We start from the raw sequence: 230,686 nt of genomic DNA, 5'->3' as shown, positions 1-230,686 counted from the left end.
CAAATGCTCCGGATTATTATATGATTACGACACTGTAGGGAAATTTGTAAAAAAAGGAACTATTCTTGCGACCATAACTGATCCGTTCGGAAAGTTTGAGCGAAAAGTAAAAGCGCCAAACGATGGTTACATTATAAATGCCAATCATTCCCCAATTGTGTATGAAGGCGATGCCATTTATCATTTGTCAAATGCTTTTGGAGAAGAAGGCGAATAAAATTACTATAATGGACAAAACTGCGTTACGAAAAAAATACAAAGCCTTACGGAATTCCCTTTCAGAGAATGAAATCGAGGAAAAGAGTTTGGCTATAGCCAATAAAATACTGACACTTCCTCTTTGGGAGCAAACCTACTTTCATATTTTTCTACCTATTACAGAACAAAAAGAGATAAATACCGAATTTATTCTTCACATATTATCTGGAAAAGACAAGGAAATTATTATCTCCAAAGCTGATTTTGCCACCCTAAAGATGACGCATTTCCTATTGACTGACAATACTAAAATCAAGAAAAACGACTACAACATTCCAGAACCTGTTGATGGCATTGAAATTCCTTCGACTAAAATCGATGTGGTTTTTGTTCCGCTTTTGGCTTTCGACGAAAAAGGAAATCGTGTGGGTTATGGAAAGGGATTTTATGATGCCTTTTTATCAGAATGTAAACCGGATGCAATTAAAATTGGACTTTCTTTATTCGAACCCGAAGAATTGATTACTGATGTTTTTGAAGGTGACATACGACTGGATTATTGTGTGACGCCAAATTCAATTCACTCGTTTTAATTTTAATCCGTACTTTTGCATCAGATACAATTCAATTAAGTTATGAGAACATTCAAAAATTCAAGATTTGCCGTAAGCGTTATGGTTATTTTATTCGCAGTTTCATTTTCAAACTGCAGCATTCAAACCGGAACCAGCAGATCAACCTATAAAGCTAAAAGACTTCCTCCAGGTCAAGCTAAAAAAATATATGGCGGGAAAAGCGCTAAACGTTACGCACCCGGACACAACAAAAACTAATAAAGTAAAAAGACCTGTTCAAATCATGAACAGGTCTTTTTGTATGTGGTAAAAAACGTTGAATCTAATCGTGATGAAATGCTTTTTTATTGAAAAAAATCAAGATTCCGACTCCAGTAGAAATCGCCATATCTGCAATGTTGAAAATTGCATTGAAAAAAGTAAATTCTTTTCCGCCCCAAATTGGCAACCAACTTGGTAAATTTCCATGCCAAAAAGGAAAGTAAAACATATCTACTACTTTTCCGTGAAACCAAGTTCCATAAGGTTGATCTGAAAACAAAGTGGCTAATTGTTGTTGACTGTCGTCAAAAATAACGCCGTAAAAAACAGAATCGATAATGTTCCCGAAGGCACCTGCTAAAATCAATGAAATGGCTACAATTAAATAATTAGAACTGTGTTTTCTTTCTACAGAATCCCACAGCCAATAACCAATTCCAGCAACAGCAACCAACCTAAAAAGTGTCAGGAATAATTTTCCGTACGTACCCGGAATTTCAGTACCCCAAGCCATTCCTTCGTTTTCGATAAAAAGAATTTTGAACCATTTGAATACTTCAACTTCTTCACCTAGAATAAAATTAGTTTTAATGTATATTTTCGAAACTTGATCGACAAGTAATAAAATAAAAATAAGGAGATACGCTTTTCGTAATGACATTTTATATATTTTAATGGCGCAAAAATAACAATTTAATCAAAAAAAACGCTCCCAATGGAGCGTTAAATCTTGTTTAACAACAGGTTTATCGTTGCAAGTTCTTTGCTTCGATACTCATTGTTGCGTGAGGAACGATTTTTAATCTTTCTTTCCCTATTAATTTGCCTGTAACTTTACACAGTCCGTATGTTTTATTTTCTACACGGAAGAGTGCGTTTTTCAAATCACGAATAAACTTTTCCTGACGAATAGCCAGTTGAGAATTTGCTTCTTTAGACATGCTTTCACTTCCTTCTTCGAATGCTTTGAATGTTGGAGACGTATCGTCAGTACCGTTATTCAAATCATTCATGTAAGCACTTTTTATTAAATCTAAATCTGATTGTGCTTTTTGAATTTTGTTCAAGATTATCTGTTTGAACTCAGCTAAATCCGCGTCTGAGTATCTTGTTGCTTCTTCTACCATCTTTATATTATTTTGAAATTAATAGCATTGTTTTTATATTGTCAAATTCGATTTCTGTACCGTTTTCTATTTCATCCACAAAAACCAAATCGCTTGTTAATGTTTCTGATTTTATATACGCTTCATTTTTTAAAATCGCCTCTTCTAAAATTCCATTTCGTTTCAATTGAACTTTGATTTTATCAGTAACTTCAAATCCCGAATCTTTACGGATATTCTGGATTCTGTTTACTAATTCTCTGGCAATTCCTTCTTGTTTTAATGCTGGTGAAATTGTAATATCCAGCGCAACCGTTATTCCGTTTGAATTGGCCACCAACCAACCCTCAATATCTTGTGATGTTATTTCTACCTCTTCTAAAGTTAAAATTACGTTTTTTCCTGCAATAGTAATACTTAAACTTCCTTCCTTGTCTAATTGAGAAATTTGATCTTTGGAAAATCCTTGTATTTCCTTAGAAATCAAGCCCATATCTTTTCCAAAACGAGGTCCGAGCGTCTTAAAATTAGGCTTAATTTGTTTGACCAAAACACCGGAAGCATCATCTAAAAGTACGATTTCTTTCACGTTTACCTCTGCTTTTATGAGGTCAGAAACGGCCTCTATTTCAGCTCTTTGATTGTCGTCAAGTACTGGGATCATTACCTTTTGCAACGGCTGGCGTACCTTTATCATTTCCTTTTTTCGGAGTGATAAAACCAATGATGAAATAGTCTGCGCCTTCTGCATTTTGCTCTCTAACATTTTATTAACATAGTTTTCAACCGAAATTGGAAACTCCGCCAAATGTACACTGTCGTACTTTTCTGACTGTGTTGCTAAAGTTAAATCTCTGTAAAGTTTGTCCATAAAGAATGGAGCGATTGGCGCGCCCAATTTACTTATGGTTAACAAACACGTATATAAAGTTTGATATGCAGCGATTTTGTCTTGCGCATATTCCCCTTTCCAGAAGCGTCTTCTACACAAACGAACGTACCAGTTACTCAAGTTTTCCTGTACAAATTCTGAGATTGCACGAGCTGCTTTCGTTGGTTCATAATCCGCATAAAAACCGTCCACTTCTTTGATCAAAGTATTCAATTCTGATATGATCCACTGGTCAATTTCCGGTCTTTCGTTTACCGGAATTTCTGCTTCTTCAAATTTAAAACCATCAATATTGGCATACAAACTAAAGAATGAATAGGTGTTGTATAAAGTTCCAAAAAATTTACGGCGAACCTCAGCTATTCCTTCTAAGTCAAATTTCAGGTTGTCCCAAGGATTTGCATTCGATATCATGTACCAACGCGTCGCATCCGGACCGTATTCTTTTAATGTTTCGAAAGGATCAGCGGCATTCCCTAAACGCTTGGACATTTTTTGTCCGTTTTTGTCTAAAACCAATCCATTTGAAACTACATTTTTGTAGGCTACTTTATCAAAAACTAATGTTGCAATGGCGTGCAAAGTATAAAACCAACCACGAGTCTGATCCACTCCTTCCGCGATGAAATCAGCAGGGAAATCTTTATTTTCGTCAATTTTATCTTTATTTTCAAAAGGATAATGCCATTGCGCATAAGGCATAGATCCAGAATCAAACCAAACATCAATTAAATCAGCTTCACGCGTCATTGCTTTTCCAGAAGCAGAAACTAATGTAATTTCATCAACTACATTTTTATGCAAATCAACTAAATCATAATTTTCTTCCGCCATATTTCCAATTTGAAAACCTTTAAAAGGATTTTCTTTTTGGAAACCTGCAGCGATAGATTTTTCAATTTCGTTGTATAACTCTTCAACAGAACCAATTAAGATTTCCTCTTGTTTGTCTTCGGTTCTCCAAATTGGCAATGGAATTCCCCAGAATCTTGAACGCGATAAATTCCAGTCATTGGCATTTTTTAACCAATTTCCAAAACGTCCTTCTCCTGTCGCTTTTGGCTTCCAGTTGATAGTTTCGTTCAAGTCAAACATTCTGTCTTTAACTTCAGAGATTTTTATAAACCAAGAATCCAAAGGATAATACAAAATAGGCTTGTCTGTTCTCCAACAATGCGGATAACTGTGGACATATTTTTCTACTTTAAACGCTCTGTTTTCTTCTTTCAATCGAATCGCGATTTCAACATCTACGGAACGTTCTGGCGCTTCACCTTCGTTATAATATTCGTTTTTCACATATTTACCGGCATATTCGCCCACATGTGAAGTGAATTTTCCTTGTAAATCTACTAACGGAACCGGAGTTCCATTTTCGTCCAGAACTAACATTGGAGGGATTTCTGGCGTAGCTTCTTTAGCCACTTTTGCATCATCAGCACCAAAAGTTGGAGAGGTATGCACGATTCCCGTCCCATCTTCGGTAGTCACGAAATCCCCTGAAATTACTCTAAAAGCATTTTCAGCATTCTGATACGGAAGCACTAATGGCATTAATTGTTCGTAACGAATGTCAACTAAATCAGCTCCTTTACATTCCGCCAAAACCTGATATGGAATTTTTTTGTCGCCTTCTTTAAAGTTTTCAAAATCAGCAGGATCAGTACTTTCAAAAAAGCCTTTTCCGAATTGTTTTGCCACTAAATTCTTGGCTAAAATCAATGTAGCCGGACGAAACGTATATTGATTGAATGTTTTTACTAAAGCGTATTCGATTTTTGAACCTACAGTCAAAGCCGTATTACTCGGCAATGTCCAAGGAGTTGTTGTCCAAGCAAGAATAAAGATTTCGTGTAAATCCAAAGCTTCTAACTTATAATGCAGTAAATTATTAGAACTGATATAATCGTAAAACTTAGAGAATAACAATTCTTTATGCGCGTCAATTACTTTAAATTGTGCCACAACAGTCGTATCCGTAACATCACGGTAACTTCCCGGTTGGTTCACTTCATGCGATGATAATCCTGTTCCTGCTTTTGGAGAATACGGCTGAATAGTGTAGCCTTTGTACATCAAATCCTTGTTGTAAATTTGTTTCAAAATCCACCAAACCGTTTCCATATATTTAGATTTGTAGGTCACATACGGATCTTCCATATCTACCCAATAACCCATTTTTTCGGTCAGATCATTCCATACATCCGTGTAACGCATTACGGTTTTTTTACACGCTTCGTTGTATTCTTCGATGGAAATGGTTTTTCCAATATCTTCTTTGGTAATTCCTAATTCTTTTTCGGTACCTAATTCTACAGGCAAACCATGGGTGTCCCAGCCGGCTTTTCGCTTTACTTGAAACCCTTTTTGAGTCTTATATCTGCAAAAAATATCTTTAATAGCACGCGCCATTACGTGGTGAATTCCAGGTAATCCATTTGCCGAAGGCGGACCTTCAAAAAACACAAATGGTGGGTTCCCTTCACGAGTGGTTACACTTTTCTCAAATATATTTTCTTTCTTCCAAAAATCAAGTACTTCTGACGCTACAGTTGGTAAGTCAAGTCCTTTGTATTCAGTAAATTTTGTGCTCATTTTATCCTTTTCTATATCAAAGTGCGAAAGTAATAAATAGTTATGAGTTATAAGTAAAGAGTGAAGAGTTTTTGCATTATCGAGGACGTTAGGATCCTTTTATGGAGTACAAATGGAACAAAAATTTATATGTCAGTTTTGTCCAGTTCTGAAAAAACAATAAAAAAGCATCCAAATTGATAGATCAAGGATGCTTTTTTTAAAAATATATTGATTTACACGTACAAAATGAAGCTTTATTTCAATGCTTTTTTTATTTCTGAAGCTGCTTGTAATAAGGCTGATTTAGTTCCGGGAACGGTGCTAATTGGATTTAACAATCCCCAGTCGTGAATCATCCCATTATACCGTGTTGCAGTAACTTTTACTCCTGCTTCGTCTAACTTACGTGCATACGCTTCTCCTTCATCTCTTAAAATATCATTTTGTGCTGTTTGTACCAATGCTGGTGGCAATCCTTTTAATTGATTAGTTGTTGCCTGCAAGGGTGAGGCATAAATTTCCTTACGTTGTTTTAGATCACTTGTATAATTATCCCACATCCAAATCATTGAATTTTTAGTCAGGAATCGATCTTTTGCAAATAAGTTATAGGATTCTGTTTCAAAATTAGCATCGGTAATTGGCCAAAATAAAACCTGTAATTTAATAGTCGGTCCTTTTTTATCTTTAGCCATTAACGCGACAACCGCCGCCATGTTTCCGCCAGCGCTGTTTCCCGAAACTGCAAGTCTTTTACCATCTACTCCTATTTCTTTTCCATTTTCAGCCACCCATTTCGTAGCATTATAAGCTTGATTGATCGCAACTGGATAATGAGCTTCTGGAGATGGCGTATAATTAACAAAAACCGCTGCAGCACCAGATTCAACCACTAAATCTCTAATCATACGTTGGTGAGTAGGAAAATCTCCGAGCACCCAGCCTCCTCCGTGAAAGAACATAAAAACAGGTAATGTGCCTTTTGCATTTGCGGGTTTGACGATGTTCAGCACAATGTTTTGTCCATCCACTACAATCGTTTTGTCTGTAACAACTATGCCAGAGATGTCAACTTTTGCTGACGACTGCAAGGCGGTCAGCGCTGCCCGGCCTTCTTTTGGTGGCAATTGCTCTGCTGGTTTACCCGGTGCAGAATTAAGGACTTTCAAAAATTCTCTGACATTGCTATCAATGTTAGGATCTTTTGAAGCGTCTTTTGTTTGTGCAACTACTTCACCTGAAAAAGCAATCGCCAACAACAATGTACCGAATTTTTTTAGTTTTGATTTCATGTTATGAGTTTTAAATTTAATAAAAGAACAGTATTCCGTAAATGAATTCTATCGAAATTAGGGCTTCTTGTTGTACTAAGTTATACTATGACATTTGATGTTTTAAAACTTGATTACCCCTTTACTGAAGGATAGTAAAAATAAGTTGCATAGTAGTCAAAATTATGATTATCAGTAGGTTGTGATATCAAAATGAATAATTATATCAAATATACTAAATAATTATTTGACAATTTTAAAATTTATAAGTTCTTTAATAGCATTTTTACTGATACGCTAAATCAGAAAAAATATCAGTAAACTATTGATTATTTTAAATACGCAGAATTTCTTATCTCTTTACAGTTATTACCTATTATTTTTCATCGCCTTCTAACTCGAAGAAATCATTAACTGATTTTTCAAATAACTTTGACAATTTTAGCGCCAGAAGTGTTGATGGCACAAACCGATTGGTTTCAATTGAATTTATGGTTTGCCGAGAAACGCCTATTTTCTCCGCTAATTCTTCTTGGGTTAAGTTTAAAATGGCGCGTTCAACTTTTAGTTTATTCTTCATTGTACGCTTTTTTTAGCTTTCTAAAAGTAAGAATCTGAACAGTTAGCAAAAGTGCTAAAACAGCAACATCTTTACTTCCATTCATTTTTGGCGTATATGAGTTGTTAAAATAAAGAGCATAGTTAACAAAAGGCATTATTAAATAAAGTAGCACTGCTCCCATAACCGCATAATTATACGATTGCAGACGGATTTTTATCATTAACTCATCTTCCATTTTCTCTTTTGAAATTGAAATTATAAGTAACCCTAAAACCAGTCCTGTCTGCGCTATTCTATCAAGTAAACTATAATATTTTGAATTCCCAAAAAAAGATTCAAATAGAATAATTGAGAGAATTGAAGTAATAAATAACACCAAACCAACAATTTTAAATTTATTAGGTAACTGGTAACCTATAAATTTATTGATTTTCTCGATATCTCCTTCTTGTTTTACTTTTGGTTTCATAAAGATAATTAGATAAAGCTTGCTTTGCTAAAAGGACAACAAACTTGATTAAAAGACAAATATACTTTACGTTTAAATGCAAAATTATATTTTAAGAGAAAAAATAATCTTTAAGAGAAAACTTCTCTTAAAACGTCTAATGATTTTGGTTTTTTGAATCCGTCCAAATGAAAACTGTAGTAATCAATCAGTATTCGCAAAACGATTTGTCTTTCGATGACATGAAATGTTTTTTGATTGCTATCGAATTTTAAATCAATCAGTTTTTTAAATAAATTACTTTCATGTTCCGTAAGTGAACTGATGGCGCTAAAAGGCGTAAAAATACCTTCGTTCATTTCGAAAAAAGGCATATCCATGTCCGAAGTATCAGGATAAAAGCCTAAATATTTTGTAGTTTCCAATAATAAAATCAAATGAAAATTAGCAATTTCATCGTGATTGTCCAACCAATGCAAAGCCGTTTCTAGAAAGGTAAACAAATGCTCATTCGTTTCTTCTTCTTGAATCGAATGGTGCAGCATTTCAGAAATGAACATTACAATCGTACTTTTATAAATATCTGAATATATTGAATGAAAAGGCGAGGCAATTTTTATTTCCTTGAAATTTTCTAAGGTGCCTTTGTTTTTATGAACCGCCTCAATCTCAAGAATTGTCAAGGGTTGAAAATATGCAATTTTCTGATTGGATTTTCTAGAAGAAAAAGCATCCCGAACAAAATACGATTTTAACCCATGAGACAAAGTGAAGCATTTCACAATCAAGCTTTTTTCTTGAAATTTTAAAGACGAAATGACGATGGCTTTGGTTTTTACTAACAAGTTTATAGTATTAGATTATTAGACTTCTTAAATTATTAGATTTTAGAGAACTGACCACTATTCTCATACTTAGTGACTGATCACTGAACACTATCTAATTATCATTACTTTCTTTACTTTCGTTTCCACTCCGTCTTGTGCCGAAATAAATATCATATATACCCCTGATGCGACTTTGTATTTACCAAAAGCCGTTGTGTCCCATTCCATTGTTCCACCTTCTGAGGTGGCTTCATGCACTAAATTTCCTTCAATATCGGTAATTTTAATAGTAGCTTTATCCAGCAATCCGGCAATTTTGATGGTTCCCTGGTATTCTGGTCGCACTGGATTTGGATACACGTATGCATTACTTAAATCATCATTGGCGGCAGTCGAAACTCCTTTGAAAGAAACCAATCCTTTCGCAGTAGCGATAAAAACTTCGCCTGTAGCATTGTTTATATCGATATCATTTATAACGTTACTGGGCAACGGTGAGTTGTCTATTGTAAAATGATACTTGGTTTCCTGTCCGTTTGGCGATACTAAAAACAAGCCTGAATCCGCAGTGCCAATCCATTTATTGTTCGCCCCATCTACGGCAATATCGGTAATAAACTGTTCATACAACAACTCTTGCGCCAGGTTATCCTCTAAAATTATTATTGGATTCGCTGTCATTTGGTCCTCTGATTGAAAACTACTTACGTTTGGCAAAACCCGCAAACCTTTTGTCGTTCCTATCCACAATTGGTTTCTATTGTCTACCGCAACCACTCTTACATTTGAAATTGGCAAATTCCCGGTATCAGGTCCTGTTGTTATTTTTTTAAATTTATTGTTACTTTCATTAAACCCAACAACACCATCTTCACTAGTAGAAAGCCATTTGGTGCCATTTTTATCGATGGCAATTGTACCAAAATTATTATCTATCGGTGAAGCCAAAATCGCATCCATAGCATAACTTTGCCACTGCCCATTTGGTTTTAGTACTTTCAATCCATTTTTTATTCGGCTGGTGGTAACCCAAAGATTTCCGGATTTGTCAAATGCCGTTCCATTAACCCTGATATCAATGTAATTAGGACCTACAAATGTCAAAGACTCTAGGCCACTATTGGTTTGATTGTACAAAATTTTTGGTACGTCATTCTCTATTTTCAATAATCCCGAAAAAAAGGAACTTGCATATACTTCATTTTCATTGCTGGGATTAATTGTAACTCTGGTTATTGATTTCGCTCCAAAAACTTTTTCATAAGGAATATTCAACCATCCAGCAGCACTGAATTTACTGATACCGTAACTGTTTAATGGATACGGATTGTAATCGCCGGAATAATCTCCGTAAACTGTCCAAAGCACATTCGGTGTGGCCTGAAGCGCGAATATATTGTTTCTGGAAGGACCTGTAGGCGTTATATTTTCAAAAGTTGCAGCCGAAGAAAGCGAAGTGGTAATAAATCCGTTTTCTTTTGTTCCAATAAAAACAATACCTCCAATTATAGTAGCGCAGGTAAATCCGAGATTACTTTCCGGGATTTGGTTAGTATTTATTTGGCGCACCAAAACCATTTGATTGTTGTAAATATAGATACTATTCAAAGTTGTCAGTATCAAATAATCTGTTGTTGCTCGCATATCTACTGCACGCTGGGGAAGCTGAGTAAATCCAGTAAAAGAATTTGATGTGGTAGAAAATTTTTGAACATTCCCAAAAGAATCAACAGCATACAAATCGGTGTCAAAAGTTGTTATTCCGGACCAATTTCCGGTTGTAATTGTTGCCCATTGCTTGAAATCGATTAAATTTTCATTAAATATACCGGCTCTTTTTATTCCATTATTGGTAGCGGCATAAATAAACCCATTGAATAATGCAGTTTGATTCACAATGATTTCAGCTCCATTATCACCAATAAAATAAGTATCGCCAAATTGCATGGTGGTCAAATTAAATTGGACAATTCCAAAATCGCAGGAAACATAAGTAACACCTTCAAATTCCATGAAGTGATTGATTTTTTTTACGTTTGCCGGAAGCTGTTTATTGACAATATCGACCACATTCAGGATACTTCCATCGGCTTCATTAATGACAATTATGAGTCCGTTTTCATAACCTACAATTGTTTTATTGAATGTTGCGCTGTGGTAAACCGATGAAATAGTCTGTCCTGAAAGTCCATCAATAGTATTGGTCGTTTTGATTAAATTTGTTGTGGTATTCTTAGAAAATAATGCATTTTCTGATGCGGCAAAAACAGCGGTTGCAGATTCCGAAACATCTTTAATTTCATTGTAGGAGAAATAGCCCTGCCATGACAAATTACTTTGGGCAAAACCCATTTGTACAAAAAGCAGAAGCAAAAAATATAAAACGCTCTTTTTCATTATTTGTATGACTATTGGTTTACAAATATAGAACAAACGAAAGTCTTAGCATTTTGTTACATAAAAAAATGCCTTCGACCAATAACATGGAAGAAGGCATTTTAAATTATAATAAAACCTTATTTACACCACCCCTTGAGCTAGCATAGCATCCGCTACTTTTACAAATCCGGCAATGTTTGCTCCTTTTACGTAATTCACATATCCTTCGCTGTCTGTACCATATTGTTTACATTGATTGTGTATTCCAACCATAATTTCTTTTAACCTTGAATCTACTTCTTCGCTTGTCCAGTTCAAACGAATAGAGTTTTGAGTCATTTCTAATCCCGATGCCGCTACACCACCTGCATTTGCTGCTTTACCTGGTGCAAAAAGTACTTTGGCTTTCAAGAATTGTTTGATGGCCTCTAATGTACACGGCATATTTGCCGCTTCAGTTACACAAATAACACCGTTTGCAATTAATTTTTTAGCATCTTCTTCGTTCAACTCATTTTGAGTTGCACAAGGAATCGCTATATCTACTTTTACTTCCCATACGCTTTTTCCTCTGTGGAAAACAGCTTTTGGATATTTCTCTAAATACGCTTCGGCTCTATTATCACCTCTTGCTCTCAATTCAAGCATGAAATCAATTTTATCACCAGAAATTCCTTCTTCATCATAAATGTAACCATCAGGACCAGAAATTGTAACTACTTTTCCGCCAAGATCATTTACTTTTAAAGCAACTCCCCAAGCCACATTTCCAAAGCCAGAAATTGAAACAGTCTTACCGCTAATATTTTGACCAATAGTTCTCAACATTTGTTCCGCAAAATACACTACTCCATAACCCGTAGCTTCCGGTCTGATTAAAGAACCGCCGTAAGCTAATCCTTTACCCGTTAATACTCCGGTAAATTCGTTTCTGATTCTTTTGTATTGACCAAATAAATACCCAATTTCTCTGGCTCCAACTCCAATATCTCCTGCAGGTACATCCAATTGTGGCCCGATGTGTCTGCACAATTCAGTCATGAAAGACTGGCAAAAACGCATCACTTCACCATCAGACTTTCCTTGTGGATCAAAATCAGATCCTCCTTTTCCACCGCCCATTGGCAAAGTGGTTAAACTATTTTTGAATACTTGTTCGAATGCTAAAAACTTAAGTACTGATAAATTCACGGTATGATGAAAACGTATTCCACCTTTGTAAGGTCCAATTGCTGAATTCATTTGAATTCTGAAACCTCTGTTTACCTGAATTTCCCCTAAATCGTCTACCCATGGAACACGAAATATAATTGACCGTTCTGGTTCAGTTATTCTAAGGAGCAAATTTTTTCCGTCGTATTTTTTTTGCTCTGCAATAAATGGAATTACAGTTTCTGCAAATTCCCTAACAGCTTGAATAAATTCAGGTTCATTTGGATTCTTGGCTTCAACTTGAGCCATAAAATCATTTATTTTTAGTAACATAGATTATAAATAATTAATTAAGAAAACGATTTCGTTATAATTTACAAAGATACATTTTATAAAAATATTCGAACTCTGTTTTTTCAATTTATCAATAGAATTATCTTTTTATTAAGCATTCTTAACCAATTGTATTTAAGATCTCCACTTTTATAGCTAATAACTACCACTTTCGTAAGTAAATAAGAATTTGTCTGCTTATTTTTAATTGTGAATTTATGTACATAAATGAATGATGTTTTTTATATATTTGTCGGGATTTGAAAATTTTGCCCCTAATGATCAAACAAATAATACCGCTTTTACTAATTTTTGTAGGATTCTCTACTAATTTAAATGCTCAGTTCGGTGGGTTTTCGCATGAAGTGGGAATTATTGCCGGTCCACTAGCTTTTCAATCGGATTATGGAGAACGACATGATTTTTCCACAAACGCCGGAAACACTGGAATTGGTATTGGAATTATTCACTATTTAAACTTTTCTTACAAAGCAGATTGTAATTGTTATACTCCTGAAACGTATTTTAATGACCACTTTAAATTAAGATCTGAACTATCTTATAATAAAACTGAATTGCAACATTTTGGACAATATGTTGAAGGAAAACCGTCGTTAGGAAAAGAGCAATTGAAAGCAATGACTGGGAGTACCGCGGTCACTAATCTTGGTATGCAACTGGAATTTTTCCCATGGAGTATTCGTGATTTTACAGCAAGAACAGGCAGCATTGGCCCATTTGTTAGCGTTGGCGGACAATTTAGTTATTACAATGCTGAAGTTTCATCCGCTTTAGGTCCGTTAGGAACTCCTTTGACAACGTTTCCAAAATATTTAACACCAACCGACGGCCGTCCTTATGGATTTTCTTCGGAGAGCGGTACGGTTTGGTCCGTTGTTTCCAGTGTGGGAACTCGTTATAAATTAGCGCCTTTATCGGACTTAATGGTTGATTTAAGATTCCAATATTTCTTTTCGAACTGGGTAGATGGTTTAAATCCTAATCCGGAAATTTATAAAGAAAATAAAGCAAACGACTGGTTGGTTTGGTTTAATGTGGGATATATTTATTACTTACAATAGCATTTAAAATACTCGTTATAAAAAACGAAAGCTCCAATTCTAAATTTTGAATTGGAGCTTTTGTTTAAAAGATATTCTGTTACGCTAATGCTTGTTTTAAATCTTCAATTAAATCTTCAGCATCTTCAACTCCTACGCTTAATCGAACCAAATCATCCGTAATTCCAACTTCCTTACGCTTTTCTTCCGGGATGGAAGCATGCGTCATTAAAGCCGGATGATTCGCCAAGGATTCCACTCCGCCCAAAGATTCTGCTAACGTGAAAACTTTTAATTTCTCCAGAAAGTCTATTGCATCTTCTTTTTTGCCTGAAACAAAAGTAAATGACACCATTCCTCCAAAACCACTCATTTGCTTTTTGGCAATTTCATGATACGGATGGCTTGGCAATCCCGGGTAATATACAGTTTTTACTTTTGGATGATTGTTTAAAAACGCTACCACTTTTCCTCCATTTTCACAATGTCTTTCCACGCGCAAATGCAAGGTTTTAATTCCTCTAAGAACCAAGAAACTATCCATAGGTCCCAAAGTTGCTCCGGTCGCAAATTGTTGAAAATGCAATTGTTCCCCTAACGCTTCATCTTTTACAATCAAAGCCCCGGCAATAACATCAGAATGGCCTCCCAAATATTTAGTTGCTGAATGCATTACAATATCAGCTCCTAAGTCTAATGGTTTTTGCAAATAAGGCGTTGCAAAAGTATTATCAACCGCAAAAAGAATTTTCTTTTCCCTTGTGATTTTCGCAATTTCCTGAATATCGGCTAGTTTCATCAAAGGATTCGTTGGTGTTTCTACCCACACCAATTTCGTGTTTTCGTTGATTAATGACTTGAATTTCTCGATGTCATTCATATCTACAAAATGAAATTTAATACCGGAATCTTTATAAATACGGGTAAACATTCTGTAGGTTCCACCATATAAATCGTCCATCGCTATAATTTCATCCCCTGATTTAAAAGAACGCAACACACAATCCGTTGCTGCCAATCCAGACGAAAAAGCCAATCCTCGCGTTCCATTTTCAATACTTGCCAATGCATTTTCAAGCGCGCTTCGGGTAGGATTAGCAGCTCTGCTGTATTCATAATCCGGATTTATAGGCTGCCCCGGACTGGTTTGTACAAAAGTTGATGTTTGATATACTGGAGGCATAACTGCTCCTGTGCTTGGGTCATGGTGTTGTCCACCGTGAATGACTTTAGTATTGAATTTCATAAGTTGAATTTTTAATGCAAAATTGTTTCGCAAATTTACCCTTTAATTTATTTTAACCAAGCTACAAGATAATACCTTTGTCTTTAATTAACAATTTTGAGATGAAACACTTTATTATTTACACTTTACTACTTTTTTCAGCAGTGCAATGTTCTACAGAATTGATTTTTGAAACGGAATCTTTTCAGAAAAAAACCACAATGCCCTGCAAAGAAAATTGTCCTTCTATCAGTGTAAAAATTCCCGTTGCAAATGCCGTCCCGGTAATAGCGGACAGCATCAATAAAAAAGTGTTTTCGGTAATGAAAGAGATTATTTATTTTGGCGAAAAGCCATACACTGCAACTGATTACAATGGTTTATTGGCTTCATTTATTGACTCCTACGAGAAACTCCAAAATGAATTTCCCAATGACAAATTTGGCTGGGAAGCTGACATTGAAGGAAACGTAAAATACCAATCAGATGAAGTATTAAATATTGAAATCAAACACTACACATACACCGGTGGCGCTCATGGATACCAAGGTTTGCGTTCCCTACTTTTTGACCCAAATACCGGAAAAACTATTTCGAATGAGGAATTGTTTTATAATAAACTGGATTTTATGGCTTTCGCCGAAAAAAAATTCAGATCCAAATATAAAATCCCAGCTAACAAATCTATCAATGCAACCGGTTTGATGTTTGAGAAGGAAAAGTTTCAACTGCCAGAAAATATTTTTTATACGGATAAAGGTTTACTACTTTATTACAATTCCTACGAAGCAGCATCGTACGCCGACGGACCAAAAGAATTATTATTGCCGTACACTGAAGTGAATGATTATTTGGCTGTTAAATAATAAATGGTCTTTAAAAAATCAAACATTTTTTAAAGACCATTTCGTGTTTTTTTTAACGATTTGCTAGCCCCGATAGAAGCGGATATCCTTTTACTTTTTTCTTTAAAAAGTAAAAGATATGAGCGAATAGCGGGATTAAGCTCCCAATATTCATAAGTATAAATCCTAAATAAACTTTCTAATACTCATCATATTCCCCAGGTGAAGTCCTTCGTGAACAACATTAAAGACCAATGCATCTTCAACACTTTGTAAGGTAAAACCAGTTGAAGTAGGATATTCATTATAGTTTTTGAAAGCCTTATTATTAAAATCAGCTTTAGTCTGATCAATTGTTGCAAACAATAACGATTTGATTTTATCTACTTCGACCTGTGTTACTATATGTTCCGGCTTGGTTCCCTTTTTGTATTTCTCGACCAAATCATCAGAAACCAACATAGGCAAACCAGAAAGCTTGTACACTAATAATTGTTGCGACACGATAATATGGCCAATATTCCAAATTATATTGTTGCTGAATCCTTCCGGAATCGTATTGAGTTGCTCTAAAGTATAGTCCGTTAGAAATTTTGAAACCATATTTCTGGTCGTAATGTTGACCTCAAGTGTTTGATTCATTTTTTTATTTTTTGATAAAAATAATCATTTTCCGTGTCAAATGATTTTTCTTTGCACAAATAAATCGCTTTTTACATGGACAAAATATATTATCTCGCCTCTTGCGACACTTGCAGAAAAATCATAAAATCACTACCTAAAGAACATGATTTTAAATTTCACGACATCAAACAAGATCCGATTACTATTGCCGAATTAGAACAAATGCGAGAACTTGCCGGAAGCTATGAAGCACTTTTCAGCAAAAAAGCACAGTTGTACAAATCGATGGATTTAAAAAATAAATCGTTGACCGAAGACGATTATAAAAAATACATATTGGAACATTACACGTTTTTGAGTCGTCCCGTTTTTATCATCAAAGACAAAATTTACATTGGCAATACACAACAAAATATGTTACAGGTAATGAAAGCGTTGGTGTAATGTCCAAAAGAAATCTTGCCATAATTGGCGCCACAATTGTTTCCATAATTTATGGCGTTACATTTACCATCGCCAAAGATGTCATGCCTTTGTACATTGATGCATATGGCTTTATCCTATTGCGAGTAGGTGGTTCCGTGCTATTATTTTGGCTGATTTGGCTTTTTATGCCAAAGGAGAAAATTGCTCTCAGTGATTTCCCCCGAATTATTGCTGCGGCTTTCTTTGGCGTGGCGTTTAATATGCTTACTTTTTTTAAAGGATTAAGCCTTACTTCTCCCATAAGTGCGGCCGTAATTATGGTTTCAACACCTATAATTGTGTTGACGCTTTCGGCCATTATTATGAAGGAGCGCATGCAAAAACGAATGGTTTTTGGAATTATTCTTGGATTAATCGGCACTGCATTTCTGATTTTGTACGGGAAATCCATTGGTAGCGCCACAAACGCCGGTTTGGGAAATTTTTTGGTTTTGGTCAACGCCATTTCTTATGGATTTTACCTGATTATCGTCAAGAAATTAATGGATAAATACAATGCTTTTACATTTGTAAAATGGATTTATTTGTTCGGATTTATTATGGTTTTACCTTTTGGTTGGAGCCAATTTCAAACTGTGAATTGGGCTTTGGTTCCAATGGATATTTGCTGGAAAATAGGATTTGTGGTTGTTTTTTCGACCTTTCTGACGTATCTTCTGAATTTGCTTTCGATGAAAGAATTAAAACCAACCACAGTTGCTGTTTTTATTTATTTACAACCGCTATTCGCAACTATTTTTGCGATAAGCTTGGGCAAAGACGAATTGAGTTTGGTGAAAATTGGCTCCGCAGTTTTAATATTTGTCGGCGTTTATTTGGTGACGCAGAAGAAGAGTGTTCAATAATCAGCTAGTAGTTTTCAGTTCCTAAATCGCAGGTTACTGTCTTTTCCAATGTTCGTTAGGTTATTTATATCAACTCAAAAAATAAAATCTGATTACTAAACATTTACTTATACCGAGTCACTGAATACTAAAAACGGACCACTGGCCACTTTTTTATTATCTTTGACCTCTTTTAGAAAATTATATGATACAATCAATGACGGGTTTTGGGAAAGCGACTTTGCAATTACCAACAAAAAAAATCACGGTAGAAGTAAAATCTTTAAACAGTAAAGGTTTGGATTTGAATGTGAGAATGCCTTCGCTGTACCGCGAAATGGAATTGGGTTTACGCAACCAAATTGCACTAAAGCTGGAACGAGGAAAAGTAGATTTTTCTATTTTTATCGAAAGTACCGCGGAACAAACCTCAACAAAAGTGAACGTGCCGATTGTAAAAGCCTACATCAACCAATTGAGAGAAGTGTATGCTGATGCTGATGAAACGGAACTAATGAAAATGGCGGTTCGCATGCCAGATACCATGAAAATAGAACGTGACGAAATCGATGAAAACGACTGGGTACAAATCCAAACCGTTGTCGAAGAAGCGTTGCAAAACATCTTGAATTTTAGAAGCGATGAAGGAATGTCTTTAGAAAAAGAATTTCAGTTGCGAATTGGCAATATTCGTCAGTACATGACGGAAGCATTGGCACTAGATCCAGAACGCGTTCAGGCTATAAAAGACCGTCTGCAAACTGCAATCGCAGAACTTAAAGTGAATGTAGATGAAAATCGTTTTGAACAGGAATTGATTTACTATTTAGAAAAATTAGACATTACCGAAGAAAAAGTGCGTTTGACCAATCATTTGGATTATTTTCTGGAAACCATAAACGGAACGGAGGCCAACGGTAGGAAATTAGGTTTCATCACCCAAGAAATGGGACGTGAAATAAATACTATGGGTTCTAAATCCAATCACGCGCAAATGCAAAAATTAGTCGTTCAGATGAAAGACGAATTGGAAAAAATCAAGGAACAAGTATTAAACGTTCTATAAATAAATACTGAAATAAATTCAGCATAAAATGAGCACAGGAGGAAAATTAATCGTTTTTTCGGCACCTTCGGGATCTGGAAAAACTACCATAGTCAGGCATTTATTAAGCAAAGAAGATTTAAATCTTGAATTTTCAATTTCGGTAGCGTCTCGCGAACCAAGAGGCGAAGAAGTAAATGGAAAAGACTATTATTTCATGTCTACGGAAGAATTTAAAAAACATATCAAAAACGAAGACTTCTTGGAATGGGAAGAAGTGTACCGCGATAATTTCTACGGAACTTTAAAAAGCGAAGTGGAACGTATTTGGGCCAAAGACAAAAATGTGATTTTTGATATTGATGTAGCTGGCGGATTGCGTATTAAGCATAAATTTCCTGAAGAAACTTTAGCAGTTTTCGTGAAACCACCAAGCGTGGATGAACTAAAAAGAAGATTAAAAGAACGTTCTACCGAAAGTGATGATAAAATCAATATGCGTATCGCCAAAGCTTCTGTAGAATTAGCAACAGCGCCACAATTTGATGTGATTATAAAAAACTACGATTTAGATATTGCTTTGGAAGAAGCGTATCAATTGGTAAAGAATTTTATTAAGGATTAAAAGATTGAAAAATTATAGAATTGAAAAATGCAAAATAATTTCCAACCTTTAAATTATTTAATTTTTAAATTAAATTAATGAAAATAGGTCTGTATTTCGGAACGTTTAATCCCATTCATGTTGGGCATCTCATCATTGCCAATCACATGGCGGAGCACTCCGGTTTAGACCAAATCTGGATGGTGGTTACCCCACACAATCCTTTGAAGAAAAAAAATACGTTGCTCGATGATTACCATCGTTTGCAAATGGTGCATCTTGCCACCGAGGATTTTCCAAAAATAAAACCTTCGGATATTGAGTTTAAATTGACACAACCCAATTATACTGTCAATACTTTAGTTCATTTAGAAGAAAAATATCCCAATTACAAGTTCTCGTTAATCATGGGAGAAGACAATCTCAGGTCTTTCCCTAAATGGAAAAACTACGAAGCAATTTTGGAGCATCACGAAATTTATGTTTATCCAAGGCTTGAAGCCCAAGGCTCTGCTGACGAAGCAATTTCAACCAATCCAGAAGATTTAGATTTAAAAATTTTCCAAAAATACGGGACGAAAATTCACATGATTGACGCTCCGGTTGTAGAAATATCGTCGACATTCATTAGGGATAACATTAAAAAAGGAAAAAATGTCCAACCGCTACTGCCTGCAAAGGTTTGGGAATATATTGATCACAATAATTTTTACAAGAAGTAAATCAATAAAATAATTGTACTAAAATAGCCCAGAAATTTAAACCCATAGGCACATAATAAAATCATCTTAGCAGCTTAATTTAAAACATAATTTTCACACATAGCTATGCAAACGATATAAAAGCTACGCTTTTCTGGCATTTATAACAAAATTCTTTGTTTCTACGTGGTGAAAAAATAATCTTTGTAAAAACTATTATTACCCCAAAACCCTTTTTAATTCGTGTTGAATATTTCGAAAAATAGTACTCAAATTTTCATTTTTACCGGATAATACAAATACTTCCGTACTTGGCATTTGCTTGCTGTTCCATAACAGTTGGATTTTATTTTCTGCTAACAATCTTTTCGCGTTTAAATCCCAAACTACTCCTATTCCAGTATTTTTCGAAATGATTTCCAGCATTTCATATTCGGACGGAATGATATAATTGGGAATCATCGAAGGTCTTTTTTTGTTGAAAACATGCAACCAGAACAACTTGATATGCGGAATCTGTGCATTGTGACTGAACCATTTTTGGTCGTTCAACCAATATTCAGTGGCCGCGAAATCCTTTATTTTGATGTTGGATTTTAATTCGGAAGCATCAATGTTATTGGAACCAACAATCACTTGTTTGATTTCGCCAACCTTTTTCTGAATTGTGTCAAACGTGTCATATTGCTTGGTTACAATTGCAAAATCTAGTTTTTTAGAATCGACCAATTCAAAAAGCGTATCGTCTTCATGAAAGCTGAAATCAATAAAATCAAATCTTGAAACCAAGGCACTTCCCAAACTACTCATTAGATGCTTTGAGATTCCAATTGAAATTAACCGATTGGCATTTATTGCTTTGGCACGAAAACCATTCTCGACATTTTCCAGTCGGTCCAGTGCTTCAATTATTAAATTATTGAGTAACTTAGCGTATTCCGTTGGTTCCACGCCTTTAGACTTCCGATTAAAAAGTTTATAACCTACATGTGCCTCCAACATTGATATTTGCTGACTTACAGCCGGTTGACTAATAAATAGTTCTTTGGCAGCCAAAGAAAAATTTGCATTTTTATACACGGATTTAAACGTTCGGTACCATTCTAGATTAACCATGATATAAATATATTTATCACAAACATAATTTAAATTATTTTTACTAATAACATATTCGCCTTAAATTTGCATAAAGGAAATCCGAAATGAAAAAGATTGCATTATTTGCCATTTTAGTATTAACCGTTAGTTGTATTTCAGCAACTGCACAAAATAAAAAAGGTATGAAAAAAGTATTATTTGTTGTTACCAGTCACGATAAATTGGGTAACACGGGAGAAAAAACAGGATTTTGGACAGAAGAATTTGCTGCACCTTATTATGAATTATTAGATAATGGTGTCCAAATTGATATTGCTACACCGTTAGGAGGGCAACCACCAATTGATCCAAAAAGTGAAGATCCATCAGCTGCAACTGAAGCTACTAAAAGATTTGATGCTGATACTGAATTATTGGCAAAACTGAAAAACACGCACAAATTAGCCGATGTTAAAGAATCTGATTATGATGCGGTTTTCTATCCTGGAGGTCATGGTCCGTTATGGGATTTAGCCGAAGACAAAAATTCAATTGCTTTGATTGAATCTTTTTACAGCAATAAAAAACCGGTAGCTTTTGTATGCCATTCACCAGGAGCGTTAAAAAACGTAAAAGTAAATGGCGAATATTTAGTAAAAGGCAAAAAAGTAACAGGATTTTCAAATACAGAGGAGGAAGCGGTTGGATTGACAAATGTAGTTCCGTTTTTATTGGAAGACGTATTACAAACAAATGGAGCAACTTATTCAAAATCCGGCGACTGGCAACCTTATGCCGTAGAAGATGGTTTATTGATTACAGGTCAGAACCCAGCTTCGTCTAAATTAGTAGCTGAAAAATTATTAAATCAATTGAATATTAAAAAATAAAAGTATGTTAAATTTCGAATTATACAATCCTACCAATTTAATTTTTGGGAAAGGACAAATTGAAAAACTTTCCGCATTAGTGCCAGAAGGAGCAAAAATCCTTCTCGCGTATGGTGGTGGAAGTATTTTCAAAAATGGAATTTATGATCAAGTAATCGAGAACCTAAAAGGTTTTGATATTGTGGAATTTGCCGGAATAGAAGCAAATCCGCATTTTGAAACTTTGATGAAAGCAGTTGCCATTATCAAAGAACAAAACATCGATTTTATTCTTGCTGTTGGAGGAGGATCTGTAATTGACGGAGTGAAGTTTATTTCGGCTGCGGCTCACTTTAATGGAAATCCAATAGATATTCTTCAAAAAAGAATAATGACTACTGATTTGACTACAATTGTCCCTTTTGGAACCATTCTAACTTTACCCGCTACAGGAAGCGAAATGAATTCCGGCGGAGTAATAACTATTGAATCTACACAAGAAAAATTATCTTTTGGCGGTAGTGCCTTGTTTCCAAAATTCTCTATCTGTGACCCAACCGTAATTGAATCTTTGCCAAAAAGACAATTGGAAAACGGAGTTGTTGATGCGTACACTCATGTTTTGGAACAATATTTAACCTATCCGCATGAAGGTTATCTTCAGGATAGAATCGCCGAAAGTATTTTGCAAACCTTAATCCAAGTTGGTCCAGAAGTAGTTGAGAATCCTAAAGATTACGCTTTAGCTTCTAACTTTATGTGGAGTTGCACGATGGCGTTAAATGGATTAATCCAAAAAGGAGTTCCTTCAGATTGGGCGACACACATGATTGGACATGAATTAACAGCTTTGTACGGAATCGATCACGCAAGAACATTGGCGGTTGTGGGTCCAAATTTATACCGAGTGATGTTTGAAACTAAAAAAGGAAAATTGGCACAATATGGAAAACGTATTTTCAATTTGACTGGAACAGAGGATGAAATCGCAAACGAAGCCATCAACAAAACAGTTGAATTTTTCCACACTATGGGAATGGAAACTAAATTATCAGATTACACCAAAGACTTTAATAAAACGGCAGATTTTATTGTGGATCGTTTTAAAGAAAGAGGCTGGTTAGGACTGGGTGAAAAACAAAACATCACTTTAGAAAAAGTAAAATCTATTGTTGAAAAGAGTTATTAATTCAAATAACTAAATACCGATTATCGTTGTTTAAAAAAAGGCGTTCCATTTATAGGGACGCCTTTTAAAATTCTAAAATATAACTAACTAATTCAATCCGTATTTTTTGTTAATTTTTTAAACAATACATATTTACAACGAAACAGCAGCATTTATATTGTTTGCAAAATCAAAAATAATTATTTTAAATTTAAAAAATTAAGACAATTACATCATAATACCCGACAAACAGTGTGTTTCTTGGAATAATTTAATTTGCTTAATTAATGGTTTTTTAAGTACTTTTGATTAAATTCAATAAAAAAATGGCTGAAAATATAAAATTCGCAGTAATAGGCGGTGGAAGTTGGGCGACAGCGATAGCAAAAATGTTATGTGTAAATCTTACCGAAATTTCATGGTACATGCGTAATGAAGCTGCTATAGAGCACATTAAAACCTACAAGCACAATCCAAATTATTTAAGTTCGGTTGAATTTGACATCAAAAAACTGAAACTAACCAGCGATATAAACGAAGCTGTAGCATACGCGGATTACATTATTTTTGCCATTCCATCCGCTTTTTTAGATGGTGAGTTAGCAAAACTAACCGTTTCTCTAAAAGATAAAATTATTTTCTCCGCGATTAAAGGAATTGTTCCCGAAACAAGCCTGATTGTAGGCGAACATTTCCATGTCAAATACGACATTCCATATTACAATATCGGTGTAATTACCGGTCCTTGTCACGCTGAAGAAGTTGCCATGGAGCGTCTTTCCTATCTTACGATCGCGTGTGGCGATCCTATAAAAGCTAAAGTCGTAGCTAAAAATTTATCTGGAAATTACATCAAAACTAAAATTACAGACGATATTATAGGCACGGAATACGCAGCGATGCTAAAGAACATTTACGCCATTGCAGCAGGAATGGCCCATGGTTTAGGTTATGGCGATAATTTCCAGTCGGTTTTGATGAGTAATGGCATTCGCGAGATGAAAAAATTCATCAAGAAAGTCCACAAAATGAAACGTAACATCAATGATTCAGCTTATTTAGGCGATTTATTAGTGACCGGTTATTCTGTATTCTCCAGAAACAGAATGTTTGGGAATATGATTGGTAAAGGCTACACCGTCAAATCAGCAATGATGGAAATGAGTATGGTTGCCGAAGGATATTACGCCGCAAAAAGTGCGTATAAACTCAATCAGGCGTATGGTGCCAAAACACCAATTATAGATGCTGTTTACAGTATTTTATACGAAGGTCAGGATGCTAAAACCGTGTTCAAAAAATTAACAGATAAACTGGATTAATTCATCTACCGATTAACTATCAAAATAGAATCACTTTATGAGCGAAAGATGGAAATATCAGATTAAAACTGGCGGGATTTGGGGTGTATTTATGACGGTTTTTAATGTTTTGTTCGACATCAAAGAAATTCCTTTTTCGGAACAGGCTGCTACCGCTAATTTTTATATTCGCGCGGTTGCTTATGTCCTTGTAGGAATATTTGTGCTAGGATATTTTACCTGGAAATCCAAAGTTAAACAACAAAACCGCTAATTCATTTTTATGAGCGAAAGATGGAAATTTCAAATTAAAACCGGATTGATTTGGGGAATTGTTCTTTCCTTATGCCTATCCGTTTTTGACGTATTCGGTATGTCTTTTGAAGATGCCTTTTTGTCCAAAAAAAATCTACTTCGAACACTTTATTTTGTTTTAACCGGGATATTTGTGGTCAGTTATTTTCGTTGGAAGAAGAAAATAAAAATAGAAAATACTACTGATCTATCTCACGATAACTCCGTCAACAAATAAAATAGGCACTTCTTCGACTCCGGTTTCGTTGATGGAATTTGCTGTGAAAACAAACTTTTTATCGTATAATTTTCCGTCCATGAAAAACGTAAGCATAAATTCGTTGTTTAATGCCAAAACACTTTTTTCAATCATTTCAACTTTCACAACAGAAACCTCGGGAATTTCAGCAAAAGCGTGACGCAAAAGCGATGTTTTTTTCATTTCACCGTCAATGGTACCAAAAGCTTTCGAAACTACCATGACACTTTCAATTAAGAAATCGCTGTCATTGACTAAATAAGCGTACCATACTTTTTCCATAAAATCGTCACTCCATTCTTGGACTGCCGCAAAAAATACGTTCTCTACTTCGGGGATGATGATGTCTTTTTTCATGTCATTTGGCAGAACGAAGCAACTCTTCATTCATTATTAATTATTGTTTCGTATTTAATCTAAATGTACTGTGAACCTAAAAGCTCTAGCCCAGATAGCAGTGGAAATCCTTTTTTGAGGCTTTTTACCTCAAAAAAGATTGTAACGAATAGCTGGAAATAGCTCCTAAAAACGCAAAAGTCAAAAATTGCTATGAGCTTGTTTTGTATCTAACAATGCCTAAATACTTGCTTTGAATTGCTCTAAGAATCGAATGTCATTTTCGTAAAACATTCGAATATCACCAATTTGATACAACAACATGGCGATTCTTTCGATTCCCATTCCAAAGGCAAAACCAGTAAATTCCTCGGGATTAATGTTGCAGTTTTTCAATACGTTAGGATCTACCATTCCACAACCACCAATTTCTAACCAGCCGGTTCCTTTGGTTATTCTATAGTCGGTTTCAGTTTTTAAACCCCAATAAATATCGATTTCAGCACTTGGTTCGGTAAACGGAAAATAAGAAGGACGCAAACGGATTTTTGATTTTCCAAACATCTCTTTGGTAAAATACAAAAGCGTTTGTTTTAAGTCGGCAAAAGAAACATCCTCGTCAATGTACAGTCCTTCCACTTGGTGAAAAATACAGTGCGAACGCGACGAAACAGCTTCATTACGAAAAACCCTTCCCGGAGAAATGGTACGAATCGGCGGTTTGTTATTTTCCATATAACGCACTTGCACGGATGAAGTGTGCGTACGTAGCAAAATATCAGGATTCGTTTGTATGAAAAACGTGTCTTGCATGTCACGTGCCGGATGGTATTCCGGAAGGTTTAACGCGGTGAAATTATGCCAATCGTCCTCAATTTCCGGACCTTCGGAAACATTGAAACCTATGGTAGAAAAAATGTCGATAATTTGGTTTTTTACCAATGAAATAGGGTGACGAGAGCCAATATTAACTGGTTCAGCTGAGCGGGTCAAATCCCCGTAAAAACCTTTACTTTCCTCTTTGCTTTCCAAAGCTTCTTGTATTGATTTTACTTTTTCTTCAGCAGAAGTTTTAAGCAGGTTAATTACTTGTCCGAATTCCTTTTTTTGATCGTTTGGAACATTTTTGAATTCGGCAAAAAGCGCTTTCAAAAGTCCTTTACTTCCTAAAAATTTGATGCGGAACGTTTCTAATTCTGCTGTGTTTTGCGTTGAAAAGGCTTGTGCTTCGCCAATATATTCTTTTATCTTATCTATCATTTTCCTTCCGTAATTGAGAGTGCAAATTTAAGAAAAAGTTTTTAGTTTTCAGTCTCCGTTTTCATTAGATTCGTTCTGAAAAGGGAGACTGAGACTGTAAACTACGAAATTACTTCCCGTTCCAGGAAATAATTCACAATGGCTTCTTTCATCAAAACCGATTGTTCTCCTGCTTTAAGTGGTGGCAATTCCTCTTTTACTTTGTAATGAGGCCATCCTTCTTCATCAAAAAATTCGAATTCATAAAAACCATACGGCTCTAATAAACGGCAAATCGCAATGTGCATCAGGTTTAATTTCTCGTCTTTTTTAAATTCTTTATGGACTTTACCAAGTTCCTGCACCCCAATTAGATAAATAATGGCGTCTAAATCCAAGTCCTCTCCTTGAGAAAATTGATTGGAAAGTATATTAACTAGCTGTTCCCAGCGTTCTTTAAGTTGTGTGTCTCTTGCCATTTTTTTGAATTATGAATTATGAGTTATGAAATTATAGCTCCTAAAATTATTTTGGCAAAGATAAGAACTTGAAAATTGGCAATGGTAAAGAACAATTCTTTTATATTTGCCTTTCTATTTACCAATGAATTATTATGGGATTTTTGGATATCATTTTGGGTGTACTGCTTGCTTTTGCTTTTTATAAAGGACTACAAAACGGACTTTTTGTTGAACTATCCTCCTTAGTTTCGCTTTTGGCGGGAATTTATATTGCTGTCAAATTTTCCTCCTACATGAGGGATATTTTAGTGGGCTTTGTCAAATGGAATCCCAATACAATCCAAATAGTGGCTTTTGTCCTTACTTTTATGATTGTGGTTGTTGTTGTGTCTATAATAGGAAAGTTCCTGACTGGAATAGCAGATTTTGCTTTTTTAGGTTGGTTGAATAAATTGGGCGGTGGTTTTTTTAGAGTGCTGAAAACAATTTTGATTATTAGTATCGTCTTTGCAGTTTTCGAAAAAATAAATTACAATCATATTTTAGCCAAAAAAGAAACTTTGGACAATTCTCTTTTTTACAATCCAATCCAAAAAATAGCGGGTTACATGTATCCTTCACTAAAGGAATGGTATAGTAGTTTGAAGAAAAAGTAAGCAGCTTTCAAACTAAATAGTAATACTGAATAGCAGAAACTAACCATTGAACACTATTATTTCACTTCCTTTATCGCACTACTTTCTATCCAGCCTGTGGTTCCATCCGTCAGTTGTATTTTTTTCCATTTTCCAATAGTTTCAAACACATAGACTTTGGTTCCTTCGTGAAGCGCAAATAACGGTTTTCCGCCATCTCTGGGTTCTGGTTTTACATTAGTCTTTTCAGCAAAAACTATGGCTGGTTTTTCAGTGTCAAAATGACTTTTCTCCATAATTGCAGCGGATAACGTGATAAGCATCATAAAAATTACCACAAACATTCCAAAGAAAAAAATCCGTTTAGAAAGCGTTTTTTGTGAAAAATAATATCCCAGAAATAACAATAAAAAAAATGTCGCCAGTCCGACAGAAACCCATCCCCAAGTGTTATAGTGGTAAATTCCCGTGAAATCGCGAAGTAATTTTCCAAAACCTACTTTTGGAATTACTTTAATCTCATCAATGGTTCTTTTTTGAGCGAATTTCAAGTTGTTTACACTTTCCTTATCATTTGGATTTAGTACTAATGCTTTTTCATAATTGTAAATTGAAGGCGCTATTTGATTCAATTTATAATACGCATTTCCTAAATTAAAATACAATTCTGAGGATTGCTTATTGTCTTTTAAAATACTTTCATAGGACGCCACAGCTTCAGTGTACTTTCCTTTTGCATAGTACGTATTCCCTTTTTCAAAGCCGTTTTGGGCAAAGAAAACCTGAGTTGAAAGTAAGAGTATGTATAATATGTTTTTCATAAAAATTTAAACACGAAGGTCACAAGGAAGTCGCAAAGACCACTATTTAAAGTGCTCCATTTATAACTCGTCTTACTCCTTCTTTTAGCAATTTTACATTAAAATTAATTAGCAATCCTAATCTGCAATCCGACAATCTCAAATACGTAAGTAATTGAGCCAAATGAACATCTGTCAAAGCTTCAACAGATTTTACCTCAACAATAAACTTATTTTCAATAATCATATCAATTCTGTAACCCACATCTAGTTTTACTTCTTCATAAATCAAAGGAAGCGCTTTCTGCTTTTCTACTTTTAAATTACTTTTTTTAAGTTCATAAAATAAGCATTCTTCGTAAGCGCTCTCCAAAAATCCAGGACCTAAAACCTTGTGTACTTTCAAAGCACTTTCGAATACAATTTTTGATATTTCGTTTTCAGTCATTTATTTTAAAAAATTAGCGTGCTCTGTGCCTTCTTTGTGCACTTTGTGGTTAAACAAATTCTTAAGCAATCTGTTTTTCTAATTCAGATATTATAAATACCGCTTTATCAAAATCCTGTTGTATTGTAACACTTGACGAAGGTGCATAACGAGCCACTTCACAATTTTCAGTAAGCGCAAGAAAATCATTTACCGCTTCTGGTTTTGCATTTCGGGATAACAATAATTCCTGAATATTATCCTTGCTCATTTCTGAAGTTTCAATGTGTAATTTCGCTTTTAGGAAATTATGCATCGCTTTTTCCAGCGCAATGTAAAACAGTTCTTTGTTGTTAATTTGTTTCTTCGCTTCTGATAAATATTTCTTGGCCAATTTGTTATTCATTCGGATTCTGTTTCCGGAAATATCACCATCCATGGCTTCTTTCTTCTTTTTGAATAACACAATTATTGGTACCAGTAAAAAAGGAAGCAATAACAATCCAATAAACAAATTCGATCCAAAGAAATCCTCTTTGTCAATGGTAACAAGATTGGTTTTTGACTTGATCGTTTTAAATTCCTCTACAGCTGCAATTTTATTCTTATTACCACCTGTTGCAGTAGAATCAGCCGGTGTAGGACCATCCAAAACATTAATCATAATCTGCGGAGAACGCAACGTTTTATAGCTTCCGGAGCTCAAATCAAAATAAGAAAACTGCATTGGTTTGACCGGATAATTCCCCCTGTATTGTGGAATTATTGCATAACTGTCTGACGATTTTCCAGCCATTCCAGAAAGTGGCGTGCTGATGTCTTCGCTGTGAACGGCATCGTACATTTCCAGTGCATTAGGCACTACGGGTTTTGGCAAACTGAATAGTTTTAAATTTCCTTTTCCGGTTACACTTACAACCAAATCCAAGCTTTCTCCATGTTTCAAATTAGTCTTTGATGGTGTAACTTTAAAATCAAAATCTCCAACCGCACCGCTAAAATCATCTGGTTTTCCTGACTCGGGTAATGGCTTAACGTTGATGATTTTGGCTCCAGCCGAAACTCGCTTAGTGGTTTGCGAAAGCATCATGCGACCAAACATATCCCTACGGTTTGTTGGTAATTCCACATCTACCGATAATGACAACGGCTCAATTTTAAGTCTGCCCGATTTTTGCGGATACAACACTACTTTTTTCAGCACTATAAACCTGAAATTCTGGCCTTTGAAAATTCCTTCTTCGGCAGCAAGTTGTTTGATTTCAATATTTTGACTCCAAAAATCATTGTATTTAGGTTTACTTGATTCCCCTAGATTTGAAATTCCAATGTTAGCGAAATACAACTTGTAAACAACCGTAATGGGTTCGTTTATGTATGGATTTGTTTTAGAAACATCAGCAACCAGATACAGGCTTTCATCCCCAGACATTTGAGTATCGTTTGGGTCTCTAGGCTGTTCCGTGGCAGTGGTCACAATGACTTTTACAGGTGCCGTTTTATAGATTTGACCGTTGTACTCGATAGCCGCCGGCTTAATTATGAATGTTCCTTTTTGATTGGGTACCAAAAAATAAGAGTACGCTTTTTCAAAAGAGCTTCTCCCGTTTACCCATGACTGACTCACCTGCTGACTGGGTCCGGCTATAATTTGAAAACCATCAAAAGACGGCTGCACAAAATTATCGCCATCTACATTCATCATAAAATCAATACGCAGTCTTTCATTCAAGCCCAGCGTAGTTTTGCTTACTCTGGCCTCAAACTGGACCTGAGCGCTAAGTGTGGTGCACACCAATAAAACAATCGCTGCTAAGTATTTTTTCATTTTCAAACTCTCTAATTGAATTACCAATCCTTTTCCGTTTTAACTGGTTTTCCTTTTACTTTTTGGGCATTCACTTTGTCCTGAACTTTCTTTTCCTCTTTGTTTACGGCGTCCAATAGATTTTCCAGCCGTTCCTTTGAGATTCCTCCTGGCGCAGGTTTTGGTTCTCCTTTGTCGTTGGGTTTCGGATCTTTATTTTGTTTGTCCTGATCGCCTTTTTCGTCTTTTTTATCTTTGTCTTTGTCGTCTTTTTTATCTTTTTCGCCGTCTTTCTTTTCGTCCTTTTTATCTTCTTTCTTATCCTGATCTTTTTTCTCGTCTTTTTTCTTATCGTCTTTTGGTGGATTGTCTTTCAGCATTTTTTTTGCCAAAGCATAATTATAACGGGTTTCCTCATCAGTTGGATCATTACGCAATGCGTTTTTATACGCTTCTACCGCTTGTGTATAATCTTTTTCAATCATGAACACATTTCCAAGATTATGAAAAGCACGGTGTTTCTGAGGTCTTGTTTTTGAATTTTTTAACGCTTTAGAATACGCAAACTTGGCTTCGGAGGATTGTTTTTGCTTGTAAATACTGTTTCCAAGATTAAAAGGCGCAGCGGCTTTGTTAGGAAATTTTGAATCTGAAATTCGGTAATTGGCTTCAGCTTCCACGAATTTATTATCCGCATAATCTTGGTTTGCTTTGGGCAAAATTCGATCTTTTTGTTGCGCATGCAATCCGGCTGTACCCGAAAAAGCAACGATTAAAAAGGCAATTATGATAATTTTAAATCTTTTCATTTATTGTATCTATATGTCCAGAAGGCTTTGAAACCTTTTAGAAATAATTATTTATTCTCGTTAAATAAATTCAATTTTTTAACCCAACTTGTTTTTCTTTCCAACAGGAAAACGTCCACAAATAACAGCAAAAAAGCAAAACCTAAGAACCATTGAAATTGTGATTGAAAATCCGCCATTTCGGTCGCTTCAAATTCGGTTTTTTGAATATTATCTAATGCATTCTTTACATATTCAAGCACTTCTTTAGTATTATTGCCATTTACATAACCTCCTTTTGTGGCTTTAGCAATGGCTGTCAAACTTTCTGGAACCAATTTCGTTATAACCACTTCATTGTTATTGTCTTTCTTAAAACCTTCGATAATTCCATTTCTTTTCAATGGAATTGTACCTCCTTTTTCAGTTCCAACACCAATTGTAATAATTTTAATTCCTAACTTATTGGCTTCTTCGGCGGCTTCCTCTGCACCTTCATTATGGTCTTCACCATCCGAAATCATGATCAATAGCTTACTCGTTTTTTTATCGTCAAAATAGGTTGACGATAATTTGATTGCTTCGTTGAACGATGTTCCTACGGAGGAAACCATATCAGTATTCATGCTTTGCAAAAACATTTTTGCAACGCTGTAATCAGTAGTGATGGGTAATACCGGGAAAGCGCTTCCAGCGTACGCCACAATTCCTATTCTGTCGCTTCCTAACTGGTTGATGATTTGCGAAACAATCTGCTTGCTTTTGTCCAATCGGTTTGGGGCTATGTCTTCAGCTAGCATACTTTTGGAGACATCCACTGCAAAAACAATGTCGATTCCTTCTCTCTTAACGGTTTCCATTTTGGTACCAATTTTTGGATTTACCAAACCGAGAATTAAACCCAGCAATGCTAAAATCAGTACTGACACTTTCAAAACGGGTTTAAAAACTGAACTTTCAGGACTCAGCTTTTTTACCATTTCTAAATCTCCAAACTCGCGTTGTTTTTTTCTTTTCCAATATAAATTGAACAGAAAAATCAACACCACTAAAGGCAGTATTAAGAGGAGATATAAATATTTTTTTTCGTCTAATTCCATTTTTAATTTTAGATTTATGAATTTCGATCTTAGATTTTTACTCTAAATCAAAATTCTAAACTTGGTCATTCCAGTTCCAATATTCCAGTTCTTACTCCCTTTCCTTCGGGAGCGCTGGAGTGGGGATTTTATATAAAGCTTCTAAAAACAGTATTCCTTAACCCTACTTCCAGCAATAATAAAAAACCGGCAAACCAAATAAAAGGTCTGAATTTTTCATCATAATCATAGAATTTTAATTCTTCGATTTCAGTAGTTTCCAGCTTATTTATTGTTGCATAAATTTCGGCTAATTTACTATTGCTCGTTGCTCTAAAATATTTTCCACCAGTATGATTAGCAATTTTTTTCATCATTTGCTCATCAATCTCCACTTTCATCATTTGGAAAAGAAATTTTCCGTTTGGTGCAATAGCATACGGAAACATGGCCATTCCGTTTGTTCCTATTCCTATTGTATATACTTTTATTCCGTATTCTTTTGCAATATCCGAAGCAGTATCTGGTTCAATAAACCCTGCATTATTCACCCCGTCAGTCATCAGGATAACCACTTTGCTCTTTGCCTGACTGTCTTTCAATCTGTTGACAGCGGTTGCCAATCCCATTCCTATTCCAGTTCCGTCTACTAAAACATTATCGTATTTTATACTTCTGATCGCATCAAATATAACTGCTTTATCACTGGTTACCGGCGCTTTTGTATACGCTTCAGAGGCATATACCACTAATCCAATCCTGTCATTTGGTCGTTCTTCAACAAAATCTGCAGCTATTCTTTTCAGTGCTTGCATTCGGTCTGGTTTTAAATCTTTGGCAAGCATACTTCCGGAAACGTCTATTGCCATTACGATATCAATTCCTTTCGTCGTTTTAGTTTTATTACTTACATCGACCGTTCTTGGACGTGCCATGGCTACAATCAAAGAACATAAAGCCAACACCCGAAGCACATTTAACATCGGTTTTAACTTTGTCAAATACGATTTATTGTCTTTAAATCCTTCTAACGAACTTATTTTTAATGTGGCGGATTGATGGTTCTTTTTTCGCATAAACCAGACAATTACAACTGGAATCAGCAAAAACAACCAAAAAAATTCCTGGTTTAAAAAAGTTATTTTCTCCATTATTTACTCGCTTGTTTTAATTCGACAGCATTCAAAACGCGTTCTGATATTGCACTGCCATACTTGTCCCCCTCTTCATGAAAAAGTAAAATCTGTTGCAATCCGCCTTCTTGACTGAACAATATTGCTTCATAATACATTTTCGCAGTGGTCTTACTGTCGCTATCAACTTGTGAGAAGGTTCCGTACGCTTTTAATCCTTTGATTCCCTCTTTAGTTTCAAAATCTTCCTGTTTTACAATCATGTTTTGAGCACCTTGCGCTTCGAGTGATTGCAAAGCTCCATCCATAGATTTAGCCAAATCGATTTGCGTCTCCTGTTTAAATTTCAACGTAGAAACCATCACATAAAAACGGTCCAAAACACTTCCATACGCAAAGGATTGCATTTCTTTAATCAAAGCCATTCCGTTTTTAGGAAGTGTTTTAGTCAAATCCACTCTCTTGAGCACTTTTGGTGTTTCTATGATAATTCCCGGATTTCCGTATTCGCTTTTTACCCATTCGCCTTCCAATAATTCTTTGGTAGGATGACCAATAATGTTGTCTTTTACATAGTCAAACCCTTTGGTAACGATGAAAAAAGTAGTGGTCGCTGCCAACAAAAAAACAACCGAAGCCACCGCAGTCACGATGCGTTTGTTCTTTTGTTTGCGCAATTGAATTTGGATTTGTTTTTGTCTTTGCGCTTCATTCAACAGCATATCTTCCTCAACTGGTACTTCCACAGGAATCGAATTGTCTAATGTCAGAATTGCTTTTTGAATTTTATTTCGGTCTTCTGTGATTTCAAAATCCAATGGTTTTGATTTGGCGAATTTTACTAAATCGGCTTGTTTTAAAACACGCTCCAGATTTTCGATTATTTCCTGAGAAAGCGTCATTTTCTTTTTGACAGAAGCAGCCCTAAGTCCCTGAATCAATTCCGAAGTTGTGCTTTCCATAGCCGGAATTTCTATTGCCTCTTCAATATAATTTCTCGCAATATCCGTCAATTCACTATAGTAGGCTTTAACTTCTCCTTTTTGCCAAAGTTCTTTTTTCTCTAAAGTATCCAGCAAACTAGTCGCTTTCTCGATTGGCGTCTTGAAAATTTCTTCCTGTAATTTCTTTTCTTGACGCTTTTTAATAAACCAATAAATAAATGCTCCAATACCCACAATCAATGCAGCAATCAGTAGGTATTTCCACCAGTCTCCAATCGGGTTATCTGCTGGAGCAATATCTTTAATGTCGAACATTTTTTGTTTCAAAGTATCTACCTGAACATTTGCCACTTCAACCAAAAGTGAATCCGTCATAAACGGTTTGCTGTTGATAAAAATCTTGATACTTGGAACTACATATCTACCAGAATCAAATTGGGTTAAACCGTATTTTTTGATTAATTCATAACGACCGTCCATTTTTACAGTATCAATAGGATATGACTGAATCACCTCTAAAGCGCCTAAGTTTTTTAATTTCGGGAAAATTACTTTAGAAGAAGTATCAACAGTAGTTTTTATGGATAGTTTAAATTCCGCGCCAATTTTATTTTTAATCGTGTCAATACTTGTGACTACTTGCTTTTGTTGTGCAAAAACAGCCGTAGAAAGCAGCAATAATAGTAGGTAAAGTCTAATTTTCATTTTTTATCTAGTTAACCCTGTCAGGGTTTAAAACTCTGGTAGGGCTAGGTTTCGTTTTATCTCGATTTAAAATAGCTCAACAATTTCGTCACATAACTTTCGTCAACCCTTGTGTTTACAACACCTGAACCTGATTTACTGAATGTCTCTTTAAAATAGTTTACTTTGTCGCGGTACTGTTTTTCATAATTCATTCGAACTGCTTTCGAACCGGTATTTATCAATTCTATTGCTCCGGTTTCGGCATCAAGCATGGAAACCATCCCCATATCCGGCATTTTTTCTTCTCGAATGTCGTACACGCGAATCCCCGTTATATCGTGTTTTTTGGAGGCTATTTTTAATGTTTGCTCGTACTCTTCCGACATGAAATCAGAAATGACAAACACAATCGCTTTCTTTTTTTGGGTTCCCGATAAAAATTTTAAGGCTTGAGCAATATCTGTTTTACGGCTTTTCGGCTGAAACTCTATCAATTCCCGAATGATTCTCAATACGTGTGATCTTCCCTTTTTTGGCGGAATGTACAATTCAATTTCATCTGAAAACAAAATCAGACCTATTTTATCATTGTTTTGGGTCGCCGAAAAGGCCATCGTTGCGGCAATCTCCGTAACAATATCTTTTTTGAATTGATTTTTCGAACCAAAACTTTCTGAACCCGAAATATCAACCATCAACATCATGGTCAACTCACGTTCTTCCTCAAAAACTTTTACGTGCGCTTCATTGTAGCGTGCGGTTACATTCCAATCAATTGCACGAATATCATCTCCGTACTGGTATTGACGCACTTCGCTAAACGTCATTCCACGCCCTTTGAAAGACGTATGATACTCTCCCGAAAAAATGTGATCGCTCAATCTTCGGGTTTTAATTTCTATTTTTCGTACTTTTTTTAAGAGGTCTTTTGTTTCCATTTTTTTCTTGCCACAAAGGCGCAAAGGCAAAAAGTTTTATTTAATTCATAAGTCATTAATGCGTTCTAAGTGAAAACTGATCACTGAAAACTGACTTATGGCACTTCTACTTCGTTTACAATTTTGTTAATGATGTCTACTGAAGTAATATTTTCGGCTTCCGCTTCGTAAGTAACTCCAATTCTATGACGCAACACATCGTGAACTACCGCACGAACATCTTCAGGAATTACATAGCCGCGACGTTTAATAAAGGCGTAACATTTTGCGGCCGTCGCCAAATTGATACTTCCACGCGGTGACGCTCCAAAACTGATTAATGGTTTTAAATCAGCCAATTTATATTTCTCTGGATAACGCGTGGCAAAAATGATATCAAGTATGTATTTTTCTATTTTTTCATCCATATAAACCTCACGAACTGCTTCTTGAGCACGTAAAATTTGTTCTACCGAAACCACTGCATTTACTTTTTCGTAACTTCCTTTCAAGTTCTGGCGAATCACTAAACGCTCATCTTCCATTTTTGGGTAATCGATCACCGTTTTTAGCATGAAACGATCGACCTGCGCTTCAGGTAATTGGTAAGTTCCTTCTTGTTCAATTGGATTTTGAGTAGCCAAAACCAAGAATGGTCGGTCTAATTTAAAAGTGGTATCGCCTATAGTAACTTGCTTTTCCTGCATCGCTTCCAATAATGCCGATTGCACTTTGGCAGGAGCACGATTAATCTCATCGGCAAGGACAAAATTAGCGAAAATTGGTCCTTTTTTTATCGAAAATTCATTAGCCTTAATGTTGTAAATCATTGTTCCTACAACATCGGCTGGCAATAAATCTGGCGTAAACTGTATTCTGCTGAAAGATCCCTGAACGGCTTGTGAAAGAGTATTTATTGCTAAAGTTTTTGCTAATCCGGGAACTCCTTCTAATAAAATATGGCCCTGACCCAAAAGTCCAATTAATAAACGCTCCACCATGTGCTTTTGACCCACAATAACCTTGTTCATTTCCATCGTGAGAAGGTCTATAAATGCACTCTCTCTTTCAATTTTTTCGTTAATTGCTCTGATATCTAAAGTCGATGTATTTTCTTCCATTTTATTATTTTTTAAACCTTGAATTTAATGCCTTCGTTTTGAAGGTGCAAATTGAATTTTTTTTTAGAAGTAAGATGTTAATAAATGGTTAAAACTTCGACAAAAACTCTAATTTTAAGGACGAATTATGATACAATTTTTATATTTTTAAGAACTTTGAAAAATATACTTTGAAATAGTAGAATTATGAATATCATTAAAAAATAAAAACCATGAATAAAACAAAATTATCCCCTGTTGTAGCGGGTGTCATGAATTGGGGAATTTGGGATAAAAATCTCAACACCAAAGAAATGGAAAACATGATTAACGTATGTTTGGAGAACAAAATTACTACTTTTGATCATGCCGATATATATGGGGATTACACGACCGAAGCTGATTTTGGAAAAGCATTTGCTTCGGGTAAAATTGCCAGAGAAAAAATGCAATTAATATCAAAATGCGGCATCCAAATGGTAACGGAAAACCGTAATAATACCATAAAACATTACGAATATTCAAAAGAGTACATTATCTGGTCTGTTGAAAATTCCTTAAAAAATCTACAAACGGATTATCTGGATGTTCTTTTATTACACAGACCAAGTCCATTGATGCAGGCTGATGAAATTGCCGAAGCGGTTTTAAAACTAAAATCAGATGGTAAAATTAATGATTTTGGACTTTCTAATTTCACGGCTACACAAACCGAATTGATTCGACAAAAAACAGAAGTTTTGTACAATCAAGTCCAATTTTCGGCAACAAATTTTGAGCCTATGGTCGATGGAAGTTTTGATTACATGCAAGCCAACAAAATTCGTCCTATGTCCTGGAATCCGCTGGGATCTGTTTTTAGAAAAGATATTCCACAAACCAGACGATTGAAAAAATTACTGGCGACTTTAGTTTCAAAATACCATTTGGGGTCGGATTCCATTTTACTTTCTTGGATTTTAAAACATCCGGCACAAGTAATTCCAATTGCGGGAACGGTGAATGTGGCCCGAATTCAATCACTGATGAAAGCTGTTGAATTAGAATTAGACCAAGAGGATTGGTTTGCTATTTGGGCAGAAAGCATGGGAAATAATGTAGCCTAAATTAGTGTTCCGTTCAGAAACTTTAGAATATAAAATATAAAAAAATCATGACTAAAACAGCCTTAGTGACTGGAGCTACCAGCGGAATTGGTAAAGCAACAGCGCAAATATTAGCTCAAAATAACTATAAAATTATTCTTTGCGGACGCCGCGAAGACCGATTAAATGATCTTAAAAAAGAACTTTCGGAATTTACAGAAGTGCATACTTTAACCTTTGATGTTCGGGATAAAAAAGCGGTTTTTGAAAACATCAACTCCATACCGGAAGCCTTTGCTACAATCGATGTTTTAATTAACAATGCCGGAAATGCGCATGGTTTAGATCCAATTCAAAACGGGGATTTAGACGATTGGGACTCCATGATTGACATTAATGTCAAAGGGCTTTTATATGTTTCAAAAGCCATAATTCCGCAAATGATTGAACGAAAATCAGGTCATATTATCAACATTGGATCCATCGCCGGAAAAGAAGTATATCCAAACGGAAACGTTTATTGCGCCTCCAAACATGCCGTTGACGCCTTAAACCAAGCCATGCGAATGGATTTGAATCCTTACGGAATTCGCGTTGGTGCCATTAATCCTGGTGCGGTAGAAACTGAATTTAGCGAAGTGCGTTTCAAGGGTGATGCAGACAGAGCCGCCAATGTTTACAAAGGTTTTGAGCCATTACATCCAGAAGATATCGCTGATATTATTCACTTTGTAATTTCCAGACCGTATCATGTAAATATTGCCGATTTGATGGTGTTGCCAACAGCACAAGCCGCAGCGACTATTTTAAAAAGAGATTAATTTTCACCATTAATTATTATTTATTTTTATTATTCCTTATAAAATACTGAAATATGTCGAATTACAATTCTTTTGAGGAAATGGCAATTTATCAATTAGCTAGAGAACAAAGCAATCATGTTTGGCATTTAATTCAAAACACCACTCTTGGTCAAGATTATAAATTGAAAGATCAAATCAATGGTTCTTCCGGATCAGTTATGGATAATATTGCGGAGGGTTTTGGCCGAGGAGGAAACAAAGAATTTATTACTTTTCTGAGTTATTCAAGAGGTTCATGCTGTGAAACAAAAGCACAACTGCAAAGAACCTTCGACAGAAAACATATCAACGAAGAAAATTATTTGGAGTTAACTTTGAAATCTCAAAATATAATCGACCAAATTTCAAAATTCATGAATTTTTTAAAAAGTTCTGATAGAAAAGGTTCAAAATATGACTAATAACTGTGACTTAAAAACAATAAAAAATAGAAATAAATAATAATTAATTGCAAATGATCAACAAACGCATTCTTATCAAGAACCTGCTCGCTCACAATGATGAGAGTAGTTTTTATGACAAAAAGCGTCAGTTGAATTTGCATACACGAGAAGGCAAAGCCAAGTTCCTTAAACACATTTGCGCACTGTCCAATTCAAATCCTGCGAACAATTCCTATATTGTTGTAGGTGTCGAAGATCAAGACAATATTATTGTGGGCGATGATTTTTTTGACGACAGCAGGATTCAGAATTTAGTGAATGCTTATCTGGAAAATCCTCCGAAAATTCAGTACGAAAACGTACCTTTCCCAAATTTACCAAAAGATAAAGTTATCGGACTGGTAACGGTCAAGCCAAAAAGCAAAACTTCCCATTTCAAAAAAGGAATTTACACAATTCCTGCCAACAGTGTTTTTATCCGAAGAGGCAGTAACACAATGCCGATTGAAGGCGAAATTGAAAAAAATTACCAAAACACAGAAACCGTAATCGGTATAGAAAACAACTCTCGAAACAGCATCGAAAACACACTTGATGGCGTGATTGATTTCATGAATTTTCGCCACAAGGATATGGCGCCAAAATATAAAGTGTTTAAAGAATTATTTGTTATTTGCTGGGCAGGTGTTGCAAAAAAATCGCGTGACAAAACCTATTTATCGCGTGTCGATATTGAATTGATAAACGAACAAATAAAGCTGTTTTATTCGGCTCAGGATGTGGTCGAAATTACTTTTGATGATGATACTTTTACCATTATTGAATATGTTCCTTTAGGTTTGAACGACAAAACCAGCTATTATCCTTTAGAAAAACAGACCATTCATTTTCATGATAATGGCTACTACAAAATTGAAAGAGAGATTCTTTTTCAGCCGCCAGAATTCAACAAAAAAATGCTTTTTCACATTTACAATACCAATATTGCTTTGCTAAAAAAACTCCAGAAAGGACTTTCGTTAACCGAAAGAGAGCATAAAGATTTAGAAAACCTGCCTTCCACCTTCATGATTTGTTACCTGAACAGTTTTGAAGAAGCCAAACAAAAACTGATTGATGCAAAAGTACTTTTGAAACCTTTTAATCAAGTGTATTTATCGTTTAAAGAAGCGTTGCGGATTTTGAGAAAGATGAAATATGATATGCAGTAAATGCCCTATTTTAGATATATCATTCGCTAAGAAATCCCATTAAATAAGTATTAATTTCTCTTTTTTGTTTTTTACTCCCTCTATCATTCATGTCATTGTGAATGGTATTGGCGAGTTTAATGATTTTTATTCCAAACTTTTCCTGCTCTGCAATAGTAGGCAAAACTCCTTCATCTGCAGGCTGGTCGCTCGAACGAAGCGAGTAGATTTTAGGCTGAGAAGTTCTTGGTAATTCCATTCTGCGGTTGTCTAAAGAAATTATTTTATTAACCAAATCTGGATACTTCTGGACAAACAAAACTGTAATATCACCTCCGTTTGAATGTCCAATTAAATTTACATGTTTGAAGTCTAATTCTGGTTTTATTTTTTTCAATTCGTTTAAAACGAAGAGAATGTTCTCTGTTCCCCTTTCCCAATTTGATCGTCGTACAACTCGAGGTATCCCTGCCAAAGGCAACAAATCATCCGTTGGTAATTCATGCTGAATACTGACTACATAATAGCCTTTAGACGCTAATTTTTTCGTTAAATATGAATACGATTTATTTGCGCCGGGTTTATTTTCTCCATAACCATGACTGACAATTACCAATTGTTGATTTCTAATTTTATCTTTTACAATCGAATTATAAAACGCGACCGGAATTAATCTGTTTCTGGAACTGTCCAAAAAGTTGGCACTATCTGACTTGACTTCAAATTTCTGATTATTGACTTTAGCATTTGTTACGTTTTTATTGGACATACAACTTAACAAAAGCAAACAAACGAGTATTTGTAGGTATGTTTTCATATAAATTTCGAGCGCATATCTAATTGCACTAATAGTTTTGACACAAATTTATCGATTTATAATTCTATATAAAAGCCAACAATTCTTTTAAAAATTGACAAATCATTTTGGCCAACAGTAACGATAATGCAAGTAATGTACTCATTTGAAAAAAATTTAATTATTTGTAAAACTAATCTGAAAAACTAAATAAAACAATCACCTAAAACCGTGATATTTCAATTTTATTTTAAAATACAAATTCTTTAATTTTTTTAAAATAAATAAACCAAAAAAGCTTCGTTCATCACTCTTTTACTTAATTTTATAACTTGAAAAATAGTATTCATTTTCTGCTATTTTTGTATTAATAAAAGAAAAAAAGTCCATGAGAACACTTGTTATAGGCGATATCCACGGTGGTTTGCGAGCATTGCGCCAAATTATGGAAAGAGCTAACGTTACTAAAAAAGACACCCTTGTTTTTCTGGGAGATTACGTTGATGGCTGGAGTCAATCTCCTCAGGTACTTGATTTTATCATTGATTTAAAAACCAAACAAAACTGCATTTGCATCCGCGGAAACCACGATGATTTATTGTTGGAATGGCTTGACGAAAGCAAAGACAATCTCTTGTGGTACAAACACGGCGGGGAAGCAACGGTATTGGCCTACGAATCCGTTAATGAAGAAACAAAGCAAAAGCACATTGAATTCCTAAAATCGCTGGAAAATTTTTATCTGGATGAGCAACGTCGTCTGTTTGTTCATGCTGGTTTTACTAATATGAATGGTGTTGATTTCGAATATTTCCCGGGACTTTTCTATTGGGACAGAACCTTGTGGGAAACTGCATTGGCATTAGACACAAAAATGAAAGTGGAGCACCCGTTTTATCCAAAACGTTTTACTTTGTACGAAGAAATCTACATCGGTCACACGCCCGTCACCCGAATAGGTGAAACGACTCCCGTTCAAAAAGCAAATGTTTGGAACGTAGATACCGGAGCGGCTTTCAAAGGACCATTGAGCATTATGGATGTTGATACCAAAGAATTCTGGCAAAGCGAACCTTTGGACCAATTGTATTTTGACGAGAAAGGAAGAAATTAGATGTCCTATTTTTTTTAACCTGTGTTAAAAAGTGATCTATTACTGTTACATTAACACTTGTACGAGCTTTAAAAAATAAAAAAAGATCGTCTAGTCAAATATATTTGTCTGGGCACTTTGGATTTTATTATTGCTGAAGAAAAGGTTTTATTTTTTTTCGATGTGTACGTCGGGTTAGATTACATCACAAAGATTGTTGTGTTTTTTTTAATAAGTTTCCAAGGAATTTGTAATACTAAAAAAGGCAATTTGAAATATTCAAATTGCCTTTTTTAGTATATTATATTTTGGTCCTACAAATCAAATTTTATTCCTTGCGCCAATGGCAATTGGGTTCCGTAATTGATCGTGTTAGTTTGTCTTCTCATGTAGGCTTTCCATGCATCAGAACCGGATTCACGTCCGCCACCGGTTTCTTTTTCACCACCAAAAGCACCACCAATTTCTGCTCCGGAAGTACCAATATTTACATTGGCAATTCCACAATCAGAACCTGATTGAGAAAGAAACAATTCCATTTCTCTCATGCTGTTTGTAAAAATAGAAGAAGAAAGTCCTTGTGGAACTCCGTTTTGCAACGCAATCGCTTCTTCAATCGTGCTGTATTTCATTACATATAAAATAGGAGCAAAAGTTTCTGTTTGAACGATATCAAAATGATTTTCAGCCTCAATGATACATGGTCTTACATAACAACCACTTTCATATCCTTCGCCTTCAACCAATCCGCCTGCAACGATGATTTTTCCGCCTTCTTTTTTGGCAGTTTCAATCGCATTCAAATAATCCTGAACAGCTCCTTTATCGATAAGCGGTCCAACGTGATTATTTTCATCCAATGGATTTCCAATTTGCAGCTGACCGTAGGCATTTTTCAGTACACTGATAGTTTTATCATACACACTTTCGTGAATAATTAAACGTCTGGTTGATGTACAACGTTGTCCTGCTGTTCCTACCGCTCCAAAAACGGCTCCAACCAATACCATACTGATATCCGCATGTTCCGAAACGATAATCGCATTGTTTCCTCCTAATTCAAGGATGGTATTTCCAAAACGTTCTGCAACGGTTTTTGATACATGACGCCCAATTCTTGTTGATCCTGTAAAAGAAACTAACGAAATTCTTTTGTCATTGTTGATTAAATCTCCTGATTCGTTTCCTGTGACTAAACAACTAACGCCTTCGGGAACGTTATTTCTTTTTAAAACTGTTTTGATAATATTTTGACAAGCAATTCCACATAAAGGTACTTTTGAACTTGGTTTCCAAATCGCAACATCACCACAAACCCACGCAATCATTGCGTTCCAACTCCAAACAGCTACCGGAAAGTTAAATGCTGAAATGATTCCAACAGTTCCTATTGGGTGGTATTGCTCATACATTCTGTGCAAAGGTCTTTCAGAATGCATTGTTAATCCATACAATTGACGGGATAATCCCACCGCAAAATCACAGATATCAATCATTTCCTGTACTTCACCATATCCTTCTTGAAGACTTTTTCCCATTTCATAAGAGACCAGCTTTCCAAGAGGCTCTTTGAATTTTCTTAATTCATCTCCCATCTGACGAACAATATCTCCTCTTTTAGGAGCTGGAACCATACGCCATTCCAGAAACGCTTCTGAAGCTTTTCGCATCGCTTTTTCGTAATCCTCTTTAGAAGATGTTTTTACTTTTCCAATTAAAGTGCCATCTGCTGGTGAATAACTTTCGATGATTTTTCCGTTGGCAAAATTAGCTGCTCCAGTTGATGTTCCTTCATTTATCTCCTCAATCCCTAATTGCTTAAGGGCGTCTTTGATTCCGAATTGATCTGCTATTGTTATCATTGTAACTTTTTTATTAAAAATTGTTATATTTTTTTACAAATATATTGATTTAACGTGAAATAGTAAACATTGCTACTTTTATTTTACGCTTTTTAGCCACGATACATGTGGCATCCTTTTGTGGTCTCGTTTTTTTTACGAGACCGCAAAAGATAGAACGGATAGCGGACACGAGCGAAGCGAACTGACGAAGTACTTAGCTCCTAAAACCGATATAAATTCAGCATTGAATTATTTTTTAGCAACAAATCTTGGGTCGGTTTCCATTATAGTCCCGCATTTTTCGCAGGTTCTCAAGTGTTCTGAATTATAGAAATATTCAAAATGAGGTAGAAAATCGTTCTCAATATTATGAAGTTCAAAATATACTTCATGAAGCTTATGATTGCAATTATCACAAAACCAAAGCAAACCATCTGTAAATCCTTGTCCGGCTCTTTTTCGTTCAATGACAAGTCCTATAGAACCTTCGGAACGAACTGGAGAATGCGGAATTTTAGCGGGATGAAGGTACATATCACCGGGATGTAATTCCATTTCTTTTCGCTCACCGTCTTCTTGAATAATTACTTTTATGGAGCCTTCAAGTTGGTAAAACAATTCTTCGGTTTCATTGTAATGATAGTCTTTTCGGGCGTTTGGACCGGCAACAACCATAACGATATAATCCCCGGATTCTGTGTATAAATTCTTGTTGCCAACGGGCGGTTTGAGCAGATGACGGTTTTCGTCAATCCATTTATTGAGGTTGAAAGGTTTCGCTATTGCCATGATTTTTATTTTAAATGTAAAGTTATGAAATAATAAATCGTTATTTTTTTTCCTTGATTAAATAAATATAGACGGGGAAATGGTCGCTAAATCCTATTTCGGTGGTGGAATGCCGTAACGGATATCCTTTGTATTGTCCACTGGTTTGTATCAAGAATGACTTATTGTAAATTCCTGCTTTCCAATACCGAAAACTCGTATAATCCGTTTGAAGTAAAGTTTCGGAAACCATTATTTGATCAAAAATATCCCAAGCATCTCGAAATGCAATGGTTCCAAATCCTTTTTTAGCCATTTCTTCAAATGGATTGTAAATCCCGAACGGAAGCACATCTGCCTTTTTTGCTTTGGCGCCAAGCCCAAATTTAACACTTTTATTATACGGTCCATCATTCAAATCGCCCAAAACAATCACTTTTGAATCAGGATTTATCCGTTGCAAAGAGTCTATTATTTTTCGGTTTAATGCTCCAGCGGCTTCACGGAACGGACTTGATTTCTTCTCCCCGCCAGAACGCGAAGGCCAGTGATTGACAATGATGTTAATTTCCTCGCCATCGAGAAATCCAGTTACCAGAAGCTGATCACGGGTGTAAACCCGATAATTTTTGGTGCTTATTTGCAACTCATCATCTGTTTTTTCTTCAGAATTGGCTTTAGTATTTTCATTCGTAATAGTTCCTTCTTTATAAATGTACAACGGAATATTATTGTAACTCGTGGGCTGAAATTTTTTTTTCTGATACAACAGCGCCACATCGATTCCTCTTTTGTCAGGCGAATCAAAATGGATAATTCCGTAATCTTTCTCGATTAGTTTGGGCTGTTTCACTAAATCTTCCAAAACGCCCCGGTTTTCTATTTCGCATCCGCCAATGAATGTAGGTGAATCAGTATTTTCACTAGAACCTATCTCCGATAAAACTCGGGCTAAGTTCCCCAGTTTCTTTTCGTATTTATCGTACGTCCAACGCTGCAAACCAGTTGGAGTCCACTCTTCATCAAAAGTATCCGGATCGTTAATGGTGTCAAAAAGGTTTTCAAAATTATAAAAAGCAACGGTGTGAATGATGTATTTTTTTTCTTGCGCATTTGATTTTGCAATTGCAAAAAATAAAAATAAAAGAAGAATCCAGTGCACAATTCTCATAAGCATCATTTGTTTACCGCCGTTGATTTGATCCCATATTGAATCTTGTTATTGTAAAAATAGTCATTTGAGGTGAATTTATAATTGTTTTCTAATTGTCTATCTTTGTTTTTGTCATTTAAAGATTTCCAAGTTAATTTTTTTTACAACAGTAATTCCGCATGAACAAAAACCGATTCCCTTTTAAAAAACAACATCCTGTTTTATATCAATTTCTATTGCTTATTTTTGTTTTACAATCTTTCCACAGTCAAGCCCAATACAATATGATTACACCGCCTAGTTTACAAAAAGGAGATACCGTAGCTATTTTGGCAACAGCCAGAAAAAATACAGATGACAACTTGAAACCCGCTATTAATTTATTGAAAAGTTGGGGCCTGGAAGTGGTTATAGGCAGCACAATAGGTTTAGACAACGACCAATTAGCCGGCACTGATGAGCAGCGTGCCGCCGATTTTCAGCAACAACTGGACAATCCAAACATCAAAGCCATTTGGTGCGTTAAGGGTGGATATGGAACCGTACGAATGATCGATTTACTGGATTTTACTGCGTTCAAAAAAAATCCAAAATGGATTGTTGGTTTCAGTGATGTGACCGTTTTACACAATCATTTGAATACAATGGGTTACAAATCCATTCATGGAATCATGCCAATAACCGTTCCTAGAGCAACTCCAGAAGCCATAGAAACCATGCGAATTGCATTGTTTGGCGAAAAACTCTCGTACGAAATTGATCCTTTCCTGATGAATAGACCCGGAAAAGCTACCGGAGAATTAGTGGGTGGAAATTTATCGATTTTATACAGTTTGTTTGGTTCACCCTCCGCGATTGATTGTGCTGATAAAATCTTGTTTATAGAAGATTTAGATGAATATTTATACCACATTGACCGCATGATGATGAATTTAAAACGAAATGGATGTCTGGAAAGCATCAAAGGAATTGTTGTAGGTTCCATGACAAAAATGAAAGATAATGATATTCCTTGGGGGAAAAACTCGATAGAAATCATCGAGGATGTTACCAAAAAATACAATATTCCTATCTTGTATAATTTTCCTGCCGGCCATATTCAAGATAATAGAGCCTTAATTTTAGGAAACAATGTGACGATTAATGTCACTGAAAAATGCAGTACGCTGATTTTTGAATAAAAAAATCCTGACTCCTTCTCACTCTAAAAGTGGAAGAAATTAAACAGAAGCAGACTGAGAATAATTGTTGTTATACTGAAAATCGTTTTGGATTTTTGATTGCATATTAACGTCTCGAAGCGTCGGGATTGATTGCATAAGTTTACAAACTGAATACTGCAACTGAACACTGAACACTTTTTTTATGGCGGAACACAACGAACTCGGCAAACTTGGAGAAGAACTGGCAGTCGAATTTCTACGGAAAGACGGCTACATTATTTTGCAAACCAATTGGACCTTTCAAAAAGCTGAAATAGATATTCTCGCCCAAAAAGGGAACACACTTGCTGTTGTTGAAGTCAAAACACGTTCCTCATTAGAATTTGGATCGCCACAAGATTTTGTAAAACCAAAAAAAATTCAGCTTCTTGTCAAAGCAGTAGACGCATTTGTAAATGAAAGAAATTTAGATATTGAAGTCCGTTTTGACATTATCGCTGTCCATAAAGAAGGGAAATCTTTTGTAATTGAGCATCTTATAGATGCTTTTTATTACTTTTAGTTGTTTTTTCTTGTTGTTATATTTGTAACAAAATGTTTTTTATTTATATTTGCACATTATTTTCACACTAACTACGCGTAAAATAACAACACACTAAAAAATTACATCATGAAAACTGTTTCTTCCATTGTAGAAAATTACATCAAAACAAAGCCTTTTTTGCTGAATGCATTATCATTAGGCATCATCAATCTGACCTCATTATCGCGAAACATAATGACCGAACTGGAAAGTGAATTTGGCAAGGAAGTAAAACAAGGTGCGGTTGTTATGGCTTTAAAAAGACTAACAGAAGAACTGGATTTCAGGTTAAATCACAAGATAAATAAAGTCATCAAAAATATTGGGGAAATCACCGTTCGTTCGGCCCTGACTGATTATACCTTTGCTGCGTCCGACACTGTTTTGAACAAACAAGCCGATTTAATTACGGATATCAATTCTCTTCCAGATATTTTTTACACTTCATCCAGAGGCGTAAATGAAACCAACATTGTGGTTAGTAACAGCATCAATAATTTGGTTGATAAGCATTTTGCCAATGAAAAATTGATTCAAAAACTAGATAATTTGGCTTCGATTACCGTAAAATTACCGAAAGAAAATATTGTCGTTCCTGGAATTTACTATTTCATCTTTCAACGTTTGGCTTGGGAGGGAATTATTATTAATGAAGTAATTTCGACTTCAAACGAGTTCACGATTTTAGTAAGCGAAGCGCAAGTAGATGTGGCTTTTAAAGTCATTAAGGACTTGAAGAATTAGATTGGTTTTCTAATATTTCGGTTTTTGTTTAGTTCCTCTAAAATTAATTATTTCAATGCTTGATTTTTTATAATCTACTCGATAAACCAAGTAGTTATTTTTATCTACTGTTGCTTTGTGAAGATTTTTACAGGTTTCAGATTTTGGATATAAGTCAGGGAAAAGACTAATCTGATTGGTAACTTGGTTGATGTTTTCTTCCAATTGCAAAATTTCTCTAAAAGTCCATTGTGCCGCCAAATATTCAATAACCACCGCCAAACCCTTTATCGGCTTGTGGCGTCCATTTGATCTTTAACGCCATTTAGAAAATCTATTCATTACGGTTTCATGACTAATAAATTCGTCGTTTTCTGCTTGTTTTAAACCGATTTCAATTTCCTGTTTTTCTTCTGAATTCAAATCAGTGAACCACTCTTTTTTACTAGTTTTTAAAATAATTTCAAGTTTTTCCAATAAACTTTCGTCTATCGTAGTCAACTCTTGAATAAAATTATATTTTCTAATGGCTAAATTCATAACTTAAAATTTTAGTTTAACAAAGTTATTTCTTTTGATTGTGTTAAAAAAACAAACCCTAAAATTTAACTAACTGTTTTATTTTCAGATATTAAAAAATAAATTAATGTTAAATCTATTTCGTTTTGATAAAAAAAATTGAATTAAATGTAAATCAGAATCCAATTTAAAAATGTCTTATTCCCCACCCAACATCTCCATCAATTCCAATGCTGTTCTAGTATTTTTCACATTGTCAAAAGTCAACAAAAGTCTTAATCCAGCTGGCGTTTGCTTCTCTTTCATTTTACAAATAGCACTGTGTTTTTGCACAAACTGTAACACATCCTGAAAACGTTTAGATTGATAATAATCGGATTGTTGATCTGAAATAAAATAACCAATCATTTTGCCTTGTTTCATTACTAATTTTTCGATTCCAATGCGGGTTGCAATCCATTTGATGCGTATACTATTCATTAACGCTTTGGCACGCGGCGGCATTGGACCAAAACGGTCTATTAATTTATTTTGGAAAATGATCAATTCCTCTTCATTTTTTACTGCGCCTAATTCATTATACAAACTCAATCGTTCCGATACATTGTTGATATATTCATCCGAAAACAACAACTCAAAATCAGTGTCGATTTGCAGGTCTTTTACATATTCTTTGGTTTCCAAATTGTTTTCCTCTGGATACAAATCCTTGAATTCATTTTCTTTCAATTCATCGATGGCTTCGTTCATGATTTTTTGGTACGTATCAAAACCGATTTCGTTAATGAAACCACTTTGCTCTCCTCCCAATAAATCTCCGGCACCACGAATCTCTAAATCCTTCATCGCAATATTAAATCCACTTCCCAATTCACTGAATTGTTCCAAAGCCTGAATTCGTTTTCTGGCATCATCCGTCATCGCAGAGTATGGCGGACAAATAAAATAACAAAACGCTTTCTTATTACTACGTCCTACCCGACCGCGCATTTGATGCAAATCTGACAATCCGAAATTATTCGCATTATTTATGAAAATCGTGTTGGCATTGGGAACATCCAAACCGCTTTCGATAATGGTCGTTGCCACCAAAACATCAAATTCGCCATTCATGAAAGCCAACATCAATTCCTCGAGTTTTCTCCCTTCCATCTGGCCGTGACCAATTCCAACTCTGGCATTTGGCACCAAACGCTGAATCATTCCTGCAACTTCTTTGATGTTTTCTATTCTGTTATTGATGAAAAATACCTGTCCGTTGCGTTGAATTTCATACGAAATCGCATCTCGAATCAATTCTTCACTAAAACCGACTACATTCGTTTCTATAGGATATCTGTTAGGTGGAGGAGTTGTAATTACCGATAAATCACGCGCAGCCATCAACGAAAACTGTAACGTTCGTGGTATTGGAGTTGCGGTCAAAGTCAGCGTGTCGACATTTGCAGCTATGGTTTTGAGTTTGTCTTTTACGTTGACCCCAAATTTTTGTTCCTCATCCACAATCAACAATCCCAAATCTTTGAAAACTACATTTTTGTTAACCAATTGGTGTGTTCCAATGACAATATCGAGTTTTCCTTCGGCCAATTGTTTTAAAGTTTCCGCTTTTTGTTTGGCCGTTCTAAAACGGTTCAAATAACCAACAGAAACTGGCATATCTTTCAATCGTTCTGTAAAAGTTCTGTAGTGCTGGTATGCCAAAATAGTTGTAGGAACAAGAATTGCCACTTGTTTGCTATTATCGACTGCTTTGAAAGCCGCACGAATGGCAACTTCGGTTTTTCCAAAACCTACATCACCACAAACTAAGCGATCCATCGGACGGTCGCTTTCCATATCGGCTTTAACTTCTGCCGTAGATTTGGTTTGGTCCGGTGTATCTTCATAGATAAACGAGCTTTCCAGTTCGTTTTGTAAATAACTGTCGGGTGCAAACTGAAATCCTTTTTCGAGCCTTCTTTTGGCATACAACTGAATCAAATTGAATGCAATATGTTTGACTCTTGCTTTGGTTTTTTGTTTTAAAATCTTCCAGGCATTCGAACCCAATTTATAAATTTTGGGTGGCGTTCCGTCTTTTCCGTTGTATTTTGAAATCTTGTGCAGCGAGTGAATACTCACATAAACAATATCATTATCGGCATACACGAGCTTGATGGCTTCTTGCGTTTTGCCTTCAACCTGTATTTTTTGCAAACCTCCAAAACGTCCAATTCCGTGATCGATGTGCGTCACATAATCACCAACCGAAAGTGTCGTAAGTTCTTTTAAAGTAATATTCTGTTTTTTTGAATAGCCATTTTTGATGCTGAATTTATGGTAGCGTTCAAAAATTTGATGGTCGGTGTAACAGGTTATTTGATTTTCTTCGTCAATAAATCCTTGGTACAAAGGCAAAACAATCGTGTTGTATTGCTTTCGGATATTCTCAGAATTGGCCTCATCCAAAGTTTCGAAAATATCATGAAATCGTTTCGCTTGGGCGTCATTTGAACAAAACAAATAATTTTTGTAACCGTTAAAATGATTTTCATTCAAATTATTTAGCAACAAATCAAACTGTTTATTGAATGATGGTTGCGGCTGAATGTGAAATTCAAATTTTTTGGTGGTTCTAAAAATAGCTTTCGAACTCAATTCCACAATCGAGAAATCCAACGCTCTTTTTATAAATTCCGCTTGATTTAAAAATAGTTGTTCCGGTGAAGATCGTTTTATTTCCTGCGACAATTTTGCAAAAGCTTCTTCGGCTTTGCCAAATTGTTTATCCAATTGTGATAAAAAATCTTCGGTATTCTGAATGAAAATTACCGTTTTCTCCGAAATATAATCCAAGAAACTTTCTCTGTTTTCCTGAAAAACTTTGTTTTCCACATTTGGGATTATAGTAATCTTTTTTTGTGTTACGATTGACAATTGCGTCGCTTCATCGAAGGTACGAATGCTCTCCACTTCGTCTCCAAAAAACTCAATTCGGTACGGATTATCATTCGAAAAAGAAAACACATCGACAATTCCTCCACGAACTGAAAATTCTCCGGGTTCCGTAATGAAATCGACTCTTTTAAATTCGTATTCGAACAAAACTTCGTTGATAAAATCAATTGAAATTTTGTCACCAACGGCAACTTTCAACGTGTTTTTATCCAATTCCTTGCGGGTTACCACTTTCTCAAATAATGCTTCAGGATAAGTGACAATAACGGCCGGTTTTTTGCGGGAATTGATTCTGTTAAGAACTTCGGCGCGAAGCAAAACATTTGCATTATCGGTTTCTTCAATTTGGTATGGACGACGATACGAACCGGGATAAAAGAGCACATCTTGTTCGCCAATCATTTGTTCCAAATCGTTCAAATAGTATGCGGCTTCTTCTTTATTATTGAAAACAATTAAAAAAGGAAGCTCCGATTGTTTAAAAACAGAACGAATTACAAACGAAACTGCAGAACCCAAAAGTCCCGACAGCTGCATTTTTACTTGATGATTTTCCAATAAACGAGCAACTATTTGCTGTGTTTTTGGCGCATTATCATAGGTGTTATATAAGACTTTTTTACTCAACGCGTGGGATATTTGGATCTATAACTGGTGTGTTGGGAATGGCTCTTGCCGTGTCCATCATTCTCCTTAATTCAGATTCACCTTCCTCAATAGGGATTTTACTTTTTTCCACAATTTTGTCCATTTGTCTTTGAAGTGAAACCAATTCCAAGTTGATTTCTGAAACTAATAAGGTGACTTTTTTATCCGGAATGTTATCCAAATGAATGAATAAATCCAATAATCTAACTTTAGTAATCAAAGTCGAGATTCTGCTTTTTATTTGAGGTTTGTTGTATTCATAAGGAATATTATCGTTTAAAGCCATCGCTTTTTTAGAAAGCGCTTTCGATTTTTGTTGAAAAGCTCCAATAGTTTTTTTAGGCTTTTGCGCTAATTCAGCCAAAAATATACGCCATTCGTTCCACGATGCGATGCTTTTTTCAGCAGCCTCCGTTACTGGCGTGTCATACAAAACCCAACCTTTCTGTATGTTTTTAAATATAACTTCTCTTTTTTGAATTTCTTTCTTATTTTCTACCAAGCGTTTTTCATTGTCATTTTTACAGGACAATAAAAGAAAAATCAGCGAAAAGAAAACAGCAAAATTGTATTTCATTTTTAATTTCATTAAAGCACAAAGTTACAAAGTAAATTTACAATAATGAATTCCTGTATTGGAATAACAATCTAATATTACTACACTGATTTTTATGTTTAAAAACATCAAAAATTAGGAAATTAAGTGTTTTTTTAAACACTATTTTAAGATTTTTATAATGATTTTCATCAAAGTCATATTATTTGCGAAAACGTTATCTTTGTTTTTCAAAACAGACAAAAATGAGTACAAAAATATTGATTATTGGCGCTTGTGGCCAAATAGGAACGGAGCTTACCCAAAAACTACGAAAAATATATGGAACAGAAAATGTAATTGCTTCGGATATCCGAAAGCTAAATATTGATGTCGTGAATTCCGGTCCATTTGAAGTCGTGAACGCCTTAGATTTCAATCAAATTGAACATTTAGTGGAATTGCACCAAATTGACGAGGTGTATTTGATGGCCGCATTATTATCTGCAACAGCAGAGAAAAACCCAGCTTTTGCTTGGGATTTAAATATGAATTCGTTGTTTCATGTTTTGAATTTGGCGAAAGCCGGAAAAATAAAAAAAATATTCTGGCCTTCGAGTATTGCGGTTTTTGGACCAACAACTCCTAAAGAAAATACGCCACAATATACGATAATGGAACCTTCAACGGTGTATGGAATCAGCAAACAAGCCGGAGAAAGATGGTGTGAATATTACCATAATATTTTTGGTGTAGATGTGAGAAGCATTCGTTATCCGGGTCTAATTAGCTGGTCATCGCCTCCTGGTGGCGGAACTACGGATTATGCGGTAGACATTTTTCACAAAGCACTTTCTGATAAAACTTACGAATGTTTTTTATCCTCAGAAACTAAAATGCCGATGATGTACATGGACGATGCGATTGCGGCGACCATTCAAATTATGCAAGCGCCGGCAGAGCAAATAAAAATTCATTCTTCGTATAATTTGGCTGCAATGAGCTTTACGCCGACGGAGATTGCTGCCGAAATCAAGAAACACATTCCTGAATTTACAGTTACTTATGAACCGGACTTCCGTCAAAAAATAGCCGACAGCTGGCCAGCAAGTATTGATGACGCTGAAGCTAGAAAGGATTGGGGATGGAAACATGAATTTGATTTGGAAAGCATGACTAAAGATATGCTGGAAAATTTGAGTTCGGAAAAAGCATAATACTTTTATTTATATAAAGTTCGGGTTTTAAAAAATCAAGGTGAAAATCTAGTTTTTTGAAACCCGATTTTTTTGAAATTATGTTTTATTTTAAGTATCATATTAAAAAGATATTTTCTTTAAATTTGATAAAAACGGCAGCGCCATGAAACTTACATCAAGCGAGCCTTTTTTTTTGGTGAAAAATGGAATAGCCAACTCCTATCCGTCAATAAGAGAAAATCTTGACACAGAAATTCTAATCGTAGGCGGTGGAATAACGGGCAGCCTTATCGCCCATCAATGTATGGAAGAAGGTTACAAAACCGTACTGATCGACCGAAGAGAAATTGGTCATGGAAGTACATCGGCTACGACATCCATATTACAATATGAGATTGACGTTCCTTTGCACCAACTCATTGATTTAATTGGTGAAAAAGCTGCCGTTGACAGTTATTGGGCGTGTTATAAATCGATTGATGATTTGAAAAAAATAGTGCGACAGGTAAAATATGATTGTGGATTCAAGAAAAAAGAATCGCTCTATTTTGCCGCTGTAAAGAAAGATGTTGGCTGGTTAAAAAAAGAATTCGAAGCTCGAAAAAAAATTGGAATGCCCGTAAAATGGCTCGAAGCCGATGAAATTTATAAAAAGTTTCACAACAAACATTCGTATGGTGGAATCTTTTCGGAACAAGGCGGCAGTATAGGTGCTTTCCAATTAGCCCACGATATTCTGGCGTACAATCATGAAAAAGGATTGAAAATCTTTGATAAAACGGATATCAAAAAAGTCACTTACAAACAAAATGGCGTGAGCGTTCAAACAGAAAATGGCACTACCATTACCGCTAAAAAAATAATTTACTGCAACGGTTTTGAAAGTACCGAAATCATTAAGGACAAGTTTATAAATTACTTTCTACTTATGCAATAGTGGGAGAAAGGTTTGAAGACGACCAATCACATATTAACGACACTCTTTTTTGGAATACCGCGGAACCCTACATTTACATGCAAACCACCGATGATTACCGATTACTTATTGGTGGAGAGGATGAGGATTTTGTAAATGCCGAAAAAAGAGAATCCTTAATCAACGACAAATCCGGTAAATTGACTAAATATCTGAAGAAAATTTTACCCGATTACGATTTTAGAATGGATTTTGTTTAGGCGAATACCTTTGGCGAAACTAAAGACGACTTACCATCTATTGGCAAACATCCTAATTTCAGAAGTGCTTATTTTGTTTTGGGTTTTGGCGGAAACGGTATCACATTTTCAGTTATTGGAATGGAGCTCGTTTCTAAAATGTTAAAAAATAAGAAACATCCTTTGGCAGAATATTTTAAATTCAGAAGGTGATTTAGAATAGTAACACCTGACTAGATTGCATAAAAAAAGCCCTTTTCAGGGCATTTAAATGTTACTTTAATTCGTAAGTATTGTTTTCTTTCTTGATGTCAGCCATTAAGCTGCTCGGATCGATGGTAATTTTCTTGATGGCGCTTTTAGGTTTCGCAATCATGAATTCCATTGTAGGATACGCCCAAGCCCAATCACCAAGAACCGTTCTTTTTATAGCAGGATTTGGATTTTCTTTTTCGAAACTCATCATACGCAACGGAATGTAAAAACTCTCCATTGTTCCATCTGTATATTCCACTAACAAATCAATTGGCATTGGCATTCTGCCTATTCTTTCTAATGTAACAATCGTTTTTTCACCAATGTCTCTCGGTTCTCTGATACCGTAATCAATAGTATTGGTGGTTTGTGTCCAATCCGTCAAGTACCAATCCAGATTTGCTCCTGTAATTCTTTCGGCAGATCTTTTGATATCGTTTGGCGTAGGATGTTTGAATTTAAAATCGCTGTAATACTTTTTTAAGGTTTTCATCAGATTCTCTTTCCCTATCAAATACATTAATTGTGTCAAGAAAAGTTCTCCTTTGCTATACGAAGTGATGCTATACACTCTGTTTTCGTCAAAACGATCTGCATGTGTAGTTTGTGGCAATTCTTTCCCAGAATTTACCATTGAAAAATATCCAGCATACGCTCCTGTGAATGGGTTTTCTACTTTTTTATCTGCAATTTCATTCATTCCTAAATCTTCCAGAAATGAAGTAAAACCTTCGTCCATCCATCCGTGTTTTGATTCATTGGAAGCCAATACATGCTGGAACCAAGAGTGTGCCATTTCGTGAGCGGTTACTCCTAATAATCCTTCAAAACTTCCTTGTCCTAAAATTAGCGTACACATCGCATATTCCATTCCGCCATCGCCACCTTGAATGACAGAATATTGTTTGTACGGATAATCTCCAATTGTTTTGTTGTAAAACGCCATTAACTGCACTGTTTTTGGCTGTAAATTTTTCCAGTTTTGGATATATTTTGGATTGTTTTTATACAAGAAATGCAAGTCGACATTGTTCGGACCTTTCACTACGTCGTGAATATACTCTTTGTCAGCTGCCCAAGTAAAATCATGAACCATTGGTGCATTAAAGTGCCATGTCAACGTTTTAATTCCCTTTGGAAGGGTCACAACAACGCCCGGATCTTGATATCCATGTCCAATTGTATTTTTGTTTTGCAAATAACCCGTACCACCTAAAACGTATGCGGCATCGATAGTAATATTCACGTCAAAATTTCCCCACACACCATGAAATTCTCTGGCGATATATGGATCTGCATGCCAACCTTCAAAATCGAATTCGGCAATTTTTGGGTACCATTGTGCCATTGACAATTCTACTCCTTCAGCATTATTTCTTCCGGAACGACGAATTTGAATTGGAACCTGTCCATCAAAATCTAATTTAAAAGTGGTTTTAGAATTGGGAAGTATTGGCTTAACCAAAGTAACTTCGAGAATTGTTCCAACAGCTTTAAAAGCAGCATTAACTCCGTCTTGTGTGAAATTAGTGATATTCAAATACCCCGTTTCATTAGGTTTTAAATTTTTGATTCGGCTTTCTTTCACTTCATTAATCCCCGCATTTATTTTGTTAACCATTCTGGCATCAGGGTCCTTTATACTTTGAATTCTGGCATCCATTTCGCTTCCTGGCTGGAAAGCATTATTATAAAGGTGATAATATACTTTTCTCAAAGTATCAGGAGAATTATTGGTATAAACCAATTCCTGCTTTCCTTTGTACTCATAAGTCTTAACATCCATGGTAACATCCATTTTGTAGTCAACATGCTGCTGCCAATAAGAAGAGCTTTGAGCAAACAGATTTGCAAAACTTAAAGTAAAAAAAGATAATAAAAGTAGTTTTTTCATATAGGATAAAAATAAAAATGGAAGAACAAAGTGCTCTTCCATTGATGAATATTTGAATTGTTATTTTTTAGATATTTTTTCAGCCATCAGTAAAGCGTTGTATGCATTTACTATTTTTCCTGATTTAGACAGTGCAGTAAAAGAACGTACGTCAGTAGCTTTTCCACCTACGATGACATCAGTTGAAATAGCAACCCCTGAATCCATCAAGATATGTTTTACCTGTTGAGCAGATAATTTTGGATAGTACGAACGAATTAATGCGGCAACTCCGGCAACGTTTGGCGAGGCCATTGAAGTTCCTTGCAAATATTTATACGTATTATTTGGAGTTGTAGCATAGATTTTCACTCCGGGAGCAAAAACGTCTACATTTATTTTTCCGATATTAGAAAAACGAGCCACAACTTTATTTCCATACTCAAAATTCAAAGCACCAATTGTGATTAAATTATCTGCAAACTCTGTTACTTTATCTTCTGAATCATTAGGGAAATTTTCAGCAAAGTCAATATCTTTTGCATCGTTACCGGCTGCGTGAACAATCAATACATCTTTTTTCTCAGCATATTTTATCGCATCATAAACCCATTTTTTGTGTGGAGAAAAACTTTTTCCAAAACTTCCGTTAATGACTTTCGCACCATTATCTACTGCATAGCGAATTCCTAATGCAATATCTTTATCATACTCATCACCGTCGGGCACTGCACGAACCGTGAGGATTTGAACATTATTTGCAATCCCATCGCCTCCTAATACGTTATTTCTGGTTTGTGCAACAATTCCGGCAACGTGAGTTCCATGAAGAATTTCATTTTTGTCTGGTCCCATCACATTATTGTTTCCATACTTGGTATCGGTAATATCGTTTGGATTATCTCCTACCACTTTACGGTAATCGGTTTTAAGATGATCGCCGTTGATAAGTGCAACCTGCTCTTCTAATTGTTTTTGAACAGCAATTTTCAACTCTGATATTGGCAATCCATAAGAAAGCATTTGTTGCATTGCCGCTTTACTTTTTTGTGTTGACGGTTCTTGTGAAACAATTGCATTTACCTCTTCAATTGTATAAACTGGTTTGCCAAAATGTTTAACTAACACAGCATCACCAGCAGCGATAGTCTCTAACATTTGCTGTGAACGTGTTTTTCCAGCAGCAGCATCAGCCACTTTTTTATCATTTAATGCTTTTGCCGCTTGGTACGTAGCGTCATCAACCAAGGTTTTATCTTTGATAATTCTTTCGTATTCCAAATTCTCTTTGGTACTATTTCCAAGAAAATTCCATCCATGGATATCATCAATGTATCCGTTTTTGTCATCGTCAATTCCGTTTCCGGCAATCTCTTTTGTATTGGTCCAAAGTACAGATTTCAAATCTTCATGTTCGATATCCACACCAGAATCTACAATTCCAACAATTACTGGCACGCCTTTTTTACCTTTTAATAATTCGGCGTAAGCCTTATCAACACTCATTCCAGGAATGGTGTCAGTTACAATATCTAAATGACTCCAACGTTTTAGGTCGTTTTCAGTTATGGCTGCCTTTTTTGTAATGTTTAAAGGAGCGCTTATGGCAACTAAATCAGAATTATTAGTATTTGAAACTTGTTTTGAAGCGCCACATCCTACTAATGTTAAAAAAGCAAAAGCAGAAATGTAAATGGGTTTAATGGTATTCATTTCGAATTTTTTATTTAGTTTTTGAAATATTTGTCTAAAATAATTTTTTTTGTTACAAATGAAACTGTCCTTAACACTATGTTAAGACTTCATCGCATTTATAAACTTCTTTGAGCCGTATGCCTTTCTCAGTTTTTTGCACGGTTATGATTTCATTGTCCGCATCGTGTTCCAAAAACAAATAATAATTATTATCCGCGGCGGCATTTAGAAACTTCGCTTTTTCGGGCATAGTCAATAAAGGTCTGGTATCATAACCCATCACGTAAGGAATGGGAACGTGTCCGGCTGTTGCCAATAAATCAGCGCAAAAAACAATCGTTTTATCCTGATATTTAATGTGCGGAATCATTTGCTTTTCAGTATGTCCATCAGCAAAGAAGATGCCAAAACCCAATTCTGATTTTTCTAAAAAATCTCCTTCCGGTTTCTGGATGAAATTCAGCTGACCGCTTTCCTGTATCGGCAAAATATTTTCAGACAAGAAAGATGCTTTTTCCCGAGGATTTGGTTTTGTAGCCCATTCCCAATGATTTTCGTTAGACCAGAATTTAGCATTTTTAAAAGCAAGTTCGTATCCTGTTTTGTCAGCGTTCCATTGTACGCTACCACCACAATGGTCAAAATGCAAATGCGTCATAAAAACATCAGTGACATCATCCCGATGAAAACCATATTTGGCCAACGATTTGTCCATCGAATGGGTTCCCCAAAGCGAATAATAACCAAAAAATTTCTCGGACTGCTTGTTTCCCATTCCGGTATCAATCAGAATCAATTGGTTGCCATCTTCAATTAATAAACAGCGTGCCGCAATATCAATTAAATTGTTTTCATCAGCCGGATTGGTTTTGTTCCAAATCGTTTTTGGTACCACGCCGAACATTGCGCCGCCATCCAATTTAAAATTGCCTGTTTCTATAGGATATAGTTTCATTTTTTTGTAGGTTTTGATAGGTTTCAAAGTTAGGAAATTCAAATGCTTTTTGATGTTTCAAATAGCTTTTTTCTATTTTAACATTGGTTATAAAAATGTTATCAGCTATGGAAAAAGCATTTTATACACTATCTTTGTCATTAATTTAGACAAAATCAATATAAGCTATGATAAAAGTTTCTGACACAGCAAGAAAAAAAATCATCGATTTAATGAAAGATGATGGTTTTGACGCTACAAACGACTATGTAAGAGTGGGCGTAAAAAGCGGCGGATGTTCTGGATTATCTTATGATTTAAAATTTGATAAAACAAAAAGCGACGACGACAAAATTTTTGTTGACAATGATATCACTATCGCTGTAGAAAAAAAATCTTTTTTGTACTTAGCCGGAACAATTTTAGAATTCTCAGGAGGAATAAATGGTAAAGGGTTTATTTTCAATAACCCAAACGCCAATAGAACCTGTGGTTGCGGAGAATCATTTTCACTTTAGTCAATTGTTTAAAGTCATAAAGTCGAAAGACTGGTAATGATTTTAAAACTTTAGACTTTAAAACTTTAAGACAATAAATTATGTCAAAATATACGGAAGACGACTTAAAAATCGAACTCGAAACTAAAGAATATGAATACGGATTTTACACCGAATTGGAATCAGAAACGTTTCCTATAGGTTTAAATGAAGATATCGTTCGCGCTATTTCGCACAAAAAAGGAGAACCTCAATGGATGACCGATTGGCGTCTGGAGGCTTATCGTGCCTGGGAGCAAATGACTGAGCCGGAATGGGCAAATGTGCATTATATTAAACCTGATTTTCAGGCCATTTCCTATTATTCAGCTCCAAAAGCGGTAGATCCTAGTAAAACATTGGACGATGTAGATCCTGAACTTTTAGAAATGTACAAAAAGTTGGGCATCTCCGTCGATGAACAAAAAATGATGAACAACGTAGCGATGGATATTGTTGTAGATTCTGTTTCAGTAGCAACCACTTTCAAGAAAACATTAGGTGAAAAAGGCATAATCTTTATGAGTATTTCTGAAGCCATCAAAGAGCATCCAGAATTAGTTCGTAAATATTTAGGGACAGTTGTACCGCAAAAAGACAACTTTTATGCAGCTTTGAATTCGGCAGTTTTCTCTGACGGATCTTTCTGTTATATTCCAAAAGGCGTTCGTTGTCCAATGGAACTTTCTACTTATTTTAGAATCAATCAAGCAGGTACAGGGCAATTCGAAAGAACTTTATTAGTTGCCGATGAAGGTAGTTATGTTTCTTACTTAGAAGGTTGTACAGCTCCAAGTCGTGATGAAAATCAATTGCACGCCGCAGTAGTAGAATTAATCGCTTTGGACGATGCTGAAATAAAATATTCAACCGTACAAAACTGGTATCCAGGAAATAAAGAAGGAAAAGGCGGAGTTTTCAATTTTGTAACCAAAAGAGGAATTTGCGAGAAAAACGCGAAAATTTCTTGGACACAAGTAGAAACCGGTTCCGCTATAACGTGGAAATATCCTTCCGTTATTTTAAAAGGAGACAATTCAACAGGAGAATTTTATTCGATTGCTGTAACCAACAATTTCCAACAAGCGGATACTGGAACAAAAATGATCCATTTAGGTAAAAATACTAAATCGACCATTATTTCTAAGGGAATTTCTGCAGGAAAATCACAAAACAGTTACAGAGGTTTGGTCCGCATTTCACCAAACGCAGAGAACGCCAGAAATTTTTCACAATGCGATTCCTTATTAATGGGAAACAATTGTGGCGCGCATACGTTTCCTTACATCGAAAGCAAAAATCCATCAGCAAAAATTGAACATGAGGCTACGACAAGTAAAATTGGCGAAGACCAAGTTTTCTATTGCAACCAACGTGGAATTCCAACCGAAAAAGCAATTGCGTTGATCGTAAACGGTTTTAGTAAAGACGTATTGAATAAATTACCAATGGAATTTGCCGTTGAAGCACAAAAATTATTAGAAATTTCGTTAGAAGGTTCCGTAGGTTAATCTTTTAAACTTAAATAGTTATGGACATTATTTTAAAAAATGTAAAGAAAAAAGATTTTCCAGTTTTAAAATCATTGGCAAAATCACTTGGATTTGAAATTATAAAAGAAGAAAAACCATATAACCCTGAGTTTGTAAAAGAAATTTTGGAAGCAGAACAAAGTATTAAAGACGAGAAAGGGATAAAAATGACGGTGGAAGAAATACGTGCTTTACGCAAATAGTATTTACGACTAAAGCTAGGAAATATTTAGATTTTTGGATTAAATCTGGAAATAAAAACATTCTAAATAAAATTACAGATTTAATAGAAGACATTTAACTACATCCTTTTGAAGGAATCGGAAAGCCGGAACAATTGAAATACCAGCTTTCTAGAAAATAGTCAAGAAGAATAAATCAAGAACATCGCATTATATATAAAGTTACCGAAGAAAATACAATTGAAATATTAGACATTTTATCACTAAAAGGTCATTACGAATAAACAAAGACAATATGTTAAGTATAAAAAATTTACATGCCTCTATTGGGGATAAAGAAATATTAAAAGGGATTAACCTTGAGGTAAAAGCAGGAGAAATTCACGCGATAATGGGACCAAACGGCGCCGGAAAAAGTACGTTAGCGTCCATCATTGCAGGAAACGAAAACTACGAAGTAACCGCAGGTGAAATCTCTTTAGACGGAGAAGACCTTTCGGAATTGGCACCAGAAGAAAGAGCGCACAAAGGAGTTTTCCTTTCGTTTCAATATCCAGTGGAGATTCCAGGAGTTTCAGTGACGAACTTTATCAGAACTGCCATTAATGAAACCCGTAAAGCAAATGGTCAGGAAGAAATGCCGGCAAACGAAATGCTAAAAGTGATTCGTGAGAAATCAGAATTATTAGAAATCGACCGTAAGTTTTTGTCTCGTTCTCTAAACGAAGGTTTTTCTGGCGGAGAAAAAAAACGTAACGAGATTTTTCAAATGGCGATGCTAGAACCAAAATTGGCTATTCTTGATGAAACCGATTCTGGACTTGATATTGATGCTTTACGAATTGTGGCTAATGGGGTTAACAAACTAAAAAGCGACAAAAATGCAATCGTAGTTATAACACACTACCAAAGATTATTAGACTATATCGTTCCTGATTTTGTTCACGTGTTATACAACGGAAAAATTGTAAAATCTGGTGGAAAAGAATTAGCGCATGAATTGGAAGAAAAAGGATACGACTGGATTAAACAAGAACAAGAAGCGTAAAAATTTGTTTGAAGTTTAAAGTTTAAAGTTGCCACCAGATAACTTTAAACATTTAAACATTAAACTTGAAACAAAATAAAAATGGATTTAAAAGAAAAATTACTATCATCTTTTATGGCTTTCGAAGAGCGCATTGATGTTCACGCTGAACTTCATGACGTAAGAACTGCCGCCATAAAAAACTTTGAAAATAAAGGTTTCCCAACCAAAAAAGACGAAGCTTGGAAATACACGTCACTAAACGCCATCTTAAAAAATGACTTTACCGTTTTTTCAAAACAAGATAATGCAGTTGAATTTAATCATGTAAAAAAATACTTTTTACACGAAGTAGACACGTACAAAGTAGTGTTTATTGATGGGGTTTTCAGCTCGCATTTATCGTCAACCACACACGAAGGAATTGATGTTTGTCTGATGTCATCGGCATTGACCAAACCAAAATACAAAATGGTAATTGATACTTATTTTAATCAAATTGCCAACAGAGACGAAAGTTTGACGTCATTGAACACCGCTTTTGCTATTGAAGGCGCCTACATCAATATTCCAAAAAGTAAAGTAGCGGATAAACCAATTGAGATTATGTATTTCTCAACAGGGAATGAAGCGGCGCTTTTGGTTCAGCCGAGAAACTTGGTGATTGTTGGAGAGAATTCACATGTCCAAATTATTGAGCGCCATCAAAGCTTAACCGAAAACCCGGTATTAACGAATTCCGTTACCGAGATTTTTGCTCAAAAACGTGCTATCGTTGATTATTACAAAATTCAAAACGATACGCTTGAAGCAAATTTAATTGATAACACTTATGTTTCTCAGAAGCAAGAAAGCCATGTGTCCGTTCACACGTTTTCTTTTGGTGGAAACCTTACGAGAAACAACTTGAATTTTTATCACTTTGGCGAACGTTTAACAAGTACTTTGAACGGAATAACGATTATTGGTGAAAAACAACATGTCGATCATTACACTTTAGTGAAACATTCCACTCCAAATTGTGAAAGCTTTCAGGATTATAAAGGAATCTACGCTGATCGTTCTACGGGAGTTTTTAACGGAAAAGTGTATGTGGAGAAAGATGCTCAAAAAACAAATGCATTCCAAAAAAGCAACAACATATTATTGAGCGACAAAGCGACGATCAATGCAAAACCACAATTAGAGATTTTTGCTGATGACGTAAAATGTTCGCACGGTTGTACCATTGGACAATTAGACGAAACCGCAATGTTCTACATGCAACAACGCGGAATTCCTAAAAAAGAAGCCAAAGCGTTATTGATGTATGCGTTCTCAAATGCCGTTATCGAAAACATTAAAATACCGGAGTTAAAACAACGAATCACCAAAATTATCGCTACGAAATTAGGCGTGAAAATAGGATTTGATTTGTAATCAACACTAAGAAGAAGTTATAATGGTAACCCTGTCAGAGTTTAAAACTCTGACAGGGTTTATTTTTTTAGGAGCTTTTCCCGCCATTAGTTGCAATCTTTTATTGTTTTAAAGAAAACAATAAAAGGATTTTCACTGCTATCGGGGCTAAAATTATTCTATTGAATTAAAATAGGCAAAAGATTGAGGGGGTGTCAAATTATAATCTTCCTTAAGATTTTTTGGTGTTTTAAATCTTCTCTTATTTTTAATTTGAATCGCAAAACCTTGTTCTTTGTCAGCAAAATATTCATAGAAATAATCTTCTGTTATTCCAGAATATTCTTTGGTTTTGTCCCAAAGCGTTTTAAGATCAAAATTGAATATTTCACCAATTTCAAATTCACCAATCACCTTTTGAACAGGTGAAGACGCATAAACTAGGACTGAAGTGACATTTTGGTTTTTAAAAATAGCTTTTCTGAATTCAAATTTTTTAGTACCATCAAATATCTTATTTGCAAATTGGGGCTTAATTGACATTACTACTTTCATAACTATTTTTTGATTTTATATGCAAAATTAATTAAATCGTTGAACTGTTCATTAGTTAATTTTATAAAGCCTAAAGGTATGCTTTTACTGTCTTCAAAAATCTTTAAGTCAATTAAATTTCTTATGGTTGGTTTGGGAGTTGGTAATGAATGTGCAAACAAAAAATTAATCACAAAAGGTCTATACTTAGGATATTTATCCCACCACTTATTTCTTAAATCATCTTTAGAGATCATAGTTTTCCTATTACAAGAGTCGAAAAAATCATCAAAAGTTTTAAAATCATTTTTAATGTTTTCCACTATACAAATAGTCGTGATAGTACTTGTATAAATTTTTTGAGTCCCTTCTTCTCCGATTCTATAAATTAAAACAATATCGCCAGATTTTAAATTTCTATCTTTTGAATGTGAAATATAGGCTTTACTTATTCGATTTCTGTGAGGTTCGTTTTCAGTATATTTAGATTTATCTTCTCTTGTATTTATACTGTCTGGAAAAAGCTCTGTATGATATTGAGGTTCAATTTTTATAATATATTTATCTGTTTCTCTAGAAAAGAACGGAAAAGTTAATTTAGGATTTTGAATGTTCTTTGGTAAATTTTTACCAAATGATCTGACATATACTCGTTCTTCTCCATTTTTGGTTGTTTTTAATCCGTGGTAAACAAATCCCCATTCTTCAAGCATTTCAATTAGCTGTTCTTGTTCAGGCCTTTTGACAAAAAGAGTGACATAAATTTCTTCAACTTTATACTGAATAGCATTGTCAAAGATAGTTTTAAGAAATCGCTCTCCAATTTTATATCCGTTTCCCGTAACTTTTAAAGTACCAATTTTTAATCTCTTTTTTGGTTGAAAAACAGGTGAAATGTTTGAGTAATTTTCTTCTTCACTTTCTGTTTTTACAAAAAGAAATGCTGTTAAATTTCCATCACTATGACACACATAACACGACTCTTCCGATTTGCCATTAAACCAAACATCAAATTCCGTATAATCTTCTCTAAAACTATCAAAAAATGATTCTTTAATCTTTACCTCTGCAAAATCAACTTTTTTTACAGCTAAAACTTTAAAATTGACTAATTCTGGATTTTCTGCAGTAACTTTTTCAAGGAAATTTTGAATTTTAAAAACTCTTTCACTTATTCCAAGCAAATTGGCTTTAGTGTGAATTTTTTTATCTTCTGAAATTAAGATATAAACCCTACCTTCATAAACTTCATTTAAGATTTGAGTGTCATTTATATCATTATCTTGATTATCTACTTTTTTGCTTACTTTTAATATTTCTTCTCCTAATGGAGCTTGATGTTTTAGTAAATTGTAACTCTGAATCTTAATACTCATTGTGTCAAGAGCATTTGGGTCTTTATATCTTTCTAATTCTTCGACTGTTAAAGGATGAATGTGTTTTGAGTACTTTAGATTATCAATCCATTTGAAAAGTTGCCCAATTTCTGGTTTGTATATTTTACTCGCTTCTCTATGAATAATGATATTGGTATCTAGTAAAATTTTCATCATTAAATAATTTCCATTAGTTGAGTATAGTTTCTATCTTTTATTTCAATGTGAGGTATTGAATATTTGTCGGAAAGATATTTTGCATATTCTATTTCCATTTGTTGTAATTCATTCAAAACTTTAACATCATAAATTTTGCCATCTCTTGCTTCTAATCTTTTTGCAATTTTTTCAACTACATCAATTACAATCCCTATAGCTTTTGGATTAATTTGGTCAAAAGTATCTTCATCAATTCTACTTGGCATTCCATCTGAATTTAATAGACAGAAATGACCATCAAGAAGATATTTTTCATCTGTTCTAATTAGATTTTCCAGCCCTTTTATTAATCTACTTTGGGTTGAAGCAATATTTTTTACAAGTTTATTATCCCTATTGCTAATTTCTTCCCATTTTAATATTTGACTAGCAGTAAGGTGAATTGAGCCAGTTTTTAAAGCTATTTCATTACAAATTGTACCTTTTCCAACACCGTGAATTCCTCCAATAAAGATTATGTTTTTCATAAATTACTTAAAACGAGTTAAATGCTTTTGTAATATTAATGAAAATAAATAAGAATGTAAGTATTTACTTCTTTAAACTTCCCGCAATCCCTTTCAACATTCCATTAAAATCAAATTCAGGTTCTTCGGTTAAACCCATTCGTACAATCACTAAATCAAGTGACGGAATAATCGCCACCATCTGACCTTGAAAACCGCTGCAGTAATACATATCTCTTGGCACATCAGGAAAATGTCCGTTGGCATTGAGCCAAAAATGTCCGCCATATCTTCCGTCAGATCTATTCGTAGGAGTTGCAGTATATTTCTCCCAACTTTCGTTGAAAATTTGTTCGCCGTTCCAGTTGCCTTTGTGCAAATACAACAACCCAAATTTTGACCAATCTTGTGTTGTAGCCCAACCGTAGGATGAACCTACATAATTTCCGGCCATATCTGTTTCGATTACCATAGAATTCATTCCTATTTTATCAATCAAAGCCGAATACCAAAAATCTAAATATTCCTGATGCGTTTTGAACTGTTTTCGCAAAATCCCGGAAAGCAAATTCGTCGTCCCTGAAGAATAATTCCACCGCATATTGGGTTTATATTCCGCCGGTTTTTCTAATTGCGCGCGAGTCATATCTTCAGACTGAAAAAGCATTTTGGTGGCATCAGAAATAGTCGCGTAATCTTCCACCCATTGTAAACCGGAATTCATGTGCAGCAAATCGCTTGTTGTAATCAATTTTCGGTTGTCATTCGCCCATTCTGGAATTGGCACAGGGTCATTAATGTCAAATTTTCTTTGTTTCTCCAAAATTCCAAACATGGTACTAGTAATACTTTTGGTCATGGACCAACCTAATAATTTACTATTTTTATCAAAACCAGTATCGTACTTTTCAGCAATGATTTTGTCTTTATAAATTACTAAAAGGGAACGCGTTCTTTTTTTGATTTGCCCTTTTGTGTCAAAAGCATTGGCTACAGCGGCATTCAATTTAGTATAATCAACGTTACTAAAAATGGTGTCTTTAGGTTCCTCATTTCCATACGGAAAAGGTAAATTGTTGTTCAATTTTGTTCTTTTGGGAACCAAATACGGTTTTGAAATATCAAAATCATCGTTTATTAAAGTCACACCCAAACCTTTGCGGTAAATTGCTTTTCGTTCTTTCAAACCGTAAACCGAAGCAACGGCAAACTTTTCGGCATCTTCAATTTTGTTTTTGGCCAAATCAATCATGTCGATATCATTGTCGCCTTTCTCAATCATTTCCTGCGATCGGTTATCAATAAAATGTCCCGAAGCGATGCTTTTGGCTGAAAAGCCAGAAATTAAATCCAGTTTTGGATAAGTAGTGAACCCCAAATAAAAGATTCCGATAAAAGAAGCAAAACCAACGAGCTTGAAGAATTTTTTCATAGAGAATTAATTTGAAGCAATTTAATAAAAAAGAATCACATTTTTGAAACACTTAGGAATACTGAAAAATGATTTTTCTATGAACAAATATTTTTTATTTAAACCATTAAGAAATTAAGTTTCATTAAGAATTAACACTTAATTTTTCTTAATTTATCAATGGTTAAATTTATAAAGAGAAATTGTTTCATAAAATCTTCCGATTTACCAAAAAGTAAGGTTTGAAGTCGTATTATATTTTTCTAAATCGTAAATAGTAATAACTTTTATTAACAAGTGTTTGCCAAAAATTAATTCCAATTTCACTACTTTTGTATTTAGAAAAATTCTAAATAATGAAAGGCTAATTTCAAATTAGTATATCTAAAAAAATGTTTAGTATTGGCGTTCCTTCGAACCAATAAAATATTAAAAAAAGCAGACACATGTTAGACATTAATAAAATAAGAGCCGACTTTCCAATTCTTTCGCAAAAAGTAAATGGAAAACCGTTGGTTTATTTCGACAACGGAGCCACTTCGCAAAAACCACAGGTTGTGATTGATGCGATTTCAAAATATTATCAGGAAATCAACGCTAATATTCATCGTGGCGTTCACACGTTAAGTCAACTAGCAACTGATGCATACGAGATTTCTCGTAGTAAACTTCAAAATCACATCAATGCAAAATTTGCCCATGAAGTTCTTTTTACTTCGGGAACAACACATGGAATTAATTTAGTTGCCAATGGATTTGCTTCGATTTTGAAACCAGGCGATGAAGTTTTAGTTTCGGCATTGGAACACCACAGCAATATTGTGCCTTGGCAAATGTTGTGCGAGAAAACCGGAGCGAATCTACGAGTAATTCCAATGAATGAGAATGGCGAATTGATCATGTCCGAATATGATACATTGCTTTCAGATAAAACGAAGATTGTAACCGTAAATCATATTTCGAATGCTCTTGGAACTGTCAATCCAATTAAATATATGATTGACAAAGCGCATGAAGTTGGCGCGGCAATTTTGATTGATGGAGCGCAAGCCGTTCCTCATTTAAAACCAGATGTTCAGGAATTAGATTGTGATTTTTATGTTTTTTCAGGACACAAAATATGCGGTCCAACAGGAACTGGAATTTTATACGGAAAAGAAGCTTGGTTGAACAAATTACCGCCGTATCAAGGTGGAGGCGAAATGATCAAGGAAGTGACTTTCGAGAAAACTACTTATGCTGAGTTGCCTCATAAATTTGAAGCTGGAACACCAAATATTGCAGGAGGAATTGTTCTGGGAACTGCTGTTGACTATATGAATGAAGTTGGATTTGACAACATTCAACAGCAAGAAAAGGAATTATTAGAATACGGAACTAAACGATTATTGGAAATTGAGGGTTTGAAAATTTTTGGCACCGCCAAAGAAAAAACTTCGGTAATTTCGTTTAATATTGAAGGCATTCATCCGTATGATATTGGCACCATAATTGACAAATTAGGAATAGCTGTAAGAACCGGCCACCATTGCGCGCAACCCATCATGGATTTCTTTAAAATTCCGGGAACAATAAGAGCATCGTTTGCTTTTTACAATACCAAAGAAGAAATTGACATAATGGTTGCAGCTATTAAAAAAGCGCAACTCATGTTATCTTAAAAAAATTAAAATCATCAATACATGAAAATCTTATCATTATTATTTCTGACTATTTTTCTGGGAAACGGTTGCGATAGTGCTAAAGCACAAGATATTATAACCGCAGTTATTGAATACACGGCTAATACCAGAGGTTTCTATCAAAAGATAACGGTAAAAAATCAGATGTTGACGGTTTCGAAAGATAGAGACGGAAATGATAAAGCGGTACCAAAAAAATTATCGGATGCCGACTGGAAAGAATTAGTGACTTGTTTTACAACAGTGAAATTGGATAGCTTGTCTCAGCTCAAAGCACCCAGCGAAAAACGTTTTCATGATGGTGCAGCTATCGCCAAACTGAAAATTACCATTAAAGAGAAAGCCTATGAAAGCACTAGTTTTGATCACGGTTTTCCACCAAAAGAAATAAAGAAATTCGTAAATATGATAACATCATTAGCTAAAAAATAAAACTGAAATAAATTCAGCAGAGTATGAAAATTAAAGAAATACAAGATGAAATTGTTGATGAGTTCTCCATGTTTGACGACTGGATGGAGCGGTACGAATACATCATCGAATTAGGAAAAAAACTCCCTTTAATCAAAGAAGAATATAAAACTGAAAACAACATTATCAAAGGTTGCCAGTCCAAAGTGTGGTTGCAAGGAGAGCAAACGGATGATAAAATTATTTTCACTGCTGACAGTGACGCCATTTTGACTAAAGGAATTATTGCGATATTAATTCGTACTTTTTCCAATCAAAAAGCATCTGATATTCTGGCAGCCGATCTGAATTTCATTGATGAAATAGGTTTGAAAGAACACTTGTCGCCAACACGCGCCAACGGATTAGTATCGATGATAAAAAATATAAAAATGTATGCTTTGGCATTCAGCACGCAGAACTAATCATGGTTTTTAAACCACATAAGACATTTAAGGTCATGTAAGTAAGAACAAAACGAAAATTTATGACAAAAACATATTTAAAAGATTTAATTTATCAGGTTAATGGTAGTGCTATAGAAGTACATAAGTATCTTGGTCCTAATCTCTTAGAAAGTGTTTATCATACGTGTTTGAAAAAAGAATTAACAATTAGAGGTTTTGAATTCCAAACTGAACTTATAATACCTGTTAATTATAAAGGTTTAGAACTTGAAACAGGTTTAAGATGTGACTTATTGGTTGAGAAAAGTTTAGTTGTCGAACTGAAAGCAATAGAAAAAGTTCTACCCATTCACGAAGCTCAAATTTTAACCTATATGAAACTATTGGAAGTTCCGATAGGGTTAATATTAAATTTTAATGTGACTCATATTTTTAAAGAGGGACAAAAAACCTATGTAAATGAAAGATATAGATATCTAGAAGATTAAAAAAATAACTTAAATGACCTTATATTCCTTATATAGTTCAAAAAAATAATAAAAAAATAAATTGTTGAAAAATGACACAAGAAATAGACACAACTGAATTAGGAGAATCAATCGTAAAAATATTAAAGACTATTTATGATCCGGAAATTCCTGTCGATATTTACGAATTAGGATTAATTTACGACGTGATGGTCAATACGGATTTTGAAGTAAAAATCCTGATGACGCTTACCTCCCCAAACTGCCCGGTTGCAGAAAGTTTACCACGAGAAGTGGAGGAAAAAGTAAAATCATTAGAGAATGTAAAAGACGCTGAAGTAGAAATAACTTTTGATCCGCCTTGGAGCAAAGATTTAATGAGTGAAGAAGCAAAATTAGAATTGGGAATGCTTTAAAATGGCGCGGACTCAACCCAAATCTTTAAACGATCAAAAAATTGGATTAAAATCTTCTGTTGATTCGCTTTTTTTTATACCCCGCTTTTTCAAAGAAATTTGGCGTACTAACAAAACGTTATTCTTGACATCAGCTTTTTGCAGAATCGTTGCGGCTTTGTTGCCCGTTGCAATTTTATGGGTTGGAAAACTCATTTTTGATGCCATTATACAAATTACAACACATGGCGAAAAGGATTATTCTACGCTTTGGCATTCTGTGGCAATAGAGTTTATACTCGTAGTGTTATCTGATTTGGTAGGTCGGGCAATTTCACTTACCGATGGAATTCTTGGAGATCAGTACAATATCAATAGTTCGATTAAAATTATTAAAAAGACTAATGAAATCGATATTAGTCTGCTGGAAAATTCTGAATTTTACGACAAGCTTGACCGAGCAAGAACGCAAACGGCAGGTCGTGTCGATTTAATGTCGAATGTTTTAGGTCAGGCGCAAACTACTATTTCAATCTTTTCGCTTGTGATAGGATTGATTTATTTTGAACCTTATCTAATTGTCTTATTAGTTTTAAGCATTTTTCCGTCCTTTGTTAACGAAGTACGTTTCAGCCAACAACAATATTCACTGGCTAGAAGCTGGACTTCCGAAAGAAGGGAATTGGATTACCTTAGATTTATTGGAGCCAATGATAAAACGGCAAAGGAAATTAAGCTTTTTGGATTAACTAGTTTTCTGGTCGAAAGATTTGAAACCCTTGCGACGCGCTACTTTAAATTAAATAAATCGCTCGTTGTAAAACGTTCCAGTTATGGGTTTTTATTCAATGTTTTAGGATCAATTAGTTATTATGCAGCGTATGTTTTTATAATTTACAGGGTACTTTCAGGTGGAATTACACTTGGTGAATTAACTTTTTTATCCGGTAGTTTCAATCGTTTAATGAGTAGTCTGCGAGATTTTTTTTCGAAATTTACTCGGATATCAGAAAGCTCTTTATATCTGAAAGATTATTTTGATTTTCTTGACATCCCGTCCGAATATAAAAATGAAAAGGAGGTTCCACTGCCAGAAAAAATCAAAACCGGATTTGAATTTAAAAACGTCTATTTTGCTTATCCGGAATCTGATAATCAAATAGTAAAAGATATTAGTTTTAATATAAAAGCGGGAGAAAAAATAGCATTCGTTGGTCAGAATGGTGCCGGAAAAACAACACTGACCAAACTACTGCTTCGGTTTTATGAGCCAACATCGGGTGAAATTTTGCTTGACGGCATTAATATAAATCGATATAATAAGGCCAATTATCAGGAATATTTTGGAGTCCTTTTTCAGGATTTTTTCAAGTATGAATTTTCAGTGAAAGAAAATATTGCCATCGGAAAAATTGATGAAATTAATGATTCCGAACGAATACAAAAAGCGGCTGAATTAAGTTTGGCTGACGAAGTTGTTTCTGAATTAAAGTATGGCTACGAACAACAACTCGGAAAACGATTTGCCAAAGGCCAGGAACTATCCGGCGGACAATGGCAAAAAATTGCATTGGCACGGGCTTACATGAAAAACGCTGAGGTTATGATTCTGGACGAGCCCACATCGGCACTAGATGCCAAAGCCGAAAGCGAAGTTTTTGAACGGTTTATAGGATTAATAAAAGATAAAACCAGTGTAATAATCTCTCATAGATTTAGCACTGTGAGACAGGCAGACCGTATTTTAGTCTTACAAGAAGGTAAGATCTTAGAATCAGGTACGCATAATGAGTTAATGGAAAACAATAAATTATATGCCCAACTGTTTACACTCCAGGCTGAAGGCTATCAATAAAAGAATAGTATGGAAAATGAAATTATAAATAAAGTTGCCAATAGTATTTTGGTGGTTTTTGATCTTGAAGATTATTATCCAACAGGGATTCGCACGCAAATTGATATTTCGCAATGGCTTTTTGATGGATTTTTATTAAAAGAAAAAGACTTTAGAGTGGAATTAAAAAAGCACGATTGGACACAATATCAAAATCAATATGTGGCAATAAATTGCAGTACCGATGCTATTGTTCCGGCTTGGGCTTCCATTTTGGTTGCGATTCAATTAGCGCCATTTGCAAAGAAAATCATCAATGGAACTTTGGAAGATTTAGACGCTTCACTTTATGAAGAATTACTGTCTGAAATTGACTATTCAGATTATAAAAACAAGTCTATTATCATAAAAGGATGCTCCAAAAAACCGGTTCCGATGCGGGCTTATGTTTTGGCAGCACATTACTTACAGCCTTTTGCGCGAAGCATTATGTATGGTGAAGCCTGCTCCGCCGTTCCACTTTATAAATCACCTAGTAGATAATTTTAAATTTATTTTCTAAAAAAAGTCTTTCAATTTTTGAAAGGCTTTTTGTTTACTCCAGTTTTAGCTAGCTGCGTTGCAAACGCTATAGATTGTCTTAAAATTTAAGTAGGCGATCGACGCCGACAATCATTATAGAATGAAGACACTCAATCCTCTTGATATTCTCTCTCTAAACTTTACGATAACTCCATAGTACTTGCCAGTGACCGGTTCTCCCGTAAAAAAACGGGACAAGCTGTTCAACACGGCTTTCATTGTTTATGCTAAGCACGAAACGAAAGCCTAGCTGTTGGCAGTAGTTGTTATTTTAGTTAATGTATAATTTAGCAATCTCTTCTATAAAATCTTGAGGATGAGAACCCATTAAATTTGTCAAAATTACTATTGAAACATTTTTATTAGGATAAATAAATAATGTATTTCTTGCACCACCCATTGAAGCAATTATTGGATTTTCAGCTCTTGAACTTAATGAAAAACCAATTGAACTTCTGTCGAACAAACCATTCTCTTCATATGGTTTTCCGTTTTCTAATTCAATAGGTTTTAAAAGAATTTTAAGATTTTCACCATTAATTAATTGATTAGTTTGTAATGCAATTACCCATTGTGCCATTTCGGTTGCTGTTGCATATAAACCACCTGCAGGCAATAAATTTGAAGGCATTGGTTGATAAACATTAGATAGAACATTATTTCTAAAATAAGTATACGGTCTTGCTGAGTGATTAATAATATTGTAAAAATCCCCAATTCCTGCCTTCATGGCGTTTTTCATTCCTGCTTTTTTGAATTGGTTTTCCGTAATAAATTTTTCAAACGACTGTCCACTAATTTTTTCTATAAGCATTCCTAGAAGCATGTAATTTGCCAAGCCTTCTCTCACATGTTTTCCAGGTTGAAAAGTAAGTGGTAACTTTTTGATGTTTTCGAATAAAATATTGCCATCCTCGGAAAGCATATTGCCTTGTGAATCCCAAACATCAGGAAGTCCCGATTTATGGGTTACAAGCTGTTCTACGGTAATTTTTTGCCAAGTTTTGGGTAATTTATCCAAATAATTTGAAATAGGTTCTTCTAGATTTAATTTTCCATTTTCTACTAATTGCATGATTGCAACTCCTGTGAATGCCTTGGTAATAGAATTAATGCTAAAAACGGTTTGACTATTTACAGCAATTGAATCTTGAATATTAGCGAATCCATAATGACTTGTTTTTACAATAACATTATCTTTAATAACCGATAATTGTAAACCGACAATTTTATTTTTTTGAATAAGTTCTTTTATTGCAAGATCGACTTTGTCTTCTTGTGCATAAGTATTATTAAAAACCGTTAAAATGGTGATTAAAAGCAATATTTTTTTCATGTTTTCTTTTGTTTGATTTTACGTTTATGGTGGGTACAATTACTGCCAACTCGTTTATAGGCTTGACAAAATCAGACCTGTCACCCCAAAATTAAAGAGATAGGTCTTACTGCTGTCAGACTTTATTTATTATCAAATATATTGATTTTTTCTTACAAATAGTCTAGAAACCCCGAATAGGAATTAACACCGCTAACCCCCGCATGAAGGATGGCAGCGAAAATCCTCCCGATTTTTCTTCGGGAGATTGCAACGAACAGCCTGACGCAGCTGCGACGCAGAGAAAGCTGGGGCATGCCCAAAAAAAAATCCCTCTTGAAATTTCAAAAGGGATTGCTGTATTTATTTTTTAGAGAAAATTATTCGATTTCTTCCTCGTCTTTTTCTTCTTTTTCCACTGCATCTTTATAATCCGGATACAAAAACTTATTGTACGGAAAACGGGTAATGTGAATGTGTCGGACCGCTTCGTAAACGCGTTCTCTGAATTCCTCGAAATTCTCTTTGTTGGTAGCCGAAATAAATAATGCATTTTGCTCGCCTACTCTGCTCATCCAGGTCGATTTCCATTCTTCCAGCGTGTAATGTCTTGGCGTTTTTTCGGTCATTAAATCATCCTCATCAATGGTCAAATGCTTGTAAGCATCGATTTTGTTGAAAACCATAATTACCGGTTTGTCATTGGCTTTGATGTCCAATAACGTTTGGTTTACCGATGCGATATGATCTTCAAATTCAGGATGAGAAATATCAACTACGTGCAATAACAAATCAGCTTCGCGAACTTCATCCAGTGTACTTTTGAACGAATCAACCAGTTGTGTTGGCAATTTCCTGATAAATCCTACAGTATCCGAAAGCAAGAAAGGCAGGTTCTTGATGACCACTTTCCGAACGGTGGTGTCCAAAGTGGCAAAAAGTTTGTTCTCTACAAAAACATCACTTTTCCCTACGGCATTCATCAAGGTTGATTTCCCAACATTAGTATATCCCACCAAAGCCACACGAACCATTGCGCCACGATTGCCGCGTTGCGTTCCCATCTGCTTGTCGATACTTTTTATTTTTTCTTTCAATAATGCGATTCGGTCACGCACAATACGTCTGTCGGTTTCAATCTCCGTTTCGCCGGGTCCACGCATTCCAATTCCTCCTTTTTGCCGTTCAAGGTGCGTCCACATTCCAGAAAGTCTTGGTAATAAATATTGGCATTGTGCTAATTCTACTTGCGTTCTAGCATACGAGGTTTCGGCACGTTGCGCAAAAATATCCAGGATAAGGTGCGTTCTATCGAGGATTTTACATTCTACAATTATTTTAGATATATTTTTTTGCTGTGAAGGCGATAATTCATCATCAAACACTAAAGTCGAAATATCATTTTCTTTTACAAATTGATGTATTTCTTCAATTTTTCCTGTTCCCACAAAAGTCTTGGGATTTGGACGTTCCATTTTTTGCGAAAAACGTTTCACCACTTCACCTCCCGCGGTAAAAGTCAAAAACTCCAATTCGTCAAGATACTCCTTGAGTTTCTCTTCACTTTGGTTTTGAGTTACGATACCAACAATAGCCGTTTTTTCGAAATTTATTACTTCTTTTTCTAACATATTTTTGAATAAGCTACAAATTTAATGATTTGATTTGTACTTATGAAGTTATCGGTTTATAAAAAATTAGAAGCCGTGAATAATGATAGTTTTTGGTCGAGCCAAAAATTAGATTACTAAAATATTTTGCCGCAAATTAAATAAATTAAGCCACTGATTTCTACAGATGAAACTGATTTTTTACTCCAGAACGAGAAAAGTTTTGCCACAGATTAGCACAGATTAAACGGATTTTTCTCTTGGCGATAAATAATCTGTGAGTATCTGCCACATCTGTTTTACCAGCGGGCTAAAGTGCTTATTTCCAAATAAAAATTTTGCCACAAATCAACATTTGATTTCAAAAAAAATCAGTGAAAATTCGGGTAATTCACGGTTAAAAAAATTTTAAAAAATTTGGAGCATTGATGGTTATTTTGAAAGCTCTTGTTTTTCTCTTGATCACATTAAATGCTAGTTCTGTTTAAGTAATTTACATCATTTCAAAATAGTTTCGGCAATACTTTTGACTTACTACCAGATAAATTGAACAAAACAGCACATTATTTCAAATTTTATTTGACTGTAAAGAGTGTGAAATAAACAATAAAGAGGTTACTTTTGCTTTCGCACTATTAGAATTTGAATTAAAACCCTTGCGTTTTTAAATAAATCGATTTCTTAAAAAAATATCCGAATGCTATTTCCAAACTTGGATTAATTATTAATTTATATTTTAAAAAATGAAGCAATTTCTTTTCACAGCCTTACTATGGCTAGCGTTTTTTAGCCCTGCAAAATCGCAGCAGTTAAAATCCCCAAATGGAAAATTTGTAATGGAGTTTATATTACTAAATGACGGAACTCCAAGTTACAGTTTAAATTACAAAAGTAAAGGAGTTGTCAAACCCAGCAAATTGGGTCTTGAATTAAAAAATGACAAAAAATCATTATTAAATGATTTCATTGTTATTGACACCAAAACAACAACTTTTGATGAAAATTGGAAACCAGTTTGGGGTGAAGTTGCCTTCATTCGCAATCATTATAACGAATTGGCAGTAACATTAAAGCAAAAAGAAACCGACCGACAAATTGTTATTCGATTTCGTTTGTTTGACGATGGTTTAGGATTTCGTTATGAATTTCCTTCACAAAAAAACCTAACTTATTTTGTAATAAAAGAAGAAAGAACGCAGTTTGCCATGACTGGCGATCACACGGCATTTTGGATTCCAGGCGATTATGACACTCAAGAATACGATTATACGACCTCAAAATTGTCAGAAATTAAAGGCTTGTCAGAAAAAGCAACTACCGCAAATGTTTCGCAAAAGTCGTTTTCTACAACAGGAGTTCAGACTTCGCTAATGCTAAAAACAGCGGATGGCTTGTATATCAATTTACATGAAGCGGCATTAATCAATTATTCTTGTATGCATTTGAATCTTGATGATAAAAATATGGTTTTTGAATCCTGGTTGACACCAGATGCCAAAGGCGATAAAGGATATATGCAAGCCCCAAATCATTCGCCTTGGCGCAGCATAATTGTTAGTGATGACGCAAGAGAAATTCTAGCTTCAAAAATGACGTTGAACTTGAATGAACCCTCTAAAATTGAAGATACTTCATGGATAAAACCCATCAAATATGTGGGTGTCTGGTGGGAAATGATTACCGGAAAAAGTTCTTGGGCATACACGGATGAGTTTCCAACGGTACAACTTGGCGTGACTGATTTTTCAAAAGCAAAACCAAATGGAAAGCATGGTGCAAACAACACCAATGTCAAAAAATACATTGATTTTGCAGCTAAACACGGTTTTGATGCGGTTTTAGTCGAAGGCTGGAATGAAGGTTGGGAAGACTGGTTTGGACACTCTAAAGATTATGTTTTTGATTTCCTGACGCCGTATCCGGATTTTGATGTCAAAGGTTTACATGAATACGCCAAATCAAAAGGCATTAAAATGATGATGCACCACGAAACTTCGGGTTCTGTGCGTAATTACGAACGCCACATGAATAAAGCGTATCAGTTTATGAAAGACAATGGGTATGATGCCGTAAAAAGTGGTTATGTTGGTTCTATCATTGAAAACGGTGGAAATCACTATAACCAATTTATGAATAACCACTTTCAATACGCAATAGAAAAAGCAGCCGATTATAAAATTATGGTGAATGCACACGAGGCGGTTCGTCCAACTGGTATTTCCAGAACGTATCCCAATTTAATTGGTAACGAAGCCGCAAGAGGAACAGAATATCAATCTTTTGGCGGATCTAAACCAAATCACGTAACGGTACTGCCTTTTACCCGTTTAGTGGGCGGACCGATGGATTATACGCCTGGAATTTTTGAAATGGATTTAAGCAAATTGAATCCAGATAATAATTCTCATGTCAACAGTACGATTGCAAATCAATTAGCATTGTACGTAACGATGTACAGCCCGTTGCAAATGGCAGCCGATACACCGGAAAATTACGATCGCTTTCCGGATGCTTTTCAGTTTATCAAAGATGTAGCAGTAGATTGGTCTGACAGCAAATACCTTGAAGCAGAACCAGGGCAATATGTGACCGTTGCACGTAAAGCAAAAGTGACTAACAATTGGTTTATTGGTAATGTAAACGGAGATACTACTCGTACGTCAACCATCAAATTTGATTTCTTGGAAAAAGGAAAAAAATATACGGCTACGATTTATGCTGATGCAAAAGATGCGCATTATAAAACCAATCCACAAGCGTATACTATTCGCAAAATGACAGTGACTAACAAATCAAAACTAGCACAACTCAGTGTTCCGGGTGGAGGTTATGCGATAAGCATCGTTGAAATCAAAAAGTAAATAACTAAAAAAGGCTGTCCAAATAGACAGCCTTTTTTGATTTTATAATAGTCTTAAACTAATTTACTTTAATCAGTTTAACATTAAAAACAAGAACAGAACCTCCTGGAATTGGTCCTCTTTCATTGCTTCCATAACCAAGGTGAGCAGGAACTAAAAGAATTCCGTTTCCACCTTCTTTAAAAAAAGGAATGCCTTCTGTCCAACCTTTTATAACTTGATTTAAGCCAAAAGAAATACCTTCTGCTTTACTTTCATCAAAAACTTTTCCATTGGTAAAATACCCTTTGTACGCTACCATAACACTAGATGAAGCTGTTGGTTGAGCGCCAGCTCCCGCTTCATTAACCACATAATACAAACCTGAATCGGTTTTTGTGGCAGTCAATTTATTTTTGGCAATATAATCCACGATTTCTTTTTCGTTTTGAACTGTGTAATCAACAGGTTTAGATGCTTCATTATCCGATAAGCAAGAAACAAATAATAGAGAAACTAATGCTAATAAAGTAGATTTCATAATTTAATTTAAATGTTAAAGCTGCAAATATAGTAATTCAAGCAAAGCCTTTTATAAAAATCATTTAATACCAAAAACCTGAACGTCATCTACTTGAAAAGCACCATCCAAAGCCAGATTTTTTCCGGAACCAGTATATTTAAAAGCAATGTTAATTTTACCTTTATATGAAGATAAATCTACTGCGCCACTGCCTATAAATTGATACCAAGGTGTGGCTTGCTTGGGCAAATTAACGGCTAACGGAACCCAAGTTGCTGTAGCAAAATTCAACCCGTCAAAATTACCGGAAACATATACTTCCAAAGAATTTAATTGCGAATCAACGTCTAAATGATGTTGAGCCGATCTAAAAGATAAAACTTCTTTCGAGTGAACCTCCATATCTATTTTCGGCGAAATCAGCCAAGCTACATTTGAAACAACTTTAGTTCCAGAAATATTAAATTCGGCGTATCCATTTCCCGAATAAACGGTGCCTTTCCAGAAAAGTGTTCCTTTCTGCACCAAATTGGACCAACCCGGGAGACTTAATTTCGATTTATCAACCACGGTTTCAAAATTTTCAACAAAAAAAGGAACCAGTCGAGTCTCGGTCATCACAACATCTTTTTCGGAACGGGGCAATAATTGGTAATCCGTTCCGTATTTCGTCAAAATTCCCCTTACTTTTCCGCTACCTTGCGGAACTATTTTACTCGCAAAATCAGAGAAACTACTGGTCCTAAAATACACTTTATTGCCTAATTTATCTATTAAACCCCAATTGGTAGCGCCGCCCACGTTATTGGCTTCCTCAAAATAATGTCGTCCTACAGCTTCGGCTGAAAATTGCACGTCAGACAATTCGACCAACGTATTCAAATTAGCATCGTTCAGCAATTCCGACATGATTAATGACCGAACAAGAACCTCTTCCTTTACGTTTGTACAAGATGCATTCAGCACTTTTTTATATTCATTTTGCGAAAGCCGTCCTACTCCGCCTTCATTATAGGAATTCACAAAAATGCTTCCGATGCGCATGCCACCGAACGAAATATCCGTGTATTGGTTTTTCAACTTTATGTATACTTTATTGCCCAATCTATAATCAATATACAAATTTGTAGCATCCACAGGAACGCTAAATCCTATGGCTGGTGTGGTGGCTGTTGCCAAAGTCTGAAAGGAAATCGACTTAAAAAAATTCCCCGATTCATCGCTGGAAACCACATACGCCTCGATGACATCATCGTATTTGTATTGCGTTACAATGGCATTTACAACCGCATGAACTTCGCTCACTGTTTTATTTGTAACTAAATCCTGTTGTGTACAAACTAGTTTTGGAGCCACAACTTCATCTGTCACGCAACTACCAAATGTGATTATCATCAGTAAAAATAGAAAGGTTTTGTAGAATATTGATTTCATATACTTTAATTTATAGATTGATATAAAGATTTACAAAATACGTTCTGCCGTATCCGTAGAAATATTTTGGCCCAAAAGAAGGTGTTCCGCTGGAAACATCCTGATTAATTTGTCTGAAATTGGCATTTCGGGCTTGTTCGTAACCGCCCGTTTTATAAGTTACATCAAGCACATTATTGATGCTGGCAAAAACTCCAACATTTTTACCATAGATGCGCCATGATTTTCCACCCACAAAATTGACTAACATGGTTGGGTCAAATTTTTCCTGTTTTAATAGTACTGCTGCCCGTTCCTCCGTCGCTTCCGGAAAATTAAAACCACTTGCGGGATTTTTATAAAATATCTCAGTTCTGGAAATGGGTGAAATATCAATATAACTGTTGGTGAGGTAATTTACATTCCCGCTAATCCACCAATATTTTGGATCTCGATATTCAATTCCCACGGAATACGCGCGTTGTGGCATTCCCGCTTGCTTGTAATTTTTGAGTGCAGCCGTTCCAAAATCAAAAATCGGACTGGTATTTTCTGGAGTTGCTTCAGCATCGTTTGTCAAAGTCACTCTTGGATTACTATCAAAAATGTATTCCCCAAAAGCCGCTGAAAAAGTGGTTTTAAATGTTTGTGTCAATTGGTATTCCAAACTGAATTCGGCACCCACATTCTTCTTGTTTAATTGCGTTAATGTTTGGCTCACAAAAGCATCGGTGTTTAAATAACCTGCGCCGTCATCAAAAATTCCTTCGGCATAGAAAAAGGAAATTTGAGTCGCATTTTTAATTAAGGAATAATAGGCTGTTAGTCGGGCTTTTAATTTTGGAGAACGATAGATATAGTTGGCGTCCAAACTGCTGATATTCTCGCTCTCAATTCCGTCTACAATCGAATTATTCAAACGGGAATTAGCAAAAGTATTTCTTAATGAGGGTGCTTTGGTCAAATGTGCCGCGTTAAAAGTTACTAACTGTTTTCCGGAAATTTTCAAATTAAATCCGGCTTTAAAGCCAAAGTTTTCAAACGCTACTTTTTCGCTTTTCCCGAAGGAATTGGTTTCATAGATTCCGTTTTTGTACAAACCTTCCCGTTGATAATCTGCCCTTGAAAAATTTTGCGCCAGATAAAAATCCACTTTACTGTAGGTGAATTTAAATTGCGTAAACGCTTCTAAAGTATTGGCAAAATAATTATAATTGTATCCATACGTATCTCCAACGACCACTTGCCGGTCTGGATTATTTAAATCCGACTGGGATTGATTCCCGCTGTAAAAAGCGTCGATATCTTCAAAATAAAAACCGCCAAGTAAGTCCAACAATTTTTGTGAATTATGCGATTTTAGTTTTTTGAAAGATGCTCCGGCATTCAAAAAAATATTCTCGGACAGTTGGGCACTCAAATTTGTTGTGGCCACCGCCGTTTTATCTTCTACTTGATCTTCATACAAAACGTACTTGCTTTTTGTAGGTTCATAACCTGAAATAGTTCCATTGGAATTCAAAACTGGATTTTGATTGGCTTGATACAATGCCGTCCAATCGATTTGAGAATTTGCTAAAAACTCCGCTTTGCTTTTCTCCGAATTTTCATAATCCGGTGTGAACTCGCCCGAAAATTCTCCGTTATCCGGTGCATATAGCGAGCTGTAATAACTGGGCATTTTTCTGTAATACGTGGGATCAGGGCTACTCGCATTTTGATAATCGATGTTGCTGTTGGCAATTTTCCCAAATTGATATATCACACTCGAATTCAGATTGGTTTTATCATTGATTTTAAAATAATGATTCAGCATTATCGTAGGTTCTTCAATCGTTTTTATGCGGGCATTTCTTTTTTTACCGTCTTGAAAACCCCAATAGGAACTGTATTTTACGTTCGTCAATTGCGTAACTTCAGCAGTGTTAGGAGAATTTTTTGCTCTGGAATTGGGCGTGTACATTGCCGTCAGATTCAACGAATGCTTCTCGCTTAACTTTTTTTCGAGACTTATAAAAAAAGAATTTGCATCATAATTTGTTCCTTCAAAATAGCCTTCCTGTGCCCAGCGTTTTCCTGCCGAAACCACAAAAGCCCAGCCACGAGAATTTATTCCGGAAGCATGCGTTGCCATCGTGCGCCAACGATAATTAGTGTTGGCTGATGAAAAAGAAATTCGAGAACCAGGTCTGTAAATGGAAGCCCGCGTATTGATTTCCTGCGTTCCTAAAATTCCGCCAAACGTATAATCCGATGGTGCTGTTCCGAGCGTGAATTCCTGATTGCGGAGCGCGTCATTCAACCCGCCCCATTCGCCCCATTGCGGTCTTCCATCATAGATTTTATTCATGGAAACACCATTTATCATCATCGTGGAATGCTCGCTGTCTAATCCGCGAACTCTAAAACGGGCTTGTCCCCAATTGAAAGCGGCTGCTTGCAGAAAAGCATCTCGGGATGATTGCAAGAGCCCGGAAGTACTTTCGGAACTACTGTTGTCCTCACCAAAATCACTTTCGATAAGGGTTATAATACTGTTTTGTTGTTCCGTGGATTGGTCTTCTTCTAAAGTTATGGTTCCCAAATCCAGCATTTGTCCTTCAGTAATTTCGACGGGATACAACCCATCTTTGAATCCCTGACTGTGTACCAGAAGCAAAATATTACCTGTGGGAACAGTTTCAAAATTAAAATTACCATCATCTTTCGTGAGTTGCATCAAGGTAGTATTTTGAATACTGATCACCACAAACCCCAATGGCTTTTGGGTTTTTGAATCCACGATTTTTCCAAAAAATCCGGTGTTGTTTTGTGCAACACTACATCCAATATGAACAATAAAGAAAAATGCAACGTAAAATTTATTCATAGATGCAACGGATGATAGTTTATATTTTAAAAGCTGAAAATCCAATAAGTAGTTCAATCGTTACAATTACATGTAACGGTTGAACTACAAACATGAAAACATTATCCGAAATGGGATGACGTTAAATAATTAAAACTGAATTTTGGAAAAAGTGGTATAAACCTTAAATACGATACTGCCAATTAAGTGGTATTTTGTGTGCAGCATTAAATTGAAATATTACTTGAAAGAATTCTAATGTTAAATGTATTAAAAAAATACTAACATATTGATTTTCAAGTAAAATATTTTTTATAATCCGTTTTTAAAACTGTTTTTTGGAAAAGTTCTTAGAAAATAAAAACGAATTTAATAGCCCCGATGGCAGCGAGTATCCCACGCTTTTGGGCGTGGATACTGCGAACAGCGGGAGGATGTGTTTTTATAAAAACGAAATGTAGTGCTCCTAAATACTTCTATTTATTCGATCGCTTTGATTCGGGACACCATTAAGGAGATAAGAATTCCAAAAATACCTATGAATGCGAATGAAAATCGCAGGCTTGACAGCTCCGCAATGTATCCGATAATTGGTGGACCCATAAGAAAACCTAAGAAACTGACGCTGGAAACTGTGGTCAACGCGACACTGGGAGACACGTTTGGATTTTTACCCGCAACGCTATAAACTGTGGGTACTATAGTGGAAACTCCCAATCCGACAAACATAAACGCAATGGTTGCGGGAATTACAAACGGGAAGAATACGGCTGTAAAAAGCCCTGCTGATATCATGATTCCGCTGATTTGTAAGACCGTTTTTCGTCCAAATTTGCGAATAAGGCCGTCTCCTAAGAAACGTCCGCCAGCCATCATAATCATAAAAGAAGTATATCCCAGAATGACTAATGGTCCGGGCGCTTTGATGACATCTTTGAAATAAACACCGCTCCAGTCGAACATTACGCCTTCGCTGGCCATACAGCAGAATCCGATTATTCCCAACCAAATTAAGGCACTGTCCGGTTTTGAAAAAAGTTTTTTCTTTTCGGCTTTAATGGTTTCTTTGGCTTTTATTAAAAATTTATAATTGAACGCCATCATCAAAAACACGATTCCGGCAACAATGAGGAAGTGAACGTAAGGTGTCATCTTAAAAGCGAGCATTCCTAGTCCTACTAATGCTCCCATAAATCCGGCAAAGCTCCACATTCCATGAAAAGAGGACATGATGGTTTTTTTGAACAACACTTCGGTGTAAACGCCTTGTGTGTTTACGGCAATATTAGATAGATTTCCAAAGATTCCAAATACGAATAATCCCAATGACAATTGCCAAGCCGCCGCAGCCAAACCTAAATTTGTCATACTAAGAACATATAATGAAAGCGCGAATATCAAAATTCTGTCGCTGCCAAAACGAGTAACTAATTTTCCTGAAAAAGGCATTATCACTAATTGACCTAACGGCAAAGCGAATAAAATACTTCCCAAATCGCCTTCGCTGAGGTGTAAAGCGGTTTTAATATCCGGGATTCGACTGGCCCAAGTGGCAAAACACAAACCCATGCCAAAATAAAACATGGAAACAGCCCAACGAATTCGGTTCAAATAAGAAACCTTAGCGTCTTTGTACGTTTTTTTAAATTTGGCTTTCGTTTTTGATCTTCCTAAAAAGTTTAAATCTATCAATGTGGATTGTTTTAAAATTTATAAAGTCAAAATTACAAAAAGCAATCATTGGTTGTGTCAAAACAACACATTTGAGGAAAAATACAACGTTATTGTTCATAAAAAGTAATTCCCACGCATTCGCTAATTTTTTTAAACTTTTTAAAAATTTGCGAATGCGCGGTAAATTTTATAGGTCAATTACTTTTTTCTGCGCACTGCTTTGGATTGCCGCTTCAATAATTTGCATTACATGCAGACCATCTTGAGCCGTCACCGGTTCTGTTAAGTCATTTACAATCGAATGATAAACTCCGTCAAAAAAATCATAATAATTCCCTTTAAGTGTAGGTATTATTTCCTCAATAATTTCTCCATTAATTTCAGTGTGTAACAAACCTCGTTTTTCGATGGATTCTGTTCCCCACGTTTCTAAATTAGGTTTATGTCCTAATTTTAATTCGTCTTCTTGTACATCACCACGCGGCTTTAGGAACGAACCTTTTTTTCCATGAATGACATACGACGGAATGGCTTCGCGAATAAAAAATCCAGCTTTGAGTCGGACACGAAAATTGGAATAATACAGTAAAATATCAATGTAATCATCTACTAACGAATGTTCCCGCGTGATGCGAATATCCGCAAAAACTGATTGTGGTAAACCAAATAAACACAATGCCTGATCAATTAAATGGGGTCCTAAATCCTTTAAAATGCCTGCACCGGAATTGGCTGTTTCTTTGTGTTGCTTTGGACTTAAAATAGGATTATAGCGGTCAAAATGGAATTCGGCTTCGACAATTTCACCCAGCACATTCTCCGAAATAATTTTTTGAACGGTTTTGAAATCGCTGTCCCATCTTCTGTTTTGGAAAACGGCAAGCTTTAGCCCTTTTTCTTTGGCGATGGCCGCTAATTCCTGCGCTTGGGCAACAGTTGTGGTAAATGCTTTTTCGACTATGGCATGCTTTCCAGCCAAAAGGACTTGTTTTGCATATTCATAATGTGTTTCTACAGGAGTATTTACAACCACTAAATCAACATCATCTTGCAATACTTCCTCCATTGACGCGTAGCTTTTTACCGCAGGAAAATCCTTATGGATTAATTTTTTACTTCGTTCCCAAGAACCAAGAAGTTCAAATCCCGGATGAAAATTTAAAAAAGGCGCATGAAATACTTTTCCGGACATGCCATAGGAGAGCAATACTGTTTTTATTTTTTGCATATCATATTTTTCAGATTAGGAGGGTGTGCGTTTTTAAACAAATAAATCATTAGTTCAGCGAAGAACAGGGTGAAATGGCTAACTCTGAAATTCTACCTTTGAAATTCAATCCCAATAATTAGTGCCAATTCGTGAAATTCGTGATTGGATTTCATTAAATTTTAGCTCTTTCGTATTGTTCTGGCCATTTGACATCCGCTTTTAAATCATGGGCGAATGTCAATCCCAGATTCGGATTCCTAAGAGACTCTCTGGCAAATAACACTAAATCTGCCTTCCCTGACGCGACAATTTCCTCCGCTTGAACAGCATCAGTGATTAAACCTACGGCTGCAGTTAGGATTTCGGTTTCCTTTTTTATGTTTTCCGCAAAAGGAACTTGGTAATTTGGAGCTAACGGAATTTGTTGGTGCGAGACTAATCCTCCTGAAGAAACATCGATTAAATCGACTCCTTTTTCTTTTAATATTTTTGAAAGTTGCACTGATTCATCGGCATTCCATCCGCCTTCTGCCCAGTCTGTAGCCGATATTCTAACGAATAAAGGTAAGTTTTCCGGCCATTCAGATTGAACGGATTCGACTACTTCGAGAGTCAAACGGATTCTGTTTTCGAAAGTTCCACCGTATGCATCGGTTCTAAAATTAGATAATGGCGAAAGAAACTGATGCAACAAATACCCGTGCGCCGCATGAATTTCCATCACCTGGAAACCTGCTTTAAGTGCTCTTTTAGTGGCTGATTTAAAGTCGGAAATTACTTTTTGAATTCCTGCTTCATCTAATGCAACAGGCAATTTTTCAGTATGATGATACGCAACTGCACTTGGCGCTACGGTATCCCAGCCGCCTTGGGTTTCGTCTAGTTTTCGGCCTCCGTTCCAGGGTGACGCGGCACTTGCTTTTCTTCCGGCATGAGCCAATTGGATTCCGGGAACCGATTTATGACTGATTATAAATTGATTAATTTGCTGCATTTTTTCAATTTGCTCGTCTTTCCAAAGTCCCAAATCCTCGGGAGAAATTCGGCCTTCGGGAGAAACAGAAGTCGCTTCCTGAATGATTAATCCCGCACCGCCAATGGCACGACTTCCAAGATGTACGAGATGCCAATCATTGGCAAAACCATATTGAGCAGAATATTGGCACATCGGCGAAATTGTAATTCTATTTTTTAGCGTTAGGCTTTTTATTTGAAGAGGAGAAAATAATTTTGACGACATAAATTTATTTTAAAAGTGAAAGAAACAAGAAATACTCATTTCTAAAAAGTAAAGTTAAGATTCCCAAATCAAACTTAGAATTCAATTTACATTAATTAACAAATATTTAAAATGGTATGGAACAATTATTGTAAAATAAACAAATAGAAAACCTTACTTTTGTGAGTTGTAAAAAGAACTAAAATTAAAAAATGGACATAGTTATCAAGCTTTCTCAATTTTTATTGAGCTTATCATTACTGATTATACTTCACGAATTAGGACATTTCATTCCTGCTAAATTGTTTAAAACCAGAGTCGAAAAATTTTATTTGTTTTTTGATGTTAAATATTCCCTTATCAAAAAGAAAATTGGCGAAACCGAATACGGTATCGGGTGGCTGCCTTTGGGCGGTTATGTTAAAATTTCGGGAATGATTGACGAGAGTATGGACAAAGAACAAATGGCTTTGCCACCGCAACCATGGGAATTTCGTTCTAAACCGGCTTGGCAACGTCTGATTATTATGTTGGGAGGAGTTACCGTCAACTTCATTTTGGCTTTCATTATATACATTGGAATGGCATTTGCTTATGGTGATACTTATATTGCTAATGAGGATTTGAAAGATGGAATTTGGGTAACCAATCAGGCTATTGAAAAGGCAGGCATCCAAACTGGCGATAAAATTCTTTCTATAAACGGAAAGAAAATCGATCGCTATGACGATATCTCTAAAAATTTATTTCTGGCAAGAGAAGTTACTGTAGAAAGAAATAACGAAACAAAAATCGTTAATTTCCCTATAAATATTATCAATCAGATAAGTAATTCCGGAGCAAAACGTACTTTGGTCGAAATGAGAATCCCGTTTATAATAAGTGACATAGATAAAAGTTCTCAAAATTTTAAAACTTTAAAATCTAAAGATATCATAACTCACTTTAATGGAGTTCCTGTAAAATATGCTGACCAAGCTATATCACAGTTTAAAAACTTTAACGGAAAAACAGTTTCTGTTACTCTAAAAAGAAATGGGCAAATTATTCAGACAACTGTAAAATTCGACAACAAATCTAAATTAGGGATTGCTTATCCTTCAAGATTACCTTATTCTAATATCGAAAAATTGAATCTGTACAAGATCAATCGTCAACAATTTGGCTTTATTGAATCTATTCCAATCGGAATTAATATTGGTGTAGATGGATTAGTTGAATACGGTAACCAACTTAAAACCATTTTCAATCCTAAAACCGAAGCTTATAAAGAAGTAGGTGGTTTTGCCGCTATTTACAATATTTTTCCTAATACATGGAGCTGGCAAGTTTTCTGGAATATCACTGCTTTATTATCGATAATGCTTGGTGTAATGAACTTATTGCCTATCCCGGCACTTGATGGTGGACACGTTATGTTTTTATTATATGAAATCATCAGCGGTAAAAAACCAAGTGACAAATTCCTAGAAAACGCGCAAATGGTTGGTTTCGTATTACTTATAACACTGTTATTATTTGCTAACGGAAATGATATATACAAGGCAATTGTAGGGAAGTAAAAAAAAATAAAAAAAGTTTGATTTTTATTTGCACAAACCAAATGATAGCCTATCTTTGCACCGCTTTACAAGTGAAACACACCGCACAAATAAGCATATAAAACGTTCATTCAGCATCAGAATAAAAACATACAGTTTCCTTCTTAGCTCAGTTGGTTAGAGCATCTGACTGTTAATCAGAGGGTCCTTGGTTCGAGCCCAAGAGAGGGAGCTTTTTAAAAAGACTTTACAGTGATGTAAGGTCTTTTTTTGTTTTAAAAAAGTGTGGTTTCACATTAGAACTCCTATTTATTTTCTATATAATTGTTTATTCCAACATATTGCGTTCTTTCAAAAAATCAAAAATTAACTTATCCACCGCTGATATTTTACCTTTATCAGAATAAGTTAACCATATCATTTCTTCGATTTCTGAATCCACTTTTAGCAAACCATTATAACTTGCAGCATAACAAGTCATTTTGACAATCGTGTCTTCAGAATGCCCGTGAGCGTGTGCTTGAAATACTCCAATAAATTTTAGGGTATCTGGGATTAACACTACGCTTAATTCTTCTTTTATTTCACGACATAACGCCTGTTCGTCACTCTCAAAATTTTCTCTTTTACCCCCAGGAATATAATATTTATCTTTACCAAAAGATTTTGTAGATAGAATTTTATTGTTTTTAATTTCAATCCAGGCGAGCTTATCAATTATTTTCATTTGCAGTGTTTTTGACATCATCTCAATGATTGCTTCCAAAATAACTAAATTCCCTACTGATAACCGCTTTTTCTACTGGCTTTTTATTAAATACTTTTCCAAGATTACTGATGAGTTTTTTAATTCAGTAAATTTCTTTTGAAAATGGAACTTAATCGGAAACTTTAAATCCAGTTGAATTACACAACTTAAACCAATTCATAAGTGGCTTACAAAAATAATATTCTGCGTTGTGACCACTATACTTTAATTAAAAAATAAAACGTATTAGGAAGTTTTTGTGTTTCTAAATTCTTCTGAAAAATACCGTAAGGCGCTGGTCCCGTTTTTAATTTAAAATTCTTTAAAATCAAAAAACAATTTTAGAACACAAAGGCACCATTGGAGATTAACTTGACATCGTCATTTATAAAATTTTAAAATTTGAATAAAATGCAAGTACGCAGGTTGCCGCCAAAGCATTAGATCAAAATCTCCAATTAATACTTTGGAGTTACATACAATTACAATTTTGGTTTTAAGATCTTCGATGCCGCTAAAAAGAAAAAGATTAAAATTAATGATCTAAAAGTAGATCAAAACAAACAAGGTAGAATGCCTCCTATAAAATAATACTACTCTATTCAAACAGATAAAAAGCGTTATTTTCTTTTTTAAAGTTCGATATTTACCTTTTAAAAAAATAAATTGATGATACGTAGAAGATTTATTGGTTTCGCAACTTTACTTGGAGTTGCTGGTATTATGGGCTTTACAATACGTCCGAAGAAAAAATCATTGTTGCATCATGTATTTTTTTGGTTAAAGAACCCACAATCCGAGGCTGATAAACAGCAATTAATTTCTGGTTTGAAAACCTTATCGGGAATTCCAGCGATTCGTCAAATTCATGTTGGGGTTCTAGCTTCAACTGAGAAACGGGAAGTTGTAGACACCTCTTGGGATGTTTCAGAACTTATGTTTTTTGATGATGAAGCCGGGCAAAAAATATACCAGGATCATCCCATTCATCAAGACTTCGTAAAGAACTGTTCTCATTTATGGAAAAAGGTCTTGGTTTATGATGCAATAGATGTGTAAATATTGAAAAAGTGGCTACGGCCAATTCAAAGAAAAATACAAATAAAACAGGGGTTTCAAGAAATATATCTTGCGACCCCTATTTTTATGCATGCTATTTTACGATAACTATGGAATCAGTCGGTCAGTACGAAGCTGTGCAAACAAATCGTAAAAGGAATCTTCGGTACGTTGAAAAACGGTAAAGCCGAGTTTGCGACTTTTAGACATATCCGTCATTACTTCTATGGGGCGTCCCAAGTCAAGATCAGTGTGCCACGGAGAAGCCAATTTGTTTAAATCAGACTCTTCAAGAGCATATTGTGTGGCGATTTTTTTCCAAACTGGAGCTTCATGTTTCATTTGTTCTTCAAGAGTATGAATTGTACCATCAAAACCTACTGCTTCAATTCCAAACGATTCCGCTAGTTTTTTCCAAAGCCATTTCCAGCGAAAAAAATCACCATTTACCACATTGAATGCTTCGTTACGAGCCGATTCAGTAGTCGAAGCCCATATTAAATGTTCCGCCAAAACTCTGGCATCGGTAACATCTGAAAGTCCATTCCATTGTGCTTCTGAACCCGGCCACTGAAACGGTTTGCCTGTTTCTCTGCAAATACTGGCGAACACCGCGAGCGTAGTGCCAAGATTCATTAAGTTTCCTACCGCTTTTCCTATAATCGTATGCGGACGGTGAATGCTCCATGTAAAACCATCTCGCGCTGCAGCGGCATAAACCTCATCCTCTTGTGCGTAATAAAAATTTTCTAATTCCAAGCGTGGTTGCTCTTCCCTAAGAGGTGTTTCCGGCAATAATCCTTCTTTGGCGTACGCCTCAAATGGCCCAAGATAATGTTTCAGTCCTGTAACTAGCGCCACATGTTGTACTGATTTTTTAGGAGATAATGCCTCGAGAAGATTCCTGATCATCAAACTATTTACCCGAATGTTTTCGGCTTCAGAATCCTGACGCATCCAAGTTGTAATGTAAATGTGCGTGGGAGAAATGTTTTTTAACGCTGCTTTTAAATTTTCCAAATCCAGTAGATCTGCTGCAATTGGCTGAAGGTTTTCTATATCTTTTCGTGGGTTTCTGGCTAAACCATAGGTCGTCCAGCCTCTAGCAATAAGTTTTCCTGCGAGATTGCTACCCGTTATTCCGGTTGCTCCAACTACTAACGCTATATTTTCCATGTTTCTGTTTTAAAATTTTATGAATTACAAAATTCGAAAATATTCCATAAGTTACAAAGGACATACGTCACAGATAATTTGTGACCTATATCACGTTAATGCGACAAACGGCTCAAAGTTTCTCTTGAAATTCCCAGATAGGATGCTATTAAAGTTTTAGGAATGCGGTGTATCAAATCCGGGTATAATTGGATAAACTGCATGTATCGTTCCTCTGAGTTTTTGCTCATCAAAGACAGAATTCGGTTTTGAAGCGCAATATTTCCGGCAGTCATTTTTTGCAAAAAGAAGAATTCCATTTTCGGTAATTCGGCACACAATTTTTCTCTGTTTTCAAGCGTAATATAATAGGTTTGTGCGTCTTCTAAGCAATCTATATTGAGTGTGGCATTCTGTTCATTATAAAAACCCTCACTATCAGTAATCCACCAGTCTTCCTTAGCAAATTGAAGGATATGGCTCTTGCCCGATTTGTCGATATAAAAAGATTTCATGAGCCCTTTTACAACAAAATGAACGTATGGAACAGGATTTCCCTGCTGCACAATGTATTGATGTTTTTTATAGTTACCAACCAAAAAATAAGACAGTACGAATTGAAATTCATCATCCTCTAATAGTACAATTTTCTCAATTTGTTTTCGTAAAATTTCTTCCATAGTTCCTTATATTAAAACCCGGATAAAAATACGATTAAAAAAAGAACCGTTTAAATCTATTCCAATCTTAAATAAAAATTAAAACTCGGAAGGAAAACGCAAATAAAGCAACACGATTAGTTTACTATAATTTTTGTAAATCAATTCTGCTCTTAGAAATACTAATAAACGCTTTAACCTCAAATAATCTCGGTTATTTTAATTTAATAGAGATGCGGATCTTGTGCGTTCAGCAGAATCCATTTTTTATCACTGTTGAGTTTAAAGGTGCCAATATGTTCCTTGTTCCATTCATCAGGTCCTATCAATGATAGAAAATTTACGCCTGCGGCATCTCTGTACAAATGATAAATTTCACCAATAACGGGTTCAAATGAAAATTTAGCACTGTACACTAATTCATTCCACTCGTATTCTTGCATCAACTTTTGATATTGCAGTTTGAGTTCGTTAAACTTATTTCCAAGCTCTTTATTTACATTGTCAATCCCTCTACTTTTCCAAGAAACCACATCATCAACCCTGATTACCGGGGCTCCAACATTTGTAGCGTAAGGCAGTACACTGGCATTAAAACCTTTTTCAACAGAGTATACAACATTATCTGGTTTTTTATTTTTCATCTATTTTTAATTTATATTTCCCAATTAATTACAAGTAATTAATGAGTAACGTTTCATTTATTAGTTTTAAAATCAGTTTAAAGTGTTTATTCATGCAACACTTTTCTGTATCTACTACTATCTTTTTCAAAGCAAAAGCATATTTAAAAATTTCAAAGCGGACATTTTAAAAGCTGTTTTGTTTAATAATTATGCTGCAAAGTTAAACAAATAATTCAAATCGCCAGTAAAATTTAAGCCTTGAAGAGCAATATTAATTCTGTTTCAACTTCTCGTTCCAAAATTAATAATATACTTATTTTCGATGTGTCCTAAAAAATAATTTAATGTGGAGATTTGGAAGACTATAAAAAGCTAATTGAATTCTGACAGCAAAACAGGGTTTTAAAAATTAAGATTTGTTAATTCTAAGCAAAATTAAAAACTTATTTATCTTTTTAAATCAGCTTTTACTACCTTTAAAAGATTTCTTTTTTAAAAGATTAAAAATTATACTCATGAAAAAAACAGCAATAGTTTCTCTCGCGATTCTTTCATTCCTTTCTTTCAGTTGCGATGCGCAAGTAAAATCCAATGATATTCCTATTAAAGACGAAGTAAAAAACTATACACTCCAGACTGTAGCTTCTGATATTGCAATTCCGTGGGGAATGACTTGGCTGCCTGACGGGAGCATGTTAGTTACGGAAAAAAGCGGTATATTATATCACGTCAAAAACGGTGTGAAAACGGAAATTAAAAATGTTCCCAAAGTATATACTCGCGGACAAGGCGGATTACTAGATATCGTGCTGCATCCTAATTATGCTAAAAATGGCTGGATTTACATGACGTATGCTTCCGATGAAGGGGAAGGAACTGGCGGTCACACAAAACTCATTCGAGCAAAATTATTGGACGGAAGTCTGACACAAATCGAATCGCTTTATAAAGCCACTCCAAATACCACAAAAGGACAGCATTTTGGTTCCCGAATTGTATTTGATAACGACGGATATTTGTATTTCTCTGTAGGAGAACGAGGCGAGCATTTCGTAAATCCACAAGACATCAAACGCGATGGCGGAAAAATATACCGATTAAACGATGACGGAAGTATTCCTAAAGACAATCCTTTTGTAGGTCAGACCGGAGTTAAAGAAGCGATTTACACCTATGGGAATCGCAACCCGCAAGGAATGGCAAAAAACCCTGTAACAGGAGCAATTTGGGCACATGAACACGGTCCTCAAGGTGGCGATGAAATCAACATCATAAAAAAGGGAGTCAATTACGGATGGCCAGTTGTTACTTACGGCATCGATTATGACGGAACAACCATCAGCAAAGAAAACGAAAAACCAGGCATTGAAAAGCCTATTTATTATTGGTTGCCGTCTATCGCTCCTAGCGGAATGACTTTTGTTACCAGCGACAAATATCCGGACTGGAAAGGGCATTTATTGGTTGGTTCTTTAAAATTTCAATATCTTGAATTGCTAAAGTTGAAAGGCAATGAAGTTATCGGCAGACAAAAAATCGCAACCGACATTGGCCGTGTACGTAATGTGGCACAAGGTCCAGATGGCTATATTTATATGGGCGTAGAAGGAAAAGGAATTATTAAAATCATACCTAATTAGACTATGTTTACAACGAAATTATTTTTGGGATTTGGACTATTTGTATTGGGAAGCTTTTCTTTAGAAAACCCATTTTCTCAAAACAACTACATTGACTTGAATACTGAAACCGCAGTCGTTTCAAAATTTCAGTCACCGGGAAAAGAAATTTATGCTGATTTTTGCATGCAATGCCATGGTGCAAATGGCAAAGGAGATGGTAAAAACTTCCCTCCTCTTGCCGGTTCTGATTGGTTAAAAACCAAGAGAAATCAAAGTATAGCTGCCGTAAAATTTGGACAAAGTGGCAAAATTGTCGTCAATAAAATAACGTATAATAGCAGCATGCCAGCCATGGGACTTACAAATCAGGAAGTTGCCGATGTGATGAATTACATCATGACTTCTTGGAGTAATAAACAAACCAAAATCGTTACCGAGAAAGAAGTCGCAGCCATTAAAAAATAAAATTCGGACTTAGTATTGGTCTCTAAAAAACATAAGACACCGAAAAACCTCCATAAAAATTGACAGGATTTCCCGGATAAAAATAGCGTGGGGCGGCAGTCCCAAAACCTACAGCATTCGGTAGAATGTTCGCTGCGTATTTAGTGTCCAATGCATTATTAACTCCAGCGTTCATCTCTGTTCTTAAGATTTTAAGAATCGTAAAAACATGCGTCGTTTTGATGTCAAGCAACGAATACCGCTCACTGTATTTTGTATTGGCATCGTTTAAAGGAATTTTACCTATCGTTCGGAACGAAGTGTTCACACTAAATCCGTTTTTTATATTTAGATCCACTCCAAAATTGAATTGTTTTTCGGGAACCCCTGTAAGTTGGTTTCCCGAATAATCCGCATTGCCATCCAAAAATTCTTTAAATTTAAAAGTATTTACCGCTCCTGAAAAATAAGGTGTAATTTTAAATTGGGTCAGCTCTAAAAGTTTATAATTTACTAAGAATTCAAATCCCGTATGCGAACTGCTGCCCGCATTAATCCCTACAAATTGATCATTGGCGGTGCGTCGTGCCACCAATAAATTTTCAATTTGTGTGGTGTAAAACGTTACTTCTGTATACACTTTATTTTTAAGCCAATTTCCTTTGAAACCCAGTTCGTAATTCCAACCTATTTCTGGTTTTAAATCGGTGTTTATTTGACCTTCCGGAGTCAATGTTTCAGCAACAGAAGGCACCGAAAATCCTTTGCTAACCGACGTAAATATGTTTTTCCCTTTGCTTACTTTATACGAAAAACCAACTCTTGGCGACCAAACATTTCCAAAAGTGAAAGGCATCTTTTGACCTCCAGAATTATTTTTGAAAACATCCTCTAACGAATATTTGGTTGTGTTAAATGCTACTCCGGTTTCCAGATGCAGTTTTTCTGAAATCCAAAGTTCCATTTGTAAAAAGTAGTTTGTGTAATTCCGGTTTTGTTTGATGGCACTAAATTCGTCGCCCTTAATACTGCCTAGACCCGGTTGCGATTGGTACAAATTTTTAAAAAGAGAATACTCGTACTTTTCAGTTAATAATTCGGTGCCAAAACTCAGTTCAAATGGCAAGGAAAACAATTGGTCTTTATAATTTACATTGGAACGAAAACCCGCGGCGTTTGTTTTTTCATCCAAAATATCAAAAGGTCTGGGTTCGTACGCGTCTTTAAAATTAGAAAAAACACTGGTTTGTATAGACCATTTCTCAGAAAATTGATGATCATATCCTAACCCGAACATAAATTTGTCATACGACTCAAAACCTTGAGCGGCTGCCCAAGTAGCGGCTGCTTTCTCAGGATTATTTTTTAAATCAGTCTCATTGATAGAACTTGGAATAAAAGCTTTCAGTCGGGTGAACGTTCCTAAAAATGACAAAGTGCCGGCGGAACCAATTTTTTGTTTACCATGCAGGTTCAATGATTTTCTGTTGTAGGAGCTGTTTGCTCTGAATCCGTCACTTTGTAAATCCGTAAAGCTTGTAAATACATTTGTTTGGGAATCGCTGTATCCTGCCGAAAGTCGCTGCTGCAACAACCCAAAACTTCCAAAAGTAATCGTTGATTTCCCGAATGATTCCAACAAAGGCGTTTCTCGTGAAAACAATTGGATTACACCGCCCAAATTGGAACCAAAACTAGTGGAATTTGGCCCTTTTATAATTTCAATTTTTTCGATTGATGCTAAATCAATATCATCAATCGTAGTTTCGCCTTCACCGGAAGTCAATGGAATCCCATCAAAATAGGCTTTTATTTTATTGGTACCGTATTGAGATCGGGCGCCAATACCCCGAATCGTAATCCTGTTGGTATTGAAAGCACCTTGCTGCATCGTAACGCCAGGGATTTTGTTTAAGACCGGAGTAAGAATAATTCCATCACTTTTATTGATGTCGGCAGTAGTAATTACCGAAACGGAAGAAGCCGTATTTTGAAGTACATTATTGATTGGCGAACCCTTCAATGTAATTTCTGAAAGGGCAATCGTATCTTTTTTTATTTGTCCAAAAACAGCAGTCGCACTACATAAAAAAAGGAGGGAAAAAAAGGAATTTTTGAACAATTGCTTGAGTATTTGAATGAATAAAAACGTTGATAAAGTTAGCTATTTATTTTTATTTCTAAAAATCATTTTTAAACAAGAATCGATTAAAGAAAATTCTCGATTGCATGTAAGCGGAATTATATTCTGTTTTTATATTTGATGATATTAAATTGTGAAATTACATAAAGCCTTAGTTAAACCGTAAATTATATAAAAAATACCGCTTTATGACACTACTTTACATAAAAAGACGTTCTTTAAAAATCATACCTTTGTCGTTGAAACAAGAATTAAATTACCTTTAAACTTCGATATTTCTTTTAAATAAAAAAACAACATTATTTACTTATGAAAAAATTAGCACTTGCATGTATCACACTTCCTTTATTGTTGTTAAGTACTTTATCCTGCGATCGTGGCAAGGCGGCCGATACTGTGAACGGGGAAACGACAACAGAGACTGAAAAAGCGGATTCAATTGAAAAAAAGAAAGTTCTTACCATTGACACACTTGATTTCAACAAAAGAATGGTCGCTTTAAGCAACAATGACACTACCGGAAGATGGCCTGTTAAAGCGCCTTATCCTTTACCCGGAGCGTTATTACCATACAATAGAATTATTGCTTATTACGGAAATTTATATTCCACGAGGATGGGTATCTTAGGTGAACTTCCTCGTAAAGAAATGTTGGCAAAATTACAAGGCGAAGTCGCTAAATGGCAGGCAGCTGATTCTACTGTAAAAACAATTCCTGCTTTGCATTACATTGCTGTTACGGCTCAAGGCGCTCCGGGAAAAAACAACATGCACCGCTTGCGAATGCCTTTTAAACAAATTGACACTGTTATCAGTTGGGCAAAACCTATTAATGCATTAGTGTTTTTAGATATTCAGGTAGGTCACAGCACTGTTAAATCAGAAGTAGCGGAACTGGAAAAATATCTTGCCATGCCTAATGTACATCTTGGAATTGATCCTGAATTTTCGATGAAAAACGGAGAACGTCCAGGTTCTAAAATCGGGCATTTTACTGCCTCAGATATTAATGACGCCATTGATATTTTGGCAGACATTGTGCGTAAAAATAAACTGACTCCAAAAATATTGGTAATACACAGATTTACACAAGGTATGGTAAAAAACTACAAAGAAATCAAAACTGTGCCTGAAGTACAAATCGTAATGGATATGGATGGTTTTGGAAGCAAAGTATTAAAAAAAGATTCTTACGTAAGTTATATTTATAGAGAACCTGTACAATTTGCCGGTTTTAAATTGTTTTATAAAAATGACAATAAAAACGATTGGAAAATGTATAGTCCTGAAGAATTAGTAAAATTCACTCCAAAACCAATTTACATTCAGTACCAATAATTACGATTCGACTTATGAAAAATATTCTTTATTCCGTTTTCATTGGATTATTTTTATTGGTGGGATGTCAATCAGAAACGCATAAAATAGTTCCTGAAGTCCCTCTTGTCGCTGCTCCTGCAAAAATTGTTGCTCCAAAAAAAGTAGCTGCTGATGCCGCGACCATTCTTTCGAAAAAAGAAGTACCCATTTTATGTTATCATAACATAAGGGATTTTAGCGTCAGTGCGAGTGGAAACGTGAAGGTATATACCGTAAAACCTCCTGCTTTTGCAGAACAAATGAAAACGTTAGCTGATGCAGGCTACCACACCATCTTGCCGGAACAATTGTATAATTATTTAGTTTTTGATGGCCCATTACCTGAAAAACCAATCATGATTACCTTTGATGATACCAGAGAAGAACAATTCAGTATTGGCGCAGCCGAGATGAAAAAATACGGTTTCAAAGGGGTGTTTTTTATTATGACTGTTTCTATTAACCGTCCCGGATATATGAGCAAAGAGCAAATCAAAAGCTTGTCTGACGACGGGCATGTGGTAGGCGCACATACTTGGGATCATCACATGGTAACAAAATATACCGGAGACGACTGGAATACCCAATTGGTTAAACCAAAAGCAAAACTGGAGGAAATCGTAGGGAAACCAGTACCCGATTTTGCCTATCCGTTTGGGTTATGGAATACCGAGGCGATCCCTGAAATAAAAAAGAGTGAATATAAAATGGCTTATATTTTAGCTACCAAAAGAGATCCTGTTGATCCATTGTATACTATCAGACGTATTATAGTTTCGGGAACTTGGTCTATTGAAGGAACAATGAAGGCTATAAATTCTTCTTTTACTAAAGCTGAATAGCACTTTACACCGATTCTAAATTTGCATTTGTTTTTGCAAATTAAAGCAACTGTACGACTTATGAATTAACGATATAACCGTTGAAAAGGTTCTTTGCAAAACTTTTTTTGCTTTAGTTTTAAAGAGTTTCTTAACTAAAATATTGGTCATAAAAAAAGCACTATCGTATTCCAAGGAATATAATAGTGCTTTTTTTATTTAAAATAACTGTCTTTATCTTGGTGACAACCAGCCTTCAGGATTGTTATACGTTGTATTTTGAAGGATTAAGAATTTAATTATCGTTTTACCCGTTTCACCGTTGGTTCTTACTTTTCCAAGGCTTTGCTTTATACTCACTTTATCTCCTTTGCTAACATTCACGGAACTTAAATTTTGATAGACTGTGAAGTAATCCCCGTGTTGTATCATTACCGCTTTGTTTACTGGTGATAATACAATAACGCTGGTAACTTCTCCTCCAAAAACGGCTCTTGCACTTGCGCCTTTGTCTGTAGTGATTTCTACACCGCTATTGTGCACGGTTATCGTATTGAATAAAGGATGTGTTTGGTTTCCGTATCCTAATGACACATATCCTTTTTCAACTGGATAAGGCAGTCTTCCTCTGTTAGCTCTAAAATTATCTGCAATAATTTTAGATTCAGGTGTCAGTTCAATTTTGGATGATGATACCGCAGCTTTAGAAACTGGAGCACTCGGATTGGCTTTCGCTTTTTCTAGAGCCGCTTTCCTGTTGGCTGCAGCAATGGCTTCCCGTATTAATTTATTGATTTGTCTGTCAATCGTTCTGTATTCCTGTTGTTTTTTCTTGATTTCTTTAGCAATCTTATTTTTATCTTTTTTGATAACGCTTACTAACTTCAATTGCTCTTGTTTTTCCTTTTCTAAAGACAAACGTTCTTTTTGGTTTTCAGCAATCAGTTTTTGTTTTGCTGTTTTTTGTACATCTAGTTTTTGATTAAAATCTGTAAGCTTATTTGTTTTTGTTTTTATTTCTTCTCCCTGCATTTTTCTGTAGCTGGTATATTGTTTCATATACTGCGCTCTTTTATATGCCTGCAAAAAGTTTTCAGAAGATAACAAGAACATCGCTCTGCTTTCTGATGAACGGCTTTTATATGATTTCACAATCATCTTAGCATAATCTTCCTTAAGTTCAGCTAATTCTTTTTTCAATTTATTGATTTGAACCTGATTAATATACATGTCATTATTCAGCAATTTGGTTTGCTTTTCAGTAGTGTTTATTAATTTTTCCTTCAGCTTTATTTTGGTGCTTTGAATGACAATTACGTTAACAACAGATTTTTCTTTTTTCTTTACAGATTGTAATAACTTTTCATTTTCTCGAATTTCTTTTTGAATTTGAGCTTTACGTTCTTCTAATTTTTCTTGTTGAGATTCCTGACTCCACAGTAATGAAGTCATACAGATAAAAATTAGGCTTAGGAGAAATTTTGGCATATCGAAAAAATATTTTTGCTAATTTACTTAATTATAATTCTTTTGTACCCATTTGGAACACTATAAGGAAAAGAAAGTTCTTCATTGAAAGTTACTGAGTTGTATTCGAGATTAATTTCGGTATTTCCTTTCTTCTGAAATGTATTTATTAAAACGCTTGTTGGCAATGTAGCCTGATTGTATACTTTGTTGTCAGAATATGCTACTTTGATCATTCGCTCTTCAGCAGTTTGCGTGATTTCCTGTTTTTGAACCAAGAATTTATCGGCATCCAAAAAGAATGATTTTTTGGTATTTTTATTTGATGTATCATCCAATCGATACGTTTGTTCCAATAATGACTCTAAATATTTTCCTTTTGTCAAATCATCAATTGCCTGGCCTAATAACATGTTCTGGATTTTATTATAATCTAAATCCGTTCCTAGCCACTGGCTTAAAGTACTGAAATCACCATCAAAATATTTCCCGTTTATCTTTTCATAATAGCTTACTGTAGTGGGAGTAATTAATGCTTTTGCCATTGTAATTCCCAGGAAACGGATGCTTACCAAAATCTGTTCGTCTTTCTTTATTTTGATTTCAGCGGTAACATTTTGCGTTTGTTTGTCATCAGCGTAACGAGCGTTTGACTTAATGTATAATGTAGAAAATTCATTTTTATTGTTATAGTGATTTTCTATTATTTTTTTGGCCGTCATGTATCCTGCCCCCATGACAGGCTCATTACTTGCTGCGACGGCAATAGCTTTCGATTTGCACGATACCATAAAAACAGTAAGTAGTACTAGTATTGAAATTTTTTTCATTATTTTTTTTCTTTTAATAATTGATTGGCTTTAGAGAAAAACAAGTCTTTTTTCTTGAAATCTCCCAAACCATTGTACGCTTCTCCAAGCTGGATATTGAAATTTATTTCCAATTCCTTATTCTCCACTACATAATCCATGCCCATTTCTAATAAATCTTTCGCTTTTTTAAATTGTTGGAGCTGATTGTTAGCCAAACCGGCATAATAATAAAATTGCGGTTGTGTTGGAAAAGTCTCTACCAGCGCCAACGATTTTTTGGCTACTGCATCAAATTGTTTCATCTCTGTATGCGCTTGAAGCAAAAGTAAATTCGTTTCTACAGTATCTCCTATTTCCTTGCTTGTCGATTTTTCATAATAAATAATAGCTTTTTCCCATTGTTTTTTAGTGTGGAAAAACTTCCCTATTTCTTTGGCTACATCTACCGAAGAATCATTGTCAAAATAGTTCACAGCTTTCTCTAAATCAGGCGAATATTGCGGATTCTTATCGGTGAAAATCAGAAACTCATTCAGAATTCTATGTTTAATTTTCGAATCTATTTTGGAACTGGCCAAAACGACATTCATCGCTTTTATCGCTTTTGGTGCGTCATTGGCATCCAAATAATTCTTGAATAAACTCACTTGCGCCCATTCCGAATCTGGAATTGCTTTTTCCAGTTTTTTGACGGTTTCAAAAGCTTTTGTTTCTTCATTATTTTTGGAATACAAAAATATTAAACTAATATAATTGAACTCATCCTGTGGATTTTTAGCAATTAGATCTTCCAGATTGGTAATCTCCATATTTTGAAATTTCCCTACTGATAAAATCTGACTTTTGTATAATTCCCTTCGGTCCGTTTTTCCATAGGTTTCATTTAATTCCTGAATCAACGCGAGTGCTTTTTCATACTGATTGGTCCCCATGTATAGTGAGGTCAAATCTTCTTTGTACTTTGGATCAAATTCAATCAACTTGCTGATGACGGTAATTCCTTGAGTGAAATTTTTAGTCTCGTAACTCACGTCATACATTCCTATCCAGAACCATTTATTTTTTGGATCTATTTTAGTGGCGTTTTCAAAGTAATTATAGGCACTCTTATACTCTTTTAATGCTAAATAATTCTTTCCCAATTCATAATAAACAGTTGCATCGTTCGGTTTTATTTTATTGGCTTTATCTAAAGCAATTATCGCTTTATCATAATTTTCAATTCCTTTCTGAAGCAAGGATTCATAAAAAAGTTCTTGAAACTGATCCGTATCGAGCTTGATTTCTTCAGGTTCCGTTTGTGCCCACAGCAAAGCAGGAAATAATGAAATTCCTAAAATATACAGTATGAAAGCGTTGTTTTTCATGTTTTTATTTAAACCGAAATAGCTAAAATTTTTATAAAAAACTATATTAATTTTTTTAGACACCGATTCACAGATTAAAAAAAAAGTAATCTATGAATATGTGCGGAACTTTATTCTAAAACCGAATAATCACCAATGCTAATGCTTGAAAAATTACCGTCAAAACTGGCGTGATTTCCAATCATTGCGTTGTCTAAATTTGCATTTTTGATGTGAGAGTGTGTTTGTATTAAACTGTTTTTTACGGTACTGTTTTGAACATGACATCCATCACCTAAAGATACATTTGGTCCAACAGTTGCGTTTATCAAAATTACATTTTTACCGATATAACAAGGCGGAATTACAGTTGAATTTTCTAATTTGACATCAAAGTCCACTAAATGTTCGCCATCATTATGCAAGAATCCTAACATTCTGGAATTCGTATCAACGGTTACATTTTTATTACCGCAATCCATCCATTCGTCTACTTTACCCGGAACAAATTTCATGCCTTTGGCCATCATCTGCTTGATTCCGTCATTTATTTGATATTCGCCCCCGTGGATAATGTTGTTGTCTAATACTAATTGTAATTCGTTTTTTAAAACGGCAACATCTTTAAAATAGTAGATTCCAATTACGGCAAGGTCAGATACAAAAGCTGCCGGTTTCTCCACTAACTCTACTATTTCATTCGCTTCATTCAGTTTTACAACACCAAACGCTTCTGGTTGACCTACTTGTTTTACCCAAATCACACTGTCCGCATTTTTATCTAAATCGAAATCGGCACGAATTAATGTATCTGCGTAAGCAATAACAGCTGGACCGCTTAAAGAATCTTTGGCACACATAATAGCATGACCTGTTCCTAACGCTTCATTTTGGTAATAAATAGTGCCTTTGGCGCCTAATTTTTGCGCGATAGCAAGTAGTTCTTCTTCTACTTTTTTACCAAAACTTTCATGAATAATAAAAGCAACTTCTTCAATATCTTGATTCAACACTCCGGCAATATCCTCCACCAGACGGTGAACGATTGGTTTTCCGGCAACAGGAATTAATGGCTTAGGAATGGTTAATGTATGTGGGCGAAGACGTGAGCCACGACCGGCCATTGGGACAATTATTTTCATATTATTTTTTTTAAACCGCAAAGTTTACGAAGGTTCTCGCAAAGTTTACGAAGGTTTTTATTATTTTTATGTTTGCACGATTTGCGAACTATCTTTTTTATTCGCCACAGATCACACGGATTAAACGGATTTTCGCAGCGTTGTATTTGAAATATATTCTTTACTTCGTTATTTTACAATTACTAACTGCGATTGAATACTGAGGACTATTTTACTCCCGTACTTCCAAAACCGCCTTCTCCTCTTGAGGTTTCTGCTAACTCTTGCACTTCAATCCACTGCGCACGTTCGTGTTTTGCGATGATGAGCTGTGCAATGCGTTCTCCGGTTTCAATAACGAAATCTTCGTTGGATAAATTTACTAAAATTACACCAATTTCACCACGATAATCGGCATCTACTGTTCCAGGAGAATTCAGAACCGTAATTCCTTTTTTGGCGGCCAAACCACTTCTCGGACGTACTTGTGCTTCATAACCTATGGGCAATTCAATGAAAAGACCTGTTTTTATGATCGTTCTTTCCAGTGGTTTTAGTGTTACGGATTCAGATAAGTTGGCTCGTAAGTCCATTCCTGCAGAAGCTATGGTTTCATAGTTAGGCAAGGCATGTTGTGATTTGTTGATGATGTTTATTGTCATTGTTTTTTTATTTAGAAGAAACAAGTCGCCACTTGTCTGTACATATTGTTGTTTCTTTTTAGTAATAGCCCTGATAGTAGTAGAAATCCTTTTCCTTTTTTCTTTAAAAAGGAAAAGATTACTTCACTATACTTTTATTTTCATTTGAGTTCAGTGAATTTCATTTGCAACGAATAGCAGGAAATAGCTCCTAAAAATTTAAATTAAGTTCTAATTCTTTTTTCGATTCAACATTTTGATTAATAATTCTTTTTCGTTGTGGTATATAAAGTAAATAAATACCAGTAATAACGTGATTCCTACGTAATAATTCTCTCTAAAACCGTAAAATGAAACTGCCGAAAATCCTACTGAAATCAATAGATACATGAAGATTTTATTCGTGTCATACGGTATAGGATAATATTTATTTCCAAAATAATAGGAGATACTCATCATGCTTCCGTACGCCGCAATAGTGGCAATTGCCGACCCGTAATAACTCATTGTTGGGATCAGCAGGTAATTTAACACGAGTGTGATTATGGCTCCCACTATGGAAATATAGGCACCAATATGTGTTTTATCGATCAGTTTGTACCAAACGGAAAGATTGGTATAAATTCCTAAGAAGAAGTTGGCCAGAATAATCAATGGCACTACTTTCATGGCTTCCCAATAGGACTCATCCTGAATCATAATTACTTTCAGAATATCAGCAAAAACGATGACTGACAGTAATATAAAAGAGCCAAATATCACAAAATATTTGGTGATCGTAGCGTATGTTTGTGGCGCATCCTGACTATCCGAGTGGCTAAAAAAGAAGGGTTCGATTCCTAAAGTATAGGCCGTTCGGTACAAAACCATGAATAATCCAAGTTTGTAGCAGGCGGAATAAACGCCCACTTCGGCATCAGCAATGTCAGGAGGCAATAAATAGCCCAGTAAAATTTTGTCAAATTGGTCGTTGATGGCAAATGCTATTCCGGCCACCATAATAGGCATACCGTATTTCATCATTCGTTTCCATAGCGAATAATCAAAATGCCATTTTAATTTAAAGTAATTGGGAGACAACAGTATAAATGTAAGTAAACTGGCAACAATATTGGAAACAAATATATAGCCTATTTGAAAATCTTCCAAGTACAAAGAACGTAAAACACTGTCTGGATTTGACTCTGCAATCGCCGGTAAATAACTTAAAAAGAAAAGGTTCAGAAACAAATTGACAGCTACATTTCCTATTTTGATTATGGCGTATTTTATCGGTTGCTGATTGACCCTTAATTTAGAGAATGGAACAATCACCAAGGCATCGAGCACTAAAATCCAAATGTTATACGTAATATATTGCGCGTCAATTCCAGACCAAACGGCTAATTTATTGCGGAATAATAATGCTATGAATAGAAACGAAATGGAAGTCCAAAAAAGCGAAACGGATGTGGTTTCCACTACCGATTTCTTGTCTGTTTCTTTATTGTAAAATCTGAAAAAAGCGGTTTCCATTCCGTACGCAAGAATGACATTAAAAAAAATCATGCCGGCAAAAATGATCGAAACCTTTCCGTATGCTGCTTTTGGGAGTAAATCCGTGTACAATGGCACCAAAAAAAAACTGAACATTCGGGGGATGACCGTTGCCAATCCGTAAATGGCAGTCTGTTTAAAAAGATTTTTATATAATCCCAAAATGGTGTTTTTATTAAAATTAAAAAGCCAAAAATAACTAATTCTTTGGTTTAATCCATTGAAGTGAATGTTTGTTTTGAAAGAGAACAATCAAAAACAAAAGCTTTTCTATTGCGCAATTACCGCAATGGCTTTTCTATGAGGTTGGTTATTTTAAAGAACTGGGTTTTATTGTCTTTCTTGTATTTCAAAATTGCTTCATTGGGTTTCAAATCAAATTTAGATTTTTGAATTACGGGCGCTTTATTGCCGTATTCCTTGGCAGGATTACTATCCAAAATTAAATCTTCTTTTTTATTACGTTGATAAAAATGTGCTACAAAGGTGTTTTTAGTAATTTTTTCAACTGGAGATTCTTGATTGTGAAAATAGATTTTCTCCAATTTGATGTTTGTCGCAAGCGGTTTTTTAAATTCGATATAAAAATGAGTACCGCTATTTTCGTTGCCATTCTGCATTTTCTGATAAAAAGCAGACTGGATTTCTTGAGGAAATTCTGTTTGAAGTTCTTGTTTCGTGGCACAAAAAGTAAGGCTGATAGCGGTGATAAATAAGGCGCCAATGGATTTATATCTTTTCATAATTTTTAATTTAACTTAATCCTTCTTCATTAAAAATCTTAAGAAAGTGAAACCCTTTTGGCACATAACCTTGGTTGTAATAAAAGCGATGTGCGGTGAAATTTCCGGTAAAGGCATCTAAAACGATCATGGTACAACCAGTTTCCTTCGCCAATACATCAACATAATCCGTCATCATTTTGCCCAATCCTTTGGAACGGTGATCCGGGTGCACAATAAAATTATCAATCTCGATGTATTTTCCCGACCAAAGTTTTGTTCCCGACCAAAACCCGGAAACCGCCACACAAACCTCCTTTTCAAAAACGGCTACCTGCTTGTAATTGTGCGGAATCATCTCCGTAAGATACGATTGGTATTTTTCTACCGTAAATGTGGGGTATAAAAATCGCATTACTTCAATGTTTTCAAGCATTTCTTCTACTGTGCTGAGTTCTCTTAATTGTATTTTCATTCTTCCTAGTATTATTTTAAACTATAAAATTAAACAAAAAAAGAGCCAACATCTGTTGGCTCTTAGAATATATTTCGAATCAATAACCTATTACCCATTCAATGCTTCAGCTCCACCAACAATCTCTAATATTTCATTAGTAATAGAAGCCTGACGTGCTTTATTGTAAGTCAATTTCAATTGATTTCTCAATTCTGTTGCATTATCAGTCGCCTTGTGCATCGCAGTCATACGCGCTCCGTGCTCAGAAGCAAATGAATCACGAATTCCTTTGTACAATTGTGTTTTTAATGACTTTGGAATCAAAGTCAACACGATTTCTTCTTTTGATGGTTCAAAAATGTAATCTCCGGGAGTAACCGTAAGATCTGATTTGAGAGACGCTAAAGGCAAGAATTGTTCCGTTTGAATGATTTGTGTAGCTGCATTTTTAAATTGATTGTAAATCAACTCAATTTTATCGTATTCTCCAGCAACGAATTTCTCCATTAATGAATTAGCAATTTTAGCCACATTATCAAAAGTCAAATCATCAAAAACAGCGCTTTCATTAGCTACGACCGGTAATGTTTTGCTTAAAACATCGTTTCCTTTTTTTCCTATGGCAAAAATATCCACTTGTTTACCTGTGTAAAATTCAGCACGGCTTTTAGCTTCTTTGATTGCATTGGTATTAAAAGCACCAGCCAAACCTCTATTAGAAGTCACTACAACAAGTAACACTTTCTTAATTTCGCGTTGGGTTGTAAATTCTCCACCAACATCACCTTCGAGTGTAGCAGAAAGATTTTGCAATAATTCCGTTAATTTTTCGGCATAAGGTCGCATTGCTGTAATTGCATCTTGTGCTTTCTTTAGCTTTGCTGCAGAAACCATTTTCATTGCCGATGTAATTTGCATCGTCGATGAAACGGAAGTAATTCTATTACGGATTTCCTTTAAATTTGCCATTTTATATTAGTCTAATGTCGTAAAGTCATAAAGTCTAAAGTCCTCAAAAGCAGATAAACTGACTTTAAGACTTTCGACTTTACAACTTTTGACTAGTTTTAGTTATATTTTGCTGATAATTCTTTTGCTACAGATTCGATTACATCTGTAATTTCGTCTGTTAATTTTCCTGCTTTCAACGCATCAAGAGTTGCTCTGTGTTTGTTGTTCAAGAATTCCAAGAAGTCTTTCTCAAATTCTCTTACTTTGTTCACAGGAACATTTCTCAATAAGTTTTTAGAACCAGCATAGATAATCGCAACTTGATCTTCTACAGTATATGGATCGTTCAAACCTTGTTTCAAGATTTCAACGTTTCTTTTTCCTTTTTCAATTACGTTTAAAGTGACTGCATCTAAATCAGAACCAAATTTAGCAAACGCTTCCAATTCACGGAATTGTGCCTGATCCAGTTTCAAAGTACCTGCTACTTTTTTCATCGATTTAATTTGCGCATTTCCTCCAACACGAGATACCGAAATACCTACGTTAATCGCCGGACGAACTCCAGAGTTAAACAAATCTCCATCCAAGAAAATTTGACCATCTGTAATCGAAATTACGTTTGTTGGGATGTATGCAGAAACGTCACCAGCTTGAGTTTCAATGATTGGTAAGGCAGTAAGCGAACCACCACCTTTTACAATTGATTTCAATGAATTTGGTAAATCATTCATATTTTTAGCGATGCCATCATCTGCAATTATTTTACAAGCACGTTCTAATAATCTACTGTGCAAGTAAAAAACGTCTCCAGGATATGCCTCACGTCCCGGTGGTCTTCTTAACAAAAGAGAAACTTCACGATACGCAACCGCTTGTTTTGATAAATCATCATAAACAATTAAAGCCGGACGACCTGAATCTCTGAAATATTCGCCAATTGCAGCACCTGCGAAAGGAGCATACACTTGCATAGGAGCTGGATCAGATGCATTTGCAGCAACGATAACAGTATACGCCATTGCACCTTTTTCTTCTAACATTTTAGCGATTCCTGCTACAGTCGAAGCTTTTTGTCCAATAGCGACATAGATACAAAATACCGGTTTCCCAGCATCGTAAAATTCTTTTTGATTTAAGATAGTATCGATACAAACAGTTGATTTACCTGTCTGACGGTCACCAATAACTAGCTCACGTTGTCCACGACCTACTGGGATCATAGCATCTACTGCTTTGATACCTGTTTGTAATGGTTCAGTAACGGGCTGACGGAAGATAACTCCAGGAGCTTTTCTTTCTAAAGGCATCTCATATAAATCTCCACCGATTGGTCCTTTTCCATCAATAGGAAAACCAAGAGTGTTTACTACACGACCTACCATTTGCTCTCCTACTTTGAGAGAAGCAATACGTTGTGTTCTTTTTGCAGTTGAACCTTCTTTGATTCCTGTTGATGGTCCTAAAAGTACCACACCAACATTGTCTTCTTCAAGATTCAAAACAATAGCTTCTAATCCGTTGTCAAATTCAACTAACTCTCCGTATTGAACATTAGAAAGCCCGTAAATACGAGCAATACCATCTCCAACTTGAAGTACGGTTCCTACTTCTTCTAGTGTAGCACCAGATTCAAAACCTTCTATTTGCTTTCTTAATATTGCTGAAATTTCAGCAGGTTTAATTTCCGCCATCTTAATTTATAATTTAAACACTTAAATGTGCAATAAAACTAATTACTTAACTCTCTTTTTAATACTTGTAATCTGTTGGCAACTGAAGCGTTGTATTGCTTATCACCTATTCTCAAAATAAAACCTCCAATTATTGCAGGATCTACTATATTTTCTATTGTAATTTTTTTATCTGAAAATGTTGCTATTTTCGCTAAAACTTTTGCTTCTAAAGCCTCATCCATAGGAATTGCAGTAGTAACTTGCGCTACTTCGATACCATTTTCCAAGTCCGATAATTTACCATATTCAGTAGCAATAGCCCCTAATATTTCGAATCTTTTGTTTTCAAATAACAAATGAAATAACCCTTGAGTTACTCCGTTGATACCCGCAAAAACTTCTAACAAGACATTTTCTTTAACCGCAACTTTAATGGTAGGATTTTGAATAAAAGTACTCAATTCTAAATTTCCATTGATAGTTGTAGCAATAGTTTTCATATCACTGCTTACTGCTTCGGCAACACCTTTTGAGTTTGCTAAGTCCAAAATTGCTTTTGCATAACGAATTGCTGCTCTTGTACTAGCCATAATTAGTTCAATTTAACGTCACCTAACATATTCTCAATCAATTTCGTTTGAGCTTCTTTGTTAGATAATTCATCTTTTAATACTTTTTCAGCAATACTTAATGACAATGATGAAACTTGTGATTTCAATTCAGCCATAGCGGCATTTTTTTCTGCTAAAATAGCTGTTTTAGCTTGCTCGATCATTCTTGCGCCTTCTGCTTGCGCGTCAGCTTTAGAATCAGCAATCATTTTATCTCTCATTTCACGTGCTTCTTTCAATAAAGAGTCACGCTCTAATCTTGCTTCCTGAAGAATACGTTCGTTTTCGGCAGTAAGATTTTGCATTTCTCTACGAGCAGTTTCTGCTGAAGATAACGCTTCATTGATTGAATCTTCTCTACCTTTTACTGCGCCAAGAATTGGTTTCCAAGCGAATTTTCTTAAAAGGATAAAGAAAACTATAAAGATGATCGAGGTCCAAAAAATTAAACTCTCTGGTGCTGTTAAATTCATATTTTTATATTTAAAAAGTTTGTTTTAGAAATAAAAACTTCCTGATACCAACCGTATCAGGAAGTTTTAGATTTTAATTATTTTGCGATCAACGCAACAACTACTGCGAAAAGTGCAACACCTTCAATAAGTGCAGCAGCGATAATCATAGCAGTCTGGATTTTTCCAGCAGCCTCAGGTTGACGAGCAATAGCGTCCATTGCAGAACCACCAATTTTTCCAATACCTAGACCTGCACCAATAACAGCTAATCCAGCTCCGATTCCAGCTAATACCATAATACTAAATTTAATATAGTTAATAATTAATAAAACACATTTTAATGATGATCGTGCTCTGCTACGGCCTGACCAATAAACAATGCTGTCAACAACGTAAAGACATAAGCCTGTAACGCCGCAACCAACATTTCAAGTACACTCATGAACAGTACAAAAGCTCCAGAAATTGGCGCAACGGCTACTGATTTGAATATAAAAATCAATGAGACTAAACTCAATATAATTATATGTCCCGCAGTAATATTCGCGAATAAACGAATCATTAATGCAAAAGGTTTTGTCAACATTCCAATGATTTCTACAGGAATCATGATAGGATACAACGCTTTAGGAACTGGAGGCATAAAAATATGTTTCCAATAATCTTTGTTGGCACTGAAAGAGGTTACAATAAAAGTAATCAATGCTAATACAAATGTAAAGAAGATATTTCCAGTAAGGTTTGAACTGAAAGGGAAAAAAGGAATCAATCCAATAAGGTTGTTAATCCAGATAAAGAAAAATATAGTCAATAAATACGGCATGTATTGCGCGTATTTTTTTGTTCCAATATTAGGTATGGCAATTTCATCTCTAACGAATATTACTAATGGCTCCAGAAATCCAGCGATTCCTTTTGGCGCCAATTTGTTTTTATTGTAAGAACGAGCTACCGCAAGAAACAAAAAGAACAATACAAGAGCTGACATCAACATCGAGAAAACATTCTTTGTGATCGAAAAATCAAGTGGTCTGGCGTCAAACGCGAAAGCACCATTTTTTCTTTCATCTTCCGTTAAGGTTTCAAATTTATCCGCATAAAAAATAACCTCGTTGAAACGAACTAATTTTTGACCATTAACATCAACAACATGGTGTCCTTCATTATCATGGTGAAATTGTTCTGAAGAAAAAATCTCCAATCCATTGTTTGTCCATAAAATCACAGGAAGATAAAACGTAATAGGATGACCGTCATAATCCGCAATGTGAAATTCATGAGAATCTCCAATGTGATCATTAATCAATTCCGTAGCATTGAATTCTTTTTCAGCAGAATGACCTGTTTCTCCGTGCGCTTCTGTAACAGGAGCAGCGTTTTCTGTGTGATTTTGAAGACTATCCGCTGTTGGATTTGCGAAAGTAACCAACGGCATACACGCTAGAAAAGTAACTAACAGGAATTGAAGTGATTTTTTAGAAATTACCATTATTAATTGTGTATCTGATTTTACGTTTTTAAAATTTTTTGCAAAGGTACATATTTAATTGAAAATTGAAAATTATAATGATGATTTTAAAAAATGAATTTTACAATCGTATTGCATTATTTTCAAGCAATTTATCTTTTATTTAGTAATCGTATTGCAAAAATGGTTTCAAAAAGCAAAAATAGGAAATAAGGGATGAAAAAAGCTGCTATATCCAAATTAGTTTCTCTGCCTTCTGATTGGATTAATGGAATCAAAAAAACGACAGCCGCCATCATTTTCACAAAAGTGGTGGCCAGAAAAGCAAAACCGGTAAAATCCGGAAAGTTTAAATTTACAAAAAGCAACAGCAAATAGATTAAGAGCGTAGAAACAAACAGGAAAAGATAAATACTCCAAGTAGCATAAAAAAATTCATGATGTGCACTCCAGGCTGCTGTTCCATAATATTGTGCAACAAAAAAGAGCAATGTGAAGGGTATTAGATACTTCAAAAACGGCAAAATTTTAATCATTCGTTATTTTTATTAATATTTTTAACTTGTCGAATTACGTTGTAAAGTGCTATAAAAACGGACAATAGTGATAAAATAATAGTGTAAAAGGAAGAGCTTTCATCTGAATATTTTTTATCGAGCCACATCCCAAAGTAAGTGAACGCAAAAATGACAATTCCCATTTGAAACGGAATTCCCATAAATACCAACCACTTGTTAGAATTGTTTTTATTTGGTGTTTTGTTGTCCATCATTCAAGGTTTGATTTTTACTATTGGTTTTCATCGCGCAAGAAGCAGTGAAATCAGCACCTGGTTCCACGGATAATTTTCCTACTGAAACTTCGCCATGAATACTGGCCTTCGCTTTTACATTCAGGACTTCAGTAACTTGTATTTTTCCGTCAAATTTTCCTTCGACATCCGCATTTTTACAGATAATATCACCGGTGACACTTCCCGCAGGTCCAATAACAATTTTTCCTTCCGACTGAAAATTTCCTATTAAATTCCCGTCCAATCTAAAATCAGCTTGGGATATAATGTCGCCTTTTATCGTTGTTCCTTCCACAATTCGATTGGTTTTTCCCAAAAGATCGGTGTATGATTTTTGTTTTTTATCAAACATATTTTACTTTTTTGCTGGTGCTAAGTACGTTTCAAGATTTTTCTTAATTTGAATCACTTTGTAGTTATCGCCCGAAATCACAATAGCTGGTTCGGCCATTTTATATTTTACATTTTCTTTCAAAACCAATGCAATTTCATCCGAGTAAACTCGTGATTTTATCCCATGAATTGTAATAAAATTTTCTTTCTCCGTGTAAATATCATACGAATAGTATAGTTTTTGAAGATTTTCACTCGCAATGAATAATTTGATTTTTTCTTCTAAAGCTTTTGTGTTTTTATCGTCGCGGGAACCCACTAGAAATAGAATTTTCCAATTGTTTGAATCCGTTGTTTTGAATTCCATATTCTCTAAAAATGGGATTTGTTCGGTCAGAATAACTTGTGCATTTTTCCCTTCTTCACTGTTGGGATAATTATCCGCTACCACTTGCAATGCGTTCTTGTACGCCGACAAACCCTTTAATTTACCAATAGCATTTGCTTTAAGTAACTCAAATTTAGATACAATCTCATCTCCCGAAAACTGACTAATCAAAACGTCTGCGTTTTCTAAAACCGTAACAAATTGTTCTTGTTGAAATAACTTATACCATTTCTTGTAGACACTTTCCGGGGTTTCATTTTGAGAAATTCCATTTGGATTAGTGTTATTTATTATTTGTGCATATCGAGAATCCGGAAATTGAGCTGAAATGTTGTTTTTCATTTCTGCCGCTCTATTTACATCTGTGATTTGATATAATTTATACAAATTGTACATCGCTGGCGGCGTCAGTTTTTCTTCTGGATTATTGATTAAAAATTGTTCCAGTTTAGCAATTGCCAAAGCATTTTCTTTGAATTTTTCCTTGTAAATAATCCCCAACTGATAATACGCAAAATTGCCTTCTTTATTGATGCTGTCCAATTCAATTTGCGTTGTTGGTAGTTGTTTCAGGTAAAAATCAGCGGTGTATTGTTCCACAATTTTATTTGGTTCCGCTTCCTTTTCAACGGATTGTTTATCCTCATCCGAAGCAGTAGCTAAAGATGAATTTGCATTTCCTGATGAAATTCTCCAATTGCCATTTAAAGTCCTTTCGCCCCAATTTTTCTTAAATTCTACTTTTCCAAAAGCGACCGTTGTCGGATTATAAAAATAGAAAACACCAGCGGCTGGTTGAGAAGCCGCACTGGTAATAGTAGGCGGAGCCATTGATGATTTACGGGCTGATTTTGCCGGCTCTTGACCTGAAGCAGCATCAATCGAAGTCATCGAATTGTTTCTGTTTATGTTTTCCTGTTTCGCTTTGTTTTTCTCCTCTAAAAGTCGCTTAACCTCATCTTTTTCTTTTAGAGCAACAATGTACTTTTCAAAATAAGATTTACGATCCGCAGGATTCATCGCAACCACATTTAAAATACTGTCATTTTGCTTTGCAAGCGCTTCATACAAAATCACCTCATCAAGGTTGCTCCTTATTTTTTGGATTTTTGCAAATTCCCTTGTTTTAGTATTCAGTTTAACCAAAGTGCTGTCGTAATATTTTGCTGCCGACGGATATTCTGCATTTCTAAAATACAGATTTCCCAAATTCCTGTAATTTGAAGCTACTAAATAGGTGTCTTTTGAATTGGTTCGTAACGATGCATTGTAAAAATCCAATGCAGTTTTCTGATTGTTTTGCTTGTCATGAAATACTGCCATTTGATAAAAAATCAAATCTTTGTACGGACGATTTTCCCGGTCTTGAATCAATTTATCGAATGTTTTTACAAAAGAAACCGAATCTCCCGCTTGGTAGTCAAACAACTCCGCTTTTTTGGCATGTGCCTGAATAACAAATTTGCGCTCCGCTTTTCGGTTCATAGCAATCACGGATTGATAGGAAGTAACAGCACTGTCTTTGTATCCCAATTCTTGATACAGTTGTCCCAAAACAAAACGGTAACGGGCTCTTTGCTGATTTACTTTCGTGAATTCTATTGCTAATTTTAGTTTAGCAACGGCACTGTCTTTTTCTTCTAAATTTAAAAAAGAAGCGGCTAAAAGAGCGTTTGCATCTGCAAAAACTTGTTTTTTTACATCTTGATCTTCTAATAATTTACTGATATTTTTTATCACCAAAGCATCATTTCCCAAACGCATGTTGGTTTTTTCGCGCCAAATTTTAGCTTCATAAATTCGGCTGCTGTTTGGGTATTTGTATAGAATATAATTGAATGCATCGAGCGCAGGAACAAATCGTTGGTCGTAATATCTGGCTTTTCCAAGCATCAGATACGCTTCGTCAATTTGACTGTTTTTTTCTTTACCACCAATGTTCATCGAATGTTTTTGAATGGCTTTGGTAGCTTTGGTTTCTGCCAATTCAAAATCGGTGTTTTTAGATTTTGTTGTGGAAGTGAAATCTTCTACAATTTGCATTTTTTCTACCGGCAGAAGTTGCCAAAAATCATCATCGTTATTGGCATTTACCGCCAGAACTCCCTTATCCAATCCTACTTGACCGTTGTATAAAATATTATAATTAGTGCTTAAGGCATGCGAATTCCTAGCCATAAAAGTGTCTCTCTTGGTAGAACAAGCTACTAAAAAAGCAAAAAACAACAAGAAGGATAACGGTTTAAATATATTGATTTTCAATGGAAAACGTTTTTATCAATTAACTGCCAAATATACTTTTTAGTATATGCACTGGTAAAAATACATTTCTTTTTGATATCGTGAAAATTATGACATTATATTTGGATATTCGTCTGCTGCGTAAGGGATGGAAGCGGCATCCTTTATTTTCTTTCTTTAAGAAAATAAAGATACAGCGGACAGCCCGACCCGAAGTTTTTACGGAGGGTTACGCCCAAAATAAACTGCTAATTCGTAAACTGAACATTCAAATTAGTAAATGCAATTAGCAAATTACCGGTAAAAGTTTTGTCTACGACAGTTGCGTTGAATTTTAAACAGCAAAAAACAGTTCTAATTCCTGTAAGGTTTCCTCTGAGGTTTGAATGTCTTTGACCACTTCGCCTTTGTGCAGCGCGACAATCCTGTTGCTGACCTCAACGGTGTGCAGTAAATCGTGGCTGGAAACCAGGACGGTTACTTCCGGATTATCGGCTAAATCCTTGATAATTTTTTTTAATCGAAATTGGGTCGTGGGGTCTAAATTGGCAAACGGTTCGTCTAGAATAATGACTTCCGGATTTCCGATTAAGGTGGCGATGATGCCTACTTTCTTCTGGTTTCCTTTGCTTAAATCCCGTAAATATTTCTTGTTATTAAGGATTTCTCCGTTGAAAAATTCTTCGTGAGTGGCCAATAAAGCATCGACATCGGCTTTGTTTTGTCCGCGTAAATCGCCAATGAAATAGAAATATTCTTCAGGCGTTAAGTAGCCAATCAGGAAGCTTTCATCCAAGAAAGAAGCAGTGAACGGTTTCCAGTTTTCGCTGGTGTTTACCTGAATGTCATTATTGATAATATTTCCTGTTGATGGCTGGATCAAGTCCAATAAAAGACTGAAAAAAGTGGTTTTTCCGGCTCCGTTATTCCCCACTAATCCAAAGCTTTCGCCTTTTTTTATTTCTAAAGTATCTATTTTTAATACGGTTGTTCCGTTGTATGTTTTCGAAAGGTTGTTTACTTGTATCATTTTTTGAAGTTTAATCGGTTGACTCGTTATTTGGTTAATGTGATTGCTAATTATCCTTTTTGTTTGTAAGCCGCAATGGTCGCGTATTTCTCTGATTTATAGATTTTTTCAATTAACGAAAATGCTTTCTCTTTGAATGCAAAACCAATCACTCCTGCCCCTGTTACTAGCGCTAAGCCTAGATTGGCATTGCCAAATTTAGAACCTAACCAATACAATAAAACGGGCAAGGCCAATTGCGGAATCGAAATCAGCATGGTTTTTATATTGAATGCTTTTTTATCGCCAAAAGCGCCTTTTCCGGAACTTAAATCGATTGGTGTTTTAGTGTATGCGCCGCCCAGCAATACCAGATGAGAATTGACTCCAATGTTATAAATAGCACCCACAATAATTGTTAAATATACCTGCCATCCAAAATAAAGATAGAACGACGCAATGGTTGTGGTCACTACTGTAGCAATCACCATCAGCCACCATTTCGAACTTAAATAGCCTTTATACGGAATATTTTGCGTCATCATTAACTGGTAGTAGGCGCTGTCCCAACTTGGTACAAATTGTCCGAAAGTAATTAAGAATCCACCCGAAACGAAAATCCCGGCAAAAATGTGCATTACAGGATTATAGAAAGCATTATTAGTGAAAAATAGAAGACCATAAAAGAGGAACATGACACTGAGACCTACTGTGGTTTTTGACCGTTTGTTTCTTTTGATTAATTTAATGTCATTTTTTAAAAAGGTTCCGATGGTTCCAAATTGGTTTAACCAAGTCAGCTCTTCTGTTTTAGCAACATCATGTTTGTTTGACAATCCCGCATCGAGGTATAAATTCTTTTTGAAATACTGAAAAGTAACATAATAAAGCGCAATTAAAACAAAAACCGGAATGGCAAAAGCCCAATACGTATTGAAAATAGCATTGAAAAATGGCGCGGTAAACTCCGTGATATTAAAGAGTCCATAATAGTGTAATCCTCCTAAAATAGCAGCTGTTGCTAAGAAAATGGCAAATAAATTGTCTTTATTACTCAATAGAATATTTAGAAAATTGTTGCTGAATAGTAAAGAAAAGATCGCAGTGTACCAAAGCACTACGGAAAGCACATCATAGCCTTCAATAATTAAAACAACACAAAACGGAATCAGGAAAAAACCATGCGCCAAATTGAAGAACGACAAAACGGTTTTTCCTAATGAGAAATGAACAATCGTGGATTTTTTTATAGGGAAAATCAACATGGGGCGAATGTTCATCACAGGAATTTTTTGTAACAGCAGTCGGATGATTAAATCCATCAATACATAATAAATCATGAATTGATTTACGGTTACGATGGGATCTAAATTCATTTTCTTTAGAATATAAAAGGCCCCGACTCCTAATGCTAGGAAGATTAAAATGAAATAAACGGCGACAAAACCCATCAGGATTTTTAAAGCCAGATTAGTCGCGAAGGAAGCTGACCTAAAAAATGCTTTCCATTCGAGATAAAGGAATTTTTGAATCATAGTTTGGTTATTTTGGTTTTAAGGTAAGTATGTCAAAGTAGGAAAACGTTACAGATTTTGTGGTTTGTATTCAGGACAAGTTTGTTTTAGATAGGATTGTGCTTTGGAAGGGATTAATTTAAAAATGATGAAAAGTGCGATGATTACTACTATAAAAACAATATTTGCTCTCCATAAAAAATAGTCATTGATTAAAAAACTACTGAATAATTGGAACAATATGTTGTGGATAAAGTCGGTCTGTCCGTTGGACTATCAGTTTCACGTATTAGAAATAGACAGTTTCTTTTTGAATTGTAAGTGTTTATGTGCCAATTGCAGGTAAATTCCCGTGATTAAAACATAAATTATTGCAAAAAAAACAGATGTAAAAGCAATTTTAGCGTCTGGATGATTTAACCTTACTGGAAATCCACCAATTCCAATCATAAAAAGAAATAGAATGAGACCAAAGCTTTTTTTCTTCATCAAATAACTGTAGGTTGTTTGGATCTTTGATTTCCAAATTAAACCCCAAGCCAAAATAACCAAACAGAATTCGACTAAAACAAATGACCTCAGGACTCCTTGACTATTTGTTATAACTAATTCAGAGTTTGAATTTCTAACAAACACCATCAATGACAGTGTAATCAAAGAAGAAATTGTAATTGCAGTAAATAATTGCCTTTTAACTATTTTATGACATTTAACAGTCATTATTCTAGGATTTGTAAAACCTATCAATCCTGAAAAGGATGGCTGTAATTCTGGTTTCCATTTCTGTAAAACTTCATCAAAAACAACTTCAAAAGAACTTTTTTCATCGCATAATCTTTCTTCTATCTCTGAAGCAATATGATCCGTAACTTCCAGTTTGATGTCGTAGTACTTAAGACCGTTTAAAACTAAGGTTTCTTCTATTAAAGCAATTTGTTCGGTAGTTAATTTCATCTTCAAAAATTAATTTAATTGGTACTGTTTTTTGACATTTTTAATTGTTCTCTTTTGAAGGTGAATTCCCGTCATTAAAAATAATATTCCCAATATCAAAGCACAACAAAAAGGTAATATTAAAATTGGATGCCTTTGAACCGACTCCTTAAAATAGTTTAATAGATAAATTATCCAGTACATAAATCCAAAAATCCCTGTGAAAGTAATATGACTGATATTCAATTCTAAAAAACGTTTTCCCTTGATTTTTCTATTTGTATAAAAAGAATAGAATGCTGGTATAAATAGTATCGCTAATAAACCAAATAAATTTCTAACAAACTTATCTGGTTCATCAAAATAAAAAGATGCTTTAAAGATCAAAAGGGCAAGCAAAATACCCACAATAATTTTAGGGAATTTCAAATACTCAGATATCACATTCCACTGCGCTTTTCTAAATTCTTTCCTTAAAATTTGTGTGCGATCCTCTTCAATCGCATTAAAACCATTTCGACCAAAACGATCTTCAGCATACTGTTTCACTTGATGAAAAGTAAGTTCCGGATCTTTCTCCCAAATTTCCTCCATACTATTTACCATGTGATCTGTAAATTCTACTTGTAATTCATACCACTTGATATCAAAGGATTTGACATAATTAGATACATATTCTATTTGTTCGGTGGTTAGTTTCATGCTTTGGTAAAGGATAGTTTCTTTTCAAATTTAAAATGCTTCATTGCTAATCTTGAGCTAAATAAAAGATGGAGTAACATTAGAGAACCCGTAAAAACAAATATGATTTGGTTTGTAGTCCCTGCTGGAGTGTTAATAAAACAAAAAGGATAAATCCAAGATATGTATACAGCTACTCTATTTTTGTGTTGAGGATAAAAAGATGTATTTATTTTTGAATTCCAAATTCTAATTGTATTTATTATCAATAATAAATATCCAGTAATAAATACTAATCGAGCCCCAACTTGGAAATAATAAGTAAGTAACTTTAGATTGTAAAATGCTGAAAAACCAAGAAAAGTAAATAAAAAAATTAGACTTATCAAAAATCCAATAAATATTTGTTTTTTTATTGCTGCTACCTTCTTGTCTAAAACTATTTGTGGACAGTTAACGTTAAGTCCTGTGAAAATTGAACATGCAGGTTTTAATTCTTCTGACCATTTATCCAGTGCTATTTCAAAATTTTCATCAAAAGAAGGTGTTTTTTCATCCATCAGAACTTGTATTTCCGTGGCAATATGATCTAAAACTTCCTGCCTTATATCGTCGTATACGATACCGTTTAAAACTAATGTTTCTTCTATTTGAACTATTTGTTCTACAGTTAATTTCATCTTCATAAAATTAAAATTCTAATTTTGGACTTGGGTTCACTAAACTCTGCATGTTTCGGATGAAATCTTCGAGTTCTGAGAGTCGGTTTACGGTTTCTTTCTGACCGCTTTCCGTGAGTTTGTAATATTTACGCATGCGGTTGTCCACTTTTTCGATTTCAACATCCAGCAAACCTTCGGCTTCCAGTTTGTGCAAGGCCGGATACAAAGCGCCTTCGGTAATGTTAAGTTCGCCAAGCGTAATGGCTTTTACTTTTTGTGTGATTTCATAACCGTACATTTTGCCGTTTTCTTCGAGCAATTTCATTATAATCGTATTCAGACTTCCTTTATATAATTGTGAGTTTTTCATTTTTTTGTCATTGCGAGGCACGAAGTAATCTCATTTTGAAAAACAAATATACATAAGATTCTTATACCTAAGATTTTTAGGTATTAAAATTTTCAAATATTTTGAATTCAAAAAACCTAATGTGTTTCCTATCTTTGTAAAAAAATAATCACATGTCATCTTTTTTAAAATTAATCATAAAAGAAGTAAAACGCGAAACCAAAGACGCTGTTTCGATACTTTTTAACGTACCCGAGGAATTAAAAGCAGATTACGCTTATATTGCCGGTCAATACATCAATTTAAAATTAACACTTGACGGAAACGAAATTCGTCGGGCGTATTCTATCTGCTCTTCTCCGGAAAGTGGCGAGTTGCGCATTGCAGTGAAAGCGGTAAAAAACGGTGCTTTCTCTCAATTTGCCAACACAAAACTTAAAGCTGGCGATGTTCTTGAAGTAGGAAAACCAGAAGGGAAATTCACTTTTGATCCCCAAGCGGATCGACAAAAAAACTACGCGGCTTTTGTTGCGGGAAGCGGAATCACACCCGTAATGTCTATCTTAAAATCCGTATTGAAAAACGAACCGAAAAGTTCATTTGTATTGGTTTACGGAAACAAAACGCCTGAAGAAACCATCTTTCATCAAGAATTACACGATTTGCAATTGCAACATGTGGGACGTCTTTTTGTACATTATGTGTTCAGTCAAGCCAAAGTAGAACATGCTTTGTTTGGACGAATTGAAAAATCGATAGTTAATTTTGTTTTGAATAACAAACACAAGGAATTGGAATTTGATAAGTTCTATTTGTGTGGACCGGAAGAAATGATCAATATTGTTTCCGCTGTTTTAAAGGAACATAATGTAAAAGAATCGGCAATAAAATTTGAATTATTTTCCACTTCTTCCAAAGAGCATAAAATAGAACAATCATTAGAAGGTCACACTAAAATTACCGTAATGGTAGATCACGAGGAAATGACTTTCGAAATGTCACAAAAACAAACCGTTCTTGATGCCTCTTTAAAGCAGGGTATTGATGCTCCATATTCGTGCCAAGGAGGAATATGCAGCAGTTGTCTGGCCCGTGTTACCGCCGGAACTGCCGAAATGACTAAAAACTCCATCCTAACCGATAAAGAAATTGCCGAGGGTTTGATTCTTACCTGTCAAGCGCATCCTACCTCAGGGACCATTTATGTAGATTATGATGATGTTTAGGAAATAACCTTAAATGATAAAAAAACTTCTCTAAAAAGGGAAGTTTTTTTGTTTTAGGGAAGTTGGGATTTTTAGTATATTAATAGAATAATAGTACGGTCAAAATCCATACGATATTTCGATAAATTATTATCGTAAAGTAGTACATATAATTTAGGGTATCCATGTATGACCTTAAAACATATATAAAAGTCAGTAGGAAACGCTCAAAAATTGTGCTAAAAGAAACTGGAAATCATTGATTAACTTAAAATTGAATGCTATGTTTTGGGGAATAGCCTTTATTAATTTAGGAATGGTAATTTTGATATATTTGAGAAAAGACATTAGTACAGATTTGCATTTGTCCAAGTTTTTTTCGAAGAACACAAAAACATGGCAAGGAAATCTTGCTGGAATTGTAATGATCCTAATTGGAATCGCTCAAATGATTAATTCTCTTTGATGTTAAGTTAAATTTTCAGAACAAACATTATAATTGTTACCAAATTTTGGTACTTTAGTGAAAAATTAAAATCATGGGAAAGAATACATCCGTCTCTTTAGGAAATCATTTTGAAACTTTTGTCGAAAAAAGTATTTCAAAAGGTCGGTTTCAAAATGCAAGTGAGGTAATTCGGGCTGGTCTTCGTATGCTAGAAGAAGAAGAAGATAAAGTTCTACTATTAAAAAATGCCATTCAGGAAGGAATCGATAGTGGACTTGCAAAAGACTTTGACCCAAAAAATCACCTAGAATCTTTACAAGCAAAGAAAAGAGCAAATGGCTAACTATTATTTGACAAATTTAGCTGTAAATGATTTAGCTGAAATCTGGGAGTATACTTACGAGGAATGGTCAGAAAAACAAGCCAATAAATATTATAAACAACTATTAGAAGCTTGTCAGGAATTAGCCAACTATCCCAACTTTGGGAAAAATTATGTGTTAATTCAACCTGATATTTTAGGATTTAAAACCAATCATCACATTATTTTGTATAGAATTATTTCGGTCATAGAAATAAAAATAATAAGGATTCTTCACGAAAGAATGGATTTGAAATCTAAGCTTTAAACTGAGACTGTAAACTGTAAACTGTTTTTTATATGAAATCCATTCGAGAAATATTCAAAAACAACCCTTCCCTTCTTGATGAACCAGAAGTAGCGCAACTTTTAGAATATTGTGAACAATTACAAGATGAAATCGTGGAATTCAAATTTCAAAAAACAACCAACAAAGAATTGGCAATGCTTGATATGCTTAAAGAAGTCATAAAAGGCTGCGATGCTATCGAAAAAGAACAAGCCGAGCACGAACGTTTTGGGTATGACGCTCCAAATTATCAGGAAACCATTTCGAATTTAAAAAGATATGTTTTGAAGCGATGTCAAGACGAAAAAATTTGGCTTTGAATTCTTGAAACATTAAAGAATTAAGTTTCATTACATCTTAAATCTCTTAATGCCTTGATGGTTCAAAAGAACATTTTTTGTTTTTAAAACTATTGATTCCGGCAAAATCGTTCGCATGGCATCTTCATAACCTGCAACTTTTTTATTTCCATATACCGAAGTGGGTAATTTTGGAAATAGCTTTCTATCCGAAACTATGGCATTTTCTAAAGCCTGATTAAAAGGCGAAAATCCCGCGTACGGATGCGTAGCGCCCCAAAGCGTAATCACTTTCACGCCCAACATAGCCGCAATGTGCGCATTCCCGGAATCCATGGAAAGCATCACATCCAAATTACTGATGAGCTGCAATTCTTGATGCAATTTGAGTTGCCCCGCCATATTGATTACGTTTTTTTTGTTGGAAGCAAGTGAATTCAATAGTTCAATTTCTTTTTTTCCACCGCCAAAAAGTAAAATGGTATGTGTTGTATCCAAAGCTAATTTGTCAATTACTTGCTGCATCAAATCCAACGGATATACTTTAGAATCGTATTGTGCAATAGGAGCAATACCTATAAGTTTGTGCTTTTTTTCTCCAATTATCGTCAGAATTTCATGGCTCAAAATTGCTTTGTCAGGAAAAACTGGATGTGATAAATCAACTGTAAAACCGAACTGTTCAAAAACTTTCACATGTCTTTCAAACATCGTTGGCAATTGCTGGAACACTTTGTTTTCGGGCTGGGTCAAAGCTTTTTTTTCCGTTCTTCCTTTATCCACCGAAGCTACTTTCTTTCCGCTTAAAGCAAAAAGGCTTCGAACGATTTTAGAGCGCAAGACATTGTGTAAATCGGCAAAAGCATCAACGTTTAGGTATTTCAAATCTTGGAATAAGCGCAACAATCCTGCAACCCCTTTGTGTCGTTTTTTTTCATCGAAAGCAAAAAAAGAAAGATTGGGAATTCCTTCAAAAAAAGGTTTGAAAAACGGTCTGGAAATAACTGTGATTTTAACATCGGGATGCTGGCTTACAAAAGCACGTAAAACAGGAACCGTCATGGCGACATCTCCCATTGCGGAAAGTCTCATGACGGCTATATGTTGGATTTTTTTTGACAATTAATTAACGTTTAAAAACCATTAAGGTATTAAGATTCATTAAGTTTTTCTTAATTTTCCTAATACCTCAATGGTTCAAAATATCTTTTTTACTTCTTGTTTTGATACAAAACAGGATTCAAATCATCATCGTTGTACATTTTCATTTGTTTGTACACTTTCATGAATTTATTGCCATTTTCGATGTCTGTTAATAAATCATCAATAGCAGTTGACAAATCTGTTCTTTGCTCCAATAAAATATTTAACTTTGTCTTACACTTATCTCTGTGCTCTTGTGAAGCTTCAGCACGAGTAGCTTCTTCTTGCATGTGATGAATTTTCAATGCCAAAATCGACAATCGGTCAAAAGCCCACGCCGGACTTTCGGAGTTGATTTTTGCATTGTCTTTTACGATTACAGCACTGTATTTTTGAAGAAAATAACTGTCAATATATTCCACCATATCGGTACGTTCCTGATTAGAAGCATCTATTCTTCTTTTTAATGTTAAAGCTGCAACAGGATCAATATTTGGATCCCGAATAATATCTTCAAAATGCCATTGAACGGTATCAATCCAGTTTTTGTGATACAATAAATGTTCAAATTTATCCTTCTGAAAAGGATTATTTATAGGCTGATCAACGTTATCAAATTGATGATAATCTTTGATGCTTTGTTCGAATACGGAGTACGCTAATTTTGAAAACATATCTTTATATATTAAAAGACAAAGATACTTTTTATACTTTTATACCATAAAAAAATAACTGTAAGTTTAATTACAAAAATACAACCATGCAAATTCATTATTTATCGGAAGGAAACAGTATTCTAAATCATTTTTTGGGACAGATACGCAATGTAAATGTTCACAATGACAGCATGCGTTTCCGACGAAATATTGAACGTATTGGCGAAATAATGGCGTATGAATTAAGTAAAGAACTACATTACAAAAGTATCGAAATCCAAACACCGCTAGGCATAAAAAACACGACTGAGATTAAAGATCAACTGGTTTTATGTTCTGTTTTAAGAGCCGGATTGCCACTGCATTTGGGTTTTCTGAATTATTTTGATAATGCCGAAAATGGTTTCGTATCTGCTTACCGTCACCATCCCAACAATGATGATTACTTTGATATATTAGTGCAATACCAAGCCATTGCTGACATCAACAACAAAAATCTGCTGTTAGTTGATCCCATGCTTGCCACCGGTCAATCTATTGTAAGCGTTTTCAATAAATTGATGGAAAAAGGAACGCCAAAAGAAATTCATATCGCAGTTGTAATTGCCGCACCAGAGGGCATTGCACATTTGGAAGAACATCTGCCGAAAAACTGTCATCTTTGGGTCGCTTCATTAGACGAAAAACTTAATGAACACAGCTATATTGTTCCCGGTCTGGGAGATGCGGGAGATTTAGCCTACGGTGAAAAATTATAGTTGGCTGAAAAAAGCAAATAAACTGCAGGTTATAAGCACAAAAAGTACCATTTCCTGCTTCAATTTTAGTTGTGGCATTTCGATGTGACTCGTTGCCAGTATGGCCAAAGGCGCAAATGTAAAAAGCAATAAGTCATTACTTTTATTATCAGAAATAAGAAAAATTATTACTCCAATAAAGAAAGAGGCGATAATTTTTTTGAAAGAAGTATGCAACAATTGTGGTCTGCTTGACAATGTGGCAAACATAGAAACCAAGAAAAACAGCGCAACAGTTGCATAAATAGACAAAGCCCCATTTTGATAATTATTCGTGAAATAATCAATCTTAAAATTGATTTGTACACTTTTAAGGATGTATTCAATGACATTTAAATCGAAAACTGTTGCAAAAAGCAGGAACATGATTACTGCTATAAAAAAAGCGATAAAAGGTAATATCCAGTTTCTATAATCGCTGGAAACGTGAAAAATTATTGATATAAAAACTAACACTAGAAAGATTATACTCCAAAAATGAAATAACGCAGCCAGAAAAATCCATAATGAAGCATCAAATATTTTTTCTTTGGAAGCTTTTAGAGATTGTAATGAAATCAATCGGCGAAGCGCCAACAGAATAAAGAAATTAGACAAAATCAAGTTTAAATTATCCAGCGCTGAAGGGAAAAAAAGTAGAAACAAAAAGTAAAAAAAAATCGTGTATGTACTGTCTTTACTCAATCCGTTTTTCTTTGCCACAAAATCGGTGATAAAAACTGAAGCAACAACAATACAGAACAATCCCCCTTTTTGTGCGATAGAAAAAAAGGAATTTGTCCAAGATAAATCTTGAAAATGGAATAATAAAAAGAAAACCAGCATTAAAATTACGACCAATGAAAAATTTAACGGTGTAGATTTTCTAAAAACACTTGTTATCATACGGATATTTTATACTTTTGTGTTCGTAAATATAATACTTGTTTAAAAAGTAAACCCTGCTTGTTCAAAAAGATTCTTCTAAATCAGAACTTTTACAAATCAGAGTTGCCAAAAACAACTACTAAAATTAATTCTACACATTATGAAATCATTTTTCGAAGGAATACAATATTTATTTGTTGATATTCTATTTGCTCCACTAGACTTTTTACGCTCATTAGAGTTGAGTTCTTGGTTTGTTGCAAATACAATCAACTGGATTTTTATGATTATTTGTGCTGCCGCAATGGTATATTGGATCAGACAATTAAAGATTTTTGAAGATGCTGGAACAGAAAAGCAAGATACTACCGCTCACTCTTTCTTAAAATAATATTTAAAAAAAGTGAACGATACTTGTCAATTATTTCAAGTCGTTTCCAATATCTTTTCTAAAATACATCTTATCGAAATGTAGCTTGTCTATGTTTTGGTAAGATTTTTTTATGGCCTCTTCAAAATCATTTCCATAAGATGTTACGGCCAAAACTCTTCCTCCATTTGAAAGAACATTTCCGTTATCCAGTTTAGTACCCGCATGAAAAACAATAGAATCTTGAATTTTTTCCAATCCTGAAATTACTTTTCTTTTTTCAAAATCTTCCGGATACCCACCAGAAACAATCATAATTGTAGTAGCGCTTCTTTTGTCAATTTCCAGATCGATTTCGTTTAGTTTTTCGTTAGCAACAGCCAAAAACAACGCTACTAAATCCGTTTTGAGTCTCGGGATAACCACTTCGGTTTCCGGATCGCCCATTCTCACATTGTATTCAATTACGATTGGCTCGTTATTAACATTGATTAACCCAATGAAAACAAAACCTTTGTACGGAATTCCGTCTTTTTGAAAACCATCAATGGTAGGTTTTACGATGCGTGTTTCAATTTTTTCCATTAAAACAGCATCAACATAAGGAACTGGAGAAACAGCTCCCATTCCGCCTGTGTTTAATCCTGTATCGCCGTCGCCAATGCGTTTATAATCTTTGGCCGTTGGCAGAATTTTATAATTTTTCCCATCGGTAAGAACAAAACAACTTAATTCAATTCCGTCCAGGAATTCTTCGATAACGACTTTAGAACTGGCGGCACCAAATTTTTGATGAACCAGCATGTTTCTTAATTCTTCTTTGGCTTCTGCCAAATCCTGAATAATCAAAACTCCTTTTCCGGCGGCCAATCCATCGGCTTTCAAAACATACGGAGGTTGCAGTGTTTCCAAAAATTCACATCCTTTTTCTACCGTTTCAGCAGTAAAACTATCGTAAGCGGCAGTTGGAATGTTGTGTCTGATTAAAAATTCTTTAGCAAATTCTTTACTTCCTTCCAATTGTGCGCCCATTTTTGAAGGTCCGATGACCGGAATATGACTTAATGCAGTATCGTTTAGAAAAAAATCATAAATCCCTTTTACCAAAGGATCTTCTGGTCCCACGACAACCATTGCTACTTTTTCCTGAATAACAAATGTTTTTATAGCTTCAAAATCAGTTGGACTGATAGCGACATTAGTAGCTATAGAAGCAGTTCCCGCATTTCCTGGTGCTACAAAAAGTGTGTCACAAAGCGGACTTTGAATCATTTTCCATGCAAAAGCGTGTTCTCTTCCGCCTGAACCCAATAGTAAAATTGTCATGTGTTGTTGTGTTTAGTTGTGGCGCAAAAATAATTGCTTTTAAACTTAAAAAATAATTAATCTTTAAAAAATTGTTGGTTACCAGCCATTAGTTGTTAGTAAATATTATTTTTGATGAAATATACCTTTAAAATGTTTTCACTATTCGACTTATCGCTACAGCTAAATGGTTTCCCAATTCAGGAAGCCCAAGCCGAATTGCGAAAAATCGTAGCATTTTCAGAAAAAGAACATGAAGTTTTCGTTGAAAATAAAAAACAAGAAATTGTCAATTTTCATTTGCAAAACAATCCTTTTTATGAAGATTTAGCTGGAATTACAACTTTTACAAACTGGAAAGATTTACCCATTTTGAATAAGAAAAACTTACAGAAACCATTACAGGAAAGGCTTTCGGAAGGCTATTGCGCTAAAAACAGCTATGTCAATAAAACGTCCGGTTCAAGTGGAACTCCTTTTGTTTTTGCCAAAGACAAATATTGCCACGCGCTGACGTGGGCTTCAAACATCTACCGTTTTGGTTGGCATGGAATTGATTTTAATACTTCGTACCAAGCACGATTTTATGGAATTCCGATGGATTTTATTGGAAACAAAAAAGAACGTTTTAAAGATTTTTTGAGCCATCGGTTTCGGTTCTCCATTTTCGATTTATCTGATAAAGTTCTAAATGGATTTTTGAATCATTTTCGAACTAAAAAATTCGATTACATCAACGGTTACACGAGTTCGATAGTTTTATTTGCTAAATTTTTACAAAAGAGAAACATCATATTAACCACAATTTGTCCGAGTTTGAAAGTGTGTATGGTGACTTCGGAAATGCTTTTTGAAGACGACAAAATACTTTTAGAAAAACAATTTGGCGTTCCTATTGTCAATGAATATGGCGCTTCGGAACTCGATTTAATCGCTTTTCAATCCCCAAGCGTCGGGACAGAAGACGAATGGCAAATAAATTCCGAAACGTTGTTTGTGGAAATTTTGGATGACAATAATCAAGCGGTTCCAAATGGAACTTCAGGTCGAATTGTGATCACTTCATTGTTTAATAAAGCGCATCCATTTATACGATATGATATTGGCGATATTGGAATTTTGGACGAAAAAAGCACGTTGCAAAAACCCATTCTCAAGAAATTAATAGGACGAACAAATGATGTTGCGGTTTTACCAAGTGGAAAGAAATCGCCCGGATTAACTTTTTATTACGTAACAAAAAGCATCATTGAAGATGATTCGAATGTGAAAGAATTTGTGATAAAACAAACCAAAATAGATACTTTTGAAATTGAATATGTGAGTGAAACCCAATTAAATTTGGCACAAATTAAAAAAATTGAAAAGGCGATTGAACTGTATTTGGAACCGAATTTAAAATTTATATTTATCCGAAAAGATACTTTAGAAAGAAGCAATCGAGGAAAATTGAAGCAATTTAAATCGATGCTTTAATGGTTTTGGAATAACGTGGTTTGAGGATTAATTGCGTGAACAAAAAACCAATCATGCAAAGTATTGCACCAATTAAATTCAAACGGTGATATGCTCTGTACACTGAAAAATTATGTTTTACTAAATCAAATTTAGATGCAGAAATCGAGTTGTCTCTGATGCGATAAAAAGCCAAACTCTCCGGAACAAGTTGCGCAAATTTTATTTTTTTAAGAACAGTCAGCCACATCATCCAGTCTTGTCGTTTCCGGATGGAGGAAATGGAGATTTTCCCAAAGTAATTTGCGTCATAGATACCCGTTAGATTCCCTACATAATTACAAAAAAACAACTGCTGGTATGAAAGATGCAATGGCGCTTCGATTCTTTTGTTTAACGGTTGTCCAGCTTCGTCGATGCATTCATAAAAAGAGAACGTGAAAGGAAGATTATTTACTTTCATGAACTCAATTTGTACTGCTAACTTGTTCGGTTTCCACAAATCATCTGCATCCAAAAAAGCAATATATTTACCGTTTGCTTTAGCTAAAGCGGTGTTTCTGGAAATTCCGGTTCCTGAGTTTTTTTCGAGTTTAAAAAGTTGGACTCTTGTGTCTTTAATTGCGATTTCTTCAACTATTGAAACCGTTTCATCAGAAGAGCAATCGTCTACAATAATCATTTCCCAATGCTGATACGTTTGGTGCTGAACCGACTGAATCGCTTCAACAATAAATTTTTCAGAATTAAAAGAAGGAGTAATTATGGACACAAGTGGTTTTTCCATTTTTAATACGCTTTTTCATCACCTTTTATGGTGTTGTATATTGTGTTAAAAATAATCTTAATATCTAATAAAATAGACCAATTTTCTAAATAAAAAATATCAAATTTGACTCTGTTAATAATATCTTTATCTGTTTCGACTTCACCACGAAATCCTTTGGTTTGCGCAAGTCCGGTTATTCCTGGCTTTATAAAGTGGCGTACCATGAACTTATCCACCTTCAATGCATACATTTCGGTATGACTTACCATGTGAGGTCTTGGACCTACAACGGACATATCGCCAAATAATACATTTAAAAACTGTGGCAGCTCATCAATACTTGTTTTCCGTATAAACTGACCAACTGTAGTTACCCGAATATCATTTTTAGAAACCTGATTTAAATCAGCTTCATCGTTTAATTCCATCGATCTGAATTTGTAACAATTGAATTCTTTATAATTTAATCCGTTCCTCTTTTGGATAAAAAACAAAGGCCCTTTTGACTCCCATTTTATAAAAATTGCGAGAATTAGGCTAAGCCAAGATAACAACCCCAGAATCACTACAACCGAAAATAAAATATCAAAACCCCGTTTGATCACCTTGTTTAAGGTATCGTCTAACAAGATATTTCTCAACGAAATTACCGGAATGTAATTGTAATATTCGAAAGTAAAATTCCTGGAAAGAATCTGTTTTTCGTCCGGAATAAATTTTAATGTTTTTAGGTTATTATCAGCAAAATATACAATTTCATTAATTTGATTTTGCGTTAAATCACTCATCGAACAATACATTTCATCTATTTTATGTTCCAAAACAAAGGCAAAACTCTCCCTAAATTTTCGCTCTTTATCTTTTTCCAAGTCAAAAACTCTTTCTAATTTGTATCCATAATCTGGATTTTCAGTGAAAAATTGTTTTAATGGCTCCACACTTTTAGAATTCCCTAACAGTATTACAGTTCTAAAATTACCTCCAAATAGCACTCTGTACCTTTTTAAAAAATAATAAATACATAGTTTTATGATTAAAATAAAGAACAGCGAAACTGAAGTGAAGAGAACAATTCTATGAAAACTGGAATTTTCAGAGTCAAAAAAAGCCAAGGCGAGACAGATAAGCATAAACAAAATCCCTTGCTTTAGAGCACAATTTAGTATGGCAATCACCTTCGTGTATCTGTACACTTCATAAAAACCCAAATTAGCAGCTATAACAAACCAACTTACACTTATAAAAAGGGGATAAAAAAGCTCGTTAACGGGAAGGTCCGTCAAGTATACTAAGAGTACATTGATAACAATTAAGTCTATTACAAATGAAAAAGGGCGAATATAGCCTGAATATCTTCCGGTTTTGGTTTTCACTATTTTATCCGATTAGAAAAGTCATATTGCTTTTCTTTTATTACTATGATTATACTCCGAAACCGAAAATAAGTTGTCTTTTAATGCCGTATTTTTGGCCTAAATTATGATTTTTGAAACAAAAATAACTAAGTTTTTATTAAAGATTTATGCGTAAATTAATTCACAACATTTAAACAATCCGGAATGTACAAATGGTTTATTTTATTACAATATAAATTCAAAACGAGTATGATAAAACTACACACGAATAACGAAACCATTTTGAGCCTAAATCCTTATATTAAAAAATATATTTTGAAAAATCCTTGTGCTCCTCTTTGGATAATTCTTCTTTAGATAAAGATTTGAAATAATCATACGTGATTTTCATTCCTTCGGCACGACCTATTTTAGCCTCCCAACTCAACAAGTTTTTAGCTTTTGTAATATCCGGCTGACGCTGCAAAGGATCATTTACGGGCAACGGATGATAGACCACTTTTTGATTTGTGCCTGTTAATTTTATGATTTCTTCTGCAAAATCCTTGATTGTGATTTCGTCCGGATTTCCAATGTTTACAGGAAATACATAATCAGAATGCAATAACCTAAAAATCCCTTCGACCTGATCGTCAACATAACAAAACGAACGCGTTTGCATCCCGTCACCAAAAATGGTTAAATCCTCTCCGCGAATTGCCTGACCTATGAATGCTGGAATAACACGACCGTCATTAAGTCTCATTCTTGGCCCATACGTATTAAAGATTCTAACGATTCTTGTTTCTACGCCATGAAACGTATGATATGCCATAGTGATTGATTCTTGAAAACGTTTTGCTTCGTCGTACACTCCTCTTGGTCCTATTGTATTTACATTTCCATAATATTCTTCGGTTTGCGGATGCACCAATGGATCTCCGTACACTTCAGAAGTGGATGCAATAAGAATTCGTGCTTTTTTAACTCTGGCCAATCCCAACAAATTGTGCGTTCCCAAAGACCCAACTTTCAGTGTTTGAATTGGAATTTTTAGATAATCTATTGGACTTGCCGGTGATGCAAAATGAAGTATGTAATCTAAATTTCCCGGAACATGGACAAACTTTGTGATGTCATGATGGTAAAATTCGAATTGTTCTAATTTAAATAGATGCTCAATGTTTTTTAAATCTCCAGTGATGAGATTATCCATCCCAATAACAAAATAACCCTCTTTGATAAATCGGTCACATAAATGTGATCCTAAAAAACCTGCGGCTCCGGTGATAAGTATTCTTTTCATTATTTAAAAAATTTGATTTTCGTTTGTACAAAAATATAGTTTGTTTTCAAAAAAAGGCTTGGTTTAATAAAAATTACGAACTAAGACCTAACTTTATTTTAGAGTCTAAAATGATATTGGCAGATTATTAATTTTAGATTAATTTTACAATAATTACTCGTTTTATGCAGGATGTTAACCCGCGAGAAATAGGAATTATCAACATTGAAATTATTCGTTTTTTGGAGAAATTTTTCGATACAAAAAGTCAACCTCTATATATTTATTTTTATTACCAAGATTAAAATCAAGCATTCCCATCAATTCAAACCCTTTCATTTGGAGGTAATTATTCATTACAGTAAAGGAAGGCTGACTGGAATATAACTCCTCTAAGTTTGCTTCGATGATTATATAATCAATAGCCTTTAAGGTTTGATCCGCTCCTTTTAAGACCTCAAGTTCATACCCTTGAACATCTAATTTGAGTAATGACAAATGCGTTTTGTCAGTAAATAATGCTATGGAATCTAACTTCTTTATTTGGACTCTTATTTGCTCTAACACATTATCTTTTCTGGTAAAATGAATATTTTCCTCATTTATTTCAAGAATAGAACTGGTATGTCCAAATTTGTTTTTATTGAATAAAATTGTCCCATCCTCATTGCCCAGTGCGATCTTATAGGTATTTATATTTGGATTACTGCTGAATTTTTTTTCGATTATTGAGTACAAATCCGGCAACGGCTCAAAAGTGTGTATTTGCGCTTGCGGATATAAATGAGTTGCTACTTTAGTGAATTGACCTGAATTAGCTCCTACGTCAATTATAGTGGTTAATTCAGGCACCATCTTCTTTAAATTTGAAACCACTTCAAAGGAGGCAAAAGAATAAATTCTACCTTTTACCGCTTCTAAAAGCCATTTTGATTTTGCAATAATAAATAATCGCTTTATTAATACTGAATATTTCACTTCTGATTTTTTTATTTTTTTTGAACTGTGTCTTCTAATTTTGATTGAAATTCTGATAAAACTTTTTCATACGAAAAATGTTCAGTTACAAAATCTCTTGCTAAAATTCCCGTTAAACGAGCCTTCTCAGGATTGTTTTTTAACTCCATTAGACACATTTTTATTGTTTCGATAATATTCTCATCAAAATAATAACCCCCTTGAGAATTCTCAAAGTTAACCTTTATTTCAGAATCTTTATGTCCAGTAACTATTGATGGTTTTGCACTTGCCATCATCCCTAAGATTTTTGAAGGCATAACCAAATCGTTGAACTCTGATCTTTGAAACAATACATGAACATCTGCATTACACAACAAATTATTTAACTGTTTGTACGGCACCGGAGGATAATAGGTGAAATTTACTTTGTTTTGTAATTGTTGTAAAACTTCCACGCGTTTTGCTCCTTCACCCACTAAATAAAAATGAACTTCAGGATGTACTTGCATTGCGGTTACAAACTCAATATAGAAATTCCAATCTTGTTTTTCTCCAATATTACCAGAATAAAGAATGTTAAACGTATTTTTGTTAAAAACTTTATTTTCCTGCGCAATTTCTGGATTTATCATAGAATAATCAATCCAGTTAGGAAAGTAAACTTGATCGACTGTTGTTTTTTGCGCTGATTTTATCATCATTCCTCTACTGATGGTGCTAATAAAGTCCGCTCTATTTAAGGTCCATTTTTCAATTTTAAATAAAATCTTTGACGATAACTGATTCTTTTCTGAAATCCCATTTTTAAAAGCTGCATCAAATTCAAAATCCTGGATATGAACCCAAAGCATTCCTCCTCCCCTTATTGTTTTTAAAAACCACCCAAGAATAATGGAAAGCGTAAAAGGCATAACAACTAATACTACATCTGCTTTCTTAATTTTTATAATATTAAAAACTGAACCCAAAAAAAAATGAGTCATTTGAAGCACTCTCTTAACAAAAGTTGGCTTTGCAGGAGTGTATTGTTTGAATCTATATATCGTTACGTTGTTTATAATTTCTTTTGAAAAGAGAGGATGGTCTGCATAATTTGAATAGATTTTCCATTGCGGGTAATAAGGAACTCCCGTTATTATATTCACATCATGTTTCAATGCCAAAAACTCTGCCATGCCCGTCGAATACAAACCTATCCCACTGTCCTCCGGGAAATAATTATGGCTGATTATAGTGATTTTCATCTATGAAATTTATTTCCGTATGGTTTCTAAAATTATACCTTCGAGTGTTGATATAAATTTGGTTTCCGTGAATTTATTTCTCGCATAAATTCCGTTTGAGGTTCCTTTTTTTTGTACTTCATCCCAACTTGAAATTATCAATTTTATTTTTAAATAAAGATCCTCTTCACTTTTTTCTTTGCAAAAAACAGCATTCTCCTCGGAACATATATCTGGAATTCCCGCATGCTGTGTTGTCAAAATTAAATTATTAAATGCCATAGCTTCCAGAATACTAATGGGTTGTCCTTCCATACTGAAAAAAGTAGGAAGACAAAAAACATTGCCCCAAATTAACAAATCTTGTTTGACTAAACCAGAAACAATCCCAAGATAGTCCACATTATTTAATTCTGCCAGCAGTCCATCTACATTATTTCCTGAAATCTTATTGCCTGCTATTTTAACTTTTAGAAATAATCCCTCGTCATTTAATCTTTTTATAACTTGAAGCAATAGGTTTATCCCTTTTTCTTCTAAAAAATTACTTAAAAAGAAAAGTCGGATTTCTGTAAAATCTTTCTTTTTAAGTAAAATTTCTTCCGAAATTATTAGTTTGTCTTCTACGAAATTATACAGTTCTCGAACAGCATCAGAAGATATAAAAGGTGTTAGATTGTCTCTTAAAGAATTAGAAAGCACAATTCCAGCGTCAAACGATGCCATAAGGTTAAAAAAGACCTTCTTTTTTATTCCTTTTAGAGATTGATATTCTTTTTTAAGATGGTTACTGTGCAGATGAACTATTGTTTTCTTGTTTAGAATTTTAGACAACAAGATAAAGGGTGCATATTTTAAGACTCCAAAAAAAGTAATTCCTATCGTGATATAAACTACATCAACCGTAAAAATTTTATAACCTTGAAAATAGGTTTTTAGGAATGATAATTTATCAAATGAGAACTGACCAATTGCACCGTTTACCTTATCAGAATGTTCCGTATTTATTTTTTTTATATTCCAATTTCTCTTTATTAAGCCATTTGCAACAACTTGATTGGACAAGCTAATTCCTTTTGGCGGACCTGGAAAAGGACCAATGATAAGGAGGTTATATCTCATTTTTTCGGTTTTTGTCAAATTCAGAAGCGTATATAAACATGCAACTTGTAAAGGAATAGATAATTATTCCATTTTGTCGTTCCAAAACACTTTCGAACAGAAAAACAAAAATAAAAAACAGTAAAAAGACAACTCCTTCAGCATTCTTTCTTTTGATAAATACTCGAATAAAGTAGAGCAACGAAAATAAATACAAACAAATTCCTACAATTCCAATAGCTAATCCTATTTGAAGAAACTGGTTGTGCGCATTATAATTTTCCTCAGATAAAACCGCGTAACCATCTGCCGCCAATTGTGTGCTTAAAACTGCTTGGGCATCTCCAATTCCATATCCTAAATAATCTGATTTTTGAATTACTTTCGCGCCTGTATTCCACAGAATGTATCTAATACCAGACGATGTTTCTTTATTATTTACAATACTATTAATATCGAATATTTCCGAAAAACGGTTTCTAATTTCGGTAATAGATAATGATAATACCATTAAACTTATAAAAACGAATACCAATTTAGCGATTTGTTTTTTATCTCGTTTTAGAAACAAAAGAATGCCGGAAAGAATACAAAAAGAAACAACAACACCTTTTCTTGCCAATATTAGAAGTCCAGAAATTAAGACTAAAAACAATATGAAATTAAAAATTTTATTTTTGAAACCTTCTATCAAAATAAAAAATAATGCTACCGAAAAAAAGATTGATATATAAATAGGATGCTCATTCATGCCCCAAAATTCATATGTTATGTAGGAATAACAATAATATAAATCATGTTTTTGGCTAAAATATCCCAATTGAAATAAGTAAATGAATATTAAAATTGAATAGATACTTGCGGCAATAATAAAGGTCTTCCGGAACACTTGATTAAACTTTACTCTTGTTTCAAGAGTTAAAAAAGAATATCCAAGAGGTATAATTAATATTGGAATACAACGGACTAAAATTGTAAAACCTTTTTGAATATTTTCAGAAAAAAATAAGCTAAGCGCATAAACAATAAAGAAAATACTAAATATGAAAACTGTTTTCATTTCAATTTTAGCGCTGATTCTGTATTTAAAAATAGAAAAAAGACCCAGAAGAAAAAAAACCATTACCGTAATAGGCTTTACTTTAAATGGCAACAGTACGAATAAACCGCAAAAGAAAGCAACATAAGGAACTGCTTTTTCAACTGAGAAATCGTTAATTTTTGTTTTTACCCTCATTCTGTTAAGAGATTACTATTGCTTGATTTACGCGGCAATTTAGTTTTTAATCCTTTTAAAATAAAATAAAGCAGATAAAGCGCCATAGAATAATAAATAAAACGATGTGAAGATCGCAGATTATACTCAAAACTATGAACAACATATAAAACTAACAATAAGAATTGAAGTACAGCCCACAAATATTTTTTTCGCACTATTTGATTTTTTATAAAATAATCTATCGCTGCAAAATAATATCCTAATAAGGAATAATAAAAAACACTAAAAACAGGGTATTTGGCTAATTCACCAATGGCCGTAAAAGGAGCTATTTCGTTTATTCTTAATTTAGAAGCAATACTATACCAATTTGTCAATCTTCCCGGTAATGGATTCAGTGTGGTGATTAAATTACCAATGGAAGCATTTTTATACAAATGAATGGTTTCGGAAGTAGCGTAAAACCCAAAAATAAACGTATAATAAATATTCATTATAGTGTAAGTAAATAAAATTTCAGGTTTTTCAAGTGTTACTTTTAAATACGGAATTAAACCATGTCCATTCGCTTCTAAACGCAGCGAAATGTTGTATCCAAAGAAAAAAATTACAAAAGGAATAAAGAAAATATAGAAAGTTCTGGCTCTGGAACGATTTAAAAAAACGGAATAACTCAACCCAAATGCTAATAAATAAATAGTGGCTGATCTGCTCCCCACTCCTATCCCTACAATAATGGCAATACAAAAAGCTGTCAGCGCAAGTGACCTGTTAGTTCTGTAAACAGCACCTGACAAAAGGCACAAAACGATAAATAAATTTTGATAAATAATTTTAAAAATAGAATTATCCTTCGGAATATATTCTGCTCTGTAAAATAGTAAAGAACCGTAATCAATGTAAACCAAAAGCACACATAACAAAGCTATGATTACTATAACAGTAGAAATTTGATTGGTGTCGAGTTTTAGATTTCGCGTATCAATAATTTTGATTTGCTGTTTGGCTAAAACGAAATACGATTTATTAAAAACCGAATAAATAAAAACGCCTAACAAAAACAGCAAAAGCATTTTGAGATAAACAAAAAAGGTTCTATTGAATTTATTTTTCCCAATAAAATCAAACTGAAAAAAATTGAATTTCTCGTATCTTGGATAAAAATTGTGATATAAAACAGTCGAAATTAAAACTCCTGCAAAGAACAATACAAATACATCTACTGGTGACAGCAAAAATATTTTTCGCTTCCAATAAAGAATTCCTACCAGTGAGAATAAAAAAAATAAAATTACAGCCATTAATATCATTTTGGGAATGTATTAACCTCTTTCAAGCGCTTTTATACCAGCATTTGTATTGTAAAAATTTGCCGTGTGTCCCACAATATACATGTAAATTTCTCCCTCTTTCTCGTCCATCAATGAAATTTGAGGACTGGACTCCGGGCCCTTAAATACCTTAATGGAATAGGTTGGTGTTTTGTAAACCGGAATGCTATCCGCATTGGTAGCTTCATACCATCCAGAGGCATTTTTGCCTACAAAAACCTTCCCCGTCAATCTATTCAATACCACTAATGAATATTCATTGGCATCTGTTTGATAAAGTTCCATTTGATAATTTTGTTTGTTTACAATTTCTTTTAAACTAAAAGAGTCTGTTTTCTTTTCCTCTTCCTTACAAGATACAAATAGCACTAATACAAATATCAAATAAAAATAATTCTTCATTTTTTAGTCTTTTTTAATTTAACTTTTATACAAATATAGTTGCAATTTTTAATTTTCATTGTCAAATTAGACTATAATCATATCGATTTACAATAGTTTTCTGGTCACTGTTTTTTTTTCAAATTACAACAATGTTTTCTTTTTTACAGCAAAATAAAAAATAAGCATAACCATAATTACATCAACACTAATGCGAAGCAGCAACAAATTAATAAAACTCATCTGATTCATTACATACAACAGCAACACTGTAAAAAAATAAATCAAACACGAAAAAACAAGCGCATAATTATATTGTTTTAACGCACCAAAAGCAACTAAAGAACAGCTTCCTATAACTATAGAACAACTTATCACCGGAATTAATACCACCAATGATTCTAGTAAATAAGCATATTTTGTCATTTGATTTCCTCCAAAAAAAGTCATCATTTCTTTGGAAAAATAATAAATACCCCCAGAAAAAAAGAAAGCACTACAAATGGTAAAAAGTACCAATCGTTGCACAAATAATTTGTTTTTAGTCCTTACAATTAAAGGGAAAACTGCTTGTTGAATGACTTCAAATGGAAATATGAAAGCAAAAATTATTTTAGAAGCAATGTCAAAACCAGAAACTAAGTTTTTTGAACAGAAATAACCAATTAGAAAAATAGTTCCAAAATTTAAAAAAAGGGTCGAAAATCGTCCTAAAAAAAACAAATAACCTTCTTTTAGATAGTATTTTATGGTTTCTAGGGGAACAAGTATAAATTTAAAATCAGATTTCTTTTTTAGAAAATAAAATCCTAAACCTCCCCAAACAATGTTAGAAAGAACTAAAATAAAAATATATATTGCGATGTGACTTGAATTTTTTACAAATAGTATCGTAAGAAAAACCAACAATGTTCTGGAAACCACACTTACAATAGCAATAGGTTTCATTTTTTCGATTCCTTGAAAATACCAAATTGGAAACAATATTTCTCCAATTCCCATAAACAACATAAAAAATATCAAATCGATATGTTTGGCTATTTCATTGTTAAAAGAAAACAATCCCAAAAGAACAAAACCGAAGACAAATAATCCTGTTTTTACAGTTATAATTGCAGAAATAATTTCATCAATTTTAGTTTTATTTTGTTTGTTTTCAACAATATATTTAGCAGCATACATATCAAATCCAAAATTAACCAATATCAGAAAATATTGAACAAATGAATCAACCCAAGTAAGAACTCCGTATCCTTCCTCGCCCAAAGTCCTTATCAAATAGCCTAATAAAATATACTTTGACAGTATGTTAGCAAACTTTATTACACTAAAATAAAAAAAGTTCTTGGCGATTTCATTATTTAATGACAGGTATATTTTTCTAAACATTTACTTGCAATTAGTTGTATTTACCTAGACTAAATTGTTTCGTCCCATGTTCTAATTTTTATATCAAAAGCGCTTTTAATTTTACTTTTATCTAAAACACTATATTTAGGCCTTTCAGCTGGAGTTGGGTAACTTGAAGACGGAATTGGTTTTACATGGATGTTTATATTATTTATTTCGAGTATTTTTCGAGCAAAATCATACCAGCTGCAATGTCCTTCATTACTAAAATTGTAAATTCCATACCTATTGATTTCTGGATTTTCAGAAGTTTGTAAAATAATTTGTACCAAAGCTTGCGCTAAATCAACGGCATTTGTTGGTGTTCCTATCTGGTCATCAACAACGGATAAACTGTCTCTTTCAGCTCCCAACCGCAACATGGTTTTCATAAAATTGTTCCCAAATGAAGAGAAAACCCAAGAAGTTCTTATGATAAAACATTCTTTTACCGTTTTTTGAATAACTTTTTCACCATCTAATTTAGTTTGGCCGTACATACTTTTAGGACTGGTAGTATCATCCTCTGTGTAAGGTATGTTTTTGGTACCATCAAAAACAAAATCAGTAGAAACATGAATTAATTTTGTTTTATAATCACGACAAACTTCTGCCAAATTTTGTGCCCCAACGACATTAATTTCGAATGCTTTTTCAGGCTCACTTTCTGCTTTATCAACTGCTGTGTAAGCAGCCGTATTTATACAAAAATCAGGTTTTACTTTTGTGAAAACTAGCTCAATCGATTCCTTTTGAGTAATATCTAAGGTTTTAGAATCACAAAAAACAAAGTCTGTTTGAGGATAACCCGCAGCGATAAATTGCAATGATTGCCCCAATTGTCCATTCGCACCTGTTACAAGAACTACCATATTTTTTTTTCGTTTTCTAAAGTCGGTAATACAAAATGTGTATCGCAATTTAATTCGTTCGCCTGTGCATGAATTTCCTTTTGACAATGCAATCCGCGAAGCATTCCTATTGTTGAAGAAGCTTGATTGTTCTGCACAAAATGAACATCCTGATGCACTCCTTTTTTTAACGTATTCGCTTTGAAACTTTCCATAAAACAGCCTCTTTTATCTTTAATAATTTCCGTTTCTAAACTGTAACAGCTATTGATTTGAGTCGGACTGAGATTCATGATTTAATTTAAATAATAATAAAACATGCATTTCGAAAACTTTCTAGTAATCATGACGCAAATCCTTTCAATTTTTATTACAATAAAATGCATTTTGTAGCATTCTTGTAAATAGTAAAAAATTGAAAATCCTAATTAAAGAATTAAATTTTTCTCTAAAAGTTAAGCATTTATTTGTTGTACTTTTAATGATTGTTTTTTGTAAAAAGCAATAAAAAAACGTAATAAAATAAAAATAAGAATAAATACAAGTGGCAAAATCACTTTCAATTTACCATTGATTGAGCTTGTATTTTCTTTATTCATAGATGTGGTATTGTCTTTGATGATTTTATCTGAAGATAATAGAGCCACTTTAAGATTTCCTATCTCTTTAATTAATGATTCTTTAGTTTTGATAACGTCATTTAATTGTGTGTTTTCATTATAATATACCAATTTATCGCTCTTTTGATGGTTTCCAGAAGCGGAATTCGAAAACTCATTCAAAATTCCATCTATTTGAGAAACAATTCCTTCGTTTGTTTTTATTTTTTGTTGAATGTTTTCCACTGAAACTTTCTGAACTCTATTGTAATAATCGCTGGTATTGAGATAGTTTAACAGGGGTTGTATTCCTTTTTTACTTTCGGTTATACCCTTTGTTAATAAAGTAATGGTATGAAAAGCATAATTCTTACTCGTAGTCGTTTCTTTTACAATCGATTTTAAATCCCCATCTTCTGACATCAATTTTAGTAACTCAAAATTCTGTTCGCTGTTGTTGATGAAACCATAAACATCAACGATTGGTTCAATTGTAATTTTTGTTATTTTAGTTGGTTCCTGAATTCCTATTGATTTTAAAAAAACGGTGTCTCTTTCGTTAATTTTAGCTGTTAACAAATCAATTTTTGAATACAAATAATCCGTGCTTCCAAAATTTGGAGTTACAATAATTTCATGATTGTAAGTCTTCTTAGTTGAATCTAAAAACATTCCTACTCCAAAACCAAGTACGAATAAAATCAAAATCACTACTGCATTTTTTACAAAAAACCGAATGCATCTGAACAAGAATGTATTGAAATCCTGAAATATATTGCCAATTTTTTTAGAAATTTTCATCAAATCAATTTCCTGATCGTCTTGATTATTGGACACGTTTGCACTCATTTATATTTTTTATTTTACGTTGAAAATTTGTTCCAATATCTTAATCGTAATCAAATACGTTGGTTTTACACCCGTAGTTCCCAATCCGCCTGAAGCTAATGTGCTTCCTGTTTCCAGTGGATTATCAGAGGCGTAATAAGCATACCTAACTTTAACATTATGAGGGACACTTTTTCTAATTTTTGAAGCAGATTGTATCGCTTTTTGGTAATATGAACCTTCCATTTCAAGTCCGATAATTCCCCAAGTCGATTCATGGAAAAACTTCAATAAATCTCTGTTTTGCAAAGAAGTTCCTAAAACAGTAACCATTGGACCTGCAAAAACAGCAATATCATTTCCTTCAAACATGTCAGCAGTCAATTCATTTTTAAAAAAATAATTATCCGCCGTTCCTTCATTGATGTGCGCATTAGGAATCATAATATCCCCTTTTCCACCTTCCAGAATTCCAGCTTTACCCATGATAGAAACTGATTCAACATTCAATAAGGTGTCTTTTTTGAATGGTTTCAACAATTCGTCAATGGTTTCATAAGCCTGTTCTCCAAATGCATAATCCATAACAATCAACACTGGTTTTTTATCTCCTGTATTTGCCTTAGGAAAAGATGTTTTTGCCCAATCAATTTTGGCGGTATCAAAAATCTGAACATCTATATTGGTTCCCGATGTGTCCGGCAACGAAATCATTCCAAATTTCAAGGCTACTTCTTCCACTTGGTTCCGAACAGCATTCGCGCCGGACTTACTCAATTCCTCATAAATAAAGAAATCAGATTTGTCCTTAAACTTGGTTTTTAAAACTTTCGTTGCAAAAATAGAGTTCATCACACTGTGCATGTTCGCACTAATTACGTGAATCGGACGGTCTAAAAGTTGGTTTTCTTTCAAAACCTCCTTGATGTTAGTGGCCCAAATTTCCCCGTGAATGTGATGTCCCAATCGCTCTCTTAAAATAGGACTGAAGGTAATCGTTCTTTTGTTGTCCTCTACAATTTCTTCAATGGCGAGTTTACCCAACCAAAATATGACATGCAAAAAGCGATCTGGCGCAGCAGCTGAACCAAAAGCATCATAAATATCCAGTACTTCCTCAAATGTTCTTCCAAGAATATTAGCGGCATGAGAAATAGCTTTTTCTTTTTCAACAAGAGTCAGTTTCTTCTTTTGGGAAACCGCTTGTTCTAATTTGAACCAGTCTCTGGAAACCTCACCGGCATCATCTAATAAAACCCTGTTTCTAATTTTGTGTGATTCGATGAAAATAAAGGTCAAATGCGTCAGAATATCATAAATATCCGAGCGTCCGCGCGTGATCTCCACGTTCATTTGTTCCTCATCGATTCGGTAACAATTACGACGTCTTTTTGGCGGTACAATCGCTTGAAAATGCGATTTAGAATACCCTTCATCCGAAGTTAAATTGATAAATCTGCATTCTTCTATTCCTACCGGAAGACGTTCAATGACATATAAAAGTCCGTTCAATTCTACTTTTTCTTCGGCAATATTTCCATAAATTTCTGGTCGTAATGCTAATAATGCTTCGCGCAACGTATCACCTGAAATTCCCATCGGTTTGTAAAATCCCCTGTTAAAAAGATGACGCATCGTGATGTACATTTTTTCAATAGCTGCCGATGATTCTTGTGCTCTGGAGCGTGATATATTTTTTGTTTCTTTCATTTTCTGCTTATTTTCTAACCTTCAAAGGTAAGACATTTATTCTCTTTTTAACAAATCCACAATATTTCTGTCATTGGAAAGTCTCGGGATTTTATTTTGTCCGCCCAGTTTGCCAATGGATTTCATATAGTCCTGAAAGCCATTTTTAGCCACTTTGGTAACCACCACTTTTCGCAACACTTTACCAACAATCAAATCATCATAATACATGTTCTGTTTTCGCATCGCATTGTCCAGCGCTTCCGCAAAAGATACGCTGTCTTCCGGTTCGTTTTCAAATTCAATAAACCATTCGTGGTACGGTAATCCTTCTACTGGAGTGATTTGTGGTGCGACCGTAAATTCATTGATTCGAATATTAGTTCCAATAATTGCTTCCTGCAGCGCACTCTCCACTTCTTTCCCAATCACGTGTTCGCCAAAAGCAGAAATATAATGTTTGATTCTTCCCGAGACAATTATTCGGTACGGTTTTAAGCTGGTAAACTGTACGGTATCGCCGATATTATATCCCCAAAGTCCCGCATTGGTTGAAATTATCAAAACATAATTCACTCCCAATTCTACTTCACCAATCGTATATCGTTTTGGATTTTCAGTGTAAAATTCATCCGATTTAATAAATTCATAAAAAATTCCGGAGTTCAGAAGCAGTAACATTCCTTTATCCTTTTGCGAATCCTGATACGCGAAAAAACCTTCCGAAGCCGGAAACAATTCTATACTGTCTACTTTTCTTCCAATAAGATTTTCAAATTTAGCGCGATACGGTTCATAATTGACGCCACCGTAAATAAACAAATTGAAATTTTTGAAGATTTCCCCCACTGGCTTCCCCCCTTTTTGATGTAATTTCTCAAAATACATTTGAACCCAGGAAGGAATCCCGGAAATCACAGCCATGTTCTCGTTGATTGTTTCCTCGACAATCGCATTTACTTTGGTTTCCCAATCTTCGATACAATTGGTTTCCCAAGATGGCATTCTGTTTTTTTGAAGGTATTTTGGAACAAAATGTGCCACAATTCCAGACAATCTTCCTAATTTAATTCCGTTTTTTTCTTCTAATATTGGACTCCCTTGCAAGAAAATCATTTTACCGTCAACAAAATCAGCATTTCCAGTTTCGTGAATGTAATGCAAAATTGCATTTCGGGCCGCCTCAATATGATACGGCATGGATTCCTTAGTTAACGGAATATATTTGGCCCCGGAAGTCGTTCCGGAAGTCTTGGCAAAATAAAGTGGTTTTCCTTTCCAAAGGATATTTTTCTCGCCTTTTACAACCTTATCTACATACGGTTTTAGCGCCTCATAATCCCGAACCGGAACTTGTTTAGCAAAATCGTTCTCGTTTGCTATTTGGTCAAAATGATGGTCAATCCCAAATTGTGTTTGTTTGGCATCTTGGATTAATTGCAACAGCACTTTTCTTTGAGTTGCAATTGGATTGTTGGACCAAAGCTGTGTTTCCTTGTATATTTTTTTTGCAAATAATTTTGCTGCAAATGATTTTATTGACATTTTTATTTTGTTCTTTAAAAATTGAAAGATACTTTTTATTTCGGATTTCCGTTCCTGGTTTTTGAGGAGCTTGGAAGAGAATTTTTATCTTCTTTCGCTACTTGTTCTCGCAGCTCCCGTTCTTGTTTTGATGGCGATAAATCAACTGGTATAATAATTTCAGCTGCTGCTTCCAGTATGGAATCTTTATTGAATTTAGCATATTCCAGCTCTCCATTCAACACTTTCTGGATGGATTTAATGTAGGCTTCATTTCTTTTTAAAGCATTAGACAACGAATCTGATTTTAAGGCTAATTCCGTTGCATCTCGCTTTAATTTTGACGAGGAATACCCTGGTATTAATTCCCGTAAAGGAGTAAAAGCAATAATTAAAGTAGTGACAAATGTGATAATTATTGCTCCCAAAGTCGCTACCACAAAAACATTCATTAAGGTAAGTTTCAATGAAAATGTCTCTTCAAAAGTATCTTCATTTAATATGATTAAACGTCTTTTGTTAAATAAATTTTCCTTGATTTTGCGTCGCTTTTGTCTTTTTTTGGACATATAATTTGATTAATGAACAAATATAACAATTATTGTCCTTGCTTGTGTTTACTTGTATTTATCCCGTATTGAAAACCTAAATTAATTTTTAGCAAATTTTTAACGCTTTTGAAACCAAATAAATGCGGTAAAATTAATCTCCGTAAACTATTTCTATATACCTTTGCTTATAGATTTATTACAAATTTGCTTCGGCAATAAATTATTCAATCATGGGAAGATTAGGTGTTACAGAAATCCTCGTTATATTAGCGATTGTTTTATTACTTTTTGGTGGTAAAAAAATACCGGAACTTATGAAAGGTTTAGGAAGCGGAATCAAAGAGTTTAAAAACGCAGCCAAAGATGGTCAGCCAGCTGATAAGAAAGAAGAAGAAATAAAATAAAAAAAAAGCTTTTCATAATATGAAAAGCTTTTTTATATGGTTTAAATGATCATTGTTCGATGCATTTAATTTTTAAACTAATTGGAGTAAATTTCGAAAATATCATTTTCTTCTGAATCAATAAATTCGATTATTTTATCTTTATTTTTTTGGATTAAATCAACTAATTTTTTGGTGTCTAAATTATAGGTTTTCAAATAAATTAACTTTGGTGGTGCTTTTCTTAGAAGTACAATTTTTTCAAAATCATCGTCTTTACTGATGATTGTAAATCCATATTTCTTAGCATAATCCCAAATTGAAATATCATCTGCATGTTGTTTAATTTATAATTCTGATGCGTGAATAACTTCTGCGAAAATTGGCGTGAGCTGTTTTATCATTCGCCAAGATAAATTTTCATCTAATAACAGCTTCACGATGCAAATGCTATTTTAGTCATATTGTCACGATAAGCTGCAAATGAAAGTGTTGCAATTATTTTTTGTTTATCTAAGGCTGGAAAATCTGCAATAATTTCATCCATCGACATTCCTGCTGCTAAATAAGATAACACATCCGAAACTGTGATTCTGGTGCCAGAAATACAAGGTTTTCCACTTCTAATTTCTGGGTTAATGCTGATGTATTTTTGCCAATTTTCCATAATTGATTTGTTTAATATTCAAATTTAATCAATTTTTTTGATTCATTATTAAATAACCATTGTCAACTGAATTCTCTTTCTGTCTTCATCTACTTCGGTGACTTTGACCTGCACATGTTGGTGTAATTTAACCACTTCATTCACATCGCTGACAAAACCCGCTTTGAGTTGGGAAATGTGAACCAGGCCACTTTCTTTGACTCCAATATCTACAAAACAACCAAAATTAGTAATGTTATTCACAATTCCTGGTAAAACCATTCCTGTTTTTATATCTTTTATCGTTTTTACATTGGGGTCAAATTCAAAAACTTTGGCTGATTTTCTGGGATCTAATCCCGGTTTTTCGAGTTCTTTGATAATGTCTTTCAATCCCAATAAACCTATTTCTGGTGTAATGTAATTTTCTGGTTTTATTAAAACAGTTTTCTCTTTATTTGCAATCAAATCATGCACCGTCAATTTCAAATCTTTTGCCATTTTTTCCACAATAACATACGCTTCGGGATGAACAGCCGAATTATCCAACGGATTTTTTGCATTCGAAATTCGGATAAAAGCAACGCCTTGCTGGTACGCTTTTTCACCCAAACGCGGCACTTTTTTAAGTTGTTTTCGATCTGTAAAAGGACCATTTTCAGAACGATATTGAACAATATTTTCGGCCAGCTTCTCTCCTATTCCACTCACGTAACTCAATAAATGCTTGCTCGCAGTGTTGATGTTTATCCCAACCGAATTCACGCAACGAATCACCGTATTATCCAGTTCTTCTTTCAACTTATTTTGGTCAACATCATGTTGGTATTGGCCTACGCCAATGGCTTTCGGGTCAATTTTTACCAACTCAGCCAATGGATCACTTAATCTTCGCCCGATAGAAACTGAACCTCGAACTGTAACATCATAATTCGGAAATTCATCTCTGGCAATTTTTGAGGCAGAATAAACCGATGCTCCCGCTTCTGAAACGATAAAAACTTGGACCGGCTTATCGAAAGCTATTTTCTTGATGAAGAATTCGGTTTCACGTGAAGCGGTTCCGTTTCCTATAGAAATGGCATCAATTTTATACGAATTCACCATCGAACGAATTTTCTTCATCGCCATTGCTTCCTCTTTTTGAGGCGCATGCGGATAAATGGTTTCATTGTATAACAAATCTCCTTTTTCGTCCAAACAAACAATTTTACAACCGCTTCTAAAACCAGGATCAATTGCCAGAATTCGTTTTTCTCCCAAAGGCGGTGCTAGTAATAATTGCCCCAAATTGTTCGCAAAAACCTGAATAGAATTGGCGTCAGCCTTCGCTTTGGCTTCTTGCAAAGCTTCATTTGAAATCGCTGGATTCAGCAATCGTTTATAACTGTCTTCAATAGCTAATTGAACGTGCGGCGTAGTTTTATTTTGACCTTTTAAAACTAACGTGTCAATAATATCATACGCTTCATCAATATCCACTTCAACTTTAAATTTGATAAATCCTTCATTTTCGGCACGAAGCATCGCCAATAGTCGGTGTGAAGGGGCTTTTGTCAGCGGTTCTGACCAGTCGAAATACTGATTGAATTTTTGTGCTGCTTCGTCGTCTTTCTTTGTTTTTACAACTTTGGTGGTGATGATAGCTTTGCGTTCATACAATCGTCGGAGTTGTTTGCGAACAAAAACATTTTCATTAATCCATTCGGCAATAATATCTCTTGCTCCTTGTAATGCCGCTACTTCATTGATGACCTTTTCATTCAAATACTTTGTGGATATAAAATTGACATCGTCATTATTTTGCGCCATGATGATTTTGGCCAGCGGTTCCAATCCATTTTCACGGGCAACATCCGCTTTAGTTTTTTTCTTCTTTTTGAATGGCAGATAAAAATCTTCTAATTCCTGTAAATCAAAACTTTGTTGGATTTTTTTTTCTAATTCTGGACTGAGCGCATTTTGTTCCTCAATCGATTTTAAAATCGCTTCTTTACGTTTTACAATCACTTCGTATTCTTTTTGAAGCTTTGCAATTTGTTCTATTTGTACCTCATCCAGATTTCCTGTTGTATCTTTTCGATAGCGAGAAATAAAAGGAATAGTACAATCTTCTTGTAATAATTGTACTGTTTTTTGAATGTTTATTGCTGCAGTGGCAACGACTTTTGATATGAATTGTATATTGGTCATTTTAAATTTAAGATTATAAAATCATGTTGCTAAAATAGTATCTTTGGATCAAAATCCTCATTTATGTTTTTTTTATTCTGGTATTTTCCACTAATTAATTTGGTTGCTTTTTCAACAATAGGAATTGACAAACAACTAGCTGTAAATCAAAAAAGACGCATTTCAGAACTTAATTTATTGCTGCCAAGCGTTATTGGCGGTACAATTGGTTCCGGGTTAGCTATGCTTCTATTTAGACATAAAACCTCAAAAGAAAGCTTCCTTTTGAGGTTTTACGGAATTATATTAATTCAAATTTTAATCCTTTTTGGACTGTATAATTTTGGAATAATTAAATTCTAACAAGAAATTTTATCCACTCTTTTTTGATGTCTTCCACCTTCAAATTCTGTATTTAAGAACGCTTCTACCATTTCTACTGCTTGTGGAATTGAAGTAAAACGAGCTGGAATACTAATAATATTCGCATCATTATGTTGACGCGCCAAAACTGCAATTTCTTTTATCCAACATAAAGCAGCGCGAACTTTAGACTGTTTATTGACTGTCATAGAAATTCCGTTTCCACTTCCGCAAATAACAATTCCAAAATCAGCTTTTCCTTCAGAAACATCTGTTGCAACTGGATGACCAAAATCTGGATAATCCACACTTTCTGCGGAATCTGTTCCATAATTAATTACTTGATGTCCTTTTGCTTCAAGCATTTCGACAATTGCTTTTTTGTAATCCGGGCCTGCGTGATCATTTCCTATAGAGATTTTCATGATTTATGTATTAAGTTGTGTATTGCAAATTTAAAAAAAGTAATCTATTCTGATGAATTTAAATCTTGCTACTTTACCAGATTATTTTAATTGAAATGTACCTTTAAATATGAATTCAACAAAACGTTCTGTAACTATCAGATTACTATTAAATTAAAGGTTATCAACAATTCTTTTAAATGTATAAATAGCTGTAAATCAATGAAAGTTATATATTTAAAATGTTAAAAATTTGCATTGTTAATAGCAAAACGCAATTGCTTGATATTCAGTTAACTTTAAATTAACACAAACTGTTCATAACTTTGGATAGAAAATAAGAACTATTTTTTAATTGTATCAAAAAAATATGTAATCCAAAACCTAGTTTTCAAATCCTAATTTAGTTCAGGGAATTTTTAGAATAGTTATCAATAATAAAAAGTAGGTTATCAACAAAAAACTGTAATGTGAGTTATTTACAAAAGCAATAGTTTTTGTGTTATCAACGATTGTTAATTAAAATATAAAAAGACTTTAAAACTAATGCTTTATCACAAAATAAGTATGTTAATAACTCTAAATAAAATCTTTAAACTTGGTTTCAAAGCTTTTTAAAATATATTTATTGCTACTATTAACACGCTATAATAACAACCAAAAAATAATTTAAATTTAATTTTTATTTTTTATTATATTAATATATGTTGACAACTTTCAAAAAATTAAAACCTAAAAATTGATTTTAGATTTAAACGATTTTCAAATTGTTGTTCAGATTGTCTAATAATTCCTGAACTTTTTCAAAGTCATTAAAATGAATTTTGAGTTTGATTCCACCGTATGCGAAACTTCCAAACGGATCAATGGAAACCAATGTTTCATTTTCAAAAAAATAGTGAATATCTTCCTGCTCCAGCAAATGCTTTATAACTATAATTTCATGTGAATAATTAAAAATTGCAATGGTTTGAAATTCTTCCATTTTTGATACTTTTTATAAAGGTACAACTATTCTGTAAAGTTATATTTTCTTTAAAACTGTGAACTCTTTACCGATAACAGTTTAGTATTTTGTAATTTTAGACTTTTAAGAACAGATTTATGAGTAAAAGATTAAGAAAGCCGATAAAAAAAGAGAAAGATTTCTCTGAAAAAATTATAAAAATATTATCGCAAAGTGCTAATAAAGCATTCAATTATAAACAAATAGGTGCAAAGCTGGAGCTTGACGATACTGAAAGCAGAAATCAAATTATAAAAGATTTGAAGATTCTGGCTTCGCAAAATAAAATTATAGAATCAGAACCGGGTAAATACTTAGTAAAAGCTGAGAGTAAAGAGTATTACGAAGGTAAAATTGACATGACCGGACGTAAAACAGCTTATTTTGTTTGTCCTGAAATGGAAGAAGATGTCTTTATCCCAACCAATAACTTAAACCACGCTTTGGACAAAGATATCGTCAAAGTGTATGTTTACAATCGCAGAAAAGGAAAAAGACCTGAAGGTGAAGTAATTGAAGTACTTGAAAGAAACAAAACCGACTTTGTTGGTGTTATTGACATTCAAGCAAATTTTGCTTTTGTTTCTACTGCAAATCCAAAAATGTATACCGATATTTTTATTCCAAAAGATAAAATAGGTGATGCGGAGCAAGGCGATGTAGTTTTGGTTCACATCGAAGATTGGCCAGCCAGAGCTGATAGTCCTTTTGGTTCTGTAATAAAAGTTTTAGGTAAACCAGGAGAACACGATACGGAAATCCACGCTATTCTTGCTGAATACGGATTACCATCTGAGTTTCCTATTGAAGTAGAAACGTTTGCACAAAAAATTGATACTTCGATTGAAGAAGATGAAATTGCCAAACGTCGTGACATGCGAGATACGTTGACTTTTACGATTGATCCAAAAGATGCGAAGGATTTTGATGATGCACTTTCATTCAAAAAATTAGAAAATGGTAATTATGAAATTGGTATTCACATTGCCGATGTTTCATATTATCTTCAAGAAGGAACAATCCTGGACGATGAAGCGTATCAAAGAGCAACATCCGTTTATTTAGTGGATCGGGTAGTGCCAATGTTACCGGAAGTATTATCAAATTTTGCTTGTTCTTTACGTCCAAATGAAGAAAAATACACATTTTCCGCTATTTTTGAAATAACGGAAACCTCACAAGTTGTCAACCAATGGTTTGGTCGAACGGTAATTTATTCCGATCAACGTTTTGCTTACGAGGAAGCGCAATACATCATAGAAACTAAAGACGATGTAATTCCTGAAGAAATTTCGATTACAGGAAGTTCGTATCAAGTTTCTTCAGCAATTGTTGCTGCGACGCTAAAAATGGATGAATTAGCTAAAATTTTTAGAAAAAGAAGAATGGCTGAAGGAGCGATATCTTTTGATAAAGTAGAAGTCAAATTCAACTTAGATGAAGCCGGAGAACCTCAAGGGGTTTATTTTAAAGTTTCCAAAGATGCCAATCATCTGATTGAAGAATTCATGCTTTTGGCCAATAAAAAAGTAGCGGAATACATTGGAAAACAAAAGAAAACTTTTATTTACAGAATTCACGATGAACCAAATGAAGATAAATTAATTGCGATGCAAACGGTGATTGCTAAGTTTGGTTACAAAATTGATTTTCGTAACAAAGGCGATATTTCAAAATCATTGAATGCGTTGATGGAAGAAGTGAATGGTAAAAAAGAACAAAATTTAATTGATACGCTTGCGATTAGAAGTATGAGTAAAGCCAAATATTCTACGGATAACATAGGACATTACGGTTTGGCTTTTGATTATTATTCGCATTTTACCTCACCTATTCGTCGTTATCCGGATGTTATGGTACATCGATTGTTGCAACATTATCTGGACGGAGGAAAATCTGTAGATGAAGAAACGTATGAAACAAAATGTGTTCATTCCTCGACAATGGAAGGTTTGGCAACTAATGCCGAACGTGATTCTATTAAATACATGCAGGTAAAATACATGCAAGATCATCAGGATCAGGAATTTTTAGGAGTAATTTCAGGTGTGACAGAATGGGGTATTTATGTTGAAATCATAGAAAATAAATGTGAAGGAATGTGTAGAATTAGAGATATAAAAGACGATTATTACACCTTTGATGAAAAACAATATGCACTAACCGGAGCAACTTCTGGTAAATTATTACAATTAGGTGACGAAATTTACGTTAAAGTAAAAAATGCCGATTTAGTTAAAAAACAACTGGATTTTAATTTTTTAAGAAGAATTGGAGAACCGTTAAAATAAAAAAAATGAAAAAATTAATGATACTTGCTGTTGTATTTTTGAGTCAACTAACAAATGCTCAAGCAACCAGAAACTTAGGAGATTTTGATGAAGTTAAAGTTTTTGATAAAATCAATGTCAAATTAATTGAATCATCAGAGAACAAAATTGTCGTAACAGGAGCACGAGCTGACGAAGTGGAAACGGTAAATAAAAACGGAGAATTAAAAATCAGAATGCCTTTTCCACAATTATTATCAGGTGAAGATATTATGGTCAAATTATATTTTAAAAATCTGGAAAGTATCGCGGTGAGTGAGGGAAGTTATGTTTCAAGTGAAAAAGATTTTAAACAAACAAGCTTAGATTTGAATGCAAAATCAGGTGGCGAAATAAATTTGGACATAGATGTTGACAAAGTAATTGTGAAAGCGAATGCTGGTGGAATAGTTACTTTATCTGGGAAAGCGAAAAATCAAGATGTTGTAATAACTTCTGGAGGAATTTTAAACGCAAAGGATTTAGAGACTTCACAAACCACAATAAGCGTTGCTGCAGGAGGAAAATCAGAAATCCATGCGTCAACATTAGTTGATGCAAAAGTAAGAGCTGGAGGCTCTATTTTTATTTACGGAAAACCAAAACAGATTAATAAGGAAGTTTTCATTGGCGGTACGATTTTAGAAAAAAATTAGTACTTTGGTTTAGATTTTGGAGCAATAAATTTAAATTTTTAATGATAAACGACATATTAGCTGGTATTCCCTGGGGAATTTTCTTGAGTTTTATGATTGGTCCTGTTTTTTTTATTTTACTGGAAACAAGTATTATAAAAGGATTTAGAGCGGCTTTAGTGTTTGATTTAGGAGTCGTTTTAGGAGATATTGTTTTTATTGGAATTGCTTATTTAGGCAGTTATCGGTTGATTCAAAGTTTAAAAGATCAGCCGGCTCTTTTCATTTTTGGAGGTGTATTAATGTTAGCTTATGGCATAATTTCGTTCATACAGCTAAAGAAAGAACAAAAAATTAATACGGATATTATCGATAAGGAAATTGTCAAAAAAAACTATATAAACCTTTTTATAAAAGGTTTTTTGTTAAACATCATCAACATTGGTGTTCTTGGTTTTTGGTTGGCAATCATTATTTCTGTTGGGCCAAAACTAGAAATGCAAACACCTAGAATGATAACTTTCTTTATTGCAGTTATTGGAACTTATTTGTTTGTAGATTGTATTAAAATACTTTTGGCGAAACAGCTAAAAACAAAACTTACTCCTGCAAATATTCTCAAAATTAAAAAAGGAATTAGTATTGTAATGATGGTTTTCGGATTAGTTTTAATCACCCAGGGGTGGTTCCCTGAAGAAAAAGCAATGGTAAAAGATGCATTCGATAAAATAGATAATTAATAGATTTTAATTTTCATAAAACAGTAAAAAGCCTTGATTCTAAATAAATTAGAATTAAGGCTTTTTCATGTAAACTATTATAAATCTGAGGCAATGTAATCGAAAAATTTACCACTTAAATGACTTACTGGTTTAAGATTTTTAACATATAAGTCATGTACGTTTTTAGTTACCACCTGATCAATTTAAAATTATTTTTGAACCAGTAAGAAATTAAGTTTCATTGAGACCTAACACTTAATTTTTCTTAATTTTTTAATGGTTTATAATATAATATTCTCAAATTTTTCTTAAAAATTGGACACAAAAAAACCTCCAAATTTCTTTTAAGGTTTTTGAATTTCTTCTGGATTCGAAACATACTTTACTTAATTTTTCTTAAAAATTTGACACAAAAAAACCTCCAAATTTATTTTAAGGTTTTTGAATTTCGTCCGGATTCAAACCAAACTTTACTTAATTTTTCTTAAAAATTAGACATAAAAAAAACCTATAAATTACTTTGAAGGTTTTTGAATATCGTCTGGATTCGAACCATACTTTACTTAATTTTTCTTAAAAATTGGACATAAAAAAAACCTCCAAATTACTTTGAAGGTTTTAGAGGCATCGTCCGGATTCGAACCGGAGTAGGAGCTTTTGCAGAGCCCAGCCTAGCCGCTCGGCCACGACGCCATTGTTAAACGGATGGCAAAAGTACTTAAAAAGTTTAATGTTTAAAAGATTAAAGTTTAAAAGTTTTAAAAAATATTTTTTTATGCTTTTTAATCATTTTTTATTTAACTTCTGTATTCTTCCATTTCGATAGTAACTGCTTCAACATCACCGCCAATAGGAGGATTGAGTTTAGAAACCGCTACAATGATTCTGGAAATTTCAGGAATTTCTTCAAATATGCGCGTTATGATCCGGTGTGCCACATGTTCTAATAAGTCCGAACGAATCGCCATTTCCTCGACAACAATGCGGTTTAAGAGCACGTAATCAACTGTATCTTTCAAATCATCCGTTAAACTGGATTTTCTCAAATCGGTCTTAACTTCTAAATTCACGGTATAGTCTGATCCAATTTTCCCTTCCTCGATCAAGCAACCGTGGTAAGAATAAGTTCTGATATTTTTAAGTTTTATAATTCCCATTATTTTATTTTTTTGTTTAAAATTGTAAAGTGTAAAGCGAAATTGCTAACTTTTCATAGGTTTCTATGGAAACATTAAACTTTAAACCTCAAACTTTTTTTATCTTTGCTAAAATAAAACAAAAAAATGTCAACTGAAGAAAAATCACTCCATTTTATAGAACAAATCATCGAAGACAGTTTATCAAACGGTTTTCCCAAAGATAAATTACGTTTTCGTTTTCCTCCTGAGCCCAATGGGTATTTGCACATTGGTCATGCTAAATCGATTTGCTTAAATTTTGGTTTAGGGCTAAAGTATAATGCGCCGGTAAACTTGCGTTTTGATGATACTAATCCTGCAAAAGAAGAACAGGAATATGTAGATGCCATCAAAGAAGATTTGAAATGGTTGGGTTATAATTGGACGGAGGAATTATATTCTTCTGATTATTTTCAGCAATTATATGAATGGGCGATTTCGATGATTAAAAATGGAAAAGCGTATGTAGACAGTCAATCGTCAGAAGATATGGCGCTTCAAAAAGGAACGCCAACACAACCGGGAGTTGATGGTCCTCACAGAAACCGTTCTGTTGAAGAAAATCTTACCTTATTCGAAGGAATGAAAAATGGTGATTTTTTGGAAGGAAGTCATGTTTTACGTGCTAAAATTGATATGACTTCTACGAATATGTTAATGCGTGATCCATTAATGTATCGTGTTTTGCACCGCCATCATCATAGAACTGGAAACGATTGGAAAATTTATCCAATGTATGATTATGCACACGGTGAAAGTGATTATATAGAGCAAATTTCACACTCTATTTGTACGTTGGAATTTGTAATGCACCGGGAATTGTACAACTGGTTTTTGGACCAAATTTATGATGACTCAAAAGTAAGACCACATCAATACGAATTTGCCCGTTTGAACTTGAATTACACAGTAATGAGCAAGCGAAAACTATTGCAATTAGTTCAGGAAAATATAGTGAATGGTTGGGATGATCCAAGAATGCCAACGATTTCAGGATTGCGAAGAAGAGGGTATACAGCGAATTCTATTCGTAAATTTTGTGATATTATTGGCGTTGCCAAAAGAGAAAATATAATTGATTTTTCACTTTTGGAATTTTGCTTGCGCGAAGATTTAAACAAAACGGCTCCAAGAGTTATGGCGGTTTTAGATCCGATAAAATTAGTAATCACGAATTATCCTAAAGATACAGAAGAATGGCTAGAAGCCGAAAACAATCAGGAAGATGAAAGCGCTGGGTTTCGAAAAGTTCCTTTTTCTAAAGAATTATTTATTGAAAGAGAAGACTTTTTAGAAGATGCTCCGGCTAAGTTTTTCCGATTGAGTTTAGGCAGAGAAGTACGTCTTAAAAACGCTTATATCATTAAAGGAGAAAGTGTTATAAAAGATGCTGCTGGAACTATTACTGAAATCCATGTAACTTATGATGAAGACAGTAGAAGCGGAAGTGGGAGTGAAGCCAGTCAACGAAAAGTGGCTGGAACCTTGCATTGGGTTTCGATACAACATGCTTTGGAAGCGGAAGTTCGTCTCTACGATCGCTTGTTTATCGATGAAGCGCCAGACAGTCATAAAGAAAAAAATTTCTTGGAATTCATGAATACGGATTCATTACAAATTGTAAAAGGATTTGTAGAACCAAGTTTAGCAACAGTTCATGCCGGAGAAAAATTTCAGTTTCAACGATTGGGTTATTTCAATGTGGACAAAGATTCAACGGAAGGCAAAATTGTCTTTAATAAAACCGTTGGATTAAAAGATGCTTGGGAAGAAAAAGGTAAAAAAGAAGAAAATTTATTGATGAATACTCAAAAAGAAATCAATAAATATGTTAAGGAAAAAGATGAAAACAATGCCAATTTGATTCTTAACAAAATTGTTGAAAACATAAAAAGTATTGATAATTACAGTTTAATTATTCAGACTATTGTCAAAAATATTAAGAATGATAATAACTCGTTGTTGTTTTCAAATCTGATTTTGAATCATTCTAATAAAGTACAAGTAAAAGATATTGAAGAAGAATCTTTAACAAAATTATATACGATGTCCTTAAAAAGTCAGATGGCAGCTGTTAGAATTTTGGCAATTGAAAATTTACAAAATGATTTGGATAATTTTAGTCTTTTTCAAACACAACTCTCAGAAATGAAAAATAATGAAAAAAACGAAAAAGTGTTGCAATTATTAAATGAGCTTAAAATTTAAGCTTTATTTTTAAATAGGTTTTATCGATTCAAAGTCCTCTTTTCAGAGGATTTTTTGTATTATAGTAATTTATTATGATAATTTAATTTTCAATACTTTTATACAATTAAAAAAGACTTTTATAAATCGTTTTTCAAGCTATTTTTTTAAATAAGCAGTACTAATTATAAATTCAAAAAAATCGCTTAACAGCGCGCTTTTATTTGCTTTTTTCCTGGTGAAATTGCACTTTAACGAGTTGTTAACGGGTTGTTGTTAATATATCCGTATCTTTATAAAACAAACTTTTTAAAACTAAGAATTATGTCAAATACTACAGGAAATACATTATTCGCTATTTTAGCAGGAGTAGCAATTGGAGCCGGAATAGGAATTTTGTACGCACCTGATAAAGGATCAAAAACTAGAGGAAAATTAAAAGATGGTTTTGATGGTGCCAAAAATGATTTACAAAATAAACTTGATTCTGTATCATTACAATTGAGCGACCAATTAACAACGGCTAAATTTGATTTAGAAGAAACTTACGAAGATTTAGTTTCAAATATGAGTCATAAAACCGAAGAGGTAATTTCTTTTTTAGAAGAAAAATTAGCCGATTTAAAAAGGAAAAATTCAAAACTTCAAAAATAATCTTGCATTTCCCATCTATCAAATTTTAAAACGAAATACATGGCTTTTGAAGAATTAAAAGAAAATACGGAGGATATTCAGGAACAAATACAAGGATATATTCAGAGTAATGTGTCTTATTACAAATTATGGGGTTTCAAAGTAGCAATGAAATCGACGACCATGATTCTTAAGTTCACATTGATTTTTTTATGTTTTAGCATGGTTTTATTCTTTTGTTCCATAGCAGGAGCATTGGCAATGGGTAAATATCTTGATAATTATCCGTTGGGTTTTTTAATAATAGGAGGAGTATATCTTTTAATAACGAGCCTTTTATTTTTAATAAAAGATAAAATTGTTGAAGGACCAATATTGGAGAAGTTTTCTGAAATATTTTTTAACGACTAAATCATGGAAACAAAAAAATATTCTTCTTACGCTCAAATTGATAGAGAACTTGAAATTTTAAAGACTGAAAAGGAAATCAGTTATCAAAAATTAATTTTTGGAGTAAAAAAAACCAAGGAAAGTTTTTCACCTCAAAACATTGTAAGTGACTTAATAGGCACGTATAGTTCTGTTATTCCTTATGGAGCAATCGTTTCTACTGCGGCACCTTTTATATTAAATAAAGCAATTCCATTTATCAAAAATTGGTTTGCAAAAAGAAAAAGAGGCTTTTAAGCCTCTTTTTTTATGATTTGAAGTATCTATTCTTCTGTGTCGGGAGTTTCTTCAGGAGCTTCCGTTAATTCGACCTTATTTTCCCTTCTAGAATTCCCTCTTTCGCTTCTCTTTTTCATTAATTCACCTACCTGATTAGAAGCACTAAATGAAGCAATCATGTTATTAAGCATGTCACTTCCCGCTTGTGGAGAGTTTGGTAATAAGATCAGATTCGAATTTGTGTCAGCACCAATAGCTTGTAACGTATCATAATGTTGTGTTACCACAATCAATGCCGAAGCTTCTTGGGAATTGATACCAACTCTGTTCAAAACATCAACACTTTCTACTAAACCTTTAGCAATTTCTCTTCGTTGGTTTGCGATTCCTTGTCCTTGTAATCGTTTGCTTTCTGCTTCTGCTTCCGCTTTGGCTACAATTCTAATTCTGGAGGCTTCCGCTTCAAATTCAGCGACAGTTTTTTCTCTATCAGCCGCATTTATTCTGTTCATCGCATTCTTTACTTGAATATCCGGATCAATATCCGTTACCAAAGTGTTGATAATCGTATATCCATAAGTCGTCATGGCTTCATTCAATTCTCTTTTTACAGCAATGGCAATATCGTCTTTTCTTTCAAAAACATCATCAAGTTTTAGCTTTGGAACTTCGGCACGAACGACATCAAATACATAAGAAGTAATTTGATCGTGCGGATATTCCAGTTTATAAAAAGCGTCGTAAACGGTTTCTTTGATAACCATAAATTGAACTGAAACTTTAAGTTTCACAAAAACGTTGTCTTTGGTTTTTGTTTCAATGATAACATCCAATTGTTGGATTTTTAGATTCACACGTCCTGCGATTCTGTCAATCAATGGAATTTTCAAATGCAAACCGGATTGTCTGATACTTAAAAATTTTCCAAATCGCTCTACAACAACAGCCGTTTGCTGTTTGACTGTAAAAAATGAGGAAAATAAAATGAAAAATCCAAATACGAGTAGAATAATTAAAGCAATGTTCATAATGTTTTTATTTTTAGTTAAAAATTATCCCACAATTTACAAAAAAACTTTAGGTTTGTCTTTGTAAATTCCAATTATATGAGAAAAATATCACTTAGTTTAGTTTTTGTTTTCTGTACAATATCAGCCTTTTCTCAATATAAATATAGAGATTCAAACAGGATAGGAATCAGTTTTGGAGTCAATCAATTTACCTTGAACACTGATAATTTCGAAACAAAACCTGAATTGGGTTGGGATGCTGGACTTTGTATGCGGGGAAATTTCTATAATAACTGGGATATGGTTTATGCAATTCAGTTTAGCGAAAACAATTTTTCTGTTGCAACGAATAGTTTGACTTTAGCTAAAGAAGATGTCAATTATAAATTGGCTTCGGCCCAAATAGCATTACAAGCAAGTTTCAAAATTATCGAAAGTCATTTGAGTTTGGAGTTTGGACCAATTGTTCAAGTAAACGGAAAATTTAAAATTGACTCTAATAAAGAAAATAACAACATTTCCGGAACCACATTGTTAGCCAAAGATATTGTGGATATTTCAAAATTTAATTTGTATCCAACTGTAGGAATTACTGCTGGAGTTCGCCATTTCAGAATTAATTTCTCTTATCAATATGGATTGAACAATATGCTTGCAAATTTGAACAACAAGAATTTAGGTGTAAATTTCAAAGTGAATTCAGGAATTATTAATGCAGATTTGATTCTTTATTTATAAAAAAAAGCTCCCAAATTCGGGAGCTTTTTTAGTTTTAAAGAGAAGAAATTGCTTTCTCAATTCTATTAATCGTTTCCTTCTTTCCAATTACTTCAACGATATCAAATAGGTGAGGACCTTTTAATGCGCCAACCAAACTCAAACGAAACGGCTGCATTACTTTTCCCATTCCAATTTCGTTTTTCGTCATCCAGTCTTTTACAATCGTCTCGATATTCATTGAAGTGAAATCTGTGATTTCATCTATAACGGAGATTAATTCTTGCATTAATGCCGGTGTTTCAGCTTTCCAGTTTTTGCGTGCTTTTTCATCATACGCTGTTGGAGCGACAAAGAAGAAATCACTCATTTCCCAAAATTCAGAAACAAAATGCGCGCGTTCTTTAATTAAAGAAACTACTTTTGTAACTACGTTTTCAGAAACGTTGTAACCTTTTTCAATCAAAGCAGGAGCGAAGGATTTCGCCAAATTTTCATCTTTCTGTTTCACTAAATATTGATGATTGAACCATTTATTTTTTTCCGGATCAAATTTAGCTCCAGCTTTATGTACTCGACTCAAATCAAATGCAGCAACTAATTCATCAAGTGTATATAATTCTTTTTCCGATCCGTCATTCCAACCTAGTAAGGCTAAAAAGTTAATTACTGCTTCCGGGAAAAACCCTTTTTCTCTGTAACCGGACGAAACACCTTCTTCAGTTTTCCAATCTAATGGAAAAACAGGAAATCCCATTTTGTCACCGTCACGCTTGGATAATTTTCCGTTTCCAACAGGTTTCATTATTAAGGGTAAATGTGCAAATTCCGGTGATTCCCAACCAAATGCTCTGTACAATAAAATGTGTAAAGGCATCGATGGCAACCATTCTTCGCCACGAATTACATGCGACGTTTCCATTAAATGATCATCCACAATATTAGCCAAATGATACGTTGGCATTCCGTCACTTTTAAACAGTACTTTATCATCTAAAAGATTCGTTTCAAATTTCACTTCTCCACGTATGATGTCGTGCAAATGCAGCGTTTCATTCACCGGAGTTTTAAAACGGATGACATAATGTTCGCCATCAGCAATCCTTTTAGCAGTTTCGTCTGCAGAAATCACTAATGAAGTGTCCAGTTTTTCTCGGTTATGGTGATTGTATATAAAGGTGTTTCCTTGTTCTTCTTCTAATTTTCTTGCCGCATCCAAAGCATCGGCTGTATCAAAAGCGTAATACGCATTTCCCGAAGTGATTAACTGATCCGCATATTGTTGGTACAAATACTTTCTTTCGCTTTGACGGTACGGACCAAATTTCTCGTTTTTACCAATAGTCTCATCGGGCGCAATTCCTAACCATTCCAGTGCTTCCATTATATATTCTTCGGCACCGGGAACAAAACGGTTTTGGTCCGTATCTTCAATTCTTAAGAAGAATACACCATTATTTTTTTTGGCAAACAAATAATTGAATAGTGCGGTACGAACTCCGCCAATATGTAAAGGTCCAGTTGGACTTGGTGCAAAACGCACACGAACTTGCTTCGACATTTTTGTAAATTTTGGTGCAAAGATAAATTAAATGGATTTGTAGATTGGTAGACTTCCTCTTTTTTTAAATAAATTAAGAAGCACTAAAAGCTACCTCATTTCTATTGGAACTCGTTTATTCATTACGGCAAACCATATTTGCGGGAAAAAAGATAATACCATACATGTGGGATAACCATAAGGCATTTGCGGGGAAACATCATGGTATTCTAATATTTGGTACTTTTTTTGAGATTTAAAGTGATGATCGCTGTGTCGCGTAAGTTCATAAAGAATAATTCTTCCAAGAACGTGATTTGAATTCCAAGAATGTTTCTCCGAAACTCGTTCAAACCTTCCGGAAGCAAGGCGGTTTCTTTTTAATCCATAATGCTCTATATAATTAATAGTTTCCAGTAAAAGAAAGCCAACAATTCCAGCAAACAAAACAAGCAAAAAACCTTTAAAACCAAAAAACAAATAAATTAATAGTAAATAACTAATTTGAATTATCGTAAACCAAAACATATCATTCTTTACAGAAAAGAACGAACGATTATTAACGGTGTTTAGTTTTTTTTGAATCTCCCAAGCTTTTTTATATGTTCCTATGACTGTTTGAAACCAAAAAGCATACAGGTTTTGATTGTATTTGGCAGTTGATGGATCTTTAGGAGTGCTAACATGTAAATGATGCCCGTGATTGTGTTCTATGTAAAAATGGGTATAATGGCTTGGAATTAAAAGAAATTTTCCTAAAATTTTTTCAAAAAAATTCTTTCTATGACCCAGTTCATGGGCGACGTTAATGCCATTAGATCCAAGAATAACTCCAAGACTTAATGTCATCCCAATGATTTCGGTTTTGGAAATTCCAGTTTGGGTAATTTTATACAAACAAAAAAATAATGCGCCATAAACAATGGGAACATTCAAGTAAAGTAAAACGTCAAAAAACTTATTTTTTAATCTACCCGAAACGGTTTCTTGATCATAATTCTTTTGGTCTACTGGCAAAAGTAACTCTAAAATAGGAATTATAACAAAAGCAAAGAATAATGCAGAGAACGACCAAAAATCACTTAAATATATTCCTATCGTACCAACAACAGGAATACTGTATGCCCATAAATATTTCATATCAAAAGATTTCTATAAATTTACTCAATCGTATCTATTTTTCCAACTATATCTGTTTGCTTATTTTTTAACGTTTTCTGATTGAGATAAATTTGTACTTTTAACGGTTATTAATTAGAAGTTAGAAATTTTGGAAACAGGAAATGTTATTTTTCAAAAACTGGAGGCTTTTATCAAAAAGTATTACACTAATGAACTTATTCGGGGATTGTTATTCTTTATCGGTTTGGGATTGTTGTATTTTTTATTTACGCTTTTTGTAGAATATTTTTTTTGGTTCAAGCCGTTGGGAAGAACAATTTTATTTTGGACTTTCATCGGAGTAGAAGTGTATTTGTTGTTCCGTTTTATTTTGTTTCCAATTTTTAAATTATTCAAACTTCAAAAAGGAATCGATTACAACCAGGCTTCGACTATTATAGGAAATCATTTCACGGAAGTGAGCGACAAACTGACTAACTTTTTACAATTATCAAATCCGAATGAACATCTAATTAAGTCGGAATTATTAGCCGCTTCAATTGAACAAAAAGCGAACGCGTTGCAACCAATCCCTTTTGGGAACGCCATAAATTATAACGGAAACAGAAAGTATTTTCCTTTGGCTTTAATTCCACTACTGTTATTTGCTTTTTTTTATTTCTCCGGAAACAGCAATATGATTTCTCAAAGTTTGAATAGAGTCGTGCATTTCAATTCAGCTTTTTTGCCTCCGGCTCCTTTTAAATTCGTGGTTTTAAATTCTAATTTACAAACGGAGCAAGGAAAGGATTTTATACTTCGAATTAAAACCGAAGGAAAAATAGTTCCTGACAATGCGATGATATTCATTGAAGATGAAAGTTATTTTATGGAATCAGTCAAAGCAGGAGAATTTCAATTTAAAATAGCAAAGCCTTTAGGAAATATTTTGTTCCACGTGGAGGGAAATGCTATTTCTTCACCGGAATATGAATTGAAAGTGGTAATTGTTCCTTCGATTGCTAATTTTGAAATGCAGTTGAACTTTCCTTCCTATGTGAATAAAAAAGCTGAAACAGTCAAAGGAACAGGAAATGCGGTTATTCCGGAAGGAACGGTTGTGACGTGGAAAATGAATACACAAGCGACACAAAATGTAGTGTGGATAGACGGAATTTCAAAAGCTTTTTTTTCGAAAACAGAAAACACCTTTATTTTATCCAAAAATATACTTCAAAACACAGATTATCAAATCTTTACTTCAAATGAGAAGGTAAAAAACTACGAAAAACTTAATTATCAGATTACCATTATCAAAGATCAATTCCCAACTATTAATGTGAACAACGCACCAGACAGTTTGAAGGTTGCCAAGAATTATGTTGTAGGTCAAATCTCAGATGATTACGGTTTGTCCAAACTTCAGATTGTTTATTACGAAAGAGAGAAGCCTCAAACTGCTAAACGTGGAACAATTGCTATTAAGAAAAGTGCATTTGATCAATTCGTTTTTTCGTTTCCTAGCAATCTTGTAGTGGAGCAAGGTGTGTCTTATGATTATTATTTTGAAGTTTTTGATAACGATGCCATCCATAATTTCAAAAGCACGAAGTCTGTAGTTTTTTCTAATCGGGTAGCGACAGATGTAGAAAAGGAAGATCAAATTTTGCAGCAGCAAAATGACAATATCAATAGTTTAGAGAAATCTTTAAAAAATCAGGATAAGCAAATTTCTGAAATGGAGAAATTGCAAAAAACCGGAAAAGAGAAAGAAAATCTGGATTTCAAAGATCAGCAAAAAGTAAATGATTTTGTCAAGCGGCAAATGAAACAGGATGAGATGATGAAAGAATTCACTAAAAAAATGAACAATAATTTGGAGCAATTCAAAACCAATGAAAAGGATGAATTAAAAGAAGAGCTTCAAAAACGAATGGACAAAGCAGAAAAAGAATTGGATAAAAACCAAAAGCTTTTAGATGAGTTGAAAGAACTCAACGATAAAATTCAAAATGAAGAACTGTTGTCTAAGTTGGATAAATTTAAACAAAACAGTAAAAACCAAACTAAGAATTTAGAACAGTTGGTGGAATTGACGAAAAGGTTTTATGTAGAAAAGAAAGCAGAACAATTAGGAGACAAATTGGAAAAGCTTTCTGAAAAACAAGATAAATTATCCAATGATGAAAAGGAAAATAAATTGGAGAAGCAGGAAGACATTAATGCTGATTTTGACAAAATTCAGGAAGATTTAAATGATCTGGAAAAAGAAAACAAGGAATTAAAATCACGTTTGGATTTACCAAAAGACGATGCTAAAGAAAAAAGTATTGATGAAGATTTAAAAAAAGCTTCTGAGGAATTGAGCAAAGACAAGAAAGATAAGGCTAAGCCAAATCAAAAAAGTGCTTCCAAAAAGATGAAAGAGATGGCGCAAAAAATGTCGCAAACTTTGGAGGAAGGAGAGATGGAACAGTTAAAGGAAGATGTAGCCATGTTGCGACAAATTCTAGATAATTTATTGGCATTCTCTTTGTCACAGGAAGACTTAATGAATCAGTTCAGAAAGCATAAATCAGGGTCTCCAGCGTTCAATAAAAACATAAAAATTCAACAGGATTTAAAGCAACAGTTTAAACATGTTGACGATAGTTTATTTGCGATGTCATTGCGCAATCCTAAAATTGCTGAGGATATCACTAAAGAAATTGGCAATGTAATTTACAACGTTGATAAATCGTTGTCCAGTTTGACCGATGCTCAAGTGCCGAAAGGTTTGTCACATCAACAGTACACCATTTCAGCAGCTAACAAATTAGCAGATTTTCTAAGTGATATGCTTAACAATATGCAAATGCAAATGTCCGGAATGGGTTCCGGCAAACCGAAACCCGGTCAAGGACAAGGAATGCAACTGCCTGACATTATTAAAAAACAAGAAGGTCTTGGTGAAAAAGTGAATGACGGAATCAAGAAAGGAGAGCAACCAGGTGAAGGTCAAAAAGGACAAAACGGCAAACAGGGGAAACCAGGCCAACCAGGTCAAGAAGGTCAGGGTAGCGAAGGTGATGCGCAAGCTGTAATGGAAATTTATAAAGAGCAAAAGCAATTGCGGGAAGCATTGCAAAACGAATTGAATAAACAAGGATTGGGTGGTAACGGACAAAGCGCTTTGGAACAAATGAAGCAAATTGAAAAGCAATTATTAAATAAAGGTTTTAAGAACGAAACGCTTCAAAAGATATTGAATGTAAAGCAGGAATTGTTGAAATTGAATTCCGCTATTCAACAACAAGGCGAAGAAAACAAACGCCAATCTGAAACCAATAAAAAAGAGTTTAATAATCAATCTAATGCGCTGCCAGCTGCTTTATTAGATTATTTGAATAGCATAGAAATATTAAATAGACAATCCTTACCTTTGCGCTCGAATTTTAATCAAAAGGTTCAAGAATATTTTAATAAAAAATGATCAATTTTAATTACGAAACCGACTTTAATTTAGACAACGAAGAAGCGGTTGCAACCTGGTTGGGAAATGTTATTACATCGGAGAACAAGAAAGAAGGAGAGATAAATTACATCTTTTGTGACGATGAGTATTTGCACAAAATCAATGTGGAGTATCTGGATCACGATACGCTGACGGATATCATCAGCTTTGATTACTCTATGGGTAATGAGTTGCACGGTGACATTTTTGTTTCTGTCGAAAGAGTGAAAGACAATGCCTCTGATTTCAATGTCTCTTTTGAGGAAGAATTAAAGCGCGTTTTAGTTCACGGAATTTTACACTACTGTGGCTACAAAGATAAAGGAGAAGCGGAGGAGCTTTTAATGAGAAGTAAAGAAGATCAAAAAATCGCTATGTTTCACGTGGAACAATAGTGGAGTTTTAAACTTCAAGTCAAATATGTTTCACGTGGAACATTTTGTTTTGGTTTAAAAAATACGGTTGCAATGTTTCACGTGGAACAAAAATAGAATTCAAAATTACAATCCTTAATTTTAGGATTAAATTATAAAAGAAGATGTTTCTAGATGAATATGATGTGATAGTTGTGGGTGCGGGCCATGCCGGTTCTGAGGCTGCTGCCGCCGCCGCAAATTTGGGATCTAAAACCTTATTGGTTACAATGAGCTTGCAGAATATTGCCCAGATGTCTTGCAACCCAGCGATGGGTGGAATTGCCAAAGGACAAATTGTTCGTGAGATTGATGCGCTTGGAGGATACTCTGGAATTGTTTCAGACAGAACCGCAATTCAATTCAAGATGCTGAACAAGTCCAAAGGTCCTGCAATGTGGTCTCCACGTGTTCAAAGTGATCGTATGCGTTTTGCTGAGGAATGGAGAATGATGTTGGAAGGAACTCGAAATCTTGATTTTTATCAAGAAATGGTAAAAGGTTTAATTATTGAAAACGGAAAAATAAAAGGAATTCGAACTTCGCTTGGAGTAGAGATTCGTTCTAAATCGGTTGTGTTGACCAATGGAACTTTCCTGAACGGTTTGATTCATATTGGCGAAAAGCAATTTGGTGGTGGAAGAGCAGGCGAAAGTGCAGCTTATGGAATTACCGAAGATTTAGTTTCTGCAGGTTTTCAATCCGGACGAATGAAAACAGGAACGCCTCCAAGAGTAGATGGACGATCTTTGGATTATTCAAAAATGAATGAAGAAAAAGGAGATGCTAAACCGGATAAGTTTTCATATTCGGATGTTACTTCACCGTTGACTCATCAAAAATCGTGTCATATGACGTATACGTCTCTTGAGGTTCACGATATTTTAAGAGAAGGTTTTGATCGTTCGCCAATGTTTAACGGAAGAATTAAAAGTCTTGGACCAAGATATTGTCCGTCAATCGAAGATAAAATAAATCGTTTTGCTGATAAAGAAAGGCATCAGCTGTTTGTGGAGCCGGAAGGATGGAATACCTGTGAGGTTTATGTAAATGGTTTTTCTACATCGCTTCCTGAGGATATTCAATTTAAAGCGTTGCGTTCTGTTGCGGGTTTTGAGAAAGTGAAATTCTTTCGTCCGGGCTATGCAATCGAATATGATTATTTCCCTCCGACGCAACTGAAACATACTTTGGAAACAAAACTAGTTGAAGGATTGTATTTCGCCGGACAAATAAATGGAACTACCGGATATGAAGAGGCTGCTTCTCAAGGATTGATGGCAGGAATAAATGCGCATTTAAAGGTACACGAAAAAGCGCCGTTAATTTTAAAAAGAGATGAAGCATACATCGGAGTTTTAATCGATGATTTAATTACAAAAGGAACAGATGAGCCATACAGAATGTTTACGTCTCGTGCGGAATACAGAACGCTGCTGCGTCAGGATAATGCCGATTTCAGATTAACTCCTATGTCGCATGAAATAGGTTTAGCTTCGGAAGCGCGTTTGCGTAGAATGGAACACAAGTTAAATGAATCTGAAAAAATGGTTGCTTTCTTCAAAGAAACTAGTGTTTCAGTTGCTGAAGCAAATCCTATTTTAGAATCAAAAGATACGGCACTGATTTCGCAAGGAGATAAAATGTTCAAAGTATTTTCTCGTCCGCAAATTGATTTGGAAGACATCATGAAATTTGAAAAGGTCGCAGCTTATATTGCGAAAAATGATTTGGACCAAGAGATTTTAGAACAAGCCGAAATCCAAGTGAAGTATTCTGGTTATATCGAAAAGGAAAGAAATAATGCAGATAAACTGCTTCGATTGGAAGATGTAAAGATCCCTGAAAACTTCGATTACGAGAAAATTAAATCAATGTCAATTGAGGCAAAACAAAAATTGAGCAAGATTCGTCCGGTTACTATTTCCCAAGCATCTAGAATTAGCGGTGTTTCGCCAAGTGATGTTTCCGTGCTGTTGATTTATATGGGTCGATAGGTTTTTTGCTTGCAGATGCAAGATTAACGATTTTTGATTCAGATCTGCAGTCTAAAATCAAAAATCGTTAATCTTAAATCAACTGTTCCACGTGAAACAAAATTAAATTTACATTATATTCAAAGGGATTCTGCTGCAAACTGCGACAGGAAACTGAAAAACAACAATATGAACATTACAAACCAACAGCCTTTTTTAACTGTTAAAGATTATTCTGTTTCTCAGGAGATTTTCGACTTATATCATGACGAGGATTTAGACATGCTAACTACATCTCCGCAACCCAGTTTAGAAAACTTAGGAAAGTATTACGAAAGCGTGGATTATATTTCGCACACGGATAGCAAAAGATCGCTGTTTGAAAAAGCATATCATTTTGTAAAAACGATTGCGCTGAAAAACAAATTGAATTTAATTAATTCGCTGCAAACGGATAAAGGAAGCATTTTAGATATTGGTGCCGGAACAGGAGATTTTTTATCAGTTGCCAGAGAAAACGGTTGGCACACGATAGGAGTGGAGCCAAGCGAAAAAGCTAAAACGATTGCTAAAAAGAAAGGAGTATCATTTGTTGGAGAAACCAGCGAATTGGAAAATCATTCTTTCGATGTGATTTCGATGTGGCACGTTTTGGAACACGTTCCAAATTTGGAAAACCAAATCAAAGAATTGAAAAGATTATTAAAACAAAATGGAACTCTAATTATCGCTGTTCCAAATTTCAAATCTTTCGATGCAAAACATTACGGAAAGTTTTGGGCTGCTTATGATGTACCGATTCATTTTTGGCATTTTTCTAAAACAGCTATAAAAATGCTTTTTGAAAAAGAAGAAATGAAATTGATAAAAGTGCTTCCTATGAAATTTGATTCTTTTTACGTGAGCTTACTTTCGGAAAAATACAAAACAGGCAAAATGAATTATATAAAAGCCTTTTTTGTCGGATTGCAATCAAATTGGAAAGCAAAAAAAAATTTCGAGTATTCTTCACACATTTACATTCTAAAAAACAACTAAAAATCATTTTAAGTGCATTTAAGCTTGTTTATTTAGTGTAGTCGAGAGTACAATCGAATTTTTAAAATAATTCGTTTATTTAAAAGATATACAAGTCAATTGTAATAGTTATAAATTATAAATTTATAAAACATAATAACAAAATCTTATATCATAAAAAAGTAGCATTTTGTAAACTTTTTGTCAATACTATCTATTTTTTTATATTTTTGTCACCAATACACAAAACTAGAAATTCATCAAAATGAAATCAAAGATTCACGAATACCAAAAAAGAAATATTAAAGATATGAGTAAAAAAGCATTAGTAATTATCGCATTATCAATTTCAATTGTTGCTTGTAACAAACCAGCAGAAGCAGTTAAGGAAGTAAAAACAGCTTACGTAGACACTTCGGAGTTAATGAAAGAATATACAGAGGCAAAAGACCTTGAAGCAAAATATAAAACAAAAGCAGAAGAAAAAGGTAGACAATTAGATGCTGAAATCGCAAGATTCAAACAAGAGGCAGCTGGTTTTCAAGCGCAAGCGCAAGCAAACGGCCAGGCATGGGCACAACAAAAAGGTGCTGAATTGCAAAAAAAGGAGCAACAATTGAGCTATTCACAACAGGCATTGTCTCAAGAATTGCAACAAGAAAGCGGAAAAGAAATGGACTCTTTAGTTAGCGGAGTGAAAAAATTCATCAAAACGTACGGTAAAGAAAAAGGATATGCATACATCTACGGTACAGGTGACGCAGCTTCAATTCTATATGCTGAAGACAAATTCGATATCACAAAAGAAATCATCAAAGCCTTGAACGATAAATACAAAGCTCCTGGTAAAACGGAGGAAACAGCAGCAGCTAAAAAATAATTTTTTTATATTAATTCAAAAATTGCCTTCGTCTACAATTAGATTGAAGGCATTTTTTTTTGAGCTATTTCCCGCTATTCGCTATAAACGTAGTTCACTGAACTCCAATTGAAATAAAAGTATAGTGAAGTAATCTCTCGTTTAGAAAGTGTTTTTTCTTACCCGTAAAAGGAGCTTCCGCTGGTCGCTCTTTTCCAGGTCGAAAAAATCACTTTCTAAATTTCGAGGATTTCTGCTGCTATCAGGGCTAAATAGTAGTTGTTTTACAATTCTAAAATCTTTGATAAGAATCGAAATAGTGTTTCTAATTTTCAATACTTTAGCATTATATATATACGCCACATGCAAACCATTTCAGAAGCCGCCGCTTACACGTTACGATTCATCAATCAAACCCATCGATCTGTATTTCTTACCGGGAAAGCAGGAACGGGAAAAACCACATTATTACGGGAAATTATACAAACTACACACAAGAACACTGTTGTTGTGGCTCCAACAGGAATTGCCGCATTAAATGCGGGCGGTGTAACGATACATTCCATGTTTCAATTACCCTTAGGAGGATTTATTCCGGATAATTCATCACCTCAATTTTCCGAAAGCACTAAATTTGAAACCAAAGCTACCTTGCGCAGGCATTTCAAAATGAGCGGTTTAAAGAAATCCGTAATCCGTAATATGGAATTATTGATTATCGATGAAGTGAGTATGCTTCGTGCGGATTTACTGGACGCTATGGATTATATGATGCAAACTGTACGCAAAAAAAGCACTGCTTTTGGTGGCGTTCAAGTCTTGTATATTGGCGATTTATTGCAGTTGCCACCTGTAATTCGGGACGAAGAATGGCGTACGCTAAAAACGTATTACAAAGGAAAATTCTTTTTCCATTCGCATGTGGTTCAGCAAAATCCGCCATTATACATTGAATTATCCAAGATTTTTCGCCAGACCGACGACACGTTTATTTCCGTTTTGAATAATCTGAGGAACAATGAGATTTCGCAGCAAGACATTCAAACCTTGAACCAATATGTAAAACCGGATTTTGATCTAAAAGCAAATAAAGGATACATCACATTAACCACACACAACAACAAAGCCGATTCTATGAATGCGCAAGCTGTGGCAGATTTAGAAGGAAAGTTAGTGGTTTACAAACCGGAGATAACCGGAGATTTTCCGGAGAAGATATTTCCCGTAGAACAACAACTGCAGTTAAAAGTAGGCGCGCAAATCATGTTTGTAAAAAATGATTTATCCTTTGATAAAAATTATTTCAATGGAAAGATGGGAATTATCAAATCGCTTTCGAGTCAGGAAATCCTGGTTCATTTTCCGGAAGAAAACAAAACCATAGAAGTCGAAAAATACGAATGGCAAAACATTCGGTACAAAGTTGATCAAACCACTAAAGAAATTGAAGAAGAGGTTTTGGGAACTTTTGTGCATTATCCCATCAAATTAGCGTGGGCGATTACGGTTCATAAAAGCCAAGGATTAACGTTTGATAAAGCGGCGCTTGATGTTTCCCAAGTTTTTCTTCCGGGCCAGGCTTATGTTGCATTATCGCGTTTGCGGTCGCTAGAAGGGCTTATTTTGCTTTCTCCGTTACGGATGAATGGAATTTCAAACGATCAGGATGTAATGGATTATTCACTTAACAAAGCTTCGGATTCGTTTTTAGAGAATGCCTTGCATTTTGAAACCAAAAATTTCATCCATAACTATCTGATAAACACTTTCGATTGGAATGATTTAGCTCAGGAATGGCGCAATCATAAATACAGTTACAACGAAAAATCAGAGATTTCAGAGAAATCCAAACATGCCGTTTGGGCCAAAAAGCAAACGGAAGTCATCGAACAGCTTTTGGATCCATCCAAAAAATTCATTTCGCAATTGAATAAACTTTTTAGTCAGGAAACCGTCGATTTGAATCATGTTTCTGAACGTATTCAAGCTGCTTTCGATTATTTCTTAAAACCAATGGATGATCTGGTTTTTGAAATCCTTTGGAAAATTGAAGAAGTAAAACGTATCAAAAAAGTAAAAGCGTTTTATGATGAACTAATCGTTCTGGAAGAGTTGCAGACCAAGGCCGTTTTACGCTTAATGAAGGCTAAGTTATTGATTGAAACCGTTGTTGCAGGAGAAACTATTTCCAAAGAAAAATTGACGTCCTCAGAAATAAAAAAATACATCATCCGTAAAACGGAAGCCATACAAAATCAGTTCAAGGAATTAAATATCACGTTGATTGATGATGATAAAGATGTAGAACGCTATACTTCGAAAAAATCAAAAACAGCAACACCCAAGAAATCTACTGTTCAGGAAACCTATGAATTGTGGGTCGAAAAGAAATCAATTGAGGATATTGCGACAATTAGAGTGTTGACTAAACAAACCATTTATTCGCATTTTGTACAGCTGATACAGACCAAAGCGGTATCCATTTCGGAAGTTTTACCAGAGGATAAAATGCAAGATTTAGCAACTGCTTTTGCCGGATACAAAGAAGAATCACTGAATGCTTTGATGGAAAAACACGGTCATAAATTCTCTTGGGAAGAAGCGAGGATGTACAAAGCGAGTTTGAATTAAAACAACAAAGCGCTAAAACTAAAAAACCCTATTCGGTGAGAATAGGATTTTGGTTTTTATAGTGATTCAATCAATATCCAAGCCTCTGGATTGTGCTTTACATTGATTTCTTTTTTCGCTTTTTCGGCTTCAGCAAACGTATCGTAACTGCCATATAAAACCGGGAAAAAGCCGTTTTTGTTAGGACCGATTCGTTTGGCATCATATCCTAAACGAGTTAGAATTCGCAACGTTTTATTGGCATTTTTCTCTTCTCGGTACACTCCGGCCATAATGTGATACGGCATTTTCATTTCCTTGTCGGATTTTACAGAGAGTGTAACAGCGGGAACCGGACTTTCGATGAAGAAAGTGGCTTGCTGAATTTTATTTTGAACTTGTTTTTGAACGGCAGTTTCAACAAGAATCGTTTCTGAGGCGATTTGGTTTTGATACATTGGATAGCCAACACTTCCAGCAATTCCTAATCCTAGTACAAAAATAGCGGCGTATTTTAGATACGGGTTTGCTGTTTTTGTTTCTTCAGGAACCATTGTGATGGTCGCTTTTTCTTCAATTGCTTCTACTTCTTTTTTAAAGATTTCTCTTTTTACGAGTGGTGAAACAAAAGGAGCCAACCCAAAAGAAGTGGTTAAATAATTCGTTTGATCGTAGGGAGTGAAAACGATGTTTTTATCAGCATTTAAGCGAAGATCACCTACATTTTTTATAGAAAAAAGTTGGTTTTCTTCCAATGCTTTTTTCCAATTAAAAACTTCATATTGAATTGCGCTTACGGCATAATCATAAGACGTTTTCTCAGCTAAAGCGATATGATTGGCTAATAAACCATCATTGTTTTTCAGATTTGCATTGAAAGCAATCATTTTTTTGGGTGGAGAAAATGAATTTGTACTTTCGTTTAGTTTAGCCGATTGAATTTCGGTCAAAAAAGCTCCAAAACCTGGAACGGTAACACATTGATAACGGTATAAAAGCTGCGCGATGTAAAGTTCGATTTTCATACTTACAAAGTTATACAACCAAAATAGTTATCAAAATTTTATTCACAATTTTTATTAACAATCCGCTTAAAAATTTATACATTTCACTCTCAAATATTTAGCATGAAATAGCCATGTTTAATCGTTATACAAACATAAATAAAGATTTTTTTAAACTGGCGTATTCCATATTCCAATAAAAAACAAGTATTATCTACATATGAAAGAGCAGGATTTATTTTATTTATTGGCATTACAAAGAATAGAAGGTGTGGGCGACATAATGGCCAAAAAACTGCTAACCCATTTTGGAAGTGCAGAAGCAGTTTTCAATACAAAAGCATCGCAACTCGCTGCTATTGATGGAGTAGGCTCTGTTTTGCTGAAAAATTTAAGAGATAAATCCGTTTTCGAAAAAGCAACTCAAGAACTGGAGTTTATCAAAGCGAACGAAATCAATGCGGTTTATTTTCAGGACGAAGACTATCCAGAACGGTTAAAACATTGTATCGACGGACCACTTTTACTATTCACGTCTGGAAATATCAATTTAAAGAACAGAAGAATAATCAGTATTGTAGGAACGCGGCAAATTACTTCATACGGAACTGAATTTTGCAGAAAACTGATAGAAGATTTGGCTCCGTTAAATCCTATAATTGTAAGTGGTTTTGCTTATGGTGTTGATATTGTTGCACATCAACTGGCAATGGAAAACAATTTACAGACGATAGGTGTGGTGGCGCATGGGTTGAACCAAATTTACCCTAAAACCCATAAAAAGTATGTTGCCAAAGTAGAACAAAACGGTGGTTTTATGACCGAGTTTTGGAGTTCGTCGAATCCGGATAAAGAAAATTTTGTTCGAAGAAACAGAATCGTTGCAGGAATCTCCGAAGCTACCATTGTAATTGAGTCAGCGGACAGAGGAGGTTCGTTAATCACGGCAAATGTGGCGAATGATTACAATCGTGATGTTTTTGCGGTACCGGGGCGTGTTACAGATAAGTATAGCCAAGGTTGCAACAACCTGATAAAGACTCAAAAAGCAAATGTCTTGACAAGTGCAGCGGATTTAATTTACATTTTGAATTGGGATATTCAAAAGGAATCCAAACCCGTACAGAAACAATTGTTTGTAAGCTTAGAGGAAGACGAGCAAAAAGTATACGATTACCTCCTTAAAACTGGAAAGGAACTGATGGATATTATTGCTTTACGCTGTGATTTTCCTATTTATAAAATCTCAGGAATGCTGTTGAATATGGAACTGAAAGGCGTGATAAGACCTTTGCCGGGGAAATTGTTTGAAGCGATTTGATTGTAACAAATAAGTCCTTAAAGCTTTTATGAAATAGTAATAAAACTATAAAAAACTTACATGACTTATGTGTTTTAAAAAGTGATTGTTTAAACCTCAAATCCTAGTTTTTCTCTTACTCTTGCTAAAACTCCATTGGCAACTACTGCTGCTTTTTGAGCACCAATTTTCAATAAAGCATCTACCTCATTAAGATTGTTGATATAGTAATTGTATTTCTCTCTTTCGGTTTTATAGGTTTCGCAAATCAATTCAAATAAAGCTTGTTTGGCGTGACCGTAACCGTAATTCCCCCCAAGGTAATTGGCAGTCATTGTGGCTATTTGTTCTTCATTTGCCAATAATTTATAAATAGCAAATGCATTACAGGTTACTGGATTTTTAGGATCTTCCAGCGGCGTGCTGTCGGTTTCAATACTCATCACCTGTTTGCGCAACGATTTATCATCCAAAAAAATATTGATGATATTATTGGCTGATTTACTCATTTTTCCGCCGTTGGTTCCTGGAATCAGCATGCTGTCTTCCTGAATTTTAGCTTCGGGAAGTACAAAAGTTTCTCCCATTTGGTGGTTGAATCGGGAGGCTACATCTCGAGTGATTTCAACATGCTGCAATTGGTCTTTTCCTACCGGAACTAGTTCTGCGTCGTATAATAAAATATCGGCAGCCATAAGCATTGGATACGAAAACAAACCTGCATTGACATCTTCCAGTCGATCGGCTTTATCTTTGAAAGAATGCGCTAATGTCAATCGTTGAAAAGGGAAAAAACAACTTAAATACCACGATAATTCCGCTGTTTGAGGCACATCAGATTGCCTATAGAAAACTACTTTATCTACATTCAAACCACAGGCAAGCCAAGCTGCAGCGGTACTGTAAGTATTGGTTCGTAAGGTTTCACCGTTTTTAATTTGCGTTATCGAATGTAAATCAGCAATGAAAAGAAAGGATTCGTTTTCAGGTTTATTTGATAATGCTATTGCGGGAATGATTGCGCCAAGTAAGTTGCCTAAATGTGGTGTTCCGGTACTTTGAACGCCTGTAAGTATTTTTGCCATTATGATTTTTTCTTAACCGCAAAGTTCGCAAAGATTTACGCAAAGTTAACAAGGATTGTAAATTTTTTCTAATAGGTAGTTTTCCAAAGCAAATTATTTTACCAATAATTACATCTGATTTGTTACTTTTGAACTTATGAGAGGATTTAAAATTATTTTTTGGGTGCTTTGGCGCGTATGGTTTTATGTTTTGATGGCCATTCCCATACTGATAATGTTTCCTTTTTTGGTTTTGTCTATTTTGACGGAAAGTGGCTATCCTTATTTTTTTAAGATGGCGCGTATTTGGGCAAAATTTATTCTTTTTGGAATGGGATTTTATTACAAAATTGATAAAAGCCAAGAAATGGAATACCAAAAAAGTTACATGATTGTTGCCAATCATACCTCAATGGCCGATATTATGCTGATGCTTGCTCTCACAAGAAATCCGTTTGTTTTTGTGGGTAAAAAAGAACTTTCAAAAATTCCATTGTTTGGCTTTTTCTACAAAAGAACCTGTATTTTGGTGGATCGGAATTGTTCAAAAAGTAAAATGGAAGTCTTTAATCGTGCTCAAAAAAGAATTAATCAGGGATTGAGTATCTGTATTTTTCCAGAAGGCGGCGTTCCAGACGATGAATCTGTAATATTGGACACTTTTAAAGATGGCGCGTTCCGATTGGCGATAGAACATGGAATTCCTATTGTTCCCATTACTTTTGCCGATAATAAAAAGAGATTTCCGTATACTTTTTTCAGCGGTAGCCCGGGAATTATGCGTGTAAAGATGCATTCACATATAGAAACATTGGGAAAAACTGGCGTTGATCGTAAGGAAATTAGAGAGGAAGTACGCGAAATAATTTATACACAATTAGTGACTTTTAATGCTGATATGGTTAAAAGCTATAGCTAATACCTGAATACAGTCCTACAAATATCGGTTTGACTTTACCTGAAGTGCCTGAAAACGTGTTCATCTGGTATTTTAGCATTGGCTCAAAATTTATTTGAAATGATTTTACAATCTCATATTGAAAACCAATACCGACATTGGTGCTGAAATTTATTTGATTCAAATTCTTGGCCTCTCCCAATGTTACATTTGTTTCTGAGGAAACCAATGAAATTTTATTTTGGTTGAGAAACAAAGTACTTACACCACCGATAAGGTTAATTCCAAATTTTTTATCCAAAATTGCATACGAAATCTCTAATGGGACTTCATAATAACCCATTTTTTGATTGATAGTTCCTGAATTTGTTTTCTGTAAGTTGATTTCAAATAAGGATAACATACTTGAATTGGATTCATTTTTAATTTCGATTAATGCATTTGAAGTATAATTAATATTCGCCAGATTATTATTTGACAAACCTGTTGAGTACACTACGTCATTTGTGTTGTATCCCAGCTCTAACTTGTTAATCCCGCTCCGTAGGGTCACTTTATTCGAAACAGCATAATTTACACCTACACCAAAACTTAAGCTGTTATCCGTTGTTTTTTGATTTTCTGAAAATTGAGGGTCAATGGAGGAACCGGCCGAATTTGGATTCAGATAAACAGCGGCGATGTTTGGCGTAATTTGCCACTTGTTTTTTGGGTTAACGACCTCAACTTCTTTATGTTTTTTAGTTTTAAGTATTTCGTCCAATTCGTTCAGTGTTTCAGCTGTATTTGAAGTCTTATTTTTAGAATCGATCGAAGCAATTGTAGCGTTTTCATGCTCTTTTAAATGGTCTGTTTCCAATGTTTGATTTGCTGTGATATCAAATGGTTTAAAAGTTGTCGCAGCAATTTTTTCTGTTACATTCTCGTTAGTTGACAGGTCGATGGTATTTATTATTGCTGGTTTTACCGAAGGATGATTTTTTTGTAAATAAACAATAGCACTGCTTTGAGTTGTCTCTTTAATTTTGCTCGAATTAACCTCAGGTTGATTAGAAGATGTAAATTCTTTTTCATTTTTTTGGCCCGTTTTAATTTTGTTCACAACAATTGGAGCAGTTTTTTCAATTTGCAATGGATTAAAATTCTTCTCTTTTTGAGGCGGAACAGTGTCCTTATTTTCAGATTTTGTAACACCACTGTTTTTACTTCCTGAATGATCACTGAAAAGTGTATTTAATGCCAGTATTCCCAAAAGAATTGCGGCTGCAATTCCCGGAAATTTTATCCAGAACGGAATTGTTTTTCGTTCTTTCTTCTCTTTTTTTAATTCGGTTTCAATATTTTTCCAGACTTGTTCTTTTGGAGGCATTTCAAAATCTTTGAATTGCTCTTGAAAAAAGCGGTCTATGTTTTTTTTATCGTTCATTTTGCCAATGACTTTATTTCAATTCTGGTATACGCTTCTATTTTCTCTTTTAAAATCAACCGAGCTCTGGCTAGATTTGACTTTGTTGTCCCTGTAGTTATTGTAAGCATTTCTGCGATTTCTTTATGAGAATAACCATCTAAAACATAGAGATTAAAAACCAATCTGTATTGATTGGGTAATTCTTGAATGATTTGCATTAAATGTTCAATTGGAATGTGGTCATCATCGATTTCAACATCTTCTTCTGGAATATTTTCACTAATTACCTCCATGTACCTAACTCCTTTGTACTTCTGGAGCGCATTATTGATCATTATTCTTTTGGCCCAGCCTTCAAAAGATCCTTTTCCGCTAAACTGTTCAATTTTTCTAAAGATGATCAGGAACCCATCCTGTAAGTTGTCTTGGGCGTCCGCATAATTACTGGAATATTTTAAGCACACGCCAAAAAACTTTTTAGAAAACAATTGATACAATTGTTCCTGAGCTTTGGGGTAATTTTTTTTACAGTCCGCAATTATTTGGTCTAATCCCACAGAAATTATTCTATTTGTTAGTTGAATACAAGAACTTCTACTTCCTCAAAAAGGTTTTTGCCTGACGCATCTTTTCCTTTGTAAAATTTAAAAATATAGGAACCGTTGTGAGTTACATAAAAATTAAAAGAAATCTCTGATAGTGCCGGGATTTGTTGCGTACAAACTTGGTTTGTGTTCACTGCCGTTTGAATGCCGATGGTTCTTACATTCAAATTTTTGTCATAATAAATCCCTTGAAATAAATGACATTCTGAAGGTCTGCGATATTTTAATTTTATCTCGTAGGTATTTCCTAATATAAATTTTTCGGGTAAGGTATAGCTGTCTACAGGCAGCACTTCAAAGCTGTAAGAATTTTGATTGTCATTATCAATGGAGCATCCGGTCAAGGTTGTAATGAACAAAATAAAAAGGACGAATTTTTTCATTTCTTTTTTTTTTAAATTTATACCAGTCAGCTTCTCTATTGGATTGTAAGCAGTTTTTTAAAAGATAAAAATTGTAACAAAAGGTTGCGTTTAAAAATGAAAAAACCCGAAATTTTCGGGTTTTACTTTTTATGCTTCTGCTAGTTCTTTTATTCTAGCTTTAATTTTTTCTTCTAATTCATCAGCTAATTCTGGATTGTCTTTTATTAAAGACTTAACAGCGTCACGACCTTGTCCAAGTTTGGTTTCACCGTAACTGAACCAAGATCCTGCTTTTTTGATGATTTCAAACTCAACAGCAAGATCTAGAATCTCTCCTGTTTTTGAAATTCCTTCACCGTACATGATATCAAATTCAGCGATTTTAAATGGCGGAGCGACTTTGTTTTTCACCACTTTTACTTTGGTTCTGTTCCCAAGAACGTTATCGCCATCTTTAATTTGTGTAGAACGACGGATATCTAAACGAATCGAAGCATAAAACTTCAATGCATTTCCTCCCGTTGTCGTTTCTGGATTACCAAACATAACTCCAATTTTCTCTCTCAATTGATTAATAAAGAAAACTGTACAGTTTGTTTTACTGATGGTTCCGGTTAATTTACGCAGCGCTTGAGACATCAAACGGGCGTGTAATCCCATTTTAGAATCTCCCATTTCACCTTCAATTTCACTTTTTGGAGTCAAAGCAGCAACCGAGTCAATTACAACAATGTCAATTGCTCCGGAACGAATTAAGTTCTCTGCAATCTCTAACGCTTGTTCCCCGTTGTCCGGCTGTGATATGATTAAGTTTTCGATGTCAACGCCTAATTTCTCCGCATAATTTCTGTCGAAAGCGTGTTCTGCATCAATAAAAGCTGCAATTCCACCTGCTTTTTGAGCTTCAGCAATGGCATGAAGTGTCAACGTGGTTTTTCCAGAAGATTCCGGACCGTATATTTCAATAATTCTTCCTCTTGGATAACCGCCAACTCCTAATGCTAAATCGATTCCTAAAGACCCGGAAGAAATAGTTTCTACTTCCTCAATGGCTTTGTCGCCCATTTTCATTACCGTCCCTTTTCCATAGGTTTTATCTAATTTGTCAAGCGTAAGTTGTAGCGCTTTTAATTTAGATTCTTTCTCTGTACTCATCTTCTCTTTTACCTTTTCTTTCATCTATTTGTATTGTTTTATAACGGTAAGAAACTGACAGAATGACTTATTATCCTGAAATTTCATTTGTATACTGAACATTTATTTTCGTAAAAATACTTCTTTTTTTAATTAAAATTTTCTCTTTCAAGAATATTTTAAATCTATTTTTTAATAAAAAAAATCCGGTTGAATTATGCTCATTACGTGAACAGCGCTTTTAATTCGGTTGCATCATGTGGGTTCATTTTACCGGCTAAAACTAAACTTAACTGTTTGCGTCGCAATGCAGCTTCAAAACGTTGTTTTTCTATTTCGGTTTCCGGAACAATTTGAGGTACTTCAACGGGTCTTCCCGTATCGTCTACTGCTACAAAGGTATAAATCGCTTCATTTGCTTTGGTTTTATTACCGGATTCTCTGTCTTCAACCCAAATGTCAATGAATATTTCCATTGAACTTTTGAAAGCTCTGGAAACTTTGGCTTCAACAGTAACAACACTTCCCAACGGAATGGCTCTGTTGAATGCAACGTGATTTACGGATGCCGTAACTACAATTCTTCGAGAATGTCTGCGTGCCGCTATACTTGCTGCGCGATCCATACGGGCTAGTAATTCGCCACCAAAAAGATTGTTCAAAGGATTGGTCTCACTTGGTAAAACCAAATCGGTTAATATCGTCAGGGATTCTGAAGGGTGTTTTGGTGTCATTTTTTTATTTAAAAAGGAATTGTTGTTCAAAATAATAAGTTGTAAAGTCTAGTTTAACCAATAAACGGCCAATATTGCAGGGATAAAATAGATGACAATCGTTCTGGCTCCATCATAATCTTTGGCTAATCTTTGTCCGAAAAGCAACATTAACAACGTGATACAAGAGAAAACGGCTCCATAAAAACCAAATATTCTTCCGTTGTTTACGAATAATTCGATGCAACCCACCACACATAAAATACCGGAAATTAATTCTAAAATTAAAATATTCAGTAGCGCTAAAGGGACACTGTTTTTTAATGGTGTTTTAGCGAAATGACCTTTTAACCATTCGACATTATCTTTCCAATAAAACAGTTTGTCGTATCCGGACTGCAGGAAAGTGATGGCCAGGAAAATTAAAATCAAAATAGAAGTAATGTTGTTCATGTTTTTATTTTTTGTGAATTAAACGGGTTAATTTTATGGATAAATCGGTGAGGATAATTTTAGCGTTTCCGTTGCGCTCAATGTGATACATGGCCTCCGAAAGTTCTTTAAAAATATCATTTATATTGTTGCCGTTTACAAAAGGTGCAAAATTCTCCAGTTTGAATTTTTCTACTTGCGGCTCCATGTAAACTAGGGCTGGCGTTTGATAATTCAACAACAATGCCTGACGAAACATATCGATACAGAAATGTAAAAATTTCTTCTGGGTTTCTCTTCCCAAACCGGCAATTTGCTCGCTCCACTGAATCAAATCCTGAATGGCGGCGGCGTTTCCTTTGGCTCTAAAAGCAGCACGAACCCAATCAACAAACCATTTTTCAAAAAAAACAGATTCGCTGTCCGGTTTTAATAATTGCAATGCTTTATTATAATTTCCTTGTGCCTGATGCGCTATTTTTACGGCCGTTTTAAATTCAATATTTTCCCTTGAGATTAAAGCTTCTGAGATGACTTTTTCGTTTAAACCATTAAAATGCAATACTTGGCAACGGGAACGAATCGTTTGAATAATATCTTCTTCATTTTCTGAAATCAGGATAAAAACCGTCCGGTCTGTAGGTTCTTCTAGCAATTTCAGTAATTTATTGGAAGCGGCGATATTCAATTTATCAGCCATCCAAATAATCATTATTTTGTATCCGCCTTCATAAGATTTCAAAGCCAGCGATTTCAGGATTTCCTGTGCATCATCAACCCTGATTTCACCTTGTTTGTTTTTAACGCCCAGCATTTGGTACCAATCAAACAAACTTCCGTACGGATTATGTTCTAAAAACTGGCGCCATTCGGTTATAAAATCTATGCTTTTTGGTTTGGTTTTTACGTCTTCAGTGCTAACCGTCGGGTAAATAAAATGCAAGTCCGGATGTGAGGTTTTCTGAAATTTCAGGTTGCATGCTTCATTTGAACCGGAATTCTCCCCGTTTTGATTGCTGCAAATGATGTATTGTGCATACGCAATCGCCATGGGTAAAGTTCCACTACCTTCAGGACCTACAAACAGTTGCGCATGGGGAATTCTACCCAAATCAGCACTTTTTGTCAAATGACTTTTGATGTGTTCTTGTCCTAAAATTTCTGAAAATTTCATGAAGCAAAGATAGCAGAAAATGGTTTAGTCTAAAATTTTAGCAGGCAAAGTTTCAGCAGAAGCACGTTTAGAGAGGCGTTGATTGTGGTGATTAATTTTAAAATTTAATTTGGCTATACTAAGAGCAATTGCCGCATAAATTATTAAAAAATAGCAGTATTTATTAATTTACATCGATTTCGTTGCTAAAAATTGATTTTATATAATTTTCTCTAATTTAGTACTGCTTTAAAAGTTCTATATTTGTTACTCTTTCAAAAAAAACAAACTAAAAAATATTCTGATGAAAACGTTAAGTGATTTCAATTTTGCAAATAAAAAAGCCATAATTCGTGTTGATTTCAATGTGCCTTTGGACGAAAATTTAAATGTAACGGATGCCACTCGTATCGAAGCTGCGAAACCTACCATTGATGCGATTCTTGCTCAAGGCGGAAGTGTGATTTTGATGTCACATTTAGGCAGACCAAAAGGTGTGGAGGAAAAACATTCTTTGAAACACATTTTGAAAACAGCAACAGATATTCTTGGAGTTCCGGTTCAGTTCGCCGCTGACTGCATTGGTTCAGTAGCGAAAGATGCAGCTGAGAAATTGAAGGCTGGAGAAGTTTTATTGTTGGAAAATTTACGTTTTCATAGTGAAGAAGAAGCAGGTGATATTGCTTTCGCAAAAGAATTGGCGTCACTTGGTGATATTTATGTAAACGACGCTTTTGGAACAGCACACAGAGCGCACGCGTCGACTACAATTATCGCTCAGTTTTTTCCAACAGAGAAATGTTTCGGATTATTATTGGCAAAAGAAATTGAAAGCTTGAACAAAGTTTTGAAAAATAGTAAAAAACCGGTAACAGCAGTTCTTGGTGGATCTAAAGTGTCTTCTAAAATTACGGTTATCGAGAATATTTTGGACAAGGTGGATCACATGATTATTGGTGGAGGAATGACTTTTACTTTTGTAAAAGCATTAGGCGGTAAAATTGGCGATTCTATTTGTGAAGATGATAAACAAGAATTGGCATTAGAAATATTGCGATTAGCTAAAGAAAAAGGAGTACAAATTCATATTCCGGTTGATGTTGTGGCCGCAAACGCTTTCGCTAATGATGCCGAAACGCAAATTGTGGATGTAAAAGAAATTCCTGACGGCTGGCAAGGTTTGGACGCAGGTCCAAAATCATTGGAAAACTTCAAAAAAGTAATCATGGAATCAAAAACGATTCTCTGGAACGGACCATTGGGCGTTTTTGAAATGGAAAATTTTGCTACCGGAACTATTGCTTTGGGTAACTTTATCGCTGAATCTACGGCAAACGGAGCATTTTCTCTTGTAGGTGGCGGTGATTCCGTTGCTGCTGTAAAACAATTTGGTCTTGAAGACAAAGTAAGCTATGTTTCAACCGGTGGAGGAGCAATGCTGGAAATGCTGGAAGGAAAAGTATTGCCAGGAATTGCAGCGATTTTGGATTAATGCAGCTGTTGCAAAACAAATAGTAACGGTTAGATTTTAATTATTTTAAATTAAAAAAATACTGTTATAGTAAAATGAAAACCTTGGCGATAAACTATTTATTGCTGAGGTTTTTTATTTTAAAGGATTCGTTTTTTATCGTTATTTTAATTATCGAATCAGGAAAAAATTCTTTATGAATGATGCAAATAATGCTTTTTTAACAATATTTAAATAAAATTTTAGTTTTAACCCACTATGTTTGTAAAAAAAAAAGCTTTGTAATCATTTGTAATATAGGTCTTTGATCGTAAAAATATGAATATAAAAAATACCACCCTGTCGTTTTTTCTATTAGCATCCGTACATTTATTTTCGCAAGAAGCAGTTGTAAATAGAGACTTTAAGAAAGTAGAAACAAAATTATCCTATTTAGATTCCATAAAGAAAACCTTCGTAAAAGACGATTTAGCCGCTTGCGTCGATAGTTTGTGGATGAAGGAATTAACCAATTTAGATTTATACAACACCATTTCGGATGATATTAAGAATGTTAATATCGACGAAAAAATTGAGTATGACTTGTCAACTGAACTTCTTAAAGAAAGATTGGAGGCAATGAATGCTAAATCTCCTTTCAATATTGAATACAATCAAGGATTAGAAAACATCATCAAATCATTTTTGAAGAACAGAAAAAAATCTTTTGAACGATTGATGGCTGTTTCAGAGTTTTATTTCCCCATGTTTGAAGAGGCTTTAGCCAAACAAAATGTCCCTCTAGAAATTAAATATTTAGCTGTGGTCGAATCGGCTTTAAATCCAAAAGCAGTTTCTAAAATGGGCGCTACCGGATTGTGGCAATTTATGTATCAAACCGGAAAACAATATGGGTTGAAAATTGATTCTTACATAGATGAACGCAGCGATCCAATGAAAGCTAGTGACGCGGCAGCCCAATACATGACTAATATGTACAGAATTTTTGGTGACTGGGATTTGGTTTTGGCTTCTTATAACTCTGGCCCGGGAAATGTTTCAAAAGCAATTAGACGTTCCGGCGGTCAACAAAATTATTGGAATATCAGAAAAAATCTGCCCAAAGAAACACAAGGATATGTTCCGGCGTTCTTAGCGACAATGTATATTTATGAATACCATAAGGAGCACGGAATCGTTCCCAACAGAGCAGCAATAAAGCATTTTGCCACGGATACCATCATGATTAAAAAGCAAATGTCATTCAAACACATATCTGATTTGCTCGATGTTCCCGTAGTTCAATTACAGCTTCTCAATCCATCCTATAAACTGAATATAGTTCCTTTTTATCATGATGAAAATCATTTTTTGAGATTACCACAGGAGAAAGTTGCTCTTTTTGCCTCTAATGAACCTCAAATTTACGCGTACGTTCAGTATGAAGTAGACAAACGTGAAAGACCATTTCAGATAACAAAAGCAATGGTGGTAAGAGATACTGCTAATTACACTGTGCAACGCGTTACTTTGCCTAAAATGTCTTACTATAAAGTTAAACGAGGAGACAATCTAACTGCTGTAGCGAGTAGATACGACGTTTCGATTTCCGAAATAAAAAAATGGAATAACCTGAAAAGCAATACGCTTACGTATGGCAAAAGCCTGAAAATTATTTCGAGCCACAGTGTGGTTAAATCCTTAAAGAAAGAATCGGATTCTGATAATGTTGCTTCTCAAGTTGTTTCGAAAAATCAAAATACAGTTGTCTCTGCATCCAAAATAAACACTAATTCAGCACCATTGTCAAATGGTTCTTCAAAAGTTTATGTGGTTCAAAAAGGAGATAATTTGGGAAGCATTGCCCAAAAACATGATGTTTCCGTTGCGGATATTCAAACGTGGAACGGACTTTTAGATGACAGTGTTCAGTTTGGAACATTACTTCAAGTTGCCAAGAAAGAGTTGATTTCAAAACAAGAATTAGTCATAAATCCTGAACGTAAAAATAGTGAATATACAGTTTTAAAAGGAGATAATTTAGGAAATATCGCCAATAAATTCGGCACTTCCGTGGTTAATTTAAAACAATGGAATGATTTACCGGACAACACTATTACTATTGGAAAAACATTAATTGTCGCCAAAGATGAAATTGCAATTGTTACGGATCAAGCGACAATTAATTCTTTCAAAAACAAATCAACCGTTACTTCAGCATCCAAAAAAGTAAGTACCGATTATTACGTTATAAAAGGAGATTCTTTATTTAGTATTGCCAAAAAATACCCTGGCGTAACCATTTCCGACCTAAAAAAATGGAACGGTATTCGCAATGAAGATATTAAACCTGGAATGAAGTTAAAAATAAACGGATAATAGCATAAACTTCTATAAATTTGGGTTTTACTTTATAATAGAATAGTAATGAATAAAGCCCATATTTTATTTCTTTTTGTTTCTCTGCTGTTGTTTTCCTGTAAAAAGGAAAATAATCATTTGACTCGTAAAACAACTGGTAAAATCAATACGATTTCGGTTATTATTGATGATCAGTTATGGAACGGTGATATAGGAGACAGCATACGAAACAAGTTTGCATCGCCGGTAATAGGTTTGCCTCAAGAAGAGCCATTATTCAACATCAATCAATATCCAGTCAAGCTTTTAGAAGGATTTATGACGGATACCCGAGCAATTATTGTGGTCAAAAAAGCGGAAGAAAACAAGTTTGAAATCCGAAAAGACCAATACGCATCTCCTCAAAATGTATTTCATATTTCTGGCAAAACAGCCACTGATATTATTGCTTGCATTGAAAAAAATGCTCCGCAAATGATTCAAATAATCAAACAGGCTGAAATTGCAGAGAATCAGCGAATAAACAGTCAGTCATTGATAGATCCCAAAATCATAGAGAACAAGTTCCACATTACTTTACAGATTCCTTCCGGATATGCTTACGTGCTTCAAAAGAGTAATTTTATGTGGCTAAAAAAAGAAATTATTGGCGGGAATACGAGTCTTTTATTATATCAAGTTCCTTTGAATACCTTAAATAAAGACAAGGATTTAATCGCAAGTATCATTAAAATGCGCGATTCTATAGGCAATTTATATATTAGCGGAAAGGAACCAGATACGAACATGATTACTGAAGAGGGGTATGCGCCTTATCTTTCTAAAATCAATCTCGATGGAAAGGACACTTACGAGACAAAAGGAACATGGCAGCTAAACAATGATTTCATGTCGGGACCTTTTATCAATTATGCTATTATTGATAAGGATTATAATCGCGTTTTGGTATTAGAAGGATTTTGTTACGCACCATCAAAAGACAAACGGGATTTAATGCATGAACTGGAAGCTATCATGAAATCCGTGGTTATTGCTAAAAGAGAGCTTTAAATTTCTTTTATTTGCATTTTATAAAAAGAAACTAAGCATGACAATACAATGGGAAATTAAGGCATTTGATGCCCTGACAGTTTACGAACTTTACGATTTACTGCGTCTAAGAAGCGAGATTTTCGTGGTGGAACAAAACTGTGTTTATTTAGATCTTGATGGAAAGGACAAAGTGGCTTTGCATCTTATTGGCGTATTTGAAGGGAAAATTGTATCTCATTCCAGACTTTTTAAACCCGGAATCAGTTTTGATAATGCATCGATTGGCCGCGTTACTGTTGATGCAAACTACCGCGACAGAAAGTGGGGACATGACCTAATGCGAGAATCAATTGCAGGAATTTCGCATCATTTTGGTGAAAGTAAAATCACTATCGGAGCGCAATTGTATTTGAAAAAATTTTATGAAAGTCATGGATTTGTGCAAACCAGTGAAATGTATCTCGAAGACGATATTCCGCATATTGAGATGAAAAGAGGGGAATTAGATTTTCAAAATTATAAATTCAACTCTACGGTCTAGTGCTTCTCCCTGATCTAAAGGGAATTTATTTCCACTGCCAACATAGTGCATCCTAAGACTGTTTACTCCTTTATTTATAAGGTATTTGTAAACATTTTTGGCTCGATTCAAAGAAAGTTTACGCTCCCGAGTTTCATTATCTATGGCATCCGAGTAATTACTTGGAGTACAACAAACGTGTCCTCTGATTTGGAATTCCAATGTTTTTTGTTTTTGAAAAAGAACCGCAATTCTATCTAATTCTTTTTTGGATTGTTCCGTTAATGCGCTGCTTCCAAGAGGGAAAAGGATGTTTTCCAGATAAATACGATCTCCCACTTTATGATTATCTTGAAACGAATTGTATAACCCATTTGCAAAACTGTTTTTCTTGACAATAAACAAGTCGACGCGTCTGTTTTTTGAACGGGTTTCGGACAGGTTTTCCACCATTTCTTTTTGCAGAATTACACGGCCTTTGCCTTCAATAATTACAATTTTGTTATTGTTAAAACCATTTGCCGTGAGAATGTTTTGTACCGTAATAACCCTTTTTTTTGACAGTGCAAAATTATAATCATTGGCTCCTCTGTCGTCACAATATCCATAAATTTGTATTGATTCAATTTTTGTGGTATCCGCATTTTTCATGAAATCAATTATAATTTGTATTTGATCTTCATAAAGTGTGAATTTATCAAATTCAAAATACACCGTTTCTATAGGTTTTCCCTGAGCAGTTAGATAGCTCGAAAAAAGAAGCAGAAATATTGCAAACGATTTTTTCATTATATTTTGAGAATAGACTTGTATTCCGAGTTATTGTTTAAAATGCTTACCGCTTTTTTAATTTCCGAATTGTTTTTGATGTAATATTGATACAATCCTTCTTGATATTGGTAGCGTTTAATGATTTCATCGACCATTAGATTTTTGATTTCTTTTTGGTTTTTATCCAATAAAACATTTTCACTTTTCTGAAGTGCGGCCAGCAATTGTTGATATTCGGCGAGAATAGATTGGTCTAATTTTTCTTTTTTGGCAACAGCCAAAGTATTTTTCAAAGCCAATTCTGTTTCCGTATCAAAGGAGAATTTCTGTACTTTCAGAAACTGTTTAAAATCTAAATAATCCGCATCAGAAATGACTGGAATCTGATTTCCTAAATTCGGGTTTTTATAATAATAGGTCGTGGCGTAGTTGAAAATCCCATCATTTTTTAACAAAGCAGCCGTTATTGGACTTGATTTAGTTTCTTCTAGTTCAACGTCAGGCTGGATTCCTCCGCCGTCATAAACGGTTCTGCCTTTTCGGGTTTTAAAAGCATTGAAGTTTGCTTCTTCTGTTTTTATGGCCATTCCATTTTTGTCTTTTCGAGAATAATCCAAAGCTTGAATGCATCTTCCGGATGGCGTGTAATAGCGGGAAATAGTTACTTTTAGTTGCGTTCCATAAGTCAAATCTACTGGTCTTTGCACCAGTCCTTTTCCAAAACTGCGGCTTCCCACCACCACAGCCCGATCTAAATCCTGAAGCGCGCCAGCCACGATTTCAGATGCCGAAGCACTTCGGCCGTTAACAAGAATAATCAAAGGGATTTCAGTATCTACAGGATCTTTGGTCGTTTTGTACGTGCTGTTGTGTTTCTCTATTTTTGATTTTGTAGTAACAATAATTTCGTTTTTTGGAACAAATAAATTACAGATATTTACGGCTTCATTCAAGAGTCCGCCCGGATTGTCTCTTACATCCAAAATAATGCGTTCCACACCTTCTTTTTTGAGTTGTTCCAAAGCTTCTTTGGTTTCCAAAGATGCTTTTTTGTTAAAATGTGATAATACAATATAACCGGTTTTGTCATCTATTTTTGCGAAAAAGGGAACCGATTTGATTTCGACTTCGTCCAGAATAATCTGGGTAGTGTTCACTTTTCCCTGACGGATGTATTTGATGTCAATCTTCGTGTTTTTGGTACCTTTGAAAAGTAGAGAAGCCTCGTCTTTAAAATCAGATAAAAGTACATCCCCCACCTGGATAATTTCGTCTCCGGCTTTTAAACCCGCTTTGTCGGCAGGGAAATCTTTATAGGGCTCTTTGACAATTAATTTGTCTTCTTTCCGAGTCAATAAAGCGCCTATTCCGGTATATTCTCCGGTGTTGTTTATCTTGAATCGCACGACATCCTGCTCATTGAAATAAACGGTGTACGGATCTAAATTAGCCAGCATTCCTTTGATGGCCTTGTCCATTAGTTCTCCAGGATTTGTTTCATCGACATAATTCCGGTTCAATTCTTTGAAAAGAGTGGTGAATATCTCGATTTGCTTGGCGATTTCGAAAAAATCGTCTTTGAAACTGGTTCCAATAAACAGAAATGCTGAAGCGATAACGGGAATTATGAATTTTTTTTTGAAGAAGTTCATGGGTTTAATTAACTAAATTTGAGGTCACTAAAATAACTATAATTCGCCTAATAATTATGCATAAAGGAATCAAAGATTACTTAGTTCAAATTAGAATGGGTTAAGTATTTAAATTTCAGAAATAGAATCGATTGCTGATTCTGGTTTTTTAATGTTTTGAGCAATAAACTTCTCAAACAACTGAATGGTTTTGGTATTAATTTCCTCGTATGTCAGTCGGTCCTTCGTTTGGTAAAAAAACATAAAGGAATACGGTTGGTCCAAATTGTCAATCAAAAGGTGTTTGTTCAGACGGTAAGTTTCGCGCAGTACCCTTTTGAAATAATTGCGGTCTACGGCTTTCTTAAAATTTTTTTTTGAAACCGAAACACCCATTTTTATTTTTTCGCCTTCGCTAAAAGAACCGGCTTTATAGACCAATCGCAACGGATATTTAGATACTGATTTCCCTTCGGTAAATAGTAATCCAATGGTGATTTTACTTTTTAGCTTTTCGTTTTTTGGGTAAGTGAAGTTCATTTTAATAGAAAAAAGACATAGATTTTGACTTGCAAAGTTACGATTAAACGTCGAGCCGGTATATTGTTTCTGATTTAAATACCGCTAAAAATATATTTCTTACTTTTGCGACAAATTTTTAAAGCATGCAAAAACTGATTTCGTATCCCATTTCCGTAATTTATTATTTATTTTTCTTTCTTACTTTGGTTATTTTTCATCCAATTCAGTGGGTTTGCTTCCATGTTTTTGGCTATCAAGCTCATAAAGTAAGTGTCGATTACTTGAATTTTTTCTTATTGAGATGCACAAATCTCTTGGGAACAACATACAAATTTGAAAACATAGAAAGCATTCCTGAAAACGTGCCTTTAATTTTTGTGTCCAATCATCAAAGTATGTACGATATTATTGCGATGATTTGGTTTTTTCGTCGTTTTCATTGTAAATTTGTAAGTAAGAAAGAACTAGGAAGCGGTATCCCAAGCGTGTCATTTAATTTACGTCATGGAGGTTCTGTTCTTATCGATCGTAAAGATCCAAAACAAGCGATTCCGGCCATCAAAGGATTAGCAGAATATATTGAGAAACACAACCGTTCAGCAGTTATTTTTCCGGAAGGAACGCGAAGTAAAACGGGAAAACCAAAAGAGTTCGCGCAAAGCGGTTTAAAAATTTTATGTAAGCACGCGCCGTCGGCATACGTGGTTCCAGTGAGCATAAACAATTCTTGGGAAATAGTTAAATACGGGTTTTTTCCTCTAGGTTTAGGAAATCGCCTTACCTTTGTGGTACATAAACCGTTAGCGGTTAAAGACTATGATTTTGCTGAATTAATGGAAAAAACAGAAACAGCAGTTGTTAAAGGAATAAAAATTTAATTTATATATAATGTCAATAAAAAACATTCGATTAGAAGTAATGCAGTTTTTGGAAAAAAACGTAGACAGCTTTGTCGATCAGTATTTAATTCCAGTGGAGAAAATATGGCAACCAACTGATTTTTTGCCCAATTCCCAAAGTGATACTTTTTTTGATGAGGTCAAAGAATTACGTGAAATTGCAAAAGAATTACCTTATGATTTCTGGGTAACTTTAGTAGGGGATACCATTACGGAAGAAGCTTTACCAACCTACGAATCCTGGTTAATGGACGTAGAAGGAATTGATAATGTAGAGCGAAACGGTTGGTCTAAATGGATCAGACAGTGGACTGGTGAGGAAAATCGTCATGGCGATTTGCTCAACAAATATTTGTATTTATCAGGTCGTGTAAACATGCGTGAAGTAGAAATGACAACGCAACACCTGATCAACGACGGTTTTGATATAGGTACCGGAAGAGATCCATACAAAAACTTTGTGTATACTAGTTTTCAGGAATTAGCAACTTATGTTTCCCATAACAGAGTAGCGCAAATGGCCAAGAAATATGGCGATAACAAATTGTCTAAAATGTGCAAAATGATTGCTGGTGACGAGATGCGTCATCATCATGCATACAGTGAATTTGTTACCCGTATTTTTCAAATAGATCCAAGTGAAATGATGCTTGCCTTTCAATACATGATGAAAGCAAAAATCGTTATGCCTGCACATTTCTTAAGAGAATCAGGTCAAAAAATTAGTACCGCTTTTGAGCAGTTTTCTGATTCTGCGCAAAGAATCGGTGTTTACACAGCAGCGGATTATGTAGACATTATGCAAAAATTAATTGAGAAATGGGAAATCGATAAAATCTCCGGTTTGACAGATGAAGCAGAGAAAGCACGTGATTACTTGATGAAATTACCGGGTAGAATGGCAAAAATTTCCGAGAGAATGGTAATTCCACAAGAATCGCATATTTTTAAATGGGTAGAGCCAGCATTAGTAAGATAGATTTTTTAGTTCGAAATAAAGGTTAAAATGTTGGATTTTGAAGTTGGTAAACTTCGAAGTTCAACATTTTTTTTAAAAGTATAAAAATAATGATAAATCCTGATTTAATAAGTAAAACGATTCTTTTTGTAAAAGAAAAACTAGAAAATGCCGAAGGCGGACACGACTGGTTTCATATTGAAAGAGTGTTTAAGAATTCCGTTCTGATTTCGAAAAGTGAAGTTTGTGATACCACCGTTGTCAAACTTGGCGCTTTGCTTCATGATATTGCCGACAGTAAGTTTCATGATGGTGATGAAACCGTCGGACCAAGAATTGCCCGCGAATTTTTAGAATCAGAAAACGTTGACGAAGAAACCATCAAGCATGTGGTTGATATCATTGAAAACATCTCGTACAAAGGCGGTAATTTTGAAAAGAAATTCTCTTCAATAGAATTGGATGTGGTTCAGGACGCGGATCGTTTAGATGCGATTGGAGCCATTGGAATCGCCAGAACGTTCAATTATGGCGGATTTAAAAACAGAGCAATCTACGACCCAAAAATTGCTCCAAATTCCAGTATGACAAAGGAAGAATACAAAAAGAATGATTCTCCAACGTTAAATCATTTTTACGAAAAGTTATTGCTTTTGAAAGATAAGATGAATACCGAGACCGGAAAACAAATCGCACAAGAAAGACACCATTATATGGAAGGATTTCTGGCGCAGTTTTATGCGGAATGGGAAGGAGAGAAGTAAGAAAACAGTATTCAGTTATTAGTATTCAGTTTATTGACGTTGAAAAACTACTACTCTACTAGAAAAAAAATTGAATATAGTTTTGTTTTAAACACAAACCAAAAATTGATTACTGAATACTAATTTTAAATTTCAGATATTTTTTCGATTGCTGATTTTAAATCAAAAAGCAGTCCCGATAGCTATCGGGATTAATCAAAAATCTTAAATGGAACTTCCTTTGACTTTCATTTCCAAAATCACATCTGAAGCATTTTTAAAAGTCGGTGCTTGTTCAATAATGGTTCCGACTCTTTTTTTATTCAGTTTAAAGGTAATGTCATTTTCTGTTGTAAACAGTAAAGCGGTCAGAAACGGGTTATTCATATACGGAGCCAATATAATAAAAGCTTCATCAAGCGTATGGAAACTTTCTATTTCTTCGGTTTTGTAACGCGCCGTAACCGAAAGACTAAACACGTCATTTTCCAGTAAAACGGGACGCACATAGATATTTTTCAGTTCCGTATCACCAATGGTTTTGGCAAGTGTTAGTTTAGCATAAGTATGGTTTTCGATACTTTCTTTTACCTTTTCCCAGAAAAGTACAAATACAGGTTGGAAGGACATAAGTTTAAATTTAGATGGTGGGTTATATTCCGAAACGGGTCTGCAAAAATAAGTGTTGTAAATCGAACAATCTGTTTTTTGAAGAAAGATTATTTTAAATGTAATCAATTGTAAACTAAAAAGAGAACCAATGTGGCTCTCTTTTGTTATTATTTCCCAGTAAATACCGCTTTTCTTTTCTCCAAGAAAGCCGTCGTTCCTTCTTTAAAATCTTCGGTTCCAAAACATTTTCCAAAAGCTTTTATTTCGGCTTCATACCCATTTTTTCCTTCTTTAAAATTAGCATTGACCGCTTTTATAGCTTTACCAATAGCGTAAGGAGAGTTCTTTATTATTTTATTGGCCACACTCACACAGTAGTCTAAAAGTTCAGCTTCAGGGACTACGTGATTTACCAGTCCAGTTCTGTAGGCATCTTGCGCCGTTACCATTCCTGCGGTCATAATCATCTCCATTGCGCGTCCTTTTCCTATCAATTGTGGCAAACGTTGCGTTCCGCCATAACCCGGAATTACGCCCAGCGAAACTTCAGGTAATCCCATCTTTGCATTTTCAGAAGCAACTCTGAAATGACACGCCATCGCTAATTCTAATCCGCCACCCAGTGCGAAACCATTGACTGCTGCAATTACCGGGGTTTTTAAATTTTCTATGAAATCAAATAATTTTTCCTGTCCTTCTGCCGCAAGTAGCGTTCCTTCTTCAATCGAAAAATGAGCAAATTCAGAGATATCAGCGCCGGCTACAAATGCTTTTTCACCACTTCCCGTTAAAATAATAACACGAATTTCATCGTTTTTCCCCAATGTTTTGAACGCTTTATTCAAATCAGAAATAGTTGCAACATTTAAAGCGTTGAGTTTGGTGGGACGATTAATGGTAATCGTTGCAATGTTATTTTCGGTTGCAATTAAAATATTTTCATAGTTCATAAGTGTATTTTTAGGGGTTAATTATTGGGAGTGAGACAATAAAAGTAGTTCCTTTTCCAAATTCAGTTTCAAAGGTAATCGTTCCTTTATAATTTTCTATAATGTTTTTTATAATTCCAAGACCAAGACCCATACCGCTGCTTTTAGTGGTGAATTTTGGTTCAAATATACGGCTGATGTCTTTAGGTTGAATGCCGATTCCGTTGTCAGAAACCGTAATTAACACGTTGTTTGCTTCTTTTCTGATGCGTACCACAACCGATTTAATTTCCTGTTGTTCCGGTATCGATTGAATGGCATTTTTCGCTAAATTCGTGATAATTCGGATGAGTTGCGTTCGGTCAATTTTCGAAATAATTTCGGGAGAATAACTTTGGAATTCAATATATTCTTCATTGAAAATATCCATCGCAAGCTCTACTACCTCCACCACGTTTAGAGTTTCGTTTTGCTGTGCCGGCATCGATGCAAAATTCGAAAAAGCCGAAGCTACCGCACTCATGGTATCAATTTGTTGAATTAAAGTTTCTGAGTAGTCGTTCATTCTCTGCTTTACATTGGGGTCAGTCGGGTCAAATTTCCGCTGAAAACTCTGCACCGTTAATCGCATTGGCGTAAGCGGATTCTTAATTTCATGCGCCACTTGTTTGGCCATTTCGCGCCACGCTTCTTCACGCTCGCTTTGCGCGAGTTTTATGGCGCTTTTCTCTAGTTCATCCACCATCCCGTTGTACGCTTTTATCAGTAAGTTAATTTCCTTGCTGTTGGCTTCCAAGACAATTTTTTCGTTTTTTTGATTCAAACTCGTTTCGCTTAACTTATCCGAAATTGTTTTTAATGATTTTGTGATATAGGACGATAGAAAATAAGCAAAGGCGAAAGCGATAATAAGCAAGAAAGCATAAACCTGTCCCAGACGAATTAGAAAACTTTTCAATTCATTTTCATAGTAGCCGTCATCTTCTACATAAGGTAAATTTAAGATCCCCAGTGGTTTAAATTTGTCGTCTTTAATTTGGCTGAAAGCAGAACGATTTTTTTTGCCATCAATAGTTTTAATGTCCACGTATCTTTTTTCAATAGAAGAACGAACCAGTTTTAAAATGTATTTGGGAATTGGCGGAGCCACCTTATCAACAGAAAATGATTCTTTTGAGGATTTTAGTAATTTTCCTTCCAGACTGTAAATGTTGATTTCGATGTTGTGAATGTGAGCTAATTCGTGAATTTTGTCTTTGAAAATTAAGTCTAAATTCCCGGAAGTCATTGGATAAGTGGTTGTGGAAAGTATGAAATTGATGTGCTGCTTTACTGCGTTTTCATTGCGTTCCAGTCGCTCTTGGTGGTATTCTTTGGCTTCGTTTTTAAATTGGATAATAGATATGGAAGCCAATATCACAGAAGCCATTAATATCAATACAATCATCGAAAGGAAAATCCTGATTCGTAATGAAAGCATTGCTATTTTAAAACTTTTGAACATAATTAAGATTGATTTCTTTCTCTAATTTTTTTGTAAAATTTAAAGCCCAGCATTATTAAAATGGAAAATAAGAAAATCCCAATCACACCATAAATCCAGTTGACGGCATTTTTTAAAACCACTAAAAAAACCACCGCAAAAAGGATTATCGTGGCTCCTTCATTCCACAATCGCATAAAAGTTGAGGTATATTTTACCTCGTCATTTTGCAATTGATTGAATATTTGTTGGCATTTTGCATGGTACAAATACAGCGCAAATACGAAACCAAGTTTTACGTGCATCCAAGGCATTTTTAACCACGCTTGACCTAAATCCGTAAAAAACAGCATCCAAAAAGCAAAAACACTAGCCAAAACTGCTGACGGCCAAGTGATAATATACCACAAACGGTAGGTCATTATTTTGTACTGTTTTTGTAAAATTTCTTTCTCTGGTGAAGGTTTTTGTGCGGCTTCAATTTGGTAAACGAACAAGCGGACGATATAAAATAATCCTGCAAACCATGTAATTACAAAGATAAGGTGTAAGGATTTAAGGTAATTATAGTATTCCATCGTTAGTTTGAATCAGTTTTGTATTTATTTCTTTATTTAAAAAATAGCCAGTCAGTATTGTTGATAAGATATCCGCAATTGGGAATGCAATCCACACGCCAAAAATACCTAAAAAATTTGGTAGAATCAGCACTAACGGAATCAGGAAAAATCCTTGCTTACTTAAGGTCAAAAGCAATGCTTTTTTTGCCTTTCCCGCCGCTTGAAAGTAAGCCGCACCAATAAGTTGAACAGCAATAATTGGCGAAGCCGCAAAAACCCAGCGCAACGCTTCCGGAGTTTGGTCAATTACGAGTGGATCTGTAGTAAAAACAGCAACGATAGGTTTGGCAAAAATTAGAATAACCACGAAAATCAATGTGGCTAAAAAAGCGGCGTATTTAATCGAAAGCTGTACACTTTCTTTTACTCTTTCATAATTTCCGGCACCGTAATTAAAACCTGCAATTGGCAGAAATCCTTGCGTAATTCCCAGAATAGGAAATAAAGCAAACATCAACATTCGGCTTATAATTCCATAAATGGCAACGGAATGTTCACCTCCATATGTATATAAAGTATGATTGAGTATTATCGCTAAAATACTCACGACTCCTTGTCTTGAAAAAGTAACAAAACTCAATTCTGTTATTTCCTTTACAATAGGAATATTGAATTTGAAATGCCTGGCTTTTAGCTTTAGTTCACTTTTAAAATAAAAAAACCAAAATACAAATAAGAAGCACGTGAAATAGGATATGGCTGTCGCCAAAGCAGCACCAAACATTCCTAATTGAAGGTGTTTTATAAAAATAATATCTAATATAATATTTATGAAAGCGGGAATAATCATAGCCACCATGGCAAATTTGGCTTTGCCTTCAGCCCGAATCACGTTGTTTCCCATCATGCAAAGTGCCAAAAACGGAACGCTTATAATTATAGGAATAAAAAATTCTTTTGCGGGTTCCATTATGGCGCCTTTCGCACCAAAAAGCATCAGCATTTCGGCGCTGAAAAAAAGACCGAATAGTACAAAAACAGACGCCAATAAAAAAGTCATCATGATTTGATTGCCAAAGGTATGCAATGCTTTTTCTTTGTGATTTGCCCCCAATGCTCTCGAGAGTACAGAACCTCCGCCCACACCAATCGCCATTCCCAAAGAAGAAATCAAAAAGGTGATAGGCAAAACTACGGTTACCGCCGCAATGGCCAAAGAACCAATCCATTGTCCGACAAATATGGTGTCAATTAAAATATTAACCGACATGAATAAAATCCCAATAGAAGACGGAACTGCTTGTTTTATCAAGAGTTTTTTGATGTCCTGAGTTCCTAACTCATCGGCGGTAACAGCCATTTAAGCGTTTATTTTTTCGGAGTCAACTTTAATGGATGAAGAAGCGTTCGACCAATTCGTAATCCAATTACTTACTGTTTTACACCAAGCGTCACTGTCGTTTAAACACGGAATTGCTAAAAATTCTTCACCCCCATGAACTTTAAATTCATGCTTGGCTTCCATTGCAATTTCTTCCAAAGTCTCTAAACAATCAGATACAAAAGCAGGCGTTACAACAGCAAGTTTTTTAATTCCTTTTTCAGGCATTTTGTTGACTTCAACATCCGTGTAAGGTGTCAACCATTTGTCTCCCGCTAAGCGCGATTGAAAAGTCTGGCTGTATTTTCCTTCTGGAATTCCCAATAATTTCACCACCTGTTTAGTCGTTTCGTAACATTGGTGACGGTAACAAAATTCATGTGCCGGTGAAGGCGTGTTGCAACAAGAACCATCAATTTTACAATGTGATTTGGTTATATCCGTTTTACGAATGTGACGCTCTGGGATTCCGTGATAGGAGAATAATAAATGATCGTAATCGTAACCGGCTAAATGTCCTTTAATCGAATCAGCCAGGTTTTGTAAATAATCGGGTTTGTTGTAAAACGCAGGAACAATAGTGAATTTCATTTCTGGGAAATACTTTTTACGGTGTTCTTCAGCCAATTCTAAAATGGTTGTAGTAGACGCCATTGCATGTTGTGGATACAAAGGAAAAAGCAGTACTTCATTTACGCCTTTGTCGTGTAGTTCTTGTAAACCAGATAATAAAGATGGATTTCCATAACGCATCGCTAAGGAAACCGGAACATCAACTAATTTTTGAACTTTCGCGTGCATTCTCTTTGAAATCACTACAAGCGGAGAACCTTCGTCCCACCATATTTTTGCGTAAGCGGCAGCCGATTTTTTAGGTCTTGTTTGTAAAATTATTCCACGAACTAATAATGCTCGTAACAAAAACGGAACGTCAATTACGTATTTGTCCATTAAAAATTCATCTAAATATGGTTTTACATCTTTAGGAGTTGGACTTTCCGGAGAACCTAAATTAACTAATAATACACCTTTCATGTTGTCTTTTTTTGTTGGTACAAAAGTAATTAAACTTACTTTTTTATAAATTGCGATTAACTATTTTTTATTTATTGTTTAATAGAAGAAATCAATTTTTTACTACATATTTGGGTTGATTGACATCAAATATTTTTTAGGCGTAGTGGCAAATTTCTTTTTGAAGGCTGCTATAAAATGACTTCCGGTGCTGTAGCCAATTTTTAATCCTACTTCATTCACATTATAGGAGCCACTGTCGAGTAGTTTTCGAGCAAAATCCATTTTGTAGTCAAATAGAAAACCATAAACGGTATCGCCATAAATTTGTTTGAAACCCATTTTTAGTTTCTTTAAATTCAAACCTATTTCATCGGCTAATTCTTGTAATCCAGGCGGTTCGGCCATATTGGCAATTATGATTTCTTTGGCTTTTTTGATTTTTATTACATTGTCTTCGTCTATCAAAAACGGACATTGTTCTGCGTTTGGATCTTCGGTTCTATTGAAATACAAACTTAGTAATTCATATCCTTTTCCTTTGTAATACAAGTTTTTAATGGACGGGTGCAAATTATAATGAAACAATTGCGAAAGTACAATTGCCATCGAAGGACTTACATTTCCTTCATCGTAATATTTTTTGTCTTTGTTATCAGCACTTAGAAAGGTAATATAATCCGCTTCGGTTGAAAATAAAGCATGAAATTTTTTGATCGAAATAATTACTGATATCACCCACGAATTTGGTGCTAGTTCCAGGTTTAAAGGCAATTCTTTTTGTGGATTATATAAAAGTAATGATTTTTCTTCTTTTAATTCTAACGCATAGTTTCCTTGATTAAAAATGAATTTTGCATTTCCTTTTAATCCAAAATGAAACTGAATCAATCCGCTGCTTACTTCACGTTGGGCTTGAAAGACATCGGTGCCGTCATTCTGAAATCGAATTAATGTAAAATCATCTTCAATTTTTATTATTTCTTGAGAACTCATAGCGATGTTTTTTTAATACAAAAATGATAATTATCAGGTTGGTTTATTTAGAAACACTCTAAATAATGCGCTAAAAGGAACCTGTTTGTTCTACAAAAATAAGGGTTTTTATAATTAAATAACGATTTAAATTTAAAAAATCATGCAGCGATACAAAAAGTACTTCTAGCGTTACTTTTATAAATACTATAGTTATAATTTTGTTCCACTTTCTGGAAAAGTGCACATATGGAAAATAATAACAAATTAAAGCATCATTATTTTTACTCCGTTGGATTGAGTTATAAAAAGGCAGATGCTGAGATCAGAGGTAAATTCAGTTTAGATGCTACTGCAAAAAACCGTTTACTCGAACAAGCTAAGACTGAAGGAATAGAAAGTTTAATCGTAACTTCTACCTGCAACCGAACGGAAATTTATGGTTTTGCAGAGCATCCTTTTCAATTAATAAAACTGATTTGTGAAAACAGTCAGGGCTCTGTTGAAGAATTTCAAAAAGTAGGTTTTGTCTATAAAAATCAAGAAGCCATAAGCCACATGTTTCGTGTGGGAACGGGTTTAGATAGTCAGATACTTGGTGATTTTGAAATTATTGCCCAAATAAGGAATTCGTTTTCACAGTCAAAATCGTCGGGTTTAGCCAATGCTTTTATGGAACGACTAGTGAATGCCGTAATTCAGGCAAGTAAAAAGATAAAAACAGACACTGAAATTAGTTCTGGAGCGACATCGGTTTCTTTTGCTGCGGTTCGTTACATAATCAACAATGTGCAAGACATTAGAAACAAAAATATTCTATTGTTTGGTACTGGGAAAATTGGTAGAAATACGTGTGAAAATTTGGTAAAACATACTAAAAACGAACACATCACGCTTATCAACAGAACCAAAGAAAAAGCAGAGAAACTAGCCGGAAAATTGAATTTAATTGTAAAAGATTATTCGGAACTGCATTTAGAACTACAAAAAGCAGATGTTGTTGTGGTAGCAACCGGCGCACAAAATCCAACAATTGACAAAGCGATTCTGAATTTGAAAAAACCATTGCTGATTTTGGATTTATCCATTCCGAAAAATGTAAATGAAGATGTAGAAGAGATCAAGGGTGTTACGCTAATTCACATGGATTATCTGTCACAACTAACGGATGAGACTTTAGAAAACAGGAAAAAACACATTCCCGCAGCAGAAGCAATTATTGAAGAAATAAAAGAAGAATTTATTATGTGGACCAAAGGCAGAAAATTTGCGCCCACAATCAATGCTTTAAAAGCAAAATTGAATGCGATCAAAACATCTGAATTGGATTTTCAAAGCAGGAAAATTTCAAATTTTAATGAAGAGCAAGCGGAAATAATCAGTAACAGAATTATCCAGAAAATAACGACACACTTTGCTAATCATTTGAAAGACGACGATACCATGGTGGACGAAAGTATAGAATGGATTGAAAAAGTTTTTAAAATTGGAACTACCGCAAGATAATGAATAAAACAATACGCATAGGAACCCGCGATAGTGAACTCGCGCTTTGGCAAGCACATAACGTCGAAAAAAGACTGAACGATTTAGGCTATAAAACCGAAATTATAGCAGTAAAATCACAAGGAGATATCATTCTTGACAAACCACTTTACGAATTAGGAATTGTAGGAATTTTTACAAAAACGCTCGATATCGCAATGATACATGGCGATGTCGATATTGCGGTGCATTCTATGAAAGATGTTCCTACGGCTTTACCAATAGGGATTGTTCAGGCAGCAGTTTTGGAAAGAGCCAGCACGTTGGATATTTTGGTATATGAAGGAAACCTTGATTTTCTCAATGAACAAGGAACAATTGCCACCGGAAGTTTGCGTCGTCAGGCACAATGGCTTAGTAAATATCCGACTCATAAAGTGGTTGATTTACGAGGAAACGTCAATACTAGAATGCGGAAATTGCAGCAAAGTGATTGGAACGGAGCCGTTTTTGCAGCAGCAGGATTAGAAAGAATCAACTTAAAACCTTCCAATTATATTGATTTGGATTGGATGATTCCTGCGCCGGCCCAAGGGGCAATGCTGGTTGTTGCGATGCAAAAAGATGCATTTACCCGTGATGCTTTATCACAGTTAAATCATATTGAAACCGAAATTGTAACCTATATTGAACGACAGTTTTTAAAAACCTTGGAAGGAGGCTGTACAGCTCCTATTGGCGCTTTAGCTAAATATAATGAAGAGGAGGATACCATTCATTTTCAAGGTGTTTTGTTTTCGTTAGACGGAAAAGAAAAGGTTGAAATCGATAAAATTGTTCCTCTCGAAGAATGGAAGAAATTAGGGTTTTATGCTGCTCAGGAAATTCTGAACAATGGCGGAACAAAATTGATGTCAGAAATTAAAAATAATTTGAAGAAATAATGAGCCAAACAAGCATTTTATCCACTAAAACATTGTCGGCAGAACAAAGGCAAGTATTTCTTGATGCGAATTTTGACCTTTTAGAACAAGATTTTATCGAAATAAAAAACAACCTTTTTGAACTGAGTACAATCAACAACAATTTAATTTTTAGTAGCCAAAATGCTGTTTTAAGTTTGATTGAACAAAACGGTTGGGAAGTCTTAAAGACCAAACCTGTTTTTTGTGTCGGTATTAAAACCAAGGAATTACTTGAATTGCATGGCTTTACAGTTGATGTTTATTTGGATTACGCCTCTGAATTAGCCGAAATAATCACTTTAATTTACAATAAGGAAAGCTATACTTTCTTAAGTGGAAATTTGCGTAAAGAAACGTTGCCTGAAGCATTAAAAAGTGCCGGAATAACTTTTAATGAAATCGAAGTGTATCAAACAACACTTTCGCCTTTTAAAATATCAGACCAAGAAAATTTTGACGGAATTCTATTTTTTAGCCCTTCTGCCGTTGAAAGTTATTTGACAAATAATAAAATCAAGAATGAAGTTTGTTTCTGCGTAGGCACCACTACAGCATCAGCATTAGAAACAAAGAAAATTAAAAACATAGTAATTGCTGAAACGCCGACTATCGAAGAGGTGATTTTGGAAGTTATTGAATATTATACAACGGAAAGCATCTAGCAATCCGCTAAAATTTAAATACATGATTAAGAACGACCTATTTTTAAGAGCATTAAAAGGAGAAACAGTACAACGTCCGCCAGTTTGGATGATGCGTCAAGCGGGAAGATATTTACCGGAATTCATCGCTTTGCGCGACAAATATGATTTTTTTACCCGTTGTCAAACGCCAGAATTAGCTGCCGAAATTACGGTTCAGCCAATACGTAGAATTGCTCCGGATGCGGCCATTTTGTTTTCGGATATTTTGGTAATTCCGCAAGCAATGGGGATTGAAGTGTTGATGAAAGAAAATTTTGGTCCTTTTTTACCAAATCCAATTCGTACGATACAAGATGTGGAGAAAGTAATTGTTCCTGATGTAAATGAAACATTAGGGTACGTTTTTGATGCTATCAAATTGACCAAAGAAATGTTGAACGATGAGGTGCCGTTAATTGGTTTTGCAGGTTCTCCTTGGACAATTATGTGTTACGCCGTGGAAGGGAAAGGTTCTAAAAGTTTTGATATGGCCAAAGGATTTTGTTTTCAACATCCAGAAGCAGCGCATGTTCTATTACAAAAAATTACGGACACTACTATCATGTACTTGAAAGAAAAAGTAAAAGCAGGAGTAAACGCTGTACAAATTTTTGACTCTTGGGGTGGAATGTTATCTCCAGTGGATTATCAGGAATTCTCCTGGAAATACATCAACCAAATTATTGAAGCCTTGGCAGATGATGCGCCAGTAATTGTTTTCGGAAAAGGATGTTGGTTTGCATTGGGTGAAATGGGGAAAAGTAGAGCATCAGCACTTGGTGTAGACTGGACGTGTTCTCCACGAAATGCAAGATACCTTTCCGGAGGGAAAATTACGTTGCAAGGAAATTTTGATCCATCCAGATTGTTGTCACCAATTCCTGTCATCAAGAAAATGGTACATGAAATGATTGATGAATTCGGAAAAGACAAATACATCGTTAATTTAGGTCACGGAATTTTACCAAATATTCCTGTGGATCATGCCAAAGCTTTTATTGATGCGGTGAAGGAGTATAAATCATAATTACTAAGAAATGTATTAATATCCTATATTTGTAATTAATACAAATACTAAAAATGACTGAAAAAGAATTAGAAGATTACTTAAAAACAAACTATCCAACCGAAAATGAAAAATGCGAGTGGAAAGAATTTAAGTCGTTAAAGAATTCTATTTCAGGAGATGGTGGTGGTGATGTCATCTCTTATATTTCTGCGATTGCAAATATGCAAGGAGGGAGTTTAGTAATTGGGATTCAAGATCAATTACATGCTATAATAGGTATTCAAGAATTTGCAGGTTATACAATAGAGAATATTAGATTTAGAATTAACGGAAACATCACGAATTTAAACGTTGATAAATTTAGTGTTCAAGAGTTTACTACATCTGACACTAACAAAGTAGTTTGGATTTTCCATATTCCGAAACATCAATTTAGATTGCCGGTTTACGCTCATAAAAAAACTTGGCAACGTATTGATGATAATTTGGTCGAAATGACCAAAGCAAGATTGGATGCAATTCTCGAACAAGTTCAGGTTAACGAAGATTGGTCTAAAGGCATTATTCCAGAAGCATCTTTAGAAGATTTAGATTTAGAGGCTATGAAAAAAGCTAGAATTGAATTTAAAAAAAGAAATCCTAAATATTCTGATGAAATTGACAATTGGAATGATTTGGATTTTTTAAATAAAGCAAAACTTACGATAAAAGGAAAGATAACTAGAACAGCTCTAATTCTTTTAGGAAAAGATGAATCAGAACATTATTTAGGTTCTTCTGTAAAAATCAGATGGAATCTAAAAACGATTGATAATCAAGATAAAGATTTTGAAATATTTTCTATTCCATTCATATTATCAGTGGATGAAGTTTATAAAAAGATTAGAAATTTAAAATACCGTTACTTACGTGATGGGACATTATTTCCAGACGAAGTGCTGCGATACGAGCCATTTATTATAAGAGAATCTTTAAATAATGCTATTGCCCATCAGGATTATTCTAAAGGTGCAAGAATTAATGTTGTTGAATTTGAAGATGATCATTTAGTGTTTTCTAATTATGGTTCATTTTTACCAAAATCAGTTGAGGATGTGGTTTTGAATGATACGCCCGAAGAAGTGTATAGAAATCCCTTTTTAGTTGAAGCAATGAAAAATTTAGATATGATTGAAACTCAAGGTGGAGGTATTCGAAAAATATTTAACTTCCAAAAACAACGATTTTTTCCTTTGCCAAATTATAATTTTGAAGATAATAAAGTTAAGGTAACGATAACGGGTAAAATTTTAGATGAAAACTTTGCTAAAATTATTTTAAAAAATTCAAACTTAGGTTTAGATGAAATCATTTTGTTGGATAAAGTTCAAAAACACAAAGAAATTTCAGAAAATGAATTTAAACATCTAAAAAAATTAAAGTATATTGAAGGGAGCAGACTTAATTTTTACTTATCCTATCAAATTATCGAGTCTACAAATGATGAAAATTTACAAGCCGAATATTTAGCTAATCGTAGTTTTGATGATTCTCATTTTAAAGATATGATACTTGAATGTCTTAAAAAATGGGGAAAGACGAAACGTAATAAAATTGATAACTTAATTATTCCTAAATTATCAACTGTCCTCTCTGAAGAAAAGAAAAAAAATAAGGTTACTAATTATCTTTCTGCATTAAGAATGGAAGGTAAGATTATCAATACGGCAGGGTATTTTTGGGAAATTGTTTAAACACTTTTAAACAATTTTAAACACTTTTAAACACTTTTAAACACTTTTAAACACTTTTATATTGTTTTCAAAATGAAAGAAAAATTTTACCAATACATACAAAACCTTCAAGACCAAATCTGTAAAGGATTGGAAGCGGTTGAAGGTCAAGCCAAATTCCGGGAAGACCTTTGGGAACGTCCGGAAGGCGGAGGAGGAAGAACCCGTGTAATCGAAAACGGCAAAGTTTTCGAAAAAGGCGGTGTTAATATTTCGGCAGTTCACGGGAAGTTACCCGAAGCCATGCAAAAAATGTTTAATGTGGGCGAAGCTGATTTTTTTGCCTGCGGATTAAGTTTGGTGCTGCATCCCAAAAATCCAATGGTTCCTACTGTTCATGCCAATTGGCGCTATTTCGAAATGTACGATGATAACGGAAACGTGATTCAGCAATGGTTTGGTGGCGGACAGGATTTAACACCGTATTATCTGTTTGAAGAAGATGCAATTCATTTTCATCAAACCTGTAAAACCGCTTGCGACAAACACAACCCGGAGTTTTATCCAAAATACAAGAAACAATGTGATGCCTATTTTTGGAACACTCACAGGAATGAAGCACGCGGAATTGGCGGATTGTTTTTCGATTATTGCAAAGAAACTCCAGAGATGAGTATGCAAGATTGGTTCAATTACGTTTCAGAAGTGGGGAATAGTTTCCTTGAAGCTTACGTTCCAATTGTAGAAAAAAGAAAAGACTTAACATATACGCCAGAACAAAGAACGTGGCAGGAAATACGCCGCGGACGTTATGTAGAGTTTAATTTGGTTCATGACAAAGGCACGTTATTTGGATTAAAGACCAACGGAAGAATCGAAAGTATTCTAATGAGTTTGCCGCCACATGTGCAATGGGTATACGACCATCACGCAGAAGCCGGAAGCGAAGAAGATAAATTAGTAAACGTATTGGAGAATCCAATAGATTGGCTTTAGATTTATTTTAAATTCTGAATTTTAATTTTTAAATGGGTTTAACTTAAAACTTATAAACCTGAAACTTTAAACGAAAATATATGTTCCCATTACACAGAGGCAGAAGATTAAGGACGAATGAATCTATCAGAAGTTTAGTTCGTGAAACCAGCTTAAGCCCCAGCGATTTCATGTTTCCCATGTTCATTGCTGAAGGAGAAAACTACAAAGTGGAAATTGCTTCCATGCCAGGAATATTTCGTCGTTCCATCGATTTAACGGTAAAAGAAATCCATGAATTATTCGCTTTAGGTATTCTTGCAGTAAATATTTATGTGAAAGTCAGTGAAAATTTAAAAGACAATACAGGACTGGAAGCTTGGAATCCAAACGGATTAATGCAAAATGCCATACGTGCCATCAAAGCCGCTTGTCCGGAAATGGTAGTAATGCCGGACGTAGCTTTGGACCCGTATTCTATTTATGGACATGACGGAATTATTACAAACGGTGATGTAGAAAATGATGCAACAAATGATGCTTTAGTCAAAATGGCTGTTTCTCATGCGCAAGCTGGAGCCGATTTTGTAGCGCCATCGGATATGATGGACGGACGTGTATTGCGTTTGCGCGAAGGTCTTGATGATGCCGGTTTTCATAATGTAGGTATCATGAGTTATTCGGCTAAATACGCTTCGGCATTTTACGGGCCGTTTCGTGATGCGTTAGACAGCGCTCCTGTTGACGCCATTGAAATTCCAAAAGACAAAAAAACATACCAAATGGATTATGCCAATCGTATCGAAGCTATTAAAGAGGCGTTGTGGGACGTGGAAGAAGGCGCTGATATGGTGATGGTAAAACCAGGAATTGCCTATTTAGACATCGTCCGCGAGGTTAAAAACGCGGTAAATGTACCAGTAACCGTTTATCATGTTTCTGGGGAATACGCGATGATCAAAGCCGCAGCCGAAAGAGGTTGGTTAGATCACGATAAAATTATGATGGAACAATTAATGTGTATCAAACGCGCTGGAGCCAGTTTGATTTCGACTTATTTTGCCAAAGAAGCTGCGATACTTTTAAATAAATAGAAATTGAAAAAATGTTTAATAATAGCGGTTTTTTTGCTATCCAATAGCATTTTTGCACAAGTGGAGGTAATTGCTACTTTCATCGAGAAATGGGATAATTCCAAAGATTATTTAGTGGCCGTTGCACAAGCCATGCCGGAAGACAAATATGATTACAAGCCTTCAACCCGTGAAATGTCATTTAGAGAACAATTATTTCACATACAAGATAACATGAATTGGTTGAGCACAACGCATTTTTCAGAACAGAAATATGTGAAAAAAGTAGCAGGAAAAGTACTTTCAAAAGCGCAAATAATTCAAGAAATAAAAACCTCATTTGATACAGCAAAGACATTTATAAAAAAAACCACAGAAGCTGAATTATCCGATAAGGTCGATTTTTTTGCTGGTCCAAAATCAAAATTGCAAATACTTAATTTGATGCAGGATCATGTTACCCATCATAGAGCGCAAATTTTAGTATATTTGAACTTGAATCAAATTCAACCGCCCAAATATATTGGGTGGTAAAGCAGTAACATAGTTATTCACAATTAAAGAAATTAACATGAGAAAGACATTGTTTTTATTTGCCGTTTTAACCTTTGCATCTTGTAAAAAAGAAGAAGTTAAAAAAGAACCTTTATATCCAACCTCAACAGAGGTAGTGGCACAAACGCCGGAGGAACTAGGGGAAGAAATTTTCAAAGGAAAAGGGAATTGTGTGGCCTGTCATCAGGTTGACAAGAAAGTGATAGGGCCAAGTCTGCAGGATATTGCTAAAATTTATAAAGATAAAAACGCAAGTATCGTAACGTTTTTGAAAGGCGAAGGCGAACCTATTGTTGACCCAAGCCAATATGAAGTCATGAAAGCAAACTTCGTGATTACCAAAGCCATGTCTGATGACGAATTGAAAGCTTTAGAAGCGTATGTGTATTCAAGTTTGAAATAATACTGGCGTTTTTTAGGAGCTAATCCTGCTATCCGCTTTATTCCCGATAAACAAAGACTACGGCTAAAAAGCCTTGTTTTTCTAAATCGGGAGATGCCGCTACTATCAGGGCTAAAATATAAGAACCATTCGTCTCTGCGAATGGTTTTTGTATGTTCAAAGCGTTTTAAATGCATTTATTTCTGAACTTTGTTACTTCTTTAGGAACAATGTGGGTAATTTTTTTATCTTTAAAATATGGAAATAGTATACATCAAAACCCCCTTAGGAATTGCCACAATCATAGGCGATGAAAATGGAATAGCCGTAATTTCAGTTGCTGATGAAGGCGAAATTTCAAATATAATTCCAACAATTTTGCAGGACGCCATTTCGCAACTTAATGATTATTTCGAAAGAAAAAGAAATGATTTCGATTTTAAATTAAATCCAAAAGGTACTGAATTTCAACAAAAAGTATGGAAATCGTTATTGGAAATTCCTTATGGAAAAACGAGAACATATCTTCAACAATCCAAAATTTTGGGTGATGTAAAAGCCATTCGAGCAGTGGCTTCCGCGAATGGAAAAAATCCATTATGGATTGTGGTTCCCTGTCATCGAGTAATTGGAACTGATGGTTCATTAACAGGATATGCAGGAGGTTTGTGGCGCAAAAAATGGTTATTGGAACACGAAAATCCTACTACACAACAAAGTCTTTTTTAGTTGTTTGTGAATAAATTTCTTATATTCGTTTAAGAAAATCCGTTCCAATCTGTAAAATCCGCTTCATCTGCGTGCCCTAAAATGATAGAAAAAATACACCTCAATAATATCCTATTTCTTGATATAGAAACCGTTCCGGAGGCGGAGGATTTCAATGCATTAGATTCTGAAATGAAAGATCTTTGGGAGCACAAAACTCAATACCAGCGCAAAGACGAATTCACGCCTGAGGATTTTTATGATCGAGCGGGAATTTGGGCCGAGTTTGGGAAAATCATTTGTATTTCCGTGGGTTATTTTACCATCAAAGGCGATATTCGAAATTTTAGGGTAACTTCTTTTTTTGGAGAAGAAAAGAAAATATTATTGGATTTCAATAATTTGCTGAACACTCATTTCAATCAGCCACAACACGTTTTGTGTGGTCACAATGCCAAGGAATTCGATATTCCTTTCCTTGCCAGACGGATGATTATTAACCAAATTGCTATTCCGAACAAGCTGAATTTATTTGGAAAAAAACCATGGGAAATTCCACATTTAGACACGTTAGAATTATGGAAATTTGGTGATTATAAACATTTTACTTCTTTAAAATTGTTGTGTAAAGTTCTCGGAATTCCTTCTCCAAAAGGCGATATCGATGGCAGTCAGGTTGGTCATGTTTTTTATGTGGATAAAGACATTGACCGCATTGTAACCTATTGTGAAAAAGACACTATTGCAGTAGCACAAATTTTCCTCCGATTGCGTAGAGAAGAATTGTTAATTGACGACGAGATTATTCATGTGTAAAAAATCAATGACAATTTCAATCTTAAAAATCAATAGTAGTGCATAACATCTACCTTTCTGTTTTATATTGACCTTGTCTTTTTGCTATCGTCATTGCAATTGATTGATTACATTTACAAAAAATATAGATTATGGTATTGAGTAGATTTTGGTTGGTCATTTTTATTTCAGCAATTGTATTTGTAGTGTTTAGTTTATTTTCTGGAGACAGTTATACAATTGACCACGTTTTGAACGGAAAGAAAGATGATCCAATTTTGGTGTCGGAGAAATTTGCCGAAGAACTTCCTGCTTTTATAAAAGACAGCATAAAGACAGCGCCAGAGCAAACCATGATTATCAACCGGGACACGCTAAATGCGGATACGACTTATGTTTTTAAGAATAAAACCGTAAAAATTTACAGCGGTGTTCAAAAATCAGATGGTTTATTGCCAACTTGTAAAAGTACTTTAATAGATTTAGTCCTTCCGCTGATGGCTTATTTGGCCTTTTTCTGCGGATTGATGGAACTTTTAATAATTTCTGGTGCTTCTGGAAAATTGGCGAAAGCATTAAGTCCTGTTTTTGTAAAAGTGTTTCCGAGTATTCCCAAAAACCATCCCTCGATTTCCTACATGACTTTAAATTTTGCCGCTAATTTTCTGGGGTTAGATTCTGCTGCAACTCCATTTGGTCTAAAAGCTATGGAAAGTTTACAAGAAATTAATCCAGAGAAAGACAAGGCCAGTGATGCACAAATTATGTTTATGTGTTTGCATGCTTCGGGTCTAACTTTAATTGCTACGTCTATCATAGGATATCGTGCTGCGGCTAACGCAAGTAATCCTGCGGATGTGATGTTGCCTTGTATTATCACTTCGTTTATCGGTACTATCGCAGCCTTTTTAATTGTTGGAATCAAACAAAGAATCAATTTCAAAAGTGCTTCTTTAGTGATTGTATTGATGACATTAATAGCCGCAATTGTTGGTTTGTTGATGTATGTGAACCATTTGAATTTAATTGGAAAAAACTATTTCACTTCAAATCTTTCTGCTTTAATATTAATTGGAATTATTGCTTTTACGTTGATTTTTTCATTTATAAATGAAAAGAAATTTACAGAAGCATCTACTACCGTTTTTGAGACTTTTGTAGTAGGGGCCAATAATGGTGTGAAAACCGGAGTTACTATTTTCCCTTATGTATTGGGAATGCTGGTTGCCATTTCGTTGTTTAGAAACAGTGGTCTATTTGAAATTATCAGCAATTGGATTGCTTTCATTTTTTCTAATATGGGAGTTAGTAAGCAAATTACGGATGCTTTACCAGTCGCTTTACTTCGTCCCTTTAGTTCTGCCGGATCAAGAGGATTTTTGATTGACTCGATGAACACTTTTGGTGCCGACTCCTTTACGGCTAGATTGAGTAGTATTTTTCAATGTAGCGCCGAAAGTACTTTTTATGTGATAGCCGTTTATTTTGGTTCTGTAAATATTAAAAACACGCGATATGCGTTAGGAACGATGCTTGTAGTCGATTTGATTTGTGTGATTACAGCAATTTTTGTGGCGACTTGGTTCTTTTAAAAACAAGAATTTTAAAATGATTTGATTTTTGGATGGAATCGCAAATCGGTGTATAAAAAAAACCACAATCTCTGTACTATTTGAGATTGTGGTTTTTTTGTGTTTTTAAAGTAAATGTTAATCTATTTCCATTTCTGGAACTTCTCCCTCGATTATTAAATTAGCTTCAGTGGAAGCGATGATATGATCTACGGTTACACCCGGCGCACGTTCCAAGAGTTTGAAACCTTGCGGGGTAACCTCTAAAACGGCTAATTCAGTAACTACTTTTTTAACGCAACCGACACCCGTTAATGGTAACGTACATTTTTCAAGTATTTTAGATTCTCCTGCTTTATTAACGTGCATCATGGCTACAATAATATTCTCGGCAGAAGCCACTAAATCCATAGCGCCTCCCATTCCTTTGACCATTTTACCAGGGATTTTCCAGTTGGCAATATCGCCGTTTTCGGCAACTTCCATTGCGCCAAGGATGGTTAGGTCAACATGTTGTCCACGAATCATTCCAAAACTAAATGCGGAGTCGAAGAAACTAGCTCCGGGCAAAGTGGTGATGGTTTGTTTTCCTGCGTTGATTAAATCAGCGTCTTCATCTCCTTCAAAAGGGAATGGACCCATACCGAGAATTCCGTTTTCACTTTGAAATTCAACGTCAATTCCTTCTGGAACATAATTTGCCACTAATGTTGGAATTCCGATTCCGAGATTCACGTAATAGTTGTGTTTTAATTCTTTTGCAATGCGTTTTGCAATTTGATTTTTATCTAAAGCCATAATTAGAAAATTTTTCTCACGGTTCTTTGTTCAATTCTTTTTTCATATTTCTCGCCTTGAAAAATTCTATTTACAAGTATTCCTGGAATATGAATTTCGTTTGGATCTAAACTTCCTGCAGGTAATAATTCTTCTACTTCGGCGATGGTGATTTTTGCTGCTCCGGCCATGCAAGGATTAAAATTTCTTGCTGTTCCTTTAAAAATCAGGTTTCCGGCTTCGTCACCTTTCCATGCTTTTACGATGGCAAAATCAGCGTTGAAAGCGTGCTCCATAACATGCATTTTTCCATTGAATTCACGGACTTCTTTCCCTTCGGCTACTTCAGTTCCATAACCTGCTGGTGTGAAAAAAGCAGGAATTCCAGCTTGTGCCGAACGACAACGTTCTGCTAAAGTTCCTTGAGGAATAAGGTCTACTTCTAGTTCTCCAGAAAGCATTTGGCGTTCAAATTCGGCATTTTCACCTACGTAAGATGAAATCATTTTTTTGATTTGGCGCTTTTTCAAAAGCAATCCCAGACCAAAATCATCGACACCCGCATTGTTTGAAATACAGGTTAAATCCGTAGTTGCTTTTTTTACTATTTCGGCAATCGAATTTTCTGGAATACCACATAATCCAAAACCGCCAAGCATGATAGTCATCCCATTTTCAATTCCTTGAAGGGCATCCTGAACGTTATTTACTTTTTTGTTAATCATATAAATGAGTTGCTATTTTTTTAATTTTAGTCTATCGATGAATTAAGTTGTAATAATCTAGGATATAGTTCGGAGGACTAGTGCCTTAGCCCAGATAGCAGTGAAAATCCTTTTTTGAGGTTTTTACCGAAAAAAAGATTACTTCACTATATTTTTATTTTCATTGGAGTTCAGTGAACTTTGTTTGCAACGTATGGCTGGATTAGCTCCTAATTAAAATTTTACAATTCAAATTCTTCAGTATCTTGTTCTACTGCTGTCGTGTCTACTACTTTTCTGGGTACATAACAGTCTACTTTTATAGAGAGATTTGCAGGCCTTTCAAAGCTTTCCTTAGAAACTTTAAGTGCCGGATCAGCATAACACAGCTTCATAAAATAACCCCAAACCGGCAGTGCCGCTGTAGCTCCCTGACCATAAGTGATACTTTTGAAACGAGCCGAACGGTCCTCGCAACCTACCCAAACACCAGTTACAAGATTCGGAACCATTCCCATAAACCAACCATCGGATTGGTTTTGTGTAGTTCCTGTTTTTCCCGCAATAGGGTTTTTAAATTGATACGGATAACCAGTCCAACGGTTGTCTCCGCTTCCCCCGCCAGTGGTACGCAAACGATCTCCAGATCCACCTTCGGTTACACCTTCCAGTAATTTGACAACCGCGTAGGCGATATCTTTATTTAAAACATCATGAGACTCAGGAATTGGCTCGTAGATGATCACGCCACTTTTATCTTCAATTTTAGAAATAAATTGGGGTTTCATGTAAACACCTTGATTGGCAAAAGTACTGTAAGCTGCTACCATGTCTTCGACGGTTATTTCTACTGCTCCTAAAGCTATCGAAGGCTGCAAAGGAATCTCAGATTTTATTCCTAATTTATGGGCTAAATCAACTACTGCTTCCGGACCAACTTTGTCCATTAATTTTGCTGAAACGGTGTTTATCGAATTGGCCAGACCTCTTTTTAAGGTAACCATTCCGCGGTATCGGTTGTCTGAGTTTTTTGGCTCCCAATCTTCAGTAACATTATGACGCCCTTTTCGAATCATAAAAGGTCCGTCAATAATGGAGTCGCAAGGAGACATATTTAATTGTTCTATGGCAGTGGCATAAACAAACGGTTTGAAAGTCGAACCTACTTGTCTGGCACCTTGTCCTACGTGATCGTATTGGAAATATTTGTAATTGATACCACCAACCCAAGCTTTTACATTACCGGTTTGAGGTTCCATAGCCATCAATCCGGATTGTAGAAAATGTTTGTAATATCGAATAGAATCCAATGGTGTCATAATCGTGTCTTTTTCTCCCTTCCAGGAAAAGACGGTCATTTCTGTTTTTTCGCTGAATGATTTTATAATTTCTTCATCGCTTTTATCTAATGATTTCATCACCGCCCATCGGTTGGATGATTTCATTGCCTGATTTAATATTTTTTGTGTTTCTGCACTCGAAATATTTACAAATGGTGCATTTTTATTGCCTTTAGATTGTTTGAAAAACTCTTCCTGAAGGTTTGCCATGTGCACCGTAACTGCTTCTTCGGCATGCAATTGCATTCTGGAATCAATTGTAGTGTAAATTTTTAGACCGTCTTTGTAAATATCGTAATCAGAACCGTCCGGTTTTTTATTTTCTTCAGCCCATTTTTTCATGTAATCACGAAGGTATTCTCTGAAATACGTTGCCGTTCCTTCTTTATGGGTTTCTAATTTGAAATTCAGCTTGATAGGTAAACTTTGTAATTTTTCCTTTTCAGCTTCTGTAATCATTTTTCCTTTTTCCATTTGCGAAAGCACCACATTTCTGCGGTTTTTCACTCCTTGTGGGTTTCTGATAGGATTGTATAAACCGGAGTTTTTAAACATTCCGACTAATATGGCCGATTCACTGATGGTTAAATCCTTTGGTTCTTTCGAAAAATAGGTTTTTGCCGCGGAACTTACTCCAACAGAATTGTTTCCAAAATCATAAACGTTACAATACATCGCAATGATTTCATTTTTAGTGTATTGTCTTTCCAATCGAATAGCAATAATCCATTCTTTTATTTTTTGTACAATTCTAAAAGGCAGAAATTTGGACCCTTCGCCGTGGAACAATTGTTTGGCTAACTGCTGTGTCAGTGTACTCGCTCCACCGCTAGTTCCAAAACTAGAAATCGCTCTCAAAGTTCCTCTTCCGTCGATACCGGAATGTTCGTAAAAACGAGCATCTTCCGTAGCAATCAATGCATCTATTAAGTTTTTTGGTAAGTCAGCGTATTTTAACTGGGACCTGTTTTTTTCAAAATATTTACCCAAAACCACTCCGTCAGCTGATATTATTTCTGTAGCTAAATTAGAATCAGGATTTTCTAAATCTTCAAAAGAAGGCATCGAACCGAAGATTCCCCAAGAAGCAAACAAGAAAAACAAACCGACACTTCCTAAGCCCATGAAGAATATTTTCCAAAATTTCCTTTGATAATGTGTAATGTCATTTACATTACCTCTTGTTGGATTGTTATTTTTTTTGATAGCCATAATACTATTTTATTCTTTTTTTTCTATTCTAAAACCTACCTCTGTAATTCCATCTAAAGCCGTTACACCGGGAACTTTGCCGGTTTCTCTAACTGCTTGTTTGATATACACTTTGTATTTTGATTTGAATCTTACATTTTCTTTATAAAAGAGTTTGCTTTCTTTTAAATCTGAGAAACCATTGCCTAACAATGTTCCATCCGGGTCTGCCATCTGGTATTCAAGTGTATCCACTTTTGTAAAACCATTTGGCAATTCCATCGCTACAATTAAAAACAAATTATTGTATAAATAATCGTTGTTGGCTCTTAAATTCACAAATAAATTATATCGTTTTGTTGAGTCTAATTCTGGTAAATTGAATGTTACAATGCTGTCTTTGTGCCAAGCACTGCCAACAGATTTATATTCATCAAATACCCTTTTTTTATCACATGAAGAAAAGAGAATCACAACCAAAAGAAGTAAAGCGCTATTTTTTATCCACATTTTTAGTAATAATTATTGGTTTTCTTGGCTCTGCCGGTTTTTTTTCTGATGGAGTTTGACGGGTATTATTTGCAGTTTTATTGTTGTTTTCTGGTTTGTTAGTATTGGCAATAATCGCGTTTTCACCAGCCGGTTTGCGTTTTTTATTCGTTTTTTTCTTTGCTTTTGGTTGGTCAAAACGAGTTAGACTTTCTTGGCCCATTGCGTTATTAAAGTTTTTCTCTGGCTCAACAATCAGCTCGATAGCATAATCTTCTAACGATGTAACTTTGTTTTTTAGTTTGTTTTCAGCAACAATTTCTTTGACCTGATCAATTTTTAGAACATGCCAATTGGCGAAATTATTCGTGTAAGCAAACCACATTAAACCTTTAAATATATCTTGTTTTTGACAAATAGCATCTCCTTTTTCAGTTACCAGTTTTGTTTCGAAATCTGGAAAATCTTTTAACGCATCCATGTAAGTGTCCAACTCATAATTCAAGCAGCATTTTAATTTTCCGCATTGTCCGGCCAGTTTTTGTGGATTTAAAGACAGTTGTTGGTAACGAGCCGCTGAGGTATTTACACTTCTAAAATCCGTCAACCAAGTAGAGCAGCACAATTCTCTCCCACAAGAACCTATTCCGCCTAAACGAGCTGCCTCCTGACGGAAACCTACTTGTTTCATTTCTATTCGGGTACTGAATTCTTTAGCAAAATCTTTAATCAAAGCACGAAAGTCAATACGGTCATTTGCAGTGTAATAAAACGTAGCTTTTGATCCATCCCCTTGAAATTCAATATCCGAAATTTTCATTTCCAGTTTTTGAGCAATCGCCAGTTCCCGTGCGCGAACCTTCATTGGCTCTTCTTTGTCCCTTGCTGTAGACCAAATGTCAATGTCTTTTTGGGATGCTTTTCTGTAAATTTTTGGAATTTCAGTACCCAAGTAATTGGCTCCTTTTTTCTTCATTTGAATTTTAACTAATTCTCCTGTCAAAGTAACAATTCCTATATCATGACCTGGCGATGCAACAGTAGCAACGATGTCGCCCATGCTTAACGTTAATTTTTCGGTATTGCGGTAAAATTCTTTTCTTCCGTTTTTGAAACGAACTTCAACACAGTCAAAAGGAGCGTCACCATTAGGCAAACTCATATTAGAAAGCCAATCGAAAACCGTTAATTTATTGCAGCTATCGGTGCCGCAAGTCCCATTATTTTTACAACCCTTAGGTGCGCCACCATCAGAAGTTGAACAACTTGTACATGCCATAATTTTATATATAGTGTTGCGACGAGCACAACTTAAGTTCTTAAAACGTTTAAAGCGTAAAGATAGTATTTTTTAATTTTACGTCACAACGCATAAAAGCGTCAATAAATCATAAATTTTCAATAAAAAAACCCATTACAAATCCGATAGTAATGGGTTGAATCTAAATCTGTTTTTGATAAAAAATTTAGGTTTCTTTCACCGAAATTATTTTAACTGGACAGGCTTTTGCAGCCAATTCGCAACTTTCAACAATCGTATGGTCGTGTGATTTTAAAGTAAAAAAACCTTTGGCGTTTTGCGAATGAATCAAAACTGATTTCCCGTCTTTTTTGGACATTTGAAATTGAACCGGCGCCATTTCAACACAATAATTACAGCCAATGCATTTGTCTCTTTGTAAAGTAACAATAACCATTAGGCTTCCACAATTTTATATAATTTGTCCGACATTCGGATTCTGAAAGGTAATTTTAAAGTACAATCATCACCTTTGGTGGCTTTTTCAGCCGTAACATCATTGACAAACATTTCGTCGATAATCATTTCCTGCGCTCCGGTGCTTGGTCCTGTTACCAGAATTTTATCTCCAATTTTGATGTCGTAAGCTTCAATTTTGAATTGACCAATGTTGGCTTTCGGGAAATAATGGGTTCCTTTTCCCACATAGACTTTTTTCTGTGTAGCCATCGATCCGGAAACATCACTCCATTCGCCCAATTCTTGTCCGAGATAATAACCGGACCAAAAACCACGATTATAAACCGTGTTTAAAGCTTCCATCCAGTCTGCTACTTTTTCTTTCGAAAATGAATCTTCATAATAACTTTCAATGGCTTCCCGATACGTTTTGATAACGGTGGCAACATATTCCGGAGCACGGCCACGGCCTTCAATTTTTAACACCTTAATACCGGAATCAATGACTTGGCCCAAAAAATCCAAAGTGCATAAATCTTTTGGAGACATTAAATATTCGTTGTCGACTTCGATTTCAAAACCGGTTTCCTGATCAATAACAGTGTATTTCTTGCGGCAATTTTGTTTACACGCGCCACGATTGGCGGAGGAATTATTGGAGTGTAAACTCAAATAACATTTTCCCGAAACTGCCATACACAAAGCACCATGACCAAAAATTTCAATTTCTACCAAGTTGCCGTTTGGTCCTTTAATTTGTTCTTTTTCGATTTGAGCGGTGATGCTTTTTACTTGTCGTAAACTCAATTCCCGACTTAAAACCATCGTGTCTGCAAATAAACTGTAGAATTTTATGGTTTCAATGTTGGTCACATTTAATTGAGTTGAAATATGGACCTCCATTCCGATGCCTCTCGCCATAGCGATGACCGCTTGATCAGAAGCAATCACCGCAGTGATATTCGCATCTTTGGCTTTGTTCAATAAGGTTTTCACGATGGATAAATCGTGATCGTAAATTATAGTGTTCAGGGTCAAGTAACTTCGAACATTTTTAGCTTCGCAACGTTTGGCAATTTTCGGTAAATCGTCCATGGTGAAATTCACGGTGGCTCTGGCGCGCATGTTCAATTGCTCTACGCCAAAGTAAATAGAATCTGCACCATTGTCTAATCCGGCTTGAAGCGACTCAAAGTTCCCGGCGGGAGCCATAAGTTCTATTTTGATATTCGATGTCATGATAAATTAGTCTAAAATTTTATATAATTTATCAGATAATCGAATTCTGAATGGTAATTTAAACGTGCAAGTGTCTCCGGAAACTGCTTTTTCTTGTACTGAATCGTTCACTAGCATTTCTTCAATTACTAATTTTTGTTCGCCGGTTGTGGCGCCTTTTATCAGAATCGTATCGCCAATTTTGATTTCATTTTCTTCAATTAAAAACTGGCCAATACTTGCTTTTGGAAAAAAATGTGTTCCTTTTCCAATATAAATTTTCTTAACCTTTGGGTCTTTTTTTGCAGCAGTCCCGACGGTTCGGGATGGTTTTTCGGCAACAAAAATACCATGCGTTTCTTCGTTGTTTTTAAAAGTCAAAACGTCTGATTTTCCTTTTTTGAAAATCTTATTTCCGTTTTTAATTCCTCTGCGAATGACTTTTTGTTCTTCTTCCGGTAAATGAATCACAGTTATACATTCAGAAGAACAGCAACCTTCCATTTTTTCCTTGCAAGAGTCACATTGAATGAAAAGCAAATGACAACCTTCGTTCACGCAATTGGTATGTACGTCACAAGGTTCGCCACATTGATGGCATTGGGAGACAATATCGTCCGTTATTCTTTCGCCCAAGCGGTGATCAAATACGAAATTTTTACCTATGAATTTACTTTCTAAACCCTCGGCTTTTACCTGACGTGTGTATTCAATAATTCCACCTTCCAGTTGATACACGTTTTCAAAACCTTTGTGTTTGAAGTAAGCACTGGCTTTTTCGCAGCGAATACCTCCGGTGCAATACATCAATAGTTTTTTGTCTTGTTTGTGTTCCGTAAGTTGCTCTTCGATAATGGGTAATGATTCCCGAAAAGTATCCACATCTGGTTTGATAGCTTTGGTAAAATGTCCAATTTCACTTTCGTAATGATTTCGCATATCGACCACAATCGTATTTGGATCTTCCAGAAGTTCATTAAATTCCGCCGCTTTTAAATGAATCCCGATATTCGTCACATCAAAAGTTTCATCGACTAAACCGTCAGCTACAATTTTGTCACGGACTTTTACAGTCAGTTTCAAAAACGAATGATCGTCTTGTTCTACGGCAATATTCAATCGGATTCCTTTCATAAAATCGTAGACTTCAATCGAATCTTTGAACGCATAGAAATTATCGGCAGGCAATGATAATTGGGCGTTGATTCCCTCACTGGCTACATAAATTCTACCCAGAACTTCAAGTGAGTTCCACGCCAAAAATAATTCGTTACGAAATTGTGTTGGATTTGAGATTTGCGCATAAGCATAGAAAGACAACGTAAGACGTTGTTTTCCGGCATCATCAATCATGATGGCTCTTTCCTCTGCGCTTAATGTGTTATACAGTTGCATGCTATAAACAGTTTTAAGTTGAGAAATATATTTTTTGCAAAAGTAGGTAAAAAGGTTCAGTGGAGCAAAGTTTTGAAGGAACTAAGGTTCGTAATCATTAACAATAGACGCTTAATTTTCCTTAATGCCATAATGGTTTAATTTTCTTGGAGCTATTTCCAGCTTTTCGCTATATCTCTTGTTTTCGCTATCGCTACAACAAGAGGATGCCGCTGCAATCTGGGCTAGGGTAGTTGTGGTTAATACAAGGTTTATTTTTTCAGAGTCGTAATTATTGTTTTAAGGCACACGAAAGAATTCGTATAGGAGGTGACAGTTATTTATTCTTCAAATTCTATAGCTTTATTAAGATATTCAATCAGTGGTTTTGTTGTTTTAAAATAATTGCGAATGATTTTTATTGCGTCTGGACTTGTCAAAATATTGTCACTTATCAATTCTTTGGTACAAAAACCTTTCATTTTAAGCAATTCAATAACTGGTTCCCTTTCTTCATAAAAATCAGTGAATTTTTTTAATTTACTTTGACCTTGAATACCGCTTGGAAATATATCTTGAAATTGTTTGTTTGAAATTATTCCGTTAAATTCCTCGTATGAATAACTTATTTCTTTCCGAATTTTTTTTAAAAATTCAGGGGTTGTCTGCCAAATTCCACCACCAACCATTAAATTTCCTGGTTCAATATGAATAAAATATCCTGCTGTGTTTCCGTGTGGAGCATTTTTATTATAAACGACCAATACATAGTTTTTATATGGTGTCTTGTCTTTTGAAAACCGCAAGTCTCTGTTTACTCTTGTCGGGCACTTTTTAGGAACTAAATTTGCATTCGCTATTGAAAGGTCTAATTTTGCTAATTCTAACAATAAATTTTCTGTAAACAAAATAATATCATCCTTGTAGGCTTGATAAATTAGTTTGTTTTGTTCAAACCACTCTCTTGAATTATTTTTTTTAAGTTCTTTTAAAAAGTTTAAAGATGTTTGCTTAATCATTTTACGTACTTAATTTATCTATGTGTTTTATAATTATCTTGATTTGTTTCTCTTCGATTTTTTGAGAAATAATACTTTCTAAAATATCATTTTTTTCAGATTCGTTTAGTTTTTCAAAAGCTTCTAAAACTCCCGATTCCTTGAAGGTTTCTAAAATTTGCTTTTCAGTTATTTCTTCTTTCTTGGATAATAGATAAAGTGAAACGGTAACAATATCGCCCCCTTTTTTATTGATAGCTTTTCTTATTTCACTGTTTACAGAAAGCATTTTGTCTTCTCCTTTTATTGGAGCAAGGTTTCTTGCTTCAATTTTGTAGGTATCGATTGAACCTGACACTTTTATATCACCCCATTTTCCATCAATATGTTTTGAATTTGGAATGCGTAAATGATAAGTCCAAGCACCTTTTCCGTGTTCATATTTTAATTCGAGTTTTTCGTCTTTTATGATATAGTCCATTTTATAGGCTCATTTTTTAGCTTTTCCGCTAACTATTTAATCTTATCAAATATACACCTCTTTTTCTATCCTGAATTTTTCTAGCCCAGATAGCAGTGAAAATCCTTTTTTATCCGCTTTTTAGCGGAAAAAAAGATTGTAACGAATAGCTGGAAAAAGCTCCAAATAAAAAAATTATACAAAGTTTACGTTGTTTATAAATAAAAAACCCTTTCAAAGTTTAGAACTATGAAAGGGTTAATACATTCTAAAATTTATATTTTAGCAATACTCGTTGAAAGCGTCTTTCAAGTTTTCAGCAATTAATTCCGCCGGGCGACCTTCAATGTGGTGACGCTCTAACATGTGAACTAATTCTCCGTTTTTGAACAAAGCCATACATGGCGATGATGGAGGAAAAGGGAACATGTGTTGTCTTGCGGTATCAACTGCATCTTTGTCAACTCCTGCGAAAACAGTAATTAAATGGTCTGGTTTCTTAGCGCCATCTAAACTCATTTTTGCCCCCGGACGTGCGTTTCTGGCAGCACAACCACAAACCGAATTTACAACCACTAGCGTTGTTCCTTCTAATTTGATTGCGTTTTCTACTGCTTCAGCACTATGTAAATCTTGAAAACCTGCCGCAGTCAATTCTGCTTGCATTGGTTTTACCATTTCTTCTGGATACATATTTTTTTATTTTAAATCAATACTAATTTAGAATTGCAAAGTTACAAAGTTTACAATCAAGTATAGGAGTTCAATTATAAAGTTTTGTTATAGTTTGATTTCTATTTCATTGCTTTGAAAGCCACATGAAAAATAGCTTTAATGAATAGTATTTTTGGGCATTTTAGAATAACGGTAATGTCCTCAATAAAAGAAGTTTCCTCATCCAGAAATTTAAAAATTAATGTTGGATTGCCTTTTTTGAACATTGAAGAAAAGATATGAGAACCCAATTCGTTTTTTCGGTCTAAAATGTCTAACAAAAGCAAATCGTAAAACCAGAATTTGGTTCTCTTATGAAATTTGGTGAAGTCGGTTTCCCTCTGCAGAAAGACAACTAATTCTGTTGATTTTTTATCCGAATTTTTGAAAGTATAGCCGGTGCTTGCTTTCGTCCAGCCACCGGAACTACCTATGTTGATTACGTTTTTAGTATTCGCTTTCCAAAAAGGATAACACGTCATGGGAATGCTGCCTTGTTCTTTTTCGACAATTTCATAGTTCGTAATCCCAAGTTTTTCGATGTATTGCCGGATTTCGTTTTCGTATTCCTCGGTCTTCAAATGTTGGTGCGAAAACAAGGTGTATTCCAGTAATGCTTCAGTTTTGGAAGTTGGTAACACATACATAAAACGGGTATTTCCTTTTTGTTCCACCGAAAAATCCATGAAAGTAGCTTGCTCCGGATTGAAAACAGGCTGTTCGCTTTTGATAAACCAACCAATAAAATGCTGCTGCAGCAAAGGATATTTGGTCTGACTCGCTGCTTTCTTGTTGTTGTAAATACTATTAAACAATTTCGAACATGAAAAGGATTCACTTTCGGTTTGTACCAGAATTATAGTTTCGGATTCTTCAATTTCCAATACTTTTTCATGGATGAAAGTGATATTTTCTTGTTTCGAAAGCAAATCAAATACTTGAGTGTAAAAATCCAATCCTTTCACCATATTGTAGCGGTACGGTTTCAAGTCTAAATCCCTGCGGAAGTCTGCATTGGCGAACAAAGCCGAATCCCATTTCTTTGAAATAGATTGTTCCCAAAGTGAATCGTTGGTTTTCCAAAAACACCATGTTCTATCGTTAGTTTTTTTGGTATTTTCATCCAATAACAAAATACTTTTATCTCGGAATTTAACAGATTGGACCATTTTATACACGGTCATCATAGCCGATAATCCTGCGCCGGTAAAAATATAATCGTAGTGTTTCATTTGGAAATTTGACATTTCCCCAAAAATAGACAATTTTATTCTTTTAGTTTCTCTAAAATCAGCTTTAATTCTTTTGGTTTTAAGTAGCCGCTGTGCTGAAAAATAATCTCGTTTTTACTATTCAAAACACTTAAAACAGGAAAGGTCAATTGTTTATTTATTGTTCCTAATGCGATGGCCAGTTCATGTGTTCCGGAAGTA

At 34.7% G+C, this 230,686-nt stretch carries 229 protein-coding genes and 2 tRNA genes (2 of these 231 only partly in view); 93 read left to right on the top strand and 138 right to left on the bottom strand.

From position 1 onward, the window contains the following. The 3 genes in view from ACP7AV_RS02855 to ACP7AV_RS02845 are tightly spaced (at most 42 nt apart) and all read left to right on the top strand, a layout consistent with a single transcriptional unit that may run on beyond the window. Positions 1–217, top strand: partial view of a succinylglutamate desuccinylase/aspartoacylase family protein gene (locus tag ACP7AV_RS02855; RefSeq protein ID WP_426090797.1) — the 3' end only. Its footprint begins 764 nt before the window's first position; the window shows 217 of its 981 coding nt (coding positions 765–981); its start codon lies off the left edge, out of view; its stop codon occupies positions 215–217. Positions 218–227: 10 nt separating this feature from the next. Then, complete coding sequence (locus ACP7AV_RS02850) at positions 228–791, top strand: 5-formyltetrahydrofolate cyclo-ligase (protein ID WP_426090680.1); 564 nt, start codon at positions 228–230, stop codon at positions 789–791. Between the two features lie 42 nt (positions 792–833). Continuing rightward, positions 834–1,031 carry a hypothetical protein gene (locus ACP7AV_RS02845; protein WP_091203470.1) on the top strand — a complete coding sequence of 66 codons (198 nt, stop codon included), beginning with the start codon at positions 834–836 and terminating at the stop codon, positions 1,029–1,031. A gap of 64 nt (positions 1,032–1,095) precedes the next feature. Here ACP7AV_RS02845 and ACP7AV_RS02840 read toward each other — a convergent pair whose 3' ends face one another. The 9 genes from ACP7AV_RS02840 to gdhA all read right to left on the bottom strand — a co-directional run bounded on the left by ACP7AV_RS02840 (position 1,096) and on the right by gdhA (position 12,581). Continuing rightward, entirely contained in the window at positions 1,096–1,695 is a 600-nt protein-coding gene (locus tag ACP7AV_RS02840) for a lipoprotein signal peptidase (protein ID WP_091203469.1), read from the bottom strand. Between the two features lie 85 nt (positions 1,696–1,780). Further along, positions 1,781–2,161 (bottom strand): TraR/DksA family transcriptional regulator, encoded by a 381-nt coding sequence (locus ACP7AV_RS02835; RefSeq protein WP_426062336.1) that lies wholly within the window; start codon positions 2,159–2,161, stop codon positions 1,781–1,783. Positions 2,162–2,168: 7 nt separating this feature from the next. Continuing rightward, entirely contained in the window at positions 2,169–5,627 is a 3,459-nt protein-coding gene (ileS, locus tag ACP7AV_RS02830) for an isoleucine--tRNA ligase (protein WP_426090679.1), read from the bottom strand. Between the two features lie 236 nt (positions 5,628–5,863). Next, the gene (locus tag ACP7AV_RS02825; RefSeq protein ID WP_426090678.1) at positions 5,864–6,901 is read right to left on the bottom strand and encodes an alpha/beta hydrolase; all 1,038 of its coding nucleotides are present in this window, start codon (positions 6,899–6,901) and stop codon (positions 5,864–5,866) included. A gap of 355 nt (positions 6,902–7,256) precedes the next feature. Further along, positions 7,257–7,460: a helix-turn-helix transcriptional regulator gene (locus tag ACP7AV_RS02820; protein WP_426062339.1), complete on the bottom strand. Its 204-nt coding sequence runs from the start codon at positions 7,458–7,460 to the stop codon at positions 7,257–7,259. Beyond that, positions 7,450–7,911 carry a hypothetical protein gene (locus ACP7AV_RS02815; protein ID WP_426090677.1) on the bottom strand — a complete coding sequence of 154 codons (462 nt, stop codon included), beginning with the start codon at positions 7,909–7,911 and terminating at the stop codon, positions 7,450–7,452. Before ACP7AV_RS02815 ends, ACP7AV_RS02820 begins: the two co-directional genes overlap by 11 nt. 110 nt (positions 7,912–8,021) lie before the next feature. After that, positions 8,022–8,735, bottom strand: coding sequence for a DNA repair protein RecO (recO, locus tag ACP7AV_RS02810; RefSeq protein ID WP_426090676.1), 714 nt, complete (start codon positions 8,733–8,735; stop codon positions 8,022–8,024). A 90-nt stretch (positions 8,736–8,825) separates the two neighbouring features. Continuing rightward, positions 8,826–11,114, bottom strand: coding sequence for a T9SS type A sorting domain-containing protein (locus ACP7AV_RS02805; protein WP_426090675.1), 2,289 nt, complete (start codon positions 11,112–11,114; stop codon positions 8,826–8,828). Between the two features lie 123 nt (positions 11,115–11,237). Further along, the gene (gdhA, locus tag ACP7AV_RS02800; protein ID WP_426062343.1) at positions 11,238–12,581 is read right to left on the bottom strand and encodes an NADP-specific glutamate dehydrogenase; all 1,344 of its coding nucleotides are present in this window, start codon (positions 12,579–12,581) and stop codon (positions 11,238–11,240) included. Between the two features lie 278 nt (positions 12,582–12,859). On the opposite strand from gdhA, the gene ACP7AV_RS02795 reads away from it, so the two are divergent. After that, the gene (locus ACP7AV_RS02795) at positions 12,860–13,663 is read left to right on the top strand and encodes a THC0290_0291 family protein (protein WP_426090674.1); all 804 of its coding nucleotides are present in this window, start codon (positions 12,860–12,862) and stop codon (positions 13,661–13,663) included. Between the two features lie 79 nt (positions 13,664–13,742). Here the strand turns inward: ACP7AV_RS02795 and ACP7AV_RS02790 are convergent, their stop codons facing one another. Further along, positions 13,743–14,888, bottom strand: a complete 1,146-nt coding sequence (locus tag ACP7AV_RS02790) for a cystathionine gamma-synthase (RefSeq protein WP_426090673.1) — start codon at positions 14,886–14,888, stop codon at positions 13,743–13,745. A 101-nt stretch (positions 14,889–14,989) separates the two neighbouring features. On the opposite strand from ACP7AV_RS02790, the gene ACP7AV_RS02785 reads away from it, so the two are divergent. Further along, a complete protein-coding gene (locus ACP7AV_RS02785; RefSeq protein WP_426090672.1) occupies positions 14,990–15,733 on the top strand; it encodes a PdaC/SigV domain-containing protein in 744 nt (247 codons plus the stop codon). Between the two features lie 165 nt (positions 15,734–15,898). Here ACP7AV_RS02785 and ACP7AV_RS02780 read toward each other — a convergent pair whose 3' ends face one another. Then, positions 15,899–16,354 carry a DinB family protein gene (locus ACP7AV_RS02780; RefSeq protein ID WP_426090671.1) on the bottom strand — a complete coding sequence of 152 codons (456 nt, stop codon included), beginning with the start codon at positions 16,352–16,354 and terminating at the stop codon, positions 15,899–15,901. Between the two features lie 75 nt (positions 16,355–16,429). On the opposite strand from ACP7AV_RS02780, the gene ACP7AV_RS02775 reads away from it, so the two are divergent. The 5 genes from ACP7AV_RS02775 to nadD all read left to right on the top strand — a co-directional run bounded on the left by ACP7AV_RS02775 (position 16,430) and on the right by nadD (position 20,017). After that, positions 16,430–16,780 (top strand): arsenate reductase family protein, encoded by a 351-nt coding sequence (locus ACP7AV_RS02775; RefSeq protein ID WP_426090670.1) that lies wholly within the window; start codon positions 16,430–16,432, stop codon positions 16,778–16,780. Then, positions 16,780–17,667: a DMT family transporter gene (locus ACP7AV_RS02770; RefSeq protein ID WP_426090669.1), complete on the top strand. Its 888-nt coding sequence runs from the start codon at positions 16,780–16,782 to the stop codon at positions 17,665–17,667. Before ACP7AV_RS02775 ends, ACP7AV_RS02770 begins: the two co-directional genes overlap by 1 nt. Before the next feature lie 184 nt (positions 17,668–17,851). Further along, on the top strand, positions 17,852–18,712 hold the full coding sequence (locus ACP7AV_RS02765; RefSeq protein ID WP_426090668.1) for a YicC/YloC family endoribonuclease: 861 nt from the start codon (positions 17,852–17,854) through the stop codon (positions 18,710–18,712). 28 nt (positions 18,713–18,740) lie between these two features. Beyond that, positions 18,741–19,316: a guanylate kinase gene (gene gmk / locus ACP7AV_RS02760; RefSeq protein WP_426062351.1), complete on the top strand. Its 576-nt coding sequence runs from the start codon at positions 18,741–18,743 to the stop codon at positions 19,314–19,316. Positions 19,317–19,393: 77 nt separating this feature from the next. Beyond that, on the top strand, positions 19,394–20,017 hold the full coding sequence (gene nadD, locus ACP7AV_RS02755; RefSeq protein WP_426090667.1) for a nicotinate (nicotinamide) nucleotide adenylyltransferase: 624 nt from the start codon (positions 19,394–19,396) through the stop codon (positions 20,015–20,017). Positions 20,018–20,215: 198 nt separating this feature from the next. On the opposite strand, the gene ACP7AV_RS02750 is transcribed toward nadD, so the two are convergent. Next, complete coding sequence (locus tag ACP7AV_RS02750; RefSeq protein ID WP_426090666.1) at positions 20,216–21,112, bottom strand: LysR family transcriptional regulator; 897 nt, start codon at positions 21,110–21,112, stop codon at positions 20,216–20,218. A gap of 86 nt (positions 21,113–21,198) precedes the next feature. Here ACP7AV_RS02750 and ACP7AV_RS02745 point away from each other — a divergent pair, with 86 nt between their 5' ends. The 4 genes from ACP7AV_RS02745 (at position 21,199) to ACP7AV_RS02730 (ending at position 24,685) form a co-directional block, all read left to right on the top strand. Continuing rightward, positions 21,199–21,963 (top strand): type 1 glutamine amidotransferase domain-containing protein, encoded by a 765-nt coding sequence (locus ACP7AV_RS02745; protein WP_426090665.1) that lies wholly within the window; start codon positions 21,199–21,201, stop codon positions 21,961–21,963. A gap of 4 nt (positions 21,964–21,967) precedes the next feature. After that, positions 21,968–23,131: an iron-containing alcohol dehydrogenase gene (locus tag ACP7AV_RS02740; protein WP_426090664.1), complete on the top strand. Its 1,164-nt coding sequence runs from the start codon at positions 21,968–21,970 to the stop codon at positions 23,129–23,131. Between the two features lie 305 nt (positions 23,132–23,436). Beyond that, positions 23,437–24,432, top strand: a complete 996-nt coding sequence (locus tag ACP7AV_RS02735; protein WP_426090663.1) for an NAD(P)H-dependent glycerol-3-phosphate dehydrogenase — start codon at positions 23,437–23,439, stop codon at positions 24,430–24,432. A gap of 37 nt (positions 24,433–24,469) precedes the next feature. Then, entirely contained in the window at positions 24,470–24,685 is a 216-nt protein-coding gene (locus ACP7AV_RS02730; RefSeq protein ID WP_426090662.1) for a hypothetical protein, read from the top strand. Between the two features lie 228 nt (positions 24,686–24,913). On the opposite strand, the gene ACP7AV_RS02725 is transcribed toward ACP7AV_RS02730, so the two are convergent. From ACP7AV_RS02725 to ACP7AV_RS02715, 3 genes are all read right to left on the bottom strand, one after another. After that, positions 24,914–25,321, bottom strand: a complete 408-nt coding sequence (locus tag ACP7AV_RS02725) for a hypothetical protein (RefSeq protein ID WP_426090661.1) — start codon at positions 25,319–25,321, stop codon at positions 24,914–24,916. A 219-nt stretch (positions 25,322–25,540) separates the two neighbouring features. Continuing rightward, positions 25,541–26,560 carry a phenylalanine--tRNA ligase subunit alpha gene (gene pheS, locus ACP7AV_RS02720; protein WP_426090660.1) on the bottom strand — a complete coding sequence of 340 codons (1,020 nt, stop codon included), beginning with the start codon at positions 26,558–26,560 and terminating at the stop codon, positions 25,541–25,543. Positions 26,561–26,661: 101 nt separating this feature from the next. Further along, on the bottom strand, positions 26,662–27,018 hold the full coding sequence (locus tag ACP7AV_RS02715; RefSeq protein WP_426062360.1) for a hypothetical protein: 357 nt from the start codon (positions 27,016–27,018) through the stop codon (positions 26,662–26,664). Between the two features lie 134 nt (positions 27,019–27,152). Here ACP7AV_RS02715 and ACP7AV_RS02710 point away from each other — a divergent pair, with 134 nt between their 5' ends. Then, positions 27,153–27,656, top strand: a complete 504-nt coding sequence (locus ACP7AV_RS02710) for a CvpA family protein (protein ID WP_426090659.1) — start codon at positions 27,153–27,155, stop codon at positions 27,654–27,656. Positions 27,657–27,712: 56 nt separating this feature from the next. On the opposite strand, the gene ACP7AV_RS02705 is transcribed toward ACP7AV_RS02710, so the two are convergent. The 9 genes from ACP7AV_RS02705 to ACP7AV_RS02665 all read right to left on the bottom strand — a co-directional run bounded on the left by ACP7AV_RS02705 (position 27,713) and on the right by ACP7AV_RS02665 (position 37,338). Beyond that, positions 27,713–28,456 carry a tetratricopeptide repeat protein gene (locus tag ACP7AV_RS02705; RefSeq protein ID WP_426090658.1) on the bottom strand — a complete coding sequence of 248 codons (744 nt, stop codon included), beginning with the start codon at positions 28,454–28,456 and terminating at the stop codon, positions 27,713–27,715. A gap of 46 nt (positions 28,457–28,502) precedes the next feature. After that, the gene (locus ACP7AV_RS02700) at positions 28,503–28,883 is read right to left on the bottom strand and encodes a GxxExxY protein (RefSeq protein ID WP_426090657.1); all 381 of its coding nucleotides are present in this window, start codon (positions 28,881–28,883) and stop codon (positions 28,503–28,505) included. Positions 28,884–28,944: 61 nt separating this feature from the next. After that, positions 28,945–30,690 carry a BatD family protein gene (locus tag ACP7AV_RS02695; protein ID WP_426090656.1) on the bottom strand — a complete coding sequence of 582 codons (1,746 nt, stop codon included), beginning with the start codon at positions 30,688–30,690 and terminating at the stop codon, positions 28,945–28,947. Between the two features lie 20 nt (positions 30,691–30,710). Next, complete coding sequence (locus ACP7AV_RS02690) at positions 30,711–31,478, bottom strand: tetratricopeptide repeat protein (RefSeq protein WP_426090655.1); 768 nt, start codon at positions 31,476–31,478, stop codon at positions 30,711–30,713. A 47-nt stretch (positions 31,479–31,525) separates the two neighbouring features. Then, entirely contained in the window at positions 31,526–32,557 is a 1,032-nt protein-coding gene (locus ACP7AV_RS02685) for a VWA domain-containing protein (RefSeq protein WP_091203443.1), read from the bottom strand. Between the two features lie 128 nt (positions 32,558–32,685). After that, complete coding sequence (locus tag ACP7AV_RS02680) at positions 32,686–33,687, bottom strand: vWA domain-containing protein (RefSeq protein WP_426090654.1); 1,002 nt, start codon at positions 33,685–33,687, stop codon at positions 32,686–32,688. After that, complete coding sequence (locus ACP7AV_RS02675; protein ID WP_426090653.1) at positions 33,687–35,318, bottom strand: hypothetical protein; 1,632 nt, start codon at positions 35,316–35,318, stop codon at positions 33,687–33,689. Before ACP7AV_RS02675 ends, ACP7AV_RS02680 begins: the two co-directional genes overlap by 1 nt. 56 nt (positions 35,319–35,374) lie before the next feature. Further along, positions 35,375–36,238 carry a DUF58 domain-containing protein gene (locus ACP7AV_RS02670; protein WP_426090652.1) on the bottom strand — a complete coding sequence of 288 codons (864 nt, stop codon included), beginning with the start codon at positions 36,236–36,238 and terminating at the stop codon, positions 35,375–35,377. Positions 36,239–36,333: 95 nt separating this feature from the next. Next, entirely contained in the window at positions 36,334–37,338 is a 1,005-nt protein-coding gene (locus ACP7AV_RS02665) for an AAA family ATPase (protein WP_131908066.1), read from the bottom strand. 212 nt (positions 37,339–37,550) lie between these two features. Between ACP7AV_RS02665 and ACP7AV_RS02660 the strand changes: the two genes are divergently transcribed. The 4 genes from ACP7AV_RS02660 to ACP7AV_RS02645 are packed head-to-tail and all read left to right on the top strand — an operon-like array spanning position 37,551 to position 40,859. Next, complete coding sequence (locus tag ACP7AV_RS02660; RefSeq protein ID WP_426062366.1) at positions 37,551–38,423, top strand: aldo/keto reductase; 873 nt, start codon at positions 37,551–37,553, stop codon at positions 38,421–38,423. A gap of 47 nt (positions 38,424–38,470) precedes the next feature. Beyond that, positions 38,471–39,223, top strand: coding sequence for an SDR family NAD(P)-dependent oxidoreductase (locus ACP7AV_RS02655; RefSeq protein ID WP_426090651.1), 753 nt, complete (start codon positions 38,471–38,473; stop codon positions 39,221–39,223). Between the two features lie 53 nt (positions 39,224–39,276). Next, the gene (locus ACP7AV_RS02650; protein ID WP_426062368.1) at positions 39,277–39,666 is read left to right on the top strand and encodes a four helix bundle protein; all 390 of its coding nucleotides are present in this window, start codon (positions 39,277–39,279) and stop codon (positions 39,664–39,666) included. Positions 39,667–39,719: 53 nt separating this feature from the next. Further along, positions 39,720–40,859, top strand: a complete 1,140-nt coding sequence (locus ACP7AV_RS02645) for an ATP-binding protein (protein WP_426090650.1) — start codon at positions 39,720–39,722, stop codon at positions 40,857–40,859. Positions 40,860–40,878: 19 nt separating this feature from the next. Here ACP7AV_RS02645 and ACP7AV_RS02640 read toward each other — a convergent pair whose 3' ends face one another. Further along, complete coding sequence (locus ACP7AV_RS02640) at positions 40,879–41,655, bottom strand: alpha/beta fold hydrolase (protein ID WP_426090649.1); 777 nt, start codon at positions 41,653–41,655, stop codon at positions 40,879–40,881. A 367-nt stretch (positions 41,656–42,022) separates the two neighbouring features. On the opposite strand from ACP7AV_RS02640, the gene ACP7AV_RS02635 reads away from it, so the two are divergent. Continuing rightward, on the top strand, positions 42,023–42,748 hold the full coding sequence (locus ACP7AV_RS02635; protein WP_426090648.1) for a metallophosphoesterase family protein: 726 nt from the start codon (positions 42,023–42,025) through the stop codon (positions 42,746–42,748). Positions 42,749–43,041: 293 nt separating this feature from the next. On the opposite strand, the gene ACP7AV_RS02630 is transcribed toward ACP7AV_RS02635, so the two are convergent. The 3 genes from ACP7AV_RS02630 to ACP7AV_RS02620 all read right to left on the bottom strand — a co-directional run bounded on the left by ACP7AV_RS02630 (position 43,042) and on the right by ACP7AV_RS02620 (position 46,510). Then, positions 43,042–44,589: an aldehyde dehydrogenase family protein gene (locus ACP7AV_RS02630; RefSeq protein WP_426062372.1), complete on the bottom strand. Its 1,548-nt coding sequence runs from the start codon at positions 44,587–44,589 to the stop codon at positions 43,042–43,044. Positions 44,590–44,820: 231 nt separating this feature from the next. Next, positions 44,821–45,360 carry a 3-hydroxyanthranilate 3,4-dioxygenase gene (locus tag ACP7AV_RS02625; protein WP_426090647.1) on the bottom strand — a complete coding sequence of 180 codons (540 nt, stop codon included), beginning with the start codon at positions 45,358–45,360 and terminating at the stop codon, positions 44,821–44,823. Between the two features lie 40 nt (positions 45,361–45,400). Beyond that, the gene (locus tag ACP7AV_RS02620; protein ID WP_426090646.1) at positions 45,401–46,510 is read right to left on the bottom strand and encodes an endonuclease/exonuclease/phosphatase family protein; all 1,110 of its coding nucleotides are present in this window, start codon (positions 46,508–46,510) and stop codon (positions 45,401–45,403) included. Between the two features lie 266 nt (positions 46,511–46,776). On the opposite strand from ACP7AV_RS02620, the gene ACP7AV_RS02615 reads away from it, so the two are divergent. The 3 genes from ACP7AV_RS02615 to ACP7AV_RS02605 all read left to right on the top strand — a co-directional run bounded on the left by ACP7AV_RS02615 (position 46,777) and on the right by ACP7AV_RS02605 (position 48,982). Further along, positions 46,777–47,673 (top strand): S66 peptidase family protein, encoded by an 897-nt coding sequence (locus ACP7AV_RS02615; protein ID WP_426090796.1) that lies wholly within the window; start codon positions 46,777–46,779, stop codon positions 47,671–47,673. A 184-nt stretch (positions 47,674–47,857) separates the two neighbouring features. Further along, a complete protein-coding gene (locus ACP7AV_RS02610; RefSeq protein WP_426090645.1) occupies positions 47,858–48,217 on the top strand; it encodes a YraN family protein in 360 nt (119 codons plus the stop codon). Positions 48,218–48,325: 108 nt separating this feature from the next. Then, positions 48,326–48,982: an aspartate kinase gene (locus tag ACP7AV_RS02605; RefSeq protein ID WP_426062376.1), complete on the top strand. Its 657-nt coding sequence runs from the start codon at positions 48,326–48,328 to the stop codon at positions 48,980–48,982. 9 nt (positions 48,983–48,991) lie between these two features. On the opposite strand, the gene ACP7AV_RS02600 is transcribed toward ACP7AV_RS02605, so the two are convergent. The 4 genes from ACP7AV_RS02600 to ACP7AV_RS02585 form a co-directional block, all read right to left on the bottom strand. Then, on the bottom strand, positions 48,992–49,237 hold the full coding sequence (locus ACP7AV_RS02600) for a type II toxin-antitoxin system RelE/ParE family toxin (RefSeq protein WP_426090644.1): 246 nt from the start codon (positions 49,235–49,237) through the stop codon (positions 48,992–48,994). Positions 49,238–49,276: 39 nt separating this feature from the next. Then, a complete protein-coding gene (locus ACP7AV_RS02595) occupies positions 49,277–49,501 on the bottom strand; it encodes a hypothetical protein (RefSeq protein ID WP_426090643.1) in 225 nt (74 codons plus the stop codon). 177 nt (positions 49,502–49,678) lie between these two features. Beyond that, positions 49,679–53,047, bottom strand: coding sequence for a transcription-repair coupling factor (gene mfd, locus ACP7AV_RS02590; protein WP_426090642.1), 3,369 nt, complete (start codon positions 53,045–53,047; stop codon positions 49,679–49,681). After that, positions 53,040–53,645, bottom strand: a complete 606-nt coding sequence (locus ACP7AV_RS02585) for a hypothetical protein (RefSeq protein ID WP_426090641.1) — start codon at positions 53,643–53,645, stop codon at positions 53,040–53,042. Before ACP7AV_RS02585 ends, mfd begins: the two co-directional genes overlap by 8 nt. Before the next feature lie 224 nt (positions 53,646–53,869). Between ACP7AV_RS02585 and ACP7AV_RS02580 the strand changes: the two genes are divergently transcribed. From ACP7AV_RS02580 to ACP7AV_RS02570, 3 genes are all read left to right on the top strand, one after another. Further along, positions 53,870–54,820, top strand: coding sequence for an L-threonine 3-dehydrogenase (locus tag ACP7AV_RS02580; RefSeq protein WP_426090640.1), 951 nt, complete (start codon positions 53,870–53,872; stop codon positions 54,818–54,820). A gap of 145 nt (positions 54,821–54,965) precedes the next feature. After that, positions 54,966–55,739 carry an NAD(P)/FAD-dependent oxidoreductase gene (locus ACP7AV_RS02575; protein WP_426090639.1) on the top strand — a complete coding sequence of 258 codons (774 nt, stop codon included), beginning with the start codon at positions 54,966–54,968 and terminating at the stop codon, positions 55,737–55,739. Beyond that, complete coding sequence (locus ACP7AV_RS02570) at positions 55,739–55,978, top strand: hypothetical protein (protein WP_426090638.1); 240 nt, start codon at positions 55,739–55,741, stop codon at positions 55,976–55,978. The genes ACP7AV_RS02575 and ACP7AV_RS02570 overlap by 1 nt, the downstream gene beginning before the upstream one ends. 253 nt (positions 55,979–56,231) lie before the next feature. Here the strand turns inward: ACP7AV_RS02570 and ACP7AV_RS02565 are convergent, their stop codons facing one another. From ACP7AV_RS02565 to ACP7AV_RS02555, 3 genes are all read right to left on the bottom strand, one after another. After that, positions 56,232–58,106, bottom strand: coding sequence for a M1 family metallopeptidase (locus tag ACP7AV_RS02565; protein ID WP_426090637.1), 1,875 nt, complete (start codon positions 58,104–58,106; stop codon positions 56,232–56,234). Positions 58,107–58,166: 60 nt separating this feature from the next. Then, the gene (locus ACP7AV_RS02560) at positions 58,167–59,798 is read right to left on the bottom strand and encodes a S8 family peptidase (protein WP_426090636.1); all 1,632 of its coding nucleotides are present in this window, start codon (positions 59,796–59,798) and stop codon (positions 58,167–58,169) included. A 76-nt stretch (positions 59,799–59,874) separates the two neighbouring features. After that, a complete protein-coding gene (locus tag ACP7AV_RS02555) occupies positions 59,875–60,735 on the bottom strand; it encodes an MBL fold metallo-hydrolase (protein ID WP_426090635.1) in 861 nt (286 codons plus the stop codon). 167 nt (positions 60,736–60,902) lie between these two features. Here ACP7AV_RS02555 and ACP7AV_RS02550 point away from each other — a divergent pair, with 167 nt between their 5' ends. From ACP7AV_RS02550 to sufD, 5 genes are all read left to right on the top strand, one after another. After that, positions 60,903–61,232, top strand: coding sequence for a HesB/IscA family protein (locus ACP7AV_RS02550; RefSeq protein ID WP_426062387.1), 330 nt, complete (start codon positions 60,903–60,905; stop codon positions 61,230–61,232). Between the two features lie 80 nt (positions 61,233–61,312). Further along, positions 61,313–62,761, top strand: a complete 1,449-nt coding sequence (sufB, locus tag ACP7AV_RS02545; RefSeq protein WP_426090634.1) for a Fe-S cluster assembly protein SufB — start codon at positions 61,313–61,315, stop codon at positions 62,759–62,761. A 20-nt stretch (positions 62,762–62,781) separates the two neighbouring features. After that, positions 62,782–62,985, top strand: a complete 204-nt coding sequence (locus tag ACP7AV_RS02540; RefSeq protein WP_426090633.1) for a DUF2683 family protein — start codon at positions 62,782–62,784, stop codon at positions 62,983–62,985. A 274-nt stretch (positions 62,986–63,259) separates the two neighbouring features. Further along, a complete protein-coding gene (sufC, locus tag ACP7AV_RS02535; protein ID WP_426090632.1) occupies positions 63,260–64,012 on the top strand; it encodes a Fe-S cluster assembly ATPase SufC in 753 nt (250 codons plus the stop codon). A gap of 81 nt (positions 64,013–64,093) precedes the next feature. Next, complete coding sequence (gene sufD, locus ACP7AV_RS02530) at positions 64,094–65,410, top strand: Fe-S cluster assembly protein SufD (protein ID WP_426090631.1); 1,317 nt, start codon at positions 64,094–64,096, stop codon at positions 65,408–65,410. A gap of 153 nt (positions 65,411–65,563) precedes the next feature. Here sufD and ACP7AV_RS02525 read toward each other — a convergent pair whose 3' ends face one another. The 4 genes from ACP7AV_RS02525 to ACP7AV_RS02510 all read right to left on the bottom strand — a co-directional run bounded on the left by ACP7AV_RS02525 (position 65,564) and on the right by ACP7AV_RS02510 (position 69,396). Continuing rightward, a complete protein-coding gene (locus tag ACP7AV_RS02525) occupies positions 65,564–65,944 on the bottom strand; it encodes a hypothetical protein (protein WP_426090630.1) in 381 nt (126 codons plus the stop codon). Between the two features lie 2 nt (positions 65,945–65,946). After that, entirely contained in the window at positions 65,947–67,473 is a 1,527-nt protein-coding gene (locus ACP7AV_RS02520; RefSeq protein WP_426090629.1) for a PIN domain-containing protein, read from the bottom strand. 2 nt (positions 67,474–67,475) lie between these two features. Next, positions 67,476–67,985, bottom strand: a complete 510-nt coding sequence (locus ACP7AV_RS02515) for an ATP-binding protein (RefSeq protein WP_091203411.1) — start codon at positions 67,983–67,985, stop codon at positions 67,476–67,478. A 64-nt stretch (positions 67,986–68,049) separates the two neighbouring features. Next, positions 68,050–69,396 (bottom strand): serine hydrolase domain-containing protein, encoded by a 1,347-nt coding sequence (locus ACP7AV_RS02510; protein ID WP_426090628.1) that lies wholly within the window; start codon positions 69,394–69,396, stop codon positions 68,050–68,052. A 425-nt stretch (positions 69,397–69,821) separates the two neighbouring features. On the opposite strand from ACP7AV_RS02510, the gene ACP7AV_RS02505 reads away from it, so the two are divergent. From ACP7AV_RS02505 to ACP7AV_RS02475, 7 genes are all read left to right on the top strand, one after another. Next, on the top strand, positions 69,822–71,036 hold the full coding sequence (locus ACP7AV_RS02505) for an aminotransferase class V-fold PLP-dependent enzyme (protein WP_426090627.1): 1,215 nt from the start codon (positions 69,822–69,824) through the stop codon (positions 71,034–71,036). A gap of 21 nt (positions 71,037–71,057) precedes the next feature. Beyond that, the gene (locus tag ACP7AV_RS02500) at positions 71,058–71,489 is read left to right on the top strand and encodes a hypothetical protein (RefSeq protein WP_426090626.1); all 432 of its coding nucleotides are present in this window, start codon (positions 71,058–71,060) and stop codon (positions 71,487–71,489) included. A 23-nt stretch (positions 71,490–71,512) separates the two neighbouring features. Further along, positions 71,513–71,932, top strand: a complete 420-nt coding sequence (locus ACP7AV_RS02495; protein ID WP_426062396.1) for a SufE family protein — start codon at positions 71,513–71,515, stop codon at positions 71,930–71,932. A gap of 62 nt (positions 71,933–71,994) precedes the next feature. Beyond that, positions 71,995–72,402, top strand: coding sequence for a GxxExxY protein (locus ACP7AV_RS02490; RefSeq protein WP_426090625.1), 408 nt, complete (start codon positions 71,995–71,997; stop codon positions 72,400–72,402). 71 nt (positions 72,403–72,473) lie between these two features. Next, positions 72,474–72,797 (top strand): SUF system Fe-S cluster assembly protein, encoded by a 324-nt coding sequence (locus tag ACP7AV_RS02485; protein WP_103998658.1) that lies wholly within the window; start codon positions 72,474–72,476, stop codon positions 72,795–72,797. A 1-nt stretch (position 72,798) separates the two neighbouring features. After that, positions 72,799–74,631, top strand: coding sequence for an ABC transporter ATP-binding protein (locus ACP7AV_RS02480; protein WP_426090624.1), 1,833 nt, complete (start codon positions 72,799–72,801; stop codon positions 74,629–74,631). 9 nt (positions 74,632–74,640) lie between these two features. Further along, entirely contained in the window at positions 74,641–75,153 is a 513-nt protein-coding gene (locus tag ACP7AV_RS02475; RefSeq protein WP_426090623.1) for a DUF2480 family protein, read from the top strand. Between the two features lie 310 nt (positions 75,154–75,463). Here ACP7AV_RS02475 and ACP7AV_RS02470 read toward each other — a convergent pair whose 3' ends face one another. Continuing rightward, complete coding sequence (locus tag ACP7AV_RS02470) at positions 75,464–76,528, bottom strand: serine hydrolase domain-containing protein (protein WP_426090622.1); 1,065 nt, start codon at positions 76,526–76,528, stop codon at positions 75,464–75,466. A 203-nt stretch (positions 76,529–76,731) separates the two neighbouring features. On the opposite strand from ACP7AV_RS02470, the gene ACP7AV_RS02465 reads away from it, so the two are divergent. Beyond that, positions 76,732–76,881, top strand: coding sequence for a hypothetical protein (locus ACP7AV_RS02465; RefSeq protein WP_426090621.1), 150 nt, complete (start codon positions 76,732–76,734; stop codon positions 76,879–76,881). 6 nt (positions 76,882–76,887) lie between these two features. Here ACP7AV_RS02465 and hflX read toward each other — a convergent pair whose 3' ends face one another. Then, the gene (gene hflX / locus ACP7AV_RS02460; protein WP_426090620.1) at positions 76,888–78,138 is read right to left on the bottom strand and encodes a GTPase HflX; all 1,251 of its coding nucleotides are present in this window, start codon (positions 78,136–78,138) and stop codon (positions 76,888–76,890) included. A gap of 722 nt (positions 78,139–78,860) precedes the next feature. On the opposite strand from hflX, the gene ACP7AV_RS02455 reads away from it, so the two are divergent. Beyond that, positions 78,861–80,978, top strand: a complete 2,118-nt coding sequence (locus ACP7AV_RS02455) for a glycoside hydrolase family 97 protein (RefSeq protein WP_426090619.1) — start codon at positions 78,861–78,863, stop codon at positions 80,976–80,978. A gap of 58 nt (positions 80,979–81,036) precedes the next feature. Here the strand turns inward: ACP7AV_RS02455 and ACP7AV_RS02450 are convergent, their stop codons facing one another. The 6 genes from ACP7AV_RS02450 to ACP7AV_RS02425 all read right to left on the bottom strand — a co-directional run bounded on the left by ACP7AV_RS02450 (position 81,037) and on the right by ACP7AV_RS02425 (position 89,865). Beyond that, entirely contained in the window at positions 81,037–81,498 is a 462-nt protein-coding gene (locus ACP7AV_RS02450; RefSeq protein WP_426090618.1) for an FKBP-type peptidyl-prolyl cis-trans isomerase, read from the bottom strand. Positions 81,499–81,558: 60 nt separating this feature from the next. Continuing rightward, positions 81,559–82,914 carry a DUF5689 domain-containing protein gene (locus tag ACP7AV_RS02445; protein WP_426090617.1) on the bottom strand — a complete coding sequence of 452 codons (1,356 nt, stop codon included), beginning with the start codon at positions 82,912–82,914 and terminating at the stop codon, positions 81,559–81,561. Between the two features lie 10 nt (positions 82,915–82,924). After that, complete coding sequence (locus tag ACP7AV_RS02440) at positions 82,925–85,762, bottom strand: carboxypeptidase-like regulatory domain-containing protein (protein WP_426090616.1); 2,838 nt, start codon at positions 85,760–85,762, stop codon at positions 82,925–82,927. Positions 85,763–86,221: 459 nt separating this feature from the next. Further along, positions 86,222–87,433: an MFS transporter gene (locus ACP7AV_RS02435; protein ID WP_426090615.1), complete on the bottom strand. Its 1,212-nt coding sequence runs from the start codon at positions 87,431–87,433 to the stop codon at positions 86,222–86,224. Positions 87,434–87,602: 169 nt separating this feature from the next. Continuing rightward, positions 87,603–88,643, bottom strand: coding sequence for a Gfo/Idh/MocA family oxidoreductase (locus tag ACP7AV_RS02430; RefSeq protein WP_426090614.1), 1,041 nt, complete (start codon positions 88,641–88,643; stop codon positions 87,603–87,605). Positions 88,644–88,797: 154 nt separating this feature from the next. Then, entirely contained in the window at positions 88,798–89,865 is a 1,068-nt protein-coding gene (locus tag ACP7AV_RS02425; protein ID WP_426090613.1) for an NADH:flavin oxidoreductase/NADH oxidase, read from the bottom strand. Between the two features lie 191 nt (positions 89,866–90,056). On the opposite strand from ACP7AV_RS02425, the gene rseP reads away from it, so the two are divergent. Together rseP and ACP7AV_RS02415 are read left to right on the top strand one after the other, a co-directional pair. Next, entirely contained in the window at positions 90,057–91,406 is a 1,350-nt protein-coding gene (gene rseP, locus ACP7AV_RS02420) for an RIP metalloprotease RseP (protein WP_426090612.1), read from the top strand. Positions 91,407–91,543: 137 nt separating this feature from the next. Beyond that, positions 91,544–91,617: transfer RNA gene (locus tag ACP7AV_RS02415), tRNA-Asn, on the top strand. 96 nt (positions 91,618–91,713) lie between these two features. Here ACP7AV_RS02415 and ACP7AV_RS02410 read toward each other — a convergent pair. Beyond that, positions 91,714–92,112: an NUDIX hydrolase gene (locus tag ACP7AV_RS02410; protein WP_426090611.1), complete on the bottom strand. Its 399-nt coding sequence runs from the start codon at positions 92,110–92,112 to the stop codon at positions 91,714–91,716. Between the two features lie 690 nt (positions 92,113–92,802). Here ACP7AV_RS02410 and ACP7AV_RS02405 point away from each other — a divergent pair. Beyond that, on the top strand, positions 92,803–93,192 hold the full coding sequence (locus ACP7AV_RS02405) for a Dabb family protein (RefSeq protein WP_426090610.1): 390 nt from the start codon (positions 92,803–92,805) through the stop codon (positions 93,190–93,192). Between the two features lie 108 nt (positions 93,193–93,300). Here the strand turns inward: ACP7AV_RS02405 and ACP7AV_RS02400 are convergent, their stop codons facing one another. From ACP7AV_RS02400 to ACP7AV_RS02390, 3 genes are all read right to left on the bottom strand, one after another. Continuing rightward, positions 93,301–94,368, bottom strand: a complete 1,068-nt coding sequence (locus ACP7AV_RS02400; protein WP_426090609.1) for an SDR family oxidoreductase — start codon at positions 94,366–94,368, stop codon at positions 93,301–93,303. A 95-nt stretch (positions 94,369–94,463) separates the two neighbouring features. Continuing rightward, on the bottom strand, positions 94,464–95,027 hold the full coding sequence (locus ACP7AV_RS02395; RefSeq protein ID WP_426090608.1) for a Crp/Fnr family transcriptional regulator: 564 nt from the start codon (positions 95,025–95,027) through the stop codon (positions 94,464–94,466). A gap of 203 nt (positions 95,028–95,230) precedes the next feature. Beyond that, entirely contained in the window at positions 95,231–95,650 is a 420-nt protein-coding gene (locus tag ACP7AV_RS02390) for a DUF2452 domain-containing protein (RefSeq protein ID WP_426090607.1), read from the bottom strand. Positions 95,651–96,147: 497 nt separating this feature from the next. Here ACP7AV_RS02390 and ACP7AV_RS02385 point away from each other — a divergent pair, with 497 nt between their 5' ends. Together ACP7AV_RS02385 and ACP7AV_RS02380 are read left to right on the top strand one after the other, a co-directional pair. Next, complete coding sequence (locus ACP7AV_RS02385; protein ID WP_426090606.1) at positions 96,148–97,272, top strand: PQQ-dependent sugar dehydrogenase; 1,125 nt, start codon at positions 96,148–96,150, stop codon at positions 97,270–97,272. Positions 97,273–97,275: 3 nt separating this feature from the next. Beyond that, the gene (locus tag ACP7AV_RS02380; RefSeq protein WP_426090605.1) at positions 97,276–97,719 is read left to right on the top strand and encodes a c-type cytochrome; all 444 of its coding nucleotides are present in this window, start codon (positions 97,276–97,278) and stop codon (positions 97,717–97,719) included. A gap of 22 nt (positions 97,720–97,741) precedes the next feature. Here ACP7AV_RS02380 and ACP7AV_RS02375 read toward each other — a convergent pair whose 3' ends face one another. Then, positions 97,742–99,820, bottom strand: coding sequence for a TonB-dependent receptor family protein (locus ACP7AV_RS02375; RefSeq protein ID WP_426090604.1), 2,079 nt, complete (start codon positions 99,818–99,820; stop codon positions 97,742–97,744). Between the two features lie 330 nt (positions 99,821–100,150). Here ACP7AV_RS02375 and ACP7AV_RS02370 point away from each other — a divergent pair, with 330 nt between their 5' ends. Next, positions 100,151–101,179 carry a hypothetical protein gene (locus tag ACP7AV_RS02370; protein WP_426090603.1) on the top strand — a complete coding sequence of 343 codons (1,029 nt, stop codon included), beginning with the start codon at positions 100,151–100,153 and terminating at the stop codon, positions 101,177–101,179. A gap of 14 nt (positions 101,180–101,193) precedes the next feature. Then, a complete protein-coding gene (locus ACP7AV_RS02365; RefSeq protein WP_426090602.1) occupies positions 101,194–102,042 on the top strand; it encodes a polysaccharide deacetylase family protein in 849 nt (282 codons plus the stop codon). Between the two features lie 213 nt (positions 102,043–102,255). Here the strand turns inward: ACP7AV_RS02365 and ACP7AV_RS02360 are convergent, their stop codons facing one another. The 24 genes from ACP7AV_RS02360 to ACP7AV_RS02245 form a co-directional block, all read right to left on the bottom strand. After that, entirely contained in the window at positions 102,256–103,473 is a 1,218-nt protein-coding gene (locus tag ACP7AV_RS02360; RefSeq protein ID WP_426090601.1) for a murein hydrolase activator EnvC family protein, read from the bottom strand. Positions 103,474–103,532: 59 nt separating this feature from the next. Beyond that, the gene (locus ACP7AV_RS02355) at positions 103,533–104,318 is read right to left on the bottom strand and encodes a DUF4292 domain-containing protein (RefSeq protein WP_426090600.1); all 786 of its coding nucleotides are present in this window, start codon (positions 104,316–104,318) and stop codon (positions 103,533–103,535) included. Continuing rightward, a complete protein-coding gene (locus ACP7AV_RS02350; protein ID WP_426090599.1) occupies positions 104,318–105,667 on the bottom strand; it encodes a tetratricopeptide repeat protein in 1,350 nt (449 codons plus the stop codon). The genes ACP7AV_RS02355 and ACP7AV_RS02350 overlap by 1 nt, the downstream gene beginning before the upstream one ends. A gap of 110 nt (positions 105,668–105,777) precedes the next feature. Next, positions 105,778–106,788 carry a sugar phosphate nucleotidyltransferase gene (locus ACP7AV_RS02345; RefSeq protein ID WP_426090598.1) on the bottom strand — a complete coding sequence of 337 codons (1,011 nt, stop codon included), beginning with the start codon at positions 106,786–106,788 and terminating at the stop codon, positions 105,778–105,780. Positions 106,789–106,994: 206 nt separating this feature from the next. Then, entirely contained in the window at positions 106,995–107,429 is a 435-nt protein-coding gene (gene dut, locus ACP7AV_RS02340) for a dUTP diphosphatase (protein ID WP_426090597.1), read from the bottom strand. Between the two features lie 210 nt (positions 107,430–107,639). Continuing rightward, a complete protein-coding gene (locus tag ACP7AV_RS02335) occupies positions 107,640–109,106 on the bottom strand; it encodes a lipopolysaccharide biosynthesis protein (protein ID WP_426090596.1) in 1,467 nt (488 codons plus the stop codon). A gap of 119 nt (positions 109,107–109,225) precedes the next feature. Then, a complete protein-coding gene (locus ACP7AV_RS02330; protein ID WP_426090595.1) occupies positions 109,226–109,687 on the bottom strand; it encodes a hypothetical protein in 462 nt (153 codons plus the stop codon). Positions 109,688–109,697: 10 nt separating this feature from the next. Next, a complete protein-coding gene (locus ACP7AV_RS02325; RefSeq protein ID WP_426090594.1) occupies positions 109,698–110,141 on the bottom strand; it encodes a GNAT family N-acetyltransferase in 444 nt (147 codons plus the stop codon). Positions 110,142–110,231: 90 nt separating this feature from the next. Further along, entirely contained in the window at positions 110,232–111,092 is an 861-nt protein-coding gene (gene atpG, locus ACP7AV_RS02320; RefSeq protein WP_426090593.1) for an ATP synthase F1 subunit gamma, read from the bottom strand. A gap of 98 nt (positions 111,093–111,190) precedes the next feature. Next, complete coding sequence (gene atpA, locus ACP7AV_RS02315) at positions 111,191–112,768, bottom strand: F0F1 ATP synthase subunit alpha (RefSeq protein ID WP_426062443.1); 1,578 nt, start codon at positions 112,766–112,768, stop codon at positions 111,191–111,193. A 38-nt stretch (positions 112,769–112,806) separates the two neighbouring features. Beyond that, on the bottom strand, positions 112,807–113,340 hold the full coding sequence (gene atpH, locus ACP7AV_RS02310; protein ID WP_426090592.1) for an ATP synthase F1 subunit delta: 534 nt from the start codon (positions 113,338–113,340) through the stop codon (positions 112,807–112,809). A 2-nt stretch (positions 113,341–113,342) separates the two neighbouring features. Further along, the gene (locus ACP7AV_RS02305; RefSeq protein WP_426062445.1) at positions 113,343–113,834 is read right to left on the bottom strand and encodes a F0F1 ATP synthase subunit B; all 492 of its coding nucleotides are present in this window, start codon (positions 113,832–113,834) and stop codon (positions 113,343–113,345) included. Positions 113,835–113,911: 77 nt separating this feature from the next. After that, positions 113,912–114,112, bottom strand: coding sequence for an ATP synthase F0 subunit C (gene atpE, locus ACP7AV_RS02300; RefSeq protein WP_031453874.1), 201 nt, complete (start codon positions 114,110–114,112; stop codon positions 113,912–113,914). Between the two features lie 41 nt (positions 114,113–114,153). Next, positions 114,154–115,305 (bottom strand): F0F1 ATP synthase subunit A, encoded by a 1,152-nt coding sequence (gene atpB, locus ACP7AV_RS02295; protein WP_426090591.1) that lies wholly within the window; start codon positions 115,303–115,305, stop codon positions 114,154–114,156. A gap of 131 nt (positions 115,306–115,436) precedes the next feature. Continuing rightward, positions 115,437–115,799: a hypothetical protein gene (locus ACP7AV_RS02290; RefSeq protein WP_426090590.1), complete on the bottom strand. Its 363-nt coding sequence runs from the start codon at positions 115,797–115,799 to the stop codon at positions 115,437–115,439. A 17-nt stretch (positions 115,800–115,816) separates the two neighbouring features. After that, entirely contained in the window at positions 115,817–116,056 is a 240-nt protein-coding gene (locus ACP7AV_RS02285) for an AtpZ/AtpI family protein (RefSeq protein ID WP_091203367.1), read from the bottom strand. Next, on the bottom strand, positions 116,031–116,429 hold the full coding sequence (locus ACP7AV_RS02280) for a bactofilin family protein (protein ID WP_426062448.1): 399 nt from the start codon (positions 116,427–116,429) through the stop codon (positions 116,031–116,033). Before ACP7AV_RS02280 ends, ACP7AV_RS02285 begins: the two co-directional genes overlap by 26 nt. Before the next feature lie 3 nt (positions 116,430–116,432). Continuing rightward, positions 116,433–119,060: a tetratricopeptide repeat protein gene (locus tag ACP7AV_RS02275; protein ID WP_426090589.1), complete on the bottom strand. Its 2,628-nt coding sequence runs from the start codon at positions 119,058–119,060 to the stop codon at positions 116,433–116,435. 313 nt (positions 119,061–119,373) lie between these two features. Next, positions 119,374–120,069: an ABC transporter ATP-binding protein gene (locus ACP7AV_RS02270; protein ID WP_426062450.1), complete on the bottom strand. Its 696-nt coding sequence runs from the start codon at positions 120,067–120,069 to the stop codon at positions 119,374–119,376. Between the two features lie 50 nt (positions 120,070–120,119). Next, entirely contained in the window at positions 120,120–121,583 is a 1,464-nt protein-coding gene (locus tag ACP7AV_RS02265) for a DUF5687 family protein (RefSeq protein ID WP_426090588.1), read from the bottom strand. A gap of 261 nt (positions 121,584–121,844) precedes the next feature. After that, a complete protein-coding gene (locus ACP7AV_RS02260) occupies positions 121,845–122,516 on the bottom strand; it encodes a hypothetical protein (protein ID WP_426090587.1) in 672 nt (223 codons plus the stop codon). 9 nt (positions 122,517–122,525) lie between these two features. Continuing rightward, complete coding sequence (locus ACP7AV_RS02255) at positions 122,526–123,197, bottom strand: hypothetical protein (RefSeq protein ID WP_426062453.1); 672 nt, start codon at positions 123,195–123,197, stop codon at positions 122,526–122,528. Then, entirely contained in the window at positions 123,194–123,856 is a 663-nt protein-coding gene (locus tag ACP7AV_RS02250) for a hypothetical protein (RefSeq protein ID WP_426090586.1), read from the bottom strand. The genes ACP7AV_RS02255 and ACP7AV_RS02250 overlap by 4 nt, the downstream gene beginning before the upstream one ends. Before the next feature lie 10 nt (positions 123,857–123,866). After that, complete coding sequence (locus ACP7AV_RS02245) at positions 123,867–124,208, bottom strand: PadR family transcriptional regulator (protein ID WP_426090585.1); 342 nt, start codon at positions 124,206–124,208, stop codon at positions 123,867–123,869. A gap of 152 nt (positions 124,209–124,360) precedes the next feature. Here ACP7AV_RS02245 and ACP7AV_RS02240 point away from each other — a divergent pair, with 152 nt between their 5' ends. The 5 genes from ACP7AV_RS02240 to ACP7AV_RS02220 all read left to right on the top strand — a co-directional run bounded on the left by ACP7AV_RS02240 (position 124,361) and on the right by ACP7AV_RS02220 (position 126,810). Further along, the gene (locus tag ACP7AV_RS02240; RefSeq protein ID WP_426090584.1) at positions 124,361–125,413 is read left to right on the top strand and encodes a 2Fe-2S iron-sulfur cluster-binding protein; all 1,053 of its coding nucleotides are present in this window, start codon (positions 124,361–124,363) and stop codon (positions 125,411–125,413) included. Positions 125,414–125,675: 262 nt separating this feature from the next. Then, positions 125,676–125,858: a hypothetical protein gene (locus ACP7AV_RS02235; protein WP_426090583.1), complete on the top strand. Its 183-nt coding sequence runs from the start codon at positions 125,676–125,678 to the stop codon at positions 125,856–125,858. A 73-nt stretch (positions 125,859–125,931) separates the two neighbouring features. After that, positions 125,932–126,183 (top strand): type II toxin-antitoxin system ParD family antitoxin, encoded by a 252-nt coding sequence (locus ACP7AV_RS02230; RefSeq protein WP_426090582.1) that lies wholly within the window; start codon positions 125,932–125,934, stop codon positions 126,181–126,183. After that, entirely contained in the window at positions 126,176–126,469 is a 294-nt protein-coding gene (locus ACP7AV_RS02225) for a type II toxin-antitoxin system RelE/ParE family toxin (protein WP_426090581.1), read from the top strand. Before ACP7AV_RS02230 ends, ACP7AV_RS02225 begins: the two co-directional genes overlap by 8 nt. Positions 126,470–126,501: 32 nt before the next feature. Then, the gene (locus tag ACP7AV_RS02220) at positions 126,502–126,810 is read left to right on the top strand and encodes a hypothetical protein (RefSeq protein WP_426090580.1); all 309 of its coding nucleotides are present in this window, start codon (positions 126,502–126,504) and stop codon (positions 126,808–126,810) included. Between the two features lie 30 nt (positions 126,811–126,840). Here ACP7AV_RS02220 and ACP7AV_RS02215 read toward each other — a convergent pair whose 3' ends face one another. Together ACP7AV_RS02215 and ACP7AV_RS02210 are read right to left on the bottom strand one after the other, a co-directional pair. Beyond that, the gene (locus ACP7AV_RS02215; RefSeq protein WP_426090579.1) at positions 126,841–127,881 is read right to left on the bottom strand and encodes a glycosyltransferase family 9 protein; all 1,041 of its coding nucleotides are present in this window, start codon (positions 127,879–127,881) and stop codon (positions 126,841–126,843) included. 119 nt (positions 127,882–128,000) lie between these two features. Next, positions 128,001–128,606 carry a DUF4254 domain-containing protein gene (locus ACP7AV_RS02210; protein WP_426062462.1) on the bottom strand — a complete coding sequence of 202 codons (606 nt, stop codon included), beginning with the start codon at positions 128,604–128,606 and terminating at the stop codon, positions 128,001–128,003. 86 nt (positions 128,607–128,692) lie between these two features. Between ACP7AV_RS02210 and upp the strand changes: the two genes are divergently transcribed. Continuing rightward, positions 128,693–129,346, top strand: a complete 654-nt coding sequence (gene upp, locus ACP7AV_RS02205) for a uracil phosphoribosyltransferase (protein WP_426090578.1) — start codon at positions 128,693–128,695, stop codon at positions 129,344–129,346. Here upp and ACP7AV_RS02200 read toward each other — a convergent pair. Continuing rightward, entirely contained in the window at positions 129,341–130,270 is a 930-nt protein-coding gene (locus ACP7AV_RS02200) for a DUF6427 family protein (RefSeq protein ID WP_426090577.1), read from the bottom strand. The genes upp and ACP7AV_RS02200 overlap by 6 nt on opposite strands. Positions 130,271–130,412: 142 nt before the next feature. On the opposite strand from ACP7AV_RS02200, the gene ACP7AV_RS02195 reads away from it, so the two are divergent. After that, a complete protein-coding gene (locus ACP7AV_RS02195) occupies positions 130,413–130,643 on the top strand; it encodes a DUF6341 family protein (protein ID WP_091203351.1) in 231 nt (76 codons plus the stop codon). A 30-nt stretch (positions 130,644–130,673) separates the two neighbouring features. Here ACP7AV_RS02195 and purD read toward each other — a convergent pair whose 3' ends face one another. After that, positions 130,674–131,948, bottom strand: coding sequence for a phosphoribosylamine--glycine ligase (gene purD, locus ACP7AV_RS02190; RefSeq protein ID WP_426090576.1), 1,275 nt, complete (start codon positions 131,946–131,948; stop codon positions 130,674–130,676). Between the two features lie 132 nt (positions 131,949–132,080). Here purD and ACP7AV_RS02185 point away from each other — a divergent pair, with 132 nt between their 5' ends. After that, a complete protein-coding gene (locus ACP7AV_RS02185; protein WP_426090795.1) occupies positions 132,081–133,403 on the top strand; it encodes a phenylacetate--CoA ligase family protein in 1,323 nt (440 codons plus the stop codon). Here ACP7AV_RS02185 and ACP7AV_RS02180 read toward each other — a convergent pair. The 7 genes from ACP7AV_RS02180 to ACP7AV_RS02150 form a co-directional block, all read right to left on the bottom strand. After that, positions 133,387–134,169, bottom strand: coding sequence for a glycosyltransferase family 2 protein (locus tag ACP7AV_RS02180; protein ID WP_426090575.1), 783 nt, complete (start codon positions 134,167–134,169; stop codon positions 133,387–133,389). The genes ACP7AV_RS02185 and ACP7AV_RS02180 overlap by 17 nt on opposite strands. 2 nt (positions 134,170–134,171) lie before the next feature. Next, a complete protein-coding gene (locus ACP7AV_RS02175; RefSeq protein ID WP_426090574.1) occupies positions 134,172–135,524 on the bottom strand; it encodes an exopolysaccharide biosynthesis polyprenyl glycosylphosphotransferase in 1,353 nt (450 codons plus the stop codon). A gap of 283 nt (positions 135,525–135,807) precedes the next feature. Then, complete coding sequence (locus tag ACP7AV_RS02170) at positions 135,808–136,791, bottom strand: UDP-glucuronic acid decarboxylase family protein (RefSeq protein WP_426090573.1); 984 nt, start codon at positions 136,789–136,791, stop codon at positions 135,808–135,810. 210 nt (positions 136,792–137,001) lie between these two features. Beyond that, on the bottom strand, positions 137,002–137,748 hold the full coding sequence (locus tag ACP7AV_RS02165; protein ID WP_426090572.1) for an FkbM family methyltransferase: 747 nt from the start codon (positions 137,746–137,748) through the stop codon (positions 137,002–137,004). A gap of 11 nt (positions 137,749–137,759) precedes the next feature. Then, on the bottom strand, positions 137,760–138,974 hold the full coding sequence (locus ACP7AV_RS02160; protein WP_426090571.1) for a WcaI family glycosyltransferase: 1,215 nt from the start codon (positions 138,972–138,974) through the stop codon (positions 137,760–137,762). A gap of 9 nt (positions 138,975–138,983) precedes the next feature. After that, entirely contained in the window at positions 138,984–140,075 is a 1,092-nt protein-coding gene (locus ACP7AV_RS02155) for a glycosyltransferase family 4 protein (RefSeq protein ID WP_426090570.1), read from the bottom strand. After that, complete coding sequence (locus tag ACP7AV_RS02150; RefSeq protein WP_426090569.1) at positions 140,065–140,805, bottom strand: O-antigen ligase family protein; 741 nt, start codon at positions 140,803–140,805, stop codon at positions 140,065–140,067. The genes ACP7AV_RS02155 and ACP7AV_RS02150 overlap by 11 nt, the downstream gene beginning before the upstream one ends. A gap of 292 nt (positions 140,806–141,097) precedes the next feature. Between ACP7AV_RS02150 and ACP7AV_RS02145 the strand changes: the two genes are divergently transcribed. Further along, positions 141,098–141,241 carry a hypothetical protein gene (locus tag ACP7AV_RS02145; protein WP_426062473.1) on the top strand — a complete coding sequence of 48 codons (144 nt, stop codon included), beginning with the start codon at positions 141,098–141,100 and terminating at the stop codon, positions 141,239–141,241. 46 nt (positions 141,242–141,287) lie between these two features. Here ACP7AV_RS02145 and ACP7AV_RS02140 read toward each other — a convergent pair whose 3' ends face one another. From ACP7AV_RS02140 to ACP7AV_RS02100, 9 genes are all read right to left on the bottom strand, one after another. Then, the gene (locus ACP7AV_RS02140; protein ID WP_426090568.1) at positions 141,288–142,574 is read right to left on the bottom strand and encodes a hypothetical protein; all 1,287 of its coding nucleotides are present in this window, start codon (positions 142,572–142,574) and stop codon (positions 141,288–141,290) included. A gap of 21 nt (positions 142,575–142,595) precedes the next feature. Further along, positions 142,596–143,006: a hypothetical protein gene (locus ACP7AV_RS02135; protein WP_426090567.1), complete on the bottom strand. Its 411-nt coding sequence runs from the start codon at positions 143,004–143,006 to the stop codon at positions 142,596–142,598. Between the two features lie 123 nt (positions 143,007–143,129). After that, positions 143,130–144,374 carry an oligosaccharide flippase family protein gene (locus ACP7AV_RS02130; RefSeq protein WP_426090566.1) on the bottom strand — a complete coding sequence of 415 codons (1,245 nt, stop codon included), beginning with the start codon at positions 144,372–144,374 and terminating at the stop codon, positions 143,130–143,132. A gap of 29 nt (positions 144,375–144,403) precedes the next feature. Beyond that, entirely contained in the window at positions 144,404–145,246 is an 843-nt protein-coding gene (rfbD, locus tag ACP7AV_RS02125; protein ID WP_426090565.1) for a dTDP-4-dehydrorhamnose reductase, read from the bottom strand. Beyond that, positions 145,240–145,518 (bottom strand): dTDP-4-dehydrorhamnose 3,5-epimerase family protein, encoded by a 279-nt coding sequence (locus tag ACP7AV_RS02120; RefSeq protein ID WP_426090564.1) that lies wholly within the window; start codon positions 145,516–145,518, stop codon positions 145,240–145,242. The genes rfbD and ACP7AV_RS02120 overlap by 7 nt, the downstream gene beginning before the upstream one ends. A gap of 162 nt (positions 145,519–145,680) precedes the next feature. After that, positions 145,681–146,673 carry a hypothetical protein gene (locus ACP7AV_RS02115; protein ID WP_426090563.1) on the bottom strand — a complete coding sequence of 331 codons (993 nt, stop codon included), beginning with the start codon at positions 146,671–146,673 and terminating at the stop codon, positions 145,681–145,683. 9 nt (positions 146,674–146,682) lie between these two features. After that, positions 146,683–148,362: a DUF6909 family protein gene (locus tag ACP7AV_RS02110; RefSeq protein WP_426090562.1), complete on the bottom strand. Its 1,680-nt coding sequence runs from the start codon at positions 148,360–148,362 to the stop codon at positions 146,683–146,685. A 36-nt stretch (positions 148,363–148,398) separates the two neighbouring features. Next, the gene (locus ACP7AV_RS02105) at positions 148,399–149,886 is read right to left on the bottom strand and encodes a GH3 auxin-responsive promoter family protein (RefSeq protein ID WP_426090561.1); all 1,488 of its coding nucleotides are present in this window, start codon (positions 149,884–149,886) and stop codon (positions 148,399–148,401) included. 35 nt (positions 149,887–149,921) lie between these two features. Continuing rightward, positions 149,922–150,434: a peptidase gene (locus tag ACP7AV_RS02100; RefSeq protein WP_426062482.1), complete on the bottom strand. Its 513-nt coding sequence runs from the start codon at positions 150,432–150,434 to the stop codon at positions 149,922–149,924. A gap of 212 nt (positions 150,435–150,646) precedes the next feature. On the opposite strand from ACP7AV_RS02100, the gene tatA reads away from it, so the two are divergent. Continuing rightward, on the top strand, positions 150,647–150,820 hold the full coding sequence (gene tatA / locus ACP7AV_RS02095) for a twin-arginine translocase TatA/TatE family subunit (protein WP_113636086.1): 174 nt from the start codon (positions 150,647–150,649) through the stop codon (positions 150,818–150,820). A gap of 77 nt (positions 150,821–150,897) precedes the next feature. Here the strand turns inward: tatA and ACP7AV_RS02090 are convergent, their stop codons facing one another. The 3 genes from ACP7AV_RS02090 to ACP7AV_RS02080 all read right to left on the bottom strand — a co-directional run bounded on the left by ACP7AV_RS02090 (position 150,898) and on the right by ACP7AV_RS02080 (position 153,638). After that, positions 150,898–151,146 (bottom strand): DUF5615 family PIN-like protein, encoded by a 249-nt coding sequence (locus ACP7AV_RS02090; RefSeq protein WP_426062742.1) that lies wholly within the window; start codon positions 151,144–151,146, stop codon positions 150,898–150,900. Between the two features lie 89 nt (positions 151,147–151,235). Further along, complete coding sequence (locus ACP7AV_RS02085) at positions 151,236–151,466, bottom strand: DUF433 domain-containing protein (protein WP_426062483.1); 231 nt, start codon at positions 151,464–151,466, stop codon at positions 151,236–151,238. 48 nt (positions 151,467–151,514) lie between these two features. Beyond that, positions 151,515–153,638 (bottom strand): Tex family protein, encoded by a 2,124-nt coding sequence (locus ACP7AV_RS02080; protein WP_426090560.1) that lies wholly within the window; start codon positions 153,636–153,638, stop codon positions 151,515–151,517. A 63-nt stretch (positions 153,639–153,701) separates the two neighbouring features. Here ACP7AV_RS02080 and ACP7AV_RS02075 point away from each other — a divergent pair, with 63 nt between their 5' ends. Beyond that, positions 153,702–153,980, top strand: coding sequence for a DUF1294 domain-containing protein (locus tag ACP7AV_RS02075; protein ID WP_426062485.1), 279 nt, complete (start codon positions 153,702–153,704; stop codon positions 153,978–153,980). On the opposite strand, the gene rpiB is transcribed toward ACP7AV_RS02075, so the two are convergent. Together rpiB and ACP7AV_RS02065 are read right to left on the bottom strand one after the other, a co-directional pair. Continuing rightward, positions 153,977–154,405 carry a ribose 5-phosphate isomerase B gene (gene rpiB / locus ACP7AV_RS02070; RefSeq protein ID WP_426090559.1) on the bottom strand — a complete coding sequence of 143 codons (429 nt, stop codon included), beginning with the start codon at positions 154,403–154,405 and terminating at the stop codon, positions 153,977–153,979. The genes ACP7AV_RS02075 and rpiB overlap by 4 nt on opposite strands. Before the next feature lie 730 nt (positions 154,406–155,135). After that, on the bottom strand, positions 155,136–155,369 hold the full coding sequence (locus ACP7AV_RS02065) for a DUF2007 domain-containing protein (RefSeq protein ID WP_426062487.1): 234 nt from the start codon (positions 155,367–155,369) through the stop codon (positions 155,136–155,138). 119 nt (positions 155,370–155,488) lie between these two features. On the opposite strand from ACP7AV_RS02065, the gene rnr reads away from it, so the two are divergent. From rnr to ACP7AV_RS02050, 3 genes are read left to right on the top strand one after another with little or no spacing between them, the layout of a single operon-like run. After that, a complete protein-coding gene (gene rnr, locus ACP7AV_RS02060) occupies positions 155,489–157,681 on the top strand; it encodes a ribonuclease R (protein WP_426090558.1) in 2,193 nt (730 codons plus the stop codon). A 5-nt stretch (positions 157,682–157,686) separates the two neighbouring features. Then, complete coding sequence (locus ACP7AV_RS02055; protein ID WP_426090557.1) at positions 157,687–158,355, top strand: head GIN domain-containing protein; 669 nt, start codon at positions 157,687–157,689, stop codon at positions 158,353–158,355. Between the two features lie 41 nt (positions 158,356–158,396). After that, on the top strand, positions 158,397–159,074 hold the full coding sequence (locus tag ACP7AV_RS02050) for a LysE family translocator (RefSeq protein WP_426090556.1): 678 nt from the start codon (positions 158,397–158,399) through the stop codon (positions 159,072–159,074). 604 nt (positions 159,075–159,678) lie between these two features. On the opposite strand, the gene ACP7AV_RS02045 is transcribed toward ACP7AV_RS02050, so the two are convergent. After that, positions 159,679–159,749 (bottom strand) — tRNA-Cys (locus ACP7AV_RS02045). Between the two features lie 104 nt (positions 159,750–159,853). Then, positions 159,854–160,213, bottom strand: a complete 360-nt coding sequence (gene folB, locus ACP7AV_RS02040; RefSeq protein ID WP_426062491.1) for a dihydroneopterin aldolase — start codon at positions 160,211–160,213, stop codon at positions 159,854–159,856. A gap of 126 nt (positions 160,214–160,339) precedes the next feature. On the opposite strand from folB, the gene ACP7AV_RS02035 reads away from it, so the two are divergent. From ACP7AV_RS02035 to ACP7AV_RS02020, 4 genes are all read left to right on the top strand, one after another. After that, positions 160,340–162,442 carry a glutamine--tRNA ligase/YqeY domain fusion protein gene (locus tag ACP7AV_RS02035; protein ID WP_426090555.1) on the top strand — a complete coding sequence of 701 codons (2,103 nt, stop codon included), beginning with the start codon at positions 160,340–160,342 and terminating at the stop codon, positions 162,440–162,442. A 303-nt stretch (positions 162,443–162,745) separates the two neighbouring features. Then, positions 162,746–163,075 carry a YtxH domain-containing protein gene (locus tag ACP7AV_RS02030; protein ID WP_426090554.1) on the top strand — a complete coding sequence of 110 codons (330 nt, stop codon included), beginning with the start codon at positions 162,746–162,748 and terminating at the stop codon, positions 163,073–163,075. A 39-nt stretch (positions 163,076–163,114) separates the two neighbouring features. Beyond that, positions 163,115–163,465, top strand: coding sequence for a competence protein (locus ACP7AV_RS02025; RefSeq protein WP_426090553.1), 351 nt, complete (start codon positions 163,115–163,117; stop codon positions 163,463–163,465). A gap of 3 nt (positions 163,466–163,468) precedes the next feature. Further along, a complete protein-coding gene (locus tag ACP7AV_RS02020; RefSeq protein WP_426090552.1) occupies positions 163,469–163,741 on the top strand; it encodes a DUF6327 family protein in 273 nt (90 codons plus the stop codon). Positions 163,742–163,767: 26 nt separating this feature from the next. Here ACP7AV_RS02020 and ACP7AV_RS02015 read toward each other — a convergent pair whose 3' ends face one another. After that, a complete protein-coding gene (locus ACP7AV_RS02015) occupies positions 163,768–164,751 on the bottom strand; it encodes an SPFH domain-containing protein (protein WP_426090551.1) in 984 nt (327 codons plus the stop codon). Positions 164,752–164,829: 78 nt separating this feature from the next. Here ACP7AV_RS02015 and ACP7AV_RS02010 point away from each other — a divergent pair, with 78 nt between their 5' ends. After that, positions 164,830–165,471, top strand: a complete 642-nt coding sequence (locus ACP7AV_RS02010; RefSeq protein ID WP_426090550.1) for an outer membrane beta-barrel protein — start codon at positions 164,830–164,832, stop codon at positions 165,469–165,471. Between the two features lie 34 nt (positions 165,472–165,505). On the opposite strand, the gene gltX is transcribed toward ACP7AV_RS02010, so the two are convergent. Together gltX and ACP7AV_RS02000 are read right to left on the bottom strand one after the other, a co-directional pair. Next, positions 165,506–167,011 carry a glutamate--tRNA ligase gene (gene gltX / locus ACP7AV_RS02005; RefSeq protein WP_426090549.1) on the bottom strand — a complete coding sequence of 502 codons (1,506 nt, stop codon included), beginning with the start codon at positions 167,009–167,011 and terminating at the stop codon, positions 165,506–165,508. Between the two features lie 90 nt (positions 167,012–167,101). Beyond that, the gene (locus tag ACP7AV_RS02000) at positions 167,102–168,130 is read right to left on the bottom strand and encodes an alkane 1-monooxygenase (RefSeq protein WP_426090548.1); all 1,029 of its coding nucleotides are present in this window, start codon (positions 168,128–168,130) and stop codon (positions 167,102–167,104) included. A 130-nt stretch (positions 168,131–168,260) separates the two neighbouring features. Here ACP7AV_RS02000 and ACP7AV_RS01995 point away from each other — a divergent pair, with 130 nt between their 5' ends. The 6 genes from ACP7AV_RS01995 (at position 168,261) to ACP7AV_RS01970 (ending at position 178,480) form a co-directional block, all read left to right on the top strand. Beyond that, entirely contained in the window at positions 168,261–171,563 is a 3,303-nt protein-coding gene (locus ACP7AV_RS01995; RefSeq protein ID WP_426090547.1) for a hypothetical protein, read from the top strand. Next, the gene (ybeY, locus tag ACP7AV_RS01990; protein ID WP_426090546.1) at positions 171,560–171,979 is read left to right on the top strand and encodes an rRNA maturation RNase YbeY; all 420 of its coding nucleotides are present in this window, start codon (positions 171,560–171,562) and stop codon (positions 171,977–171,979) included. The genes ACP7AV_RS01995 and ybeY overlap by 4 nt, the downstream gene beginning before the upstream one ends. 143 nt (positions 171,980–172,122) lie before the next feature. Further along, positions 172,123–173,994: a tRNA uridine-5-carboxymethylaminomethyl(34) synthesis enzyme MnmG gene (gene mnmG / locus ACP7AV_RS01985; RefSeq protein ID WP_426090545.1), complete on the top strand. Its 1,872-nt coding sequence runs from the start codon at positions 172,123–172,125 to the stop codon at positions 173,992–173,994. Positions 173,995–174,162: 168 nt separating this feature from the next. After that, complete coding sequence (locus tag ACP7AV_RS01980) at positions 174,163–175,011, top strand: class I SAM-dependent methyltransferase (protein ID WP_426090544.1); 849 nt, start codon at positions 174,163–174,165, stop codon at positions 175,009–175,011. Positions 175,012–175,255: 244 nt separating this feature from the next. Next, entirely contained in the window at positions 175,256–175,870 is a 615-nt protein-coding gene (locus tag ACP7AV_RS01975; protein WP_426062504.1) for an OmpH family outer membrane protein, read from the top strand. Between the two features lie 342 nt (positions 175,871–176,212). Further along, entirely contained in the window at positions 176,213–178,480 is a 2,268-nt protein-coding gene (locus tag ACP7AV_RS01970) for a helix-turn-helix domain-containing protein (protein ID WP_426090543.1), read from the top strand. Positions 178,481–178,536: 56 nt separating this feature from the next. On the opposite strand, the gene ACP7AV_RS01965 is transcribed toward ACP7AV_RS01970, so the two are convergent. After that, positions 178,537–179,484: an SPOR domain-containing protein gene (locus tag ACP7AV_RS01965; protein WP_426090542.1), complete on the bottom strand. Its 948-nt coding sequence runs from the start codon at positions 179,482–179,484 to the stop codon at positions 178,537–178,539. A 199-nt stretch (positions 179,485–179,683) separates the two neighbouring features. Between ACP7AV_RS01965 and dprA the strand changes: the two genes are divergently transcribed. After that, complete coding sequence (gene dprA / locus ACP7AV_RS01960; RefSeq protein WP_426090541.1) at positions 179,684–180,784, top strand: DNA-processing protein DprA; 1,101 nt, start codon at positions 179,684–179,686, stop codon at positions 180,782–180,784. Positions 180,785–180,873: 89 nt separating this feature from the next. Here dprA and trpS read toward each other — a convergent pair whose 3' ends face one another. Further along, the gene (gene trpS / locus ACP7AV_RS01955) at positions 180,874–181,848 is read right to left on the bottom strand and encodes a tryptophan--tRNA ligase (RefSeq protein WP_426090540.1); all 975 of its coding nucleotides are present in this window, start codon (positions 181,846–181,848) and stop codon (positions 180,874–180,876) included. Between the two features lie 136 nt (positions 181,849–181,984). On the opposite strand from trpS, the gene ACP7AV_RS01950 reads away from it, so the two are divergent. After that, positions 181,985–182,746: a lysophospholipid acyltransferase family protein gene (locus tag ACP7AV_RS01950; RefSeq protein ID WP_426090539.1), complete on the top strand. Its 762-nt coding sequence runs from the start codon at positions 181,985–181,987 to the stop codon at positions 182,744–182,746. Here the strand turns inward: ACP7AV_RS01950 and ACP7AV_RS01945 are convergent. The 7 genes from ACP7AV_RS01945 to ACP7AV_RS01915 all read right to left on the bottom strand — a co-directional run bounded on the left by ACP7AV_RS01945 (position 182,730) and on the right by ACP7AV_RS01915 (position 188,556). Continuing rightward, entirely contained in the window at positions 182,730–184,151 is a 1,422-nt protein-coding gene (locus tag ACP7AV_RS01945) for a hypothetical protein (RefSeq protein ID WP_426090538.1), read from the bottom strand. The genes ACP7AV_RS01950 and ACP7AV_RS01945 overlap by 17 nt on opposite strands. After that, on the bottom strand, positions 184,148–184,690 hold the full coding sequence (locus tag ACP7AV_RS01940) for an RNA polymerase sigma factor (RefSeq protein ID WP_426062512.1): 543 nt from the start codon (positions 184,688–184,690) through the stop codon (positions 184,148–184,150). Before ACP7AV_RS01940 ends, ACP7AV_RS01945 begins: the two co-directional genes overlap by 4 nt. 17 nt (positions 184,691–184,707) lie before the next feature. Continuing rightward, the gene (locus tag ACP7AV_RS01935) at positions 184,708–185,121 is read right to left on the bottom strand and encodes a lipoprotein (RefSeq protein ID WP_426090537.1); all 414 of its coding nucleotides are present in this window, start codon (positions 185,119–185,121) and stop codon (positions 184,708–184,710) included. Between the two features lie 129 nt (positions 185,122–185,250). Beyond that, positions 185,251–186,258, bottom strand: a complete 1,008-nt coding sequence (gene recA, locus ACP7AV_RS01930; RefSeq protein ID WP_091203513.1) for a recombinase RecA — start codon at positions 186,256–186,258, stop codon at positions 185,251–185,253. Between the two features lie 203 nt (positions 186,259–186,461). Next, positions 186,462–186,971 (bottom strand): acyl-CoA thioesterase, encoded by a 510-nt coding sequence (locus tag ACP7AV_RS01925; RefSeq protein WP_091203303.1) that lies wholly within the window; start codon positions 186,969–186,971, stop codon positions 186,462–186,464. Positions 186,972–187,019: 48 nt separating this feature from the next. Continuing rightward, positions 187,020–187,403: a DoxX family membrane protein gene (locus ACP7AV_RS01920; protein ID WP_091203302.1), complete on the bottom strand. Its 384-nt coding sequence runs from the start codon at positions 187,401–187,403 to the stop codon at positions 187,020–187,022. A gap of 4 nt (positions 187,404–187,407) precedes the next feature. Next, positions 187,408–188,556 carry an ATP-binding protein gene (locus ACP7AV_RS01915; RefSeq protein ID WP_426090536.1) on the bottom strand — a complete coding sequence of 383 codons (1,149 nt, stop codon included), beginning with the start codon at positions 188,554–188,556 and terminating at the stop codon, positions 187,408–187,410. A gap of 283 nt (positions 188,557–188,839) precedes the next feature. On the opposite strand from ACP7AV_RS01915, the gene ACP7AV_RS01910 reads away from it, so the two are divergent. The 4 genes from ACP7AV_RS01910 to ACP7AV_RS01895 all read left to right on the top strand — a co-directional run bounded on the left by ACP7AV_RS01910 (position 188,840) and on the right by ACP7AV_RS01895 (position 193,919). Further along, complete coding sequence (locus ACP7AV_RS01910; RefSeq protein WP_426062515.1) at positions 188,840–190,027, top strand: phosphoglycerate kinase; 1,188 nt, start codon at positions 188,840–188,842, stop codon at positions 190,025–190,027. 297 nt (positions 190,028–190,324) lie between these two features. Next, positions 190,325–192,364 carry a LysM peptidoglycan-binding domain-containing protein gene (locus tag ACP7AV_RS01905; RefSeq protein ID WP_426090535.1) on the top strand — a complete coding sequence of 680 codons (2,040 nt, stop codon included), beginning with the start codon at positions 190,325–190,327 and terminating at the stop codon, positions 192,362–192,364. A 48-nt stretch (positions 192,365–192,412) separates the two neighbouring features. Then, on the top strand, positions 192,413–193,396 hold the full coding sequence (locus ACP7AV_RS01900; RefSeq protein WP_426090534.1) for a DUF4837 family protein: 984 nt from the start codon (positions 192,413–192,415) through the stop codon (positions 193,394–193,396). Between the two features lie 37 nt (positions 193,397–193,433). Further along, positions 193,434–193,919 carry a GNAT family N-acetyltransferase gene (locus tag ACP7AV_RS01895; RefSeq protein ID WP_426090533.1) on the top strand — a complete coding sequence of 162 codons (486 nt, stop codon included), beginning with the start codon at positions 193,434–193,436 and terminating at the stop codon, positions 193,917–193,919. Here ACP7AV_RS01895 and ACP7AV_RS01890 read toward each other — a convergent pair. The 3 genes from ACP7AV_RS01890 to rnpA form a co-directional block, all read right to left on the bottom strand. After that, complete coding sequence (locus tag ACP7AV_RS01890) at positions 193,881–194,687, bottom strand: OmpA family protein (protein WP_426062519.1); 807 nt, start codon at positions 194,685–194,687, stop codon at positions 193,881–193,883. The genes ACP7AV_RS01895 and ACP7AV_RS01890 overlap by 39 nt on opposite strands. Then, entirely contained in the window at positions 194,687–196,321 is a 1,635-nt protein-coding gene (locus ACP7AV_RS01885) for a S41 family peptidase (protein WP_426090532.1), read from the bottom strand. Before ACP7AV_RS01885 ends, ACP7AV_RS01890 begins: the two co-directional genes overlap by 1 nt. Before the next feature lie 108 nt (positions 196,322–196,429). Then, a complete protein-coding gene (gene rnpA / locus ACP7AV_RS01880) occupies positions 196,430–196,840 on the bottom strand; it encodes a ribonuclease P protein component (protein WP_426090531.1) in 411 nt (136 codons plus the stop codon). 125 nt (positions 196,841–196,965) lie between these two features. Between rnpA and ACP7AV_RS01875 the strand changes: the two genes are divergently transcribed. From ACP7AV_RS01875 to ACP7AV_RS01865, 3 genes are all read left to right on the top strand, one after another. Further along, positions 196,966–197,700 carry a lysophospholipid acyltransferase family protein gene (locus ACP7AV_RS01875; protein ID WP_426090530.1) on the top strand — a complete coding sequence of 245 codons (735 nt, stop codon included), beginning with the start codon at positions 196,966–196,968 and terminating at the stop codon, positions 197,698–197,700. A 10-nt stretch (positions 197,701–197,710) separates the two neighbouring features. Beyond that, entirely contained in the window at positions 197,711–198,700 is a 990-nt protein-coding gene (locus ACP7AV_RS01870; RefSeq protein WP_426062523.1) for an acyl-ACP desaturase, read from the top strand. 89 nt (positions 198,701–198,789) lie between these two features. Beyond that, entirely contained in the window at positions 198,790–199,443 is a 654-nt protein-coding gene (locus ACP7AV_RS01865) for an HD domain-containing protein (protein WP_426090529.1), read from the top strand. 204 nt (positions 199,444–199,647) lie between these two features. Here ACP7AV_RS01865 and ACP7AV_RS01860 read toward each other — a convergent pair whose 3' ends face one another. The 7 genes from ACP7AV_RS01860 to ACP7AV_RS01830 all read right to left on the bottom strand — a co-directional run bounded on the left by ACP7AV_RS01860 (position 199,648) and on the right by ACP7AV_RS01830 (position 206,397). Beyond that, positions 199,648–200,052: a hypothetical protein gene (locus ACP7AV_RS01860; RefSeq protein WP_426090528.1), complete on the bottom strand. Its 405-nt coding sequence runs from the start codon at positions 200,050–200,052 to the stop codon at positions 199,648–199,650. A gap of 149 nt (positions 200,053–200,201) precedes the next feature. Next, on the bottom strand, positions 200,202–200,984 hold the full coding sequence (locus tag ACP7AV_RS01855; RefSeq protein WP_426090527.1) for an enoyl-CoA hydratase/isomerase family protein: 783 nt from the start codon (positions 200,982–200,984) through the stop codon (positions 200,202–200,204). Positions 200,985–200,994: 10 nt separating this feature from the next. Next, positions 200,995–202,410 carry a sensor histidine kinase gene (locus ACP7AV_RS01850; RefSeq protein WP_426090794.1) on the bottom strand — a complete coding sequence of 472 codons (1,416 nt, stop codon included), beginning with the start codon at positions 202,408–202,410 and terminating at the stop codon, positions 200,995–200,997. Positions 202,411–202,469: 59 nt separating this feature from the next. Next, positions 202,470–203,024, bottom strand: a complete 555-nt coding sequence (locus ACP7AV_RS01845) for a CopD family protein (protein WP_426090526.1) — start codon at positions 203,022–203,024, stop codon at positions 202,470–202,472. Beyond that, the gene (locus tag ACP7AV_RS01840; protein ID WP_426090525.1) at positions 203,011–204,366 is read right to left on the bottom strand and encodes an MATE family efflux transporter; all 1,356 of its coding nucleotides are present in this window, start codon (positions 204,364–204,366) and stop codon (positions 203,011–203,013) included. Before ACP7AV_RS01840 ends, ACP7AV_RS01845 begins: the two co-directional genes overlap by 14 nt. Next, entirely contained in the window at positions 204,367–205,422 is a 1,056-nt protein-coding gene (hemH, locus tag ACP7AV_RS01835) for a ferrochelatase (RefSeq protein ID WP_426090524.1), read from the bottom strand. A gap of 102 nt (positions 205,423–205,524) precedes the next feature. Continuing rightward, positions 205,525–206,397, bottom strand: a complete 873-nt coding sequence (locus ACP7AV_RS01830; protein WP_426062531.1) for a helix-turn-helix domain-containing protein — start codon at positions 206,395–206,397, stop codon at positions 205,525–205,527. Positions 206,398–206,625: 228 nt separating this feature from the next. On the opposite strand from ACP7AV_RS01830, the gene hemA reads away from it, so the two are divergent. The 12 genes from hemA to ACP7AV_RS01770 all read left to right on the top strand — a co-directional run bounded on the left by hemA (position 206,626) and on the right by ACP7AV_RS01770 (position 218,310). Next, the gene (gene hemA / locus ACP7AV_RS01825; protein WP_426090523.1) at positions 206,626–207,882 is read left to right on the top strand and encodes a glutamyl-tRNA reductase; all 1,257 of its coding nucleotides are present in this window, start codon (positions 206,626–206,628) and stop codon (positions 207,880–207,882) included. Then, positions 207,882–208,805 carry a hydroxymethylbilane synthase gene (gene hemC, locus ACP7AV_RS01820; RefSeq protein WP_426090522.1) on the top strand — a complete coding sequence of 308 codons (924 nt, stop codon included), beginning with the start codon at positions 207,882–207,884 and terminating at the stop codon, positions 208,803–208,805. Before hemA ends, hemC begins: the two co-directional genes overlap by 1 nt. Beyond that, complete coding sequence (locus ACP7AV_RS01815) at positions 208,805–209,488, top strand: uroporphyrinogen-III synthase (protein WP_426090521.1); 684 nt, start codon at positions 208,805–208,807, stop codon at positions 209,486–209,488. Before hemC ends, ACP7AV_RS01815 begins: the two co-directional genes overlap by 1 nt. A gap of 22 nt (positions 209,489–209,510) precedes the next feature. Further along, positions 209,511–210,536 (top strand): uroporphyrinogen decarboxylase, encoded by a 1,026-nt coding sequence (gene hemE, locus ACP7AV_RS01810; RefSeq protein WP_426090520.1) that lies wholly within the window; start codon positions 209,511–209,513, stop codon positions 210,534–210,536. 53 nt (positions 210,537–210,589) lie between these two features. After that, positions 210,590–212,251, top strand: a complete 1,662-nt coding sequence (locus tag ACP7AV_RS01805) for an ATP-binding protein (protein WP_426090519.1) — start codon at positions 210,590–210,592, stop codon at positions 212,249–212,251. Between the two features lie 72 nt (positions 212,252–212,323). Then, a complete protein-coding gene (hemF, locus tag ACP7AV_RS01800) occupies positions 212,324–213,226 on the top strand; it encodes an oxygen-dependent coproporphyrinogen oxidase (RefSeq protein ID WP_426090518.1) in 903 nt (300 codons plus the stop codon). 80 nt (positions 213,227–213,306) lie between these two features. Beyond that, a complete protein-coding gene (hemB, locus tag ACP7AV_RS01795; RefSeq protein ID WP_426090517.1) occupies positions 213,307–214,299 on the top strand; it encodes a porphobilinogen synthase in 993 nt (330 codons plus the stop codon). Positions 214,300–214,302: 3 nt separating this feature from the next. Next, positions 214,303–214,812, top strand: a complete 510-nt coding sequence (locus ACP7AV_RS01790) for a DinB family protein (RefSeq protein ID WP_426090516.1) — start codon at positions 214,303–214,305, stop codon at positions 214,810–214,812. Between the two features lie 37 nt (positions 214,813–214,849). After that, positions 214,850–215,236: a c-type cytochrome gene (locus ACP7AV_RS01785; RefSeq protein ID WP_426090515.1), complete on the top strand. Its 387-nt coding sequence runs from the start codon at positions 214,850–214,852 to the stop codon at positions 215,234–215,236. A 237-nt stretch (positions 215,237–215,473) separates the two neighbouring features. Beyond that, positions 215,474–215,944 (top strand): methylated-DNA--[protein]-cysteine S-methyltransferase, encoded by a 471-nt coding sequence (locus tag ACP7AV_RS01780; protein ID WP_426090514.1) that lies wholly within the window; start codon positions 215,474–215,476, stop codon positions 215,942–215,944. Positions 215,945–216,025: 81 nt separating this feature from the next. Next, positions 216,026–216,739: a 3'-5' exonuclease gene (locus tag ACP7AV_RS01775; protein WP_426090513.1), complete on the top strand. Its 714-nt coding sequence runs from the start codon at positions 216,026–216,028 to the stop codon at positions 216,737–216,739. A gap of 131 nt (positions 216,740–216,870) precedes the next feature. Continuing rightward, positions 216,871–218,310, top strand: coding sequence for a nucleoside recognition domain-containing protein (locus tag ACP7AV_RS01770; protein ID WP_426090512.1), 1,440 nt, complete (start codon positions 216,871–216,873; stop codon positions 218,308–218,310). Positions 218,311–218,427: 117 nt separating this feature from the next. Here the strand turns inward: ACP7AV_RS01770 and ACP7AV_RS01765 are convergent, their stop codons facing one another. The 13 genes from ACP7AV_RS01765 to ACP7AV_RS01705 form a co-directional block, all read right to left on the bottom strand. Beyond that, a complete protein-coding gene (locus ACP7AV_RS01765) occupies positions 218,428–219,087 on the bottom strand; it encodes a CoA transferase subunit B (RefSeq protein ID WP_426090511.1) in 660 nt (219 codons plus the stop codon). 2 nt (positions 219,088–219,089) lie between these two features. Continuing rightward, positions 219,090–219,791, bottom strand: coding sequence for a CoA transferase subunit A (locus tag ACP7AV_RS01760; protein ID WP_426062544.1), 702 nt, complete (start codon positions 219,789–219,791; stop codon positions 219,090–219,092). A 221-nt stretch (positions 219,792–220,012) separates the two neighbouring features. Next, positions 220,013–222,322 (bottom strand): penicillin-binding protein 1A, encoded by a 2,310-nt coding sequence (locus ACP7AV_RS01755; protein ID WP_426090510.1) that lies wholly within the window; start codon positions 222,320–222,322, stop codon positions 220,013–220,015. 9 nt (positions 222,323–222,331) lie between these two features. Then, the gene (locus ACP7AV_RS01750) at positions 222,332–222,811 is read right to left on the bottom strand and encodes a gliding motility lipoprotein GldH (protein ID WP_426062546.1); all 480 of its coding nucleotides are present in this window, start codon (positions 222,809–222,811) and stop codon (positions 222,332–222,334) included. Further along, complete coding sequence (locus tag ACP7AV_RS01745; protein WP_426090509.1) at positions 222,795–224,069, bottom strand: PSP1 domain-containing protein; 1,275 nt, start codon at positions 224,067–224,069, stop codon at positions 222,795–222,797. The genes ACP7AV_RS01750 and ACP7AV_RS01745 overlap by 17 nt, the downstream gene beginning before the upstream one ends. A 187-nt stretch (positions 224,070–224,256) precedes the next feature. Continuing rightward, positions 224,257–224,487, bottom strand: coding sequence for a ferredoxin (locus ACP7AV_RS01740; protein WP_091172284.1), 231 nt, complete (start codon positions 224,485–224,487; stop codon positions 224,257–224,259). Continuing rightward, on the bottom strand, positions 224,487–225,728 hold the full coding sequence (locus ACP7AV_RS01735; protein ID WP_426090508.1) for a peptidase U32 family protein: 1,242 nt from the start codon (positions 225,726–225,728) through the stop codon (positions 224,487–224,489). Before ACP7AV_RS01735 ends, ACP7AV_RS01740 begins: the two co-directional genes overlap by 1 nt. Before the next feature lie 6 nt (positions 225,729–225,734). Continuing rightward, a complete protein-coding gene (locus ACP7AV_RS01730; protein ID WP_426090507.1) occupies positions 225,735–227,102 on the bottom strand; it encodes a rhodanese-related sulfurtransferase in 1,368 nt (455 codons plus the stop codon). Between the two features lie 320 nt (positions 227,103–227,422). After that, a complete protein-coding gene (locus ACP7AV_RS01725) occupies positions 227,423–228,100 on the bottom strand; it encodes a DUF2461 domain-containing protein (RefSeq protein ID WP_426090506.1) in 678 nt (225 codons plus the stop codon). Position 228,101: 1 nt separating this feature from the next. Beyond that, positions 228,102–228,560 (bottom strand): DUF1905 domain-containing protein, encoded by a 459-nt coding sequence (locus tag ACP7AV_RS01720; RefSeq protein ID WP_426090505.1) that lies wholly within the window; start codon positions 228,558–228,560, stop codon positions 228,102–228,104. A 261-nt stretch (positions 228,561–228,821) separates the two neighbouring features. Next, positions 228,822–229,232: a BrxA/BrxB family bacilliredoxin gene (locus ACP7AV_RS01715; protein WP_426090504.1), complete on the bottom strand. Its 411-nt coding sequence runs from the start codon at positions 229,230–229,232 to the stop codon at positions 228,822–228,824. 101 nt (positions 229,233–229,333) lie between these two features. Next, the gene (locus tag ACP7AV_RS01710; protein WP_426090503.1) at positions 229,334–230,485 is read right to left on the bottom strand and encodes a lycopene cyclase family protein; all 1,152 of its coding nucleotides are present in this window, start codon (positions 230,483–230,485) and stop codon (positions 229,334–229,336) included. A 35-nt stretch (positions 230,486–230,520) separates the two neighbouring features. After that, positions 230,521–230,686 carry the end of a thioredoxin family protein gene (locus tag ACP7AV_RS01705; RefSeq protein WP_426062551.1) on the bottom strand. The gene runs 302 nt beyond the window's last position, so the window shows 166 of its 468 coding nt (coding positions 303–468); the start codon falls outside the window, past its right edge; its stop codon occupies positions 230,521–230,523.

The organism is Flavobacterium sp. DSR3-2 (assembly GCF_049896525.1).
Classification (GTDB): domain Bacteria; phylum Bacteroidota; class Bacteroidia; order Flavobacteriales; family Flavobacteriaceae; genus Flavobacterium.
Note: the sequence above shows the minus strand (reverse complement) of the source record. Positions and strands in the feature narration are given on the sequence as shown.

Excerpts from the sequence above, each read along its gene's own strand:
- ACP7AV_RS02660 (WP_426062366.1), top strand. The coding sequence starts at position 37,551 with ATGAATAAAACAAAATTATCCCCTGTTGTAGCGGGTGTCATGAATTGG.
- ACP7AV_RS02440 (WP_426090616.1), bottom strand. The coding sequence starts at position 85,762 with ATGAATAAATTTTACGTTGCATTTTTCTTTATTGTTCATATTGGATGT.
- ACP7AV_RS02270 (WP_426062450.1), bottom strand. The coding sequence starts at position 120,069 with ATGATACAAGTAAACAACCTTTCGAAAACATACAACGGAACAACCGTA.
- ACP7AV_RS01805 (WP_426090519.1), top strand. The coding sequence starts at position 210,590 with ATGACTGAAAAAGAATTAGAAGATTACTTAAAAACAAACTATCCAACC.
- ACP7AV_RS01780 (WP_426090514.1), top strand. The coding sequence starts at position 215,474 with ATGGAAATAGTATACATCAAAACCCCCTTAGGAATTGCCACAATCATA.
- ACP7AV_RS02500 (WP_426090626.1), top strand. The coding sequence starts at position 71,058 with ATGAAAATCTTATCATTATTATTTCTGACTATTTTTCTGGGAAACGGT.
- ACP7AV_RS02780 (WP_426090671.1), bottom strand. The coding sequence starts at position 16,354 with ATGAATCAAACACTTGAGGTCAACATTACGACCAGAAATATGGTTTCA.
- ACP7AV_RS02550 (WP_426062387.1), top strand. The coding sequence starts at position 60,903 with ATGATAAAAGTTTCTGACACAGCAAGAAAAAAAATCATCGATTTAATG.
- ACP7AV_RS02010 (WP_426090550.1), top strand. The coding sequence starts at position 164,830 with ATGAGAAAAATATCACTTAGTTTAGTTTTTGTTTTCTGTACAATATCA.
- ACP7AV_RS02360 (WP_426090601.1), bottom strand. The coding sequence starts at position 103,473 with ATGACTTCATTACTGTGGAGTCAGGAATCTCAACAAGAAAAATTAGAA.
- atpG (WP_426090593.1), bottom strand. The coding sequence starts at position 111,092 with ATGGCAAATTTAAAGGAAATCCGTAATAGAATTACTTCCGTTTCATCG.
- ACP7AV_RS01830 (WP_426062531.1), bottom strand. The coding sequence starts at position 206,397 with ATGAGTTCTCAAGAAATAATAAAAATTGAAGATGATTTTACATTAATT.
- ACP7AV_RS02575 (WP_426090639.1), top strand. The coding sequence starts at position 54,966 with ATGAAACTTACATCAAGCGAGCCTTTTTTTTTGGTGAAAAATGGAATA.
- gmk (WP_426062351.1), top strand. The coding sequence starts at position 18,741 with ATGAGCACAGGAGGAAAATTAATCGTTTTTTCGGCACCTTCGGGATCT.
- ACP7AV_RS02030 (WP_426090554.1), top strand. The coding sequence starts at position 162,746 with ATGTCAAATACTACAGGAAATACATTATTCGCTATTTTAGCAGGAGTA.
- mnmG (WP_426090545.1), top strand. The coding sequence starts at position 172,123 with ATGTTTCTAGATGAATATGATGTGATAGTTGTGGGTGCGGGCCATGCC.
- ACP7AV_RS01735 (WP_426090508.1), bottom strand. The coding sequence starts at position 225,728 with ATGACATCGAATATCAAAATAGAACTTATGGCTCCCGCCGGGAACTTT.
- ACP7AV_RS02135 (WP_426090567.1), bottom strand. The coding sequence starts at position 143,006 with ATGAAGAATTATTTTTATTTGATATTTGTATTAGTGCTATTTGTATCT.
- ACP7AV_RS02445 (WP_426090617.1), bottom strand. The coding sequence starts at position 82,914 with ATGAAATCAATATTCTACAAAACCTTTCTATTTTTACTGATGATAATC.
- ACP7AV_RS02795 (WP_426090674.1), top strand. The coding sequence starts at position 12,860 with ATGATCAAACAAATAATACCGCTTTTACTAATTTTTGTAGGATTCTCT.
- ACP7AV_RS01875 (WP_426090530.1), top strand. The coding sequence starts at position 196,966 with ATGCAAAAACTGATTTCGTATCCCATTTCCGTAATTTATTATTTATTT.
- ACP7AV_RS01845 (WP_426090526.1), bottom strand. The coding sequence starts at position 203,024 with ATGGAATACTATAATTACCTTAAATCCTTACACCTTATCTTTGTAATT.
- ACP7AV_RS02015 (WP_426090551.1), bottom strand. The coding sequence starts at position 164,751 with ATGAACATTGCTTTAATTATTCTACTCGTATTTGGATTTTTCATTTTA.
- ACP7AV_RS02450 (WP_426090618.1), bottom strand. The coding sequence starts at position 81,498 with ATGAAATCTACTTTATTAGCATTAGTTTCTCTATTATTTGTTTCTTGC.
- ACP7AV_RS02020 (WP_426090552.1), top strand. The coding sequence starts at position 163,469 with ATGGAAACAAAAAAATATTCTTCTTACGCTCAAATTGATAGAGAACTT.
- ACP7AV_RS02325 (WP_426090594.1), bottom strand. The coding sequence starts at position 110,141 with ATGAAAATACAATTAAGAGAACTCAGCACAGTAGAAGAAATGCTTGAA.
- ACP7AV_RS01720 (WP_426090505.1), bottom strand. The coding sequence starts at position 228,560 with ATGGACTATATCATAAAAGACGAAAAACTCGAATTAAAATATGAACAC.
- ACP7AV_RS02775 (WP_426090670.1), top strand. The coding sequence starts at position 16,430 with ATGGACAAAATATATTATCTCGCCTCTTGCGACACTTGCAGAAAAATC.
- ACP7AV_RS02630 (WP_426062372.1), bottom strand. The coding sequence starts at position 44,589 with ATGATAACAATAGCAGATCAATTCGGAATCAAAGACGCCCTTAAGCAA.
- ACP7AV_RS02705 (WP_426090658.1), bottom strand. The coding sequence starts at position 28,456 with ATGAAAAACATATTATACATACTCTTACTTTCAACTCAGGTTTTCTTT.
- ACP7AV_RS02405 (WP_426090610.1), top strand. The coding sequence starts at position 92,803 with ATGATACGTAGAAGATTTATTGGTTTCGCAACTTTACTTGGAGTTGCT.
- ACP7AV_RS02815 (WP_426090677.1), bottom strand. The coding sequence starts at position 7,911 with ATGAAACCAAAAGTAAAACAAGAAGGAGATATCGAGAAAATCAATAAA.
- ACP7AV_RS02730 (WP_426090662.1), top strand. The coding sequence starts at position 24,470 with ATGAGCGAAAGATGGAAATATCAGATTAAAACTGGCGGGATTTGGGGT.
- ACP7AV_RS02835 (WP_426062336.1), bottom strand. The coding sequence starts at position 2,161 with ATGGTAGAAGAAGCAACAAGATACTCAGACGCGGATTTAGCTGAGTTC.
- hemH (WP_426090524.1), bottom strand. The coding sequence starts at position 205,422 with ATGAAAGGTGTATTATTAGTTAATTTAGGTTCTCCGGAAAGTCCAACT.
- ACP7AV_RS02665 (WP_131908066.1), bottom strand. The coding sequence starts at position 37,338 with ATGGAAGAAAATACATCGACTTTAGATATCAGAGCAATTAACGAAAAA.
- ACP7AV_RS02825 (WP_426090678.1), bottom strand. The coding sequence starts at position 6,901 with ATGAAATCAAAACTAAAAAAATTCGGTACATTGTTGTTGGCGATTGCT.
- ACP7AV_RS01975 (WP_426062504.1), top strand. The coding sequence starts at position 175,256 with ATGAAATCAAAGATTCACGAATACCAAAAAAGAAATATTAAAGATATG.
- ACP7AV_RS02785 (WP_426090672.1), top strand. The coding sequence starts at position 14,990 with ATGAAACACTTTATTATTTACACTTTACTACTTTTTTCAGCAGTGCAA.
- rseP (WP_426090612.1), top strand. The coding sequence starts at position 90,057 with ATGGACATAGTTATCAAGCTTTCTCAATTTTTATTGAGCTTATCATTA.
- rnr (WP_426090558.1), top strand. The coding sequence starts at position 155,489 with ATGAGTAAAAGATTAAGAAAGCCGATAAAAAAAGAGAAAGATTTCTCT.
- ACP7AV_RS02225 (WP_426090581.1), top strand. The coding sequence starts at position 126,176 with ATGGCTAACTATTATTTGACAAATTTAGCTGTAAATGATTTAGCTGAA.
- ACP7AV_RS02605 (WP_426062376.1), top strand. The coding sequence starts at position 48,326 with ATGAAAACTGTTTCTTCCATTGTAGAAAATTACATCAAAACAAAGCCT.
- ACP7AV_RS02765 (WP_426090668.1), top strand. The coding sequence starts at position 17,852 with ATGATACAATCAATGACGGGTTTTGGGAAAGCGACTTTGCAATTACCA.
- ACP7AV_RS01915 (WP_426090536.1), bottom strand. The coding sequence starts at position 188,556 with ATGAAATTTTCAGAAATTTTAGGACAAGAACACATCAAAAGTCATTTG.
- ACP7AV_RS02260 (WP_426090587.1), bottom strand. The coding sequence starts at position 122,516 with ATGAAATTAACTACCGAACAAATTGCTTTAATAGAAGAAACCTTAGTT.
- ACP7AV_RS01755 (WP_426090510.1), bottom strand. The coding sequence starts at position 222,322 with ATGGCTATCAAAAAAAATAACAATCCAACAAGAGGTAATGTAAATGAC.
- ACP7AV_RS02740 (WP_426090664.1), top strand. The coding sequence starts at position 21,968 with ATGTTAAATTTCGAATTATACAATCCTACCAATTTAATTTTTGGGAAA.
- ACP7AV_RS02455 (WP_426090619.1), top strand. The coding sequence starts at position 78,861 with ATGAAGCAATTTCTTTTCACAGCCTTACTATGGCTAGCGTTTTTTAGC.
- tatA (WP_113636086.1), top strand. The coding sequence starts at position 150,647 with ATGGGAAGATTAGGTGTTACAGAAATCCTCGTTATATTAGCGATTGTT.
- ACP7AV_RS01860 (WP_426090528.1), bottom strand. The coding sequence starts at position 200,052 with ATGTCCTTCCAACCTGTATTTGTACTTTTCTGGGAAAAGGTAAAAGAA.
- rnpA (WP_426090531.1), bottom strand. The coding sequence starts at position 196,840 with ATGAACTTCACTTACCCAAAAAACGAAAAGCTAAAAAGTAAAATCACC.
- ACP7AV_RS01815 (WP_426090521.1), top strand. The coding sequence starts at position 208,805 with ATGAGCCAAACAAGCATTTTATCCACTAAAACATTGTCGGCAGAACAA.
- ACP7AV_RS02185 (WP_426090795.1), top strand. The coding sequence starts at position 132,081 with ATGTTTTCACTATTCGACTTATCGCTACAGCTAAATGGTTTCCCAATT.
- ACP7AV_RS02230 (WP_426090582.1), top strand. The coding sequence starts at position 125,932 with ATGGGAAAGAATACATCCGTCTCTTTAGGAAATCATTTTGAAACTTTT.
- ACP7AV_RS01725 (WP_426090506.1), bottom strand. The coding sequence starts at position 228,100 with ATGATTAAGCAAACATCTTTAAACTTTTTAAAAGAACTTAAAAAAAAT.
- ACP7AV_RS02170 (WP_426090573.1), bottom strand. The coding sequence starts at position 136,791 with ATGAAAAGAATACTTATCACCGGAGCCGCAGGTTTTTTAGGATCACAT.
- ACP7AV_RS02770 (WP_426090669.1), top strand. The coding sequence starts at position 16,780 with ATGTCCAAAAGAAATCTTGCCATAATTGGCGCCACAATTGTTTCCATA.
- ACP7AV_RS02820 (WP_426062339.1), bottom strand. The coding sequence starts at position 7,460 with ATGAAGAATAAACTAAAAGTTGAACGCGCCATTTTAAACTTAACCCAA.
- hemB (WP_426090517.1), top strand. The coding sequence starts at position 213,307 with ATGTTCCCATTACACAGAGGCAGAAGATTAAGGACGAATGAATCTATC.
- atpH (WP_426090592.1), bottom strand. The coding sequence starts at position 113,340 with ATGGCTAGTACAAGAGCAGCAATTCGTTATGCAAAAGCAATTTTGGAC.
- ACP7AV_RS02495 (WP_426062396.1), top strand. The coding sequence starts at position 71,513 with ATGAAAATTAAAGAAATACAAGATGAAATTGTTGATGAGTTCTCCATG.
- hemC (WP_426090522.1), top strand. The coding sequence starts at position 207,882 with ATGAATAAAACAATACGCATAGGAACCCGCGATAGTGAACTCGCGCTT.
- ACP7AV_RS02615 (WP_426090796.1), top strand. The coding sequence starts at position 46,777 with ATGATTACACCGCCTAGTTTACAAAAAGGAGATACCGTAGCTATTTTG.
- ACP7AV_RS01980 (WP_426090544.1), top strand. The coding sequence starts at position 174,163 with ATGAACATTACAAACCAACAGCCTTTTTTAACTGTTAAAGATTATTCT.
- ACP7AV_RS02510 (WP_426090628.1), bottom strand. The coding sequence starts at position 69,396 with ATGAAAAAATTCTTCAAGCTCGTTGGTTTTGCTTCTTTTATCGGAATC.
- ACP7AV_RS02580 (WP_426090640.1), top strand. The coding sequence starts at position 53,870 with ATGAGTACAAAAATATTGATTATTGGCGCTTGTGGCCAAATAGGAACG.
- ACP7AV_RS01865 (WP_426090529.1), top strand. The coding sequence starts at position 198,790 with ATGATAAATCCTGATTTAATAAGTAAAACGATTCTTTTTGTAAAAGAA.
- ACP7AV_RS02610 (WP_426090645.1), top strand. The coding sequence starts at position 47,858 with ATGGCGGAACACAACGAACTCGGCAAACTTGGAGAAGAACTGGCAGTC.
- ACP7AV_RS01970 (WP_426090543.1), top strand. The coding sequence starts at position 176,213 with ATGCAAACCATTTCAGAAGCCGCCGCTTACACGTTACGATTCATCAAT.
- ACP7AV_RS02540 (WP_426090633.1), top strand. The coding sequence starts at position 62,782 with ATGGACATTATTTTAAAAAATGTAAAGAAAAAAGATTTTCCAGTTTTA.
- ACP7AV_RS02635 (WP_426090648.1), top strand. The coding sequence starts at position 42,023 with ATGAGAACACTTGTTATAGGCGATATCCACGGTGGTTTGCGAGCATTG.
- ACP7AV_RS02100 (WP_426062482.1), bottom strand. The coding sequence starts at position 150,434 with ATGTCCAAAAAAAGACAAAAGCGACGCAAAATCAAGGAAAATTTATTT.
- ileS (WP_426090679.1), bottom strand. The coding sequence starts at position 5,627 with ATGAGCACAAAATTTACTGAATACAAAGGACTTGACTTACCAACTGTA.
- ACP7AV_RS01935 (WP_426090537.1), bottom strand. The coding sequence starts at position 185,121 with ATGAAAAAATTCGTCCTTTTTATTTTGTTCATTACAACCTTGACCGGA.
- ACP7AV_RS01965 (WP_426090542.1), bottom strand. The coding sequence starts at position 179,484 with ATGAAAATCGAACTTTACATCGCGCAGCTTTTATACCGTTATCAATGT.
- ACP7AV_RS01740 (WP_091172284.1), bottom strand. The coding sequence starts at position 224,487 with ATGGTTATTGTTACTTTACAAAGAGACAAATGCATTGGCTGTAATTAT.
- ACP7AV_RS02650 (WP_426062368.1), top strand. The coding sequence starts at position 39,277 with ATGTCGAATTACAATTCTTTTGAGGAAATGGCAATTTATCAATTAGCT.
- hemF (WP_426090518.1), top strand. The coding sequence starts at position 212,324 with ATGAAAGAAAAATTTTACCAATACATACAAAACCTTCAAGACCAAATC.
- ACP7AV_RS01760 (WP_426062544.1), bottom strand. The coding sequence starts at position 219,791 with ATGATTAACAAAAAAGTAAATAACGTTCAGGATGCCCTTCAAGGAATT.
- nadD (WP_426090667.1), top strand. The coding sequence starts at position 19,394 with ATGAAAATAGGTCTGTATTTCGGAACGTTTAATCCCATTCATGTTGGG.
- atpE (WP_031453874.1), bottom strand. The coding sequence starts at position 114,112 with ATGGTATTAGCTGGAATCGGAGCTGGATTAGCTGTTATTGGTGCAGGT.
- sufC (WP_426090632.1), top strand. The coding sequence starts at position 63,260 with ATGTTAAGTATAAAAAATTTACATGCCTCTATTGGGGATAAAGAAATA.
- ACP7AV_RS02365 (WP_426090602.1), top strand. The coding sequence starts at position 101,194 with ATGAAAAATATTCTTTATTCCGTTTTCATTGGATTATTTTTATTGGTG.
- ACP7AV_RS02430 (WP_426090614.1), bottom strand. The coding sequence starts at position 88,643 with ATGCAAAAAATAAAAACAGTATTGCTCTCCTATGGCATGTCCGGAAAA.
- ACP7AV_RS02475 (WP_426090623.1), top strand. The coding sequence starts at position 74,641 with ATGGAAAATGAAATTATAAATAAAGTTGCCAATAGTATTTTGGTGGTT.
- ACP7AV_RS02645 (WP_426090650.1), top strand. The coding sequence starts at position 39,720 with ATGATCAACAAACGCATTCTTATCAAGAACCTGCTCGCTCACAATGAT.
- ACP7AV_RS01920 (WP_091203302.1), bottom strand. The coding sequence starts at position 187,403 with ATGAACAACATTACTTCTATTTTGATTTTAATTTTCCTGGCCATCACT.
- ACP7AV_RS01900 (WP_426090534.1), top strand. The coding sequence starts at position 192,413 with ATGAATAAAGCCCATATTTTATTTCTTTTTGTTTCTCTGCTGTTGTTT.
- ACP7AV_RS02380 (WP_426090605.1), top strand. The coding sequence starts at position 97,276 with ATGTTTACAACGAAATTATTTTTGGGATTTGGACTATTTGTATTGGGA.
- ACP7AV_RS02395 (WP_426090608.1), bottom strand. The coding sequence starts at position 95,027 with ATGGAAGAAATTTTACGAAAACAAATTGAGAAAATTGTACTATTAGAG.
- ACP7AV_RS02220 (WP_426090580.1), top strand. The coding sequence starts at position 126,502 with ATGAAATCCATTCGAGAAATATTCAAAAACAACCCTTCCCTTCTTGAT.
- ACP7AV_RS02655 (WP_426090651.1), top strand. The coding sequence starts at position 38,471 with ATGACTAAAACAGCCTTAGTGACTGGAGCTACCAGCGGAATTGGTAAA.
- ACP7AV_RS02285 (WP_091203367.1), bottom strand. The coding sequence starts at position 116,056 with ATGATGGACAACAAAACACCAAATAAAAACAATTCTAACAAGTGGTTG.
- ACP7AV_RS02355 (WP_426090600.1), bottom strand. The coding sequence starts at position 104,318 with ATGAAAAAAATTTCAATACTAGTACTACTTACTGTTTTTATGGTATCG.
- ACP7AV_RS02565 (WP_426090637.1), bottom strand. The coding sequence starts at position 58,106 with ATGAAAAAACTACTTTTATTATCTTTTTTTACTTTAAGTTTTGCAAAT.
- ACP7AV_RS02160 (WP_426090571.1), bottom strand. The coding sequence starts at position 138,974 with ATGAAAATCACTATAATCAGCCATAATTATTTCCCGGAGGACAGTGGG.
- ACP7AV_RS02485 (WP_103998658.1), top strand. The coding sequence starts at position 72,474 with ATGACACAAGAAATAGACACAACTGAATTAGGAGAATCAATCGTAAAA.
- ACP7AV_RS02685 (WP_091203443.1), bottom strand. The coding sequence starts at position 32,557 with ATGGAATTAGACGAAAAAAAATATTTATATCTCCTCTTAATACTGCCT.
- ACP7AV_RS01750 (WP_426062546.1), bottom strand. The coding sequence starts at position 222,811 with ATGTGGATAAAAAATAGCGCTTTACTTCTTTTGGTTGTGATTCTCTTT.
- ACP7AV_RS02000 (WP_426090548.1), bottom strand. The coding sequence starts at position 168,130 with ATGAAATATTTATGGGCATACAGTATTCCTGTTGTTGGTACGATAGGA.
- ACP7AV_RS02490 (WP_426090625.1), top strand. The coding sequence starts at position 71,995 with ATGACAAAAACATATTTAAAAGATTTAATTTATCAGGTTAATGGTAGT.
- ACP7AV_RS02350 (WP_426090599.1), bottom strand. The coding sequence starts at position 105,667 with ATGAAAAACAACGCTTTCATACTGTATATTTTAGGAATTTCATTATTT.
- ACP7AV_RS02115 (WP_426090563.1), bottom strand. The coding sequence starts at position 146,673 with ATGAGTGCAAACGTGTCCAATAATCAAGACGATCAGGAAATTGATTTG.
- ACP7AV_RS01840 (WP_426090525.1), bottom strand. The coding sequence starts at position 204,366 with ATGGCTGTTACCGCCGATGAGTTAGGAACTCAGGACATCAAAAAACTC.
- ACP7AV_RS02105 (WP_426090561.1), bottom strand. The coding sequence starts at position 149,886 with ATGTCAATAAAATCATTTGCAGCAAAATTATTTGCAAAAAAAATATAC.
- ACP7AV_RS02130 (WP_426090566.1), bottom strand. The coding sequence starts at position 144,374 with ATGTTTAGAAAAATATACCTGTCATTAAATAATGAAATCGCCAAGAAC.
- pheS (WP_426090660.1), bottom strand. The coding sequence starts at position 26,560 with ATGATAGATAAGATAAAAGAATATATTGGCGAAGCACAAGCCTTTTCA.
- ACP7AV_RS02255 (WP_426062453.1), bottom strand. The coding sequence starts at position 123,197 with ATGAAACTAACCACCGAACAAATAGAATATGTATCTAATTATGTCAAA.
- ACP7AV_RS02400 (WP_426090609.1), bottom strand. The coding sequence starts at position 94,368 with ATGGAAAATATAGCGTTAGTAGTTGGAGCAACCGGAATAACGGGTAGC.
- ACP7AV_RS02035 (WP_426090555.1), top strand. The coding sequence starts at position 160,340 with ATGTCAACTGAAGAAAAATCACTCCATTTTATAGAACAAATCATCGAA.
- ACP7AV_RS02250 (WP_426090586.1), bottom strand. The coding sequence starts at position 123,856 with ATGAAATTAACTGTAGAACAAATAGTTCAAATAGAAGAAACATTAGTT.
- sufB (WP_426090634.1), top strand. The coding sequence starts at position 61,313 with ATGTCAAAATATACGGAAGACGACTTAAAAATCGAACTCGAAACTAAA.
- ACP7AV_RS02560 (WP_426090636.1), bottom strand. The coding sequence starts at position 59,798 with ATGAATACCATTAAACCCATTTACATTTCTGCTTTTGCTTTTTTAACA.
- ACP7AV_RS02555 (WP_426090635.1), bottom strand. The coding sequence starts at position 60,735 with ATGAAACTATATCCTATAGAAACAGGCAATTTTAAATTGGATGGCGGC.
- ACP7AV_RS02370 (WP_426090603.1), top strand. The coding sequence starts at position 100,151 with ATGAAAAAATTAGCACTTGCATGTATCACACTTCCTTTATTGTTGTTA.
- ACP7AV_RS02235 (WP_426090583.1), top strand. The coding sequence starts at position 125,676 with ATGTTTTGGGGAATAGCCTTTATTAATTTAGGAATGGTAATTTTGATA.
- ACP7AV_RS02425 (WP_426090613.1), bottom strand. The coding sequence starts at position 89,865 with ATGTCGTCAAAATTATTTTCTCCTCTTCAAATAAAAAGCCTAACGCTA.
- ACP7AV_RS01850 (WP_426090794.1), bottom strand. The coding sequence starts at position 202,410 with ATGATTGTATTGATATTAATGGCTTCTGTGATATTGGCTTCCATATCT.
- ACP7AV_RS02745 (WP_426090665.1), top strand. The coding sequence starts at position 21,199 with ATGAAAAAGATTGCATTATTTGCCATTTTAGTATTAACCGTTAGTTGT.
- ACP7AV_RS02345 (WP_426090598.1), bottom strand. The coding sequence starts at position 106,788 with ATGAAAATAATTGTCCCAATGGCCGGTCGTGGCTCACGTCTTCGCCCA.
- ACP7AV_RS02195 (WP_091203351.1), top strand. The coding sequence starts at position 130,413 with ATGAAATCATTTTTCGAAGGAATACAATATTTATTTGTTGATATTCTA.
- atpA (WP_426062443.1), bottom strand. The coding sequence starts at position 112,768 with ATGGCGGAAATTAAACCTGCTGAAATTTCAGCAATATTAAGAAAGCAA.
- ACP7AV_RS01910 (WP_426062515.1), top strand. The coding sequence starts at position 188,840 with ATGAAAACGTTAAGTGATTTCAATTTTGCAAATAAAAAAGCCATAATT.
- ACP7AV_RS02410 (WP_426090611.1), bottom strand. The coding sequence starts at position 92,112 with ATGAAAATAATTGATAAGCTCGCCTGGATTGAAATTAAAAACAATAAA.
- ACP7AV_RS02525 (WP_426090630.1), bottom strand. The coding sequence starts at position 65,944 with ATGAAAGTAGTAATGTCAATTAAGCCCCAATTTGCAAATAAGATATTT.
- ACP7AV_RS02735 (WP_426090663.1), top strand. The coding sequence starts at position 23,437 with ATGGCTGAAAATATAAAATTCGCAGTAATAGGCGGTGGAAGTTGGGCG.
- ACP7AV_RS02210 (WP_426062462.1), bottom strand. The coding sequence starts at position 128,606 with ATGTTTTCAAAATTAGCGTACTCCGTATTCGAACAAAGCATCAAAGAT.
- ACP7AV_RS02180 (WP_426090575.1), bottom strand. The coding sequence starts at position 134,169 with ATGGAAAAACCACTTGTGTCCATAATTACTCCTTCTTTTAATTCTGAA.
- ACP7AV_RS01765 (WP_426090511.1), bottom strand. The coding sequence starts at position 219,087 with ATGGCTTTAGATAAAAATCAAATTGCAAAACGCATTGCAAAAGAATTA.
- rfbD (WP_426090565.1), bottom strand. The coding sequence starts at position 145,246 with ATGGTAGTTCTTGTAACAGGTGCGAATGGACAATTGGGGCAATCATTG.
- ACP7AV_RS02025 (WP_426090553.1), top strand. The coding sequence starts at position 163,115 with ATGGCTTTTGAAGAATTAAAAGAAAATACGGAGGATATTCAGGAACAA.
- ACP7AV_RS02280 (WP_426062448.1), bottom strand. The coding sequence starts at position 116,429 with ATGTTTGATAAAAAACAAAAATCATACACCGATCTTTTGGGAAAAACC.
- ACP7AV_RS02265 (WP_426090588.1), bottom strand. The coding sequence starts at position 121,583 with ATGATTCAAAAATTCCTTTATCTCGAATGGAAAGCATTTTTTAGGTCA.
- ACP7AV_RS01785 (WP_426090515.1), top strand. The coding sequence starts at position 214,850 with ATGAGAAAGACATTGTTTTTATTTGCCGTTTTAACCTTTGCATCTTGT.
- recA (WP_091203513.1), bottom strand. The coding sequence starts at position 186,258 with ATGAGTACAGAGAAAGAATCTAAATTAAAAGCGCTACAACTTACGCTT.
- ACP7AV_RS02150 (WP_426090569.1), bottom strand. The coding sequence starts at position 140,805 with ATGAATGAGCATCCTATTTATATATCAATCTTTTTTTCGGTAGCATTA.
- ACP7AV_RS01870 (WP_426062523.1), top strand. The coding sequence starts at position 197,711 with ATGTCAATAAAAAACATTCGATTAGAAGTAATGCAGTTTTTGGAAAAA.
- ACP7AV_RS02850 (WP_426090680.1), top strand. The coding sequence starts at position 228 with ATGGACAAAACTGCGTTACGAAAAAAATACAAAGCCTTACGGAATTCC.
- ACP7AV_RS02515 (WP_091203411.1), bottom strand. The coding sequence starts at position 67,985 with ATGAAAAACATAATCTTTATTGGAGGAATTCACGGTGTTGGAAAAGGT.
- ACP7AV_RS01770 (WP_426090512.1), top strand. The coding sequence starts at position 216,871 with ATGGTATTGAGTAGATTTTGGTTGGTCATTTTTATTTCAGCAATTGTA.
- sufD (WP_426090631.1), top strand. The coding sequence starts at position 64,094 with ATGGATTTAAAAGAAAAATTACTATCATCTTTTATGGCTTTCGAAGAG.
- ACP7AV_RS02155 (WP_426090570.1), bottom strand. The coding sequence starts at position 140,075 with ATGAGATATAACCTCCTTATCATTGGTCCTTTTCCAGGTCCGCCAAAA.
- ACP7AV_RS02110 (WP_426090562.1), bottom strand. The coding sequence starts at position 148,362 with ATGAAAGAAACAAAAAATATATCACGCTCCAGAGCACAAGAATCATCG.
- gdhA (WP_426062343.1), bottom strand. The coding sequence starts at position 12,581 with ATGTTACTAAAAATAAATGATTTTATGGCTCAAGTTGAAGCCAAGAAT.
- ACP7AV_RS02695 (WP_426090656.1), bottom strand. The coding sequence starts at position 30,690 with ATGAAAAAATACTTAGCAGCGATTGTTTTATTGGTGTGCACCACACTT.
- hflX (WP_426090620.1), bottom strand. The coding sequence starts at position 78,138 with ATGTTAGAAAAAGAAGTAATAAATTTCGAAAAAACGGCTATTGTTGGT.
- ACP7AV_RS02670 (WP_426090652.1), bottom strand. The coding sequence starts at position 36,238 with ATGGAAACAAAAGACCTCTTAAAAAAAGTACGAAAAATAGAAATTAAA.
- ACP7AV_RS02710 (WP_426090659.1), top strand. The coding sequence starts at position 27,153 with ATGGGATTTTTGGATATCATTTTGGGTGTACTGCTTGCTTTTGCTTTT.
- ACP7AV_RS02505 (WP_426090627.1), top strand. The coding sequence starts at position 69,822 with ATGTTAGACATTAATAAAATAAGAGCCGACTTTCCAATTCTTTCGCAA.
- trpS (WP_426090540.1), bottom strand. The coding sequence starts at position 181,848 with ATGGCAAAAATACTTACAGGCGTTCAAAGTACCGGAACACCACATTTA.
- ACP7AV_RS01950 (WP_426090539.1), top strand. The coding sequence starts at position 181,985 with ATGAGAGGATTTAAAATTATTTTTTGGGTGCTTTGGCGCGTATGGTTT.
- ACP7AV_RS01730 (WP_426090507.1), bottom strand. The coding sequence starts at position 227,102 with ATGCAACTGTATAACACATTAAGCGCAGAGGAAAGAGCCATCATGATT.
- ACP7AV_RS02805 (WP_426090675.1), bottom strand. The coding sequence starts at position 11,114 with ATGAAAAAGAGCGTTTTATATTTTTTGCTTCTGCTTTTTGTACAAATG.
- ACP7AV_RS01715 (WP_426090504.1), bottom strand. The coding sequence starts at position 229,232 with ATGTATCCAGAAGAAATGGTAAAACCAATGCAAGCAGAATTGACTGCG.
- ACP7AV_RS02390 (WP_426090607.1), bottom strand. The coding sequence starts at position 95,650 with ATGAAAAATAAAAAACCAGATAATGTTGTATACTCTGTTGAAAAAGGT.
- ACP7AV_RS02240 (WP_426090584.1), top strand. The coding sequence starts at position 124,361 with ATGTCATCTTTTTTAAAATTAATCATAAAAGAAGTAAAACGCGAAACC.
- upp (WP_426090578.1), top strand. The coding sequence starts at position 128,693 with ATGCAAATTCATTATTTATCGGAAGGAAACAGTATTCTAAATCATTTT.
- ACP7AV_RS02085 (WP_426062483.1), bottom strand. The coding sequence starts at position 151,466 with ATGGAAAATTGGCAAAAATACATCAGCATTAACCCAGAAATTAGAAGT.
- ybeY (WP_426090546.1), top strand. The coding sequence starts at position 171,560 with ATGATCAATTTTAATTACGAAACCGACTTTAATTTAGACAACGAAGAA.
- ACP7AV_RS01945 (WP_426090538.1), bottom strand. The coding sequence starts at position 184,151 with ATGAACGATAAAAAAAACATAGACCGCTTTTTTCAAGAGCAATTCAAA.
- ACP7AV_RS02620 (WP_426090646.1), bottom strand. The coding sequence starts at position 46,510 with ATGAGAATTGTGCACTGGATTCTTCTTTTATTTTTATTTTTTGCAATT.
- ACP7AV_RS02845 (WP_091203470.1), top strand. The coding sequence starts at position 834 with ATGAGAACATTCAAAAATTCAAGATTTGCCGTAAGCGTTATGGTTATT.
- hemA (WP_426090523.1), top strand. The coding sequence starts at position 206,626 with ATGGAAAATAATAACAAATTAAAGCATCATTATTTTTACTCCGTTGGA.
- ACP7AV_RS01855 (WP_426090527.1), bottom strand. The coding sequence starts at position 200,984 with ATGAACTATGAAAATATTTTAATTGCAACCGAAAATAACATTGCAACG.
- ACP7AV_RS02330 (WP_426090595.1), bottom strand. The coding sequence starts at position 109,687 with ATGAAAAGATATAAATCCATTGGCGCCTTATTTATCACCGCTATCAGC.
- ACP7AV_RS02215 (WP_426090579.1), bottom strand. The coding sequence starts at position 127,881 with ATGAGACTTTCCGCAATGGGAGATGTCGCCATGACGGTTCCTGTTTTA.
- ACP7AV_RS02680 (WP_426090654.1), bottom strand. The coding sequence starts at position 33,687 with ATGGAGAAAATAACTTTTTTAAACCAGGAATTTTTTTGGTTGTTTTTG.
- ACP7AV_RS02470 (WP_426090622.1), bottom strand. The coding sequence starts at position 76,528 with ATGAAAAAAATATTGCTTTTAATCACCATTTTAACGGTTTTTAATAAT.
- dut (WP_426090597.1), bottom strand. The coding sequence starts at position 107,429 with ATGACAATAAACATCATCAACAAATCACAACATGCCTTGCCTAACTAT.
- purD (WP_426090576.1), bottom strand. The coding sequence starts at position 131,948 with ATGACAATTTTACTATTGGGTTCAGGCGGAAGAGAACACGCTTTTGCA.
- ACP7AV_RS02750 (WP_426090666.1), bottom strand. The coding sequence starts at position 21,112 with ATGGTTAATCTAGAATGGTACCGAACGTTTAAATCCGTGTATAAAAAT.
- ACP7AV_RS02725 (WP_426090661.1), bottom strand. The coding sequence starts at position 25,321 with ATGAAAAAAGACATCATCATCCCCGAAGTAGAGAACGTATTTTTTGCG.
- ACP7AV_RS02690 (WP_426090655.1), bottom strand. The coding sequence starts at position 31,478 with ATGAAAAGATTTAAAATTATCATAATTGCCTTTTTAATCGTTGCTTTT.
- dprA (WP_426090541.1), top strand. The coding sequence starts at position 179,684 with ATGAAAGAGCAGGATTTATTTTATTTATTGGCATTACAAAGAATAGAA.
- ACP7AV_RS01925 (WP_091203303.1), bottom strand. The coding sequence starts at position 186,971 with ATGACACCAAAACACCCTTCAGAATCCCTGACGATATTAACCGATTTG.
- ACP7AV_RS02675 (WP_426090653.1), bottom strand. The coding sequence starts at position 35,318 with ATGAAAATTAGACTTTACCTACTATTATTGCTGCTTTCTACGGCTGTT.
- ACP7AV_RS02700 (WP_426090657.1), bottom strand. The coding sequence starts at position 28,883 with ATGACTGAAAACGAAATATCAAAAATTGTATTCGAAAGTGCTTTGAAA.
- ACP7AV_RS02385 (WP_426090606.1), top strand. The coding sequence starts at position 96,148 with ATGAAAAAAACAGCAATAGTTTCTCTCGCGATTCTTTCATTCCTTTCT.
- atpB (WP_426090591.1), bottom strand. The coding sequence starts at position 115,305 with ATGGTAATTTCTAAAAAATCACTTCAATTCCTGTTAGTTACTTTTCTA.
- folB (WP_426062491.1), bottom strand. The coding sequence starts at position 160,213 with ATGGGAATTATAAAACTTAAAAATATCAGAACTTATTCTTACCACGGT.
- ACP7AV_RS02200 (WP_426090577.1), bottom strand. The coding sequence starts at position 130,270 with ATGATAACAAGTGTTTTTAGAAAATCTACACCGTTAAATTTTTCATTG.
- ACP7AV_RS02120 (WP_426090564.1), bottom strand. The coding sequence starts at position 145,518 with ATGAATCTCAGTCCGACTCAAATCAATAGCTGTTACAGTTTAGAAACG.
- ACP7AV_RS02245 (WP_426090585.1), bottom strand. The coding sequence starts at position 124,208 with ATGAAAAACTCACAATTATATAAAGGAAGTCTGAATACGATTATAATG.
- ACP7AV_RS02465 (WP_426090621.1), top strand. The coding sequence starts at position 76,732 with ATGAAGGATGGCAGCGAAAATCCTCCCGATTTTTCTTCGGGAGATTGC.
- ACP7AV_RS01890 (WP_426062519.1), bottom strand. The coding sequence starts at position 194,687 with ATGAAAAAATCGTTTGCAATATTTCTGCTTCTTTTTTCGAGCTATCTA.
- ACP7AV_RS01885 (WP_426090532.1), bottom strand. The coding sequence starts at position 196,321 with ATGAACTTCTTCAAAAAAAAATTCATAATTCCCGTTATCGCTTCAGCA.
- ACP7AV_RS02480 (WP_426090624.1), top strand. The coding sequence starts at position 72,799 with ATGGCGCGGACTCAACCCAAATCTTTAAACGATCAAAAAATTGGATTA.
- hemE (WP_426090520.1), top strand. The coding sequence starts at position 209,511 with ATGATTAAGAACGACCTATTTTTAAGAGCATTAAAAGGAGAAACAGTA.
- ACP7AV_RS02055 (WP_426090557.1), top strand. The coding sequence starts at position 157,687 with ATGAAAAAATTAATGATACTTGCTGTTGTATTTTTGAGTCAACTAACA.
- ACP7AV_RS02625 (WP_426090647.1), bottom strand. The coding sequence starts at position 45,360 with ATGGCAATAGCGAAACCTTTCAACCTCAATAAATGGATTGACGAAAAC.
- ACP7AV_RS02520 (WP_426090629.1), bottom strand. The coding sequence starts at position 67,473 with ATGAAAATTTTACTAGATACCAATATCATTATTCATAGAGAAGCGAGT.
- rpiB (WP_426090559.1), bottom strand. The coding sequence starts at position 154,405 with ATGAAAATCTCTATAGGAAATGATCACGCAGGCCCGGATTACAAAAAA.
- ACP7AV_RS02145 (WP_426062473.1), top strand. The coding sequence starts at position 141,098 with ATGAAAACTGTTTTCATTTCAATTTTAGCGCTGATTCTGTATTTAAAA.
- ACP7AV_RS02080 (WP_426090560.1), bottom strand. The coding sequence starts at position 153,638 with ATGACCAATATACAATTCATATCAAAAGTCGTTGCCACTGCAGCAATA.
- ACP7AV_RS02790 (WP_426090673.1), bottom strand. The coding sequence starts at position 14,888 with ATGAAATTCAATACTAAAGTCATTCACGGTGGACAACACCATGACCCA.
- ACP7AV_RS02840 (WP_091203469.1), bottom strand. The coding sequence starts at position 1,695 with ATGTCATTACGAAAAGCGTATCTCCTTATTTTTATTTTATTACTTGTC.
- ACP7AV_RS02305 (WP_426062445.1), bottom strand. The coding sequence starts at position 113,834 with ATGAATTTAACAGCACCAGAGAGTTTAATTTTTTGGACCTCGATCATC.
- ACP7AV_RS01710 (WP_426090503.1), bottom strand. The coding sequence starts at position 230,485 with ATGAAACACTACGATTATATTTTTACCGGCGCAGGATTATCGGCTATG.
- ACP7AV_RS01895 (WP_426090533.1), top strand. The coding sequence starts at position 193,434 with ATGACAATACAATGGGAAATTAAGGCATTTGATGCCCTGACAGTTTAC.
- ACP7AV_RS02140 (WP_426090568.1), bottom strand. The coding sequence starts at position 142,574 with ATGGCTGTAATTTTATTTTTTTTATTCTCACTGGTAGGAATTCTTTAT.
- ACP7AV_RS01775 (WP_426090513.1), top strand. The coding sequence starts at position 216,026 with ATGATAGAAAAAATACACCTCAATAATATCCTATTTCTTGATATAGAA.
- gltX (WP_426090549.1), bottom strand. The coding sequence starts at position 167,011 with ATGTCGAAGCAAGTTCGTGTGCGTTTTGCACCAAGTCCAACTGGACCT.
- ACP7AV_RS02585 (WP_426090641.1), bottom strand. The coding sequence starts at position 53,645 with ATGAAATACAATTTTGCTGTTTTCTTTTCGCTGATTTTTCTTTTATTG.
- ACP7AV_RS02715 (WP_426062360.1), bottom strand. The coding sequence starts at position 27,018 with ATGGCAAGAGACACACAACTTAAAGAACGCTGGGAACAGCTAGTTAAT.
- ACP7AV_RS01745 (WP_426090509.1), bottom strand. The coding sequence starts at position 224,069 with ATGGCATGTACAAGTTGTTCAACTTCTGATGGTGGCGCACCTAAGGGT.
- ACP7AV_RS02640 (WP_426090649.1), bottom strand. The coding sequence starts at position 41,655 with ATGAAAACATACCTACAAATACTCGTTTGTTTGCTTTTGTTAAGTTGT.
- ACP7AV_RS01905 (WP_426090535.1), top strand. The coding sequence starts at position 190,325 with ATGAATATAAAAAATACCACCCTGTCGTTTTTTCTATTAGCATCCGTA.
- ACP7AV_RS02065 (WP_426062487.1), bottom strand. The coding sequence starts at position 155,369 with ATGGAAGAATTTCAAACCATTGCAATTTTTAATTATTCACATGAAATT.
- ACP7AV_RS02595 (WP_426090643.1), bottom strand. The coding sequence starts at position 49,501 with ATGAATTTAGCCATTAGAAAATATAATTTTATTCAAGAGTTGACTACG.
- ACP7AV_RS02050 (WP_426090556.1), top strand. The coding sequence starts at position 158,397 with ATGATAAACGACATATTAGCTGGTATTCCCTGGGGAATTTTCTTGAGT.
- ACP7AV_RS02075 (WP_426062485.1), top strand. The coding sequence starts at position 153,702 with ATGTTTTTTTTATTCTGGTATTTTCCACTAATTAATTTGGTTGCTTTT.